At 65.4% G+C, this 221473-nt stretch carries 230 protein-coding genes, 4 tRNA genes and 1 riboswitch (1 of these 235 cut by a window edge); of the genes, 93 read left to right on the forward strand and 141 right to left on the reverse strand.

Features of this window, described 5'->3' with window-relative positions; genetic code table 11:
- Positions 1-231: 231 nt before the first annotated feature.
- The 6 genes from KM176_RS16375 to KM176_RS16400 all read right to left on the reverse strand — a co-directional run bounded on the left by KM176_RS16375 (position 232) and on the right by KM176_RS16400 (position 8505).
- Positions 232-1569, reverse strand: a complete 1338-nt coding sequence (locus tag KM176_RS16375; RefSeq protein ID WP_160895254.1) for a DNA-processing protein DprA — start codon at positions 1567-1569, stop codon at positions 232-234.
- A gap of 1 nt (position 1570) precedes the next feature.
- The gene (locus KM176_RS16380) at positions 1571-3670 is read right to left on the reverse strand and encodes a RecQ family ATP-dependent DNA helicase (RefSeq protein ID WP_160895253.1); all 2100 of its coding nucleotides are present in this window, start codon (positions 3668-3670) and stop codon (positions 1571-1573) included.
- A 1198-nt stretch (positions 3671-4868) separates the two neighbouring features.
- Complete coding sequence (locus KM176_RS16385; RefSeq protein ID WP_160895252.1) at positions 4869-5375, reverse strand: ribonuclease H family protein; 507 nt, start codon at positions 5373-5375, stop codon at positions 4869-4871.
- A 512-nt stretch (positions 5376-5887) separates the two neighbouring features.
- Complete coding sequence (locus tag KM176_RS16390) at positions 5888-6103, reverse strand: BRO-N domain-containing protein (protein ID WP_160895251.1); 216 nt, start codon at positions 6101-6103, stop codon at positions 5888-5890.
- A gap of 61 nt (positions 6104-6164) precedes the next feature.
- Entirely contained in the window at positions 6165-6830 is a 666-nt protein-coding gene (locus tag KM176_RS16395) for a recombinase family protein (protein WP_160895250.1), read from the reverse strand.
- A 265-nt stretch (positions 6831-7095) separates the two neighbouring features.
- Positions 7096-8505, reverse strand: a complete 1410-nt coding sequence (locus KM176_RS16400) for a tyrosine-type recombinase/integrase (RefSeq protein ID WP_160895249.1) — start codon at positions 8503-8505, stop codon at positions 7096-7098.
- Between the two features lie 275 nt (positions 8506-8780).
- Between KM176_RS16400 and KM176_RS16405 the strand changes: the two genes are divergently transcribed.
- Genes KM176_RS16405 through KM176_RS16425 form a run of 5 tightly spaced genes read left to right on the forward strand, consistent with a single transcriptional unit; the run spans position 8781 to position 11099 of the window.
- Entirely contained in the window at positions 8781-9254 is a 474-nt protein-coding gene (locus KM176_RS16405; protein ID WP_160895248.1) for a hypothetical protein, read from the forward strand.
- Entirely contained in the window at positions 9251-9460 is a 210-nt protein-coding gene (locus KM176_RS16410) for a hypothetical protein (RefSeq protein ID WP_160895247.1), read from the forward strand. Before KM176_RS16405 ends, KM176_RS16410 begins: the two co-directional genes overlap by 4 nt.
- Complete coding sequence (locus KM176_RS16415; protein WP_160895246.1) at positions 9457-10146, forward strand: hypothetical protein; 690 nt, start codon at positions 9457-9459, stop codon at positions 10144-10146. The genes KM176_RS16410 and KM176_RS16415 overlap by 4 nt, the downstream gene beginning before the upstream one ends.
- A complete protein-coding gene (locus KM176_RS16420; protein ID WP_160895245.1) occupies positions 10146-10877 on the forward strand; it encodes a hypothetical protein in 732 nt (243 codons plus the stop codon). Before KM176_RS16415 ends, KM176_RS16420 begins: the two co-directional genes overlap by 1 nt.
- Complete coding sequence (locus KM176_RS16425; protein WP_160895244.1) at positions 10878-11099, forward strand: hypothetical protein; 222 nt, start codon at positions 10878-10880, stop codon at positions 11097-11099.
- Between the two features lie 53 nt (positions 11100-11152).
- Here the strand turns inward: KM176_RS16425 and KM176_RS16430 are convergent, their stop codons facing one another.
- The 22 genes from KM176_RS16430 to KM176_RS16535 form a co-directional block, all read right to left on the reverse strand.
- Complete coding sequence (locus KM176_RS16430) at positions 11153-11662, reverse strand: type 4 pilus major pilin (protein ID WP_160895243.1); 510 nt, start codon at positions 11660-11662, stop codon at positions 11153-11155.
- 21 nt (positions 11663-11683) lie between these two features.
- Positions 11684-12049: a hypothetical protein gene (locus KM176_RS16435; RefSeq protein ID WP_160895242.1), complete on the reverse strand. Its 366-nt coding sequence runs from the start codon at positions 12047-12049 to the stop codon at positions 11684-11686.
- 35 nt (positions 12050-12084) lie between these two features.
- A complete protein-coding gene (locus tag KM176_RS16440) occupies positions 12085-12783 on the reverse strand; it encodes a peptidoglycan-binding protein (protein WP_160895241.1) in 699 nt (232 codons plus the stop codon).
- Positions 12780-13451: a hypothetical protein gene (locus KM176_RS16445; protein ID WP_160895240.1), complete on the reverse strand. Its 672-nt coding sequence runs from the start codon at positions 13449-13451 to the stop codon at positions 12780-12782. The genes KM176_RS16440 and KM176_RS16445 overlap by 4 nt, the downstream gene beginning before the upstream one ends.
- Before the next feature lie 7 nt (positions 13452-13458).
- A complete protein-coding gene (locus KM176_RS16450) occupies positions 13459-15870 on the reverse strand; it encodes a glycosyl hydrolase family 28-related protein (RefSeq protein WP_160895239.1) in 2412 nt (803 codons plus the stop codon).
- Between the two features lie 40 nt (positions 15871-15910).
- Entirely contained in the window at positions 15911-18373 is a 2463-nt protein-coding gene (locus KM176_RS16455; protein ID WP_160895238.1) for a hypothetical protein, read from the reverse strand.
- A gap of 2 nt (positions 18374-18375) precedes the next feature.
- Positions 18376-20577: a hypothetical protein gene (locus tag KM176_RS16460; protein WP_160895237.1), complete on the reverse strand. Its 2202-nt coding sequence runs from the start codon at positions 20575-20577 to the stop codon at positions 18376-18378.
- Positions 20577-23195: a hypothetical protein gene (locus KM176_RS16465; protein WP_160895236.1), complete on the reverse strand. Its 2619-nt coding sequence runs from the start codon at positions 23193-23195 to the stop codon at positions 20577-20579. The genes KM176_RS16460 and KM176_RS16465 overlap by 1 nt, the downstream gene beginning before the upstream one ends.
- A 2-nt stretch (positions 23196-23197) precedes the next feature.
- Positions 23198-23614: a hypothetical protein gene (locus KM176_RS16470; RefSeq protein ID WP_160895235.1), complete on the reverse strand. Its 417-nt coding sequence runs from the start codon at positions 23612-23614 to the stop codon at positions 23198-23200.
- Positions 23614-25794: a hypothetical protein gene (locus KM176_RS16475; RefSeq protein ID WP_160895234.1), complete on the reverse strand. Its 2181-nt coding sequence runs from the start codon at positions 25792-25794 to the stop codon at positions 23614-23616. The genes KM176_RS16470 and KM176_RS16475 overlap by 1 nt, the downstream gene beginning before the upstream one ends.
- Positions 25787-26374, reverse strand: coding sequence for a hypothetical protein (locus KM176_RS16480; RefSeq protein ID WP_160895233.1), 588 nt, complete (start codon positions 26372-26374; stop codon positions 25787-25789). The genes KM176_RS16475 and KM176_RS16480 overlap by 8 nt, the downstream gene beginning before the upstream one ends.
- Positions 26375-26480: 106 nt before the next feature.
- Positions 26481-26837, reverse strand: a complete 357-nt coding sequence (locus KM176_RS16485; protein WP_160895232.1) for a hypothetical protein — start codon at positions 26835-26837, stop codon at positions 26481-26483.
- The gene (locus KM176_RS16490) at positions 26837-27271 is read right to left on the reverse strand and encodes a hypothetical protein (protein ID WP_160895231.1); all 435 of its coding nucleotides are present in this window, start codon (positions 27269-27271) and stop codon (positions 26837-26839) included. The genes KM176_RS16485 and KM176_RS16490 overlap by 1 nt, the downstream gene beginning before the upstream one ends.
- A 10-nt stretch (positions 27272-27281) precedes the next feature.
- Positions 27282-28247: a major capsid protein gene (locus KM176_RS16495; RefSeq protein ID WP_160895230.1), complete on the reverse strand. Its 966-nt coding sequence runs from the start codon at positions 28245-28247 to the stop codon at positions 27282-27284.
- Positions 28248-28264: 17 nt separating this feature from the next.
- Complete coding sequence (locus KM176_RS16500) at positions 28265-29044, reverse strand: hypothetical protein (RefSeq protein ID WP_160895229.1); 780 nt, start codon at positions 29042-29044, stop codon at positions 28265-28267.
- Complete coding sequence (locus KM176_RS16505; protein WP_160895228.1) at positions 28959-29321, reverse strand: hypothetical protein; 363 nt, start codon at positions 29319-29321, stop codon at positions 28959-28961. Before KM176_RS16505 ends, KM176_RS16500 begins: the two co-directional genes overlap by 86 nt.
- Positions 29322-29331: 10 nt before the next feature.
- Positions 29332-30825: a portal protein gene (locus tag KM176_RS16510; protein WP_160895227.1), complete on the reverse strand. Its 1494-nt coding sequence runs from the start codon at positions 30823-30825 to the stop codon at positions 29332-29334.
- The gene (locus KM176_RS16515) at positions 30822-30983 is read right to left on the reverse strand and encodes a hypothetical protein (protein WP_160895226.1); all 162 of its coding nucleotides are present in this window, start codon (positions 30981-30983) and stop codon (positions 30822-30824) included. Before KM176_RS16515 ends, KM176_RS16510 begins: the two co-directional genes overlap by 4 nt.
- Entirely contained in the window at positions 30949-31368 is a 420-nt protein-coding gene (locus KM176_RS16520) for a hypothetical protein (protein ID WP_160895225.1), read from the reverse strand. The genes KM176_RS16515 and KM176_RS16520 overlap by 35 nt, the downstream gene beginning before the upstream one ends.
- Positions 31365-32912 (reverse strand): hypothetical protein, encoded by a 1548-nt coding sequence (locus tag KM176_RS16525; RefSeq protein ID WP_160895224.1) that lies wholly within the window; start codon positions 32910-32912, stop codon positions 31365-31367. Before KM176_RS16525 ends, KM176_RS16520 begins: the two co-directional genes overlap by 4 nt.
- A gap of 3 nt (positions 32913-32915) precedes the next feature.
- A complete protein-coding gene (locus tag KM176_RS16530; RefSeq protein WP_160895223.1) occupies positions 32916-33146 on the reverse strand; it encodes a hypothetical protein in 231 nt (76 codons plus the stop codon).
- 306 nt (positions 33147-33452) lie between these two features.
- Complete coding sequence (locus KM176_RS16535) at positions 33453-33860, reverse strand: hypothetical protein (protein ID WP_160895222.1); 408 nt, start codon at positions 33858-33860, stop codon at positions 33453-33455.
- Positions 33861-34167: 307 nt separating this feature from the next.
- Between KM176_RS16535 and KM176_RS16540 the strand changes: the two genes are divergently transcribed.
- From KM176_RS16540 to KM176_RS16575, 8 genes are all read left to right on the forward strand, one after another.
- Positions 34168-34344 (forward strand): hypothetical protein, encoded by a 177-nt coding sequence (locus KM176_RS16540; protein ID WP_160895221.1) that lies wholly within the window; start codon positions 34168-34170, stop codon positions 34342-34344.
- Between the two features lie 329 nt (positions 34345-34673).
- Entirely contained in the window at positions 34674-35555 is an 882-nt protein-coding gene (locus KM176_RS16545) for a DUF932 domain-containing protein (protein WP_160895220.1), read from the forward strand.
- A gap of 105 nt (positions 35556-35660) precedes the next feature.
- A complete protein-coding gene (locus KM176_RS16550; RefSeq protein WP_160895219.1) occupies positions 35661-35834 on the forward strand; it encodes a hypothetical protein in 174 nt (57 codons plus the stop codon).
- Positions 35835-35837: 3 nt separating this feature from the next.
- Entirely contained in the window at positions 35838-36521 is a 684-nt protein-coding gene (locus tag KM176_RS16555) for a hypothetical protein (RefSeq protein ID WP_236045346.1), read from the forward strand.
- 98 nt (positions 36522-36619) lie between these two features.
- Positions 36620-37030: a hypothetical protein gene (locus KM176_RS16560; protein WP_160895218.1), complete on the forward strand. Its 411-nt coding sequence runs from the start codon at positions 36620-36622 to the stop codon at positions 37028-37030.
- A gap of 97 nt (positions 37031-37127) precedes the next feature.
- Positions 37128-37367, forward strand: coding sequence for a hypothetical protein (locus KM176_RS16565; RefSeq protein WP_160895217.1), 240 nt, complete (start codon positions 37128-37130; stop codon positions 37365-37367).
- Positions 37368-37442: 75 nt separating this feature from the next.
- Positions 37443-37697, forward strand: a complete 255-nt coding sequence (locus KM176_RS16570; RefSeq protein ID WP_160895216.1) for a hypothetical protein — start codon at positions 37443-37445, stop codon at positions 37695-37697.
- 103 nt (positions 37698-37800) lie between these two features.
- Positions 37801-38097, forward strand: a complete 297-nt coding sequence (locus KM176_RS16575) for a hypothetical protein (RefSeq protein ID WP_160895215.1) — start codon at positions 37801-37803, stop codon at positions 38095-38097.
- Here KM176_RS16575 and KM176_RS16580 read toward each other — a convergent pair.
- Genes KM176_RS16580 through KM176_RS16610 form a run of 7 tightly spaced genes read right to left on the reverse strand, consistent with a single transcriptional unit; the run spans position 38021 to position 42170 of the window.
- Positions 38021-38524 carry a helix-turn-helix domain-containing protein gene (locus KM176_RS16580; RefSeq protein ID WP_160895214.1) on the reverse strand — a complete coding sequence of 168 codons (504 nt, stop codon included), beginning with the start codon at positions 38522-38524 and terminating at the stop codon, positions 38021-38023. The genes KM176_RS16575 and KM176_RS16580 overlap by 77 nt on opposite strands.
- Positions 38525-38542: 18 nt before the next feature.
- The gene (locus tag KM176_RS16585; RefSeq protein ID WP_160895213.1) at positions 38543-38704 is read right to left on the reverse strand and encodes a hypothetical protein; all 162 of its coding nucleotides are present in this window, start codon (positions 38702-38704) and stop codon (positions 38543-38545) included.
- The gene (locus KM176_RS16590) at positions 38701-40095 is read right to left on the reverse strand and encodes a DnaB-like helicase C-terminal domain-containing protein (protein ID WP_160895212.1); all 1395 of its coding nucleotides are present in this window, start codon (positions 40093-40095) and stop codon (positions 38701-38703) included. The genes KM176_RS16585 and KM176_RS16590 overlap by 4 nt, the downstream gene beginning before the upstream one ends.
- On the reverse strand, positions 40092-40250 hold the full coding sequence (locus KM176_RS16595) for a hypothetical protein (RefSeq protein ID WP_160895211.1): 159 nt from the start codon (positions 40248-40250) through the stop codon (positions 40092-40094). Before KM176_RS16595 ends, KM176_RS16590 begins: the two co-directional genes overlap by 4 nt.
- A complete protein-coding gene (locus tag KM176_RS16600) occupies positions 40247-41089 on the reverse strand; it encodes a helix-turn-helix domain-containing protein (protein WP_160895210.1) in 843 nt (280 codons plus the stop codon). Before KM176_RS16600 ends, KM176_RS16595 begins: the two co-directional genes overlap by 4 nt.
- On the reverse strand, positions 41086-41631 hold the full coding sequence (locus tag KM176_RS16605; RefSeq protein WP_160895209.1) for a hypothetical protein: 546 nt from the start codon (positions 41629-41631) through the stop codon (positions 41086-41088). Before KM176_RS16605 ends, KM176_RS16600 begins: the two co-directional genes overlap by 4 nt.
- Before the next feature lie 5 nt (positions 41632-41636).
- A complete protein-coding gene (locus tag KM176_RS16610) occupies positions 41637-42170 on the reverse strand; it encodes a hypothetical protein (protein ID WP_160895208.1) in 534 nt (177 codons plus the stop codon).
- A gap of 187 nt (positions 42171-42357) precedes the next feature.
- On the opposite strand from KM176_RS16610, the gene KM176_RS16615 reads away from it, so the two are divergent.
- The gene (locus KM176_RS16615; RefSeq protein ID WP_160895207.1) at positions 42358-42843 is read left to right on the forward strand and encodes a hypothetical protein; all 486 of its coding nucleotides are present in this window, start codon (positions 42358-42360) and stop codon (positions 42841-42843) included.
- Between the two features lie 29 nt (positions 42844-42872).
- Here KM176_RS16615 and KM176_RS16620 read toward each other — a convergent pair whose 3' ends face one another.
- Positions 42873-43064 carry a hypothetical protein gene (locus KM176_RS16620; protein WP_160895206.1) on the reverse strand — a complete coding sequence of 64 codons (192 nt, stop codon included), beginning with the start codon at positions 43062-43064 and terminating at the stop codon, positions 42873-42875.
- Between the two features lie 69 nt (positions 43065-43133).
- On the opposite strand from KM176_RS16620, the gene KM176_RS16625 reads away from it, so the two are divergent.
- The 16 genes from KM176_RS16625 to KM176_RS16700 all read left to right on the forward strand — a co-directional run bounded on the left by KM176_RS16625 (position 43134) and on the right by KM176_RS16700 (position 52839).
- A complete protein-coding gene (locus KM176_RS16625; RefSeq protein ID WP_160895205.1) occupies positions 43134-43478 on the forward strand; it encodes a helix-turn-helix domain-containing protein in 345 nt (114 codons plus the stop codon).
- 381 nt (positions 43479-43859) lie between these two features.
- Entirely contained in the window at positions 43860-44117 is a 258-nt protein-coding gene (locus tag KM176_RS16630; protein ID WP_160895204.1) for a hypothetical protein, read from the forward strand.
- Positions 44118-44599: 482 nt separating this feature from the next.
- Entirely contained in the window at positions 44600-45226 is a 627-nt protein-coding gene (locus KM176_RS16635) for a hypothetical protein (protein ID WP_160895203.1), read from the forward strand.
- Between the two features lie 12 nt (positions 45227-45238).
- Positions 45239-45505: a hypothetical protein gene (locus KM176_RS16640; RefSeq protein ID WP_160895202.1), complete on the forward strand. Its 267-nt coding sequence runs from the start codon at positions 45239-45241 to the stop codon at positions 45503-45505.
- The gene (locus KM176_RS16645; RefSeq protein WP_160895201.1) at positions 45502-46542 is read left to right on the forward strand and encodes a coiled-coil domain-containing protein; all 1041 of its coding nucleotides are present in this window, start codon (positions 45502-45504) and stop codon (positions 46540-46542) included. The genes KM176_RS16640 and KM176_RS16645 overlap by 4 nt, the downstream gene beginning before the upstream one ends.
- A complete protein-coding gene (locus KM176_RS16650) occupies positions 46539-47507 on the forward strand; it encodes a PD-(D/E)XK nuclease-like domain-containing protein (RefSeq protein WP_160895200.1) in 969 nt (322 codons plus the stop codon). The genes KM176_RS16645 and KM176_RS16650 overlap by 4 nt, the downstream gene beginning before the upstream one ends.
- Positions 47508-47973: 466 nt before the next feature.
- Entirely contained in the window at positions 47974-48987 is a 1014-nt protein-coding gene (locus tag KM176_RS16655) for a ribosome modulation factor (RefSeq protein ID WP_160895199.1), read from the forward strand.
- Entirely contained in the window at positions 48984-49307 is a 324-nt protein-coding gene (locus KM176_RS16660; protein ID WP_160895198.1) for a hypothetical protein, read from the forward strand. The genes KM176_RS16655 and KM176_RS16660 overlap by 4 nt, the downstream gene beginning before the upstream one ends.
- A complete protein-coding gene (locus tag KM176_RS16665) occupies positions 49304-49639 on the forward strand; it encodes a hypothetical protein (RefSeq protein WP_160895197.1) in 336 nt (111 codons plus the stop codon). The genes KM176_RS16660 and KM176_RS16665 overlap by 4 nt, the downstream gene beginning before the upstream one ends.
- A 5-nt stretch (positions 49640-49644) precedes the next feature.
- Positions 49645-49881 carry a hypothetical protein gene (locus tag KM176_RS16670; RefSeq protein ID WP_160895196.1) on the forward strand — a complete coding sequence of 79 codons (237 nt, stop codon included), beginning with the start codon at positions 49645-49647 and terminating at the stop codon, positions 49879-49881.
- On the forward strand, positions 49878-50276 hold the full coding sequence (locus KM176_RS16675; protein ID WP_160895195.1) for a nuclease domain-containing protein: 399 nt from the start codon (positions 49878-49880) through the stop codon (positions 50274-50276). Before KM176_RS16670 ends, KM176_RS16675 begins: the two co-directional genes overlap by 4 nt.
- Positions 50276-50464 carry a hypothetical protein gene (locus KM176_RS16680; protein WP_202397873.1) on the forward strand — a complete coding sequence of 63 codons (189 nt, stop codon included), beginning with the start codon at positions 50276-50278 and terminating at the stop codon, positions 50462-50464. Before KM176_RS16675 ends, KM176_RS16680 begins: the two co-directional genes overlap by 1 nt.
- Positions 50464-50604, forward strand: a complete 141-nt coding sequence (locus KM176_RS16685; protein ID WP_160895194.1) for a hypothetical protein — start codon at positions 50464-50466, stop codon at positions 50602-50604. The genes KM176_RS16680 and KM176_RS16685 overlap by 1 nt, the downstream gene beginning before the upstream one ends.
- Entirely contained in the window at positions 50597-51259 is a 663-nt protein-coding gene (locus KM176_RS16690) for a hypothetical protein (protein ID WP_160895193.1), read from the forward strand. The genes KM176_RS16685 and KM176_RS16690 overlap by 8 nt, the downstream gene beginning before the upstream one ends.
- A 47-nt stretch (positions 51260-51306) precedes the next feature.
- On the forward strand, positions 51307-51567 hold the full coding sequence (locus tag KM176_RS16695) for a hypothetical protein (RefSeq protein ID WP_160895192.1): 261 nt from the start codon (positions 51307-51309) through the stop codon (positions 51565-51567).
- A gap of 33 nt (positions 51568-51600) precedes the next feature.
- Positions 51601-52839 carry a site-specific integrase gene (locus KM176_RS16700; RefSeq protein ID WP_160895191.1) on the forward strand — a complete coding sequence of 413 codons (1239 nt, stop codon included), beginning with the start codon at positions 51601-51603 and terminating at the stop codon, positions 52837-52839.
- A gap of 70 nt (positions 52840-52909) precedes the next feature.
- On the opposite strand, the gene KM176_RS16705 is transcribed toward KM176_RS16700, so the two are convergent.
- Positions 52910-52985, reverse strand: a tRNA-Thr gene (locus tag KM176_RS16705).
- 56 nt (positions 52986-53041) lie between these two features.
- A complete protein-coding gene (locus KM176_RS16710) occupies positions 53042-54715 on the reverse strand; it encodes an ABC transporter permease (protein ID WP_160895190.1) in 1674 nt (557 codons plus the stop codon).
- A 79-nt stretch (positions 54716-54794) separates the two neighbouring features.
- Between KM176_RS16710 and KM176_RS16715 the strand changes: the two genes are divergently transcribed.
- On the forward strand, positions 54795-55682 hold the full coding sequence (locus KM176_RS16715; protein ID WP_160895189.1) for a hypothetical protein: 888 nt from the start codon (positions 54795-54797) through the stop codon (positions 55680-55682).
- 96 nt (positions 55683-55778) lie between these two features.
- On the opposite strand, the gene KM176_RS16720 is transcribed toward KM176_RS16715, so the two are convergent.
- Positions 55779-56045: a DUF2312 domain-containing protein gene (locus KM176_RS16720; RefSeq protein WP_160895188.1), complete on the reverse strand. Its 267-nt coding sequence runs from the start codon at positions 56043-56045 to the stop codon at positions 55779-55781.
- A gap of 151 nt (positions 56046-56196) precedes the next feature.
- Here KM176_RS16720 and KM176_RS16725 point away from each other — a divergent pair, with 151 nt between their 5' ends.
- Positions 56197-56412 (forward strand): hypothetical protein, encoded by a 216-nt coding sequence (locus KM176_RS16725; protein WP_160895187.1) that lies wholly within the window; start codon positions 56197-56199, stop codon positions 56410-56412.
- A gap of 255 nt (positions 56413-56667) precedes the next feature.
- Here the strand turns inward: KM176_RS16725 and KM176_RS16730 are convergent, their stop codons facing one another.
- Positions 56668-56892, reverse strand: coding sequence for a hypothetical protein (locus tag KM176_RS16730; protein WP_160895186.1), 225 nt, complete (start codon positions 56890-56892; stop codon positions 56668-56670).
- Between the two features lie 229 nt (positions 56893-57121).
- On the opposite strand from KM176_RS16730, the gene KM176_RS16735 reads away from it, so the two are divergent.
- The gene (locus KM176_RS16735; protein WP_160895185.1) at positions 57122-57550 is read left to right on the forward strand and encodes a TIGR01244 family sulfur transferase; all 429 of its coding nucleotides are present in this window, start codon (positions 57122-57124) and stop codon (positions 57548-57550) included.
- A 153-nt stretch (positions 57551-57703) separates the two neighbouring features.
- On the opposite strand, the gene KM176_RS16740 is transcribed toward KM176_RS16735, so the two are convergent.
- From KM176_RS16740 to KM176_RS16760, 5 genes are all read right to left on the reverse strand, one after another.
- Complete coding sequence (locus KM176_RS16740) at positions 57704-58813, reverse strand: FliM/FliN family flagellar motor switch protein (RefSeq protein ID WP_160895184.1); 1110 nt, start codon at positions 58811-58813, stop codon at positions 57704-57706.
- A gap of 151 nt (positions 58814-58964) precedes the next feature.
- Positions 58965-61652, reverse strand: coding sequence for an ATP-binding protein (locus KM176_RS16745; protein ID WP_160895183.1), 2688 nt, complete (start codon positions 61650-61652; stop codon positions 58965-58967).
- Positions 61652-61978, reverse strand: a complete 327-nt coding sequence (locus KM176_RS16750; protein ID WP_236045347.1) for a hypothetical protein — start codon at positions 61976-61978, stop codon at positions 61652-61654. Before KM176_RS16750 ends, KM176_RS16745 begins: the two co-directional genes overlap by 1 nt.
- Positions 61975-62343 (reverse strand): response regulator transcription factor, encoded by a 369-nt coding sequence (locus tag KM176_RS16755; RefSeq protein ID WP_160895182.1) that lies wholly within the window; start codon positions 62341-62343, stop codon positions 61975-61977. The genes KM176_RS16750 and KM176_RS16755 overlap by 4 nt, the downstream gene beginning before the upstream one ends.
- 114 nt (positions 62344-62457) lie before the next feature.
- Positions 62458-63783: a helix-turn-helix transcriptional regulator gene (locus tag KM176_RS16760; protein WP_160895181.1), complete on the reverse strand. Its 1326-nt coding sequence runs from the start codon at positions 63781-63783 to the stop codon at positions 62458-62460.
- A gap of 235 nt (positions 63784-64018) precedes the next feature.
- Between KM176_RS16760 and KM176_RS16765 the strand changes: the two genes are divergently transcribed.
- From KM176_RS16765 to aat, 10 genes are all read left to right on the forward strand, one after another.
- A complete protein-coding gene (locus KM176_RS16765) occupies positions 64019-65359 on the forward strand; it encodes a substrate-binding protein (RefSeq protein ID WP_160895180.1) in 1341 nt (446 codons plus the stop codon).
- A 139-nt stretch (positions 65360-65498) separates the two neighbouring features.
- A complete protein-coding gene (locus KM176_RS16770; protein ID WP_160895179.1) occupies positions 65499-66530 on the forward strand; it encodes a branched-chain amino acid ABC transporter permease in 1032 nt (343 codons plus the stop codon).
- A 3-nt stretch (positions 66531-66533) separates the two neighbouring features.
- Complete coding sequence (locus KM176_RS16775; RefSeq protein WP_160895178.1) at positions 66534-67730, forward strand: branched-chain amino acid ABC transporter permease; 1197 nt, start codon at positions 66534-66536, stop codon at positions 67728-67730.
- Positions 67731-67740: 10 nt separating this feature from the next.
- The gene (locus KM176_RS16780; RefSeq protein ID WP_160895177.1) at positions 67741-68505 is read left to right on the forward strand and encodes an ABC transporter ATP-binding protein; all 765 of its coding nucleotides are present in this window, start codon (positions 67741-67743) and stop codon (positions 68503-68505) included.
- A 9-nt stretch (positions 68506-68514) separates the two neighbouring features.
- Positions 68515-69270, forward strand: a complete 756-nt coding sequence (locus KM176_RS16785) for an ABC transporter ATP-binding protein (RefSeq protein ID WP_160895176.1) — start codon at positions 68515-68517, stop codon at positions 69268-69270.
- A gap of 94 nt (positions 69271-69364) precedes the next feature.
- Positions 69365-71314, forward strand: a complete 1950-nt coding sequence (acs, locus tag KM176_RS16790) for an acetate--CoA ligase (protein WP_160895175.1) — start codon at positions 69365-69367, stop codon at positions 71312-71314.
- Positions 71315-71464: 150 nt separating this feature from the next.
- Positions 71465-72187, forward strand: a complete 723-nt coding sequence (locus tag KM176_RS16795) for a PRC-barrel domain-containing protein (RefSeq protein WP_160895174.1) — start codon at positions 71465-71467, stop codon at positions 72185-72187.
- Positions 72188-72340: 153 nt separating this feature from the next.
- Positions 72341-72835 carry an acetyl-CoA carboxylase biotin carboxyl carrier protein gene (gene accB / locus KM176_RS16800; RefSeq protein ID WP_160895173.1) on the forward strand — a complete coding sequence of 165 codons (495 nt, stop codon included), beginning with the start codon at positions 72341-72343 and terminating at the stop codon, positions 72833-72835.
- A gap of 10 nt (positions 72836-72845) precedes the next feature.
- The gene (gene accC / locus KM176_RS16805) at positions 72846-74195 is read left to right on the forward strand and encodes an acetyl-CoA carboxylase biotin carboxylase subunit (protein WP_160895172.1); all 1350 of its coding nucleotides are present in this window, start codon (positions 72846-72848) and stop codon (positions 74193-74195) included.
- A gap of 106 nt (positions 74196-74301) precedes the next feature.
- On the forward strand, positions 74302-74949 hold the full coding sequence (gene aat / locus KM176_RS16810; RefSeq protein WP_160895171.1) for a leucyl/phenylalanyl-tRNA--protein transferase: 648 nt from the start codon (positions 74302-74304) through the stop codon (positions 74947-74949).
- A gap of 33 nt (positions 74950-74982) precedes the next feature.
- On the opposite strand, the gene KM176_RS16815 is transcribed toward aat, so the two are convergent.
- The 6 genes from KM176_RS16815 to KM176_RS16840 all read right to left on the reverse strand — a co-directional run bounded on the left by KM176_RS16815 (position 74983) and on the right by KM176_RS16840 (position 78962).
- A complete protein-coding gene (locus KM176_RS16815; RefSeq protein WP_160895170.1) occupies positions 74983-75480 on the reverse strand; it encodes a DUF2155 domain-containing protein in 498 nt (165 codons plus the stop codon).
- Entirely contained in the window at positions 75477-75956 is a 480-nt protein-coding gene (mlaD, locus tag KM176_RS16820; protein WP_160895169.1) for an outer membrane lipid asymmetry maintenance protein MlaD, read from the reverse strand. The genes KM176_RS16815 and mlaD overlap by 4 nt, the downstream gene beginning before the upstream one ends.
- 41 nt (positions 75957-75997) lie before the next feature.
- On the reverse strand, positions 75998-76381 hold the full coding sequence (locus KM176_RS16825; RefSeq protein WP_160895168.1) for an NADH:ubiquinone oxidoreductase subunit NDUFA12: 384 nt from the start codon (positions 76379-76381) through the stop codon (positions 75998-76000).
- Positions 76382-76489: 108 nt separating this feature from the next.
- Positions 76490-76846: a RidA family protein gene (locus tag KM176_RS16830; protein ID WP_160895167.1), complete on the reverse strand. Its 357-nt coding sequence runs from the start codon at positions 76844-76846 to the stop codon at positions 76490-76492.
- Between the two features lie 66 nt (positions 76847-76912).
- Positions 76913-78178 (reverse strand): ATP-dependent Clp protease ATP-binding subunit ClpX, encoded by a 1266-nt coding sequence (gene clpX, locus KM176_RS16835; RefSeq protein WP_160895166.1) that lies wholly within the window; start codon positions 78176-78178, stop codon positions 76913-76915.
- Positions 78179-78329: 151 nt separating this feature from the next.
- Positions 78330-78962 carry an ATP-dependent Clp protease proteolytic subunit gene (locus KM176_RS16840; RefSeq protein ID WP_160895165.1) on the reverse strand — a complete coding sequence of 211 codons (633 nt, stop codon included), beginning with the start codon at positions 78960-78962 and terminating at the stop codon, positions 78330-78332.
- 261 nt (positions 78963-79223) lie between these two features.
- On the opposite strand from KM176_RS16840, the gene KM176_RS16845 reads away from it, so the two are divergent.
- The gene (locus KM176_RS16845) at positions 79224-79916 is read left to right on the forward strand and encodes a DUF1045 domain-containing protein (protein ID WP_160895164.1); all 693 of its coding nucleotides are present in this window, start codon (positions 79224-79226) and stop codon (positions 79914-79916) included.
- Between the two features lie 158 nt (positions 79917-80074).
- Here the strand turns inward: KM176_RS16845 and KM176_RS16850 are convergent, their stop codons facing one another.
- The 3 genes from KM176_RS16850 to KM176_RS16860 form a co-directional block, all read right to left on the reverse strand.
- On the reverse strand, positions 80075-80932 hold the full coding sequence (locus KM176_RS16850; RefSeq protein WP_160895163.1) for an acyl-CoA thioesterase: 858 nt from the start codon (positions 80930-80932) through the stop codon (positions 80075-80077).
- A gap of 68 nt (positions 80933-81000) precedes the next feature.
- Positions 81001-82200: an MFS transporter gene (locus KM176_RS16855; protein WP_236045348.1), complete on the reverse strand. Its 1200-nt coding sequence runs from the start codon at positions 82198-82200 to the stop codon at positions 81001-81003.
- Between the two features lie 321 nt (positions 82201-82521).
- Positions 82522-82608: transfer RNA gene (locus KM176_RS16860), tRNA-Leu, on the reverse strand.
- Positions 82609-82847: 239 nt separating this feature from the next.
- Here KM176_RS16860 and lipB point away from each other — a divergent pair.
- Positions 82848-83525, forward strand: coding sequence for a lipoyl(octanoyl) transferase LipB (gene lipB, locus KM176_RS16865; RefSeq protein ID WP_160895162.1), 678 nt, complete (start codon positions 82848-82850; stop codon positions 83523-83525).
- Here lipB and KM176_RS16870 read toward each other — a convergent pair.
- Positions 83477-84118 carry a TetR/AcrR family transcriptional regulator gene (locus tag KM176_RS16870; protein ID WP_160895161.1) on the reverse strand — a complete coding sequence of 214 codons (642 nt, stop codon included), beginning with the start codon at positions 84116-84118 and terminating at the stop codon, positions 83477-83479. The two genes, lipB and KM176_RS16870, sit on opposite strands and share 49 nt — an antisense overlap.
- 273 nt (positions 84119-84391) lie before the next feature.
- Here KM176_RS16870 and KM176_RS16875 point away from each other — a divergent pair, with 273 nt between their 5' ends.
- The 4 genes from KM176_RS16875 to KM176_RS16890 all read left to right on the forward strand — a co-directional run bounded on the left by KM176_RS16875 (position 84392) and on the right by KM176_RS16890 (position 87818).
- Positions 84392-84832, forward strand: coding sequence for a c-type cytochrome (locus KM176_RS16875; protein WP_160895160.1), 441 nt, complete (start codon positions 84392-84394; stop codon positions 84830-84832).
- Positions 84833-85027: 195 nt separating this feature from the next.
- Entirely contained in the window at positions 85028-86698 is a 1671-nt protein-coding gene (ctaD, locus tag KM176_RS16880) for a cytochrome c oxidase subunit I (RefSeq protein ID WP_160895159.1), read from the forward strand.
- 161 nt (positions 86699-86859) lie between these two features.
- Complete coding sequence (locus KM176_RS16885) at positions 86860-87330, forward strand: DUF2244 domain-containing protein (protein WP_160895158.1); 471 nt, start codon at positions 86860-86862, stop codon at positions 87328-87330.
- A 50-nt stretch (positions 87331-87380) separates the two neighbouring features.
- Positions 87381-87818 (forward strand): DUF4174 domain-containing protein, encoded by a 438-nt coding sequence (locus KM176_RS16890; protein ID WP_160895157.1) that lies wholly within the window; start codon positions 87381-87383, stop codon positions 87816-87818.
- A 63-nt stretch (positions 87819-87881) separates the two neighbouring features.
- Here the strand turns inward: KM176_RS16890 and KM176_RS16895 are convergent, their stop codons facing one another.
- Positions 87882-88343 carry a GatB/YqeY domain-containing protein gene (locus tag KM176_RS16895; RefSeq protein ID WP_160895156.1) on the reverse strand — a complete coding sequence of 154 codons (462 nt, stop codon included), beginning with the start codon at positions 88341-88343 and terminating at the stop codon, positions 87882-87884.
- Between the two features lie 222 nt (positions 88344-88565).
- Between KM176_RS16895 and carA the strand changes: the two genes are divergently transcribed.
- On the forward strand, positions 88566-89723 hold the full coding sequence (gene carA / locus KM176_RS16900; protein WP_160895155.1) for a glutamine-hydrolyzing carbamoyl-phosphate synthase small subunit: 1158 nt from the start codon (positions 88566-88568) through the stop codon (positions 89721-89723).
- Positions 89724-89895: 172 nt separating this feature from the next.
- Entirely contained in the window at positions 89896-91770 is a 1875-nt protein-coding gene (locus KM176_RS16905; protein ID WP_311136170.1) for a glycosyltransferase family 2 protein, read from the forward strand.
- Here KM176_RS16905 and KM176_RS16910 read toward each other — a convergent pair.
- Positions 91767-92417 carry a GntR family transcriptional regulator gene (locus tag KM176_RS16910; protein WP_160895154.1) on the reverse strand — a complete coding sequence of 217 codons (651 nt, stop codon included), beginning with the start codon at positions 92415-92417 and terminating at the stop codon, positions 91767-91769. The two genes, KM176_RS16905 and KM176_RS16910, sit on opposite strands and share 4 nt — an antisense overlap.
- Positions 92418-92555: 138 nt before the next feature.
- Between KM176_RS16910 and KM176_RS16915 the strand changes: the two genes are divergently transcribed.
- From KM176_RS16915 to KM176_RS16925, 3 genes are all read left to right on the forward strand, one after another.
- Complete coding sequence (locus KM176_RS16915) at positions 92556-93200, forward strand: pyrimidine 5'-nucleotidase (RefSeq protein ID WP_160895153.1); 645 nt, start codon at positions 92556-92558, stop codon at positions 93198-93200.
- Between the two features lie 85 nt (positions 93201-93285).
- A complete protein-coding gene (locus KM176_RS16920; protein ID WP_160895152.1) occupies positions 93286-93522 on the forward strand; it encodes a hypothetical protein in 237 nt (78 codons plus the stop codon).
- Positions 93523-93612: 90 nt separating this feature from the next.
- Positions 93613-94812, forward strand: coding sequence for a UbiH/UbiF family hydroxylase (locus KM176_RS16925; protein WP_160895151.1), 1200 nt, complete (start codon positions 93613-93615; stop codon positions 94810-94812).
- A gap of 61 nt (positions 94813-94873) precedes the next feature.
- Here the strand turns inward: KM176_RS16925 and KM176_RS16930 are convergent, their stop codons facing one another.
- Positions 94874-95332 (reverse strand): Lrp/AsnC family transcriptional regulator, encoded by a 459-nt coding sequence (locus tag KM176_RS16930; protein ID WP_160895150.1) that lies wholly within the window; start codon positions 95330-95332, stop codon positions 94874-94876.
- The gene (locus KM176_RS16935; RefSeq protein WP_160895265.1) at positions 95329-95784 is read right to left on the reverse strand and encodes an Lrp/AsnC family transcriptional regulator; all 456 of its coding nucleotides are present in this window, start codon (positions 95782-95784) and stop codon (positions 95329-95331) included. Before KM176_RS16935 ends, KM176_RS16930 begins: the two co-directional genes overlap by 4 nt.
- 92 nt (positions 95785-95876) lie before the next feature.
- On the opposite strand from KM176_RS16935, the gene ilvC reads away from it, so the two are divergent.
- From ilvC to KM176_RS16950, 3 genes are all read left to right on the forward strand, one after another.
- Entirely contained in the window at positions 95877-96929 is a 1053-nt protein-coding gene (gene ilvC, locus KM176_RS16940; protein ID WP_215558800.1) for a ketol-acid reductoisomerase, read from the forward strand.
- A 296-nt stretch (positions 96930-97225) separates the two neighbouring features.
- Positions 97226-98077 (forward strand): bestrophin family protein, encoded by an 852-nt coding sequence (locus tag KM176_RS16945; RefSeq protein ID WP_160895148.1) that lies wholly within the window; start codon positions 97226-97228, stop codon positions 98075-98077.
- 64 nt (positions 98078-98141) lie between these two features.
- A complete protein-coding gene (locus tag KM176_RS16950) occupies positions 98142-99392 on the forward strand; it encodes an Hsp70 family protein (protein ID WP_160895147.1) in 1251 nt (416 codons plus the stop codon).
- A gap of 15 nt (positions 99393-99407) precedes the next feature.
- Here KM176_RS16950 and folP read toward each other — a convergent pair whose 3' ends face one another.
- From folP to KM176_RS16985, 7 genes are all read right to left on the reverse strand, one after another.
- A complete protein-coding gene (gene folP / locus KM176_RS16955) occupies positions 99408-100415 on the reverse strand; it encodes a dihydropteroate synthase (RefSeq protein WP_160895146.1) in 1008 nt (335 codons plus the stop codon).
- An 11-nt stretch (positions 100416-100426) separates the two neighbouring features.
- Entirely contained in the window at positions 100427-101365 is a 939-nt protein-coding gene (locus tag KM176_RS16960; protein WP_160895145.1) for a dihydroneopterin aldolase, read from the reverse strand.
- 188 nt (positions 101366-101553) lie between these two features.
- Entirely contained in the window at positions 101554-102108 is a 555-nt protein-coding gene (locus tag KM176_RS16965; RefSeq protein ID WP_236045350.1) for a cell wall hydrolase, read from the reverse strand.
- Between the two features lie 227 nt (positions 102109-102335).
- Positions 102336-104903, reverse strand: coding sequence for a putative PEP-binding protein (locus KM176_RS16970; protein WP_160895144.1), 2568 nt, complete (start codon positions 104901-104903; stop codon positions 102336-102338).
- Between the two features lie 249 nt (positions 104904-105152).
- Positions 105153-107222 (reverse strand): glycine--tRNA ligase subunit beta, encoded by a 2070-nt coding sequence (gene glyS / locus KM176_RS16975; protein ID WP_160895143.1) that lies wholly within the window; start codon positions 107220-107222, stop codon positions 105153-105155.
- Between the two features lie 121 nt (positions 107223-107343).
- Positions 107344-107877: a DUF6446 family protein gene (locus KM176_RS16980; protein WP_160895142.1), complete on the reverse strand. Its 534-nt coding sequence runs from the start codon at positions 107875-107877 to the stop codon at positions 107344-107346.
- Positions 107878-107883: 6 nt separating this feature from the next.
- The gene (locus KM176_RS16985) at positions 107884-108828 is read right to left on the reverse strand and encodes a glycine--tRNA ligase subunit alpha (protein WP_160895141.1); all 945 of its coding nucleotides are present in this window, start codon (positions 108826-108828) and stop codon (positions 107884-107886) included.
- A gap of 202 nt (positions 108829-109030) precedes the next feature.
- On the opposite strand from KM176_RS16985, the gene KM176_RS16990 reads away from it, so the two are divergent.
- The gene (locus KM176_RS16990) at positions 109031-110800 is read left to right on the forward strand and encodes a serine protease (RefSeq protein ID WP_160895140.1); all 1770 of its coding nucleotides are present in this window, start codon (positions 109031-109033) and stop codon (positions 110798-110800) included.
- A gap of 179 nt (positions 110801-110979) precedes the next feature.
- On the opposite strand, the gene cynS is transcribed toward KM176_RS16990, so the two are convergent.
- From cynS to metZ, 17 genes are all read right to left on the reverse strand, one after another.
- Positions 110980-111447, reverse strand: a complete 468-nt coding sequence (gene cynS, locus KM176_RS16995; protein ID WP_160895139.1) for a cyanase — start codon at positions 111445-111447, stop codon at positions 110980-110982.
- A gap of 21 nt (positions 111448-111468) precedes the next feature.
- Entirely contained in the window at positions 111469-113205 is a 1737-nt protein-coding gene (locus tag KM176_RS25190) for a bifunctional protein-serine/threonine kinase/phosphatase (RefSeq protein ID WP_160895138.1), read from the reverse strand.
- Positions 113206-113268: 63 nt separating this feature from the next.
- Complete coding sequence (locus KM176_RS17005; protein WP_160895137.1) at positions 113269-114111, reverse strand: formate/nitrite transporter family protein; 843 nt, start codon at positions 114109-114111, stop codon at positions 113269-113271.
- 499 nt (positions 114112-114610) lie between these two features.
- Positions 114611-115063 carry an RrF2 family transcriptional regulator gene (locus tag KM176_RS17010; RefSeq protein ID WP_160895136.1) on the reverse strand — a complete coding sequence of 151 codons (453 nt, stop codon included), beginning with the start codon at positions 115061-115063 and terminating at the stop codon, positions 114611-114613.
- A gap of 135 nt (positions 115064-115198) precedes the next feature.
- Positions 115199-116584, reverse strand: a complete 1386-nt coding sequence (gene cysG, locus KM176_RS17015; protein WP_160895135.1) for a siroheme synthase CysG — start codon at positions 116582-116584, stop codon at positions 115199-115201.
- Positions 116585-116782: 198 nt separating this feature from the next.
- Positions 116783-118231, reverse strand: a complete 1449-nt coding sequence (locus KM176_RS17020; protein ID WP_160895263.1) for a TrkH family potassium uptake protein — start codon at positions 118229-118231, stop codon at positions 116783-116785.
- Positions 118232-118271: 40 nt separating this feature from the next.
- Positions 118272-118898 carry an urease accessory protein UreG gene (gene ureG / locus KM176_RS17025; RefSeq protein ID WP_160895134.1) on the reverse strand — a complete coding sequence of 209 codons (627 nt, stop codon included), beginning with the start codon at positions 118896-118898 and terminating at the stop codon, positions 118272-118274.
- A 13-nt stretch (positions 118899-118911) separates the two neighbouring features.
- Entirely contained in the window at positions 118912-119550 is a 639-nt protein-coding gene (locus KM176_RS17030; protein ID WP_160895262.1) for an urease accessory protein UreF, read from the reverse strand.
- Positions 119543-120118, reverse strand: a complete 576-nt coding sequence (locus KM176_RS17035) for an urease accessory protein UreE (RefSeq protein ID WP_160895133.1) — start codon at positions 120116-120118, stop codon at positions 119543-119545. The genes KM176_RS17030 and KM176_RS17035 overlap by 8 nt, the downstream gene beginning before the upstream one ends.
- A 25-nt stretch (positions 120119-120143) precedes the next feature.
- Entirely contained in the window at positions 120144-120362 is a 219-nt protein-coding gene (locus KM176_RS17040; protein WP_160895132.1) for a hypothetical protein, read from the reverse strand.
- 364 nt (positions 120363-120726) lie between these two features.
- Entirely contained in the window at positions 120727-122436 is a 1710-nt protein-coding gene (ureC, locus tag KM176_RS17045) for an urease subunit alpha (protein ID WP_160895131.1), read from the reverse strand.
- Positions 122437-122564: 128 nt separating this feature from the next.
- The gene (locus KM176_RS17050) at positions 122565-123485 is read right to left on the reverse strand and encodes a hypothetical protein (RefSeq protein WP_202397869.1); all 921 of its coding nucleotides are present in this window, start codon (positions 123483-123485) and stop codon (positions 122565-122567) included.
- 109 nt (positions 123486-123594) lie between these two features.
- Positions 123595-123900: an urease subunit beta gene (locus KM176_RS17055; protein WP_160895130.1), complete on the reverse strand. Its 306-nt coding sequence runs from the start codon at positions 123898-123900 to the stop codon at positions 123595-123597.
- Between the two features lie 165 nt (positions 123901-124065).
- Positions 124066-124368 carry an urease subunit gamma gene (locus KM176_RS17060; RefSeq protein ID WP_160895129.1) on the reverse strand — a complete coding sequence of 101 codons (303 nt, stop codon included), beginning with the start codon at positions 124366-124368 and terminating at the stop codon, positions 124066-124068.
- Between the two features lie 3 nt (positions 124369-124371).
- Positions 124372-125289 (reverse strand): urease accessory protein UreD, encoded by a 918-nt coding sequence (locus KM176_RS17065; RefSeq protein ID WP_160895128.1) that lies wholly within the window; start codon positions 125287-125289, stop codon positions 124372-124374.
- Positions 125290-125346: 57 nt separating this feature from the next.
- Positions 125347-126438, reverse strand: coding sequence for a GTP cyclohydrolase FolE2 (gene folE2 / locus KM176_RS17070; RefSeq protein WP_160895127.1), 1092 nt, complete (start codon positions 126436-126438; stop codon positions 125347-125349).
- Positions 126439-126620: 182 nt separating this feature from the next.
- Complete coding sequence (gene metZ / locus KM176_RS17075; RefSeq protein ID WP_160895126.1) at positions 126621-127805, reverse strand: O-succinylhomoserine sulfhydrylase; 1185 nt, start codon at positions 127803-127805, stop codon at positions 126621-126623.
- Between the two features lie 67 nt (positions 127806-127872).
- Positions 127873-127950, reverse strand: a riboswitch (SAM riboswitch).
- Positions 127951-128060: 110 nt separating this feature from the next.
- On the opposite strand from metZ, the gene KM176_RS17080 reads away from it, so the two are divergent.
- Positions 128061-128765 carry a glutathione S-transferase N-terminal domain-containing protein gene (locus KM176_RS17080; protein ID WP_160895125.1) on the forward strand — a complete coding sequence of 235 codons (705 nt, stop codon included), beginning with the start codon at positions 128061-128063 and terminating at the stop codon, positions 128763-128765.
- 225 nt (positions 128766-128990) lie between these two features.
- On the forward strand, positions 128991-130010 hold the full coding sequence (locus KM176_RS17085; RefSeq protein WP_215558801.1) for an LLM class flavin-dependent oxidoreductase: 1020 nt from the start codon (positions 128991-128993) through the stop codon (positions 130008-130010).
- Positions 130011-130130: 120 nt separating this feature from the next.
- Here the strand turns inward: KM176_RS17085 and KM176_RS17090 are convergent, their stop codons facing one another.
- From KM176_RS17090 to ftsY, 4 genes are all read right to left on the reverse strand, one after another.
- The gene (locus KM176_RS17090) at positions 130131-131642 is read right to left on the reverse strand and encodes an acetyl-CoA hydrolase/transferase family protein (RefSeq protein ID WP_202397868.1); all 1512 of its coding nucleotides are present in this window, start codon (positions 131640-131642) and stop codon (positions 130131-130133) included.
- Between the two features lie 188 nt (positions 131643-131830).
- Positions 131831-132469 carry an inner membrane-spanning protein YciB gene (locus KM176_RS17095; RefSeq protein WP_160895124.1) on the reverse strand — a complete coding sequence of 213 codons (639 nt, stop codon included), beginning with the start codon at positions 132467-132469 and terminating at the stop codon, positions 131831-131833.
- Positions 132466-133371 carry a DMT family transporter gene (locus tag KM176_RS17100; RefSeq protein WP_160895123.1) on the reverse strand — a complete coding sequence of 302 codons (906 nt, stop codon included), beginning with the start codon at positions 133369-133371 and terminating at the stop codon, positions 132466-132468. The genes KM176_RS17095 and KM176_RS17100 overlap by 4 nt, the downstream gene beginning before the upstream one ends.
- Positions 133372-133602: 231 nt before the next feature.
- Positions 133603-134829 (reverse strand): signal recognition particle-docking protein FtsY, encoded by a 1227-nt coding sequence (gene ftsY, locus KM176_RS17105; RefSeq protein WP_160895122.1) that lies wholly within the window; start codon positions 134827-134829, stop codon positions 133603-133605.
- A gap of 129 nt (positions 134830-134958) precedes the next feature.
- Here ftsY and KM176_RS17110 point away from each other — a divergent pair, with 129 nt between their 5' ends.
- Positions 134959-135264: a hypothetical protein gene (locus tag KM176_RS17110; RefSeq protein ID WP_160895121.1), complete on the forward strand. Its 306-nt coding sequence runs from the start codon at positions 134959-134961 to the stop codon at positions 135262-135264.
- A 46-nt stretch (positions 135265-135310) separates the two neighbouring features.
- Positions 135311-135727: a hypothetical protein gene (locus KM176_RS17115; protein WP_236045351.1), complete on the forward strand. Its 417-nt coding sequence runs from the start codon at positions 135311-135313 to the stop codon at positions 135725-135727.
- A 10-nt stretch (positions 135728-135737) separates the two neighbouring features.
- Here KM176_RS17115 and xseA read toward each other — a convergent pair whose 3' ends face one another.
- On the reverse strand, positions 135738-137321 hold the full coding sequence (gene xseA / locus KM176_RS17120) for an exodeoxyribonuclease VII large subunit (RefSeq protein ID WP_160895120.1): 1584 nt from the start codon (positions 137319-137321) through the stop codon (positions 135738-135740).
- Positions 137322-137528: 207 nt separating this feature from the next.
- On the opposite strand from xseA, the gene purD reads away from it, so the two are divergent.
- Both purD and KM176_RS17130 read left to right on the forward strand, forming a co-directional pair.
- Positions 137529-138800, forward strand: coding sequence for a phosphoribosylamine--glycine ligase (gene purD, locus KM176_RS17125; RefSeq protein WP_160895119.1), 1272 nt, complete (start codon positions 137529-137531; stop codon positions 138798-138800).
- A 238-nt stretch (positions 138801-139038) separates the two neighbouring features.
- On the forward strand, positions 139039-139554 hold the full coding sequence (locus KM176_RS17130) for a hypothetical protein (RefSeq protein ID WP_160895118.1): 516 nt from the start codon (positions 139039-139041) through the stop codon (positions 139552-139554).
- Between the two features lie 34 nt (positions 139555-139588).
- Here KM176_RS17130 and KM176_RS17135 read toward each other — a convergent pair whose 3' ends face one another.
- Positions 139589-140248 (reverse strand): FG-GAP repeat domain-containing protein, encoded by a 660-nt coding sequence (locus KM176_RS17135; protein ID WP_311136169.1) that lies wholly within the window; start codon positions 140246-140248, stop codon positions 139589-139591.
- 164 nt (positions 140249-140412) lie between these two features.
- Positions 140413-140736, reverse strand: coding sequence for a 2Fe-2S iron-sulfur cluster-binding protein (locus tag KM176_RS17140; protein WP_160895116.1), 324 nt, complete (start codon positions 140734-140736; stop codon positions 140413-140415).
- A 176-nt stretch (positions 140737-140912) separates the two neighbouring features.
- On the opposite strand from KM176_RS17140, the gene KM176_RS17145 reads away from it, so the two are divergent.
- On the forward strand, positions 140913-141290 hold the full coding sequence (locus KM176_RS17145; protein ID WP_160895115.1) for an OB-fold nucleic acid binding domain-containing protein: 378 nt from the start codon (positions 140913-140915) through the stop codon (positions 141288-141290).
- Positions 141291-141415: 125 nt separating this feature from the next.
- Here the strand turns inward: KM176_RS17145 and KM176_RS17150 are convergent, their stop codons facing one another.
- The 5 genes from KM176_RS17150 to rpiA all read right to left on the reverse strand — a co-directional run bounded on the left by KM176_RS17150 (position 141416) and on the right by rpiA (position 148096).
- Positions 141416-142912, reverse strand: coding sequence for a DegQ family serine endoprotease (locus KM176_RS17150; RefSeq protein WP_160895114.1), 1497 nt, complete (start codon positions 142910-142912; stop codon positions 141416-141418).
- A 461-nt stretch (positions 142913-143373) separates the two neighbouring features.
- Positions 143374-144495, reverse strand: a complete 1122-nt coding sequence (hflC, locus tag KM176_RS17155) for a protease modulator HflC (RefSeq protein ID WP_160895113.1) — start codon at positions 144493-144495, stop codon at positions 143374-143376.
- Positions 144496-144508: 13 nt separating this feature from the next.
- Positions 144509-145708, reverse strand: coding sequence for an FtsH protease activity modulator HflK (hflK, locus tag KM176_RS17160; RefSeq protein ID WP_160895112.1), 1200 nt, complete (start codon positions 145706-145708; stop codon positions 144509-144511).
- Positions 145709-145837: 129 nt separating this feature from the next.
- Complete coding sequence (gor, locus tag KM176_RS17165) at positions 145838-147214, reverse strand: glutathione-disulfide reductase (RefSeq protein WP_160895111.1); 1377 nt, start codon at positions 147212-147214, stop codon at positions 145838-145840.
- Between the two features lie 102 nt (positions 147215-147316).
- Complete coding sequence (gene rpiA, locus KM176_RS17170) at positions 147317-148096, reverse strand: ribose-5-phosphate isomerase RpiA (protein WP_160895110.1); 780 nt, start codon at positions 148094-148096, stop codon at positions 147317-147319.
- A gap of 293 nt (positions 148097-148389) precedes the next feature.
- Between rpiA and KM176_RS17175 the strand changes: the two genes are divergently transcribed.
- A complete protein-coding gene (locus KM176_RS17175; RefSeq protein ID WP_160895109.1) occupies positions 148390-149760 on the forward strand; it encodes an L-serine ammonia-lyase in 1371 nt (456 codons plus the stop codon).
- A 4-nt stretch (positions 149761-149764) separates the two neighbouring features.
- Here KM176_RS17175 and KM176_RS17180 read toward each other — a convergent pair whose 3' ends face one another.
- Positions 149765-150433, reverse strand: a complete 669-nt coding sequence (locus KM176_RS17180) for a thiamine diphosphokinase (RefSeq protein WP_202397867.1) — start codon at positions 150431-150433, stop codon at positions 149765-149767.
- A gap of 165 nt (positions 150434-150598) precedes the next feature.
- Here KM176_RS17180 and KM176_RS17185 point away from each other — a divergent pair, with 165 nt between their 5' ends.
- The 3 genes from KM176_RS17185 to KM176_RS17195 all read left to right on the forward strand — a co-directional run bounded on the left by KM176_RS17185 (position 150599) and on the right by KM176_RS17195 (position 153677).
- A complete protein-coding gene (locus KM176_RS17185) occupies positions 150599-152110 on the forward strand; it encodes a hypothetical protein (RefSeq protein WP_160895107.1) in 1512 nt (503 codons plus the stop codon).
- 95 nt (positions 152111-152205) lie between these two features.
- Positions 152206-153318, forward strand: coding sequence for a pyridoxal phosphate-dependent aminotransferase (locus tag KM176_RS17190; protein WP_160895106.1), 1113 nt, complete (start codon positions 152206-152208; stop codon positions 153316-153318).
- A 167-nt stretch (positions 153319-153485) separates the two neighbouring features.
- Positions 153486-153677: a hypothetical protein gene (locus tag KM176_RS17195; protein ID WP_160895105.1), complete on the forward strand. Its 192-nt coding sequence runs from the start codon at positions 153486-153488 to the stop codon at positions 153675-153677.
- A gap of 25 nt (positions 153678-153702) precedes the next feature.
- Here the strand turns inward: KM176_RS17195 and KM176_RS17200 are convergent, their stop codons facing one another.
- Positions 153703-154899 carry a pyridoxal-phosphate-dependent aminotransferase family protein gene (locus KM176_RS17200; RefSeq protein WP_160895104.1) on the reverse strand — a complete coding sequence of 399 codons (1197 nt, stop codon included), beginning with the start codon at positions 154897-154899 and terminating at the stop codon, positions 153703-153705.
- A 272-nt stretch (positions 154900-155171) separates the two neighbouring features.
- On the opposite strand from KM176_RS17200, the gene KM176_RS17205 reads away from it, so the two are divergent.
- Positions 155172-155831 (forward strand): tyrosine-protein phosphatase, encoded by a 660-nt coding sequence (locus KM176_RS17205; RefSeq protein WP_236045352.1) that lies wholly within the window; start codon positions 155172-155174, stop codon positions 155829-155831.
- Positions 155828-157714, forward strand: coding sequence for an ABC transporter ATP-binding protein (locus KM176_RS17210; protein ID WP_160895102.1), 1887 nt, complete (start codon positions 155828-155830; stop codon positions 157712-157714). Before KM176_RS17205 ends, KM176_RS17210 begins: the two co-directional genes overlap by 4 nt.
- Here the strand turns inward: KM176_RS17210 and KM176_RS17215 are convergent.
- Positions 157680-158231, reverse strand: a complete 552-nt coding sequence (locus KM176_RS17215; protein ID WP_160895101.1) for a glycosyltransferase — start codon at positions 158229-158231, stop codon at positions 157680-157682. The two genes, KM176_RS17210 and KM176_RS17215, sit on opposite strands and share 35 nt — an antisense overlap.
- A gap of 87 nt (positions 158232-158318) precedes the next feature.
- Here KM176_RS17215 and ygfZ point away from each other — a divergent pair, with 87 nt between their 5' ends.
- Positions 158319-159071, forward strand: a complete 753-nt coding sequence (gene ygfZ / locus KM176_RS17220) for a CAF17-like 4Fe-4S cluster assembly/insertion protein YgfZ (RefSeq protein ID WP_160895100.1) — start codon at positions 158319-158321, stop codon at positions 159069-159071.
- On the forward strand, positions 159068-159871 hold the full coding sequence (locus KM176_RS17225) for a fructosamine kinase family protein (RefSeq protein ID WP_160895099.1): 804 nt from the start codon (positions 159068-159070) through the stop codon (positions 159869-159871). The genes ygfZ and KM176_RS17225 overlap by 4 nt, the downstream gene beginning before the upstream one ends.
- A 258-nt stretch (positions 159872-160129) precedes the next feature.
- Here the strand turns inward: KM176_RS17225 and efp are convergent, their stop codons facing one another.
- Positions 160130-160693 (reverse strand): elongation factor P, encoded by a 564-nt coding sequence (efp, locus tag KM176_RS17230; protein WP_160895098.1) that lies wholly within the window; start codon positions 160691-160693, stop codon positions 160130-160132.
- A gap of 213 nt (positions 160694-160906) precedes the next feature.
- Between efp and KM176_RS17235 the strand changes: the two genes are divergently transcribed.
- Together KM176_RS17235 and KM176_RS17240 are read left to right on the forward strand one after the other, a co-directional pair.
- The gene (locus KM176_RS17235; protein ID WP_160895097.1) at positions 160907-161227 is read left to right on the forward strand and encodes a DUF6280 family protein; all 321 of its coding nucleotides are present in this window, start codon (positions 160907-160909) and stop codon (positions 161225-161227) included.
- Between the two features lie 116 nt (positions 161228-161343).
- Positions 161344-162798, forward strand: coding sequence for a cobyric acid synthase (locus tag KM176_RS17240; RefSeq protein WP_160895096.1), 1455 nt, complete (start codon positions 161344-161346; stop codon positions 162796-162798).
- Between the two features lie 3 nt (positions 162799-162801).
- On the opposite strand, the gene KM176_RS17245 is transcribed toward KM176_RS17240, so the two are convergent.
- From KM176_RS17245 to KM176_RS17255, 3 genes are all read right to left on the reverse strand, one after another.
- A complete protein-coding gene (locus tag KM176_RS17245; protein ID WP_215558802.1) occupies positions 162802-163257 on the reverse strand; it encodes a hypothetical protein in 456 nt (151 codons plus the stop codon).
- A gap of 74 nt (positions 163258-163331) precedes the next feature.
- On the reverse strand, positions 163332-164786 hold the full coding sequence (locus tag KM176_RS17250; protein WP_160895094.1) for a TolC family outer membrane protein: 1455 nt from the start codon (positions 164784-164786) through the stop codon (positions 163332-163334).
- A gap of 68 nt (positions 164787-164854) precedes the next feature.
- The gene (locus KM176_RS17255; protein WP_160895093.1) at positions 164855-165508 is read right to left on the reverse strand and encodes a protein-L-isoaspartate O-methyltransferase family protein; all 654 of its coding nucleotides are present in this window, start codon (positions 165506-165508) and stop codon (positions 164855-164857) included.
- Positions 165509-165652: 144 nt separating this feature from the next.
- Between KM176_RS17255 and KM176_RS17260 the strand changes: the two genes are divergently transcribed.
- On the forward strand, positions 165653-166606 hold the full coding sequence (locus KM176_RS17260) for a GSCFA domain-containing protein (RefSeq protein ID WP_160895092.1): 954 nt from the start codon (positions 165653-165655) through the stop codon (positions 166604-166606).
- A 144-nt stretch (positions 166607-166750) separates the two neighbouring features.
- Positions 166751-166824: transfer RNA gene (locus KM176_RS17265), tRNA-Cys, on the forward strand.
- 68 nt (positions 166825-166892) lie between these two features.
- Here KM176_RS17265 and KM176_RS17270 read toward each other — a convergent pair.
- From KM176_RS17270 to KM176_RS17300, 7 genes are all read right to left on the reverse strand, one after another.
- Complete coding sequence (locus tag KM176_RS17270; RefSeq protein WP_160895091.1) at positions 166893-167921, reverse strand: site-specific integrase; 1029 nt, start codon at positions 167919-167921, stop codon at positions 166893-166895.
- A 237-nt stretch (positions 167922-168158) separates the two neighbouring features.
- Complete coding sequence (locus KM176_RS17275) at positions 168159-168485, reverse strand: DUF2190 family protein (protein WP_160895090.1); 327 nt, start codon at positions 168483-168485, stop codon at positions 168159-168161.
- Between the two features lie 2 nt (positions 168486-168487).
- Entirely contained in the window at positions 168488-168700 is a 213-nt protein-coding gene (locus tag KM176_RS17280) for a phage head-tail joining protein (protein WP_160895089.1), read from the reverse strand.
- Positions 168700-170445: a prohead protease/major capsid protein fusion protein gene (locus tag KM176_RS17285; protein WP_160895088.1), complete on the reverse strand. Its 1746-nt coding sequence runs from the start codon at positions 170443-170445 to the stop codon at positions 168700-168702. Before KM176_RS17285 ends, KM176_RS17280 begins: the two co-directional genes overlap by 1 nt.
- On the reverse strand, positions 170435-171847 hold the full coding sequence (locus tag KM176_RS17290; protein ID WP_160895087.1) for a phage portal protein: 1413 nt from the start codon (positions 171845-171847) through the stop codon (positions 170435-170437). Before KM176_RS17290 ends, KM176_RS17285 begins: the two co-directional genes overlap by 11 nt.
- 8 nt (positions 171848-171855) lie before the next feature.
- On the reverse strand, positions 171856-172347 hold the full coding sequence (locus tag KM176_RS17295; protein ID WP_160895086.1) for a MerR family transcriptional regulator: 492 nt from the start codon (positions 172345-172347) through the stop codon (positions 171856-171858).
- Positions 172348-172393: 46 nt separating this feature from the next.
- Positions 172394-172825 (reverse strand): hypothetical protein, encoded by a 432-nt coding sequence (locus KM176_RS17300; protein WP_160895085.1) that lies wholly within the window; start codon positions 172823-172825, stop codon positions 172394-172396.
- A gap of 336 nt (positions 172826-173161) precedes the next feature.
- Here KM176_RS17300 and KM176_RS17305 point away from each other — a divergent pair, with 336 nt between their 5' ends.
- A complete protein-coding gene (locus tag KM176_RS17305; RefSeq protein ID WP_160895084.1) occupies positions 173162-173521 on the forward strand; it encodes a hypothetical protein in 360 nt (119 codons plus the stop codon).
- A gap of 63 nt (positions 173522-173584) precedes the next feature.
- On the opposite strand, the gene KM176_RS17310 is transcribed toward KM176_RS17305, so the two are convergent.
- The 7 genes from KM176_RS17310 to KM176_RS25365 all read right to left on the reverse strand — a co-directional run bounded on the left by KM176_RS17310 (position 173585) and on the right by KM176_RS25365 (position 178748).
- Positions 173585-175372 (reverse strand): phage terminase large subunit family protein, encoded by a 1788-nt coding sequence (locus KM176_RS17310; RefSeq protein WP_160895083.1) that lies wholly within the window; start codon positions 175370-175372, stop codon positions 173585-173587.
- Positions 175362-175790: a DNA packaging protein gene (locus KM176_RS17315; RefSeq protein WP_236045353.1), complete on the reverse strand. Its 429-nt coding sequence runs from the start codon at positions 175788-175790 to the stop codon at positions 175362-175364. Before KM176_RS17315 ends, KM176_RS17310 begins: the two co-directional genes overlap by 11 nt.
- 573 nt (positions 175791-176363) lie before the next feature.
- Entirely contained in the window at positions 176364-176600 is a 237-nt protein-coding gene (locus tag KM176_RS17320; RefSeq protein WP_160895081.1) for a hypothetical protein, read from the reverse strand.
- Positions 176597-177349: a hypothetical protein gene (locus KM176_RS17325; RefSeq protein ID WP_160895080.1), complete on the reverse strand. Its 753-nt coding sequence runs from the start codon at positions 177347-177349 to the stop codon at positions 176597-176599. The genes KM176_RS17320 and KM176_RS17325 overlap by 4 nt, the downstream gene beginning before the upstream one ends.
- A complete protein-coding gene (locus KM176_RS17330; protein WP_311136171.1) occupies positions 177264-178334 on the reverse strand; it encodes a tyrosine-type recombinase/integrase in 1071 nt (356 codons plus the stop codon). The genes KM176_RS17325 and KM176_RS17330 overlap by 86 nt, the downstream gene beginning before the upstream one ends.
- Positions 178331-178540 carry a hypothetical protein gene (locus tag KM176_RS17335; protein ID WP_202397878.1) on the reverse strand — a complete coding sequence of 70 codons (210 nt, stop codon included), beginning with the start codon at positions 178538-178540 and terminating at the stop codon, positions 178331-178333. The genes KM176_RS17330 and KM176_RS17335 overlap by 4 nt, the downstream gene beginning before the upstream one ends.
- On the reverse strand, positions 178509-178748 hold the full coding sequence (locus KM176_RS25365; RefSeq protein WP_160895078.1) for a helix-turn-helix domain-containing protein: 240 nt from the start codon (positions 178746-178748) through the stop codon (positions 178509-178511). Before KM176_RS25365 ends, KM176_RS17335 begins: the two co-directional genes overlap by 32 nt.
- Positions 178749-178853: 105 nt before the next feature.
- On the opposite strand from KM176_RS25365, the gene KM176_RS17345 reads away from it, so the two are divergent.
- The gene (locus KM176_RS17345) at positions 178854-179255 is read left to right on the forward strand and encodes a helix-turn-helix domain-containing protein (protein WP_160895077.1); all 402 of its coding nucleotides are present in this window, start codon (positions 178854-178856) and stop codon (positions 179253-179255) included.
- A gap of 579 nt (positions 179256-179834) precedes the next feature.
- Here the strand turns inward: KM176_RS17345 and KM176_RS17350 are convergent.
- The 5 genes from KM176_RS17350 to KM176_RS17370 are packed head-to-tail and all read right to left on the reverse strand — an operon-like array spanning position 179835 to position 183357.
- Positions 179835-180125, reverse strand: coding sequence for a DCL family protein (locus tag KM176_RS17350; protein WP_160895076.1), 291 nt, complete (start codon positions 180123-180125; stop codon positions 179835-179837).
- Positions 180126-182081, reverse strand: coding sequence for an ATP-binding protein (locus tag KM176_RS17355; RefSeq protein ID WP_160895075.1), 1956 nt, complete (start codon positions 182079-182081; stop codon positions 180126-180128).
- Positions 182068-182589 carry an ABC-three component system middle component 5 gene (locus tag KM176_RS17360; RefSeq protein ID WP_160895074.1) on the reverse strand — a complete coding sequence of 174 codons (522 nt, stop codon included), beginning with the start codon at positions 182587-182589 and terminating at the stop codon, positions 182068-182070. Before KM176_RS17360 ends, KM176_RS17355 begins: the two co-directional genes overlap by 14 nt.
- Positions 182586-183167 (reverse strand): ABC-three component system protein, encoded by a 582-nt coding sequence (locus KM176_RS17365; RefSeq protein WP_160895073.1) that lies wholly within the window; start codon positions 183165-183167, stop codon positions 182586-182588. The genes KM176_RS17360 and KM176_RS17365 overlap by 4 nt, the downstream gene beginning before the upstream one ends.
- Positions 183168-183189: 22 nt before the next feature.
- The gene (locus KM176_RS17370; protein WP_202397865.1) at positions 183190-183357 is read right to left on the reverse strand and encodes a hypothetical protein; all 168 of its coding nucleotides are present in this window, start codon (positions 183355-183357) and stop codon (positions 183190-183192) included.
- Between the two features lie 830 nt (positions 183358-184187).
- Between KM176_RS17370 and KM176_RS17375 the strand changes: the two genes are divergently transcribed.
- From KM176_RS17375 to KM176_RS17385, 3 genes are read left to right on the forward strand one after another with little or no spacing between them, the layout of a single operon-like run.
- Entirely contained in the window at positions 184188-186884 is a 2697-nt protein-coding gene (locus KM176_RS17375; protein WP_160895072.1) for a class I SAM-dependent DNA methyltransferase, read from the forward strand.
- 3 nt (positions 186885-186887) lie between these two features.
- Positions 186888-188963, forward strand: a complete 2076-nt coding sequence (locus KM176_RS17380; protein ID WP_160895071.1) for a DEAD/DEAH box helicase — start codon at positions 186888-186890, stop codon at positions 188961-188963.
- On the forward strand, positions 188963-190165 hold the full coding sequence (locus tag KM176_RS17385; RefSeq protein WP_160895070.1) for a GIY-YIG nuclease family protein: 1203 nt from the start codon (positions 188963-188965) through the stop codon (positions 190163-190165). The genes KM176_RS17380 and KM176_RS17385 overlap by 1 nt, the downstream gene beginning before the upstream one ends.
- 30 nt (positions 190166-190195) lie before the next feature.
- Here the strand turns inward: KM176_RS17385 and KM176_RS17390 are convergent, their stop codons facing one another.
- The 6 genes from KM176_RS17390 to KM176_RS17415 all read right to left on the reverse strand — a co-directional run bounded on the left by KM176_RS17390 (position 190196) and on the right by KM176_RS17415 (position 194704).
- Entirely contained in the window at positions 190196-190492 is a 297-nt protein-coding gene (locus tag KM176_RS17390) for a type II toxin-antitoxin system RelB/DinJ family antitoxin (RefSeq protein ID WP_160895069.1), read from the reverse strand.
- 292 nt (positions 190493-190784) lie between these two features.
- Positions 190785-191030, reverse strand: coding sequence for a plasmid mobilization relaxosome protein MobC (gene mobC, locus KM176_RS24945; protein WP_236045354.1), 246 nt, complete (start codon positions 191028-191030; stop codon positions 190785-190787).
- Between the two features lie 578 nt (positions 191031-191608).
- Positions 191609-192511, reverse strand: a complete 903-nt coding sequence (locus tag KM176_RS17400; protein ID WP_160895068.1) for a type IV secretion system protein — start codon at positions 192509-192511, stop codon at positions 191609-191611.
- Positions 192512-192514: 3 nt separating this feature from the next.
- Entirely contained in the window at positions 192515-192742 is a 228-nt protein-coding gene (locus KM176_RS17405) for an EexN family lipoprotein (protein WP_160895067.1), read from the reverse strand.
- Positions 192743-192745: 3 nt separating this feature from the next.
- Entirely contained in the window at positions 192746-193456 is a 711-nt protein-coding gene (locus KM176_RS17410; RefSeq protein ID WP_160895066.1) for a type IV secretion system protein, read from the reverse strand.
- A 495-nt stretch (positions 193457-193951) separates the two neighbouring features.
- Positions 193952-194704 carry a helix-turn-helix domain-containing protein gene (locus KM176_RS17415; RefSeq protein WP_160895065.1) on the reverse strand — a complete coding sequence of 251 codons (753 nt, stop codon included), beginning with the start codon at positions 194702-194704 and terminating at the stop codon, positions 193952-193954.
- An 80-nt stretch (positions 194705-194784) separates the two neighbouring features.
- Here KM176_RS17415 and KM176_RS17420 point away from each other — a divergent pair.
- Positions 194785-194858, forward strand: a tRNA-Cys gene (locus tag KM176_RS17420).
- A gap of 105 nt (positions 194859-194963) precedes the next feature.
- Here the strand turns inward: KM176_RS17420 and KM176_RS17425 are convergent.
- Positions 194964-196076, reverse strand: a complete 1113-nt coding sequence (locus tag KM176_RS17425) for an NAD(P)-binding domain-containing protein (protein ID WP_202397863.1) — start codon at positions 196074-196076, stop codon at positions 194964-194966.
- A gap of 118 nt (positions 196077-196194) precedes the next feature.
- Here KM176_RS17425 and KM176_RS17430 point away from each other — a divergent pair, with 118 nt between their 5' ends.
- Positions 196195-196575, forward strand: coding sequence for a GFA family protein (locus KM176_RS17430; protein ID WP_160895064.1), 381 nt, complete (start codon positions 196195-196197; stop codon positions 196573-196575).
- A 3-nt stretch (positions 196576-196578) separates the two neighbouring features.
- On the opposite strand, the gene KM176_RS17435 is transcribed toward KM176_RS17430, so the two are convergent.
- The 5 genes from KM176_RS17435 to KM176_RS17455 form a co-directional block, all read right to left on the reverse strand.
- Positions 196579-198087, reverse strand: a complete 1509-nt coding sequence (locus KM176_RS17435) for a tripartite tricarboxylate transporter permease (protein ID WP_160895063.1) — start codon at positions 198085-198087, stop codon at positions 196579-196581.
- Positions 198087-198656, reverse strand: coding sequence for a tripartite tricarboxylate transporter TctB family protein (locus KM176_RS17440; RefSeq protein WP_160895062.1), 570 nt, complete (start codon positions 198654-198656; stop codon positions 198087-198089). Before KM176_RS17440 ends, KM176_RS17435 begins: the two co-directional genes overlap by 1 nt.
- A gap of 84 nt (positions 198657-198740) precedes the next feature.
- Positions 198741-199736, reverse strand: a complete 996-nt coding sequence (locus KM176_RS17445) for a tripartite tricarboxylate transporter substrate binding protein (protein ID WP_160895061.1) — start codon at positions 199734-199736, stop codon at positions 198741-198743.
- 25 nt (positions 199737-199761) lie between these two features.
- Positions 199762-200589 (reverse strand): shikimate dehydrogenase family protein, encoded by an 828-nt coding sequence (locus KM176_RS17450; RefSeq protein ID WP_215558803.1) that lies wholly within the window; start codon positions 200587-200589, stop codon positions 199762-199764.
- Positions 200579-202309, reverse strand: a complete 1731-nt coding sequence (locus KM176_RS17455) for an FAD-dependent oxidoreductase (RefSeq protein WP_160895059.1) — start codon at positions 202307-202309, stop codon at positions 200579-200581. The genes KM176_RS17450 and KM176_RS17455 overlap by 11 nt, the downstream gene beginning before the upstream one ends.
- A 141-nt stretch (positions 202310-202450) precedes the next feature.
- On the opposite strand from KM176_RS17455, the gene KM176_RS17460 reads away from it, so the two are divergent.
- The 4 genes from KM176_RS17460 to KM176_RS17475 are packed head-to-tail and all read left to right on the forward strand — an operon-like array spanning position 202451 to position 206501.
- A complete protein-coding gene (locus tag KM176_RS17460; RefSeq protein ID WP_160895058.1) occupies positions 202451-203275 on the forward strand; it encodes an IclR family transcriptional regulator in 825 nt (274 codons plus the stop codon).
- A complete protein-coding gene (locus KM176_RS17465) occupies positions 203272-205071 on the forward strand; it encodes an FAD-dependent oxidoreductase (protein ID WP_160895057.1) in 1800 nt (599 codons plus the stop codon). Before KM176_RS17460 ends, KM176_RS17465 begins: the two co-directional genes overlap by 4 nt.
- On the forward strand, positions 205058-205675 hold the full coding sequence (locus KM176_RS17470; RefSeq protein WP_202397862.1) for an NIPSNAP family protein: 618 nt from the start codon (positions 205058-205060) through the stop codon (positions 205673-205675). The genes KM176_RS17465 and KM176_RS17470 overlap by 14 nt, the downstream gene beginning before the upstream one ends.
- 7 nt (positions 205676-205682) lie before the next feature.
- Positions 205683-206501 carry a sugar phosphate isomerase/epimerase family protein gene (locus KM176_RS17475; RefSeq protein WP_160895056.1) on the forward strand — a complete coding sequence of 273 codons (819 nt, stop codon included), beginning with the start codon at positions 205683-205685 and terminating at the stop codon, positions 206499-206501.
- Between the two features lie 63 nt (positions 206502-206564).
- Here the strand turns inward: KM176_RS17475 and KM176_RS17480 are convergent, their stop codons facing one another.
- A complete protein-coding gene (locus KM176_RS17480) occupies positions 206565-207023 on the reverse strand; it encodes a MarR family winged helix-turn-helix transcriptional regulator (protein ID WP_160895055.1) in 459 nt (152 codons plus the stop codon).
- A gap of 172 nt (positions 207024-207195) precedes the next feature.
- Here KM176_RS17480 and KM176_RS17485 point away from each other — a divergent pair, with 172 nt between their 5' ends.
- Genes KM176_RS17485 through KM176_RS17495 form a run of 3 tightly spaced genes read left to right on the forward strand, consistent with a single transcriptional unit; the run spans position 207196 to position 211379 of the window.
- Entirely contained in the window at positions 207196-208293 is a 1098-nt protein-coding gene (locus KM176_RS17485) for an HlyD family secretion protein (RefSeq protein WP_202397861.1), read from the forward strand.
- The gene (locus tag KM176_RS17490) at positions 208290-209861 is read left to right on the forward strand and encodes a DHA2 family efflux MFS transporter permease subunit (RefSeq protein ID WP_160895054.1); all 1572 of its coding nucleotides are present in this window, start codon (positions 208290-208292) and stop codon (positions 209859-209861) included. The genes KM176_RS17485 and KM176_RS17490 overlap by 4 nt, the downstream gene beginning before the upstream one ends.
- A 15-nt stretch (positions 209862-209876) precedes the next feature.
- A complete protein-coding gene (locus KM176_RS17495; RefSeq protein ID WP_160895053.1) occupies positions 209877-211379 on the forward strand; it encodes an efflux transporter outer membrane subunit in 1503 nt (500 codons plus the stop codon).
- A 59-nt stretch (positions 211380-211438) separates the two neighbouring features.
- Here the strand turns inward: KM176_RS17495 and KM176_RS17500 are convergent, their stop codons facing one another.
- The 6 genes from KM176_RS17500 to KM176_RS17525 all read right to left on the reverse strand — a co-directional run bounded on the left by KM176_RS17500 (position 211439) and on the right by KM176_RS17525 (position 218427).
- Positions 211439-213325 carry a bifunctional sugar phosphate isomerase/epimerase/4-hydroxyphenylpyruvate dioxygenase family protein gene (locus KM176_RS17500; RefSeq protein WP_160895052.1) on the reverse strand — a complete coding sequence of 629 codons (1887 nt, stop codon included), beginning with the start codon at positions 213323-213325 and terminating at the stop codon, positions 211439-211441.
- A 16-nt stretch (positions 213326-213341) separates the two neighbouring features.
- Positions 213342-214178 (reverse strand): shikimate dehydrogenase family protein, encoded by an 837-nt coding sequence (locus KM176_RS17505; RefSeq protein WP_160895051.1) that lies wholly within the window; start codon positions 214176-214178, stop codon positions 213342-213344.
- Positions 214175-215677 carry a tripartite tricarboxylate transporter permease gene (locus KM176_RS17510; protein ID WP_160895050.1) on the reverse strand — a complete coding sequence of 501 codons (1503 nt, stop codon included), beginning with the start codon at positions 215675-215677 and terminating at the stop codon, positions 214175-214177. The genes KM176_RS17505 and KM176_RS17510 overlap by 4 nt, the downstream gene beginning before the upstream one ends.
- Positions 215677-216249 carry a tripartite tricarboxylate transporter TctB family protein gene (locus tag KM176_RS17515; RefSeq protein WP_160895049.1) on the reverse strand — a complete coding sequence of 191 codons (573 nt, stop codon included), beginning with the start codon at positions 216247-216249 and terminating at the stop codon, positions 215677-215679. The genes KM176_RS17510 and KM176_RS17515 overlap by 1 nt, the downstream gene beginning before the upstream one ends.
- 106 nt (positions 216250-216355) lie before the next feature.
- Positions 216356-217360 carry a tripartite tricarboxylate transporter substrate binding protein gene (locus tag KM176_RS17520; RefSeq protein WP_160895048.1) on the reverse strand — a complete coding sequence of 335 codons (1005 nt, stop codon included), beginning with the start codon at positions 217358-217360 and terminating at the stop codon, positions 216356-216358.
- Positions 217361-217512: 152 nt separating this feature from the next.
- Entirely contained in the window at positions 217513-218427 is a 915-nt protein-coding gene (locus KM176_RS17525; RefSeq protein ID WP_160895047.1) for a LysR family transcriptional regulator, read from the reverse strand.
- Between the two features lie 94 nt (positions 218428-218521).
- Here KM176_RS17525 and KM176_RS17530 point away from each other — a divergent pair, with 94 nt between their 5' ends.
- Complete coding sequence (locus KM176_RS17530) at positions 218522-220210, forward strand: FAD-dependent oxidoreductase (protein WP_160895046.1); 1689 nt, start codon at positions 218522-218524, stop codon at positions 220208-220210.
- Positions 220207-221016 carry a sugar phosphate isomerase/epimerase family protein gene (locus KM176_RS17535; RefSeq protein WP_160895045.1) on the forward strand — a complete coding sequence of 270 codons (810 nt, stop codon included), beginning with the start codon at positions 220207-220209 and terminating at the stop codon, positions 221014-221016. The genes KM176_RS17530 and KM176_RS17535 overlap by 4 nt, the downstream gene beginning before the upstream one ends.
- A gap of 75 nt (positions 221017-221091) precedes the next feature.
- On the opposite strand, the gene KM176_RS17540 is transcribed toward KM176_RS17535, so the two are convergent.
- A protein-coding gene (locus tag KM176_RS17540) for an NAD-dependent succinate-semialdehyde dehydrogenase (protein ID WP_160895044.1) crosses the window boundary here: on the reverse strand, positions 221092-221473 show its 3' portion. Its footprint extends 1052 nt past the window's final position; the window shows 382 of its 1434 coding nt (coding positions 1053-1434); its start codon lies beyond the right edge, outside the window; it ends in the stop codon at positions 221092-221094.

Genomic DNA, 221473 nt, shown 5'->3' on the forward strand with positions numbered 1-221473 from the left:
ACCTGATCTGCGGATCCCATCAGGGCCAGCGGTGTGAACCGCGCAAACAGGCCGGACACAAGACCGCTTCTGAAAAGGTACACGAGATCATTTACGACTTGCTATGCGGGGGCCATCCACACAGGACCTTCGCCAAGTTTGGTTTTCCGCAGCGCAGCAGGTCACTGGCGTTAGATATTGAAGCGAAAAGAATTCGGCGACGCACCCAATTTGGGAAAGTCGACCCGCCAGTCAGCTTTTACCTTCAAAGAGGGAAGTTTGCCGCTGCTCGACAGATACTGACTGATATTGAACAGGCTTGCTGAGTTTCTTTATATGACCATCCGACGTGCCCCGTTTCAGCCAAGCATTCACCTGCACTTTCTCCAACTCCAAATGCGCAGCGATATCCTCGATCTTCATTGGTGCATCAATGGTCAGCACTCGTACCCGCCGCAAAAACAGGTTGTAGAATTCGTTCACAGGTTCTGAAGTAAAGTTATCCGCTTCGTCTTGAGCCAAGGGATCACTTGAGGACAACAAATTGGCAGCTCCATCTTTACGCACTGCAGAAGTCGCCATCCCAAGTTCCATCGCGGTTTCAGTCGCTGTATTCTCGGTCTCGAATTGCAGTAGTGGAAGCCCCGCTTCTTCGGGCGCAGCATGCTCTCCCGGATCCCCTTCCCACAAGGTTGAAAACGTCGGCATATCCTGCGGAAACCAGCGCGCGCCCATTTTGACGAGGGCTGCGTTGCCGGATGCCGAGTCGCCCTTAGGTTGCACCCAAAGTGGCACCCATCCGTTCTTTAGGTTTTCGCTCGCGCCAGCCCATGTGCCCCCCTTGTCGGGCGTGCTGTTCACTACTGCAGCAGCATCAGACAGGCAGTAGATATACTTATTCCGCGCCATGGCATTACCCACGTTGAAGCCTGCCTCAGGGTTGAACGGCGAGACCAAGGCCAGATCACCAGAGAGCAGGTACTTGCGAAATTTGGCAGATGTCGCCGCACGGAGTAGACTATCAGCCATCACTCCGATTGATGTGCCCTCACTCTCTAGGGCGCCGATCATTGCGCTTTCGTCCACGCCGCGGGCACCGCCGGAAATTACGGAGAGCCCCTGGTTGGCTGCGGATCGGGCAAGGCTCGTTGAGAACTTGAGGTCAGCCTCGCTGGCATCACGGGAGCCCACTACCGCAACGCCGCCTTTATTGAGAAGCGCTCTGTTGCCACAACCGAAGAAAACCGGAGGAGAGTCGAGGCGCAGCTTGCGCTTCAGCCTTTCCGGATAGTCGGTTTCGGATCGGGTCACGATCCAGAGCCCGGCCCGCTGCCATTTTTCCAAGGCCAGGCCTAGGGCTCCGCCGCGATCCAGAAGGCCTTCGATCCTTTGCAGGGTGACGGTACGGTCCATCCAGCCGGAAAGAAGAGATCGCGGGTCTCCCTTGAGGAGTCGCGATGGCTCAAGCTCATGATCCTTCAGCCAGCGAGCAAAGCGTCCCCATTCCTTGACAGAAAGCGGTTTGGTGCCTGTCTTGCCAAAGGGTACAGTGAGGAGAAGCACCGCTTGGATGTGGGAGTTTATGTTCAATCTAGGCCCCAATGCTCGATGTCGTAAGAGCGAAAGGCCAAACTACTCCACTGCCGGCGTGCCGAAGAAGCGCAGCGGTAATCGTAAGCGTCCAAGCAGAGTCGACGACATCATCGACCAGCAACACGGGTCCGGTTGGCACCGGCCCGTCGATCCCGAATACGCCGTCAAGGTTGCTACACTGATGAAATCTGTTCTGCTGCATTTTCTGTGGTTCGTTTGCCTTGACCTTACCTACCACCGGTTCGAACGGAAGTCCCAGTGCATTAGCGAGACGGTGGGCAAAGTCGGGAACTAGATTGGGATGGTTCAATGAAGGCACGCAGGTCACCCAGGCCGGTCTTGGCGTGGGCTGCCAGCGATCATTCAGCATCTCGACGACTGCATAGACCAGCTCGTCTCGGAAGTGGCCGGTGTGCTTGTCATCTGCCACCAACTGCCCCCAGCCGGCATCGCCCCATCTCGACAGGATCCGACCGGTTTCGGCGCGAAGATGCTCGGGTATGTTTCCAGTTAGACCGTACTCCGGGAACGCACCTCGCGCGACCTGTTTCTTGCACTGCAGCTCAAGCTCGGCCTGACGCAGATACCGCGTGGCGGCGATCGCTGTCACTCGGGTGAAATCCTGCGCCACGATGGGTCGACCTAAGCATCCGGAACATTTGCCACATGGTTTGGGATCTGCGTCGTCCAGCGCTTCTGCGAGGAACTCCATAAGGCAGCCTTCATGGGCGACGTATCGGCGTACTTCGTCCCATTCCTCTTCACGCTGGCCTGTCAGCCTCTCTAACTTCTCATGATCCATCCGGTAGGGAACCGGTGTCCTTTGCCATTGTGAGCCCGACTTCAATATCGGCGCCGGGTTTTCCACAGAAAGGAATTTCAGAACCTGCTCAATCTGCTTGCTTCTGAGGTTGACGGCCTCTTCGAGCTGGCGAGTAGTCAGGCCGTCACTTTCCTCAAGCTCACTAAGTATCGCGCGAACCCACGTTTCTTTGGGAAAGGCGCTTCTTCTGAAAAATTCATGAATTTTGGCATCTTCTTCCCCTGACATCAGAATGCCAACTGCATGGTCTATCGCGCGTCCCGCTCGACCGACCTGTTGATAGTAGGCGACGATGGATCCAGGCGCCTGGTAGTGTACGACGAAGCCTAGGTCCGGCTTGTCATAGCCCATACCGAGCGCCGTCGTCGCGACCAGCACCTTAATTTCATTTCTCAGAAGCTGCTGCTCGAGGTGCTGCCGGAACGCGTCGGAGCCTTCAAAGCCGTCACCATCCACTCCTCCGAAATATGCACGAGATTCAATCCCATGAGACTGCAGCCAGTCGGCAACCTGTTTTGCATCTCGCTTCGTGAGCGTATAAACGATGCCGGTTCCGGGCAGTGCAGGTACGTGCTCTGCGAGCCAGGCCAATCGTTCAGCCTGAGTCGGTAGCTGTATGTTTTGCAGAGCGAGACTGCTCCTCATCAGGCTTCCGCGCTGAATGCCAATATCCCCGAGCTGGCTTTGAACATCTTCGACCACACGATTGTTGGCGGTCGCCGTGGTGCCGAGGATCGGCACGTTGGACGGCATGCGCTGCAAGATGTTGACGAGGCGGCGATAGTCCGGGCGGAAATCGTGGCCCCAATCGGAAATGCAATGCGCCTCGTCCACCACGAGCAGGCCAATCCGCTCTGCGATAGGCAGTAGAACGTTCCCAACGAACTCTTCGTTGGCGAGGCGCTCCGGTGACACGAGCAGTGCATCTACTTCGTTCCTGCGAACGGCACGCTCGATTTCAGGCCAAGCTTCTCGATTGGTCGAGTTGACTGTGAACGCGCGGATCCCGAGTCTCTCTGCGGCTTCGATTTGATTTCGCATCAAAGCGAGAAGTGGGGAAACGATAAGGGTCGGTCCGCGTCCCCGGTCGCGAAGGATCCGTGTCGAGAGGAAGTACACCGAGCTCTTGCCCCATCCGGTTCGCTGCACCACGAGCAGTCGTTCCCGCCGGTTCACCAAAGCATCAATAGCCTCCCACTGCCCATCACGAAACTCGACGTTGCTTTTGCCTAGTGCGATCTTGAGGAGTTTGAGAGCATTAATCTTGTCTGTCAAAGGTCAGTCCTATGTCAATTAAGTGAAGGCGCACCCCGAAAGGAAGGCTCCTCATTATGATTTAATATCTTACCTGTCAGATTGTGCCAGATATTTGATTTCGCCAAGAAAAATCTGAAATCCCTTTTCTCTGATATCGTGATAAGTTTGTATTGAAGGTGGTCAGGCTATCGAATGTCACCTCAGTGAGGTTCTCTGTTTTTTGTTATGAGACCCTTGGGTCGCAATTGGTGAGTGCCGTTCTAGCGCTTTGTGCCACGACCGTCCGCTTCGTGATCGTACGTGGACGGCGCAGCGAAGGTCGGCTCTCCGCCCTCCTGCTTTGCACTATGCCGCGCCGAGGGCAGCGATGCGGAGGGTCCCGACCCTCCTGGGGGATGAGCCGGATGTAGCAATGAGTCGGCAGACCCTTGATTATGGTACCCTAGAGGTGGCCCGTAGGGATGATAATCTATGAATTTCATTGATCAGATATCATCTTACCGGCCACCCCAGAGGGATCAGACAGGGTCTTATATCTGCCCTACGGGCTACCTTCCAAGTTACCCATATATGTGCGGAGGGACTTTCTGGTGCTAGACAGCGCATTGGGTCCGTTCCTGTGCTTGACCCGTTGGGAAGCGCCGACGAAGCTCGGCCAAGGTGATCCTCTCAAACACCTCGGGGGTCTCCTCATGTATGTGCGGAGGGACTTTCACAACGCAGGGAGGCTGTCCGGTTGTGAACTTGCGCCTAGCCGGTTTGCCATCATCTAGGATCGTGCTCCGAATGCTTGCACCATACTCTTCCCAGCAGAACGCATTCATGAACTTAGCTAGGTTTAGTTTTCCACGGTCTGATTTCTGCAAGCCCTTTTTAGACCCGCAATCTGGCTTGAGTAGAGAGGGGTCGGTGAGGATGTTTCTCAGGGCAGCGTCGGGGCCAGACGCGGCTTCGAGGATAGTCTGCGCCATATGACGCTGCTCATGGCTCGATAGTCGATACAGGTCACGGAAGAGCCATGCCGCCCGCCCGTAGTGCCGCTTCGCCCGCTCCTTGCCTTCGATCTTGCGAGACCCGCGATTGCTGTTCCTGCTGGCAACCCGAGCGCACGCCTTGGAGCAATACCGCTTGTCCTTTCGGGTCTTCTCAAAGTCTGCCCCACAAGTCGCGCAGAGGAACTCCCCTGCGCAAACTTGAAATAGCCCTTTGGCAGCGCTCACTCGCCTGCATCCCGCATGAGTTTTGCTCGCCTGCGACTGGCCCGCTCGGCGGCTTCCTTTGCCAGCTGGTCTACACGCTCATGTTCCGGGTCTCTCGAATGAGCGGCGACCTCCTGAAACGCAACGTCACGTGTCACCATTAGATTAGCGATGGTTTCCCATTTCTCTCGGTTCTTGACGCCTTTGCCCTTCGTCGTCTTCCATCCATTCTGGGCCCACCTTGCCATGTCTTTTTCACAGCCGTTCTTGACGTACTCGCTGTCCAAGAAGATCAATACTCTTACGCCTTCTGGGGTTGCCTTGAGCGCATTGATCACGGCCTGCATCTCGGCGATATTGTTGGTGGTGTCGAGGCTCTGATTGCTCGCCTCTACGGGTGCAGTTCCGTCTGGCTTGTGAAGGCGATAAGCGCAGCCTCCTGGTCCGGGATTCGGCTGGCAGCTACCGTCTGTGACAGCCACGTAGGTTCCAGCGGCCAGGGCCGATTTCATAAGATCGTCCATTCGACGACTCCTTGATCTTGAGATTGTTGGGGTGGTTTCAGGTGGAGAACTGCGTTCTCACCCCGCTGCCGTGCTGTTTGACGAGGGCGGGGGTAGGAATTCTCCGTCCATATAGGGCAACCCAACCCGTAGGCCGCCAGCGCCTGTTCTGTGGGACACTGGCCGCCCCAAGAAGCGGGGAAGCAAGACCCACCCGCGCCCTGCAAGGCCACCTGACAGCCCGAAAGGTAACCGGTGGGTCTTTTCTATGATCTCGGCTCCTGGCCCCCCAGCGGCTCCCCCTCGCGCTCCCAGAGCGACGTATGCCCCCCTGGTCCGGACTGAAGTCTGAGCGGCAGAAACGGGTTCGCCTGCGAGGCGTCGCCTGGGGGCACCTCACAGGAGCCTGAGGCGTTCGGTTAGCCTACCCAGTCAGAAGCCCTTACCGGCTTTCCGGGACTAGCTCTCGCGCTCCAAGAACCATCGGAAGGGCGCGAAGGTCCCTGAGAATATCTCATGTAGCCCCTTCCGCGTTACACGCTGACGTTCATCGCTGCCAAGCGGTTGAGCCATTGGGTGGTCCCGGCGGAAAGGTTCATCCCCAATGCATTCCAAACGTCCTTGGCGACGAACCACGGATCTCCCTCAAGGGTAACCACGCGGATGCTGCTGCCGTTGAATTCGAAGAGTTTCAGTTCGCTGGTCAGCCCTGCTTCTTGCCGTTGACGATTTCCCGTCCCTTCCGACACTCCCCTTCAGCAGGGCAGCAAGACAGATAGGAGGCATGAATGGCTCCGCATGGCAGCGCTCCTAGCTGGCACCCTCCAGTCGCTCGATCACGCGTTTCACCTGAGATGCCTGCCACTTCCCGCCCCTCGCGGTTGGCACTCCGGAACTGTTCAGGGTTGCCGCGATCTCTCTGAGGGTGGCCCCTTGGCTCCTCAGGGGCAGGACGATCCCGGCGACCCTTTCGGCCCCTTGCTGCGCCTGCGCCTTCAGCGCCTTGTTCCGGGCTTTCGTGGCATCCCGCTCTCCCCCGAGCCTCACGCCCCGCGCCTTCGCCTCGCCCAGCGCGGCCTTGGTCCTGAGGGAAATGAACTCCCGCTCCTGTTCGGCCAGGGCGGCGTAGATATGAAGCTGGAACTTGTCGGCATGGGGCATGGCAGCGACCCGAAGCTGCACCCGCTTGTCATCCATCAGGGTTGCAACGAAAGACACTTTGCGGCTCAGCCGGTCCAGCTTTGCCAGGAGCAGTTCGGCACCCGTCTTCCTGACGATGTCCAGCGCCTTGGAAAGCTCCGGGCGGTCATCTGCTTTGCCGGTCTCCACCTCGGTGAACTCTGCCAGGACCTCAAAGGGCTCCTCTGCGTAGGCGTCCAGAAAGATGTTGATGTCGCGTTCCTGCGCCGCAAGACCCAACCCGGACCGCCCCTGCTCTGCGGTGCTGACACGCTTGTAGATGACGAACTGGCGCATAGTGCAGGGTCTCCCTATCGGCTTACCTTCAGGCATATTCCCCACATGTTGCAAATGTCAACGTTGGTTGTGAATGTTACAAAGCAGATTAGCCCCCTTCGCTCCGAATCTGAGGGGGCAGTCGCTTGGCTTTAGAAAAGACCCTGCATCATTTTGGAACTGCTCCGCCTCGCCCGGCAATCCGCTGAAGCTAGGGCGGACGGGGGGTAAATCCCGCAGCGCCTTTCCAAGGAAGGGCTTTCGAATTTTTGCCCCAAATTCGCCCTCAGCTCCCCGACGGGGACCCGAACAGGTCGAACAGACCACCCCTTTTCAGCGCCTGCTCAATGTACTCGGCCTGACGCTCAAGCATCACGTCCTCACCGTAGTCATCGGCAGACCCGCCTTCCCCGTATCCATGCCCGAAGATCCGCACCTGGAAGCTCTTCGGCGCGACCCAGCGGAGCTGCTCCTTCAGGGTATGCCTGAGCGAGTACGGCACTTTCACCGTCTTCTCCCACGCTCCGGCAGCCTTCATCTGTTTCACGAGCGCCGCCGAAAGGCTGTTGCTGCTGCCGTGTTCGGCATAGCGAGGGAAGATCGGGGCATCCGGATCCTCGATGGAGTCCAAGCGCCTCTGCATCATGGCACGGGCAGCGCCCACGAGCGGGATGCTCCGGGGTCTCTCTCCGGTCTTCAGGCGGCGCTTCCGGTTCGCCTTCACCTCGAAATAGGCAACGTCTCCGCCTGTGGAGACCTCTCGCCGGAGAATGCCCCTGGCCTCATTCGGGCCAACACCACAGAACGTCATGAGCAGCCAGATGTCCCTCAGGTCGTCGTTGCTGGCCCGCAGCTTCCGGACCACGGCAGCAACCTCCTCCGCGCTAAGGGGCTTCCTCTTGGCCTCTCCTGCGGTTCCATCGTCCTGGGGCATCTCCACATCCTCGAACGGATTGGACCAGTGCTTCATGCCGAACCGCTTCTTGCCGTGGTTCAGCACGGCGTTCAGGATGTTGAACCGCTTCTCAAGCGTCGAGATTGCATTCCCCTTGTCGCGCATGACATTCCGGAAGGCATAGGCATCCTCCTCGGTCAGCGAGATGACCGTTGGGGCCTCTCTTCCGGTCACCTCCTCCACTGCTCGAACGACAAGGTTCACCTGCTTTTCGAGATCGTTGTATGTGGCTCTGCCCTCACGGTCTCGCAGATACTCCCGCGCGAAATCCTTAAGGGTCGCGGCGGGTTTCTCGATGCCGGACGCCTGGGCTTCAAGGAGAAGGTCGAAGGATGTCTTCGCGGGCCTGTTCGCAAGTTTCGCAGCCCGTTGTTGTGGCGTCAGCTGAGAGGCCTCGGTCTGGATAGCCTGCGTGAAAGCTTGGAAACGCGCTTGCTCGGCTTCCATGTCCACCGGACCGATCCGGACATCCGAAGGCTTTGCCAAGCCATGCTCGATAGCGGCCTTCTGCGCCATCTCCCATTTGATCTGATCGCCGGAAACTGCCGTCTTCCGGGCAGCCATGGCTTCGAACCTCTGGTGCTCGATATCGTAGTTCCTGAGATAGACCTCAGGGTCTTTCGACTTCAGGGACCACTCGACGGCTGACCGCCCAAAGACATTTCTCAGACCCTCGGGGACACGTCTACGGTACTTGGCATTTGCCGTCCCCGTCGGCGGTTTCAGGTGCTTTCTTTCCAAGACGACTCTCATCCCCGCCACACTCCAATGTGTAGCGTTTGTGTAGTGGTTTCCCCACCAACACCATGAAAATCAAGCGATTTCAATAAGAAATGGTGCCCCCACACGGACTCGAACCGCGGACCCACTGATTACAAATCAATATCCCGCGTGAAGATCAGAGTAAAATCAGGACGTTGCGTAACGCCGTTGTGTCGAAACTTCGAAACTCACCCGATCCAGCATGGTTCAAGGACCACGGGATCGGGTGAAACCACAACAGCGGGAGACCACCCATGGACCTGTCCGACCACCACCTTTGCGCGAACTGCGGGGAGGCTGCGTTCTACGATGCGACCATCACGGACCCGGCCTATCTGGCCATGTCCGACGAGACCGAGACGACGGCACCCCTCGCCGTTCTCGCCCTCTGCCCGGCCTGCGCGAAGACCCACGAACTGATCGTCGTGCGCCGCGAGACCGATGACGAGGAGATCGGCACCTGCGAAAGCTGCTCCCGGCGCGTGGCCGCGGGCGAGCCGCACACCTTCGGCTCTGATCACGAGGTCCTGCTCTGCGGCAAGTGCTCTCCCACCTGGCAGGATCTGCAGAGCGACCCGGAGACGTTCGCGATATTGGACGAGCTGCTGACGCGCGAGCAGGCCGACCGCGCCGTTGCCCACCACCTGGCCGGCGGCGGCAAGCTCACCGACAGCATGGCGACGCCCTCCGGCATGGCCGACCTGAAGATCGAGGTGGACCAGGCATGAACATCATCAACAAAACGATCCCGCTCACCGAAGCCATCATGGGGCTTCTCCCTCATCAACGGAAGCGCCTCACGGCCCAATGGGAACCGTTCCAGCAGGCCGGCATCGAGCGCGCTGTTATCCGTTATGACGGCTGGGAGATCGCGGTGGTCGAGCCGACGCCGGAGTTCGTCAGATTCTGTGCACAGCGGGGAGTGGTGGCATGAAGATCTTCGAGCACACCTCACGCGAACGCGGCATGTGGCGCGGCTGGTTCAAGAACGGCCAGAGCCTCGAAATCACCTGGTGGAAGACGTGTGTCGGCCTGCGCTTCGGGCAACATGGCAGAAGCAAGCACATCTGGATCGGGCTTGGCTTCGTCCAGGCGTTCATTCCTCGCGGTGTCGATGACCAGCACGAGTATTTCGGCGAGGAACCCGACTGGGGCCTCGATATCTCCCGCGAGTTCGGGATCGTCTGGACATGGAACCGCTATCGCAAGTCCTGGGACTGGCCGTTCCACGTCATCCTTCTCTCTGCCGATTACGAAACCGAGGGCGGCGGCTGGGCCGATATCTACGCCAAGAACGAGACCAAGACCGGCGAGGAATGGGTGCGCCGACCCGGCGCCAAGCGGGAAACCTACCCCTATCGCTATGTGCTTCGCAGCGGTCAGGTCCAGGAGCGCAACGCCACCATCACCAAGGAGCGCTGGTCACGCGGCCGCCACATCCTGAGCCGCCTCGGCTGGCCCGCGCGGGTGACTTACAGAATTGACGTGAAATTCGACGGCGAGGTCGGCGAGCGCACCGGCTCCTGGAAGGGCGGAACCATCGGCTGCAGCTACGAGATGCTGCCCGGGGAGACCCCGGAGCAAACCCTGCGGCGCATGGAGCGGGAAAGGAAATTCTGATGATGGAAGAAGCAATCGCAGCCCTGTCGGCCAAGCTGAAAGAGCTTTCCGCTGAGGATCTGGCGATGACCTTTGCCTTCATGATTAAGTCGACGGACGGCGCTCTGGTGCTGGCGGATAGCCTCGCGGCCGAGACCCTGCGCGCCGACCAGGCAGAGCGCAGAGAGCGTGCGCTCAAGGACAGCACGGCGGAACTGCGCGATGCGCTGCGGGAACTCAACGCCCTGCGCGCCGAGAACGAACGCCTGCGTGCGGCCCCGGCTGGCATGTGGGTGAAGCAGTGGGAATTTGATGCCCCGTATTCTCTCGTACGGACCGAAGGGTTAGGAGGAGTTTGGTTTGGGCTGTCCGCACACGGCGTACGCACTGCATCATTTTCTGTCGCATCATGGGGCAGTGAGCAAGCCTGCATCGAAGCCGCATGGCACCATGCTTATGGGTTTCCAGTAGACCGCTCCGCACCCGACCTGATCCCCCGCGCCGAGGCGCTGGCGATGGTGGCGGCGGACCGAACGGAGAACTGTGTGATCTGTATCGGGTCCGGTAAGGATGCGGCTGGGGACGACTGCGACCATGGGCTGACCACTGACGCCCGCGCCGCCCTTAACGCCATGATCGCGAAGGCAGTTGCCGAAGAGCGCGAGGCATGCGTGCGCAGGGTGGTGGACTACCTAATCCCGCTCGGCCGGCTCGACAGCAAGCTCTATGCCGTGATCCGTGACCAGAAGTAGATGGAGCGCTTCGGAATTTTGAGCCGCAATGCCTTGGCAGCAGCTATGATGGAGATTGCCAGCGACAATTGGGCCGGGGACATGCCGCTCATGTCCATTGAGGATCGAAAGAAGGTCAGCTCCGCCAATCTATCGCGGGAAGAGATCGAGGAGCGTAACCGCGCCAAGAGCCGGCAGGAAAGACGCCAGATCGAGCGCTTGAGGCGCAAGGGTAGAGCCTGAAACGAAAAGGCCCCGGTCGCAATGCCGGGGCCTTCTGCTGTCTGGAGGGGCGCTCAGGCGATCGAGAAGGCCGCCACCCGCGCGGTGTAGCTGGCGCCGGCGATCAGCGTGTCGGTCACGTTGTAGACCTTGAAGCTGATGGTGTCGGCCGCCGAGATCCAGGCGCCCTGCAGGATCAGCCCGTCCGGCAGCGCCTCGGTCAGCGCCGCCTGCAGGTGCATCGCCGTGGTGGCGCCGGTCAGGGTGGCCGTCACGGTCTGGGCCGTCAGGGTGTCGGTGTCCGCCAGGGTCACGGTCACGCTGCCGGCGTACAGGTTGGTGATCGTCTTGCCGGAGAGGAACTGCAGGCTGGTGATGATCGCGGTCTGCGCCGTCAGGTTGGTGATCGTGCTAGTGGTGAAGTTGGCGGCCGCGCCCTTGATCGCGATATCGAAGGCGGCCAGGAAATTCGCGACCGTCACCTTCCCCCCGGCATCGAGGCTCTGGCAAAACATCACCATCAGATCGCTGGTGCTGAGATCGCCCGACCCGATCACGGTTGCGATTTCGTCAATCTCCGGCATGGCCGCTCTCCTTCTTCTCGATCAGGCTGCTGTGGGCGTCGTCGAGCCCAGCACGTCGTTCAACTTGGACTGGATCAGCTTCTGCAAGATCCCTTCGCTGGGCTGCAGGGTGGCGATGGCATCGGGAACGCTCGCCTTCACGTAGTCCAGGACGGGGCCGTAGATGGCGGACGGATTGTCGATCTTGCCGTCCTTGGCATAGTCGACCAGCGCGGCCTTGACGCCAGACAGGATGGCAGAATGCAGGTCGGCCTGCGCCTTGGCCTGCAGGGTGATGCCAATGTAATCCTTGGCCAGCTTGGCGCCGTATCCCAGCAGGGCGGTGATGACGGTGCCCAGCAGGTATAGGATCAGCGGCATGGCAAAGTTCAGTGCGATGGCATTCATGATGGGTCCTCCGAATGCGTGTGGTGGGGTGGTAGTCAGGCGGCCAGCAGGACGCCCCAGGTGGCCGGGCCGACGATCCCGTCGGGCAGCAAGCGGCGTGCGGTCTGGAAGGCCTCGACAGCATCCTCGGTCTGGCGCCCGAAGAGGCCATCAGCCGCGCCCACATCGAAGCCAGCAGAGGCCAGAAGGGTCTGCAGCTCGGGCACCGGATCGCCGGAGGAGCCGCGGCGCAGGGTGCGGCGGGTGTCGGGCTGCAGCGCGGCCAGATATTCGGTGGCGAGGGCCGCAATGTCGGCCGCGCGGTCGGTGCCGTTGATGACATGCCGCGCGCCCTCGAAGTCGCAGCGGGTGGCCGAGACGTAATCCGTCAGCTTCTTGCCGGTGAACCAGCCTTCCATGCTGCCATGCACCAGGATCTTCACCGCGGCATCGGGCTCCATCACCGCATCCGGGTCAGTCAGGAAATCCATGTCGAGCTTCTGGCCGGCGCTGATGTAGTTGGCCTCCCAGGTCAGCTGCACGAGGCCGCGGCCATACCAGGGGTAATAGCGCAGCTTCTCCCGGTAGGCCTCGGCTTTGCTGCCGAGGTAATAGGCCTCGCGCACGGGTTCGAGGCTCGCGGCGGTCTCCCAGGCGGCGGTGGCCAGCAGGTATGCCGTCTGCGCCGTCGTGCAGCCATAGGCCTCGGCCACGGCACGGATCTCCGGGGTCAGGCCGATCTTCAGGTCGGTCATGGATTGCTCCTTGCGGCATCGGCCGCGGCTTGGGTGGGGAAGATCGTGAAGCGGTCCCGGGGGCTGTTGAACGAGATCGGATCTTCGTCCGGCTCGGTCCCGGGGCAGTTCGTGTAAAATGCTTCGAACGTGAAATCGGCCTCAGGCTCCAGGCCGGTCGGCGTCATGAGGGTGATCTCGACGTCCTCCCAGGTCGGCCCCATGTTGCGGCCGCTCGGCTGGTCCAGGCGCCGGGCCCCGACGAAGCTATCGGATCTCGGGTTGATGAAGCCCCATTGGATGGAGCCCCGGACGATCCTGCAGGACAGCGCGGCTTCCAGGCGGCGCAGGCGGACCCGGATCTGGCAGGGCTGCCCCTCAACGCAGTAGCCCCGCACCGGTGCGGTGTTGAAGGTCGACATCTCGAAGACGGCCTCGGGTTGCTTCAGCCGGCGCACGTCGGCGGCCAGGGCGGCTTGGCGCGCGCTGATCGTGTCGATCTTGGCGTCGATCTGGCCGAGGGCCTGAGGGCTGTCCCAGATCGCGACGGCGCGGTCCCGCACCGGCTCGAACACCACGGCGACGATCGCGCCGAAGACGGCCAGCAGCAGCCAGTCCATGGCCTTGGTCCAGAGGCGCTCCAGGAACCAGGTGCGGCGGGGGATCTGCTTTCCGTTCGCGTCGGTCATGTCACCCTCACCAGCTCGACAGCGCGACGCGCTTCCAGGTGTCTTCGTCGGTGCACGCATAGAAATAATTGTCGTCGGCGCTCATTTCCCCAATTCGACCATTCGATCCTGCATCAGTGGGGGGCGTGTCCCTCCACATGCCGGCCTGAATTGCAGTCCCATCACTCAGGGCCGCGCCGATACGGCGGAGGTCATTCACGACGTAAGAAGCGCCAGGGGTAAGCGTTGATGGATAGGCCGTGGAAGCGAACACAGCTGCCGACTGCAATGCCAGCCACCCGGTGGTTCCGGTCCCGCCCTTCTTCGTGAAGACCTGGTCGCTGTCGTTCTCGCCCGGCGATTGATCCTTCTTCAGGTAGATCGACCCCGCAGGAGCCGCGATGGACCCCTCGGGATGGCCAGTTCCGGAGATCAGCCACGGGCTGTCTGCATCGGTCCCAAGACGGATGACCGAAAAGACGCCGGGCAGTGCTGCCAATGCGGCCATCGCACCGGCCGCCTTGGCCGTAGCCGCGCTGTCAATCGAGGTCGTCACATTCGACGGCATTTCCGCGATGATCGGCCCCGTGACGTTCGGCCCGATCACAAGATCGGTGCCGCTGGTCGACATCTGCGCCCAGCTGGATTTCACACGACCAGCGTTGTTGACGACGAAGGTATCCCCGGCCCCGGAGGTCACGTCCCCTGACACGACAATTTCTGCAGGCGCCTTTACATCGGTCGAGGAGTAGACGGGATCGCCGTCTTCATCTGTCGTCCAGATGTCGGTGCTGGCGCCGTTCATCTCCAGACCGGGCTGCCCTGCGATGGTCGAATTGAACTTCGCCGCATGCCATTGGCAGGACGAAACCCAACCGGTCATCCGCGCCATGGGGCTGGTATGGCCTCCGCTGGCGGAGGAATTGATCGCGTGGAAAAGCGGGAGAAGCATATCCACCCGCCTGATCGCGTTTCCTGCGATGGGCACGGTGCCGGTTGCCAAGCCCATGTTGGCCCGGTTGAAGTTATGTCCGATGTGAAGACCGACGAAATACGGGTAGACGATCCTCGGACCAAAGAAATTGCACAGGTTCGTGCCGTCGCCGATGCCCCAGGTGTCGATAACCACGGCGGGATGCGGATCGGTGGTATCCGAACCGTCTCCACCGCCCCGGCTCTCGATGCTGTAGAAATCGCACTCGCGGATGTAGCAGGCGGCGTCATTGCCCTCAGAATTGACGCCGTTGTAGTGGCCGAAATGGAAGTGTGTGCCGCGCAGACCCTCGATGTAGATGTCGTACCAGGCCATCCGGTCATTGCGACCCGTGCAGCGGATACCGTGCTGAAGGCCCGCAAGATCTCGCTGCGAGCGGATGGAGAAGTCCCGCAGCATGACCCCCGCATTGTCCTTGGTCAGATCAGGGACAGAACCGCCATTGTCAGTACCAATGAAATTCGTCTCCAGCAGCTCGATCACAGGACTGCCCAGGAAATCGGAGGCCGGCTTCAGGACCGATTGCCGCTTGCCAGCACCGCGGATCGAAATCGCCTCGGTGATCAGCAGGGTGTCCTCAGTCACGAAGGTTCCCGGCGGCAGGAACACCTCGCCACCGCCAGCCTCCTGGGCACGGGACACGGCGCGCAGAAGGGCGGTCGTGTCATCGGTCAGGCCGCGCTTGAAGGCCGCCACGTTGAAGGACCAGCGATCACGGGGCCGGACATAGAGCGGCACGCCCAGTCCGGTCGCGTTGTCCGGATCATCCTCAGTCTCGGGAGCGACCTCGTAGCTGAACTGCTCCGACCGCGTGCGGACATAGTTTCCGGCGGCGACCTGCCCCTCACCAGCCTCAAAGGTGATCGAGGTGTCGGCCTCAACTGCCGCAACATCATCCAGCCAGACGCCCTCATAGAGCGCAGCCTGTCCTGCAGAAATCTTAGCCGCTTCGGCATTTCCTTGGGCTCCGGAGATCTCGTCAGCGGATGGGCCATCAATGTAGCCGCCCCGATCCTCGTCCCAGATCGGCGCCCGGCCGCTGCTGGGCGCATAGGGCGCTTGGTTCGAGAAGGTCTGCAGGCCGCGCTTCGCCCAGCTCCGCGCCTCCGAGACCATTGCCGTGACGCGCGCCAGCTCGACGTTCAGCTTGTCGGTCAGGGTCGGCTCGGTATAGCCGTAGTCGTTGCCGCGCGCCGTGGACATGTCCCCGAAGAGGTCGATCACGGTGCCGATCGGCAGATCCTCGTCAAACAGGATCGTCGCGTCGTCGGTGTAGTTGTCCGAGAAATTTGCCGTGATTGTGTAGCCGGTCGTCACCGAGTCCTTGTCGATAAAGACCGCGACGGCGTCGCTTTCAAAGAGGCGGAAACCAACCTCGAACGGCCCGGCAGAGGCGGCCGCCAAGGTGATGGTGTTGATGCGGGGCGTGGAGGGAACCGTGACCATGCCGGCACCATCGCGGGCACCGGCATTTCCACGAATGCACCTAGAACGGCGACAGGGAGCCCGAGGGCCACAGTTCGGCGTTACCGTAGTCCTTCAGGCGCTTCTTGGCCTCCTGCTGCATGACAGTTGCAGCGTCGGGATCCAGCAGCAACTGCATCTGATCCCAGACCAGGCGGTCCATGGCCGCGCGCGTCGGCCAGTACGTGGTGCCAGGAGCATTGCGGGCCAGGAATTTCGTCACGTCCCGGCCGAGGTTCATATCCTTGCCCTGCATCGCATCGGCCATGTTGCCGAAGGTCAGCATTCCGAGGTCACCCCCGAACGAGATGACCGGGCCCGCGAAGTAGCCAGACAGCCCGCCGCCAAGGCGCGTAGTCGAAGAGGACAGAAGATCCCCGACGATACCGGCCCCTCCGCCCTGCAGCGCCGCCGCGCCCCAGAAGTTCACATTGTCCATCGGCCGCGGCTCGTTCCCCTTTGCCAGCTCCTTCAGCTGGATGCCGACCGCGCCCATGAAGGTGAAGCCCGCCAGCCCGGCCGCGACATACTGGGCACGGCCCTGCCCGGTCGGAATGGACTGGATCTGGCGCCATTGGTTGATGCTGAACGTCAGCGGATAGCTCTTGTAGGTCGCGAGAGAGCGCAGAACCTCCCCCGGCAAGGACCCGGGCGCGCTGGTGCCAAGCACTCGCGCGCGCATCTCGTAGCTGTTCGAGGGCACGGCTACCTCTGTCAGCTCCTGGGCATAGCCGTCGATGGTCAGCGCGATGCGCTCTGCCACCTCTGGCTTGATCCCGGCATCTACCGCGGCCCGGCGCCAGTAGCTCGGCGATGCGAACCTCGCCCCGTCCTTGGTCCGGAAATGCAGGGCCGTGTCCGAGAACATCGCCCAGTCTGCATCGGAAATCCCCCGGGCGCGCAGGGCGTCCCCGATCGGGCCCAGGTCTGCGAGCGTCTTTGCCCCGGCCAGCTGCCCAGCGAATTCCATATTGAAGGCGGTGCGCGCCATGTCAGTCCAGAAGGACAGCCCCTGGGCCCGCATGACGAAGGAGGACAGGCGCTCAGCCCAGTCCGCCACCGGCGCCTCGCCCAGATAGCGCAGCATCGTGTTCCCGGCATCGGCCAGGGTGTCCGCGACATAGCCCATCCGGGCGGCCTCGGCCCGGGATACCCCGCTGGCCATGAGTGCGATGTGCCGCGACACGACGTTGGCCGGGTTCATGCCCACGCTCTGCGCGGCCAGGGACATAGCCACGCTGTCAGATCCAGAGACCAGCATGGCAGAGCCGAGATGGGCAGAAGACAGCACCTGACGCACCCCACCGAAGAACTTGGCTGCCAGCTCGTTCTGCGGGGTGTTCGCGGCGCCGGAGATGTGATCCAGCATCGCGCGCGACAGCTTGGCATTCGACTTCAGCTTGGCCTCGGCCTTCAGGTCACCGGCCACGCGCTTGGAGGCGTGATTGATCAGGTTCTCCAGGCCCAGATTGTGCGACGGCCCGAGCACCCGCATCATGGCAATGTCCCGCGCCATCCGGTGCAGGTGGCCGACGATCGAGCCGAACGGGTCAGAGACCCCGAAGCGCTCATTGTAGGCCATCCAATCGTCTGCCGACTTGAAATGCAGGACCCGGCTTTCCGAGTAGCGCCGATGCAGCGCCTGGCCGTTCTGCATCCCCCAGGACACGTCGCGCTTCACCCAGCCGTCCGACTCTATGTTGTCGAAGATCTCTTTCAGGAAGCCCCGTTGAACCTCCAGCGGCGGCGGCGTTCCGTCTGCAGAGAACGGTTTGCCGGTCCAGAAATTCTCGATCCGATCCCAGGCCAGGCGCGGCGCGGTCTCGTCGAACCATGCCTGAAATGCCTGCTCTGGTGTCTCGCCGGCTTGCATGATCCGCACCCGGTCATGGCGGTGCGCGAGGCCGAAATCATCCAGCTTGCCGATGTTGCCTCCGGCCGCGTTGAAGAGCTGTCTGGACCGCTCGAAGGTCTCGCCGACCGCCTTGGCCATGGCCGCCGCCGTCTCGTCCCCAGAGGCCTCGCCGTGCAGCTCCCGCAGGATGTTCTTCAGCTGCGCCACGTTGCGCACGTTGCCCGCGAGGTTGCGCGCGTGCTTTTGCAGGAACGCCCCCATCATGCCGTTGAACTGACGCATGAGGGCCGATTGGAGGCCTACCACCGTGTCGACCTGCGTCCCGGATGCGCGGGAACCTTCCAGCACCCGCAGCGGCACCTCCTCCGGCTTTCCTGCGCGCGCCACCACCAGCGAATTGCGCCGCTCGACCGTGATCTGCGCCATCAGCGTGTTGCGCTCGCTCTGCAGCTTCCGGCGCAGCAGGCGCCTCACGTCGTCGCCCGCCATCTGCTCGGCCTGGTGCCGGGGCCAGCCCTGACGCTCGAACCGATCTGCGAACTCCTGCCACATGTCGGCCGCCAGGCGCGCGCGCTCCTGGTGCTTGGTGTCGTCCTGCCCCTTGCCCGTGATGCACTGTGCGAAGGTCATGTTCAGCTCCTGTTGGGGGCGCAGAATTCTGCGAGGGCCACGAATTCCTGCTCGTCATCCATTTCGTCCAGCCAGCGCGAGGCCGGCATGGTGCGCGTCTGGCCGTCCGGCCCCGGCATGGTCACGTCGAAATCATCGGCTTCCCGATACAGGTTCACGGATCCGTATGCTGACGGGTCAAATTCCTTCTGCACGGTGAACCCCTGATCGACTGTCTGATCAGCATAATCAGCGTGAAACATCGGATCATCCCTGGGAATGTCGATGTACCATACTTCATCGGCTCGACCGCCCCCACCACGCTGAGCTGACCACCCCTTGGCATTCTCAAAACTTGATGTGAACCATCTTGCGCCACCGGAATCTCCGTCATGACCACCATGGTACATCCGCACCATACCGGGAGCAGGTTCTTCCGTACCTCTGATCTCTTCACGCAACGCCTCAGCAGCATGCGAGTTCAGCGCGTCCACCTCCGGGTTGGCGCTGCCTTCATCGAACATGTCGAGCTGAGATCTGGCGTTCATGTCGAAGGCGCCAAACTCGGCTGCCGCGTCGTCGGCCTCGATCGGATCCAGCATTCGTGGCGTGAGGTCGTTCAGCGGCACGACGCGGCCCCTGGGACCAGCCCCGAGATCATCCGGGCCCAGATCTGGCCCGCCCACGCCGGCCGGGTCCGCGAAGAACTGCTCCATCAGGCGATCCACCTCGCCCATGTCGCGGGGGCGCGGCGGGAGATCCTGGGCCTCCGGAAGACCATCGCCTGCACGGAAGGCTCGGCCAACAGCCGCGGCCATGTCGCGCATCTTCTCGTCCACCTGCACGATGGCCCGGCGCAGCTCCTTGGTGTCGGGGGTCTCCCGGCGCTTCGGTGTGGCGCGCACCTCCTCAAGGTCCGCCTGCATGTCGCGAATTTTCGACCGGATTTTCGCTTTGGGTCCCTTGCCTTGCGTGATCCGCAGATCCTCTTTCGCCTGCGCAATCCCGCGCTCGATCCTGCCGGCCATGCCCTCGATCTCGGCATCCTGCCGGTCCATGAGATCGGAGAGCCAGCGCCGGTACGAGGCGCGCCGCGTGGACAGCTGCTCGTACTGGGACATGGTGACGGGGTCGGCCATCCGGGCGGCCTGGTAGCGCGCGTTCGAAGTCACTGCCGCCTGCGTGTCGAACCGTACCGGGGAGGTTTCCCACGGCAAGGAGGCATCAGCCGTTCTGGAGATTCCCGACAGCTCCGGCATATCCCGCTCGGGCGGCAAAACCTGCCCATAGATCGGGGTCTGCCGTTCCCGAGGCATCCAGGCAGGCAGCTGGCGGCCCGCGTCATCTGCACCCTGCGGCATCTCAGCGCTGACCGGGTCCGGGCGCATGGGGGTGCCGGTGGTCATCGCATCCTCGGCAGCATCGACCACGGCCTTGTCCTCGATCGGCAGATTGCCGCGGCGCACCCGGATGTACTGCATCGCGCGATCATATCCGGTCGAGACCTGGGCCCGGCCCGCCCGGGTCAGAACCTTTGCGCCACCCGCGACCGCCCCGCCGAAGACTGCCCCGAGCGCGATCTGCGACACAGGGTTGGGATCGGGAATATCGAGGTACTCGGCCATGTCGTACTGGCGCGGCAGCATGAAGATCTCGCCCAAGGCGCCCATGCCCGCCTCCCGGGCGATGGTCCGGGCAATCGAGACCTCGCCACCGCCGACCAGCATCGTCGCAAGGCTGAACGGGTCCGAGATTGCGGCGGCGCCGCGGCCGAAGAAATTCGCCACCGTTTCACCATGGCGCATGTAGCGCATGGTCTGGAGGGCATCGGCATAGCGCGCCTGGTATCGGTCCTTCACCTGCGCTTCCAGCTGATCACGATCGGTCGGAAGATCTGGCAGACCAGAACTGCCGGCGAGGCCAAAAAGCGCATCCGTCCGCCAGTTTTTGCTGGCCTGGTCATTGCGGCGCCGCGCCGTGCCCCGCGCAGCATCCGCCTGGGCAATGGCATCTTCGACAGCAGCGTCACCGAGCTTCTTGCGAAGGCTGCTTTCCATGTCCTGCAGGACGCCATTGCGGATGCCGGCGCGCTGGTCCCAGGCATCCGTTTCCATCTGCTCGGCCGTGAACGCCGCGCTCAGCCCCTCCAGAAAGCCGGCAGGCCCGCGCTCGGGGCGACGGGCCTTCATGTCCGGGATCTTCGCTCCTTCGCTTGGAATGAACATCAGCGGCCCCTTTCTGCCAGCTTGCGCATGTCGAAGATGAAGACGTTGCCCGCCTCGTTCTCTACGTCCGTGCCGCCCATGACCTCGATCCGGTACAGGCCATCAAGGATTTGTCCGGTCGCATCCGTGATCGGGACAAATTTGGCGCTCTGCAGCTGCCGCATGCTGATGGGCTGACCATTGTAGGACGGCGTGCTGCCGTTCAGTCCACCCCACAGATCGGGATCGCCGGGAATAGACCGGGATGCCCCGACCTCGCGCCCAGCGATTGGCGGCGCTCCCCTTCCAGGGAGGATCTGATCGACCGCCTGCTTGATACCCGCCTCAACATCCTTCGGCGAGATGCCAGGCGGCAGGAGCGTCTGGTGACCGTTCACCTCCTGCACGCCGCCCGTGGCCGTCGTGCCATATCGACCGCTGCGGCGCTGCTCAAACCCGAGCGCCTGCTGGAGGCTGGAGGCCATGAGCTTTTTGGCATCATCGCTGGTCGGATCCACGCCCTTCGCGTCCACCGCGTAGAGCGCCTTGGCAGTCTTCAGCGTGGCGCCCATGGCATAGGCCGCCGGGCCCAGGGCATCGACGATTTCCGGGCTGATGGAGGCGACAGACGCGGCCTTCGGTGGCAGCATGACCTGACCCTGCTCGATCATCTGCTGGCCGACCAGAGCCTTTTGCGCGAGGTCATCACCGACCCCGGCTGCCATCAGGCCGCCGACATGCTGCGTCACGTCGTCCGCCTTCACCTCCTTGAGCGCGGCGCCCGCATCCTCCTTGAAGCCTGCCACGAACAGCTTGGCCAGGGCCGCCTTCGCCGCCGGATCAGCACCATCGGCGAAATGCGGCGTCAGCAGCTTCACCTCTGCATCAGACAGGAAGATCGGAACTGCCGTGTAGCCCTCGGCCTGCATCTTCTTGGCATAGTCACGGCGCGCGGTCATGGCCGCAATCGTGGCGCCCGGGTCGCTCATGTCGGACGGCAGCGTGGGGGGCTTCTGGTCGTCCGGCATGAAGTCGGAGAAGTACTGGATCGGGTCCTTGTCCAGCGCCGCCGTCATGCTTGTGTCGACCGACTTCATGGCCTTCAGGAGATCCGGCTCGTAGCCGTAATGCAGCGTGCGCTGCTGCTCTCCCTCGATGATCGCCTTCCGCTCTGCCGGCAGCATGGAACGGAAATCCGGCATTGCATCCCGGAGCTGGATCTTCGCCGCGGCCTCGCGCGCCTTGTCTGGCTGCAAGGACCAGACGCCCTTGTCATCGAGGAGCGCTTCATCGGCCGCGTGCTGGCCGTTCTCGGCTGCCGAGATCACGCCATCCAGCTTCTTCCCGATCTCTGTCTTGTAGGCCGTCGCGCGGGTGTTCTCGATCTTCTGGGCGCCCTTGATCGAACCCAGGATCACGTTTTCGGACTGGGCTCGGGTCCAGCCGATGCCCGGCAGAGCCTCGCGGTTCACCAGCAGATCCTCCAGACGGGAACGGGCGGCCTGCGCCGCCTCGTTGTTGCCGGAGGCCAGCGCCTCGGAATACTGCGTCGACCACCTGTCCACGAGCGCCGCGCTGGCATTGTCGGCCCGCTTGCGGGTGTCGGACTGCTTCTCCTCGACCATCCCGATGTAGCTCTGCTGCATCTCGCGTTCGAGGTTCAGCCGCAGATCGGCGCGCATCTGCTCCGGCGCGCCTTTGACCGCCTGATCCACATAGCCCTGGGCCGCTTGGCGGAAGCCTTCCGGATCCAGAGGAAACTGCGTGGCGAACGCGGCGAAGTCCTGCCCGGCGGCGTTGTTCATCTCGGCGAGGTAGGCCGAAGCCGCCGCGGCATTGTGGGCGCGCAGCATGGGGCCGGACAGCGGCGAGTACAGGCGCGGCTCGACCGCGCCGTCGCGCGTCTTCACCAGGACCGGCTCCTGCGCCGGCGGCTGCCCGCCGCCCCCGCTCATTTCCTGCACCGCGGCTGCGAGATCCTCGTCGCTGACGTTCTTCAGCCCCTCCCAGGTCTGCCGCAGGCGCGCCATCTTCCCTTCCAGCGTCAGCGGCCCGGCCGTGGCCTGGCGTGCCAGATGGTCGATGATCGCCCCCTGCGTGGCCGCGTTGAAGGGCGTGGTGTCCGGAAGGCCAAGCTGGGACGCCGCCGCGCCAAGCGTCGTGCCCACGACCTGACCGCGCCCCATGGGCGTGGCTACGCGACCGACCTGACCCTTGACCCATTGGCCATATTCACCGTCCGGCGCCGCGAATTTCTTCGCCTCGCCGATGGTCATCTTTGAAACGTCAACCCCGGCGAACTTTCCGCCGGGGGCCTGGGAATTGCCGAAGAGGGTGCTGTATCCGCCCCCGCCCTCGGTCCTGTCGATCAGGCCGAGCAGTTTCGAGCTGGTGCCGTCGCCACCGGGCACGCCGGGGTAGGAGAACGTCGCACGGTTGTTGCCCATCTGCTGGCGGGCGTACTGGCTCCATTCCTCGGTGGTCTTCTGCCGGTCCATCTCCGCGACGCCGGGGGCAAACTGCTCGTAGGCAGTCTTTGCAATGTCGGCCAGGGCAGCGAAGGTCATCCCGCCGGATTCGCCGACCTGCCGGAAATTGGACTTCGGATCGGCACGCACGATGCGTCGGATTTCAGCCATGGTCAGCTTCCCATCATCTGGTAGAGGTCAAACATAGACTGGCCGCCCTTGGCCATCTTGGTGATGAACCCGAGGCGCCCGGCCTGCATCGCATTTCGGCCCTTCCGCGCAGAATCCCAAGAGGACTGCATCTCGTTGCCGAACTGGATGCGTCGCTCCCGATCGCGCGTCGTGCGCAGCTCCTGCATCATTTCGAAGGTGCCGACCCCTGGCTGATCTCCGTTCGCGGCCATGGCCGTGCGCATAGACCCTAGCTCCGACGACAGGCTCTGCCGCGCCGTGGTGTCCGTCTGCAGCGCACGCGTCCGACCGATGTAGGAATTGATTTCCGAGTTCTGCTTTTCGGCCTTGGCTTGTCCCAGAAGACTAGCTGCCGATGCTCCAGCCCCGACGACCTGCGCTGCTGCTGCTGCTTCCATCAGACCTTTACCTCCTGCCCGAGTGCCAGAACCGTGAACGGCCCCGGGATGTTTTTGATGACTGCCATATCGGGATGGTCACGACGACCTGCCACCATGACGCGATAGACCTGGTCGCGCTGCGGCGGATCAACCGACAGGTCATCCCCAAAGCTGTAGCCGCCCAGGCTCCTGGTGTACCCGTTGGCGCGGATCTGGAGCGCGACCCGGCCCTGCATCGAAACCAGGAAGCGCGTTACCCGCGTCGGACGCATGCCGGAGCGCGGGCTATCCGTGGCCTCGGCCGGCCACGGCGAGACCTCGGCCGAGTAGTTCAGGCCGATCTGCCTCTGGCCCTCGAAGCCCGGGTTCGTGACCAACTCGCCGCTGTCGTTGACCTCGAATTCGCCGACATAGGCCACGCCGCGCAGAATGCTCACGGTGAGCCCGGGCAGGTGCGTCGGATTACCTTGAGAGATGATGACCGAATCTCCGCCGATCGTCAGCTCCTCGCCGTTGATCAGCACCACCGACGGGTCCAGCCCCTCGGACGTGTCCTTGGCCGAGTCCAGGTAGATGCCCGTGTCGAACCGTTCCAGCATGCGCACGGTGCCGGTTGCCACATCGCGATCCACCATGGCCCAGTAGGTGTCGAACATCGGGAAGACGTTGATGAAGGTCCCCTGGGTATCCCACGGCGCGAAGCTCACGGTCTCCTCGCCGAAGGTCGTCGACCAGCTGACTGCAGCCAGCGTGCCGTCCGCGTTGACCACGAACAGGTATTTCTCGGCCTGAGGCGAATTGATGGCCGGGCCGCAGAGCGCGACCGGACTGTTAACCAGCTGGTTGTGATAGAGGGTCAGCGGCGTGATCGACCATTTCAGGTAGGAGCTACCCGAGAGCGTGGCGGCCGAGATGCCCTCGCCGTTGCTTTCCACGAATACCACGCTGTCATCGACCAGGACAGGCGGGATCGAGCTGGCGCCGCGCTTGTCGAACTTGATCGCGTTGAAGGTCGAGGGGGTCAGAACGCCGTTGTCGCGCACGTTCACCCAGTAGCAGCCGCGGTCGGACAGGAGCAGGAGATCGTTGGCGCTGATCGCGTGCAGGAACCGCGGGGAGTCGTCGCCGACCTCGCGCACGATCGCATCATCGTCTTCGGTTCCAACATCGAAGTTCTGGATGCTGGCAGCGTTCGAGACCGCGACCACGCTGGGCGCATCTGGAAAGTCGATCAGGATCAGCCGGCCGGCAACGGCTGTCGCCGCCCGGGGCCAGCCATGCACCTGCGACATTAACTGCTCATCCCAGATGGTCGAGGCCAGAGGGTCGATCTCGGTCACGGCCGTGATCTCCGACGAATAGTCGTCAGAGGCCAGATATTCGTCCGTCTCCGGGCCCTCATAATAGGCTGTCGTCACCACATCGACGGTATTGGCCGACGTGTCCACAGCGATGATGATGCCCTGGTAATTCGTGTCCCGCGATGTGACTGCCTCGCCCACGCGGAAATCGGCTGCGTCGGAGACCTTGATCCTGTAGCTCGGGGGGAGCTTGCTGATCACAGTGCCCTGAATGATCTGGGAGGTCACATAGGCATCAACGCGGATCTCGCGCTGGCCATATCGGATGTAGGTGCCGACATGATCGGCCGTGAACACCGCGGCATCGGCTTCGACGGTGATCTCCCCCTCCCGCGCCGACGGCGTGATTGAGGTGGATTTATTGAAGACCCAGTACGGCTGATAGCGCTCGCCGCCTGGCGCCTCCTCGAACAGCCATTCGTCGATCGACCAGGACCCGCTGCTGTAGACGAGCTTGTAGATGCCGGTTTCGGGGTCACCGATCAGCGTTTCCTGGCGGAACGGCAAAACCCACAGGTTCTCGGCCGCGCTCCACGGCACATCGGTCAGCGTGACCAGCGTGCCGGCGGTCTCGTTCAGGATCAGCGCCTGGTCATCCAGCAGCGCCACGCCAAAGCGCAGCCCGTCCGCCGGTTGAACCTCGAAGATCTTCTGCGTCTGCAGGTGCCGCATGAAGAACAGGCCGGGCCGGGCTGTCAGAACGTTGGTCGCCAGTCGGCGCATGTTGCGGGCCGACTTCACGGACCGCGAACGGATCTCGCTGTCGGCCGCCTCCAGGAGATCGGACCGCGTCTCCATGAAAGAGAAATCCCGCTGCCAGATGGTCTTTTTAGCCACGGCGGAACCTCGCGGCCGCGATGCGGCTCTCGCGATGCAGGTCGTCCCGCTTCCGTGCTTTCGAGGAGACGGTGCGCGCGCGCTGGAAGCTGGCCTCGGCCATCTGCTCCATGGCCGTGCCGCTCTCGTCGTCCATCCGCAAGAGGACGGCCTCCAGCTTCGCACGGACGCCAGCGGCAAAGTTCGCTCCCCAGAGCGCCGGGTCCTGCGAAATAAGCACCTCGGCATAGCACCCGTCAGCGGCATCGAGGTAGACGTAGCTGTCGTCGCTCGACCAGTCGGGGAAGCATCTCCCGCCGGAGTCGTTCAGGGTCCAGACATGGCGCACATGCAGCCCCGCCGACGGGATGCGATAGCCATCCGAGAACCCGAACTTCCCGTCGATCCGGGTCAGCAGGCGCTCTTCGCTGCGGGTGAAATTGTAGTGCCCGTCCTCCAGCTCTGCCTCGATGATCAAGGGCCAGTTTTCGAGGAGCGCGAGGGCTTCCGGGCTGCCGTCATATGGCGACGACAGCTTTTCGACCCCTTGGGCGGTGAGGGCGGCATTCATGATGCCGAGCATGGAGAATGTGTTGGCCATGGCCGGACTATCCCGGCGGCCTGGGGCTTCTCACATGCACGGCACGAAAAAGGGGGCGCCCGAAGGCACCCCCTGGACCTGACCCTGAGATCCCAGGGAGGTTCGGTCAGGTCGTCTCGTCGTCGTCCACGATGTCGATTTCGGCCAGCTTGGTCTCGATGACCTTGATGACCTCCGACTTTTTCATCTGCTTCTCGGTCTTCACGCCGAGCGAAACCATCATCAGCTTCAGGTCCTGCAGATCCATTTCCGCCAGCTTCGGCGCGCTCACAGTCGCCGCGGTGGCGGTGGCCGAGGCCTCGGGCTGGATGCGGTACATGCCGCCCGAGTGCCGGATGTTGTGGATGGCGGTCTGGTAGGTCACGGTCTTCGCGCCGGCCTTCTCGATCGCCGAGTATTCGGCCTTCTGGGTTGCGTTCGGCTTGAAGTCCGGGTTCGCCTCGATCTTCACCATCTTGGGCATCAGCAGATCTCCTTGGTGATGAAGGCGCCGAACGTGATCGAGGGGCTGGTGCCCTCCACGTCCAGGTGCAGGTCGATGTACTGGAACGCCGTCTGCTGGCGCTCCGTCCGGGCCCGCATCACGTAGCGGTCACCGGCGACGGTATCGACGGTCTCGATGGGGACGGTGCCAGCGTCGCCCAGCTCCAGCGTGTCGAGGATCCGCGCATCCGACCGGTCGGAGACGTTCGAGCCCACCAGGCGGAAGGTGTAGGTTTCGTCACCGGCCGAGACCTTGCAGGCCTCGATATCGATGACGCATGCGATATCGGTGATCGCGGCGTCGCCCTGGTCGTGCTGGGTGCCGATGTAGGCGTCGGCGGTGACGGCGGCCAGGCCGATTTCGCGCTTGATCAGGCCAACGGCGGCGTCGATCGCGAAAGTCTTGCTGCTCATGATGCGCTCCTCACTTCACGATTGCGGCGTTGGTGACCGAGGACATGCGCAGGGCCGAGAACGGGTCCTCGACGCAGATGCCGCAGTCATGCTCGATATTGACGCGCATGTAGACGCCGTCCTGCAGCAGGCCGAAGTCGGTCACTTCCATCGGCGCGGTTTCGAGGCCGCAGACGCCGTCCTCGCCGAAGCGGACGACGTAGATGGACGAGGTCACGGCCGAGCCGCCGCCATAGGCGACTTCATCGAACGGGATGAATTCCCCGAAGGGCGAAATCCCGTAGCCCGTGAAGATCGGCAGGTCGCCGTAGCGGGTGATCGGCCGGCCCATCTCGTCCTTGTCGAGGGTGATGTAGCCACCGATGTTGGTGTCCCGCTGCGCGGCGGCGAAGCGATCCTTGATGGCCTTGGGCATGATCAGCGCGTTCGGATCGTTCACCAGGCCGATGGCCCGGTCCAGCTGCGCCAGCGACAGCGCACCGCCGCCCGAAGCCTCGCTGTTTGCCAGGATGCGGCTGCGGTAGTTGGTGCCGTCCACCGAGCCGCCCACGGCCGCCAGGCGCGCCTTCAGGCCGGTGTATTCGCGCGGCGACGATTGGTTGTCGCCGTCGATGAAGGTGTCAGCCCAGACCTTGGCCTTTTTCTTGATCGACATGCGTTCGTCGATCGTGCGGCGGCCGGATCCATGGCGGCGCACCAGCGCGCGGTCCACATCGACGTTGCCGGCGATCGGGAACACCTGCTCGACGCGGTCGTTCAGCAGGCCGTGGCCTTCTCCGGGCAGCTCGTTGATCGCGCGGAAGCCCATGTTGTCGGGCAGCGCGGCCTCTTCCTGGTAGCGGTAGACGCCGCCGGGCGCGGGCTTGAAGGGGAGAAGGGACATGAAGTCCAGCATCTCCGGGAAGAGTTCGATGATGGCCCGACGTTTGTCGTCCTCAGCGAAGGTCTTCGCGTATTCGATCAGGGTTTGAACCATTGGGGGTTATGCTCCTTTCAGCCGCGTTCGTTGATTGCCGCGAGACGCGACGACCCGAATTTCCCCGTCATGTCGGCCCCGGGCTGGGAGGGCTGAGCGGACTTCATACTGCGGGGGTTCAGGAGGGTTTCGAGGGCCCGCAGCGTCTTGGCGCCGTAGGTCATGCCCTTCAGAGCAGCGGCGAGATCGGCCGGCAGCTTGGCGTCGATGGCGCGCTGCACGGTCGCGACACGCGCGCTCCGGGCTGCCTCATTCCCGCCCAGGGTCTCGAATTCGGCGGTCTGCGCGGCATAGGTCTTGGCGAACTTGGCCGCCTCGTATTTCTGAAGCAGACCCATGACCTGTCCGCCGGCCGTCGCGGGCATGTTGTTGTCTTTCAGGAACTGGCCCAGTTCGCCGACGATCGGCTGCATGGCCTCGTCTTCCAGGTCGATGTTGATCTCGACGCCCTCGGGAAGCTCGATGCCCAGATCGAAGTCCTCCGGCAGGGTGAAGTCGTAGTTGCCATCCTCGGGCACGGTGGCCAGGGCTTCATCCCGGCGCGCGAGATCCGCGACGAGGGCCTGATAGTGCTCGCCGAAGCGGGCAATGTCGGGCTCGCCGTCCGTGCGGAAATCGTCGCCGATGAAGGAGAAATCGGGGGCGGCCGGCGGGTCTGCGGGCGGATCGCCGGCGCCCGGGGCCGCGGGCGGATCGCCGGCCGGCGGGGGATCACCCGCGCCCGGGGCGCCCTCGCCCTCCGGGGCCCATACCACCATGGGCCGAAGAAATTGCATCCAGAACGGTGTCCGTTTCATCGCTCATAATCCTCCTGAGATCGAGGGCGATGAAACGCTGGGCATTGATTGCATCCAATGCACGGGGATCTGCGAGCGGATCGAGGATGAAAAGTGTCGTCGATTTTTCCAGCAGATCCATAAGGATAGCACCGTCGTCCGTATTCAGCAGCCGCTGCACCGTGCGTAGGGCAGCGCGGGCGCGCGTCCGGATTTCAGGATCCTCATGCTGCAGGAAAGGGCGGAGGTATTGCAGGATCGGTCCGCTCTTGGCGAACATGGTGGGCAGCTTTTCCATGCCGGTCTCCTTATTGCTGGGCGCCATCGACCGGCTGCTGCTCCTTGCGAAGCACGGTCAGCTCGTCACCCGAGGCGCGGACGATGTTCTTGAAGGTGTTGACCGGGTCGATGAACGAGCCCACCTGGTCCTGGAAGACGCTGAACGCCATGTCGAGGTTCGACCGCGCCACCATCACCTGGTCCTGGTTCTGGGCCTTCTGCATGGGCGAGATCGGCTGCAGCGTCAGGATGTGGTCGTTCAGGGTCAGCGTATCCTCGAGCTCGCCGGCCTCGACCGCCAGGTATTCAAAGCGCTGCACCAGGGGAGCGATCATCTCGGTCCACAGCGGCGCAGAGGGCTTGCCGAGCCGCTTCTGCACATCGCGGCGCTGATCAGCCCATTGCGTGGCCGAGGGAGGCGTGTCGCCCTTCTGGCGCGGGCCGTCCTGGTAGAAGGCGCGGCGCAGGCGCTCGGTAAAGCCCTCCTCGGTGTAGAACCCCATGTCGAGGTTGGCGCCCTTCTGCAGCTCGTAGATCTGGTCGCGCGTGAACCCGCGGCTGGCCGGATATGCGGTCCCTGGCACCAGCCCTTCGGACATGTCGAGGAACCCGTCATCCGGGTAGATCAGCGTGTTCTGCAGGGAATCATCGAGGTTGGTCAGCACCACCTCGTCGATCTTGTCGAGTGTGCGCATGTCCGGCAGGGCCTTCCATCCCGCGCCGCGGCCCCAGGGGCGCCCGACCTGCGGATTGAACCGGCCGACCAGCAGCGGACAGGTCCCGTTCAGATCCCCGATGATCTCGGCCTCCATGACCCCGATTTCGTCGACCGTGATCTCGGCCTTCCACATCGGGCGGGCCGGGTCGGACCAGTCGACCCAGAAGCCCCAGCAGACCTTGGCAACTGTCCCGGGCTTGCCCATCTTCGCGGTCAGCCGCGGGTCGCTCAGGTCCACCTCCCAGCCGGCGAAGAGCGCCTTCAGCGTGTCGGCTGCGACCCACTGTTCCCGGAAGCGATCAAGCAGCCCCATGTAGCCCGGCGTGATCAGCAGCTCATGCGGCGGCACCGGCTCGACATAGACGGCCTGCTGCATGTGCCCCTGCTGAACCCACAGGGCCGGCGTGCCGTGAGAGGCCGCCTCGAATCCCCATTGAGGTGCGATATCGTAATAGTTCGACGCGCTGATCTTCTCGGCCAGGAACTGCTCCCGCCCCTCCACCATATCCTTCGCGCTGTCGACCATATCCTCGGGCACCGGCGCCGTGACGAGGAAGTTCGTCCACATTGCTTCCGACGGGGTGAAGAAGTTCACGAAGTCGCCGGCCAGGTCCGTGGCCAGCTCCTCGGGCAGCGAATGGAAGGTCTCGGCTTCCGTGATGGTCTTGGAGTTGCGTCTCGAGAAGTCGTTCTCCCGCTGCGGCGCGCAGAAATGGAAGATCTCCTCGATGTAGGGCCGCGCCGCGTCACGCCACCGCTTTGCGGCAGCGTATCGCGTGCTGAAGTCCTTGGAGGGCTTCTTCATTTGGACCTCGAAAACATCGACGGCAGCCCATAGACCGACGCGACATCCCCCTGCAGGTCCTTGGCCGTGCTCTTTGCCGCCTTCAGGCTTTCGGCATTGGCGATACGGCGCTGGCGCAGGCGGTCAGCCTTTGCCTCCGGGTCTTCTTTCGGTGTCATGGATGATCTCCGCTCCGTTTTTCAGCAACATGCGGCGCAGGCCGCCCGGGCCGAATGCACGTCTTCCGACCAGGTGCGCGCATTGGCTCGCGCAGTTCATGCCGAGATGCAGGGGAACGCGCAGCTGGCGGTCATCCGGCGCGATCTTGAGGATCAGCTGGCAGGTCTCGAGCCGGGCCACCATCTGGTCCTCGACCTCGTCGTGCAGGTGCGTGATCAGGATGCGCGTTCCGGCGCCGCGCGGGTCGAAGAAGATCCAGGTGTCGTCTGCCGTGTACCCCCAGGCCTCGACATGACCGAAGATCGTCCGCAGCGACGCACCTGCCCGCAGGTCCCGAAGGCTGGCCGGCGCGTGGAAGCCGAAATACCACTCCAGGACCTTCATCCCCGCTCCCTCCGCAGGTTCGGACGGGACCGCTTGTTCCGCACGGGCTTGGGCCGCTCAGCTGCCTTGTTCGCCACCAGCGCGCGGCCCTCGCCCCCGCCCAGCAGCCCGTTCTCCATCGCATCGACGACGTGCGAATAGCTGTTCTTGACCGGGCGCGGCGAATAGAGGCCCGGGCGCCCCTTGATCTTGGCGTAGTGGTAGCCCCCGGCCATGCCCCGCTTCAGGATGGGGCACCGCGTCGGGTTGAGCTTCAGACCCACCCGCTTTTCCAGGACGCCCTCCACGGTCGAGCGCCGCAGCTCTGGGTTGTTGTCCGTCGTCGCCGGCATGACCCGCATTCCGTGCGCCAGGAAAACGTCGAACGCGGTCGTCTCGGTCGCCTGCGTCCCGTCGGCGCCCCGGGGATCGCCCCAGAATTCCACCTCCTGCCCCGGATACCACCGCGCCAGGTGCGCCTTCACCCGCGGAGCGAACAGCTGCGCGCTCTCGTTGTCGCCGATCAGCTCCGAATGCGCGGTCCAGAGGCCATTGGCGTGCTGCAGGAAGACGGCGGCCGGGTCGCGGCCGAAGTCCAGCCCCACGACGATCGACAGCTCGCGGATCGGGTCCATGTCGGCCGGGTGGACGTGATCGACCTCCGAGAACGTCGGATAGACCGGCTTGCCCTCCATGTGCAGGCCGACCTTGTTCAGCACCCGCCGGTCGATCCAGCTCTTCGGCTTGCCCTGGATCTTCTCCAGATAGGTCTCGCGCAGATTGTTCTGGTTCTCGGCCTTCGGGTTGCGCCGGTAGACCGGCTTGCCGTCCTTGATCTCCTCGATCAGCCCGGGCGGCTGCACGAAGAACACCCAGTCGGCCGGCTTCTGGTAGGTCAGCTTCTCGTCGTCCGACATCTCGGCCGGCAGCGGAATGTCCCCGCGCATGTAGGGCACCCAATGCCCCTCGACCGGCGCGTTCATGTCCAGCATCCCGCCGAACCACGTCGCCCCGGGCCCGTTCTTCATCGACGGATACCGCGCGCACCGCGACAGCAGCTCGTCGATCACCGCCTTCTCGAAGAACTGCCCCTCGTTCACGAAGAACCCCGTGATCTCGTAAGAAGCCAGCACGCTCTCGGCCACATCCGGATCCGGCAGCGCCAGGAAGATCACCTCGCAATCCACGCGCGTCCCGTCACCCGACGGATGCGGCCGCGGCCCGCCCTCGCGAACGTCGATCAGCTTGTGGAACATCGGCTCCGACCGGATCAGCGGCCCCCAATACTCCTCCGGGAACCAGTCCAGCCAGGTCTTCACCGTCGTCTCGCGCAGGTTCTTGTAGGTGTCCCGCGACACGATCCACCGCGTCCGCCGCACCCCGTCCAGATCTGGCTCCTGCTCACAGGCCATCGCCCAGATCCGCATGAGCGATGCCGACGACGTGCCAGACCCGATCGGCCCCTGGATCAGCGCCATCTTCGCCCGAGACCAGAAATAGTCCTCCAGCACCGCCCCGTCCGGGATGTAGACCTGATTGCCCCGCGGAGTGACAGGAAGCGCCATGCCTCAGTCCTCCTCGGTCAGGATGCGGAACTTGGCATCTTCCATCGAGCCGACCAGTTCCATCATGCCCATCCCGCAATGCAGATGGTTTCGAACCTCGTCACGACCGATGGAAAAAATTGACACACACCGCTGCGGATGGGAACGGGCAAATTCCAGCGCGTCCTCCAGCAGCTGGATCACATCCTCTGCCATCGCGTCCTCAATCGTCGCCAGCGCTCTCAGCTCTGCCATCTCACATGCTCCCGGGATCAGAATTCTCCCCAGGACCATCAGGCACACCCGAAAACCCTCACATGCACCGGCAAAGGTCAGATAATATTTTTGAATTTTTTCAGATGATTAAGCTGCCGCGAGGGGGGAGGTCGACTAACCAAATCGCGCGACCGATTTTCAACCCCACCCCCCTTCGATCGAGGCCCCCACCCCCCTTTCCCGGGAGCGGAACATATGCGGAACATGACCCCGCAGAGGTCTCGCGGCCTGCCTGTTGTGACGCGCATTCATCACAACAGATCACGCAAGACATTGATACCTTTGCTATTCTCCTTCGTGATCACCTGATCCATCATCAGAGGACACCGAGATTTCGACCACGCGAGAGCCTGGGCGCACAAACTCGTAACCCCCTGCGCCACCGTTGTTTATCTGCACCGCGACAGCCGGTCCGGCGGGCTCGCGCCTGAGAAACTCGACCATTCTCGCTCTCACCTGCTTGTTGTCTGTCTGGTCGAGGAGTTCCCTTGCGACCTCCAGGGCGCGGGCTTCATGGACCTTTTTCATGGTCTCGATGCGCTGGACGTATTGGGCTTTGATGTCGTCGAAGAGGGCTTGGACGTGCGGTTGCTTGCGGGCCTTGTGGATGCCTGCCTCCGACATCCCTGCTTCGCGGGCACAGTCGGCCCACGGCTTCGCCGTCTCTACCTTGAGCTCTAGTGCTTTACGCACCTTGGGGCTTATGCGGCGCTTACGGGGGGCGGGGGCGCCCTCTTGTGCTGTCTGTAGCTGGGTCATGTGTGGACGGTACGAGAGGGGGGAGGGAGGGGGGAATGCACGGTGGGGGAGCGTGGGGCCCTCTGTGTCGGGTGCTGGGCTGGGGCTAGGGCCGGGCACAAGCCAGAGGGGAACATTTTTTTACATCCCCTCATTGACGGCGGAAAGCGAATCTCCTACCTTCTGTCTTGTCGGGACCGAAACCCTGACCCACCGCCCGGACCGAAACCCGGGCTTCCCACAAAGAACCGAGGATCCACAGATGACCATCGCCAAGACCATCGAGACCGCCCGCCAGCACCTGACCAACGGCAATGCGGGCGCCTATGCCCGGATCATGTCGGGCGCCGTGCGGGCCGCCGCCTCCGACCGGGCCGCCAACGCCTACCGCGCCGCGATGAAGGCCGACGGGTTCGACGCTCTCGCCGCCCAGGCCTGACCTACTGGTGACGGCCTCCCCCCGGGGGCCGCATCCAGTGCGCCAGGCACTCCCTTGGTCCGAAACCCAGGGGCTTCCCACAGAGAGAAGGGCTTTCCCCCATGTTTATCCTGCAAGCGCAGATTGATGGCGCTTGGGTCGATCAGCACGACGACCCGCGCCCCTATGCTCAGATCAACCTGTTCGCCGCCCCCCGGGGCGCGTGGACCCGGCTTCGCCGCGTTTGACCTACCGCAGCGCCGCCCCGGGCGGGCGGCGTCACCGTAGGCCAGAGCCTGCGCCCCGGTCCGAAACCCGGGGTTCACACCACAGAGACAAGGAACCACCCCATGAGCTTCCATCGTTACATGCGCGGAATGAGCAACGGCGGCGTCATCTCGGCCCGCACCGGCGAAGTCCTGAGCAATGAGGAACTGCAGAAGGTCGTGCCGTCGATCTTCGCGACCGAGGCCCACGAAAGCCGCTCTGCGCGCTTCGCGCCGATCCCCACCGCTTCCGTGCTGGACGGCCTGCGGGCGGAAGGCTTCGACCCGTTCTTCGCGCAGCAGGCCCGTACCCGCATCGAGGGCAAGCAGGAGTTCACGAAGCACATGCTGCGCCTGCGTCACCGCAGCCTGGCACGGGCCAATGGCGAGGCCTTCGAAGTCATCCTGGTGAATGCCAATGACGGCACCAGCTCCTACCAGATGCTGCCCGGGTTCTTCCGCTTCGTCTGCGCCAACGGCCTGATGGTCGGCGACACCTTCGAAGAGGTGAAGGTCCGCCATACCGGCGACGCGGTGCATGAGGTCATCGAGGGCGCTTATCGGGTGTTGGAAGAGGCGCCGCGCGTCACGGCGCAGGTAGACGCCTTCAAGGGCCTGACGCTGAACCAGGACGAACAGCGGGCCTTTGCGGAGGCCGCGCATATCCTGCGCTTCCCCACCGCGCACCCCGAGCAGATCGAAGAGGCCAAGCCCGCGCCGATCACCGCTGAAATGCTCCTCCGGCCCCGCCGGCGCGATGACCTGGCCGAAAATCTTTGGACCACCTTCAACGTGGTTCAGGAAAACGTCATCCGTGGCGGCCAACGCAGCCGGGTCCGCGACGCCAACAACCAGATCCGCAACGTGTCGTCCCGCGCGGTGAAGGGCATCGACCAGAACAAGGCGCTGAACCGGGCCCTCTGGACGCTGGCCGAACGCATGACCGAGTTGAAGGGCGCGGCCTGACCCACCGGTGACCGCCCCCACGCGGGGCGGCATCCCGTGGGCCATGCCTACGACGCCCGACCGAAACCGGACGAGATCTATCCCACAGAGACAGGAGGACGACCCATGCCCGTGACCCGCTACGATTATGCGACCGGCTACCGATCGCGCGAGGCGGCCCAGGAGAGCCTTGAGGACGGATTTGCCTCTGGCGACGTGATGGAAGGGGAGCGCCCCCGCATTGAGCCCTATCGCAACGCGCGCGGCCTGCGCCGCTACAAGATCACGCTGGAGAGCTGATCCATGCAGCTGGCTTTCTCCTTCATCGCAGAGCGGCCCATGCGCGTCCTGGTCGCGTGCGAATGCTCCGGCGTGGTGCGCCGCGCCTTCGACCGCCTGGGGCACGACGCCTGGTCCTGCGACCTGAAGCCCGCCGAGGACCGGAGCAACCGGCACCTGGTCTGCGACGTGCGCGACGTTCTGGCCGACGGCTGGGACCTCATGGCGGTGATGCACCCGCCCTGCACCAGGCTCTGCAACAGCGGCGTGCGCTGGCTGACCACGCCGCCCCCAGGGCGGACCCTGGCCGAAATGTGGCAGGAGCTGGACGACGGCGCGGCGCTGTTCTCCGACTGCTGGAACGCGCCAATTCCCCGGATCGCGGTCGAGAACCCCGTGATGCACCGCCATGCGAAAGAGCGCATCCGGGGTTATGAGCCCTTCGCGCAAACTGTGCAGCCCTGGCATTTCGGGACCGAGGAGGACGGGCCGGACAATGAGCGCAAGCGCACCTGCTTCTGGCTGAAGGGCCTGCCGCCCCTGAAGGCAACCGGCACCCTGGACGGCACCACGGCGCGCGACAGCGTCCACAAGGCCAGCCCGGGCGCCAAGCGCGCCACCGAGCGCAGCCGGTTCTTTCCCGGGATCGCCGACGCCATGGCGGCACAGTGGGGCGGCTACGCCCATAGCGCCGCGCTGGCGGCCTGACGCATCGCCTGCGGCCCTGCGGGGCCCCAGCACCATGCGCCAGCATGACCAGGCCTCCGAAACGGCCTGATAGACCCCACAGAGAGAGGGAATTTCCCATGTCAAACTTCTCGGAACACCAGGCAGAGCAGGACGCGCTGACGGCGCGCTATGATGATCTGTCGCCCATTGGAAACCTGGCCCATACCCTCGGCGCCGGTATCAGCACCTGCGAGGACGAGGCCGCCGCGCTGGCCTATTGCGCAGAGCGTCAAGACAAAATGGATGCCGCCGAACTGCGGATCTTCGACGAAGCCCGCGCCGATGCAAACGAGGATACGGCGCGGGCCATGCTCAGCGAACAGGAGCTGGCCACCGTTCTCGCTGCTCTTCGGTTCTACCAGGAGAAGGGCATGGGGGACCCGGAGAACCGGAGCGACGCCATCCACGAAATTGCCACCGACTGCGGCAGCTGCATCAGCCTCGACGCGAGCGGAATTGATGATCTTTGCGAGAAGCTGAACTCCTGACGCACCGGCAGAGGGGGCGCGCCGGTTATGCCGGCAAAGCTGCGCCCCCTTCCCCGTGCGACCGAAACCGCACGTCCACAACGAAAGGAACCCTCCCATGATCAAGCTCTATCTCTTCGCGCGTGGCCGCTGGTCGCCCTGCCACTATGTCGCCTCTATCACCGCGGCGCCGGCGCTGTCCGTCCTGCTGTGCCAGGAGCCCCGCCAGCCCGGGCCGGAGGTGACGCTGGATGCCCTGCGCAATCTGCTGCCCGAGGCCTGCGCCTCCATCCCCGAGGTGACCGGCTTCCGCATCGAGCAAGGTGATTTCGTCCACGAGGAGGACCTGGCGGCATGAGTGGCCGGGGTACTGGTGGCGGCAACCTTCTGGCGGCAATGTGCGAGCAACCTTAGTCCATAGGAGGCAGCACCCATGCTAGACACCCCCGCCGTTCGGAAAATGTCTGACGACGAACTTGCCCAGGCAGCGAGCAATTGTGCCGAGAACAGTATGAACCGCTGGAAAACCGATGCTGAGTTCAAGCGGCGCGAAATGCTGCTGCAACGCGACGTCGCGAAGGCACAGATCAGCGCGACCTGGTGGACCCGGGCATCGGCGATTGCTGTGGCGGTGTCGGTCGTTGTCACTGCACTGGGCATTCTCATTGAGAGGTTCGCCGGGCAGTGATAGTGCGCCCTTGCCATCCCCTTGCGGGGCCGAAACAGGCAAGGGCGCGTGTCCCACAAAGAAAGGACGAGGGGGAACCTAGATCCCAATGGAAACTTTTGCAATGAGAACCGCTCAGGAGATCAGGAGCTTGGACCCGGAGGCGCGCGGCGCGCTGCTGAAGGACCTGGCCGCCGAGGTGTTCTCCGGTCCCGCCCTCGTCAGCCGCCTCACCGAGGCCCTGGACATCACCCGGCAGAGCTGGGCGCGCTGGCTGCGAGAGCCCGACAAGATCCCGGCCTGGCCGATCCTGCTCTTGCAGGAATGGGCCTTCCGGAAGCGGCTTAGCGCGGATCTCGGCCGCCTGCCTTTCGACGCCGATCCCGCTCGTTCTGGAACCGACGCCCCCGACGTCCCGTAAGGCTGCGGGTGTCGCAGATCATGCGCATGGTGACCGGCGGAAGCTCTGCCGGTCTCAGCACCACGTCGAAGCCCAGCGTGTTCGCCCAGATCACGAAGGTCTCCAGGTTCGGCACCTTGTCGCTGTCGTCCCGCTCGATCTTCGCCAGGTGATCCTTCGTCAGGCCGGCGGCGTCTTCCACCTCGGCAATGTTCAGGCGCAGATCTTCCCGGCGCTCCCGCAGGAACCGGCGGGCCGCGTCGAAGGTGGTGGCACGGAAATCCATCTGCACCCGGTCATTGATGCGCGGCGGCACGCTGCCGGAACTGCGGATCCTCGCACGCATGCCGCAGCCCGCCTCGGGGCACCGCACGATGCAGGAGCCCTCTTCCACCGCCTCGATGACCCAGCCCTGTTCTTGCGCGAGCTTGAGGAATTTCTGATCCATGCGGTTTCCTTTCTCGGCTCAGTCCCAGACGTAATCGGCGTAGGACCGATAGACCATCACGCCCTCGCCGGTCTCGGGGTTCACGGCCCACCAGCGGCGCGGCGGATCCCCCTCACCCTGCCAGCACTGCCACGGCTCCAGCTTGTCAGGCTGGTACTTGCTCAGGTCTTCGTCGGTCACAGCGCCATCTCCTCTTGCGCGGCCAGGTCCCAGAACCGCGCCGTCGGCAGGTGGCACCCGACCATGGCCGTGGCCAGCCGCCCGTGCCGGTTCTTCCGCACGATCAGCTCGACCTTGTTCTTGCAGGCGGCCATGTCCGCTTCCCAGTCCAGCTGCGCATCGACGCTGACGCTGCCGTTCTTGTCCAGCTTGGGGCCCTCGCGCTCCAGCCAGTATTCCTCACGGTGGCAGAAGATCACCTGGTCGGCGTCGTTCTCCAGCTGGCCGGTCTCCTTGATATCCGAGAGCATCGGGCGCTTGTCGTCGCGATAGCCGATATCGCGCGAGAGCTGCACGAGGCCGATCACCGGCACGCCCAGCATGCCCGCCATGTGCTTCATCTGGATGGAGACCTCGGTCATCATCTCGTAGCGCTTGCCGCCCATGGCCCGGGCCAGCTGCACGTAGTCGATCACCACCAGCGACAGCGGCGCGCCGGGCCCGAATTCCCGGTTGATGCGCCGGCAGGCCGCATGGATCGCCGGCACGTCCCGCACATGCTTCGGCACGATGCGCAGCGCGCCCTGGGCCGCCTGCAGCGCTCCTTCGGACCAGGCGCGGAAATCCTTCTCGGACATGTTGCCGGCATCACGCAGCGCGCTGTAGGGCACCCGGGAGAACGACGATGCGATGCGGGTGGCCAGCTCGCGGTGCGTCATCTCCAGGGACACGAAGGCAACGCCCTGGCCGCCCCGGAAGGCGGCGTTCTTCGCGATCTCAAGCGCCACGCTGGTTTTCCCCATCGAGGTGGCCCCACCAAGCAGGCAGAAGTCTCCCGGCGCCAGCCCTTTCAGGATTTCGTCCAGCGCGCGGATCCCGGTCTTGAAGAACGTCCGCTTGCCCTCGTAGACCTCCCGCGCGTCGGCGACAGCCTCCGTCATCGCCTTCAGCAGCGACACCGAGCTTTCCTCGTCTGCGCTCTCGGGCAGCGTCTGGAGCGCATGCATTAGGCGCAGCGCGACCTCCTGGGGCTCTGCCCCACCGGACAGCCCCTCCTGGGCTTGGAACGCCATGTCCGACAGCAGGCGCCGGCTGGCATCCGTCACCACGGCCCGGGCGTAGTGGCGGACCGAATGCGGCCCCACCCCGGCGCCGGCCAGCCGGGCCAGATAGGACGGTCCGCCCAGTTCCTTCAGCCCCTCGTCATTGGCCAGGGCCATCTTCATGGTCACCGGGCTGGCCAGGTGCCCCTTGGCGACCCGCCCCGTGATCCCCTCGAAGATCCGACGGTGCACCGGGTCGCAGAAATGCTCGGCCGTCAGGAAATCGCCCACCTGGTCCAGGCTGTCGTTGTTGACCAGCAGCGAGCCCAGCAGGACCTGCTCTGCCTCTGGCGTGTAAAATTCCGTCATTTGCGGTTGCCCTTGTTCTTTGTGGCTTTGGCGATCAGGGCGCGCAGCAGGCGCGTCTCGATCTGGATTTTCTCGCCCGCGTCCCCGGGGACCTGTTTCGAAAGCCCCTCGATGACGTTCAGGTAGGTGTCGATCCGGGCGAGAAGGTCGGTCATCGCACCACCGGCTGCCAGCTCGGCGGGTCGAAGCGGCGCGCGCGATCGGCGCGGCTCACCTGCTGGGGATCTGCCATGCCCTTCAGCACGTCGTCCTCCCAGCGATCATCGTTCAGCCAGCCCTGCGGATGCTTGGCCGAGGGGCGGAACTCTCCCGCCCGGGGCGGCGAGGACAGCCAGCTGGCGTAGAGGCGGGCGCCGCGGATGATCACCTCGGCCGGGGCCCTCTTCACCGCCTTGGCGAATGCTTTCCGCGCTGCTGGCTTGCCGGCCTTCTTCGGATAGGCCTGCCAGAATTCTTCGAAATGCTGATCCTCGGTCGGCGCCGGTGGCGCCTTATCCCCCTGGTCATCCCCTGCGAACAGATCACGCTCCCCCTGAGGGGGTTGGGGGGTATTGGATGGTTCAATGGATGGTTCAATGGATGGTTTGGGTGAATCTGGTTCACCCCTACCCGTGAACGTGGTTCGCCCCTCCCCCTGAACCAGATTCACCCCGTGAACCTCGTTCACCCCTTTTTTGCGAGGCCGGCCACCGCCTTTTGTCGCGATCTCGGGCAGCTGTTTCAGCACGTCGATGTTGATCCGGTATTCGACCGTATAGCCGTGCTCGCAGGGCCTCTGACCCACCTGCGAAACCAGCGCGTCAGCTTCCAGCTCGCCGATCACCTTCTGGACAGAACGCTTGCTCAGCTCCAGGTGCGCGGCAGCCGTCGCTTTGCTCATCCAGATCCCGCTTCCGTCATCGCTGGCGCGATCCGCCAGGTACAAAAGGACGGCCTTCTTTGTCGCCGAGCCGACGACCCGCCATTGGGCAAGGGTGTGGACGAAGTTGCTCATTTACCTGCTCTTTCAGTGAAATGTTCGGCCCCGAAGAGGCCTCCTGTGGGCACGCTCTGCGCCGCCCGAAGCGTCGCGCAGCCGAAATCCCAGATCGCCAAGGCATCGGCCTCGTCATCCGAGCGCGGCCGCCAGCCCAGCTGGTTGCAGCGACCGATGACCCGCTGCTTGATCGCATCCCGTGCCGCGCGCGCGTCAAGGCCGGGGAAGTCCTTCGCCACGAGATGCTTCCCGAGGAAATGCTTCCGGACGGACTGGATGCGCGCCTCACGCACCGGGATGCCCATATCTGCCACCGTGCCCGTGACGCAGGCCGCCAGCCCGATCAGGAAGGCGCTGGCCTTGGGGCCACCGATGGCCGCCTCGTAGAAGACATGATCCGGCTCGTATTTCTCCAGGAGGTGACGGGTCACCTGCATGGCCTTGGCAAACCGGGCCGCTTCGGACTTGCCCCGTTTGCCAAGATCAATCGTTGTGGCCCGCGGGGTTTTCCCCGCGAGCCCGAAGGCGACCCCCGTAGAGGTCGCGATATCGAAGGCCATCACCCTCACTTCTTCGCGCCGCCGCGCTTGCCCTTGATCGGCGTGACCTTCGTATCCTCGGTCTCCAGCTCGGCCAGGTGCGCCTCGAATTCGGCGGCCTCTTCGGCCAGCTCGGCATCTCCGGCGGGCACTTCGTCGCCCATCGGGATCTCGATCTCGTCGTCATCCCCTTCGCCCCAATCGGGATCCGGATCGAGGTCTTCGCCGTCCTCCTCGAAGTCGGCCGGATCGCCCAGGCCCAGCTCGCCGGTGCCCTGGCCCTGCACATGCGCCTCGACCATCGGCAGGCCCATCTTCAGCGACCGGATCACGTCCATCGCCTTCTGCTGGCCGTTCTTCTTCGGCAGCTTTTTCACGATGCTCTTCAGCCAGGAGAAGGCCTGTCCGTTCATCCCGGTCTCGTTCAGGAACTCGGTCAGCTTCGCGGCGCTCTCGCCAGCATCGCTCTGGCGGGCGTATTCCTCCCCCGAGCGCGCTTGGATCTGGCCAAGCAGTTCGTCGTGACCGAACTCGGGTTCGGAGTTAATCGGATCTTCCATCTGGTGCTCCTTTCAGCTGATGGGTGTCGGATCTCGCTCCGACGGGCGCCTGGTGACGACATCCAGTTCTCTTCACCGACCACGGCTGAATGTCGTCGTCGCAGCCTCAGCGAGCGGCTGAGAAAGCCCAGCGGTCGGTATTGCATTTTTCCGGGGTTCTGATTTCCTCGACCCAGGAGGACCGGGGATGAAAAGAATCGTTCTGGCATTGGGAATTTCGGCGGCTGCCGCTGCACACGCCGAGGACTCCAGAAAGATCGGAGCTTGGAACTACTTGCCAGATCAGCAGGGCGAAATTTGGGAAACCATGGCTTCTGAAATACCCGCCTGCACAGGGGCTTTGGACCCCTCGGCTGTATTCGCCTTCACTTGCGAAAAGGGTGATCTCAATGTGGTAATCTCCACGAACTGCAAGATTCCAGCATCCATAGGAGATCGAATCCCAGTAACGATCGGATCTGATAACCTGAGCAAGAAGCGCCAATATAATATGACGATCACTGCCGAAAACACGTTCACTTCTGGAGGTGGATTTGGCCAACTGATCGCACAGCGGCTGGCAACCACCCATTATGCCCATGTTTCTGTTGGAGGTGCTGAGATGACCTTCAATTTCTACGGCCTGGACCGCGTCATTCTCGAGACAGACAACAGCTGCCTCCATTTCTACTGACGACGATCCATACCCCACCACCTGACACCTCAGGCATTCGACAAGTAGGACATGATCTTGCCTCTGGTGGACGAGCGAAGTTCGCGTCCGCGCTTGAGCGTCGTGACCAGCGCGGTATCGTTCAGCGCCAGGCGCCCGAAGTCCGTCAGGGTGATGCCCTTCGTCTCGCAGAACTTTTCGATCTTCTCGATGAGATCTTGCTCAGGGATGGTATCGAACATGACGCCCTCTCGCTGGAAGTTTCCAGTTTTGTACGCTGGGGACTTCCAATTGGTCAAGGCGCTTCTAAGTTGGTAAAAACCAACGTTATGGAACAACCTGATATGTCTGCAATTTTAGCAACCAACCTGCGGGCTCAGATGGAGCGCCGTAGCCTCAGCATGGCACAGCTGAGCAGGAAGGCAGGCACCAACGATACCGCCGTCTACGACATTCTGAAGCAGAGGACCCGCAGCCCGAAGCTCGACACGATTGCGAAGTTGGCGGACGCACTAGAGGTACGTGTCATTGACCTGCTGACCTCTGGAGATCGTAGTGCTGCCGAGCAAGAGATCCTGGCCATTTTTGAGCGGCTGAGCCCTCAGGACCAACAGCGACTTCTCCTCACTGCAAGGGCGTGGAAATCGACCTCCTAGGGATCTTTCACACCCCGAACACAGCTGATGCAGCAGACCAGCACACAGATCGAGAATGACGCCGCCCGCCCGCTGCCCACCCGATGCTCGGACTCAGCGGGCGAAGCAATTCTCCCGAGAACACTTGCTAACCCAACAATATGAGCGTCAGAGAGCCCCGACAGGAGCGCCCTCATCTCTCGTATCCGATCTTCTTCAGATGAATTTTCCAGCATCACCAGAGGCATAGCACTGCCGACTGGAAGTTTCCAATTTTTTTCTTGATCACTGGAAATTACCAACGCATATTCACCCCACAAACTGGAAATAACCAGCGAGTCGGGTATGAAAATGCAGAATGGCAGCACGCATCCAGCACCTTTTGCACAGGAGGTCTTCAGCGTGGACCCGTGGACCGTTTCCCGCGACGTGATGCAGGAACGCGGCCACCGGAAGCTGAATTTCTTCGCAACGCACCAGGAGCGGCCCGAGATCATCGACCTCGACGTGAGCCCCTATGAGGAGCTGTCCGTCGAGACCTTCAAACGCATGGTGGATCTGGGCTTCCCGTCGGGCGGCAACAGCCCCCTGCGGGCGGACCAGATCGAGCTGATGTGGTGGCGGAAGTTCGGCATCAAGCCGGATCAGCCCGCCGCCTGACCCGAATAGCGCGCTGTCCCACGAAGTCCCGAGCGCGCTATGCCCCGGCCGGTTCCATCCCCAAGCGCCGGCCGGGGCCCCAATACCCCCGCACCCTTTGTCTGCCTCGTAAGCGGGGGCCAGCTGGGGCGCAGGAGGCGCGTATCTGCCCGGCGCCGAATGTGCCCCAGCACCAGCACTCACCGAGCGGTCGACCGAAACCGACCGCACAGACCCGGGCGCCCGCGGCAGACGCGATGGCGGGCGCCCTCCCTTTCCGTCGGGCGCTTTCCCGAGACCGTCGAGCACCGATCCCGCCAGCGCCAGAGAAGGCCCGCAGGGGCACGGCGCCAACCAAGGAGGACACCATGAAGTAAGCGCGATGCCCTGGCCGGAGGCGAAAGACCCGGCGCGCCAGAGTGGCGTTCGACTTTGGTTGGCCGGCAGTCGCGGCATAGGGCTGCCGGCATTCCCAAGACGAACCTGACGAGGAGAACTGACCAATGCCCGACAACAAGACCATCATCGACAGCGCAGACCTCATGGAAGTCGACGACGTCAACATCGACGAAGAGAGCTTCGCTGACCTGACCGCCACCAAACAGGCTGACCCCAGCACCATGGATTTCTACGTCCAGATGCGCGGCTACACCATGTCCGACTTCGAGACGATGGTTGTCCACGCGGCGGCTGCGCAGCTGATCTCCGGGCGCAATTTCCAGAGAGAGATCAAGGAAGAGGCCGCCGTCATCGCCACCAATAAGGTGACCGCCGAGCTGGAGAAGGCCACCAAGGACGTCATGTCCATCGTCGTCTCGAAGCGCGGCAAGGAGGATGTCACCCTGTCCCAGATGATCGGGATGGAGGCCAAGGACTATCTGACCCAGCTTGTTGATCCCTACAGCGGCGAGCCGAAGACTGATAACTGGGGCGCTCGCAACATCCCGCGCGTCCAATACCTCGCTGGCAAGTACCTCCGCGACCATTTCAAGGGCCAAATCGACGGCGCCCTCAAAGATCTGATCTCCGAGGTGCGAGCCGAGATCTCCAAGCAGATCGCCGCCGCCATTGCCGCCGAGCGCGAGAAGTTCGCTCAGGCCATCGGCTACGAAATCAAGAAAACGCGCTGAGGAGAAACCACCATGTCCCTTACGCTCACGAGCCACATGCATGACTGCAAGAGCATCGGCGAGGCCATCGCCAATGCGAACGCGCTGCTGGTCAAGACGCAGACCGAGCTTCAGCACACCCGCGAGGTGCTGGAGATGCTGCGGGAATACCAGCACCCGAAGCTGGTCATCCAGACGACCTACAAGCACTGGCTGACCGAAGAGAAGGCCCTGCAGCCCGTCAAACTGATCGACGCCCAGATCGCCCGCATCAACACTCTGCTGGGGGATCGGGCATGACCGAGACCAAGGAGCTGATCACCCTTCCTGACGCGAAGGATCTGCCGGCCCTCTTCACCCAGGAGGGCAAGATCGCCGCGCTGGTCACCCGGATCGAGGAGGAGGTGAAATCCCACGCGATCGACGTGACCACCCCGCAGGGCCGCAAGCACGCTACCAGCCTGGCCGCCAAGGTCTCCAGCTCGAAGGTGCTGATCGAGAACGCGGCCAAGGCCAAGACCGACGAATGGCGCCAGCAGACCGCCGCGGTGAACGAGGTGAAGAAGGACGCTGTGTCCCGCCTCGAAAAGCTGCGCGACGACACCACGGCGCCGGTGAAGGCCTGGGAAGAGGCCGAGGCCAGCCGGGTCCGCGAGATCCAGCAGCTGATGCTGACCTTCGACACCGACAAGCTGACCGCGCTGGCGTCCGCTGACGAGATCAAGGCGCTGATCGTGCGGATCGAGGATCTGGCCGTGACCGAGGAGGTCTTCCAGGAATTCTCCGAAGAGGCCGAGGCCCTGAAGGGCGAGGCGCTGAAGAAGTACCGGGCCGACCTGCAGGTGGCAGAGCAGCGCGAGGCGCAGGCCCGCGAGCTGGAGGAGCTGCGGGCCGAGAAGGCACGCCGCGACGCCGAGGAGGCCGAGCGCTTGGCCAAGGAACAGGCCGAGCAGGAGAAGGCCGACCGCGAAGCCCTCGAAAAGGAACAGGCCGCCGCGCGCGAGAAAGAGCAGCGCGAGGCGCAGGAGCGCGCCCAGAAGGAGGCAGAGGAGCGGGTCCAGCAGCAGCAGAAGGAGGCCGAAGAGCGCCACCAGCGCGAGCTGGAAGTGGCCCGCGCCCGCGAGGAGCAGGCCGCGCAGCGGGAGCGCGACCGCATCGCCCGCGAGGCCAAGGCAAAGGAGGAGGCCGAGGCCGCCGCCCTGGCAGACGCGGAGAACCGGAAGCGCATCAAGGGGCAGATCAAGGACGCCTTGTCCAAGGTCGAGCCGCGCACCGTCGATGCCATGGTCGATGCGATGATCGACGGCCAGATCCCGAATGTGAAGGTGACCCTGTGACCATCGAGTTCCGCACCCTTGAGCCGGACGAGCTGATCACGGAACCCGGCTTCTACCGGATCAGCCTCGACCGGCACCACAACCTGCCCTGCGACGGCCCGAGCGTGACCAGCGGCGTGCTGCGGCGCATGGCAAAGTTCGCGCCGTCCAAGGTCTGGGCAAGGCACCCGCTGAACCCGGATCGGTTCGCCGACCCGGACAGCAGCGCCCTGCGCCTCGGCCGCGCCATGGCGGCCCTGGTCGAAGGCGGCGCGGAGGAGCTGCAGAAGCACTTCCAGGTGCTGCCCGACGACAAGCCCGCGCGCCCCACGAAAGCGCAGCTGCGCGCCCTGGCTCAGGGCCGGGAAACGCCGGCCGCGAAGAAGTCGATCGCCTTCTGGTCCAGCATCACCCGAGACGGCCGCGATATCCTCAGCGAGAGCGAATTCGAGCTGCTGGTGGGCATGGGCGCCGCGCTGGCGGCGGACCCGGCCGCAGCCTACGCCCTGGGCGGCGAGCCCGAGATCACCATGGCGTGGCAGGACGAGCGCACGGGCATCTGGTGCCTGTCCCGCCCGGACAACCTGCGCGAGGACGGGCTGCTGTCCGACTACAAGAAGGTCAACACGCAGGGCCGCCCCTTCACCGGCGCCCTGGTCGACGACCTGATCGAGAAGCACGGCTACCACATGCAGCTGGGCTTCGCGGACGAGGGCTGGGAGATCCTGACCGGCAACAAGCCGTCGCAGATCGGCCTGGTCGTCCAGGAGGATGACGCACCCTACGACGTGATCCTGCGCGAGATCGAGGCCGAGGCAATCTCCATCGGCCGGTTCGAAAACCGCCAGGCCCTCAACCGCTTTTCCGAATGCCTCAACGCAGGCCGCTGGCCCGGCGCCGGCGAGCATGTCGGGGCCTACCGAATGAGCGAGTCATACCGGGAACGGATCCTCGCAGAAATGCAGACCGCCGGGGTGGCACCGTGAAGAAGGATATTTTCAACGCGTCCGTATGGAAAAGGGCAGGACATAGAGACCGTAGGGATTACATGCTGCGGCACCTTCCGGTCGAGGAGAGCGGAGACTGCCTGAACTGGCGCGGCAGGTTTACTCATAACACCCCGTGCCTTTACGACGGCAGATCCGAGGCATCAGCCAGGAGACGGATCTGGGAAGCATCCTATGGGATCATTCCGCTCAATCTGTTCGTGGGCACTATCTGCGGCAATGACCTGTGTGTCGAACCGCCTCACCTATGCCTTCGTCCAGTCGCTCAAGATCAAGCGAAGACCGCCAAAAGGGACGGCAGCAACCGGTGCTTTGCGCACAAGCTTACCCTTCAGCAGCGCAGGACGGTTTTCGGTCTGATCAGATCTGGCGTGAACCAGAGCGACATCGCCGCGCAGTTCGGCATCTCCCAAGCCACCGTATCCCGCATCGGAAAGGAAAAACCATGAACGACCTCGTCACCTTCAAGCGCAACCTGGGCGACCTGATCGCGAAGAACGAGCTGGCCCTGCCCTCGAACGTGACCAGCGATGCCTTCCGCAACGCGGCCGTCATCGCGGCGCAGGACAACCCGAAGATCCTGACCTGCGACCAGGCGTCCGTCTTCAAGTCGATCCGCACGCTGGCCGCCGCCGGCCTGGTGCCTGATGGCCGCGAGGCCGCCCTGGTGCCCTTCCGCACCAAGGATGGCGAAAAGTGCCAGGCCATGCCCATGGTCTTCGGGCTGATCAAGATGGTCCGGCGCTCTGGCACCGTGAAGGACATCCGGGCCCATATCGTCTACCAGCGCGAGGTCGATGATGGCCGGTTCACCTATGTCGTGGGCGACGACGAGCGCCTTGAGCACAACCCCATCCTCTTCGGCGACAGGGGCCCGGCTGTCGGCACCTATGCGATCGCCACGCTGACCGACGGCAGCAAGGTGCGCGAGTTCATGGCGGCCGAAGACGTGGATAAGGTCCGCCGCGCCGGCTCTTCCCAGAAGGTCTACGAGAAGGGAAAGCGCCCGACCGTGTCCGAGCAACCGCTCGGCATCTGGAAGGACTGGTCCGAGGAGATGTGGAAGAAGACGGTGATCCGCCGCCTCTGCAAGCGCCTCGACATGTCCAGCGAGGACATGCGCCGCGTCATGGTCGACGAGGACAGCATCCGCCAGATCCGCGACATCACGCCTTCGGACGAGCCCAAGACCGGCTTTGCCGCCAAGGCCGCAGCCGCGCGCCAGCAGGCCGAAGAGCAGGATCAGCAGCAGGACGACGAGGGCGACACCATCGAGGGCCAGGTCGCGGGCGACGATAGCGCGCCTGAGCCCGACCCCAACGCGCTCGAATTCGCCGAGGGCCGGACTGCGGCCGAGGGCGGCGAGGGCATGGATGCCTGCCCCTACGAGGACGGCCAGCAGCGCATGGACTGGACGGCGGGCTGGTTCGAGGCCCAGAGCAAGGAGGAAGAGGCATGATCGAGTTTCGCGAAGGCGTGGAGATCGGGGGCGGCCCCTCGTCGCAGAAGATGGAGAGCATCTTCTATGCCGCTATCCAGGCGACGGTGCTGATGACGAACCAGCACCCCATGAGCGCCGCCGCCGGCCTGATCAAGATCGGCCTGACGATCATCGAGACCGCGGACAAGCAGGCAACCGACGACTTCGTCGCCTCTCTGCAGCGCCCCATGCCTATTCAGGGGGCGGAAGAGCTGGAGCAGTACATCGAGCACCAGAAGGCAATCATGCGGCGTCTGGTAAGCTCCTACGAGAAGCAGATCGCGGGGGGCCAGGCATGATGACCTCCCTTCACCCCGAGGATGCCGCCAAGCAATGGCGCTGCCCTCTCGCCAAGACCTTCGGCGCGGCCAAGGTCACGGGATTCTGCGCCGGCGATGCCTGCGCCGTCTGGCGCTGGATGCCCATGTCGGCGAATGACCCGCGCTTTGTCTCGGCAGTCCAGCGCGAGATCGCCTCGCTCCAGGAAGCCAACCCGAAGGCAACTAAGGTCGCCCTCCACAAGCAGGCCGTGGCGCGCGTCATGGCCGACCCCAACGCCTTCACCTTTCCGAACGAGACCGACCGCGGCTACTGCGGCCTCGGCGGGCCGATCGAGGCCATGAAGAAATGAGGAAGGTGCGCAGGAGAACCAGGAAGGAATGGGCCGACGAAGAGATCCTGCAGGTCCTGCACCTGCGCGATCACGACAAGCTGCCCATGCGCGACATCGCCACCAGCTTTGGCGTCTCCCGGGCGTCGATCATCGGCATGACCAATCGCATCTCGATCGAGCTGGAGCGCACGGATCCCGACGGAAACCAGAACGGCACCATGCCGCCCAAGTGGTGGCAGAACAGGATGGCGCACACATGATGACCGAGTTCCGCCCCCACATGCTGCCCAAGGTGCGCTCGAAGCGCATCATGGCGGCACCGAACCTGATCCTGCAGCGCACCGGCATCATGATGCCCTGCACGCTGCGGATCGCCAGCTTCCTGGGCGAGCGCTGCTCTGACCCGGACACGAACGTCATGGCGCACCTGCGCGGCCCCGGAAAGGGCGTGTCAACGAAGGTCTCGGATCTGTCGGCCGTGTGCGCCTGCCACCGATGCCATCAGCTGCTGGACCAGCCCAGCCCGCGCGAACGAAAGGCGCTGGAGCTGTACCCGGCGGCAGTGTCCGACCGGATGCTGCAGGCGATCTTCGAGACGCAGGCGATCCTCGCGGCACACGAGATCATCACCATCCCCGATGCGGAGCTGATCTGATGGCTGTGATTGACCTCGAAATGCAGATCCATGCGCAAACCCTGCGGTCTGTCCTCGTCAGCGATGACGGCGAGGAGGCCAACGCCGTCTGGCTGCCGCTGTCCCAGATCGAGCTGGTCCGCCGGCGCGGCGGCATCGCGATCGTCACCCTGCCGGAATGGCTGGCGATCGAGAAAGGCCTGGTCTGATGCGAGATGACCAAGACAACCCGATCACCGATGACGAAGAGACCGAGGACAGCGTGCTGGCTGGCATCGTCGTCATGATGACCTTCGTCGTAGCCGCGCTGCTGTGCGCGGTGGCAGAGCTGGGAGGCTGGCATGGCTGAGAAACCGATTCCTTTCATCGGCCCGATGGTTCGCGCAATCCTCGAAGGCAGGAAGACGCAGACGCGCCGGGTCCTTGATGCGTGGTGCGATGAAGCGCCGGCGTTCATCTTTCGTGATGGCATCTATGCCTACGACGAGAACGATGCGGCCTATCATCTGCCGAAGACCCACAGCGTCGGTGACCTCCTGTGGGTCCGCGAGGCATGGAAGGCCTGCTCACAGATGGATGCCATCCCGCCGCGTGACATGTCTCCATACGAGCCCATCCGCTATGAGGCTGACGGCTTCATCCGTGAGCTTTCTTGCATGATGATCAAGCCTGGGCGCTTCCGGCCACCGATGTTTATGCCCCGGTGGGCCAGCCGCCTGACCCTGCGCGTCACCGATGTGCGCGTGCAACGGCTGCATGATATCAGCCAGGCTGACGCGGTGGCCGAGGGTGTGGAGCGAGTTTCTGTTGGGATTGAAACCCATTGGCGTGACTACTCTGGTGATAGCCAGTTTGTCGGAGGTCCACGTTCGTCCTTCTGTACCCTCTGGGACAGCTTGAACGCCAAGCGCGGCTATGGTTGGGACGCGAACCCCTGGGTTGCCGCCTACAGCTTCGAGGTGATCCGCTGCAACATCGACAGATTGGAGCCGGTAAGCACCTGAAAAGGTGCCTCATTAAAGGTCCAGAAAATTAACATGAGGGGGTCCAAATGACTGACCACACGATGACCCGGGATGCTGCCTGTGGCAGCGCCCGATGGGCGGCGGGCTTCATGGGAATGAGCATCCGCACCTTCTACAGCAAGCGCCCGACCCTTGAAGCCAAGGGCTTCCCGCGCCCGGACCCCGTCCTGAACCTCTACATCAAGGCCGACGTGAAGGCCTGGCTGGAGAAACGCCGCCGCATCCAGGATTCGGATAAGGTGGTCGACGGCATCGAGAGACCGAGCATCAATCTCGACGCCCTCTGATCCGCATGGTGCTCTAAGACGAAAGTGAACCTCATGGCTTACAAGGAAGCCCTCTGGGATGGGTCCGACCCGTCCTATGCCCCAGGCGCGGTAAGGTCCCGCGACCTATGGTACTGGAAGCCCAGCACGAAATTCCGCCAGCTGGGCTACCCCAAGACCTCTGTGCGGCTGACCGGCGCGCATGGCGATGGTCAGGATCTGGTCCGGGCCCGGGAATGCCGCGAGCTGACCCGCGAGATGCTGGCCCATTTCGGAGCAGGCATCGAGCAGCACGAGGTCGGCACCTGGGGCTGGCTGATCCACCGCTTCACGACCGACCGGCACAGCCCGATCCACGGCGTCAAGGCGAACACGCGCAGCAACTATGTCTGGATCCTCGATCGCTGGACCAAGGCCATCGGCTCCGTGCAGATCGCGAGCACGGATTACACGACGATCTGCGACCTGCGCGACGGCATGAAGGCGAAGGGGCGCGATGCCGCCTACATCCACCGCATGTTCGAGCGCCTGCGCGCTGTCGCCAAATACGGCAAGCTGCTGAAGCACGCGCCGGCGCGCGAGGTTTCGGACATTCTGCGCGACATGCGCTTCCAGTCGCCGCCGCGCCGTTCGGTGACGCCCACGCGAGACCAGATCCGCGCCATCGTCGACGAGGCGGACGCCCGCGGCATGTTCGGGTTCTCGACCGGGCTGCTGATCCAATGGGTTTTCTGCCTGCGCGCCGTCGATGTGCGGGGCCAATGGCTGGACTGTGATCCGAACGAGGGCGGCATCGTCCGCGAGCTTTCGCGCAACCGGAGCCAGATCGGGCTGCCGCAGAAATTCGAGCGCTGGCAGGACGGCCTGACCTGGGACATGCTGGATGACGGCCTGACCTATTTCGAGAAGGTCATCTCCAAAACCTCGAAGTCGATGCCCGACCCGATCCGGTTCGAGCTGACTGATGCGCCCGAGATCCGCGCGCGCCTGTCGATCCTCGCGCAGCGCGGCCGCATCGGCCCGGTGATCACCAGCGAGCGCACGGGCCTGCCCTACAACACCCACAGCTGGAGCCAGGCCTACCGCCGGATCCGCAATGACCTGGGGCTGCCGGGTGACCTGACGATCATGGACACGCGCGCCGGCGCGCTGACCGAGGCGAAGAACCTGGGCGTTGACCCCTACATCCTGCGGGATGCGGGCCAGCACCTGAACGTGACGACGACCGACCGCTATGCGCGTGGCCGGAACGATTCCATCGCCAAGGTCGTCAAGCTCCGCAGCGGGGCCTGAGACCACCGACACAACGGCGACACAACGCGCCCTGATGGCACAACGAAATTCACGCTAAGTTATTGATTTTTGGTGCCCCCACACGGACTCGAACCGCGGACCCACTGATTACAAATCAGTTGCTCTACCAGCTGAGCTATAGGGGCACTCGATCTGCCGTTTACGCGGCTTGCGTGGGCCGATCAAGCCCAAAGCGGCGGGCTCAGCGGTGGGTCCGGGCCAGCCAGCCCACCGCGCACAGACCCACCGCGATCACCAGCAGCGCGGCCGGGGCCGCCTCGCCCAGCTGTTCAAGGCTGGCCTTCTCATGCACCCGCGTCGCCAGCGTGTCGTAATTGAAGGGCCGCAGCAGCAGCGTCGCCGGCAACTCCTTCACGCCATCGACGAAGACCAGCAGCAGCGCCGACACCAGAGAGCCCCTGATCAGCGGGAAATGCACCTCTCGCAGCACCTGCCCCCGATTGCGCCCGAGCGAGCGCGCCGCCATCGGCAGGGAGGGCCGGATCCGCCCCATGGCACTGTCGGTGGCCCCCTGGGCAATGGCGAAAAAGCGCACGGAGTAGGCCAGCACCAGGGCAAAGCCGGTCCCCGTCAGCAAGAGCCCCGGATCGATGCCGGTCAGCGCGAACAGCCCGTCGGCCAGCCGGTGATCCAGCGCCGCCAGCGGCACCAGAATGCCGACCGCCAGCACCGCCCCCGGGGCGGCATAGCCGATGGTCGTCACCGGCATCAGCAGCCGCGGCAGCCGCGCCCCCGACAGCCGCACGCCGTAGACCAGGAACAGCGCCGCCGCCACCGTCACCACCGCCGCCAATCCGCAGACCGTCAGGGTGTGCACCAGCGCGCGCAGCAGCCCGGGATCGGCCCAGCCCCCCTGCCGGCCCAGGGCATGGGACAGGATCACCGCACCGGGCAGCACGAAGCCCAGGGCGAAGGGCAGCGTGCAGGCCAGGCAGGCCAGCCCCCCGCGCCAGCCGCTCAGCCGCCGCTTCAGCACCGGGCGATGCCGGTTCGACAGCGCGTAGTAACGCAGCCGCCGGCGCGAGGTCTTCTCAAGCAGCACCAGCGCCACCACCAGCCCCAGGATCACGCAGGCGATCTGCGCCGCGCCACCGGCATTGTAGCTTTGCAGCCAGACCGAGAAGATGCCCGTGGTCAGCGTCTGCACCGCGAAATAGCTGACCGTGCCATAGTCATTCACCGTCTCCATCATCACGATCGCCACCCCTGCGGCAATGGCCGGGCGCGCCATCGGCAGGCCCACCCTCACGAAACGCCGCCAGGGCCCCAGCCCCAGCGACATCGCCACTTCCTCTCCGCCGCCGGACTGTTCGCGGAAGGCGGCGCGGGCCAGCAGGTAGACATAGGGATAAAGCGCCGCCGACAGCACCAGGATCGCCGCCCCGCGCGATCGGATCTCGGGGAAGGCATAGTCCCGCGCAGAGCTCCAACCGAAGAGATGGCGCAGCCCGGTCTGCACCGGGCCGGCATATTCCAGGAAGTCGACCAGCGCATAGGCCCCGATATAGGCCGGGATCGCCAGCGGCAGCAGCAGCAGGTATTCCAGCGCCCGCGCGCCCGGGAAGCGGTAGCGCGTCACCAGCCAGGCACAGCCGCTGCCCGCAACCCCGGTGATCGTCCCGACCGCCGCCATCAGCAGCAGCGAATTGCCCAGGTAGCGCGGCAGCGTGGTCGAGACCAGATGCGGCCAGATGTTGCGCTCGGGGTGCAGGGCGGTCCAGATCACCGCCGCGATCGGCGCCAGCACCACCAGCGCGATCAGCACCGCCCCCATCGACCAGGGCCCGCCGCCGCGCAGCCGCAGCCGTGCGCGCCAGCGGCCCGTTGTCGCAACCGTGCCGTCCTGTGCCTGCATGTCCCCTCCGTCTTCTGAAACCGCTTGGTCTGCCGGGTTCCCAATGTATACCGGAGGTTGAGAGGAAGGAGAACGGCCCATGCAGATCGCCATCCATGCCGGGGTCCATGCCACGGACGAGGACCGCCTGGTCCGGGGCCTGCTGAAGAACCGCGAAGCCCTGGCCGGCGCCGGGATCTGCGTGCCCGGCCCCTCCCGCTACCGCCGCGCCCTGCGCGACGTGCTGCATGAGCTGACCCGCGCCGCGCCGCCCGAGGGCGCCAGGGAGGCGCTGCTGGCGCAGATCGCCGAGGGCCCCGCCCCCGATCAGCGGCCCGAACGGCTGGTACTCTCGCACGAGAACCTCTTCTGCGTGCCGAAGCTGACGCTGCAGGACGCCCAGCTTTACCGCCAGGCCGAAAGCCGGCTGGCCGATCTGAGCGCGCTGTTTCCCGATGACCAGATCGAGCTGTTCCTGGGTCTGCGCAATCCCGCCTCCTGGATCCCGGAACTGTTCCGGCTGATCCCGGAAGAGGATTTCACCACCTTCCTCGGCGCCGTCGAGGTGCGGGAGCTGTTCTGGTCCGACCTGGTGCGCCGGCTGCGCGGAGCCGCCCCCGAGGTCCGCCTCACGGTCTGGTGCAACGAGGACACGCCGCTGATCTGGGGAGAGATCCTGCGCCGCATGACCGGTCTGCCCTCCGAGGCGCCGGTGGCCGGCGGCTGGGACATCCTGCGCGAGATCATGGCCCCCGAAGGGCTGACCCGGTTCCGCCAGTTCCTCGACACCCATCCCGGCATCGACGAGGCGCAGCGCCGCCGCGCCGCCGAGACGATCCTGGCCACCTATGCCATGCCCGAGGTGCTGACGCAGTCGATCGCCCTGCCCGGCTGGACACCGGAGCTGGTGGCAGAGCTGACGCAGCGCTACGAAGGGGATCTTGAGAATGTCGCCGCCATCGGCGGGGTGCACCTGATCCGGCCCTGAGGCCGCCCGGGGTGCGGGCCGGGATTCGGAAATGGATCGGTCTATGGATCGTTCTCCGGGCCGGACCGGGACACGGATGCCCCGGCCCGGAAGGCCTCAGCTCATGCCGAGCGCTTCCATGTACATTTCCAGCACCGCCTCTTCCTCGGCGATGTCGTTCTTGTCACGCTTGCGCAGCGCGATGATCTTGCGCATGACCTTGGTGTCGTAGCCACGGCCCTTGGCCTCGGCCATCACTTCCTTCTGCTGGTCGGCGATGTCCTTCTTTTCGGCCTCGAGCCGCTCGAAGCGTTCGACGAACTGGCGCAGTTCCCCCGCAGAGACGCGGTAGTTCGCCTCGGCCTGGCTTTCCTGTTCTTCCATCGGGATCCCTCTCGTGCTTTTTCCGCCCTGGGCGGCAGGCCCTTTTGCTAGCCGCGCGGGCCTTCTGCCGCAAGAGGGGCCGGGCCGCTTGCATCACCGCGCCGGCTGCTTTACGCGCGATGCCGGAACAACCGGCGGCGGAGGGCACGCGATGGAATGGCTGATCTGGATCGGGACCGCGATCTCGGCATGCGGGCTGGCGGGCCTTGTCTGGTCGATCGTCCGCGTCGCCCGCGCGAAACGCGCGCAGCTGGAGGATGCCGAGCTGCGCATCGCCATCCAGAAGGCGATGCCGCTGAACATGGGCGGCCTGTTCATGTCGGTGATCGGGCTGATGATGGTGATCCTCGGCATTTCGCTGAGCTGATCGCCCCGCCCCCGGGCGCGACATTCTGACACAACCGCACAGAGCATCCCTTGGCGCGAAAACGCGCCAAGGGTGAGTCTTCCAGCCGGTCCGGACAGCGGCCCCGACCCGAATCACGAAATGTTACAGCGCAGCATTTTCCTGCGGCACTGCGGCAAAAGTCATTGGTATAACTACAAAAAACCCGCCGAAGAAAATCTCCGGCGGGGTCGCGATGGGTCACGCTGGCGCCCCGTTGCGGGGCGGCTCGCACTGTCAGATCGGCATATTGTCGAACCGGGATTCGATCGCCTCGTTGGTCAGGTCCTCTTGCAGGCGCCGCAGATTGGGCGGCACGTTCAGGCCTTTCCTGGAAAAATCTCCAACAAGTTCATGGAGTTTCGTAAGGTGCTGATGCCGATTGCCCGGGCGGGTCCCCGCAATCAGGTCCGAGACATCGGCCAGTTTCCGGTGCAGTTCATTTGGGGTCGCTGTATTCATGACTCTCTCCTCCGGAAGCCGCGAAGAAACCCTGGGCAGCGGAATGGCTGTCTGGTGCCCCTTCGCAATTTCATGCTGAAACCGGGCGCGTCTCCCATCGCGTTCCGGCTCCGTTTGACTATAACCAAAGTCGTAGATTGCGCCAAAGGAAATGACACCGGCCCCGCCCCCGGGCAGAGAGGTGCCGCTTCCCCGGCCCGCTGTCGCACCGGCATTTAGGAGTTCCCGCATGAACCTTCGTCAGATCACCCCGACCTACACCGTCTCTCCGCAGATCGAGCCCTCGGACCTGCCCGCGATCCGCGCGGCGGGCTTCGTGCGCGTCATCTGCAACCGCCCCGATGCAGAGAACCCGCCCTCGCACCAGGCCGCCGCCATGGCCGAGGCCGCCGAGGCCGCAGGGATCGATTTCGTGGTGCTGCCGCTGACCCATGACACCATGACCCCCGAGAACGTCGCCCTCCAGATGGACCTGGCCGAAAACGCCGGCGGCCCGGTGCTGGCCTATTGCGCCTCCGGCACGCGCTGTTCGGTGATCTGGTCCCTGGGCCAGGCGAGCCAGGGCACGGCCACGGCGGACGAGATCCTCGAAGCCACCGCCCGGGCCGGCTACGACCTGTCGGGCCTGCGCCCGCGCCTGATGCAGATCCTCGGCTGACGCCAGGGTCCGGCGGCGTTTCGCGGTCGCGACGGTCGCAAAAGCACAAAGGCGCGGTCCTGCCGCGCCTTCTTGCCGCCTCCGCCCCCGGATGCACCGGCGCAGGGCGCAGCCTTCCCGGGGTAACGGGTCTTCGCCGCAGGGGCAGTCCCCTTACTCGAGATCGGGCAGATCGCCGAGCGGCGCCAGGGACATGGCCGGGAAATCGTCGCCCTCGCCGCCCAGCTCGGGCAGGTCCGACAGGTCCGGCAGGTCGTCGAAGGCCATCGGCGCCATCGCCGGGGGCTCTTCCATCTCCATCTCCGGTTCCGGGTCCGGCTCCGGGTCGAAGGCGGGCGACATCGGCAGGTCCGGCAGGCCGGACTCCGCCTCGGAACTGTCGGAGGCGGACCAGTCCGCCCCGGAGAATCCCTCCCCGGGCCCGTCATCCCCGCCCGAAAGCAGGCTGCGCGCCTCCGCCAGTCCCGCCATGGTCAGCCGCACGGCGCGGAAACCGTTCATCTGCCCCAGTTTGACATGACCGATGCAATGCGGACGCCCTTCCTCGCCCAGCGTTTCCAGCCGGGTTTCGCCCAGGGCGGCGCGCGGCACCGGGATCAGGTCGCCGACCTTCAGCCGGCTCATGTCGCGCAGCGGCATCCGGGTGCGGTGCAGCACCGCCGAGATCGCCGCCGGCGCTGTCATCACCGCTTCGCCCAGGGTGCGCCCCTGATCCTCGCCCTCGTCATGGCCCAGAATGTCGCGCGGGCGCGGACGCTCGGGGAAGGCCATGCGGATGAAGCCGCTGCGGACACCGCCGAATTCGACCTCCAGCCGGAAGACGGTGAATTCCGCCGCATCCAGCGCCAGCCCCATCAGGCGCAGGTTCTCGATTCGCGAGCCGTAGTGGAAACCGGTCAGCCACCAGCTTTCACGGTCCCCCTCCAGCATCATCGAGACGCGCAGGAAGATATCGTCCAGGAAGGGCGCCATCAGCGCGGCATCGGTGGAGGTGGGCTTGCGGGCGTCGGGTTCGGAATGGCTGACGTAGCCCATGGTGTTCTGCTCGACCAGCGCCGAGGTCGCGGCCAGGTCCATCGCCACCACGCCCACGCACCGCTCCGGACCATCGGTCAGGATCAGCAGCATGTCGTCCGAGAAATGCTCTTTCAGACGGTCCGCCGGGACCACGTCCACCGCGGAGTCACGCACCACCAGTGCCAGCTCCAGCAGCTCATCGGCGCTTTTCGCCAGCGACAGGCGCAGCGCCTTGGCAGGCGACATAGCCCGCGCGAGGTGGACCTCACGTGCAGCGGACGCCTTTCTGCGCAGGACTGCATTGGACTTGCTGCTGGACATTCTACTCCGCCACCGCCACTCGCGGACAATCCCCTTCATCTAGGGGGGCGAAGGTTACCATTCGATTGAAGATCGCCTAGCGCGCCGCTTTTGCGCTGCGCCGCGGCACCGAGACCCGGAACGCCGCCCCGCCCTGGCCCGGAAGATAGGCGATGCTGCCACCCAGCCGCGCCAGGATCTCTCGGCAGATGGCCAGGCCCAGCCCCGCGCCGCCGGCCTTCTGCTCGCCCACCCGGGCGAATTTCTCAAAGATCACGGCCTGCTGGTCGCGCGGCACACCGCTGCCGTTGTCGATGAAGTCGATCCGCCAGGCCGCCCCCTCGGCCGAGACGGCGATGCGCAGCTCGGGCCGGGGGGCGTCGCAATACTTGCGGGCATTGGCGATCAGGTTGATGAAGACCTGGGTCAGCCGGTCGGCATCGGTCTCGACCAGGGCGCCCTCGGCGATGCGGTCGCGGTGGATGACCATCTCGGCCCCGTCCGAGCGGGTGGCGTCGATGGCGCGCTCCAGCACCTCCGACAGGCGCACCGGCGCCAGCGCCAGCTGCACCTGACCGTTCTCCAGCACCGAGAGATCCAGCAGGTCGTCCAGCAGCCGGGTCAGCCGCAGCGCCTCGTCATGGATGATCCCGCCATAGCGCGCCTTCTGCGCCGCCGTCATCTCGGGCGTGTCGCGCAAGATCTCCGAGAAGGCCCGGATCGACGTCATCGGCGTGCGCAGCTCGTGGCTGATCTGGCTCAGGAAAGCGTCCTTCTGATGCGAGATCTGGGTCAGCGTCTCGTTCGCCTGGCGCAGCTGGCGGGCGGTGCGCACCAGCTCGGCCGACTTGGCCTCAAGCTGGCTGGAATATTCCATGATCTGCGCGGTTTCATCCGCCACCGCCAGCAGGTCTTCGACCGAGACGGCTGCGCGCCCGACGATCTGGCTGACCATGGCATGGGCCGTCGCGGCGCCCACCGATCCGGACAATTCACGCTCCAGCCGCAGCAGGAAATCGGCAGAGGGCTCGGGCAGCACGCCCTTGACGCCCTGCCGCCCGGCCTCGTCCTGAAACAGCGCCTGCGCCTCGCGCGCGCCCAGCAGGCGCTGCGCCATGATCAGCAGGTCCTCGCTTTGCGCGGTGCCGCCCGACCAGCTGCGCGGGGTGCCGGAGTGCTGGAAGACATTGACGAACTGGGCGCCCTGAAGCCGCTCCATCGGGCTGGGGAAGGACAGAAGGGAGCCCAGCGTGAAGACCAGCGCATTGAGCAGGATCGACCACAGCACACCGTGCACCAGCGGATCGAGGCCCGAGATCCCGAACAGCGCCTGGGGCCGCAGCCAGCCAAACCCCAGCGGCCCCTCGGCCAGCACTGCCTGCGACAGCACCACACCGTCGCCGAAAGAGGGCAGGAAGAGGCACCACAGCCAGACCGCAAAGCCCGTGGCCAGCCCCGCCAGCGCCCCCACCCGGGTGGCGCCGCGCCAGAAGATGCCGCCCAGCATCGGCACCAGGAACTGCGCCACGCCGGAAAAGCTGATCAGGCCGATGGCCGCCAGCGCCGTGCCCCCGCCCGACAGGCGGTAGTACAGGTAGCCCAGGAACAGCACACCGATGATCGACACCCGCCGGGCGCTGATCACCACATGGCGCACATCCCCCGACACCATGGCCCCCTGCCCCGGCTGCATCTTCAGCCAGATCGGCATGACGATGTGATTGGACACCATGGTCGACAGCGCGATCGCCGCCACGATCACCATCGAGGTGGCCGAGGAGAAGCCGCCGATGAAGCTGAACACCGCAAGGCCGCTCTGCCCTTCCGACAAAGGCAGCGTCAGCACGAACATGTCGGGGTTGGAGCCCTCGGGCAGCAGGGTCAGCCCGGCCACCGCAATCGGCATGACGAACAGGCTCATGGCGATCATGTAGGCCGGAAAGGCCCAGGAGGCGGTGCGCAGGTGGCGCTCGTCCTCGTTTTCCACCACCAGGACCTGGAACATCCGCGGCAGGCACAGCAGTGCTGCCGCCGACAGGAAGATCAGCCCCGACCAGCGGCCATTGTCCATCTGCCACTGGCCAAGCGCGGCATGGGCGTCGATCCGCGCCAGCGTCTCCTCCAGCCCGCCGCCGATGCCCCAGACGGTAAAGATCCCCACCGCCAGCAGCGCGCAAAGCTTGACCACCGCCTCCACCGCGATGGCGATGACGACGCCGTGGTGACGTTCGTTGGCATCAAGGTTGCGGGTGCCGAACAGCACCGTGAAGGCCGCCAGCCCCGCCGCCACCCAGAGCGCGAGGGATTGCGTATCGGCGACCGCGCCGGGCCCCTCGGGGGCGGCGAAGATCGCAAAGCTCTGGGTCACCGATTGCAGTTGCAGCGCGATATAGGGCGTGGTGCCCACCACCGCGATCAGCGTCACCGCCACCGCCAGCAGGTTCGATTTCCCGAACCGGGACGAAATCAGGTCGGCAACGGAGGTGACCCGCTGGCTGCGTCCGATCCGCAGGATCTTCCTGAGGCCGACGACCCAGCCGATCATCACCAGAGAGGGGCCGATGTAGATCGTCAGGTATTCCAGCCCCGAGCGCGCCGCATAGCCCACGGCGCCGTAGAACGTCCAGGCCGTGCAGTAGACCGAGAGCGACAGCGTGTAGACCATCGGCGCTTTCAGCCAGCCGCTGCGGCCCTGCCGCCCGGCGCGCTCTGCCGCGAAGGCGATCAGGAACAGGAAGGCCCCGTAGCAGATGCAGACCGCCGTCAGGACATTGAGAGAGACCATCAGCCCGCCTTTTCATCCGACCGCAGCGGCCGCCGGTTCGGCGCGTCTGCCGGCAGATCGCCGACGCCCGCGTCATAGGCCTCCAGCGCCTCGTCGGGCAGCCGCCGCACCAGCAGCGCCGAGGCCAGCGCCAGCCCCGCCCAGATCCCGAAGATGTAGAGGATCGCGCGCGAGGCCGGCACCCCTTGTTCGGGGCCCTGCGGCCAAAGCATCGGCACCCCCAGCAGCAGCACCCCCAGGAGCGGCAGCAGGCGGGCGGCATCGATCAGGCGCCGCCGCCGGTAGCTGCGGCGTTCCAGGAAGACCGGGCCGCGCGGCGGCCTCATGCGCCGATCAGCGCATTCACCGCCTCCAGCACCTCGGCATTGGAAAACGGCTTGGTCATGAAATGGCTTGCCCCGGCCTCGCTCGCCAGGCGGCGTTCGCGGGCCTGGCCGCGGGCCGTCAGGATCAGCACCGGCAGGGCGCCGGTGGCGGCATCCGCGCGCAGATCGCGCAGGATGTCATAGCCCGAACGCCCGGGCAGCATCACGTCCAGGATCACCAGATCGGGCTTGCGCGCCTGCACCGCCTCGACCGCATCGACACCGTTGGCATGGGTTGCCACGCGCCAGCCGTCGCGCGACAGGATGAAGCCGATGGCTTCGCTGATGTTCGGCTCGTCCTCGATGACAAGCACGGATTTGCCCATTCGGTCCTCCCCTCCCTCCTGGCCAAGTCACACCGTTGTTACCAGCCCCGAGGCCGGTCGGGGAAGTCCCATATGCGGATCACGCGACATTTGCCGCAGATCAGGGAATGCCGGTCAGGGGACCTCGGCCAGGATCGAGGGATCGCGGCGGCCCCGGCACGCGGGCTTGGGGCAGATCCGGCAGGTGATGCCGATGCGCGGCAAGGTGGCGGCGGCCTCGATCCCGGGGGCGGGCTGGAACAGCATGTGCGCCTCGAACATCGGTTCGCGGTTGGGCACCGGGGGACCGAAGGGCTGGGCGATGGCATGGATGCGGAACACCCGGTCGCTGCGCCCCGCCAGCCGCACCACCGAGGCCAGCGGCATCATCGGGCGGCTCAGCGCCTGGAACAGCGGCCAGAGCGGACAGGCGGCACCGAAACGCGGCAGGGCGAACCGCTCCAGCGGCTTGCGGAAGGTCAGCGTGCCAGAGGCGTCGCAGGCCACCAGCCCCGGCACCGGCTGGCCGACTTCTTCCCAGGCGGCTCGCGGCAGCGCCGCAAGGCGCCGCATCATCCGCGCCGGGTCCAGCCCGAAGCGCACCGCCAGCGCCCCGGGATCCAGCGGCCCCTTCGGCAGCGCCGCCGCCAGCCGGTCGGCGGGCAGCAGCGCGGCATCCCCGGCATAGCGTTCCAGCAGCCGCCGGGCCAGGCGCCGGGCAGTATCGGTGCCAAGGCGGGTTTCGCCTTCCAGCAGCGCATCGACGCTGCCGCCGGCTTCCAGCGCCGGGAAATGATGCTCATGGGCGGCCAGCCAGGCCTCCACCTCGTCCTCCGGCGTGGCAAGGTCGGCGGCCTGGGCCTCCTCGTCCTCAAGCTCGGCCACCAGGCGGCGGGCGCCCTCGGCCAGGCGGGCGCTGTCCTCGGCGATATTGCGGTGGAAGCGGTCGCGCCATTCGGGCTCCAGCGCGGTCTCGGCCACCAGGATCCCGGCGGCGGCATGGATGGCGGTCACGGTCGAAAGCACCTCGTGCAGCGAGGCCGCAAGATGGGGATCATGGCTCATCCGGTCGCTCAGCGCCTCGACGCTGCGCTCCAGCGCCGCCAGCCTGCGCCCCTGCGCCGAAACCACCCCAGCCCAGCCCGGGAAGCGCCCCGAGAATTCCTCGATCCGCTCCAGCTCGGCACCGGCCTGGGGCACCGAGGCGGCGGCCTGACGCAACCCGGCCAGCAGCGCGGCCTCTGCCCCCTCGCTCAGCGCCGAGGGTTCCACCCCCAGCGCCGCGGCGAGCGAGAGCAGAAGCTTGCCGCCGATTCTCCTGCGGTTGTGCTCGATCAGGTTGAGATAGGAGGCCGAGATCCCCGCCGCCCGCGCCAGATCTGCCTGCTTCATCCCCAGATGCAGCCGCCGTTCCCGGATCCGGCTGCCCGTCAGGTCGAACCCGCGTCCCTCCCGTGGCATGGCTTTTCCCTGTCCTTTCAATCCGTTTCTGCGACCGCGAATGAAGGAATTTACGACTTCCCCAAGGTCATGGTGATTTTGTTTACAAAAAAACCCTTCATTTCAAGTGTCTTGTTGCGTGATTTTCCATTTCCCTGCGATGATGTCTTTGCATCGCGGATCATGTGGGGACATGGACCGCCTGCACGCGGCCCGGGCGGAGGAGGTCCGGTCGCACAATCCAGGGAGGAAATCTATGTCGAAGCTTCTGACACGTCGGGGCCTTCTGAAGACCGGGGCCATCGGCTCGGCCGGTCTGGCGATGCCCACCATCTTTACCAGCGCGGCCCATGCCTTCACCAATGCCCCCACCGGCGGCTCGGTGACGCTGGGCTTCAACGTGCCGCAATCGGGCCCCTATGCCGACGAGGGCGCGGATGAGCTGCGCGCCTTCCAGCTGGCGGTCGAGCACCTGAATGGCGACGGCGACGGCGGAATGCTGCAGACCTTCAGCTCCAAGGTACTGGAGGGCAACGGCATCCTGGGCAAGAAGGTCGAATACGTGACCGGCGACACCCAGACGAAATCCGATGCCGCCCGCGCCTCGGCCAAGTCGATGATCGAGAAGGACGGGGCGATCATGATCTCGGGCGGCTCGTCCTCGGGCGTGGCCGTCGCGGTGCAGGGCCTCTGCCAGGAGGCCGGCGTGATCTTCATGTCGGGGCTGACCCATTCCAACGACACCACCGGCAAGGACAAGAAGGCCAACGGTTTCCGCCACTTCTTCAACGCCTACATGTCGGGCGCCGCGCTGGCGCCGGTGCTGGCCAAGAACTACGGCACCGACCGCAAGGCCTATCACCTGACTGCCGACTACACCTGGGGCTGGACCCAGGAAGAAAGCATCAAGGCCGCCACCGAGGCGCTTGGCTGGACCACCGTCAACACGGTGCGCACGCCACTGGCCGCGACGGATTTCAGCTCCTACATCACGCCGATCCTGCAAACCGATGCGGATGTGCTGATCCTGAACCACTACGGCGGGAACATGGTGAACTCGCTGACCCAGGCGGTGCAGTTCGGCCTGCGCGACAAGGTCGTCAACGGCAAGCAGTTCGAGATCGTCGTGCCGCTCTATTCCCGCCTGATGGCCCGCGGCGCGGGCGAGAACGTGAAGGGCATCTACGGTTCCACCAACTGGCACTGGTCGCTCCAGGACGAGGGCACCAAGGCCTTCGTGAAGAGCTTCGGCACTAAGTACGGCTTCCCGCCCAGCCAGGCGGCCCATACCTGCTACGTGCAGACGCTGCTTTATGCCGATGCGGTGGCGCGGGCCAAGTCCTTCAACCCCTGCGACGTCGGCGCGGCGCTGGAAGGCTACGAATTCGACGGGCTGGGCAACGGCAAGACCCTGTACCGGGCGGCGGACCACCAGTGCTTCAAGGACGTGCTGGTCGTGCGCGGCAAGGAGAACCCGCAGTCCGAATTCGACCTGCTGGAAGTGGTCGAGGTGACGCCGGTCGACCAGGTCACCTATGCGCCCGACCACCCGATGTTCGCGGGCGGCTCCCTCGGCGCCTGCAATCCCGGGGCGTAACTCCTGATCCGCGCGGGCCTTCGGGGCCGCGCGCCTTCGCCCTGCGGGCCGTGCCATGGCGCGGCCCTTCACCCGGGCCGTGGGTCCCTTCCTCCGGAGGGCCCCGCCCGGGTCCCTTCGCAAAAACCGAGGTAGGGACATGGACGCCATCATCCTGCAAATCCTGAACGGGCTCGACAAGGGCTCTGCCTATGCGCTGATCGCGCTCGGCCTGACACTGATCTTCGGCACGCTGGGCGTCGTGAACTTTGCCCACGGGGCGCTGTTCATGATCGGCGCCTTCTGTGCCGTCACCCTGAACAAGATCCTCAACCTCTCGTTCGAGACGCTCGATCCCACCCGCACCGACTTCCTGGGCAATCCCCTGAAGGTGAAGACCCCCTATGTCGAAAGCTGGTTCGGCCCCGATGTCGGCGCCGCGATCATCGACTGGTCGGTGCCGCTGGCGATCCTGTTCTCGATCCCGGTGATGATCGCCATCGGCTTCATCATGGAACGCGGGCTGATCAAGCATTTCTACCGCCGCCCCCATGCCGACCAGATCCTGGTGACCTTCGGCCTGGCCATCGTGCTGCAGGAGCTGATCAAGCATTACTTCGGCGCCAACCAGATCGCCACCCCGGCCCCCGACGCCTTCCGCGGCAGCTTCGATTTCGGCGCCATGCTGGGGCTGGATCCGAACGTCATCATCTATCCCTACTGGCGGCTGGTCTATTTCGCCTTCGCCGCCGTGATCATCGGCGGGGTCTTCGCCTTCCTGCAATTCACCACCTTCGGCATGGTGGTGCGCGCCGGCATGGCGGACCGGGAAACCGTGGGCCTGCTGGGCATCAACATCGACCGCCGCTTCACCATCATGTTCGGCATCGCCGCCGCCGTCGCCGGCATGGCGGGGGTCATGTATGCCCCGATCAATTCACCCAACTACCACATGGGCATGGACTTCCTGGTCCTCAGCTTCGTCGTGGTGGTGGTTGGCGGCATGGGCTCTCTTCCGGGCGCGGTGCTGGCGGGCTTCCTGCTGGGTGTGCTGGAAAGCTTCGCCTCGATGAACGCCATCAAGAGCCTCATCCCCGGCATCGACCAGATCATCATCTACGTCGCCGCCATCATCATTCTGCTTATGCGTCCGCGGGGCCTGATGGGCCGCAAGGGCGTGATGGAGGACTAATCCATGCTGGGTCTCGGAAAGAAAGACTTCATCCTGCTGGGGATCGTCGCGGCGCTGGTGCTCCTGGCCCCGTTCATCCTGAACCCCTTCCCGGCGGACAGCGCCCTGGCGCAGTTCAACGCGGGCTATCCCGACCTGATGCAGCGCTTCATGATCTTCGGGATCTTCGCGGTGGGCTTCAACATCCTGTTCGGGCTGACCGGCTACCTGTCCTTCGGCCATGCGGCCTTCCTGGGGGTCGGCAGCTATTCGGCAGTGTGGATGTTCAAGCTGCTGTCGATGAACGTGATCCCGGCGATCATCCTGTCGGTCGTCGTCGCGGGCCTCTTCGCGCTGCTGATCGGCTTCATCTCCCTGCGCCGCTCGGGCATCTACTTCTCGATCCTGACGCTGGCCTTCGCCCAGATGAGCTTCAACCTCGCCTATTCCGTCCTCACCCCGCTCACCAACGGGGAAACCGGGCTGCAACTGACGCTTGAGGATCCGCGCATCCTCGGCGTCTCGCAGACGGCGGCGGGCGGCATCCCGGTCACCAACCTCTTCGGGATGGAAATGCGCGAGACGACGACCCTGACGCTGGGCGGCTGGGCCTTCCAGTTCAACAACGGCTACTACCTGTGCGGCGCACTGCTGCTGCTGGCCTTCTACATCTCCATCCGCATCTTCCGCTCGCCCTTCGGGCTGATGCTGCGGGCGGTGAAGTCGAACCAGACGCGGCTGAACTACACCGGGCTGAACACCAAGCCCTACACCCTTGCGGCCTTCGTGATCTCAGGGATGTATGCGGGTCTTGCGGGGGGTCTGCTGGCCTCCATGGATCCGCTGGCAGGCGCCGAGCGGATGCAGTGGACGGCTTCGGGCGAGGTCGTGCTGATGACCATCCTGGGCGGTGCGGGCACGCTGATCGGCCCGGTGCTGGGCGCGGGCTTCATCAAGTACTTCGAGAACATCTTCTCGAAGATCAACGACAACGTCCTGCATTCCTGGTTCCACATCCTGCCCGACAGCATCGAAAACGCGGTGATCTGGGTGGTCGAGCATTTCGTCGGCTCCGGCTGGCACCTGACGCTGGGCCTGCTGTTCATGCTGGTCGTGACCTTCCTGCCCGGCGGTCTGGTGCAGGGCGGACAGAAGATCGGGCGGCTGTTCCGCCGCCGCGACGCGGCCGCCAAGGCCACCCAGTCCACCCCGGCCGAGTAAGGAGGCAACCATGGGCATTCTCGAAGTCAAGAACGTGGGCAAGCGCTTCGGCGGGTTGCAGGCGCTCTCCAACGTCAATCTTTCGATTGCGGAAAACACCGTACATGCGCTGATCGGACCGAACGGCGCGGGCAAGTCCACCCTGCTGAACTGCCTGGTGGGCAAGCTGATCCCCGATACCGGCTCCGTCATGTTCGACGGCCAGTCGGTGCTGGGCCGCACGCCCTATGAAATCAACCAGATGGGTATTTCCCGCGTTTTCCAGACGCCCGAGATCTTCGGCGACCTGACGGTGATGGAGAACATGATGATCCCCTGCCTTGCCAAGCGCGACGGGGTCTTCAAGCTGAACGCCCTGCGCACCCTGGGCCGCGATGCGGAGATCCGCGACAAGGCCGAGCAGATGCTGATCGACATGAACATGATCGAGAAGCGCGAGATGCATTCGGCCTCCATGTCGCGGGGCGACAAGCGGCGGCTGGAAATCGGCATGTGCCTGGCGCAGGAACCCCGCCTGCTGCTGCTTGATGAACCCACCGCCGGGATGGCGCGGGCGGATACCAACAACACCATCGACCTGCTGAAGCAGATCAAGGCCGAACGCGACATCACCATCGCCATCATCGAGCACGACATGCACGTCGTGTTCTCTCTTGCCGAAAGGATCACCGTTCTGGCCCAGGGCACCCCCCTGGTCGAGGACGTGCCGGAGAAGATCAAGGGCCATCCGAAGGTGCGCGAAGCCTATCTGGGCGAAAGCGCGGCAGCCGCATAGGGGACAGACATGAACACCAGAGCCGATTTCTCGAAGGGCCACAACCTGGCCGAAACCGCGCCCGCCTTCCTCTCCGTCTGGAACATGGAGAGCTACTACGGCGAAAGCTACATCGTGCAGAACGTCAGCTTCAACGTCCACGAGGGAGAGATCCTGGCACTGCTGGGGCGCAACGGCGCCGGCAAGACCAGCACCCTGCGCTCCATCGCGCGGATGAACGCGCCGCAGGTGATGAAGGGCGAAATCTGGCTGGACCACCAGCCCCTGCACCGGATGACCAGCTACCAGGCAGCGCAGGCGGGCATCGGCCTCGTGCCCGAGGACCGCTCGATCATTCCCGGCCTGACGGTCGAGGAAAACATCAAGCTGGCTCAGATCGCCCCGCCCATCGGCTGGTCCATCGACCGTCTCTACGACCTGTTCCCGCGCCTCGGCGAACGGCGGATGCAGGAGGGCGTCACCCTCTCGGGAGGCGAGCAGCAGATGCTGGCCATCGCCCGGGCGCTGGCGCGCGACATCAAGGTGCTGCTGCTGGACGAACCCTACGAGGGGCTGGCCCCGGTCATCGTCGACGAGATCGAGAAGACCCTGCGGGTGATCAAGGAACAGGGCATCACCACGATCCTGGTCGAACAGAATGCCGTGAGGGCGCTTGAACTGGCCGACCGGGCGGTCATCCTCGATACCGGGTCGGTGGTCTACGACGGCTCTGCCGCCGAGGTCCTCGCCAACGAGGAACTGCGCGCCGAATATCTGGCGATCTGACCCAGGCCTGCGGCGAACGTATCGGTTGCCGGTCGTCCGCCGCAGGCGTACCCATATTGTTGAGGAAAGACATTCGAAGGGAGGAGGCCCCGAGATGAACGATCAAGCGTTTACCCCCAGCGCAGATTTTACCCGCGACGCCCATATCGACATCGCCACGTACGACAGGATGTACAAGGCCAGCATTGCAGACCCCGAAGCCTTCTGGGGCGAACAGGGCAAGCGGCTGGACTGGATGCAGCCCTACACCACCGTCAAGGACACCAACTTCACCCTGGGCGAGGTGTCGATCAAGTGGTTCGCCGACGGTACGCTGAACGCATCCGTGAACTGCATCGACCGGCACCTGAAGACCCGCGGCAACCAGGCCGCGCTGATCTTCGAACCCGACGATCCCGGCGCCCAGGCCCAGTCGATCACCTATCGCGACCTGCACCGCCGGGTCTGCCGCATGGCCAACGTGCTGCGCGACATGGGCGTGGGCAAGGGCGACCGGGTGATCATCTACCTGCCGATGATCCCCGAGGCCGCCTATGCGATGCTGGCCTGCGCCCGCATCGGCGCGATCCATTCGGTGGTCTTCGCCGGGTTTTCCCCGGATGCGCTTGGCGCCCGGATCAACGGCTGCGACGCCAAGGTGGTGATCACCGCCGATTACGCGCCGCGCGGCGGTCGCAAGACACCGCTGAAATCCAACACCGACACCGCGCTGCTGCACTGCAAGGACACGGTGAAATGCCTGATGGTGCGCCGCACCGGCGATCAGGTCACCTGGATCCCCGAGCGCGACTACGACTACAACGAACTGACGCTGGAGGCCGACGACTACTGCAAGCCCGAGGAGATGAACGCCGAGGACCCGCTGTTCATCCTCTACACCTCCGGCTCCACCGGCCAGCCCAAGGGCGTGGTGCATACCACCGGCGGCTACCTCGTCTACACCGCGATGACGCATGAGCTGGTCTTCGACTACCATGACGGCGACACCTACTGGTGCTCGGCGGATGTGGGCTGGGTGACGGGGCACAGCTACATCGTCTACGGGCCGCTGGCGAACGGCGCGACCTCCCTGATGTTCGAGGGCGTGCCGACCTACCCCGATCCCGGCCGCTTCTGGGCGGTCTGCGAAAAGCACAAGGTGACGCAGTTCTACACTGCCCCCACCGCCATCCGCGCCCTGATGGGCCAGGGGCCGGAATGGGTGGACAAGTACGACCTGTCGACCCTGCGGGTGCTGGGCACCGTGGGCGAACCGATCAACCCCGAGGCCTGGAACTGGTACAACGATCATGTCGGCAAGGGCCGCTGCCCGATCGTCGACACCTGGTGGCAGACCGAAACCGGCGGACACCTGCTGACGCCGCTGCCCGGCGCCACGCCGCTCAAGCCCGGCTCGGCCACCCTGCCCTTCTTCGGCGTGGAGCCGGTGGTGCTGGACCCCCATTCCGGCCAGGAGATCGAGGAGACCAAATGCGAGGGCGTGCTGTGCATCAAGGACAGCTGGCCGGCCCAGATGCGCACCGTCTGGGGCGATCACGAGCGCTTCGAGAAGACCTATTTCAGCGACTACAAGGGTTACTACTTCTCCGGCGACGGCTGCCGGAGGGACGAGGACGGCTATTACTGGATCACGGGCCGCGTCGATGACGTGATCAACGTCTCGGGCCACCGCATGGGCACCGCCGAGGTCGAAAGCGCCCTGGTCGCGCACCAGAAGGTCGCCGAGGCCGCGGTGGTGGGCTATCCGCATCCGATCAAGGGCCAGGGCATCTATGCCTACGTGACCCTGATGCACGGAGAGGAGCCCTCCGACGATCTGCGCAAGGAGCTGGAACGCTGGGTGCGCTCGGAAATCGGGCCGATCGCCAAGCCCGACCTGATCCAGTGGGCGCCGGGCCTGCCCAAGACGCGCTCGGGCAAGATCATGCGCCGGATCCTTAGGAAGATCGCCGAGAACGATTTCGGCAGCCTCGGGGACACGTCCACCCTGGCCGATCCCGCCGTGGTGGACGAGCTGATCGAGAACCGGATGAACCGGGACTAACCCCCAGTTCATCGCTGCGAAAATTCCGCCCCCGGCCGCGCGAGTGGCCGGGGGCATTTTTCCGCCTATGGCGAAAGCTGCATGAAATCAATCGGAACCCAGGGCGGCCCGGCCTCGTTATCTCCCCGAACGACGGAAAGGAGATCCGCCATGAAACCGATCAAGACCCTGATGACCAGTGTTGCCGCCCTTGCCATCCTTGCAGGTCCGACCCTGGCCCAGACCACGACGAGCTCCGACTCCGAGCTGAACCTCTCTGCCGGGGTCAACAACGGCCAGGTGACGACCGACGCCCAGGCGCAGACCCAGACCGACAGCGACGGCACGCTGAAGAAGAAGGTCGAGAACGGCGCCGATGCCACCGCCGATGCCGCCGGCAAGGCCGGTGAGGCGATCAAGAACGGCGCCCAGAACACCATGGAGGCCGCCGGCAACGCCGCCGACACCGCCGGCGAGAAAATGAAGGAAGGTGCCTCTGCCACCGCCTCGGCTGTCGACAAGGGCATGACCAAGGCCGGTGAGAAGATGGAGGATACCGCCGACAAGATGGCCGGCAACGACCTGTCGCCCTCCACCCTGACCGTGGGTGCGCTGCTGGGCGCCGACGTGATGGTCGGCGAGAACGACAGCATCGGCGAGATCGACAATGTCGTCGTCGTCAACGGCAAGGAAATGGCCGTCATCGGTGTCGGCGGCTTCCTGGGCCTGGGCGAACATGACGTCGCCGTCCCGCTGAGCGACCTCTCCAGCGACGGCAGCAATGTCTGGGCCAAGGGCTATTCCAAGGACCAGCTGAAGCAGATGGCCGAGTTCGACGCGGATAGCGCTACCGCCGTCAGCAACGACGAACCGGTGCAGCTGGGCGCCTCGTGACGCCAGATCACCGGAATTTGCAATGAAATGCAGGGGGCCGTTCCGTCAGGAGCGGCCCCCGTCCTGTCATCCACGGCTTTTCCTTGCCCCATGCATTCACTATAAGCGGTGCATCACGGGGGCCGGAGGGCCCGCAATCCGACCGAGGGTGCAATGACCGAAAAGACGCATGACGCAGACGTGGCCTTCATCAAGGCTCTGGCAGAGCTGCTGCGCGACAACGACCTGACCGAACTTGAAGTGAAGCGGGAATACGCCAAGGACGACCAGCTGAACGTCCGAGTGAGCCGCAAGGCAGAGATCGCCGCGACCGTGGCGATGCCGGCTCCGGTGGCCGCGGCCCCGGTGGCCGCCGCCGCTCCGGCCCCGGCTGCCGCTCCGGCCGCCGCCGCTTCCGACGATCCCGCCGACCATCCCGGTGCGGTGACCTCGCCCATGGTGGGCACGGTCTACCTGCAGCCGGAACCCTCGGCCCCCGCCTTCGTCAAGGTGGGCGACCAGGTGTCCGAAGGCGACACGCTGCTGATCGTCGAAGCCATGAAGACCATGAACCACATTCCGGCGCCGAAATCCGGTACGGTCAAGCGCATCCTGGTCGAGGACAAGGCCGCGGTCGAATACGGCTCGCCCCTCATGATCATCGAGTGAGGATCGTCCCATGTTCGACAAGATCCTGATCGCGAACCGAGGCGAGATCGCGCTGCGCGTGATCCGCGCGGCGCAGGAAATGGGCATCAAGAGCGTCGCGGTGCATTCCACCGCCGATGCCGATGCCATGCACGTCCGGATGGCCGACGAAAGCGTCTGCATCGGGCCGAATTCCAGCGCCGAAAGCTACCTCTCGATCCCGGCGATCATCGCCGCGGCCGAGGTGACCGGCGCCCAGGCGATCCACCCGGGCTACGGCTTCCTGTCGGAAAACGCCGCCTTCGTGCAGATCGTCGAAGACCACGGCATCTCCTTCATCGGGCCGCGTGCGGAGCATATCCGCATCATGGGCGACAAGATCACCGCCAAGGACACCATGAAGAAGCTGGGCGTGCCCTGCGTGCCCGGCTCTGACGGTGGCGTGCCCGATCTCGACGCAGCCAAGAAGCTGGGCGAAGAGATGGGCTATCCGGTGATCATCAAGGCGACCGCCGGTGGCGGTGGTCGCGGCATGAAGGTCGCCCACAACGCGAAGGAAATGGAGCACGCCTTCATGACCGCGCGTTCGGAAGCCAAGGCGGCCTTCGGCAACGACGAAGTCTACATCGAGAAGTACCTCACCACCCCCCGCCACATCGAGATCCAGGTCTTCGGTGACGGCAAGGGCAAGGCGGTGCACCTGGGCGAACGCGACTGCTCTCTCCAGCGGCGCCACCAGAAGGTGCTGGAAGAGGCCCCCGGCCCCTGCATCACCGCGGAAGAACGCGCGCGCATCGGCAAGGTCTGCGCCGATGCCGTGGCCGAGATCGGCTATGCCGGTGCCGGCACGATCGAGTTCCTCTACGAGAACGGCGAGTTCTACTTCATCGAGATGAACACCCGTCTTCAGGTGGAACACCCGGTGACGGAATCGATCTTCGGTGTCGACCTGGTGCGCGAACAGATCCGCGTTGCCGAAGGTCTGCCGCTGTCGTTCTCGCAAGAGGACCTGGTGATCAACGGCCACTCGATCGAAGTGCGCATCAACGCCGAGACGGTCCCGGGCTTTGCCCCCCGCCCCGGCACCATCACCGCCTACCACGCCCCCGGCGGGCTGGGCGTGCGGATGGATTCGGCGCTCTACGACGGCTACAAGATCCCGCCCTACTACGACAGCCTGATCGGCAAGCTGATCGTGCACGGCCGCGACCGCCGCGAGGCGCTGGCGCGTCTGCAGCGCGCCCTGGGCGAGCTGATCGTGGACGGCGTGGAAAACACCGTGCCGCTGTTCGAGATGCTCCTGCAGGAGCCCGACATCCAGAACGGCAACTACAACATCCACTGGCTGGAACAATGGCTGGAGCGCACCTTCGCGAAGTGACATCGCTTCGGACCGCGCAAGCGGCAGGGCCTGGCGATCCGTCGCCCGGCCCTGCGCGCCTCGAAAGACACTCTTTCGCAATCCCTTTCGTCGGAGGATCGTCCTCATGAAGGACAATGACACCGGCATTTCCCCCGAGCTTCTGCTGCAGGCCTACATGTCCGGGATCTTCCCGATGGCAGAGGGCCGCGATGATCCGGAACTGTTCTGGGTCGATCCGCGCCGGCGCGGGATCTTCCCGCTGGACGGCTTCCACATCTCGCGCTCGCTCGCGCGGGAGATCCGCAGGATGGATTACACCGTCACCTTCGACCAGGACTTCGAAGGCGTGATGGAGGGCTGCGCCGAGCGCCCCGAAACCTGGATCAATGACGAGATCCGCGCGCTTTACGGCGCGCTGCACGCCCGCGGCAATGCCCATTCGGTCGAGGTCTGGAACCTTGAGGGCGACCTGATCGGCGGCGTCTACGGGGTCAGCCTGGGGGCGGCCTATTTCGGGGAAAGCATGTTCTCAAGGCGCACGGGGGGATCGAAGATCGCGCTGGCCTGGCTGATCGACCGGCTGCGCCTGACCGGCTTCACCCTGTTCGACACCCAGTTCCTGACCGATCACCTGGCCTCGCTCGGTGCAGAGGAAATCAGCCGCGCCGACTACCACGCCCGCCTGCACGAGGCGCTGCGCCTGCGCGCCGATTTCGATGCCGCCCCGGCACAGGACCGTGACGGCCTGCTGAAACGGCTGAGGGGCCGCTAGGGCCCCTCTCCTGCCGTCATCCTGGCAGATCGATCAGTCGTTCGGAATGTCCGACGGCGCGCTGTCGCTGTCGCCGCTGTCATCGGGCACGGGGTTCGCCCCTTCACTGAAATCGGGCGCGGTGGCGGGCTGTTCGGCCCCGGCCGGCACCGTGCAGCGCAGCGCCCAGACATCGTAGCGGAAATGATCCAGCGCGTTCAGCGCCGGGCTGGAGGCGATCATCCAGCCATCGAACAGGTCGCTCTTGGCCTTGCCGGGTTCCGTGATGGTCAGGTAGGCGAAGGCATCCCCCGCCGGGTTGCCGACCGGATAGCGGCAATCCTTCAGCGTGATGACCAGCGTGCCGTATTTCACGCTTTCGCCGTTCTTGAGGGTGAAGTCCGTGGTCCTGGCGTCGATCTTGTCGAGGCCCCGGATCATCGCTCCGGTGCCCTCGCTGACCTGGTCCTGGACTACGGTCTGCGCATCGGCGCTGCCCGCCATCGCCAGTGCGGCGGCAGAGGCCAGCACGAGGCCTTTCAGTCTTGTCATTGCGTCCCCGAGGAATCGTCGCTGCTCTTGTCGCCACCACCGGCGACGAACTTCAGCAGAAGGTTGATCAGGCTGACCGCACCCTGGGTATCCACCACCTCATCTCCGGGAGCGAGGTTCATCGGAGAGCCGCCGGGCAGGATCTCCACGTAATTGCCACCAAGCAGCCCCTCCGAGGAAATCACGATCTGGCTATCCTCGGGGATCTCGATGTTTTTCTGCACGGTAAAGTTGGCATCCGCGCGGAAGGTCTTGGGATCAAAGCTGATGCCGGTGACGGTGCCCACCTTCACGCCGGCCATGCGGACATCGGTGCCCAGCTTGACCCCCTCGATCGAACGGAAGGAGGCATGCAGGTTGTAGCCCGCCGGCCCGCCGCCGACACCGGCGACCTGGCCGATGTAGATCAGGAAGGCCGCGGCAACGGCCAGCACGCCCGCGCCGACGGCGACTTCGGTGGTCTTGTAGGTGGACATCAGAGTTTCCGGCTGTTGGGAGGACAGGGAGGAGGAGCGCCTTATTCCGGCTGCCAGGCTTCGTAATCCTGGCGCGGACGGGGTTCGGGCCGCCGGATCGAGCCCGCCGGCGCATAGGCCAGCGGCGTGCCCGTCAGGTTCTCCTGGTGGGGTTTTTCCCAGGGCTTGTGGGCCAGAGGCTTGTCGGTCGGCGGCGCATCATAGGTGTGATGCAGCCAGCCATGCCAGTCCGGGTCGATCCGGCTGGCCTCGACCTCACCGTTGTAGATGACCCAGCGGCGGGCACCGTCGCCAAGCTGGTAGAAGACGTTGCCCTGGCTGTCCTCGCCGACCTTCTGGCCCTTGCGCTTGGTGTAAAGCGCCGTGCCGATGGTCGAACCGTTCCACCAGGTGACGGCTTTCAGGAAATTGCTGAGAATGGCCATGAACAACTCCTCTGTTGATCGGGTCCGTTATGACGAATGGGGCGGCTGAGGTCCAGAGGCAGGATGCCCCGCCCCCGCCGGGGGCAACCGCCCCGGGCAGCACGCCGCTCAGGCAAGCGCGGTGACCTCGATTTCGATCCGGTATTTCGCGTCGATCAGCCCGCTTTCGATCATCGTCGCGGCGGGGGGATTCTTGCCGAAGGCCTCCCGCAGGATCGGCCAGCAGGGCTCGAATTCCGTCCGGTCGGGCAGGTAGTAGGTGACCCGCACCGCCCGCTCCAGCGAGGAGCCGGCCTTTTCCAGCGCCGTGCGGATGACCGCCAGGGCGGAGCGGCACTGCTCCTCGACGGTATCGCCCTGACCGACGGTGCCGGCGACATGGACGAAACCGCCGGCGACGACCGCGCGACAGTAGCCGATCTTCTCTTCGAAGGGGCTGCCGGAGGACAAACGGGTGATGGTCATGGGAACCTCATGAAAAAGGCGGGGCACTGCGCCCCGCCTTGCGATATTTCAGCCCTGCCGCCGGGATCAACCCGCGGTGACTTCGCCCTTCTTGGCATCGGCGTAGATCAGCAGCGGTGCCGCCGGAGAGGTCACGGCCTCTTCGTTCACCACCACCTCGTTGACGCCTTCCATGCCCGGAAGTTCGAACATCGTGTCGAGCAGGATGTCCTCCAGGATGGAGCGCAGGCCGCGCGCGCCGGTCTTGCGTTCGATGGCCTTCTTGGCGATCGCGTTCAGCGCGTCGTCGGTGAAGGTCAGGTCGACGTTCTCAAGCTCGAACAGGCGCTGGTACTGCTTGACCAGAGCGTTCTTGGGCTGGGTCAGGATGGTGACCAGAGCGTCCTCATCCAGGTCTTCCAGCGTTGCCAGAACCGGCAGACGACCGACGAATTCCGGGATCAGGCCGAACTTCAGCAGGTCTTCCGGCTCCAGGTCCTTGAAGATCTCGCCCACGCCGCGGTTGTCGTTGTCCCGCACATCGGCACCAAAGCCCATGGCGCTGCCCTTGCCGCGCTGCGCGATGATCTTGTCGAGGCCCGCGAAGGCGCCGCCGCAGATGAACAGGATGTTCGTGGTGTCCACCTGCAGGAATTCCTGCTGGGGATGCTTGCGCCCGCCCTGCGGCGGCACCGAGGCCACGGTGCCTTCCATCAGCTTCAGCAGCGCCTGCTGCACGCCCTCGCCCGAGACGTCGCGGGTGATCGAGGGGTTTTCCGACTTGCGGGTGATCTTGTCGACCTCGTCGATGTAGACGATGCCGCGCTGCGCCTTCTCGACGTTGTATTCCGAGGCCTGAAGCAGCTTCAGGATGATGTTTTCCACGTCCTCGCCGACGTAACCGGCTTCGGTCAGCGTGGTCGCATCGGCCATGGTGAAGGGCACATCCAGGATGCGTGCCAGCGTCTGCGCCAGCAGCGTCTTGCCGCAGCCGGTGGGGCCGATCAGCAGGATGTTGGATTTCGCAAGCTCGATATCCCCGCCCTTGGCAGAGTTGTTCAGACGCTTGTAGTGGTTGTGCACGGCAACCGAGAGAACCCGCTTGGCCCGCATCTGGCCGATCACGTAATCGTCCAGAACGCCGCAGATGTCCTTCGGGGTCGGCACGCCGTCGGTGGCCTTCAACCCGCTGGACTTGGTCTCCTCGCGGATGATGTCCATGCAAAGCTCGACGCATTCGTCACAGATGAATACGGTCGGTCCCGCAATCAGCTTGCGAACCTCGTGCTGGCTCTTGCCGCAGAAGCTGCAGTAGAGCGTGTTCTTGCTGTCACCGCCAGAATTCGTCGCCATTTCTATTTACCTTTCGCCCCGCAGGGCTCTGCTTGCGCACCTCGGACCCCACGCCATCCTCTGTAACAAGAGTAGGACAGCACCCGCGGGTGGACAACACCTGAGTTGTCCTTTTGCCCTCCCCCGCCGTCACGGAAGAGGGCTGGACGATTTACGCAGCGCCGCCCGTCAGGGCGTCACGGCTTTCGACGATCTCGTCGATCAGACCCCAGTCCTTGGCTTCCTGGGCCGACATGAAGTTGTCACGCTCCAGCGCATCGACAACCGTCTGGTAGTCCTGGCCGGTATGCTTGACGTAGATCTTGTTGAGGCGCTCTTTCAGCTTCTCGGTGTGGCGGGCATGGATCAGGATGTCCGTCGCCTGGCCCTGGTAGCCGCCCGAGGGCTGGTGCACCATGACTTCCGAGTTCGGCAGCGAGAAGCGCATGCCGGCGGCACCGCCCGCCAGCAGCAGCGAGCCCATGGAGGCCGCCTGGCCCACCACCAGCGTCGAGACCTTCGGCTTGATGTACTGCATGGTGTCGTAGATCGACAGGCCGGAGGTCACGACACCACCCGGGCTGTTGATGTACATGGAGATTTCCTTGGACGGGTTCTCCGCCTCCAGGTGCAGCAGCTGGGCCACGATCAGGCTGGACATGCCGTCATGCACCGGGCCGGAGAGGAAGATGATCCGTTCCTTCAGCAGCCGAGAGAAGATGTCGTAGGCGCGCTCCCCGCGGCTCGTCTGCTCGACGACCATGGGAACCAGATTGTTCATGTAAAAGTCTACCGGATCGTGCATTCCGCCCCTGCCTTCGATGTACTTTTCGACCCCTAGCGATCGAACCCTAACAGAGTCTTAGTTGTGGCCCTGCCCCGCTGCAAGGGCAGCCGGTCAATTTGCGTCGCCTGCGGTTAACGGGCGCCCCGCGCAGGGCGGCCCTTCGGGGCCGGGGCAATGACGCGAACGTGACGCCACCGGCGCCCTGCCCGGATCTGCGCGCCGGTCATTTCCCTGTCATCCTGCAGCCGCTAGAAGGGCCGAAATGCCGCGGAGGATCCGATGACCTTTTTCACGCGCTACGCGATCTACTACCTGCCGGAGCCCGGGCCGCTGGCCGATTTCGGCGCCCGGTGGCTGGGCTGGGATGTCCAGGCCGGCACCCCTGCCGCCCCGACCGAAACCGACCTGCCGCTGGAGCAGCTGACCGCGACGCCGCGCAAGTACGGCTTCCACGCCACCATCAAGCCGCCCTTCCGCCTGCCCCCCGGCACCACTCCCGAGGCGCTGGCTGAAACCGCCCGCGCGCTCTGCGCCGCGCTGGCGCCGGTGACACTGGAGGGGCTCTGCCCGACCCTGCTGGGGCGGTTCCTGGCGCTGACACCCGAAGGCGACACGGCGGCCCTCTCTGCCCTGGCCTCCGAAGTGGTGCGCGACCTCGACGCCTTCCGCGCCCCCGCCACCGAAGCCGAGCTGGAAAAGCGCCGCAAGGCCCGGCTCAGCCCGCGCCAGGACCAGCTGCTGACCCGCTGGGGCTATCCCTACGTGCTGGAAGAGTTTCGCTTCCACATGACCCTGACCGGGCGACTGACGCCCGGGCAGGCCGGGGCCACCGCCGCCGCACTGGCGGATCTGCTGAAAAATGTGCCGCTGCGCCCGCTGGAGATCCGCGACCTGTGCCTGTGCGGCGAGGATGCCGAGGGCCGTTTCCATCTGGTCGAACGCCTGCCGCTGGGACAGGGCAACAGGCCCTGAGCCGCGCCGCAGTCCGGCAATGGCGGATTTTCGCTTTTCCTGCGGCCCCCTGTCACTGGCACGACATTTTCGGCTGCGATAAAGATCGGGAAAAGTGATTTCATCAGGTTAGGCGGCGCTCTTCCTTCGGGAAGGCGCCGCCTTTTTTCCTGCGGCGGTCAGTCCCGGACCCGCAGCAGCGCCTCCTGACGAACGCTGGCGACCAGCTGGCCCTCGCGGGTGAAGACCCGCCCCTCGCACAGGCCGCGCGACCGGCCCGCCCAGGAACTGCGCAGCCCGTAAAGCAGCCAGTCATCCATCCGGAAATCATCGTGGAACCACAGCGCGTGATCCAGAGAGGCGGTGCGGTTGCCCTCGTCGAACAGATCGCGCCCATGCTTCCACAGCGCGCTCGGCAGCAGGCCAAGGTCCGAGGCATAGGCCAGCGCGGTGCGATGCAGGCCCGGATCCTCGCCCAGCGGCTGGCGGGCGCGCATCCAGCGAAAGATTTCGCCCTCGACGGGACCGTCCGCGAAGGGCGGCGTGGGGGTGGCGGGGCGGATCTCGATCGGGCGGTTGCGTTCGTAGAAGGCCCGGGCCCGCGGGCTGAGCCCCTCGCCCATCGCCATCACCAGATCGTAATCGCTGGGCAGGTCCTCGGGCGGGGCGATGCCTTCGGGCATCGGATCCTGGTGCACCATGCCCCCCGTACCCCGGTTGAACGAGGCCGAAAGCGTCAGGATCGGGCGGCCGGCCTGGATCGCCACCACCCGGCGGGTGGAAAAGCTGCGCCCCTCCATGTCGCGGTTGACCTGGTAGAGGACGGGCTGCGTGGCATCGCCCGGACGCATGAAATAGGCATGAAGGGAATGGCAGGGCCGCTCTGGCTCGACCGTGCGGGTGGCGGCGGCCAGCGCCTGGGAGATCACCTGCCCGCCAAAGCTGCGGCCCTGCCCGTTCGGGGTGGCAATGCCGCGGAAATAGTCCTGCTCGATGGTCTCGACATCGAGAATGGGAACGAGGATGTCGCTGCTCATGGGGCCTCCTGCCGTGTCGAGCCGGAGGATCGCTCTTCCGGCCCGGATTGCAAGAGGTTCGGCCCGCCTCAGGTCGGCATCATGCCGCGGCGGCTGGGCGCATCATCGACGACCGCGACGATCCAGACCAGGATGCCGGCGACAGACAGCCCGGCACCGACCAGGCCCATGGTCGGCCAGCCGGCCCCCATCGACAGCGCCATGCCGCCCAGGAACGGGCCAAGCGCGTTGGCGACGTTGAAGGCGCTGTGGTTCAGCGCCACCGCCAGCGTGGGGGCCTCGCCGCCCAGATCCATCAGGCGCATCTGCAGGATAGTGCTGAGGCCGCCGGTCAGACCGATGGCAAACAGCGCGGCAGCGGTCAGCCACATGCTGTAGATGTCGACGGCGAACCAGTAGCCCACCAGCAGCACGGCGCTGCAGGCCAGCGTGATGCCGGTCGCACCGGTCACCGACTTGTCGGCGCCCCAGCCGCAGACCATCTGCCCCAGGGTCATGCCGATGCCGAAGATCATCAGCATGATCGGCGCGGCGGTTTCCGGGGCGTGGAAATGCAGCATCATGGTCGAAGCCACGTAGGTATAGACCGCGAACATGCCGCCGGTCCCGATGGCGCCGATCAGCAGGGTCAGCCAGATCTGCCGCGATTTCAGCGCCGAAAGCTCGTTCAGGGGGCTGGCATTGGCCGGCGCGGGCAGCTGCGGCGCAAGCGCGCGCACGGTCAGGGCACAGCCTGCGGCCAGCGCCACCACCAGCACGAAGCTCCAGCGCCAGCCGATCTGGGCGCCGAAGATATTGGCCATCGGCACGCCGAGGATCGTCGCCACCGTCAGGCCCATCATCACGCGGCTGACCGCCTGGGACCTCTTGCCGCGCTCGTACATCGAGGCGGCCATCAGCGCGGCCACGCCGAAATAGGCGCCATGCGGCAGCCCGGCCAGGAACCGGGTCGCCACGAAGGTGCCCCAGGTCGGGGCCAGGATCGAGAGGCCGTTGGCCACGGCATAGAAGCTCATCAGCGCGACCAGCAGGGCCCGGCGGGACACCCTGGCGCCCAGCAGCGCCAGGATCGGCGCGCCGATGCACACGCCCAGGGCATAGGCGCTGATCGCATGGCCCGCCGGGGCCTCTCCGACCCCGTAATCGCGGGCGAAATACGGCAGAATCGACATGGTCGCGAATTCGGCCACCCCGATGGCGAAACCACCCAGGGCAAGCGCCAGCATAATCAGGCCGCGGCGCGCGGCAGTCGCATCATCGCTCATCATGAGGATAACTCCGGTACGGATTGCGGCTGCCGCAGGGCCGTCATCCGCAGCCCCGGCGACAGCCGGTCATTCAAATCATCAGTGAGTCGGGCCTGAGGGAGGAAAGCCCGCTTCCTGACATGATCATCGCCCTCCCGGGGCCTCAAGCCCCGCAGAGTGCCAAGACGGGTTTGCATCGCGTGCACCTGCTCATCAGCGCACAACCGAAGGGTTAAAACCCCCTCTTCTTCGCGCCTGCAGCATGATCCGGAGCCTGCCCCGGGCGATGCCAAAAACGAAAGCGGCCCCTCTTGCGAGGGGCCGCTTTCGCTAGCCTCTAACTGGTGCGGTCGAAAGGACTCGAACCTTCACGGGTGTTACCCCACAGCGACCTCAACGCTGCGCGTCTACCAATTCCGCCACGACCGCACGTGATCAGGTAGATGTGAGGGGCGTATACCCATGGCGTTCCGCGATGCCAAGAGGAAAATCGCACGTCCCCGAAGTTTTTCCGGACGCCCCCCGAAATTCCCTTTTTTCAAAGGCTTCACGGCCCAAACCCTATCCTTACGTCAGCTCCGGGGCAGCGGCCCATGGCCTTTTGCGCGGGATCGTCCTAAGCCCTAGCAGACGAATCCCGCAGCACGCCCTTTCAGCGGAGAGCCCTCATGAACACGCAAGACGTCGAATGGATCATCAGCCCCGGCCAGGTCGGCTACGAGGAGGCGCTGGCCTTCATGGAGGCGCGCGTCGCCGCCATTGCCGCCGGTGAGGCCCCCGAGGCGATCTGGCTGCTGGAGCATCCCCCGCTCTATACCGCAGGGACCTCGGCGAAGATCGAGGACCTGAAGGACCCCGAGCGTTTTCCGGTCTTCGAGGCGCGCCGCGGCGGGCAGTACACCTATCACGGCCCGGGCCAGCGGGTGATCTACGTGATGCTGGACCTCAACAAGCGGGGCCGCGACATTCGCGCCTTCGTCGAGCAGCTGGAGACCTGGGTGATCCGCACCCTGAACGGCTTTGGCATCTCGGGCCAGATCCGCGAGGGGCGCGTCGGCGTCTGGGTGCCCCGCCCCGAGAAGGAACGCCTGCCCGACGGCCAGACGCGCGAGGACAAGATTGCCGCCATCGGCATCCGACTGCGCAAATGGGTCAGCTTCCACGGCATCTCGATCAACGTGGAGCCCGAGCTGGAGCATTTCAGCGGCATCGTGCCCTGCGGCATCACCGGCCACGGCGTCACCAGCCTGGTCGACCTGGGCCTGCCGGTGACGATGACCGATCTGGACGTGGCGCTTCAGCAGACCTTCGAAGAGGTCTTCTCTTCCACTGCCGCCACCGCCTGAGGGTCCGAAAGGCCCATCAGCAGGGTGTGGATCATCGCGGACAGCAGGCGCCGGTATTCCCCCGGCCCCTGCCCCGCGACATGGGTGCAACCATGGGCGGCGGCGATCATCTGGGTCGCGGCGGCCGGCAGGCCGGCAATGTGCAGCACGGCTTCCACGTCCTCCCAGATCGCGGCCTCGTAGGCGGTGATCGTGCCCTCCGCGACGACGCGCTTCAGGTAGACCAGCTCCTGCGCATGGGGCGAGGAAAAGAGCACCCGCCAGGGTTCACCAACCGCATGGTCCAGATAGGCGGCCAGGGCATGGCCCAGCTCATCCTCGGCGGTCAGCGCCTCGCGGGCGCGCTCCAGGAAATCGCGGGTCATGCCGGCGGCCAGGGTCGCAAAGATCTCCTCCTTTGAGGAAAACTCAAGGTAAACCGATCCCTTGGCGATGCCGGCGGCGCGGCTGATATCCTCGACCGAGCTGCGCCGGATGCCGCGTTTCAGATACAGCCTGCGCGCCGCATCGAGGATGCGCTGGCGCCGGGCGGTTTCCTGGCTGGGCACCCCGGCGGTGCTGCGGGGCGGCTTCGGCGCGACCGCCGGGCTCATGCGCGGGATCCCCGCCGTGTCTGCCGCAGGCTCTGGCCGTCCGATTGCATCACTCGTCTCCCCGGGAACATCGTTAACGGTGTCGGTATAGCGTCGCCGCCGCGCCGCTCGCAAGCGCGCGGCGAAAGGTGGCGGGGGTTTGCCATCGCGCCGCGCGCTTCGGGTCACATTCGCGCGATGCGACAAATCGTCCATGGGCGGCGGCTTCGGTTCGGCGGCGGAATCCTCTATCCCCTCAGCACCTTGCCATCCTTCCGCCCGCGGAGATCTGCCATGTACCGTTCCCTTTACGCCGCCGCCCTGCTGAGCCTGCTGGCCGGTCACGCCCTGGCCCAGCCCGCCGGAGACCCGGAGGCCGGCAAGCGCCTGTTCAACCGCTGCAAGGCCTGCCACTCCATCGTTTCGCCGACCAAGACCTACGTGCTGGGCGGGCGTACCGGGCCCGACCTTTACGGGGTGATCGGCCACCAGGCCGGCGCGCGGGACGATTTCCGCTATGGCGACGACCTGAAGGAAGCCGGCGAGAAGGGCCTGGTCTGGAACACCGAAAACATCCAGGACTACCTGAAGGATCCGCGCGGCTTCATCAGCGATCAGCTGGGCCGCAAGGCCCGGGTCAAGATGACCTTCAAGCTGGCCAAGGATCAGGCCGATGTCGCCGCCTACCTGGCGCAGTTCTCGGATGCGGACGGGGCGGCCAAGACCGGCAATTGACAACCCTGAATTGAACCCTTTCGGATGCACCTGCCCCTGCGGGCGCACCCGGCCCGGGTCGGTCGCGGACAAAAAAATGTGATCCGGAGCGAAAGCATTTGTTGCCGGATGCGCCCTGCTCTTCTAAGAATCCTTTATTCACAGGCAGTCCGGGGCGTCTCGGGTCCCCCGGTGCCGTCCCGGCAGGAGGCGCAGATGGCGGATGCGATCGTTCACGATCATGGGGAGAAGGACAACCGTGGGTTTTTCACCCGCTGGTTCATGTCCACAAACCACAAGGACATCGGGATCCTCTACCTGATCTCCGCGGCGGTGGTCGGGCTGATCTCGGTGATGTTCACCGTTTACATGCGCATGGAGCTGATGACGCCCGGCGTCCAGTTCATGTGCCTTGAGGGCGCCCGCTTCTGGCCCTCTTCCGCGGAATGCACACCCAACGGCCACCTCTGGAACGTGATGATCACCTACCACGGCGTGCTGATGATGTTCTTCGTGGTGATCCCGGCGCTGTTCGGCGGTTTCGGGAATTACTTCATGCCGCTGCAGATCGGCGCGCCGGACATGGCGTTTCCGCGGCTGAACAACCTGTCCTACTGGCTTTACGTCACCGGCACCGCGCTTGGCGTGGCCTCCTTCCTTGCGCCGGGCGGCAACGGGCAGACCGGCGCGGGGGTGGGATGGGTGCTGTACCCGCCGCTCTCGACCTCGGAAGCCGGGCACGCGATGGATCTGGCGATCTTCGCGGTGCACGTCTCGGGGGCGTCGTCGATCCTGGGGGCGATCAACATCATCACCACCTTCCTGAACATGCGCGCGCCGGGCATGACGCTGTTCAAGGTGCCGCTGTTCGCCTGGTCGGTCTTCGTCACCGCCTGGCTGATCCTGCTGTCGCTGCCGGTGCTGGCAGGCGCCATCACCATGCTGCTGACGGATCGCAACTTTGGCACCACCTTCTTCCAGCCGGCGGGCGGAGGGGACCCGATCCTCTATCAGCACATCCTGTGGTTCTTCGGGCACCCGGAGGTCTACATCATCATCCTGCCGGGCTTCGGGATCATCAGCCACGTCATCGCGACCTTCTCGCGCAAGCCGATCTTCGGCTACCTGCCGATGGTGCTGGCGATCATCGCCATCGGCGTGCTGGGCTTCGTGGTCTGGGCGCATCACATGTACACCGTGGGCCTTTCGCTGACGCAGCAGAGCTATTTCATGCTGGCCACCATGGTGATCGCGGTGCCCACCGGCGTGAAGGTCTTCAGCTGGATCGCGACGATGTGGCAGGGCTCGATCGAGTTCAAGACGCCGATGCTCTGGGCCTTCGGCTTCCTGTTCCTCTTCACCGTCGGCGGCGTCACCGGCGTGGTTCTGAGCCAGGCGGCGGTGGATCGGGCCTATCACGATACCTACTACGTGGTGGCACATTTCCACTACGTGATGTCGCTGGGCGCGGTCTTCGCGATCTTCGCCGGGATCTACTTCTGGTTCGGCAAGATGACCGGGCGGCAGTACCCGGAATGGGCGGGCAAGCTGCATTTCTGGATGATGTTCATCGGGGCGAACCTGACCTTCTTCCCGCAGCACTTCCTGGGCCGCCAGGGGATGCCGCGCCGCTACATCGACTATCCGGAAGGCTTTGCACTGTGGAACTTCTGGTCCTCGATCGGGGCCTTCATCAGCTTCGCGAGCTTCCTGTTCTTCTTCGGCATCGTGTTCTGGTCGCTGTTGCGGGGCGCGAAGGTGACGCAGAACAACTACTGGAACGAATATGCCGACACGCTGGAATGGACCCTGCCCTGCCCGCCGCCCGAGCATACCTTCGAGGAGCTGCCGAAACCCGAGGACTGGGATCACGCCCATGCCCATTAAGGGCCGCGCATGAGCAAGGCGTGAAGGGCGTCCACCCGGGGGCGCCCTTTTGCTTGCGGCGCGGGCAGGACCGCCTCCGGCGGCCGTATTTGGGGAAAGATGAAAGGGCGGGGACGGGCCCGGAACGCCTCCGGCGGGCATATTTGGAGAAAGATGAAACCATGCCCTACCGCTGGAGCGCCCCCGACCGGCTGGAGCTGTGGCCGCATCAGGCGCTGTCGCGGCGGGGATTCGCGCGGGTGATCGCCGGATTTGCCGGGCTGGGGCTGCTGCCCCTGGCGGGGGTGCTGGGGACCGGGGCGCTCTGGGGGCTGCTGCCCTTTCTGGGACTGGCGCTGGCGGGGCTGTGGTGGGGATTGCGGCGCAATGCCCGGGACCGCGAGATCCGCGAGGTGCTGGAGACCAGGCCCGGGCTCTGGCGGTTGCAGCGGCTGGGACCGGGAGACAGACGGGCGCAGTGGCAGGGCGATCCGTTCTGGCTGGAGCTGCGCCTGCATGCCACCGGCGGGCCGGTACCCGACTACCTGACGCTGCGCGGTGGCGGACGCAGGGTGGAAATCGGCGCCTTCCTGAGCCCGGCGGAACGCCGCGCCCTGGCGCAGGAGCTGCGCCGGAAACTGCCGGCAAAGTGATCCGGTGCGCCAGGATCCGCGTAGCAGGAGGAGTGACAGAGGAGATCTTCATGACCATCCGACGGACCCGTCCCGCCCTGGCGCTGCTGAGCGCCGGCCTGCTGTTCCCGATGGCGCTTCCGGCCGCCGCCGAGGCCCTGTTCCGCCCGCTTCCGCCCGCAGCCCGGGACCTTGACCCGATGCGATGGCAGAAGCGCCCGGTGCTGATCTTTGCCCCCTCGGAAAGCGATCCCGCCTACCGGGAGCAGCGCGCGCTGCTGGAGGCCGCCCAGCCCGCCCTGCAGGAGCGCGACATCGTCGTGCTGAGCGACACCGATCCCGCCGCCGGGGGCGCACTGCGCAAACGCCTGGATCCGCAGGGCTTTACCGTCATGCTGGTGGGCAAGGACGGCGGCATCAAGATCACCGAGCGCACGCCGCTGAGCGTCGAGCGGCTGGTCGAGACCATCGACCGGATGCCGATGCGCCGGCGCGAAGTCCAGCCCTGAACGCCATGAAAAAGGCCCCCCGGATCTCTCCGGAGGGCCGCTTCAGGCAATGGGATGGCGGGATCAGGCGGCGAAGCGCTTTTTCACCCGGGCGCCGGCCGCGCCGAAATCCATCTGGCCGGTATATTTCGTCTTCAGATGCGCCATGATCTTGCCCATGTCGCGGATCGAGCTGGCGCCGGTGGAGGAGATCGCTTCCTCGATGGCGGCCTGCACCTCGTCCTCGGAAAGCTGGCGCGGCAGGAATTCCTCGATCACCTTGATCTCGCCAAGCTCCTGCTCGGCCAGATCCAGACGCCCACCCTCTTCGTAGGCGCGCGCGCTTTCCTGGCGCTGCTTGGTCATCTTGCCCAGGATCGCGAGCACTTCGTCCTCGCCGACCCCGTCCTCGTTGCCCTCTCCCCGCGCGGCAATGTCGCGATCCTTGATGGCGGCATTGATCAGCCGCAGGGTGCAGAGCCTGTTCGTGGCACGGTCCTTCATCGCCTGCTTGATCGCGGCGTTGACTTGGTCCCTGAGTTGCATCTCGCCTCTACCCTTGAGTTGATTGCAGGTGCCGACCTTATACGAACGTCTGTCTTGCAACAAGCGCCGCGCAGGCCGGACCTCCTGCCGGAAGGGGTGCAGATACTCCCGCCCTGCGCAAGGCGCAAGGCCGGCCTGCCTTTGCTCCTGCGGGCCTTGACCCTTTCCGCCGTGCCCAATAGGTATGCGCCAATTTGCCCAGATCAGAGAAGAGTCGCCCCCATGCCCCTTTCCCAAGGACAGAAACCGACCGCCTGCCTCGCGCTTGCCGATGGCACGATCTTCTATGGCAAGGGCTTCGGAGCCGTCGGCGTGACCGAGGCGGAGCTCTGCTTCAACACCGCGATGACCGGCTACCAGGAGATCATGACCGATCCCTCCTACGCGGGCCAGATCGTCACCTTCACCTTCCCCCACATCGGCAACACCGGCGTGAACGCGGAAGATGACGAGACGCTGGACCCGGTGGCGGCCGGCATGGTGGTGAAGTGGGACCCGACCACCCCGTCGAACTGGCGCTCGGCCGGAGAGCTGGGCGACTGGCTGGCGGCCCGGGGCCGGATCGCCATCGGCGGCATCGACACCCGCCGCCTGACCCGTGCCATCCGCGCCCGCGGCGCGCCGCACGCGGCCCTGGCCCATGATCCCGAAGGCAATTTCGACGTCGAGGCCCTGGTCGCGCGGGCACGCGGCTTCAAGGGCCTGGTCGGGCTGGACCTGGCCAAGGACGTCACCTGCGCCCAGTCCTACCGCTGGGACGAGATGCGTTGGGCCTGGCCGGGCGGCTTCCCCAAGCAGGAGGCGCCGCGCCACAAGGTCGTCGCCGTAGATTACGGCGCCAAGCGCAACATCCTGCGCTGCCTGGCCTCGGCCGGCTGCGACGTGACCGTGCTGCCCGCCACCGCGACGCTTGAGGACGTGCTGGCCCACAATCCCGACGGCGTCTTCCTGTCGAACGGCCCGGGCGACCCGGCGGCGACCGGCGAATATGCCGTGCCGATGATCCGCGGCGTGCTGGACAAGACCGACCTGCCGATCTTCGGCATCTGCCTCGGCCACCAGATGCTGGCGCTGGCGCTTGGCGCCAAGACCGTGAAAATGAACCACGGTCACCACGGCGCCAACCACCCGGTGAAGGAACTGGAAACCGGCAAGGTCGAGATCACCTCGATGAACCATGGTTTCGCGGTGGACAGCCAGACCCTGCCCGAGGGCGTCGTGGAAAGCCACGTCAGCCTGTTCGACGGCTCGAACTGCGGCATCCGCATGACCGACCGCCCGGTGTTCTCGGTGCAGCACCACCCCGAGGCCTCTCCGGGCCCGCAGGACAGCTTCTACCTGTTCGAGCGCTTCGCCGCCTCGATGGAAAAGGTCGCCTGACCCGGACACCTTCCGATGTGTCGCAACGGCCCGCCCTTTGGCGGGCCGTTTGCATTTGGCAGGTGGTTAACGGCGACCTTCCGCATTAAGACTTCTTTAACAATAAGTTAAGCCTCGATTAACCAAGCCCTGTCACTCCTGTCCCCGCCGGATCCAGAAGGGAGGGCACGGGGTGGCGGAACTGCATCGGCCGGGACGCTCGAAGGCGGCCGAATCCGGCCCCCTGGTCTATGCCCATGGCCTGCCGCGCAGCGGCGGCGCGCTGGAGGAGGCCGCCGCCCCCTTCCTCGGGCGGGCGCCCGTCTCGGCCGAGCTGGTCGAGGGGCTGCGCCGTGCCCATGCCGAAGGCCGCATCACCGAAGACCACCTGCTGGACCTTCTGGGCGGCTATTTCGGCATGCGCTGCATCGACCTTTCAGAGGATCCGCCCGATCCGGAACTGGCCGACCTGCTTGACCCGGGGTTCTGCCTGGGTCTGCAGATCGTGCCCTGGCAGCTGGATCAGGGGGTGCTGATCATCGCCACCGCCCGCCCCGAGGGCTTTGCCGAGATGGCCGCCCGGATCTCTTTCGCGCTGCGCGAGAAGCATCGCCTGGCGCTGCGTCCGGTACTGGCGCCGCGCGCCGCGATCCAGGCCCTGGTCGCCAGCCGCGCCCGGACCGAGCTGACGGCGGCGATGTCGGCCCGCGTGCCGCTTTCAGAAAGCTGCCGCGGCTGGGGCCAGACCGGCACCCGGCTGCTCTGGCTCAGCGGGCTGGGCGCGCTGGCGGCGCTGCTGACGCTGCTTTTTCCCCATGCCGCCTTCCTGCTGCTGTTCGCCTGGGCGACGCTGACGCTGATCTTCGCCATCCTGCTGAAGACCGGCGCCGCGCTGGCCCAGCTGTTCCACCCGCCGCCGCCCCTCCTGCCCCGGGCCGAGGGCCCGCTGCCGCATATCTCGGTGCTGGTGCCGATGTTCCGGGAACGCGACATCGCCGGCACCCTGATCGCCAACCTGCAACGGCTGGACTATCCGCGTGACCGGCTGGACGTGCTGCTGTGCCTGGAAGAGGCCGACCAGGTGACCCAGGACACCGTCGCCGCGATCGCCCTGCCCAGCTGGATGCGGGTCGTCGTGGTGCCCCGCGGTGCCCCCCAGACCAAGCCCCGGGCGATGAACTACGCGCTGGATTTCTGCCACGGAGAGATCGTCGGCATCTTCGACGCCGAGGACCGGCCCGAGCCCGACCAGCTTTACCGGGTGGCGCGGCGCTTTGCCGATGCCCCGCCCGAAATGGTCTGCCTGCAGGGCGCGCTCGATTATTTCAACAGCCGCCAGAACTGGATCGCCCGCTGCTTCGCCATCGAATACAACAGCTGGTTCCGTCTGGTCCTGCCCGGCATGGAAAAGCTGGGCCTGCCGATCCCGCTCGGGGGCACCACGCTTTACATGCGCCGCAACGTGCTGGAGCGGATCGGTCGCTGGGACGCCCACAACGTCACCGAGGATGCCGACCTGGGCATCCGCCTGGCCCGGCGCGGCTACCGGACCGAAATCCTGGATACCACCACCTGGGAAGAGGCCAACTGCCGCGCCTACCCTTGGGTGAAACAGCGCTCGCGCTGGCTGAAGGGCTATATCGTGACCTATCTGGTGCACATGCGCCGGCCCGTCGCGCTGCTGCGCGATCTGGGCCCCTGGCGTTTCCTGGGCTTCCAGATGCATTTCACCGCCGCGATCTCCCAGTTCCTGCTGGCACCGCTGCTGTGGTCGTCCTGGCTGATCGTGCTGGGCCTGCCGCATCCGCTGTCACAGCATGTCGCCCATTCCTGGCTGGTCGCGCTGGCCCTGCTGTTCTTCGCGGCGGGGGCGGTGAACATCCTGCTGGGCCTGGTGGCGACGCGCGGAGCGCTGCACCGCCACCTCTGGCCCTGGGTTCCGACGATCTCGTTCTATTTCCCGCTGGGCTGCCTGGCCTGCTACAAGGCTGCCTGGGAAATGGTGGTGAACCCGTTCTACTGGGACAAGACCAGCCACGGCCATGCCCAGCCCAAGCGCAAATCCTAGAGAGAACCCTCGACCCGCGCGGCATCCAGCTTGAGCCGGGTCATGAACGCCTTGGAGATATGGGTGCGCAGCGCCTCGGCGGCCTTGGCCTCGTCATGGGCGGCAATGGCACGCACGATGGCGTCATGTTCGGCCAGCGCATCGCCGCCACGCCCTTCCGCCGCCAGCGAGGTCGTCGCCAGCAGCGCCATGGAGCGGTGCACCAGGTCAAGCTGCTGCACCAGGAAGCGGTTGTGGGACGCCAGGTGGATCTGGTGGTGGAAGCGCCGGTTCGCCCGCGCCAGCGCCGAGGGGTCGTCCATCAGCTTGCGGTCGTCCTGCACCATGTCCTGAAGCACCCGCACCTCTTCGGCAGAGGCATGGCGCGCGGCCAGGCGCGCGGCCAGCGCCTCCAGCTCGGCGCGCACGACGTAAAGCTCCGAAAGCTGGTTGTGATCCAGCGATGCCACGATCAGCGAACGTCCGTCGCGGGTCAGCAGCGCCTGGGTTTCCAGCCGTTGCAGGGCTTCGCGGATCGGGGTGCGCGAGACGCCGAAACGCTCGGCCAGCTCGCTTTCCACCAGCCGGTCGCCGGGGCGGTAGACACCGACGTCAATGGCTTCGAGGATCAGCGAATAGGCGTCGCCCTGGGCGGGTTTGCTGGCCATGCAGGGCCTCCTTAACAAGTCCGCGCAGATTAGGCGGCGCGATTCCTCATGGCAAGCGCCCGGGAACCGCGTGGTTTCCGCAGGGCCGGTGCTGTCGCCCGCTTGCGCCGGACGAAGCCGCGCACTAGCGTCCGCGCCATGCTTCAGCAATCCTTCTCTCACGTCACCACCTGGGTCTTCGACCTCGATAACACCCTTTATCCGCCCGAGGCGCGGCTTTTCGATCAAATCGAGGTGCGCATGACCCGCTGGGTGATGGACACGCTCAAGGTCGATCACGCCGAGGCCGACCGGCTGCGCGCCGCCTACTGGCGCGATCACGGCACCACGCTGGCCGGTTTGATGCGCGAACACGACGTCGATCCCGGCCCCTATCTGGTCGAGGTGCATGACATCGACATGAGCCCGCTGCGCCCCGATCCGGAGCTGGCCGCCCATATCCGCGCCCTGCCCGGTCGCCGCATCGTCTATACCAACGGTTCCGCGCCCTATGCGGAACGGGTGCTGGAGGCGCGCGGCCTGAGCGGCCTGTTCGATGCGATCTACGGGGTCGAGCACGGCAACTACCTGCCCAAGCCCGATCATGCCGCCTTCGAGACGGTCTTCGGCCTGGACGGGTTCGACCGCTCCAGGGGCGCCATGTTCGAGGACGATGCCCGCAACCTGGCCGTGCCCCATGCCATGGGCCTGCGCTGCGTCCATGTCGCCCCCGAAGCCGCCCCGGCGGCGCATATCCACCACCACACCGATGACCTGAGCGGTTTTCTGGCGCAACTCGTCTGAAAGTGGCGGAACGGGACAGCTTGTCGCCTTGACCGTGCGCATGGCACACTCCATCTGCGCCGGAACGTGACAACAGGAGGCTCACATGTCCGCACCCCCCGCCGCCCCGAAGGGCTGGTTCTACAAGATCCCCGTCATCGGCTGGATGGCCCGGGACCTGGCGCGCGACTTTCACGGCAACATCTATTACGCCCTGATCGCCGTGCTGACGCTGCTGGTCGTGGCGGTGAAGATCTGGGGCCTGGTGGCCCTGGGCCTGACCGCCGTCCTGCTGACGCCGGTGATGTTCGTCATCCTGATCCTGCTGACCCTGGGCGACTGAACTGTCGCAGGTGGCGCGCGGGGCCTTTCCCCCGCCTGCCCGTCGGCCTAGAACCTGCCGGGAAGCAGCCCACCGCAGGAGAACCGGACCATGGATGAACGCTACGATATCGTGATCTCGGGCGGGGGCGTCGCCGGTCTGGCGGCGGCCTGCATCTTCGGCGCGGAAGGGTTCAAGGTGCTCTGCCTCGACCCCACCCCCCCGGTCACCCTGCGCGAGGCCGCGGGATCGGACCTGCGCACCACCGCCTTCCTGCAACCGGCCCGCGCCCTGATGGAAGAGGCCGGCCTGTGGGAGGTCCTGGCCCCCCATGCCGCGCCACTGCAGATCATGCGCATCGTCGATGCCGGCGGCCCCGAGCCAGAGGCCCGCATCATCAAGGATTTCAACGCCTCCGACATCTCGGATCTGCCCTTCGGGTGGAACCTGCCGAACTGGCTGCTGCGCCGCGAGATGCTGGCGCGGCTGGAGGCTCTGCCCTCGGTCACCTTCCGCGCCGGGATCGGGACGAAGACCCTCTTCACCCGCGAGGCCGAGGCCATGGTGGGGCTGAGCGATGGCAGCAAGCTGCGCTGCAGACTGGTGATCGCCGCCGACGGGCGCAATTCGCCGATGCGTCAGGCCGCCGGAATCGGCGTGAAGACGCGCCGCTACGGCCAGAAGGCCCTGGCCTTCGCGGTCACCCATCCGATCCCGCATCAGAACGTCTCGACCGAGGTGCACCGCAGCGGCGGGCCCTTCACCCTTGTGCCCCTGCCCGATTTCGAGGGCCGCCCCTCCTCGGCCATCGTCTGGATGGAAGACGGCGCGCGAGTGCAGGAGCTGGCCGCCATGGACGTGGAGGATTTCGAGGCCGAGATGCTGCGCCGGAGCACCGGGATCCTGGGCCCGCTGAAGCTGGAGACCCGCCGTTCGGTCTGGCCGATCATCAACCAGGTGGCCGAGCGCATGGCCGGGCAGCGGCTGGCGCTGATCGCCGAGGCCGCCCATGTGGTGCCCCCGATCGGTGCGCAGGGGCTGAACATGTCGCTGGGCGACATTCGGGTGCTGCGGGATCTGGCACTGAAGGATCGCGCCGGCCTCGGCAGTGTCGCCATGCTGGAGCGCTTCCACCAGGCCCGCCACCGCGAGGTCCAGATCCGCGCCGCCGGCATCGACATGCTGAACCGGGCCAGCCAGGTCTCGGCGCAGCCGCTGCGCGATCTGCGGGCAGCGGGGCTTTCCGCGCTTTATTCCGCAGCGCCGGTGCGCAAGGTGCTGATGCAGATGGGCCTGGGGGCGAAGGGGTAAGGGGGCTCTGCCCCCATCGGCCTGCGGCCGATTCCCCCGCCATATTTGAGGAAAGATGAAATCAGCCGAGGGGGCCCGGCAGGCGCTCCTCGGTCAGCATGACGTTGGCATCGACGCTGCCGACGCCCGGCAGCGTCATGATGCGGCGGCGCAGGACGCGTTCGAAATCGGCAATGTCGCGGGCTGTGACACGCAGGCGATAGTCGTAGGCGCCCAGGATGTGTTCGACCGTCTGGACCTCGGGGATGGCCATGATGGCGCGTTCGAAATCCTCCAGCGAGACCCGGCCCTTGGCGGCAAGCTTGATGCCCAGGAAGACCGTGACGCCGAAGCCGAGCGCGGCGAAGTCCAGATCCAGCTGGCGCCCGGCGATGGCGCCGGCCTCCTCCAAACGGCGGATGCGGCGCCAGGTGGCGGGCTGGGACAGCCCGAAGCGGCGTCCGAGCGCACCGGCGCTTTGCGTCGCGTCCTCGGCCAGGGCGCGCAGGATCTTGCGGTCGATGGTATCGAGCTCGATCATATCGGCAGGCTTTCGTCGTACTTGATGCGCGCGATATGCATCAGCGCATCCAGGTCCGTGACATGGGGCAGATGCAGGATGCGTTCACGATAGATCTGCTGGTAATGCGCCAGATCCCGCGCGATCAGCCCCAGCCGCACATCGACCTGACCGAGGAAGGTCTGGATCTCCAGCACTTCGGGGATCTGGCGCGCCCGGGCGGCGAATTCATCGAAGGCCCGCGGCACCGACTTGTCCAGCGTTACCCGCAGCGAGACCTCGACCGTGTAGCCAAGCGCGCGCCAGTCGATCCGGGCGCGCGTGCCGCGGATGATCCCCGCCTCCTGCAGTTTCTCGATCCGGCGCCAGCAGGTCGCGGGGGCAAGCCCCGCCCGTTCCGCGATCTGTGCCGAAGAGGCGTGCGGATCCGCCTGCAACTGCCGCAAAATGCGCCGGTCCGTGTCGTCCAGAATAGCCATTTCATCTTTCCAAAAATACGGAATAGAAATCTCACAAAAGGGCCAACAAATGCAAGTTCTGCAAAGAACACCGCCGCAGGACCCGTATGTTGAGGGCAACAGAGAAGGAGAAAGACATGCGTGTCTATTACGATCGCGACTGCGACATCAACCTGATCAAGGACATGAAGGTCGCCATCCTGGGCTACGGTTCCCAGGGTCATGCCCACGCGCTGAACCTGCGCGACTCGGGTGCCAAGAACGTCGTCGTCGCGCTGCGCGAGGGCTCTGCCTCGGCCAAGAAGGCCGAAGCCGAAGGCCTGGCCGTGATGGGCATCGCCGAAGCCGCCGCCTGGTGCGACCTGATCATGTTCACCATGCCCGATGAACTGCAGGCCGAGACCTACAAGAAATACGTCAAGGACAACCTCAAGCCCGGCGCGGCCATCGCCTTCGCCCACGGCCTGAACGTCCACTTCGGCCTGATCGAGGCGCCCGAAGGCGTCGACGTCATCATGATGGCGCCGAAGGGCCCGGGCCACACCGTGCGCGGCGAATACACCAAGGGCGGCGGCGTGCCCTGCCTGGTGGCCGTCGAGAAGGACGCGACCGGCAAGGCGCTGGAAATCGGCCTGTCCTACTGCTCTGCCATCGGTGGCGGCCGCTCGGGCATCATCGAGACCACCTTCCGCGAAGAATGCGAAACCGACCTGTTCGGCGAACAGGCCGTCCTGTGCGGTGGCCTGGTCGAGCTGATCCGTTGCGGTTTCGAGACCCTGGTCGAAGCCGGCTACGCCCCGGAAATGGCCTACTTCGAGTGCCTGCACGAGGTGAAGCTGATCGTCGACCTGATCTATGAAGGCGGCATCGCCAACATGGACTACTCGATCTCCAACACTGCCGAGTACGGCCAGTACGTCACCGGCCCGCGCATCCTGCCCTACGAGCAGACCAAGAAGGCGATGAAGGAAGTCCTGACCGACATCCAGCAGGGCAAGTTCGTTCGCGACTTCATGCTGGAAAACGCCGTTGGCCAGCCGACCCTGAAAGCCTCGCGCCGTGCCAACGACGAGCACCTGATCGAGGAAACCGGCAACAAGCTGCGCGGCATGATGCCCTGGATCACCGCCGGCAAGATGGTCGACAAGTCGAAGAACTGATCCCTTCGGGACCCGGTTTCACGGAAGGCCCTGCCGCTTGCGGCAGGGCCTTTTCCGTTTCCCGCGCCGACTGGACAGGCCGCGACCGGCAGCGCCCGGGGCGGTCCGCTCGCGCCAGGGATGTGCGCCCCGCGAAAGGCCTTTTTCTTAAGCTCCGGGATCGCTCCCGGGGTGTGCAATTCCTGCAAGCCTGCGGTCACGCAGTTGCTCCTTGCCGGGGCCCGGGCATGGGGCTAACCGTCGCACCTTGTCAGCCCGGCCAATGGGGTAGCGGGCAGAAACGAAAGGGCTTTTTCGTGATCCTCCGCAAGCGACCCAGCATGCTCGGGCTGTTTTTCGTCCTCAAGGGATCGGTCATCCAGCGAATCTGGATGCAGGTCACCGCGATCTTCCTGATCGGGATCGCCGTGGTCTGGGCGCACCGCAACCTCGACGGGGTCGTGCCGGGGCTGGATCCGACGCCCTTCAGCCTGATCGGGGTCGCACTGTCGATCTTCCTCAGCTTCCGCAACGGCGCCTGCTACGACCGCTGGTGGGAGGCGCGCAAGCTCTGGGGGCTGATGATCCAGACCGCCCGCGACATCCAGCGCCAGTCGGTCGTGCTGGAGGGCACGCCGGAGCGCCGCCAGCTGCTGCTTTCCCTGGTCGATTTCGCCCGCCGCTCGGGCAGCCAGCTGCGCGGCAAGCCCGAGGCGAAAAGCGCCGACGACGCTCTGGCCGAGGCCACCCGCGTCCTCTCCAAGCTGGAGACCCAGGGCCGGCTCAGCCATGTGCAGGCGCTGGTGCTGCATGAAAGCCTCAATCGCATGAACGCCGCCCTGCTGGGCTGCGAGCGGCTGGCCAACACGCCCGTCCCCTTCGCCTACACGCTGCTTCTGCACCGCACCGCCTATATCTACTGCACCATCCTGCCGGTCGGCTTCGTCGACACGCTGGGCTGGGTGGCGCCCTTCGTCTCTGCGCTGGTGGCCTATGCCTTCTTCGGCCTCGATGCCCTCGCCGAGGAGCTGGAAGAGCCCTTCTCGGGCCAGCTGAACGCGCTGCCGCTCTCGGCCTATGCCACCACGGTGGAAATTTCGATGCGCCGCGCCCTTGGCGATACCGAGCTGCCCGAACCGCCGAAGGCCGTGAATTTCGTTCTGAGCTGAGCGGTCTTGCAGCTTCCCGCCCGGCGCACTAGGAACTCCGACTTTCTGGACAGGGAGAGTCGGCATGGACGCAGTGACGCTGGGCGTGGATTTCGGGACCTCCAACTCGGCTGCGGCCGTGGTCGAGAACGGGCAGCTTCGCCGCCTGCCCATCGAGGACGGTGCAGAGACCCTGCCCACGGCCGTCTTCTTCCCCACCGGGGGCGGTCGGATGCTGATCGGCGAGGCCGCTGGCCATGCCCTGATCGAGGGCGAGGACGGGCGTTACATGCGGGCGCTGAAAAGCGTCCTCGGCACCCCCCTCTTCCATGAGAAACGCCTGATCGGCGGCAAGCGCCAGACCCTGTCCGACGTGGTCACCGCCTTCCTGTTCCGCCTGCGCGAACGCGCCGAGGCGGAGCTGGGGCGCAAGGTCTCGGGCGTGCTGTCGGGGCGGCCGGTGCATTTCCACTCGGCCGATCCGGCGCGCGATGCCCAGGCCGAGGCCGACCTGCGCGGCTGCTACGAGGCCGCCGGCTTCACCGATATCTCTTTCCTCAATGAACCCGAGGCCGCCGCGCGCGCCTCGCTCGGCACCGGGCATCCCGGAGAGGTCGGGCTGGTGGTCGATATCGGCGGCGGCACCTCGGACTTCACGCTGTTCCGCACCGGCGACTCGGGGATCGAGGTCCTGGCCAGCCACGGCATCCGGCTGGGCGGCACCGATTTCGACAGCGCGATCTCGCTGTCCCATGCCATGCCGCTGCTGGGCCATGGCGGCCAGCTGAAGCGAGAGATGGGCGCGGGCCTGCTGCCGATGCCGGTGGCGGTCTATGCCGACCTGTCGACCTGGGCCAAGATCCCCTTCCTCTACACCCCCGAGACCCGCCGCGCCGTGGCACATCTGCTGCGCGACGCGGTGGAGCCCGAGAAGGTCGCGCGCCTTGCGGAGGTGCTGGAGCACGAACTGGGCCACGAGCTGGCCTTCGCGGTGGAAAAGGGCAAGATCCGCGCCAATGGCCTTGAGGGCGGCGAGGCGATGATCCGCATGACGATGATCAAGCGCGGCCTGGGCGCCCCTGTCACCCCCGGCACGCTGGCCGCGGCGCTGGAAGATGCGCGCAATGCCCTGCTGAAGGCTGCCGCCGAGACGCTGGAGATGGCGGGGATGAGCCCCGCGCAGGTCGATGCGGTGATCCTGGTCGGCGGCTCCAGCCTGATGCGGATGGTGGGCGACGTGGCCCGCACCCTCTGCCCCGAAGCGCGGATCGAGACCTCCGAGGCCTTTACCGCCGTGGTCGACGGGCTGGCGCTGACGCTGGCGGACGGACGCTAGGCCCGAAGGCGGGCCTCAGGCCCGCCCCGCCTGCACCGCCTGCCACAGCCGGATCGCCTGCGCGGTGCCCGCGACATCGTGGACCCGCACCATCTGCACCCCCTGGGCAATCCCCGCCAGCGCCACGGCGATGGAGCCGGGATCACGCTCGCTCGGCGTGGTGGTCTGGCCCACGGTGCCGATGAAGCGCTTGCGCGACACCCCCAGCAGAATGGCGCAGCCCAGCCCGTGGAACAGCGACAGCCGGTTCAGGATCTGCAGGTTGTGGCCGACGTCCTTGGCAAAGCCGATGCCCGGATCGGCCAGGATGCGGGCGCGGGGAATGCCGGCGGCCTCGACCGCGTCGATGCGCTCGGCCAGCTCGTCATAGGTGTCCAGCAGCGCGTTGTCGAACTGCGGGTCGATATGCATGTCCTCGGGGGCGCGGCGCATATGCATGACGCAGACCGGTGCGGCCAGCGCGGCAGCCAGCGGCGCCAGCGCGGGATCGAAGGCAAAGCCCGAAACATCGTTGATCAGCTGGCCCCCGGCGGCCAGCGCGGCCTTCGCCACCCCGGCCTTTCGGGTGTCGATGGAGATCGGCACGCCCAGCGGCGCGATCCGTTCGATGGCCGGCGCGGTGCGGGCGATCTCTTCCGCCACCGGGACCTCGGCGGATCCGGGGCGGGTGCTTTCGCCGCCCACGTCGATCATGTCGGCCCCGGCGGCAATCATCGCCCGGGCATGGGCAAGGGCCGCGTCCGGCGCATCGTGGCTGCCCCCGTCCGAGAAACTGTCGGGCGTCACGTTCAGGATGCCCATCACCCGGGGCACATCCAGCGACAGGCCGGCAATCGCGGGGCGCGGGCGGCAGATGCGGCGCTGCCAGTCCTCGGGCAGCTGATCGGCGGGCAGGACCTGCGCCCCCTCCCGCGTCAGCCGTTCGACATGGGTGAACCACAGCGGGCCGCCACAGAGCGGCAGCGCCCCTTCGGGACGGGGAAGGCCCCCCTGCGGGATCGGGCGGTAATAGACCTTGGTCATGAGAGCATCCTTCAGGGCAGCGGCAGCACCGGCGTATCGGCCGACACCTTCAGCAGCGACACGCCCTCGGGTGCCTCGGCCTCGGCGCCGATCAGCAGCAGACCCGAGGCCTGCATCTGCCCCGCGAACCAGCGGGCCAGCCCGGTGCCGTCACCCACCGCATCGGGGCGATCCCCGGCGGCGTCCAGCACGATCTTCGAGGGCGCCCAGAGGCAAAGCTGGCGCTGCTTCATCGCCCAGTCGATCTCGGTCCGGGTGTTGACGACCACGCAGCGGCGATCCCGGGCCGCCAGAAGCCAGGCCGCCTGTTCGATGGCCAGCAGGTCGATCCGGCGCTGCACCGGTGCAGAGGGCGCCTGGGGCGGCACCACGGCGCCGCGCCCGCAGGTCAGGATCACCGGGCGCCCTGCCCGCTCCAGCTGGTCAAGCCAGGTCGGCAGATGCGCCGAGGCAGCGGCCCCGGCCCCCAGGAAGACGACCAGCGGATGGGGAATGCCCTTCAGCTGCTCTTCCTCAAGCTGGGGCAGCGCATCGCCACGCGCACGCACGATCTCGACCCCCAGGGCGCCGGGGCCGCGATCCAGCTTCTCGATCCGGATGAAGGCGCGCTGCGCCATGGGCTCGGCCAGGATGCGGGCGGCGATGCGCTCGGCCAGGGTTTCCAGCAGGTTCAGCCGCTCGGCGGCAAGCTCTGCGGCGATGGCCTCGGTCACCTTGTCGTAGGACAGGATCCGGTCGACGTCATCCTCCAGCGGGCCGGGATCGTGACGGACCTCGACCACGATGTTGAAGCGCAGCCGCTGGCGGTGGCCGCGTTCCTGCTGGAAGGCGCCGATCTCGACCTCGACGGGATAGTCGCGCAGGGAAATGCGGTCCGCCGGCGTGTCGCCGCTCAGGGCCTCGGATCGCTCGATCGGGTGGCCGAAGGCCTGGGTAATCTGGTCGCTCATGCTTCCCCCGGAATTCTTGCGGCCTACATGACGCAGCTTGGCCCGAAAGGCAAAGCACCCGCCCCGCGAAAAGAGACATTCCGGACCGAACTTCCGTCACGATCGGAAACATCCGCCCCCCGGAAATGGAAAAAGGGCCCGCCTGGGCCCTTTGCGAAACGTGCCGGATTGCACGTGGTTGGGTGGATCTAGTTCTGGGTAAGCTGGGTGGGTCTTCGGTAGAATTCGTGGACCCCGATTGTCGCCGTATGTGTGAACCTCTTGGACCATCCCGGCTTGACGTGGAGCGTGTGGTAGAAGGTCGCCCCATTTGTCAGAGGCCTCGGCGCGCCCTCCAGCATCAACGCGGCCACCTTGGCCACCCGGGCGTAGGCCGAGGGCTCCGAGATGGTCTCGGCCAGGCCGTCGCAGGTGTAGGTGAACTGGCAGGCGAACTTGCGGCCTGTGCCCTGGTGGACAACGCCGCAAACGCTGTCGGGGAAGTTCTGGCTGTCGACGCGGTTCATGATGACCTCGGCCACCGCGAACTGCCCCTCGACGCTTTCGCCGCGGGCCTCGAAGTAGAGCGCCTCGGCCAGGCACTTGAACTGGTCGCCGCCCGAGCCCTTGGGCTGCTTGGCAAGCCAGTCCCGGCTGTAGGTGATGCCAAGACCGGAGGTGCGCGGCGCCTGGAACATCGCGGCAAGCTTGCTGCTCGACACGGATTTCAGCCCCTGCGTTTCCACCTGCATCGCGTCCGTCATCGGGTTGTCCGCCCACGCGGGAACGGCAAGCATCATGAATGATGCCAACAACGCAGCAGCAAATTTCATCGTCTGTCCCTCGTGGATTTGGGCTTGCGCCAATCTCGACCGGCCCGGTTCCCTAGCGAAATGTTACGGGACCGTCCACCCCGAGGGGTCTTTTTTGGCGGCAGTTTGCTGCCAGCGGGTTAAACCGATCCCGGATCGGAACCGGCAAACACCTGTGTTCAGGAGGTTTTCAGAGCCCTCGGCGGCAGGGTCGGACGGATGCGCAATTGCGCCGCAGCCAGCCGTGCGACCGGAACCCGGAAGGGCGAACAGGACACATAATCGAATCCCACGTCGCGGCAGAAAGCGATTGATTCGGCATTTCCGCCATGCTCGCCGCAAATAGATAACGTCAGGTCAGGCCGTGCCGCACGCCCCCGCTCTGCCCCGATCATGAGCAGTTCTCCGACCCCCTCGGTGTCGAGCGTGTGGAACGGATCCTCGCGGTAGACACCCTGCTTCACGTATTCCGACATGAACTTGCCGGCGTCATCGCGCGACAGCCCGTAGGTCATCTGCGTGAGGTCGTTGGTGCCGAAGGACAGGAAGGCGGCATGGGGGGCGATCTCTCCGGCGCGCAGGGCGGCACGCGGGGTCTCGACCATGACGCCAAGGCGGTAGGTAAAGTCGCGCCCGGTCTCCATCTTGACGGCGGCGGCGACCGCATCAATGCGTTTCTTGACCATCTCGACCTCGCGCTTGGCCGAGACCAGCGGGATCATGATCTCGGGCACCACGGGGGCGCCATTTCGGCTGGCCTCCAGCGTCGCCTCGAAGATGGCGCGGGCCTGCATGTCGTAGATCTCGGGCATGGTGATGCCCAAACGCACGCCGCGCATCCCCAGCATGGGGTTGTATTCCGACAGCGCCTCGACCCGCCGGGTCACATCCGAAAGCGGCATGGAGAGCGCCTCGGCCAGCTCGCGCATCCCGGCCCGGTCGGCGGGCAGGAATTCGTGCAGCGGCGGATCGAACAGCCGAATGCAGACCGGGCGCCCCTGCATGATATTGAAAAGCTTGATGAAGTCGGCCCGCTGCATGGGCAGGAGGCGTTCCAGGGCCGCCGCGCGGTCGGCGCCTTCGCGGGCAAAGATCATCTCCCGCATCACGGTCAGGCGACCGGGATCGAAGAACATGTGCTCGGTCCGGCACAGGCCGATGCCCTGGGCGTTGAAGCGGCGGGCGACCTCGGCATCGGCGGGGGTGTCGGCATTGGCGCGGATGCCGATGTCGCAATATTCCTCGGCCCAGGTCATCATCGCCTGGAAGGCGTCATCCTGCGCGGCCTCGTGCAGCGGCGCCTCTCCGGCCAGGATATCGCCGTTGGTGCCATCGACGGTGACGATGTCGCCGGCGCGGAACACCCGGCCATCGCGGGTGCGCAGCAGCTGCTCCTTCATGTCGAAGATCAGCCCTGTGACCCCCACCGCGCAGGGCAGGCCCAAACCGCGCCCGATGACCGCCGCATGAGAGGTGATGCCGCCGCGTTCGGTGATCACGGCGACGGCGGCATGCATGCCGCGGATGTCCTCGGGGCCGGTTTCGCGCCGGGCCAGGATGCAGGGCTCGTCACGGGCATGACAGGCCTGCGCCGCCAGGGCCGAGAAGACCAGCTTGCCGCTGGCCGCCCCCGGGCTTGCGGCGATCCCCTTGCCGATCACGTCACGCGGCGCCATCGGATCGACCTGACGGTGCAGCATCTCGTTCAGGGCGCGCGGATCGACCCGGCAAAGCGCCTCGTCGCGGGGGATCACGCCATCCTCGGCCAGCGCCACGGCAATGCGCACCGCCGCGCGGGAACTGCGCTGAGCCCTGAGCGCGTCCAGCACATGGACCTGGCCGTTCTCGATGGTGAACTCGGCCTGCATTTCCTCGCGCAGGCGAAAGCGCATCAGCCCGCAATATTCCACCAGCTGCTCGAAAGCCTCGGGGGCCAGGTCCTGCAGGGAGGGCCCGCGCGCATCCCGCGCCAGATAGAGGGCCCCCTCACCGCTGTCCTGCAGCGCCTCGCGGCCCTGGCTCTGGTTCATGTAGCGCCCGGTGATGCGCAGCCGGCCCGTCCCCGAGGAGACCAGCTGGATCACCCCCGATCCGCAGACCCCGCCCTTGCCAAGCCCGAGCGCCATTTCCTGCACCACGAGGCCCAGCCCGGCATCCGCCGGCGCCCCCTTGGCCTGCCGCAGCAGCCGCGCGGTGGTGCCCCGCCAGGCCCGCGCCATGGATTTCAGCACCGCCGCCAGCTGAACTGCCGCATCCTGGGGGAAAGGCTCGTCAGTCTCGTCCTGATAAGCCGCCAGCGCCCCCTCAAGCGCCGCCGGACCGGACATCGGCAGATCGTCGAAGACATCCGGATCCAGCCGCTCGACATGGATCGCATAGGTCCGCACGAAACGACCGTAAAGACGGGTGGCCGCCTCGATCCCGATCCGCTCGGACAGTGCCGCATGCATGGCGTCATTCATGCCGATATTCAGAACGGCCGACGGCCCGCCCCAATCCGGATCCTCCGACGAGGGCCGCACGCAGAGCAGCGGATGCGCCCCGAAGGGTTTCAGCAGGGCACGGATGTCGGGCATCCTCCCTTCCGCAATGTCATGAACCGCCCGGAAGGACAGGGCCACAGTCAGCGGCACGGGCAGCGACAGGCGAACGAGCCTTTGCAGGCACTTCGCGCGCCCGCCATGGGTCTCCGTCTTGATCGGAGCCGTCTCGGTGACGAGAGTGATAATGGGATCGTCTTGCTGCACTGCGGCACCCGAAAATTCGTTCCAGCAGCATAGTCGTGCGGGGATTCGGGGCAAGGGGAAAGCAGTGCGGCGGATGCACAGGATATATCGAGAAGTGGGGGCTCTGCCCCCGCCCGCCTGCGGCGGCCTCCCCCGGGATATTTCTGGCCAGATGATGAAGAGCCGGTCTACCCGTCATCTGGCAGGAAATATCCCGGGGTGAATGCCGCCCGGAACGGGCGGCAGAGGGGCAGCGCCCCTCCCCGGACCTCAGCCCTCGATCTTCGTCAGGTCGGCGACCTTCAGAACCGTGGAACGGATCGTCGACAACAGGTTCAGGCGGTTGCGGCGGACAATCTCGTTCTCCGCGTTCACCTGGACCGCCTCGAAGAAGGCGTCGATCGGTGCGCGCAGGGCGGCCATGGCGGCCATGGCCGTCGCGAAGTCCTGCGTTTCCAGAGCCGCCGCAATCTTCGGGCCCGCTGCTTCCAACGCATCGAACAGCGCCGTTTCGGCAGCGTCTTCGGCGAACTTGCGATCCGCGCCGAACTCGTAGGCGACGCCGTCCTTCTCCTCAGCCTGGGTGAGGATGTTGTTGGCGCGCTTGAAGCCCTGCACCAGGTTGGTTCCATCGTCGGTCGCAAGCGTCTCGGAGAGCGCCCGGGCGCGTTTCACCAGCAGGGTGATGTCGTCGTTGGCCTCCATCGCAAGGCAGGCGTCAATCACGTCGTGGCGGATGCCCTCGTCGCGCAGGTGCACCTTCAGGCGGTCGTGGAAGAAGGACAGAAGATCGGCGGAAACCTCCGGAGCCAGGTCATGGCCTGCGCCTGCGAAGATCCCGGTGAGCGGCGCGGTCACGTCGTTCACCAGCAGCAGCCGGATCACCCCCAGGGCGGCACGGCGCAGCGCGAAGGGATCCTTGGAGCCGGTGGGCTTTTCGTCGATGGCCCAGAACCCGGTCAGCGTGTCCAGCTTGTCGGCCAGGGCCACGGTCGCAGAAACGGCCGCCGTCGGCACGTCATCGGTCGGCCCCAGGGGCGAGTAATGCTCCTGGCAGGCCAGCGCCACTTCCGCCGGAAGACCGGCGGCCTCGGCGTAGTAGCGGCCCATCAGGCCCTGAAGCTCGGGGAATTCGTAGACCATTTCCGACGAGAGGTCGGCCTTGGCGGTGCGTGCGGCCTGTTCGGCCAGGTCCGCATTGGCGCCAAGCGCCGGGGCGATCACCCGCGCCAGAGCCGCGATCCGGTCGATCCGCGCCGCCTGCGAGCCGAGCTTGGCATGGAAGGTCACATTGGAGAGCTGGTCGATCCAGGGCTGCATCTTCTGCGCCCTGGCGACCCGCAGGTCGTTTTCCCAGAAGAACTTCGCATCCGACAGGCGGGCCGAAAGCACCTTCTGGTTCCCGGCCAGGATCGTCGCGCCGTTGTCGCGCGTCTCGCGGTTGGCAACCGTGATGAAACGCTCGATCCGGCCCGTCTTCGGGTTCTTCACCGAGAAGAACTTCTGGTGTTCCTTCATCGAGGTCTGCAGCACCTCGGGCGGCAGGCCCAGGAAGTCGGCGCCGATCTCGCCCATCAGGACCACGGGCCATTCGACCAGGCCCGAGACCTCGGCCAGCAGGCCGCGGTCCTCGACCACTTCAAGGCCGCAGGCGAAGGCCTGGTTGGTGGCTTCCTGCCAGATCGCATCGGCACGCTCTGCGGCGTCCAGCACCACGAAGCGCCGTTTCAGCTGGGCGGCATAATCGTCGAACGAGGACACCACGAAGCGCCCCGGAGCCATGAAGCGATGCCCTTCGGTGGTGTTCGAGGAGACGATCCCCTCGACCTCCAGAGGCACCACGCGGGCGCCGGCCTCATCGCTCAGGATGCACAGGATCGAATGCAGCGGGCGCACCCAGCGCAGGCTGCCGGCGCCCCAGCGCATGGATTTCGGCCAGGGGAAGTTGCGGATCGTGCGGTCGAGGACCTCGGCGATGATCTCCTCCGCCGGACGGCCCGGCTTCTCGATCACCGCGTAGAAGACCTTGCCCTTCTTCTCGTCGCGCTCTTCCAGCTGGTCGCGCGTCAGCCCGGTCGAGCGCAGGAAGCCCTCCACCGCCTTTTCCGGCGCATCCACGCGCGGGCCCTTGCGCTCTTCGCGCAGGGTGGGGCTGTTCGCCAGCAGGTCGCTCAGCGTCAGGGTCAGGCGGCGCGGCGTGTGGAAGGCGGCGGCACCTGCATAGGTGAGGCCGGCATCCACCAGGCCATCGGTGACGAGCTTCTTCAGGTCCTCGGCGGCACGGGCCTGCATCCGTGCGGGGATTTCCTCGGAGAAGAGTTCGATCAGGAGATCGGGCATTGGTTCCATCCGGGTCCGGGCGCCGGGACGGCGCGGTTCCGGGGTGGAATATCGGAGGGGGGCCGGGGCGTCCAGAGGGGGCAGGCCCGGGAATGCGCCTCTTGCGGGCGCAGGCCCCGGATCAGGGCCGCACGGTGCCCTCGGGCGGGGGCGGACAGCCCTCGGGGGTGGGCTTGCCGTCGAAAACCTCGCGACCGCAGGCGTTGATCTGCTGCCAGGCATAGCCATGGCCATCCGCCGTCACCGCGATCACCCGGTCGACGCCGTAATGGATGTTCTTCACCGACAGGAAGGCCCGCGCCGAGCCATCCTCCAGCGCCGCCCCGATCCGCCCCGCATCGTAGCAGGAGAACCAGCGCGGCCCGTTCAGCGGATCGGCTTCGGGATAGGGGCGTGCGGTCTCCGCCAGTTCCTCGGGCGTCACGCGGGTGGTGAAGCAGGCCCGGTAGCGGATCGGAGAGCTGTCGGCGTCGATCGCCTGGAAGCCGGCATGGGCCAGCGGCATCGCCCCCTGCCCCGCCTGCGGCACCAGCACCACGTCGGAAGGCCCCGTGGCCGGGACCTTCTGGTAATAGGCATAGACCTGGAACCAGTAGACGGCCCCGCCGGTCAGCAGCGCTGCGGCAAGGATCACCAGGACCAGGACCTTGCCCATGTCCGCTTACTCGGCCGCTTCGGGCTGCCAGCCCCCGGCCTCGGTCTGCACGAAGGCATCGGCGCATTGCTTGGCCAGCGCCCGCACCCGGCCGATATAGGCCTGACGTTCGGTGACCGAGATCACGCCGCGCGCATCCAGCAGGTTGAAGATGTGGCTGGCCTTGATGCACTGGTCATAGGCCGGGTGCGCCATGATGATGCGCTTGCCGGTCTTGGGATCGTCATGCGGCTGGGACAGGATCGCCTCGCATTCCGCCTCGGCCTCCTCGAAATGCTTCAGCAGCACCTCGGTATTGGCGGTGTCGAAGTTGAAGCGGGAATATTCCTGCTCGGTCTGGCGGAAGACATCGCCGTATTTCAGCGCGATGGCCGCCGAGGGATCGTTGAAGGGCATGTCCATCACGTGATCGATGCCCAGCACGTACATCGCCAGGCGCTCCAGACCATAGGTCAGCTCGCCCGAGACCGGCTTGCAGTCATGGCCGCCGACCTGCTGGAAATAGGTGAACTGAGACACTTCCATGCCGTCGCACCAGACTTCCCAGCCCAGGCCCCAGGCCCCCAGCGTCGGGCTTTCCCAGTCATCCTCGACGAAGCGGATGTCATGCAGCTCCATGTCGATGCCGATCGCCTGAAGCGAACCCAGGTACAGCTCCTGGAGGTTCGCGGGCGAGGGTTTGATCAGCACCTGGTACTGGTAATAATGCTGCAGGCGGTTCGGGTTCTCGCCGTAGCGGCCATCGGTGGGACGGCGCGAGGGCTGCACATAGGCCGCCGCCCAGGCGTTCGAGCCGAGCGAGCGCAGCGTGGTGGCGGGGTGGAAGGTGCCTGCGCCCACTTCCATGTCGTAAGGCTGCATGATCGCGCAACCCTGGGAAGCCCAGTAGGATTGCAGCCGCAGGATGATTTCCTGGAAGCTTTTCGGCTTGTCGATGCTCTGCCCGGTCATGTGGCGTCCCTCTTGGCGAAACGGCGTTCAGCGCCCCTGATATGGGCGCCCCCCCGGCGGGTCAATGAGCGCGTTGCGCATTATTGGGATGAAAGGCGGCGGGGATTTGCTAGAACATCCCCTGACGGCCCCGGTGCCGGGCCCCGTGGGGCCCCGCCCGCAAGAGGGCCCGGACCCGAGGATCGACGCAGGAGAGCCATCCATGTACCGCATTCTGCTGGCGCTGGCCGTGATGCTGGCGCTTGCCCCCCGCATTGCCACCGCCCAGGGCACCGGGGTCTACGTGCAGATCGAGGCGAAACCCACCATGGCCGAGGCCCAGGCGGCGATTTCGCAATATGAAACCTACCTTCAGGACGTGAACGGCTTCACCCTGGCGAATGGCTTCTACGCCATCGCCCTGGGGCCCTACACCCGCGAGGATGCCGGCCAGGTGCTGCGCGTGCTGCGCGGCGAGGGGCGCATTCCCGGCGACAGCTACATCGCCTCGCCCTCCTGGTACGCCGGCCAGTTCTGGCCCCCCGCCGGGGACAGCCCGGCCCCGCAGGCCCCCGCGCCCGCGCCCGAGGCACAATCTCCGGCCCCGCAGGCCCAGGCCCCCGCGCCGCAATCCGACGGCTTCCAGAGCACCCTGCCCGAGGAAACCGTGGCCGAGGCCCGCGCCGGCGAGGCGCAGCTGGACCGCGGCCAGCGCGATCAGCTGCAACAGGCGCTGAAGGCGGCGGGCTTCTATTCCGGCGCCATCGACGGCGCCTTCGGACGCGGCACCCGCAACGCCATGGCCAGCTGGCAGGCGGCGCAGGGCTATGAGGCCACCGGCGTGCTGACCACCTCGCAGCGCGCGACCCTGGTGCGGGATTACAACGCCGTGCTCTCCGGGCTCGACCTGCGGCAGGTCGAGGACAGCCGGGCCGGGATCTCCGTGCAGATGCCGACCGCCCGGGTGGCCTTCGACCGCTACGACGCCCCCTTCGCCTTCTACAAGGCGACCTCGGGCGCGGACACGGCGGCGCCCAGGGTGATCCTGATCTCGCAACCCGGTGATCGCGGCGCGCTCTCGGCGCTCTACGAGATCCTGCAGACCCTGGCCATCGTGCCCGCCAACGGGCCGCGCAGCCGCACCGCCAACGGCTTCACCATCACCGGGCGCAACAGCCGGATCGTCTCCTACACCGAGGCATCCCTGGAGGACGGCCAGATCAAGGGCTTCACCCTGGTCTGGCCCGCCGGCGACGACAGCCGCTTCGATCGCCTGCGCGCCGAGATGAAGGCCAGCTTCCGCCGCCTGCCAGACGTGTTGCCGGCCGCCGCGGCCAGGGCCGATGACGGCCAGAGCATCGATCTGGTCTCGGGACTGCAACTGCGGCGCCCGGCGCAGTCGCGCAGCGGCCTCTTCGTCGACAGCTCCGGCGCGGTGCTGACCGTGGCCAGCGCGGTGGCGCAATGCGCCCGCATCACCCTGGATCAGGACATCCCCGCCCAGGTGGTCCAGAGCGATCCCGATACCGGCCTAGCCGTGCTGCGGCCGGACCATGCGATCGCGCCCCGTGGCGTCGCCGCCTTCGCCTCCGGAGAGGCGCCGCTCGGGGCCAGCATCGCGGTGGCCGGCTATTCCTACCAGGGCGTGCTGGGCGCCCCGACGCTGAGCTTCGGCAAGGTCGCAGGCCTGACCGGGCTCGACGGCGAAAGCGGTATCGACCGGCTCGCGGTGCGGGTGCAGAAAGGCGATGCCGGCGGCGCGGTGCTCGACATGTCGGGCCGGGTGCTGGGCATCCTGCGCGCGCCCGCGGCCAGCCCGGAGCGCAAGCTGCCGGCCAATGTCGCCTTCTCGCTCGAGGCCGACACGGTGACCGGGTTCCTGCGCGATGCCGGCGTGACGCCGAAGCTCAGCGCCCCGGCGCCCGAGATCGCCCCGGAACGCCTGTCCCGGCAGGCGCGCGACATGGCAGTGCTGGTCAGCTGCTGGAACTGAAACGCAAGGGGCCCCGCGCGGGCCCCTTCCGCTTTCATCTTTCCCCAAATATGGCGGGGGAGTCTCCGCAGGAGACGGGGGCAGAGCCCCCTGCCGACGGATCAGGGGGGCGCTGCCCCCGCCGGTGCTGCGCACCGCCTCCCCCGGGATATTTCCCGCCAGATGATGAAGAGCCGCCCCTACCAGGCGTTGAACGACAGGTACTTGCCCGACATCTTCACCTCGACACGGTCGCCCTTCGGGTGCGGGATGCGGTTCACCTCCATGTCGAAGTCGATGGCCGACATGATGCCGTCGCCGAATTTCTCGTGGATCAGCGCCTTCAGGGTCGGCCCGTAGACTCCCACCACCTCGTAGAAGCGGTAGATGCAGGGATCGGTGGGCACGGCCTGGGTCCAGATCTTGGTCGGGCTCTCGGTCAGGATCTCGACCGCCGCCTCTGGCAGGTCCAGCAGGGCCACCAGAGCCTGGGCCTTGCCGAGCGGCATGGCGTTCATCCCCATGGCGCAGGAATGGGTCCAGACCGGCGACATGCCGATCGCCTCGGCGATGCCCTCCCAGCTGCGCTTGCTGCGGCGCCGGGCCGACAGGATCAGTGCCGTCACATCCTCCCGGGTCAGATCCTCGGGGTTGGGAATGTCCTTCATCTTTCGTCCTCCTGTGAATGATCAGCCCTGCTGCAGCCGTGCCAGAAGCACGACCACCAGAAGGGCCAGCAGGGCCGAGACGGCCTGCCAGAAACGCACCGGATTGCGGGCCGCCAGCGGCACCGGATGCGCCGCCCGGAAGGCGCGCCCCGGCGCCCTGAGCGCGGAATCGAATTCCGACAGCGTCGCGAAGCGCCGCGCCGGATCGGGATGGGTGGCCCGGCGCAGCGCATCGTCGAGCCAGGGCGGCACCCCGGGGGCGCGTTCGCGCGCCGAGCGGTAGACCAGGCGCGCCGCATCGCGCCGGCTGCGCAGTCTTGCGACCCGCGCGCCATAGGGCAGACGGCCCGTCAGCATCTCGTAGGCGATCACCCCGAGCGAGAAGAGATCGGCCTGCGAGCCGGCCGGATCGCCGAGGAAATATTCCGGGGCGCTGTATTGCAGCGTGCCCAGCACCGGCGCCGGCGCCGGGGTCCGCATTTCTTCCAGTCCGGCGACCCGGGCAGCGCCGAGGTCGATGATCGTCACCGTGCCAGCGGCGTCGATCATGATGTTCTCGGGGCGCAGGTCCTGGTGCAGCACCTGGCGGCGGTGCAGCGCCCGCAGCCCCTTCAGCAGCTGCCCGATGATGTCGCGCAGCTGCGCCAGTGTCGGCGCCGGATGATCCGTCATCCACTGGCGCAGGGTCTGCCCCTCCAGGTATTCGCCAACGAGGTAGAGCGCGCTGCGCCGCTCGGGCGCGGGGGCGGCGGCCAGCACATGGGGCGAGGAGACCCGCCGGGCGATCCATTCCTCGGCCAGGAACTGGCGCAGCAGCAGCGGGTCCTCATGCAGCTCCGCCGAGGGCACTTTCAGCGTCACCCGCTGCCCGCTGGGCGCCTGCGCCAGCCAGATCCGCGAGCGGTGGCTTTCGTGCATAAGCCGCAGCAGCTGGAAGCCGTCAAGCACCGCCCCCGGCGCCAGGGCGGAGGGCAGCGGCAGCTGGCGGGCTTCCTCGAACAGGGTGGCATCGTCGGGATCGGGCAGCGCCTCGATCCGCAGGATCTGCAGCGTAAGGTTGTCGGTGGCGCCCCGCGCCTTCACCGCCTCCAGGATCAGGTCCACGGCAGCCTGCAGATCACCGGCCTCGCGCAGGGCGCGGGCCACCAGCGGCCCGTCCCAGTGCCCGTGCACCCCGTCGGTGCTGAGCAGGAAGACATCGCCCACCGCCAGCGGCAGCGTCTGAAAGCCGGTCTCGGCGCGCGGGTTCAGCCCCATGGCCCGGTCCAGCACCACCGCGCCCGAGGAAAGCCGGCGCTGGTGATCGACGGTCAGCGGCTCGATGCTTTCGCCCGAAAGGCGGCTGACGCGGCTGTCGCCCAGATGCAGGACATGCGCCTGCCGCCCCTTCAGCACCAGCGCCGCCAGGGTGCAGACCGCGCCCTGCTCCAGCTCTTCGCCCGCGGTCTGGGCATGCAGCCAGGCATTGCCCGCCTGCACCACCGCCTCTAGCGATCGGGCGACCGACCAGGCGTCGGGGGTGCAGGGGTAATCTTCCAGCAGGGCGCGCACCGTCGTCTCGGCGGCCATGCGCCCGCGGGCAGAGGTCGAAATCCCGTCGGCCACCGCCGCCACCACGCCCTTCAGCGTCAGCAGCGGGCCATCGGGAAGGCGCAGGCCCAGGAAATCCTGGTTCTCCGCCTTGCGGCCCGGATCGGTGCCCTGCCCGACCGAGACGGTCAGACGTGCAGGCGATGTCTGGGGGGTATCCCGTGGCATGGCGATCCGGATGGCGGAAGGAAAAGGTGGCCCCGCAGGATGCGGGGCCACGGAGCGGGGCGATTACTCGGCAGCCATCGGCGCGCGGGTCTCGTCCGCGGGCTTGCGCGAGGGGCCGGACTTGTAATGGGTGGCGTAGATCATGCCGCCCACGAAGGTCAGGCCGCCGACGAGGTTGCCCAGAACCACCGGGATCTCGTTGTAAAGGAAGTAGTCGGCCCAGGTGAACTGACCGCCCAGGATGATGCCCGAGGGGAACAGGAACATGTTCACGATGGAATGTTCGAAGCCCAGGTAGAAGAAGACCAGGATCGGCATCCACATCGCCATGATCTTGCCCGAGACCGAGGTCGACATCATCGCCGCGACCACCCCGGTCGAGACCATCCAGTTGCACATCACGGCGCGGATGAAGACGGTCAGCAGCCCGGCCCCGCCGGCGGCGGCATAGCCCAGGGTGCGCGCCTCGCCGATCTTGCCGATCTTCTGGCCGATGGCATTGGGTTCCTGGCTGAAGCCCATGGTGAAGATGATCGCCATGAAGATCGCCACCGTCATGGCGCCGGCGAAGTTGCCGCAGAACACCAGGCCCCAGTTGCGCAGCACGCCGCCCCAGGTGCAGCCCGGGCGTTTCGCGATCACCGCCAGCGGCGCCAGGGTGAAGACGCCGGTCAGCAGGTCGAAGCCCAGCAGGTAGAGCATGCAGAAGCCGACCGGGAACAGCAGCGCGCCGACCAGCGGCTGGCCGGTGTTGACGGTGATGGTGATCGCGAAGGCGGCGGCCAGCGCCAGGATCGCGCCCGCCATGTAGGCGCGGATCAGCGTATCGCGGGTGGACATGAAGATCTTGGATTCACCGGCCTCGATCATCTTGGCGGCGAACTCCTTCGGAGTGACATAGGCCATTTGGTTTCCCTTCTGGTGTTGGTCCAGCCTGATGTTTCAGGCGTTCGTCGATGTGGCAGCGCAGCCCGTGGCCGGGCGGCACCGAAGCCGGCCGGGGCCGGTCGTGGATGACGGAAAGAAAAGGCCGCAGCCCCGCCTTCCGGCAGGCGCCTCGGGGGGAGGCGCGGTTTCCAGTCGGGATCACGGAGAGAGAGGCACGCCGCTTTCCCACGCCGGACCCTTCGGGGGGCCGGGCGAAGTCGCAGCGCCATTGCTGCCGCCCCGGATCGGGGCACTTGACGGAAAGCCGCGCCATTGCGGCGGAACAGGGGCGACGCCTGTGGCCGGTCGCTCCTGTATTCTTCAATACCCGGGAATGTATTTATCGGGCAGAAAAATGTCCCGGCAGAGCGGGATTTCCGCCTTGCAGACCGAAAATGGTCACAGAATGGTCAGTTTCGGACCCGCAGCCACCGGAATGCCCGGGAATTCAGCCATGCCGAATGACGCTGGGGCAGGATCAGGGATTCGGCACCGGCGTGCGGGCGTTTTCTCCGGCGCCCAGAAGCACCGTCAGGGTGGCGGGATGGGCGCCCACCGCATCGGCGACGCTGAACCGGTCAAGGGTGGCATAGAAGCTGCGCTTGGCCTCGGCTAGCACCCGCACCACGCCGCAGGCGCCCAGCAGGATGCAGGTGGAACAATCCACCATCTGGCTATCGCCCTCCATGTGGCGCACCACCGCGCCCAGATGCACCTGGTCGGCCGGGCGCGCCAGGCTGACGCCGCCGCGCCGGCCCCGGGTGCTGGACAGGAACCCGCCGTCCACCAGCTGGTTGACCACCTTCATCAGGTTGCTTTGCGACAGGTCATGGGCGCGCACGATTTCGGAAATCGGAACCTGCCGGCCCTGATGCGCCCCCAGGTACAGGCACACCCGCACCGCGTAATCCGAAAATTTGGACAATTTCATGTCGGAGCCTGCACGAAAATTCTGCGTTTCCAATACAGGGTAGAAGACCCCATGGCTGCGACTCAAGCCATGAGGTCATGATAGAGGAGCGTTTTCGCCCTTTGCGGATGCAGACCCGGGTGTGGGATCCTGCATTCAGACGGCGGATACCCGATTGTGTACATTCCGGGCAACATGGTCTTTCGAATAACGCAACAGAAGGATCGCCGGGCTCTTCACCCCTGCCCCCGCGAGGCTCTGTGCCAGCCCGTCCAGCCGGGTCGAAAGGCAGCGCTGCGATTCGGTCGAGGCCGAGGCCACCACGTCCACCGGGCAATCCCCCGGCACCCCGGACGCCAGCAGCGTGGCCTCGATCTGGGGGGCCTTCTCGACGGCCATGTAGAAGGCCATGGCGGTGCCGGGACGCGCCAGCGGCTGCCAGTCGGGGACCGCATCGCCGGGACGGCACATGCCGGTGGTGATGACGAAACTGTCGGTCTCTCCGCGCTCGGTCAGCGGGCGGGTCAGGGCAGCGGCGGCGGCCGAGGCGGCGGTGATGCCCGGCACGATCTCGACCTCCACTCCGGCGGCGCGGGCAGCGGCGATCTCCTCGGCGGCGCGGCCGAAGATCGACGGATCGCCGGATTTCAGCCGCACCACGCGACGCCCCTTCGCGGCCTCGGCCACGATCAGCGCGTCGATGCGCTCCTGCGGCCAGGCGCAGGCGCCGACCTCCTTGCCGACATAGACGCGGTCGGCGTCGCGGCGGGCAAGCTCCAGCACCTCGGGATCGACGAGGCGGTCGTAGAAGATCACGTCGGCCTCCTGCAGGCGGCGCACGGCGCGCAGGGTCAGCAGGTCACGCGCCCCCGGCCCGGCCCCGACCAGAGAGATCCGGCCCACCGCCTGCGGCGCGCGCCCCTCGGCGATGGCCTGTTTCAGCAGGTCGGCGGCGGCATGTTCATCGCCCTGGCGGTGCTTCGCAAAGGCCTCTCCGGCAAAGACCCATTCCCAGAAGCCGCGCCGCGCCGCAGGGGCAATCCTTTCGGCCACCGCATCGCGCAGACGCCCCGCCAGCGCCGCGAAGGCCCCAAGGCGGGGATGCAGCAGGGTCTCCACCTCGGTCTTGATGGCGCGGCCCAGCACCGGGGCGGTGCCCTCGGTGCCGATCGCCACGACCACCGGATCGCGGTCCACGATGGACGGCGTGAAGGCATCGCAATGCTCGGGACGGTCGACGATGTTGACCACCGCGCCCTTCGCACGGGCCATGGCGGCCAGCGCCAGCTCCTCGGCCTCATCCCCGGTGGCGATGAAGCTCAGGATGCAGTTGTCGAACAGCTCGGGCGTGGCCTCTTGCACCTGGCGGGCGCGGCCCGCGTGCACCAGCCCCTCAAGCTCCGGATCGAGGGTCTGCGCGCACAGCACGATCTCGGCCTCGGTCTTCAGGATCAGGCGGGTCTTGCGCGCGGCCTCGGCCCCGCCGCCGCAGATCACGACACGGCGGCCAGCCATCGAAAGAAACATCGGGAAGGTCTTCATCGGGGGATCTCCGGCAGGAAGAAAACGAAAAAGGGCCGCTGACCTTCGCAGTGTCGCGAAGAGCCGAGCCGCCTTGCTCTGGTTTTCCCAGTCGTCGGGAGGGGGTCCGGGCGCCGTTGCCGGGGACTTGCCGTCAAGTATGACGGAATCAGCGGGCACCGCGCAAGGATTTTCCCCCGCGGCGCCCGGTTTCGCGCGTCAGGCGCGCCAGAAACGCACGGTCAGCATCGCGTAGACCACCATCAGCTCAAGCCGGCCGACCAGCATCCCGACCGACAGGATCCATTTCGCCGGATCGTTCAGCGTGCTGAAGTTGCCTGCCGGGCCGATGATGTCGCCCAGCCCCGGGCCGATGTTGGCCAGCGCCGTTGCCGCCCCCGAGATCGCGGTGACGAAATCCAGCCGCGTCAGCGCCAGCGCCACCGCGAAGACCCCGACCGAGACGACGAAGAACACGAAGAAGGAGATGACGGAGCCCAGCACCTCTTCGCTCAGCGGGCGGCCATCGTAGCGCGGCACCACGACGGCGTGGGGGGCATGGATCGCCCGGATCCGCGCCCGGATGCAGGCGAACAGGATCTGGTAGCGGAAGATCTTGACCGAGCACGCGGTGGAGCCCGCGCAGCCGCCGATCAGCCCGACGAAGAAGAAGATGGTGACCAGGAAGGGCCCCCATTTCATGTAATCGACGGAGGCATAGCCCGTCCCCGAGATCACCGAGACGATGTTGAACAGGCTTTCGCGCAGCGCCTGTTCCCAGTGATGCGGGAACAGCATCACCAGCGCCACGGAGGAGACCAGCGTCAGCGTGCCGATCACCCACAGGAAGCCGCGCACCTGGGTGTCCTGGAACACCGCCCGGCGGTTGCCGTTCAGCAGCTGCACGTAACGCACGAAGGGCAGCGCCGCGAGGATCATGTAGGCCGAGGCGGCATATTCCATCTTGCCGGAAAACGCGCCAAAACTGGCATCATGGGTGGAAAAGCCCCCGGTGCTGATCGTCGTCAGCGCATGGACGCAGGCGTCGAAGGCCCCCATGCCAAGCGCCAGGTAGGTCAGCATGCAGGCCACCGTCAGCCCGACGTAGATGACCGAGATCTGCCCTGCGATGGCGGTGGCGCGGGGCAGGATCTTGCCCATCGTCTCGAAGGCTTCGGACTTGAAAACCTGCATACCGCCGACCCGCAGCTCGGGCAGGAAGACCATGGCGACGACGATGATCCCGATGCCGCCCAGCCATTGCAGGATGCCGCGCCACAGCAGCAGGCCGCGCGGCAGCGCATCCAGCCCGGTGAAGACGGTCGAGCCGGTGGTGGTCATGCCCGACATCGCCTCGAAATAGGCGTCGGTGAAGCTGGCGTCGGTGGCGCCGATCATGAAGGGGATGGCCCCGAACAGCGGCAGGATGATCCAGACGCCCGAGGCCAGAAGGAAGGTCTGCTGAAGCGTCAGCCCCTCGCGGTTTCCGGTCTGGCAGGCCAGTGCCGTCAGAGCACCGACGAAGAAGGTCAGCAGGGCCGAGATCGCAAAGACATGCCCCTGCCCGCGACCGTCGATCAGATCGATGGCCATCGGCAGCAGCATGGTCAGCCCCAGCACCGCCACCAGCAGACCGATGACATAGCCGATGGGGCGGATGTCGATCAGTTGCCGGCGCCGGGCCGGCGCGCGCAATCCGACGTAGGTGTCAGGCTGCAAGGGCCAGGCCACCGATCTCCTCGATCAGGGAGAGGACCTGGTCCAGCCCCTCTCCGGTCTTGAGATTGGTGAAGACGAAGGGCCGCGCGCCGCGCTGGATCTTCGCATCGCGCTCCATGACCGAGAGGTCGGAGCCCACATAGGGCGCCAGGTCGATCTTGTTGATGACCAGGATGTCGGACTTGGTGATCGCCGGGCCACCCTTGCGGGGGATCTCTTCGCCGGCGGCGGTGTCGATGACGTAGATCGTCATGTCGACCAGTTCGGGAGAGAAGGTGGCCGACAGGTTGTCGCCGCCCGATTCCACCAGCACCACGTCCAGATCCGGGAAAGCCCTCACCAGATCGTCGATGGCTGCGAGGTTGATCGAGGCATCCTCGCGGATCGCGGTATGGGGGCAGCCGCCGGTTTCCACGCCGCGGATACGCTCGGAGGGCAGCACCTGCATGCGCACCAGCGCTTCGGCGTCCTCCTGGGTATAGATGTCGTTGGTCACCACCGCGACGGAAAGCCGGTCGCGCAGCGCGCGGCAGAGGTTCGCCGTCAGGGTCGTCTTGCCGGCGCCGACGGGGCCGCCGAGGCCGATGCGCAGCGGGCCATGGGGAGATTTGGTCATGGATGCCTCCTTCTCAGGACCGGAACAGCCGGGTCGTCAGGGTTTCCTGCCGCATGGCGGCAATGTCCGACAATAGCGCAGCCGATCCGAGGGCGTCGAGGTCTCCCGGTGCGGCATCCCGGGCGATCCGGTCACAGACGGGTTCAAGAGCATGCAGAAGGCGCTGCCCGTCGGTCTGGCCAAGCGGCACCAGACGGATCGCCGCCGAGGTCAGCGTGGCCGCAAAGGCCTGAAGGAACAGCGTCAGGGTCAGCGGCAGCGGCAGCCCGCAAAGCCGCGCGGCGCGGCCCAGGGCCACCGGATAGGCCATGGCGGGCAGGTCGATGCCGTGGACGGCGGCGGTGGTGCGGGCAAAGGCCTCGCCCTGGGCAAGGGTTTCCAGCCGACGATTGGCCGAGGGGGCCAGCGCGGCAGCCAGATCGGCGATGTCGGGCAGGTCGGCGGGATCGGCATGGAAGGCGGCGGCCAGCAGGATCGCGTCGTTGTGGCCCGCCCCCTGCTCCAGCACGTCGCGGATCCAGGCGGTGGCGGTGGCGGCGTCCTGCACCAGCCCCTCAGCCACGGCAGCCTCGATCCCGTGGGAATAGGCGAAGCTGCCCACCGGATAGGCCGGGGACAGCCAGCGGTGCAGCGTCAGCGCCGGATCAGTGATCATGGTCATGGGAATGGCTGTGCCCGTGATCATGGTCGCGATCATGGTCGTGGTCATGATGGTGCGAATGCGCATGGGTGTGATCATGGGAATGCAGCGCCGCCCCGTCATGCAGGGTCTTGCCATGTTCATGGGCATGGGTGCGGCCATGGCCATAGGCGCCGCCTTCGGGCAGGAAGGGCGCGCTCACGCGGTGCAGATGCGCCCCCAGATGCACCAGCATCTCTCCGATCACGCGGTCTTCGCGGATCAGCAGATGATCAGTGGCGATCTGGCAGGGGGTGTGCCGGTTGCCGACATGCCAGGCCAGGCGGGCCAGTTCCGGCCCCGTGACATGGTAAAGCGGCTCGGCGGCGGCGAGGATGCCGACCAGGCGGCCATCCTCGAGCTGCAGGGCATCCCCCTCATCGAGGGAGATCGTCTGGACCAGGTCGACGAGGATCTTCTCTCCTGCGTCGGTGGTCAGGCCCTTGCGGCGAACAAAGCGCTGCTCGTAGTCAAGCGTGACGTGATCGGCAGGGGTGCCGGTCAGGTCGGTGGCCCTCAGGGCGGTCAGGGCGCGGATCATGCCGCTTCCCCTGCCCCGGGGGCGATCAGACGTAGAACAGGTCGCGGAAGACGTAGGCCGGGATTTCTTCGCGCTTCAGGCCCATCTTGGACAGTTCGACGTCGGACTTGGCCTGCAGCTTTGCGATCTGCTCGGAGCGCGAACGGCGTTCCATGTAGGCGGCCAGACCGGCGCCGACGGCTGCGAAGAAGGAACCCAGTGCGGACTGGCGCGGTGCGGTAACGTTGCTGGAGAAGCTTGCCATTTTGGACCTCGGATTGAGAAGCTGTGGGGTCGCCCCCGTTGTCCTCAAAATAGGTCAGTGCCTCAGCCGTTACCATTTTCAATCCTTCAATACCGTCATGCGTGCGCTGCAACGCAGAAAGCGGGGGCTGGAACCTCTGCGCAAAGCTGACGTGACCTTGCTGCATGGCTTGATCCAAAGCCCCCCAAAAAGTCGCCAGAGTGCAGGAAAACAGGCCATTTTAACAGGCAGTCTGCAAAGCTCCGCCGTTCGGCGGCGAAACGATGCGCCTGCGACATGGCTGCCCTGCATCGCGCCCCGGGAGAGCGCGAGCCGGGGTGACTCGGGGGGTATGCACCGCGTGCAGGCCCCCCGAAGCGGGTCTTCAGAACAGGAAGTAGCGCTGCGCCATCGGCAGCACCTCGGCGGGTTCGCAGGTCAGCAGCTCTCCGTCGGCGCGCACCTCGTAGGTCTCCGGGTTGACCTCGATCTTGGGCAGGGCCGAATTGTGGATCAGGTCGCGCTTGCCGATGTTGCGGGTGTTGAGGACCGCCACCGTCTCCTTCGCGAGGCCGAGGTTGTCGCGGATCCCCTCGGCCTGGGCGGCGGCCGAGACGAAGGTGATGGCGGTTTTTTCGACCGAGCGGCCATAGGCACCGAACATCGGGCGCGAATAGACCGGCTGCGGCGTCGGGATTGAGGCGTTCGGATCGCCCATCTGCGCGCAGACGATGGTGCCGGCCATCAGCACCATTTCCGGCTTCACGCCGAAGAAGGCGGGGTTCCACAGCACCAGGTCGGCGCGCTTGCCGACCTCGATGCTGCCGATCTGGTGCGACAGGCCATGGGCGATGGCGGGGTTGATGGTGTATTTGGCGATGTAGCGCTTGACGCGGAAGTTGTCGTTGGCGCCGGTTTCCTCCGACAGCCGCCCGCGCTGCTTCTTCATCTTGTCGGCGGTCTGCCAGGTGCGGATCAGCACCTCGCCCACCCGGCCCATGGCCTGGCTGTCCGACGCGATGATCGAAAACGCGCCCATGTCGTGCAGGATATCCTCGGCGGCGATGGTCTCGCGGCGGATGCGGCTTTCGGCGAAGGCCACGTCCTCGGGGATCGCCTTGTCGAGGTGGTGGCACACCATCAGCATGTCGAGGTGTTCGTCGATCGTGTTCCTGGTGAAGGGACGCGTCGGGTTGGTCGAGGACGGCAGAACGAATTCCTCGCCGCAGATCTTGATGATGTCGGGGGCGTGGCCACCGCCCGCGCCTTCGGTGTGGAAGGCGTGGATGGTGCGGCCCTTCATGGCCTTCACGGTGTTCTCGACGAAGCCGGATTCATTCAGCGTGTCGGTGTGGATCATCACCTGAACGTCGTAGTCGTCGGCGACCGACAGGCAGTTGTCGATGGTGGCGGGCGTGGTGCCCCAGTCCTCGTGCAGCTTCATGCAGCAGGCGCCGGCGCGGATCTGTTCCTCCAGCGCGGCCGGAAGCGAGGCATTGCCCTTGCCCGCGAAGGCGAGGTTCATCGGGAAGGCATCGGCGGCCTGAAGCATCCGCGCCATGTGCCAGGGACCGGGGGTGACGGTGGTGGCCAGCGTGCCATGCGCCGGACCGGTGCCGCCGCCGATCATGCAGGTGACGCCGGAATGCAGCGCATCGTCGATCTGCTGCGGGCAGATGAAGTGGATATGGCTGTCGATGCCCCCGGCGGTCAGGATGCGCCCCTCGCCGGCAATGGCCTCGGTGCCGGGACCGACGATGATGTCGACGCCGGGCTGGGTGTCGGGGTTGCCGGCCTTGCCGATCCTGTAGATCCGGCCATCCCGCAGGCCCACGTCGGCCTTGTAGATGCCGGAATGGTCGACGATCAGCGCATTGGTGATGACGGTATCAACAGCGCCCTCGGCGCGGGTCGCCTGGGACTGGCCCATGCCGTCGCGGATCACCTTGCCGCCGCCGAATTTCACCTCTTCGCCATAGGTGGTCAGATCCCGTTCGACCTCAATGATCAGGTCGGTGTCGGCCAGGCGCAGGCGGTCTCCGGTGGTGGGACCGAACATCGCGGCATAGTCAGCGCGGGAAATCTGGGTGGGCATCGGGGGCTCCTGCTGTCGTCCGTTTCACGGTCTGTAGGGGCACCTGGCCGGTCGGGGTGGCTCAGGCGGCAAACGGCCCGCGCCGGGGCGCGGGCCGGAAAAGGGTCAGGCCCGAAGGGCGAAGGGGATCACTCCCCCTCCTTCTTGACGGGCGCGGGGGTGGCGGCGGGCTTGGGGGCCTCCGCCTTGGGGGCCGGCGCAGGCGCGGCGGCGGGTTTTGCAGCCTCTGCCTTGGCGGCGGGCGCCGGGGTTTCGGCCTTGGGGGCGGGGGCCGCAGCCTTGGCGGCGGGGGCCGCAGCCTTGGGCGCTTCGGTCTTCGGGGCTTCGGTCTTGGGTGCCGGGGTCGGAGCCGCCTTCGCGGCGGGCGCCGGGGTCGCGGCCTTCGGAGCTTCCTTGGGGGCCTCGGCGGGTTTCGGCGCCGGCATGGCGACCGGCTTGGCGGTCTCGGCCTTGGGCGCGGGCGCTGCGGCCTCGGCCTTCGCGGCAGGCTTCGCGGCCTTGCGCGCGGTCGGCGTTTTGCGCGCGGCGGGACGGCCCGTCTTGGGCGAAGTCGGCGAGGCCTTGCGCGCCGCCGGCTTGCGGGCGGCAGGCTTGGCCTCGGTCTTGGCCGGTTCCGCTACCGGCGTGCTGGCGGTGGCGGCGGGCTTGGCGGCAACGGGTTTGGCGGCGGGTTTCGCAGCCGCCTTCGGCGCTTCGGCCTTGGCCACCGGCTTGGCCGCCGCCTTGCGGGCTGCGGGCTTCGGCTTGGCCGCCGGAGCCGGAGCCGGAGCGGGCGCCGGAGCCGCTTTCGCGGCGGGGGCCGGAGCCGCCTTCACCGGAGCCTTCGCAGGCGCCGGGACCGGCACGGCGGTTTCGGACTTGTCCTCGGCCAGCCGCGCCATCGCGGTCATGCCGTAGCTCAGGGGGCCGAGCGGCGTCAGGGTCATTTCCAGCGGGGCCGTCATCAGGGCGCGGAAATAGCGCATCTGCCATTCCGCCATCCGGGCAGAACCCAGCATGAAGGTCTTCATCAAATCGGCCTGGCGCATCATCATCTGGGTGGCATCCACGACGGCGTCTCCCCTTTGTTTCCTGTTGCGGTTGACGTGATAGTCCCTGCCCTGCCCGACCCGGCCCTTCTGCGGGGCCCGTCCGGATGAGGCCTGCGGCCCGCTCCTGTCAGAGCGGACCCATGACGGCCTGATTGAAGCCGAAAATACGTCGATCCCCCAGGATGGGGATCAGGTTCACTTCGCGGCGCTGGCCCGGCTCGAAGCGCACGGCGGTGCCCGCCGCGATATCCAGCCGCAGGCCACGCGCGGCGGCGCGGTCAAAGTCCAGCGCCCCGTTCGCCTCGGCGAAGTGGTAGTGGCTGCCGACCTGCACCGGGCGGTCCCCGGTGTTGGCGACCATCAGCGTGATCGCCTCGGCGCCCTCGTTCAGCGTCAGCGTGCCCTCTGCGGGCAGCAGTTCCCCGGGGATCATCGGCGACGGTCCCAGGGCTGACGCTTCGGACGTTCCACGCGCACCGGAATCGGCGCGGGTTGCGGGGCCAGCCCCAGAAGGGAGAGGATCTTGTCGAGAATGGTCATTTCGATACCCCTTATCTACGTCTTTACCCAGCAGGCCCCTCGGGCCCCCTGAAGGATCCTAGCGGATCGGATTGTGCACGGTCACCAGTTTCGTCCCATCCGGGAAGGTGGCTTCGACCTGGACCTCGTGGATCATCTCCGGCACTCCGTCCATGCACTGTTCCACGGTGATGACCCGGGCGCCAGCCTCCATCATCTGCGCGACCGAATGGCCGTCGCGCGCGCCCTCGACCACCGCGTCGGTGATCAGGGCAATGGCCTCCGGGTAGTTCAGCTTCACGCCGCGCGCGAGCCGCTTGCGCGCCACCTCGGCGGCCATGGCCACCAGAAGCTTGTCTTTTTCTCTCGGGGTCAGCTGCATGGTTCAAAGCGTCCAGGTCTTGGGAATGTCTTCACCCGAGAGCGCGGTGATGGCCGGCACCAGGCGCTTGCGCAGCGCATAGCCATCCTCGGCAACGATACGGGCGAACAGGAGGTCCGTCGCGACCAGACTGGCACCACCTTGGGGTCCAAGCAAGCCGCGCAGATGCGAAAGTTGCGCCTCGGCGCCGGGTGCGGCGAAGAGAAGCGCCGCCATGGCCAGGTTTCCCGCCATGACACCGGGCCGCGAGAGCTGCGCGGCAATGTCGCCGGACAGGCGGAACTGGTCGGCAAACAGAAGCTGACCGTCGCGGCGCAGGCGCCAGCGGTCCGACAGCAGGCCCGAACGGACCGTCTCGCCCATCGCCAGGCGCCCGACCACCAGCGGCTCGACCGCGAGGAATCGGGCATCGGGGGCCAGGTCGACCTCGAAGCGGCGTTCGACCCGGGCGCCGTCGAACAGGATCGTCTCCTGCGGCAGCCAGTCGAGCCGCCCGCCCGCCCCCACCCGCAGCGCGATGTCCATCCGCCCGGTTTCGGTCGGCTGGGCACGGTAGAGGCGTTCGGCGGCCTGGCTGGTCAGCATCAGCGATGCCCCGGCCTCTGCCTCGGCGGTGATGACGAAACGGTCGCCGCCCGTGACGCCGCCGGAGGTATTGAGGAAGACGGAATTCAGGATGCCGCGGCGCGAGGCCGGGAACAGCGCCTTCAGCGATCCCGACTGGTGCAGCCGGCCGATCCGGGCACCGGGACGCGCGCTGACATGCAGATCCCCGACCGAGCGGGGCTGGGCGCGCAGGGCCCGCGTGTCCTGCGGGCGCGACTGTGTCAGGCTGGCGTTGATGGCTCCCTCCCGAAGCGGGCCCGCGACTGGGCCGTTCGGATCGAGATTAGCAATAGTTTCAGAGGATGTAAGGGGCATTTCCGGGCGCCGCGCCATTCCGCTTGGTCAAGCGGGGTGGCGCCCGGAAAAAAGGCCTCAGCCCGGGTGGTGCAGCGAGGCGAAGAAGCGCGGATCAAGGCTTGCGCCGCGGAACGTCTCGCCCTCGGTCAGCACCGAGATCGCATCATGGGAGTGCAGGCTTTCCTGGTGGCTGGCCGCGACGCGGAAGTCGCCGACGCGCGGATCGTCCTGAAGCTGCTCGCAGAACAGGCGCGCCGCGTCTTCCACGAAGATCGGATTGGCGGCGTTCAGCTCGGCGAAGGCCTGTTCGTCCTCGCGCTTGACCATGACCTGGGTCTCGGTCGGCACGGCGCGGCGAGCCATGTCGATCAGGTCCTCGAACCACAGGATGTCGTCCGAGACCGCTTCCTGCACCGACAGCCGCGCGACCGAACGCTGCGAATGCGGCGTGGCCAGCTGGCCACGGCTCATCCGGGCATGTTCCGACAGCTCAAGCGAGCACGGGCAGGTCGAGGAATAGACGTAATCCAGGTGGATGAAACGGTTGCGGGTGCCCTTGTGGTCCACCAGCTCCAGCGCGAAATCGTAGTATTGGTAGCCCGACAGGCCCGAACGCAGCGACTTGATCTTCGCCGGATAGGAGAAGCGCATCATGATGCGCGCATCATGGCTTTCCAGGTCCGCCTTGTAGTCGTCCAGCGCGGCCTCGATCACCTCGAAGCTGAAGGATTTCTCGGAATGGACATAGAAGCTGCGCATGATGCGCGACATGTTGATGCCCTTCTTGTCGGCCTCCAGGCTGACAGAGCCGATCACCGAAGTCTCGAGCGTCAGCTCGCCGCCGTCCCGTGTGTGGAAGCGGATCGGCAGGCGGAAGTTCGAGATGCCGACATGCTGGATCGGGGCATGGGCGCCACGGATCAGGCTGGACGGACCGTTCTGCAAATCCGGCAATGTGTCGCGGTAGGCTTCGTCCGCCTTGAAATCCTGCGGGTAGATCCGCGACAGTAGGGGGTAGGACCCCTGGCCCGGCAGCAGCGCCGCCAGGGCTGGATCCAGCGCATTGATCTCCGCGTCCGAGGCTTTCTCCGCCCAGCCGCGCAGAAGCTCAAGGGCCTTGCGGGCCTCTTCGGTTTCGGTTTTCAATTCGTTCGGGTGGATGTTCATGCCGCCCCCTTTCGCCAAAATCGCGCCCCGCGCGGGGTCGCGCAGGACAGATAGTCCCAATAGCCGAATTTTCCACCATGAACAGAGGCGATAGCACGCCCCTCTTTCGGGTGAACAACCTACCCAAAAGGATAGGTTGTCAGTTTTTTCACATATAAGTTCCGACTATCGGATTGGAGTCTTCAGGCCTGATCCAGAGCTGAAAGGAAGTCGGCAATAAGATCCCCGGAATCCTCCAGCCCGATGGAGATTCGAATCAGGCCCGGCGTGATTCCCAGCTCTTCGCGCTGCGCATCGCTGAGGCTCGAATGGGTGGTCGTCTCAGGATGGGTCAGGATGGTCTTCGCATCCCCGAGGTTGTTGGAGATGACGCCCACTTCGCAGGCATTGAGGAAGCGGAAGGCCGCTTCGCGCCCGCCCTCGACCTCGATCGCGATGACCGTGCCGCCCTTGCCGCCGGTCTGGCGCTGCACCAGGTCGTACTGGGCGTGGCTGGGGTGGCCGGGGAAGATCACGCGGCTCAGCTTGGGATGACCGGCCAGCGCCTCGGTGACCTTCAGCGCCGCATCCGACTGGGCGCGCACCCGCAGGTCCATGGTCTCCAGACCCTTCAGCATCAGCCAGGCGTTGAACGGCGACAGCGCCGCGCCGGTGTGCTTGAGGTAGGGCATGAGGGTCTCGCGGACGAACTCCCGCGTGCCCAGAACGACACCGCCAAGCGCCCGGCCCTGGCCGTCGATATGCTTGGTGGCCGAGTAGACGATGACATCCGCCCCCAGCTCCGTCGCGCGCGAGAAGACCGGCGTGGCGAAGACGTTGTCGACGATGACCAACGCGCCGACCGCATGGGCCAGATCGGCCACAGCCTTGATATCAATGACTTCCAGCGTCGGGTTCGAGGTGCTCTCGAAGAACACGGCCTTGGTGTCGGGACGGATCGCCGCCTTCCACTGTTCCAGGTCCAGACCATCGACCAGCGTGATCTCCACGCCCATCCGGCCCAGCACCTTCTCCAGGATGTAGAGGCAGGAACCGAACAGCGCCTTGGCGGCGACGATGTGATCGCCGGCCTGGGCGATGCACATCAGCGCGCCGTTCACCGCCGCCATGCCCGAAGCGGTGGCGAAGGCATCCTCGGTGCCTTCCAGCATCGCCAGGCGCTGCTCGAACATGTCCACCGTGGGGTTGCCGTAACGGGCATAGATGAACTCGTCCGGGCCGGTCTTCTTGAAGCGCTCCTGCGCCTGCTCGGCACTGTCGTAGACGAAGCCCTGGGTCATGAAGATCGCCTCGGCGACCTCGTTGTACTGCGAACGGCGAATGCCGCCGTGGACCAGCTTCGTGCGCGGTTTCCAGTCGTTGGTCATGCTCTCATCCTTCCGGCCGCCGGCATCGCGGCCAACAAAAAAGCCCCAGACGCGGTCAAGCGAAAGGGGCTTCCTATCCTCGACCTCTTTAGCGGAATCTTTAACGTGGCCCGCAATCCGGTAACAAAGCGCCACGCGGATCGCATACTCCCGCGCCTGCCCCGGGTCAAGGCACATGGCCGTGCGGCAGGCGCGCGCCCCCTTGCCAGCCCGCCCCGAACCGCCATCATGATGGGCAGACACAGGAGGATCCCCATGACCGCCCCGATCGAGCTTTACTACTGGCCCACCCCCAACGGATGGAAGATCTCCATCGCGCTGGAGGAAATGGGCCTGCCCTACAACGTCAACCTGGTGAACATCGGCAAGGGCGAACAATTCGACCCCGCCTTCCTGAAGATCTCGCCGAACAACCGGATGCCGGCGATCATCGACCCCGAGGGGCCCGACGGCGCACCGATCTCGATCTTCGAAAGCGGCGCGATCCTGCAATACCTTGCCCGCAAGACCGGTCAGTTCTGCGGTCCCACGCAGCGCGACCGCGTGGCGGTGGACCAGTGGCTGATGTGGCAGATGGGCGGGCTCGGCCCGATGGCGGGCCAGGCGCACCACTTCCTGAAATACGCCCCCGCCATGGAGCCGCCCCAGGACCTGCCCTACGCCAAGGACCGCTACCGCACCGAGGTCGGCCGCCTGCACCGCGTCCTCGACACCCAGCTGGCCACGCACGAATACGTAGCCGGCGATTTCTACTCGATCGCCGACATGGCAATCTGGCCCTGGGCCTGCCTCTGGGAAGGCCAGCAGCAGGACATCTCGGACAAACCGCACCTGCGCCGCTGGCTCGATCTGGTGGGCGCGCGCCCGGCGGTACAGAAGGGCAAGGCCCTGGCCGCCGAGAACCGCAATGCCACCCAAAGCCGGGAAGAGCAGAAGATCCTCTTCGGCCAGAAGGGCTGACCGGCTCCCTCATCTGGCCCGAAATATCCCGGGGGGAGTCTCCGCAGGAGACGGGGGCAGCGCCCCCCCCTCCCCCGGGGCCTCTGCATCAGGGCACATCGCCTGCGCCCTGCCAAACAGCGCCCCCCATTGCCGCACAGCCCCCGGAGTGACTAGGTGGGGGTCAAACCGGCACGGAGTCCGGGCGCGGCTCTTCCGCGCCCCCCGCCCGGAAGGAGACATGACATGAAAAGCATCGGCTTCCTGTCCTTCGGCCACTGGTCGGCCCAGCAGGGCTCCGCCACCCGCAGCGCCGGCGACGCGCTGCTCCAGGCCATCGAAATCGCGGTCGCCGCCGAAGATCTCGGGCTCGACGGCGCCTATTTCCGCGTCCACCACTTCGCCCGCCAGCATTCCTCGCCCTTCCCCCTGCTCGCCGCCATCGGCGCGCGCACGAAAAAGATCGAGATCGGCACCGGCGTCATCGACATGCGCTACGAGAACCCGCTCTACATGGCCGAGGACGCCGGCGCCGCCGACCTGATCAGCCAGGGCCGCCTGCAGCTGGGCCTCTCGCGCGGCAGCCCCGAACAGGTGATCGACGGCTGGAAATACTTCGGCTACCAGCCCGCCGAGGATGAAACCGACGCCGACATGGCCCGCCGCCACACCCAGGTCTTCCTGCAGATGCTGGAAGGCGACGGTTTCGCCCAGCCCAATCCCCGCCCGATGTTCCCCAACCCGCCCGGCAAGCTGCGCCTCGAACCCTTCTCGGAAGGGCTCAAGGATCGCATCTGGTGGGGCGCGGGCTCCAACAAGACCGCCGAATGGGCGGCCTATCTCGGCATGAACCTGCAAAGCTCGACCCTCAAGGACGACGAAACCGGCGAACCCTTCCACGTACAGCAGGCCGCCCAGATCCGCGCCTACCGCGAGGCCTGGAAATCCGCCGGCCACAGCCGCAAGCCGCGCGTCTCGGTCAGCCGCTCGATCTTCGCGATCACCAATGACCTCGACCGGATGTATTTCGGCAATGGCGGCAAGGAGCAGGACAGCGTCGGCTTCATCGAGGAACAGCGTTCGATCTTCGGCCGTTCCTATGCCGACGAACCCGATCGCCTGATCGAACAGCTGAAGAAGGACGAGGCCATCGCCGAGGCCGACACCCTGCTGCTGACGATCCCGAACTCGCTGGGCGTCGCTTACAACACCCATGCCCTCGAAAGCATCCTGACCCACGTCGCCCCGGCCCTCGGCTGGCGCTGACTCAAAACCCCGCGCACCCTCTCCGGTGCGCGGGGCTCTCCTCATCTGGCCGGAAATATCCCGGGGGAGTCTCCGTCAGGAGACGGGGGCAGAGCCCCCTTCCCCTCTCATCCGCCCCGATTACCCGTGCATCGTCCCGGTCTTCACGAAACGGTCGTGCCAGCTCAGCGCCTCGTCCAGCAGCACCGGCGCATGCTTCCCGTAAGAGGATTGCTGCGCCCGCTGGTAGTAGTCCCGCAGCGCCGGACGGTAATCCGGATGCGCGCATTTCTCGATGATCAGGTCGGCGCGCTGGCGCGGCGAGAGGCCGCGCAGATCCGCCAGCCCCTGTTCGGTCACGATCACCTGCACGTCCTGGGGAATGTGGTCCACATGGGCCACCTTCGGCACGATCGCCGAAATCGCCCCGCCCTTGGCCACAGAGGGCGTGACGAAGATCGACAGGTAGCCGTTGCGCGCGAAATCGCCCGAGCCACCGATGCCGTTCTGCACCTTCGACCCCATGATCTTGGTCGAGTTCACGGAACCGAAGATATCGGCCTCGATCAGCCCGTTCATGGCGATGCAGCCAAGGCGGCGCACCAGCTCCGGGTGGTTCGAGATCTCCTGCGGACGCAGGATCAGCTTGTCGCGGAAGAAGGCGGCATTGGCGTTGAAATACTCCGCCTTGTCCGAGGACAGCGAGAACGCCGTGGCCGAGGCCATGCGCAGCGTGCCGGCCTCGATCATGTCCAGCATCCCGTCCTGGATCACCTCGGTAAAGGCGGTCATCTGCTCGAACGGGGCCTTGATCAGCCCGGCCATCACGGCGTTCGGCACGTTGCCCACGCCGGACTGGATCGGCAGCAGGGATTTCGGCAGCCCGGCGCGCCGGGCCTCCCACTCCAGGAAGTCGAGGATATTGCCGGCAATCGCCTCGGCCACCGCATCGGGCGGGCTGAAGGGGGCGTTGCGGTCGGGGGCGTCGGTCTCGACCACGGCAATGACCTTGTCGGGGTCGATGTCGAAATGCAGCTGGCCGATGCGGTCATCGGGACGGATCAGCGGGATTGGCACCCGGTTCGGCGGCAGCGCGGTCCCGTAGTAGATGTCATGCATCCCGTTCAGGTATTCGCTCTGCCAGGAGTTCACCTCCAGGATGACCTTGTCGGCCATCTCCAGCCAGGTCTTGTTGTTGCCGACCGAGGCCGAGGGGATCAGCTTGCCCTCTGCCGTGATGCCGGAAATCTCGACGACCGCGACATCCATCTTGCCCAGGAAGCCCTGCCACGCCATCGGCGCGACCTGGCTCAGGTGCATGTCGAAATATTCCATCTCGCCGGCATTGATCTTGGCGCGCGCGATGGGGTCCGAGTTGTAGGGCAGACGGAACTCGATCCCGTCGGCACGGGCCAGCGCCCCGTCCAGCTCGGGCCCCGTCGAGGCGCCGGACCAGATCTTCACCCGGAAGGGATTGCCCTGGGCATGTTCCCCCTCGATGCGCTTGGCCAGCGCCTGCGGAACGGCCTTCGGATAGCCAGAGCCGGTGAACCCGCTCATCCCGATGGTCTGCCCGTTGGAAATCAGGGCAGCCGCCTCCTCCGCGGACATAACACGTTCACGTAGCTTTTGATTGGCTATACGTGTCGTCATGATTTTCGATCCTCCAATGCCCCGGAATGCGCCATCTGCCATGCCATCAGAGAAGGGCTCTCGTGCTGCGATGCAGCGACTCGGATTCCGGGATTTCACATAGAGGATTGGATAGGATCAGGGCGGAAGATGCCAGAGGGGAACGCCCGCAGGAGGAAAGCCATGCACCCAGTGCATGGCTGACCCGCTCATTTTTCGACCGGAGCGTCCTTATCCTCTTCGATGCCGTAGTCGCGGAACACCTTGTTCTGCGTGATGAAGAACAGGAAGATCGCCGCCGTCAGGCCGAAGGTCTTGAAATAGACCCAGGTTTCCGTGGACTGGGTGCGCCAGATCACCTCGTTCAGCACCGCCAGTCCCAGGAAGAAGAAGCACAGCCTCCGGGTCAGGATCATCCAGCCCTCGTGCTGGATCGGCAGGGCCTCTTCCATCACCAGCTTCAGCCAGCTCTGGCCGCGCAGCAGCCCGATGCCCAGCAGCCCGCCGAAGATCAGGTAGATCAGCGTCGGCTTCATCTTGAAGAAGCGCTCGTCGTTCAGCCAGACCGACAGGCCGCCGAAGACCACCACCAGCACGGCGGTCATGATCTGCATCTTCGAGAGCTTGCCCGTCAGCTTCCACAGGATGCCGGTGCAGATCAGCAGAAGCGGGATGAAGCAGGCGGTCACCAGGATGAAGCCGTCGTAATCGGTGCCCCCGATGGTGAAGGTCTTTCCCTTCAGCTTCAGGTAGGCCACGAAGAAGGCCACCACCGGCCCCAGTTCCAGGCCAAGCTTGACGGCCGGGCTGATCTTCCTTGCTTCTGCCACGTCGGGCTCCTTTGTCATCCGCCCAACTCTACTATCACGGCGCCAAGCGCGATCAACGTCATCAGGGCAATCCGACGCGGACCTGTGGCTTCGCGGAGCACGATCCAGCCGATGGCCGCCGCGAAAACGGTCGAGGTCTCGCGCAGGACGGCGGCCTCGCCCACCTTGTCGAGGCGGGTGGCCAGCATCACGAAGCCGAAGGAGCCGAAGGCGATCACCGCCCCCAGAAGCCCGTTCTGCAACAGGTCGCGCAGGGTGGGCCGTATCGTGACGCCCTTCCAGCGGAAGGCCAGCAGCAGGGGAAAGTCGAGGCCGGTCAGCACGAAGAACCACGCGAGGAAGGTGAAGGGATCCGGAAGCGCCCGGATCGCATAGGCATCATAGGTCGTGTAGATGGCTACCATGCAGCCGGTCATCACCGCGAATGACAAGGCCGAGACCAGCGTCTCGCGCGCCACGGTGATGTGGCGGTAGTTGTAAAGCGCGAGGCCGAAGATCCCCGACAGCAGCACCGCCACGCCCAGCCACTGCACCGGCGTGAAGGCCTCTGCGAAGATCACCCAGGCGCCCAGCACGGTGAAGGCGGGGCCGGTGCCGCGCACCACCGGGTAGACCACGGTATAGGCGCCGCGCGCATAGGCGCTGGCCATGAAGACCTTGTAGACGAAGTGGATCGGCACCGCGCCCAGGATCAGCAGCCAGTGGGTCCCGGTGTCGGGCCAGGGCACCGCGAACAGCGCCAGCGGCAGGGCCAGCAGGACAATGAAGATGTCGATCACCGCCCGCGAGGTCCAGGGATCCAGCCGCCCCTTCTGAAGCGAACCGAAGATCGCGTGAAGCAGCGCGGCCCCCAGGGCCAGCATCATGGCGGCGTGATGGCCCGCAGCCGTGCCCTCGATCGAGGTGATCCAGTCGCTCATGCCGCGCCCCCCCGGGTGCAAGGGTCGGGGCGGGAAAGCGGGGCGGGTCGGATCATGCGTCGGGGCCTTGTGCTGGGGCGCCGCAAGCCGCGCCGGAACGTCAGGCCATTCTTTGAAGCAGCCCCGGCCCTGCCGCAAGTCCGCGCCGCCGGGAGGCGCCGTTGCGGATCTGCGCAACGAAAACGGGCGGCCCCCGGAAGGACCGCCCGCTTCGGATGTTCCCGCGAAGGCCTACTGGTCCAGGCCGGTCAGCGCGCGGGCGAAATCCTCCGGATCGAAGGGGGCCAGATCGTCGATCTGCTCGCCCACGCCGATGGCGTGGATCGGCAGGCCGAACTTGTCGGCCAGCGCCACCAGCACGCCGCCGCGCGCCGTGCCGTCCAGCTTGGTCATCACCAGACCCGAGACATCGGCCAGATTGCGGAAGGTCTCGACCTGGTTCAGGGCGTTCTGGCCAGTGGTCGCATCCAGCACCAGCAGGGTGTTGTGCGGCGCAGAGGGATCCTTCTTGCGGATCACCCGGACGATCTTGGCCAGTTCCTCCATCAGGTCCTGGCGGTTCTGAAGCCGTCCGGCGGTGTCGATCAGCAGCAGATCGGCGCCCTCGGCCTCGGCGCGGGTCATGGCGTCGAAGGCCAGGCTGGCCGGGTCGCTGCCCTGCGCGGCCTTCATCACCGGCACACCGGCGCGGTTGCCCCAGATCTCGAGCTGCTCGACGGCAGCGGCGCGGAAGGTGTCCCCTGCGGCGATCACCACCTTCTTGCCGGCGGCGCGGAACTGCGAGGCCAGCTTGCCGATGGTGGTGGTCTTGCCCGCGCCGTTGACGCCCACCACCAGCACCACCTGAGGCTTTTTCGGATATATCGGCATGGGGCGCGCGACGGGCTCCATGATCCGGGCGATCTCCTGCGAGAGCAGGCGCTTGATCTCCTCGACCGAGAGGCGCTGGCCGTAGCGTCCCTCGGCCATGTTCGCGGTCACCCGCAGCGCCGTGTCCACCCCCATGTCCGAGGTGATCAGCAGCTCTTCGAGCTGTTCCAGCATCTCGTCATCCAGCGCCCGGCGCACGACGGGCTGGGCGCCCTCGCGTTTGAAAAGACGGCCCATCAGGCCACCCTGAGCCGGTTTCCCGGGCTCGGGCGTCGGCTCCGGGCGCGGTGCAGGCGCCGGTTCCGGGCGCGGTGCAGGGGCCGGTTCGGGCGCCGGCTGCGGGGCCGGGGCGGGTTCGGGACGCGGTTCCGGCGCGGGCTGCGGCAGCTCCTGCGGTTCCGGCGCGGGGGCAGGATCGACAGGCTGCGGCAGTTCCTGCGGCGTGGGGTCAGGCTGCTCGGGCGCCGGCGGGGGCAGCTCGGCGGGGGTATCGGCGCTGCCGCCCTCCTCCACGATGGCGTCCAGCCCCTGTTCCAGCTTGCTGGAGGACTTGAACAGACGTTCCTTCAGTTTCGAAAACAGGGCCATGCCTTCTCCCTTCGCGATTGCGGCAGAGGTAATCGCAAAGACCCGCCGATGGAAGGGCCTCTGCCCTTTCTGACCCTGCGGGAGAGCGCCGTCGGTGCCTCGTCAACCAATCGTGGCCAGAATGCCCGCATGACACGATTCGCCCTCGCCTCGCTTGTTCCGGTGCCGCTGCTGCTGATGGCCTGCCTGTCGGGCGGGTCCTGGGGCTGGGCGGCACTGGCCTGGCTGATCGTGCTGCCGGGACTGCTGGACCAGGTCCTGCCGGTGCCCCCCGTGGCCGCGCGACGCGCGCCTTGGCTGCTGCCAGGACTGGCGCTGTTTCCGGGGCCCTGGCGGCGGGCGATGGCCCCCCTGCTGGAGCACTGGCGCGATCCGCGCGGGCGTGGCGCAACTTTACGCAGTCCGCCGCCCCCGGCCCGAAGCCTTCCGGAATGAGCTTTGCGGAAGGCCCTGGCTCTGCCACTCTCGGGTCATGCGCAAGATGTCCCGCCTGCACCGTCCCCTGCCCTGGCTTTTGATGGCCGCCCTTCTGCCCATCGCGGCCAGCGCCCAGGACAGTCTGAGCGGCGCGGAATTCGACAGCTATTCCCGGGGCAAGACCTTCTATTACGGCGCCGGCGGACAGCCCTACGGCGCCGAGGAATATTTCTCCGACCGCCGGGTGATCTGGTCCTTTCTGGACGGCCATTGCCAGGAGGGACGCTGGTACGAGGACCAGGGCAACATCTGCTTCGTCTATGACGAACATCCCGATCCGCAGTGCTGGCGCTTCCGGCTGGGCGCCACCGGCCTGACCGCACAGTTCCAGGGCCCCAGCGAAGGCGGCACCAGCCCGCTCTACGAGATCCAGAGCAGCCCCGAGCCGATGACCTGCGAAGGCCCCGAAGTCGGGGTCTGAGGCGGGATGATCAGAACAGCGAGCCCTGCTCGGGGGCGGGCGGATCCTCCTTGCGGCGCGGCGCCTTGCGCGGCGGCGTCCCCGAGGGCGGCACGGGCGGGACATCGCCGCCCGTCAGGCTGAAGCGGCCATCGGCGAACTCGATCTCCAGCGCACCGGCACGGGCGGCCTCTTCGCGGCTGCGCAGCACATGGCCGGCCTCGTCGCGCACCACCGCATAGCCGCGCTCCAGCGTCGCCTCGTAGCCGACGGAATAGCGCAGCCGTTCCAGCGCCTCCAGCCGGTCGCGTTTCGCCTTCAGGTCCTGGGTGCCAAGGCGCAGCAGCGTCCGGGTCAGCCGGTCGAAATCGCCCTGGCCGCGCGCCAGCCGCTCCGAGATGCGCACCGGGCTGAGACGGTCTGCGCGGGTCTGAAGCCGCTCCTGCTTGACAGCGACGGCACGGGCCAGCGCCGGGGCAAGACGGTTCGAAAGCGCCTCGAGGTCGCGCCGCTCCCGGGTGATCCGGTTGCTCAGCACCGTGGGGCGCAACGCGCCGCCGGCTTCCGAGAGCGCCACCTTGCGCCGCTGCACCAGCCCGCTCAGCCCGCTGCCGAGCCGCTGACCAAGGTAGTCGAGCCGCTGGGACTGGGTTTCCGTCAGGGTTTCGGGACGCGGCAGGGCGCGGGAGAGGTCGCGCAGGATACGCTTGCGGGCATCGAGGGCCTGCATCTGCGCACGCGTCAGCCGGGCGCCCTGTTCGGCGGTCCAGGCCAGCAGGTCGGCACGCACCGGCACCGCCAGTTCGGCGGCAGCGGTGGGCGTCGGCGCGCGGCGATCCGCGGCATGGTCGATCAGCGTCGTGTCGGTCTCGTGGCCGACGGCGGAGATCAGCGGGATCTCCGAGGCGGCGGCGGCGCGCACCACGATTTCCTCGTTGAAGCCCCAGAGGTCTTCGAGGGAGCCGCCGCCGCGTGCCACGATGATCAGGTCCGGGCGCGGCAGCGCACCGCCCGGGGTCATGCGGTTGAAGCCGGCGATGCCGCGCGCGACCTCGGGGGCGCAGTTCTTGCCCTGCACGGCGGCGGGCCAGATCAGCACCTTGCGGGGGAAGCGATCACGCAGCCGGTGCAGGATGTCGCGGATCACCGCCCCGGAGGGCGAGGTGACGACGCCGATCACCTCGGGCAGGAAGGGCAGCGGCTTCTTGCGGGCGGGATCGAAGAGCCCCTCGGCCTGGAGCATGGCGCGGCGCTTTTCCAGCATCGCCATCAGCGCGCCCATGCCGGCGGGGGCCATGTCCTCGATCACCATCTGGTATTTCGACTGGCCGGGGAAGGTGGTGAGGCGGCCCGTCGCGACGACCTCGAGCCCCTCTTCGGGGGCGGTTTCCAGGCGGGAGGCGACGCCTTTCCAGATCACCGCCGAAATCACCGAGCGGTCGTCCTTCAGATCGAGGTAGACATGGCCCGAGCGCGGGAAGGAAACGCGCCCGATCTCTCCCCGGATGCGGACATGGGAAAACTCGCCCTCGATCATGCGTTTCAGGGCGCCCGAGATCTCGGACACCGTGAATTCGGGGGCATTGTCGGGGGTGGCGTCCTCGAAAAGATCCAAAGCGGGGCTCCTGGGTGGTTCGGGGGAACTGTAACGGGTCGGGCGGCGGGGCTCCAGAGGGTCGGACGGGGCGGGGGGCGCTGCCCCCATCTCCTGCGGAGATTCCCCCGGGATATTTTCGGCCAGATGAGGGAGCCGGAGCGGGATGGCACGCTTGCCCCGCAGGCGGCGCCCGGGTAAACCGCCGCAAACCTCAGGAGGCCCTGCATGAACATTCTCATCCTCGGCGGCGGTGGCCGCGAACACGCGCTGGCCTGGGCGGCAAAGCAGAACCCGAAATGCGACAAGCTGATCGTCGCGCCCGGGAATGCCGGGATCGCCGCCATCGCGGAATGCGCGGCGCTGGATGTCGAGGACGGCGCCGCCGTCGTGGCCTTCGTCGAGGAGAATGCCATCGACTTCGTGATCATCGGCCCCGAGGCGCCGCTGGCAGCAGGCGTGGCGGATGCGCTGCGCGAGGCGGGCGTGTCCTGCTTCGGCCCCTCGAAGGCGGCCGCGCGGCTGGAAGCCTCCAAGGGGTTCACCAAGGAGATCTGCGATGCCGCCGGGGCGCCGACCGCCGGGTATGCGCGCTTCGACGAGGCCGCCGCCGCAAAGGCCTATATCGAGGCCCAGGGCGCACCGATCGTGGTGAAGGCCGATGGCCTGGCCGCCGGCAAGGGCGTCATCGTGGCGATGGATGTCGAGACGGCGCTGGCCGCCATCGACGACATGTTCGGCGGCGAATTCGGCAGTGCCGGTGCCGAGGTGGTGATCGAGGAATTCATGGAGGGTGAGGAAGCCAGCTACTTCATCCTCTGCGACGGCGAGACCGCCCTGCCGATCGGCACCGCCCAGGACCACAAGCGCGTCTTCGAGGGCGACGAGGGTCCGAACACCGGCGGCATGGGCGCCTATTCCCCTGCCCCCGTCCTGTCGGACGCCATCGCCGAGCGCGCCATGCAGGAGATCATCCTGCCGACGCTTGCGGAGATGAAGACGCGCGGCACGCCCTACCAGGGGGTGCTGTACGCGGGCTTCATGATCAAGGACGGCCAGGCGCGGCTGGTGGAATACAACTGCCGCTTCGGCGATCCCGAATGCCAGGTGCTGATGATGCGGCTTGGCGCGCAGGCGCTGGACCTGCTGCTGGCCGCCGCCGAGGGCCGCCTGGCCGGGGTGCAGGTGAACTGGGCCGAGGATCACGCCATGACCGTGGTGATGGCCGCCGAGGGCTATCCGGGCGCCTATGCGAAGGGCACCGAGATCCGTGGCCTCGACAGCCTGCCCGAGACCGCCCAGCAGATCTGTTTCCACGCCGGGACGAAGGCCGATGGCGGACGCGTGCTGGCCAACGGGGGTCGCGTGCTGAACCTGACCGCGCGCGGCGCGACCCTGCAGGAGGCCCGCGACCGCGCCTATGCCCTGGCGGAGGGCATCGACTGGCCGGAAGGCTTCCTGCGCCGCGACATCGGCTGGCGGGTGCTGGGCAAGGACTGACCAGCGTTGGGCCGCACCCGGGGGCTGATCCCGGCGGGCCCGGCCACATGACCGCGGGCGCCGAAAACGATACGCATGGCCCTTGTCTGGCCGGCGCTTTTGCTTAAGCTCCCGCGGCATGAGCTTTGTCCAGCCGCCTGACGCGGTTCATTTCTCGTTCCGGCCGTCCCGGCTTCGTCCGGTCCAGGACTGGATCCTGTCCGGCGACCGGTTGACCGGGCCCGAGGGCGAGATCGCCTTGTCCGATGTGACCCGGGTGCAGCTGATCCAGATGCGCGGCGCCCGGATGCGGATGCTGCGCTTCGGGCTGCAAAGCGGCGCCGAACGGCGCAACGTGCAGATCCTGTGTCCGTCCCGTCGCGGCGTGCCGGACACCAACCTGCAGATCTTCCTGTCCCTGGTCTCCGAATCCGCCGCCCGCCTGGCCGAACTGTCGCCGGAGCTGACCTACCGGATGGAGGAGAGCGGCCCAAAGCGCTCGGCGCTGTTTGCCCTGGGACTGGTCGGGCTGACAGTGGGGCTGATCCTGACCGGCCTGGCCTTCCTGACCCTCTATGATGATCTCTGGCGCCTGCTGCTCAGCCTGCCGGGGCTGGCGGCGCTGAAATTCGGCTCGGCCCTGCTGATCCACCGGTTCTGGCCGTTCCGCCAGCCCGAGGCCTTTCCCATCGGCACCCTGCCCTTCATCCTGTGGACCATGGGCGGCCCCAAGCCGCGCGGACTGGCCCTGCCGCAGCCGGCCCCGATGTCCTGATCCCCCTCCTGATCCCCTGATCCGGCGCCCGGGGTCAGTCGCAGCGCTGCGCCGAAGCCAGGCTGTCGAGCCCCGCATAGGGCCCGAGCACGCGGCGCAGGATCGCACCCTGCGGCGTCAGCCGCAGGGCCAGCACCTGATGCCAGTCGCCGTCGGCCAGGATCATCTCGGGCGGGGTCCCGGGACAAAGCCGCAGCCCCCCGGCGATCTCGGTCCAGCCGATGCGGTGGTTGCTGACATCGGGCGCAGAGGCCAGCGGGGTCAGCGCCCCGTCCTCGTAGCGCAGCAGGCGCAGGGTCTTCACCAGGTGGGGCCGGTCGACATAGGCGATCTCGATCCGGCCGTCGCCATCCAGATCCGCCGCACCCAGGGGGGCCAGCCAGCGCCAGGGCTGGCCGATGAAGGCCGTGGCGCTGCGCCGGCCCTGCGCATCCCAGACCGCCAGCCGCGCGCCCCGGCTCAGAGAGCTTTCGACCACCAGCACCTCGGGCGCTCCGTCGCCGTCCAGGTCTGCCAGGCGCGGTGCCGTATCCTCGAAGACCAGGCTCTCGGGCAGGATCATCCGCAGCTGCCGCCCGTCCGACAGCTGCAGCGCCATGCCGCCATGTTCGATGCGATCGCCCAGCACCCCGTGGGGATAGCGCCCGGTTGGCAGGATCAGCCGGGCCGCCTCGATCCGCGGCTCGGCCGACACCGCCGATGGCAGCAGCAGGGCCAGGCAGACGCAAAGGCCCGCCCGCCACGGGCGCCAGGATGGCAGCGCGCGGCGGACGGGCCATTGCCACCGGCGCGCGGTCCGACGCCGCGCCCGGTCCGGCGGGCGGGCGGCACAGTCTCCTGTCCCTCCCGCCGCCATGATCAGATCTGCCGTTCGGGCATCTGCACGACCAGGCCGTCCAGCGCCTCGGTCACCTTCAGCTGGCAGGTCAGGCGCGAGCGCACCGGATCGGGCTGATAGGCGAAATCCAGCATGTCCTCTTCCATGTCATCCTTGGCGGGCAGCTTCTCGACCCACTCCTGCGCCACGTAGACATGGCAGGTCGAGCAGGCGCAGGCGCCGCCGCAATCCGCTTCGATGCCGGGGATGCCGTTGTCACGGGCCCCCTCCATCACGGTCAGACCGTTGGGCACATCCACGACATGTTCGGTGCCGCCATGCTCGATATAGGTGATCTTGGCCATTGGTGCCTCGTCGCTGTCTTGAGTTCCCGCCGTTCCTAGCCCCGCCCGCGCAGCGCTTCCAGCCCTTTTCCCCGCACGGGCCAGCACGGGCTTGCGATCCGGCACAAATGTTCTATATATGTTCACACCCCCTTCACCCGATGCCCGCCCCTTGATCAGACCGGGATCCGATCGCCATGCCGCAGCCCCCCCTTGTCCCCTCTTCCGATCCCTGGCAGCGGGACTGGCCGCGCCCGCCCTCGGCCCTGCCGGCCTGCCTGCTGGAAGTGCCGCCCCAGGGCGCCCGGGTCTGCGTCGCCGGGCTGGTGATCCTGCGCCAGCGCCCCGGCACCGCCAAGGGCGTCGTCTTTCTGACGCTGGAGGACGAGACCGGCGTGGTCAACGTCATCGTCTGGCGCAAGATCTTCGAGCGCTTCCGCCGCGCGGTGATCGCCGGGCGGATGCTGCGGGTCACCGGGCCGCTGCAGCGCGCCCACGAGGTCACCCATGTCATTGCCGAGCAGGTCGAGGATATCTCTGCCCTGCTCGACACCCTGCTGCAGCCGCCCCCCTGACCCGCGCGCCCCGACGACAGGCCGGGCCACAAGCGGGACCACAGGCCAGACCACAGACCCGAACGAAACGGGGCGCCCGAAGGCGCCCCGTTCCCGTTTCCGCAGATCCCGGATGATCGTCGCGATCACTTGCTATCGGACTTGCTGTCGCCCTCGGGGGCACCATCCAGCGGCAGCGCCACGAAGCGGGGGTCCGAGCCGCGACGGATCAGCAGCAGCACGGACTTGCGACCGGCCTTCTTGGCGTCGTCGATGCGCGCCTGAAGATCCGCCACCGTCTCGACCTTCTCCTGGCCGGCACTGGTGATCACGTCGCCGGTGCGGATGCCCTTGGTGTAGGCTTCCGACATCTCGTCAACGTCGGTGACCGCAAGGCCCGTGGCATCGTCGTCCAGACCCAGCTCGGACTTCATGTCCGAGGTCAGCGCGCTCAGCTTCATGCCCATCAGGTCCGAAGACTCGGGCGTCGACTGGTCATCCTGCTGCTGTGCAGCGGGGGTGGCGGCTTCCGAGGTCTCGCGACGGCCCAGGGTGACCTTCAGCGTCTCGGTGTTGCCATTGCGCCAGACGGTGACGCGCACGGCCTTGCCGACGGCGGTGTTGCCGACCTGACGGACCAGCTCGCGGGTGTCGGTGACATCCTTGCCGTCGAAGTTCGTGATCACGTCGCCCGCCTGCATGCCGGCATCCTTCGCCGGGCCGTCGGGAACATCGGTGACCATCGCGCCGTTGGTCGAGGCCAGACCCATGGCATCGGCCATGTCCTTGGTCACGTCCTGGATGCGCACGCCCAGCCAGCCACGGCGGGTCTCGCCGTATTTCTTCAGCTGGTCGACGACCTTGGAAACCACGTTCGACGCCATCGAGAAGCCGATGCCGATCGAGCCGCCGTTGGGCGACAGGATCGCGGTGTTCACGCCGATCACCTCGCCGTTGAGGTTGAACAGCGGGCCGCCCGAGTTGCCGCGGTTGATGGCGGCGTCGGTCTGGATGTAGTCGTCATAGGTGCCCGAAAGCGCCCGGTTGCGCGCCGAGACGATGCCCGAGGTGACCGAGAAGCCCTGGCCCAGCGGGTTGCCCATGGCGATGACCCAGTCGCCGACGCGGGCCTTGTCGCTGTCGCCGAAGGTGACGAAGGGCAGCGGCTGCTTGGCCTCGACCTTCAGCAGGGCGATGTCGGTGTTGGGGTCGGTGCCGACCAGCTTGGCGTCCTCGCTGTGACCGTCGTAGAATTCGATCGAGATCGAGTCAGCGTTTTCGATGACGTGGTTGTTGGTGACGATGTAGCCGTCTTCCGAGATCACGAAGCCCGAGCCGAGCGCCTGGCTGCGATGCGGCTTGGCCTTGTCGTTGTTGCGGTTCTGGAAGTCCTTGAAGAAGTCCTCGAAGGGGGACCCTTCCGGAACCATCGGCATCTGGTCGTCGCTGGTGGTGACGGTGGTCGAGGTGGTGATCATCACCACGGCGGGGCTGACCTTGTCGGCCAGATCGGCAAAGCTGTCGGGCAGCGCGCGGGCCGCCATCGTCTGACCGAGCAGCATGACGGTCGCGATCACGCCCATCCAGAACGCCCGCAGGACTTGCGGGGACTGGATTCGCAGGGCCGAGGCCTGTCTCATCATTCCCTTGTCTCCTTCATTTTGAAATGTCCGTTCCTGGCCCCCGAAACCCTGCACCGCAGGTCCCGGGCTGAACTGAACTTGGTTCTAATGTAGGCCCTACCGCCCGCAACACAAAGCCTATCGCGCAGCGTCAAGAGGACGTGACCGCCACGTGAGAGAACCCCGCATTCCGGCACAACCGCAGGGCGGTCCGGGCCTTTTCGACAGGCTGAGGACAAACTGCTGATTTTTGGTAAAATTTCAACGCTTGCAGCAGGTTTCCGCCCGCTCCGACCGGCGGGATCACGCCCGCGCACGGCAGGCGGAACGGTCGCCGGGGCCCCGTCCGGCGGGCCTGTGCTGAAACATGTCTGAAACACGGGCAAAGCACCGCCGCACGCCCGGCATACCCCCCGAATGCAACGGGGCCGACGCTGCCGCCGGCCCCGAAGGATCCCCCCGAGGGGGCAATTTCGAACGCCTTACTGGCTGGGCGCCGGGGTGGGTTGCGACGTGGCCGCCGGCGGGGTCGCCGGTGCCGCGTCATCTTCCAGGTCGGGATCGGCGCCGTCGCCGGTCATGGCGGCGGGCAGATCGTCCTCGGCCGGGGTGTCCTCAAGCGCATCGGTCGGATCGCCGATGGTGGCGCCGGTCTTCTCGTCCATCTTGGAAACCTCGTCCGCCCCCGGGATCGGCTGGTCGAGCACGGCCGGATCGAAGGGCGCGGGCACCGCATCGGTCGGGTTGTCGGACTTCAGATAGGTGAAGAACTCGCTGTCCGGAGACAGGACCATGGTCGATGTGCTGCCCGAGAAAGCCTTCCGATAGGCGTTCAGCGAGCGGTAGAAGTCGAAGAACTCCTCGTCCTGGCCGAAGGCATTGGCATAGACCGAGTTGCGGCGCGCATCGGCCTCACCGCGGATGATCTCGGCCTTGCGGTTGGCCTCCGAGACCAGCTCAACCTTCTTGCGGTCGGCCTCGGCGCGCAGCTCCTGCGCGCGTTCGTTGCCGCGGGCGATCTCGTCGGCAGCCTCGCGTTCACGCTCGGCGCGCATCCGGGCGAAAGTGGCATCCAGGTTCTCGGTCGGCAGGTCGGTGCGCTTGAGACGCACGTCGATCAGGTCCAGACCCAGGCCCTTGGCCTCGTCGACGGCGGCATCCTTGACGCGGGCCATCAGCTTGGCGCGGTCCGAGGACAGGATCTCGTTCGAGGTGACGGAGCCCAGGACCTCGCGCGTCTGGGCGCGCAGGATGGAGTCGAGCCGGGCCTCGGCCGCGGTCAGACCGGCGGTGCCGTTGGCCTGACGGAACTTGCGCACATCGCCGATGCGGTAGCGGGCGAAGGCATCGACCACCAGGCGGCGGTCGTCCAGCGGGGTAACTTCCAGCGGGTCGATGTCGCGCGACAGGATGCGGTCGTCGTAGCGCACGACCTCCTGGATCAGCGGCAGCTTGAAGTTCAGACCCGGCTCTTCCTTGACGGCGACCACGCGACCGAACTGCAGCACCAGCGCCTTCTGGCGTTCGTCCACGATGTAGACGGACGAGAACAGCAGCGCGAGCACCACGACGACAACGGGAATGAGGATGGTTGATTTCTTCATCTCGGGACCCTCCTCAGTTCTTCGCCGCGCCGGTGGCGGTCGTTGCGGTGGCGGGGGCGGCGGGCGCCGGGGCGGCCGCGTTCGGGGCGATCTGCGGCAACGGCAGGTAGGGCACCACGCCCGAGCCCGACTTGTTGTCGATGACCACCTTGTTGACCTCTCCCATGACGTCTTCCATCGCCTCGATATAGAGGCGCTTGCGGGTCACTTCGGGGGCCTTGCGGTATTCGTTCAGCACGGCGATGAAGCGGCTTGCCTCGCCCTCGGCCTCGTTGACGACCTGGGCACGGTAGCCCTCGGCCTCCTGGACGACCTGGGCGGCCTCGCCGCGGGCGGCGGCGGTGACGCGGTTGGCATAGGCATCGGCCTGGTTGATCAGGCGTTCGCGCTGCTGCTCGGCGGCCTGCACCTCGCGGAAGGCATCTATCACTTGGCTGGGCGGATCGGCCTTGTCGAAGTTGACGCGGATGACACTCATGCCGCTGTCGTAGCTGTCGAGCGTGGACTGGATCAGGTCGCGCAGACGGCTGGCGATCAGACCACGGTCGCGGTTCAGGATCGGCGCCAGATCGGACTGGGCGATGATCTCGCGCATGGCGGATTCGGAGACGGCGGTGATGGTCATCTGCGGATCGCGCAGGTTGAACAGGAACTTCGCCGGATCGGTGATGTTCCAGACCACCTGGAAGTCGATGTCCACGATGTTCTCGTCACCGGTCAGCATCAGACCCGCGTTAGAGCCCTGCCCGCCGACGCCGATGTCGACATTGCGTTCGCGGGTGGTGGCGATGACCTCATGGGTGACCAGCGGCCAGGGCGCAAAGTTCAGGCCCGGATCCTTGGTCGCATGGTACTTGCCCAGGAACAGCTCAACCGACTTTTCGTCGGGGCGCACGGTGTAGACCGACGCGAAAAGCCACAGCGCCACGACCAGCAGCGCACCGATGCCGATGGTGCCGCGGCTGAACAGCGGGCCGCCGCCCAGGCCGCCCCCGGAGGGACCGCCCGAGGGCTTGCGGGGGCCGCCACCGCGGCCGCCCATCAGGACACGCAACTGATCCTGCCCCTTGCGCACCAGGTCGTCGATATCCGGGATCCCGGACCCGTCTCCCCGACCGCCGTTGCCGGGCTTGCGCCCGCCACCGTCATTTCCGGGGGGCGTCGGACCGGATCCGCCGCCGCCGCCCCAGGGGCCGCCGTTATTGCCTGCCATGATCTCCCCTTCCCTAAGGTGTCGTTCGCCCCTAGCTGGGCAAAGCGCACGGTGATTTCAAGATCTTGTGTACGACATGACACAAGGTTTCGAAACCTCGGAAAGCGGGAACTACCCGTTGTGGTAGGCTCAGGACCCCGGCGTCAGGATCCGGGTCGGGGTTTTCATGGTCACCAGCTCTTCGGCGGCGGTCGGGTGCACGGCCACGGTGCGGTCGAAATCTTCCTTCGTGGCGCCCATCTTCACCGCGATGCCGGCCAGCTGGATCATCTCTCCGGCGGAGGGGCCGACGATGTGGCAGCCCAGCACCGTGCGGCTTTCGGCCGCGACCACCAGCTTCATCAGGATCTTCTGCGCGGCGGTGCCGGCAAAGCTCTGCTGCATCGGCTTGAAGGAGGTCGTGTAGATCTCAAGCGGCTCCTTCGAGCTGGCCAGAGCCTCCTCTTCCGACAGGCCCACAGTGCCAAGTTCGGGCTGGGTGAAGACGGCAGTCGGGATCAGCTCGTGGTCGGGCTTGGTGGCATTGCCCTTGAAGACGGTCTCGACGAAGGCCATGCCCTCGCGGATCGCGACGGGGGTCAGCTGCACGCGGTCGGTGACGTCGCCGATGGCGTAGATCGAGGGCACGGCGGTCTGGCTGTAGTCATCGACCAGGATCTGCCCCTTGGCCCCCATGCCGACATTGGCGCCCTCAAGGCCCAGACCATCGGTGTTGGGCTTGCGGCCCGTCGCGAAGATCACCGCGTCGAAGCTGTAGCTTTCGCCATCGGTGGCCGCGACCTTGATCGCCGCACCGTCCTGTTCCAGCGCCGTCACGTCGATGCCGGTGCGCAGGTCGATGCCGGCCGCGCGCATCTCGGTCGCGATCAGGTCGCGGGCCTCGTTGTCGAAGCCGCGCAGCACCTGCTCGCCGCGGTAGAACTGCGTCACCTCAGAGCCCAGACCGTTCAGGATGCCGGCAAATTCGCAGCCGATGTAGCCGCCGCCGACGATCAGCACGCGCTTGGGCAGGGTCGGCATGTCGAAGATGTCGTCCGAGACGAGGCCCAGCTCCGCCCCCGGGATCGCCGGGCGCACCGGACGGCCGCCGGTGGCGATCAGGATGTGCTTGGCGGTCTTCGTGGTGCCGTCGGCCAGCGCCACCGTATGGGCATCGACCAGCGTCGCGCGCTGGTGGAACTTCTCGACGCCCGAGCCGTCCAGCAGGCGCTGGTAGACCCCTTCCAGGCGGTCGAGCTCGGCGTTGAGCTTGACCTTGAAGGCGTCCCAGTCAAAGCCCTTCTCCTCGATGTCCCAGCCATAGGCGCGGCCCTCGGCGGCCATGCGGCCATAGCCCGAGGCGAAGACCATCAGCTTCTTGGGCACGCAGCCACGGATCACGCAGGTGCCGCCGTAGCGGCTTTCCTCGGCGATGGCGACCTTGGCGCCCTGGGCGGCGGCGACACGGCCGGCGCGCACGCCGCCCGATCCTGCGCCGATCACGAAGAGATCATAATCGAAAGTCATGCTGGGCTCCTTGTCCGGTCCGGGCCGCCTCTTGGGGAGGAAAAACGGGCGGCCTTGTATTCTGGGCGTCTTCTGGGCTGCGGTCGCCGTCCGGCGCCCGGATCAGTTGCCGAGGGTGGCGAAGGCGGCGTCCAGGTCGATCTGACGCTCGTCGATGCTGCCGGTGGCGATGTCGCGGGTTTCGGTGCGGCCATCCGCGTGACCGATCACCACGGCGTCACAGATATCAATGAAAAGCCCGTTTTCAACCACGCCCGGGATCTGGTTCATCACCATCGAGAGCTGGCGCGGATCGCCGATGCGGCGCAGGTGCAGATCGAGGATGCAGTTGCCCTCGTCGGTGCGGTAGGGCTGGTCGCCGTTCATCCGCAGCACCGCCTCGCGGCCGGCCACGTCGAGCGAGGTCAGCGCCTGCTCGACCAGGGTGCGCGAGGCGTTCAGCCCGAAGGCCAGCACTTCCAGCGGCAGCGGGAAGGCGCCCAGGGTCTCGACCTCCTTGGAGGGGTCGGCGATGACGACCATCCGGTCGGAGGCGGTGGCGACGATCTTTTCCTGAAGATGCGCGCCGCCGCCGCCCTTGATGAGGTTCAGGTCGGCGTCGAATTCATCCGCCCCGTCGATGGTCAGGTCGAGCCATTTCGCCTCGTCCAGGGTGACGACCTTGATGCCGAGGGAACGGGCCTGTTCGGCGGTGCGGGTCGAGGTGGCGACGGTGGTGATGTTGAGCCCCTCGTCGCGGATGCGGGCCGCCAGGCAACGCACCATCCAGGCGGCGGTGCTGCCGGTCCCGAGGCCCAGGCGCATGCCGTCCTCGACGAAGTCGACGGCGCGGCGGGCGGTTGCGAACTTGGCACGATCGGCCGGGGACAGGTCGAGGGTCATGGTGCTCTCCGGAAGGTTCGCGGGCGTTATAGAAAGATCGGCGCGGGGATGCGAGGGGGGAAAAGGTGCGGGGGTGCGCGCGCCCCCGGGGGTGGTTGCGCACCCCGCCTCCGGCGGCCGAATTTGCAGAAAGAGGGCGGCGGCGGGTTGGGCTTAGGGCGCCTCCGGCGGGCATATTTGGGGAAAGATGAAAGACGGGCGGCGGCGCGGGCGGATCGGAAGGGGTCGCTTTTGGTGGCACAGGGGGGCGTGGAACGGATAGGCTGGCGCGGCAAAAGCTGGAGCTGTCCCATATGTTTCTGTCCGTCTTCGAGATCTTCAAGATCGGTATCGGCCCGTCGTCCTCCCATACCATGGGGCCGATGGTGGCGGCGGGGCGGTTCCTGGACCGGCTGCGGGACGCGCCCTTCCAGGCCAAGCGGCTGCGCGCGGTGCTGCACGGCTCGCTCGCCTTCACCGGGCGCGGCCATGCCACCGACCGGGCGGTGATCCTGGGTCTGGACGGGTTCGTGCTGGAAAGCTTCGACGCGCAGAAGGCCGAGGTGGCGCAGGCGCGGATCGCCGCCGAGAAGGTGCTGCGGCCCGGCGGCCTGCCGGAGATCGCCTTTGATCCGGCACTGGACCTGGTCTTTGATTTCGACCGCGCCCTGCCCGGGCACCCGAACGGGATGCGGATCGAGGCGCTGGACGGCCAGGGCGACGTCATCCTCTCGGAGGTCTATTACTCCGTCGGCGGGGGCTTCGTGCTGACCGAGGCGGAGCTGGCCGCGGGCCAGGACAAGGCCGAGGGGCCCTCCATCCCCTACCCGTTCAAATCCGCCGCCGAGATGCTGGAGATGGCGCGCCATTCCGGGCTGAGCATCGCCCAGATGAAGGCCGCGAACGAGACCGCGCGGGGGCGGCCCGATGTCTCCGACGGGATCGGGCAGATCTGGAAGGTGATGTCGGACTGCATCGAGCGCGGTCTGAAGGGCGAGGGTCTGTTGCCCGGGGGGCTGGCGGTGCGCCGCCGCGCCGGCGCCCTGCATGACCAGCTGGTCGAGGAAGCCGGGCGCAACCTGGCGCCGCCTCATGTCGTCAACGACTGGATCAGCTGCTACGCCATGGCGGTGAACGAGGAGAACGCCGCCGGGGGCCAGGTCGTCACCGCCCCCACCAACGGCGCCGCCGGCGTCATGCCCGCCGTGGTGCGCTACTGGCTGACCCATGTGCCCACCGCCTCGCGCGAGCGGCTGACCGAATTCTTCCTGACCGCCGCCGCCATCGGCGGGCTGGTGAAATACAATGCCTCGATCTCGGGCGCCGAGGCGGGCTGTCAGGCCGAGGTCGGCAGTGCCGCCGCCATGGCCGCCGCCGGGCTGTGCGCCGTCATGGGCGGCACCCCCGAGCAGGTCGAGAACGCCGCCGAGATCGCGCTGGAACATCACCTGGGCATGACCTGCGACCCGGTGAAGGGCCTGGTGCAGGTGCCCTGCATCGAGAGGAACGGCCTGGGTGCCATCAAGGCGGTCAGTGCGGCAAGCCTCGCGCTGCGCGGCGACGGGCGCCATTTCGTGCCGCTCGATGCCTGCATCGAGACCATGCGCCAGACCGGGCGCGACATGCACGAACACTACAAGGAGACCTCTCTGGGGGGGCTCGCGGTGAACGTGCCGAACTGCTGATCCCTCAGCGCGCCGGCCAGCTGCCGGGGGCCGAGAGCAGCCGCGCGGCGACCTCTTCCAGGGCGGCGACCGGCATCAGCACCAGCATCGCCGGGGCCTCCATGTGCAGCCGCAGCGGCCCGCTGATCCGGTTCGAGGTGCCGACCCGGTCGTCGGGGGCGAAACCAAGGCCGTCGATGGGCCATTCCAGCCCCTCGGAGCGGCCCCGCACCGGCCCCAGCGGCCAGAGCGAGAAACGCTCGCCCCGGGGACGCTCCAGCGCCAGCTCGGGCGGGCAGAGGAAGACGATGTCCTCCGGGCCCGCCAGCAGGCAGCGCCGCTCCGGATAGCGTGCCAGCACCGTCAGCGCCGCCAACATGTGATCGGCGCGCTGGCCCAGGAAGCCGGTGCCCATGACAAGCGGCGCAGCGATCCGCGACAGGCATTTCTCAAAATCGGTGCTGTCTTGCTCGGCGATGCGGAAAAGCCGGTCCGGCGGCAGGTGGCGCTGGCGGGTCAGCGACAGGGAATCCATGTCGCCGATCACCGCGTCGGGCATGCGTCCGTGCCGCAGCAGCCAGTCCGCCCCGCCATCCGCCGCCACCACCGGACCGCAGAGGGACAGCAGCCGTTCGGCCACCGGATCGGGGACCTCTCCGCCGCCGATCAGGGCAACGGGGCCGGCGCTTTCCATGACGATTTCCAGGGGTCTTCCCTTTCGAGTAAATTGAACGGTAACCACATTCTCGCCACAAAGAGCAGGCCCACTTGGCAGAATCGGATCCTCCGGTCCATGCCGGGACGGCATCAGGGGGGCTGTCCCCAATGTTCGGTAGCGTCAGATTGAGCGGGAAGTAAAGTGGCTGACCAGCGGAAGATCCTGACCGTGTCCTACGGAACCTTCTCCTGCACGCTGGAGGGGTTCGAGGATGCCTTCGGGGCGATGACCCTGATCGCGGAGTATTTCCGCGACCTGTCGGCCCGCGACCGTCACTTCGGCGCCGAGCCCGCGCCGCCCGATCCCCAGGTGCTGGCCGCGCTGGCCGCCCGTGGCCTGTCGGTGCCGATCGAACGCCAGGATGTGCCCGGCGGCGTGGTGCTGCGCGAGGCCGGGCCCGAGACACCGGAAGACGAGGGCGAGGCCGAAGCAGAAACGCCCCCGCCGGTCACCGGCGATTTCGAGGAAATCCTGCTTTTCGCGCCCGAGGCCGGGTCCGTGACAGGGCCAGAGACGGAACCCGCCGCAGAGGAACCACCGCTGAAGACGCCGGTCTGGAGCCGGGCGCCCGCCGATCCGCCGCCCCGGCCCAGGGCCGAGGCGCCCCCTGCCCCGCAGCCCTCCGCCCCCCCTCAGCCCGCCGCCCCGGCGCCGCAAGAGGAAGAGGCCGGGACGGACCGCCCCCCGCAGGAGCAGATGCTGGCCCCGCCCCGGCTGAACCTGAGCCCCTGGCCCCAGGATCCGCCGCAGGACGAGGAGGACGAGGAAGACGATCCCGAGGCCGCCTCCGTCGCGGAGGACCCCGACGCCGGCCTTTCGCTGCTTGAACGGCTGGCCCGGGCCGAGGCCGCCGATGCCATCACCTGGTCCGAGGATTTCCTGCCCCGCGCCAGCCCGCCACCGCCCGCCCCCGGCGAAGCCAGCGAGCTGGAGCGCGAACTGGCGGCGCTTTCCGCCGAAATCCGGGCCGAGGGAATGCAGCTGCCCGGCCTGCTGCGCGCCATGCCTGGCCCGCCCCCGGCTCCGGACACCCGGACGGAGGAGGCAAGCGCGCCCCCCGTCGCCGCCACCGATCCCGAGCTGGAACGGCTGCTGCGCGAAACCGACGAGCATCACGAAGAGGATGCCGCCACCCAGCGGCGTGCCACCCTGGCCGCCCTGCGCCAGGCTGCCGATGCCGGTGCCCCGGACGCGCCGGCCGAGGATGTCTCGGGCCCCTATCGGGACGACCTGAAACAGGCGGTCCGCCAGGCCCCGCCGCCGCCGCAGGCCGCCCCGCTCAAGCTGGTGGCCGAGCAGCGGGTGCCCGAGGACCGGACCCAGGCGCCGGAAGACGATGATGTGCCGCTCGGCACCCTGAGCTTTCCCGACTATGCCGCCGAGGTCGGCGCCCATGACATGGCCGCGCTGATCCAGGCCGCCGCCTGCTACCTCAACCTCGTGCTGAAGCGCGACAGTTTCTCGCGTCCGCAGCTGATGGGCCGGGTCCGCCAGGTCCTGACGGAAGACTTCGACCGCGAGGAAGGGCTGCGCCTGTTCGGAACGCTGGTCCGCGACGGGCAGATCCGGCGGCACGGAACGGGGCTGTTCTCGATCTCTTCCAGCACGCTGTTCCGCCCCGAGGGGCCTGCCGCCTCCCGCGCCGGGAGCTGAGCCGTGCCGGCACTCGCCCGATGCGCCTGCACATCCGCCTGCGCCAGTGAAACAAGGGTCTTGCGCGGCACGTCCCCCGGCGCTACCTCAGCGCAATGACCCACGCCCGCCTGACCCCGCTTGCCGCCGCCCTGCCCTCGACCGTGCCCTTCGTCGGGCCCGAAGAGATGGAACGACAGCGCGGCGCCCCGTTCACCGCCCGTCTTGGCGCGAACGAGAACGGCTTCGGCTGTTCGCCCCGCGCCGTTGCCGCGATGCAGGCGGCTTCGGAAGAAATCTGGAAATACGGCGACAGTTCCAGCCATGACCTGCGCGAGGCCCTGGCCGCCTTCTGGAGCTGCCGGCCCGAGAACATCGTGGTTGGTCAGGGCATCGACGGCCTTCTGGGCGACCTGGTGCGGCTGACCGTGGCCCCGGGCGACAGCATCGTCACCTCTCTGGGCGGCTACCCGACCTTCAACTACCATGTCGCGGGCTACGGCGGCACGATTCACACCGTGCCCTACCGCGACGACCATGAGGACCTGCCGGCGCTGATCGCCCGCGCCGCCGAGGTCGATGCCAAGCTGGTCTACTTCGCCAACCCCGACAACCCGATGGGCAACTACCTGCCCGGCGCGAAAGTTGCCGAAGCGCTGGAAGCCCTGCCCGAGGGCACGCTGCTGATCCTCGACGAGGCCTATGCCGAGCTGGCCCCCGAGGACGCCGCCACGCCGGTCGCGATGGACGATCCCCGGGTGATCCGGATGCGCACCTTCTCCAAGGGCTACGGCATGGCCGGCGCCCGGGTCGGCTATGCCATTGCCGAGGCACCGCTGATCGCCGCCTTCGACAAGGTCCGCAACCATTTCGGCATGAACCGCACCGCCCAGATCGGCGCGCTGGCGGCGCTGCAGGATCAGGACTGGCTGGCCCATATCCGCGCCGAGGTGGCAAGCGCGCGCGAGCGCATCGGCGCCATCGCCGCCGCCAACGGGCTGAACGCCCTGCCCTCGGCCACCAATTTCGTCGCGATCGATTGCGGTCGGGACGGTGCCCATGCCCGCGCCCTGGTCGCCGCCTTCGCCGAAGAGGGGATCTTCATCCGGATGCCCGGCGTCGCCCCGCTGGACCGCTGCATCCGGATCTCCTGCGGGCCGGCGGCAGAGCTTGACCGGCTGGAAGCGGTCTTCCCGCAGGTGCTGGCCCGCGTCGCCACCCCGGCCTGAGGCCGGGCCGCCCCGGTGCCCCCGGGGGGCCGGCCAGATCCCGCCCACGCCATGCTGCAAGGGCGGGATCGCGCATCTTCTGGGTGTATTTCCGCTGGACGCCGCACGCGAACGGGTTAAGACGTGCCGCAGGGAGGCATGTCGCAAGGGAAACCTGAGAGAACCCGATGTCCTACGCCCGCCCGCCTTTTGCCCCGCCCGCTCCGAACTACACGACCCCCGTCCTGGTGATGGGCTTCGTCAACCTGCTGTGGATCTTCGGCTTCCTCTGGGCCGCCTTCGGCATCCAGTGGGTGCTGGTCGCGGGCTACCTGCTGAACCTCGCCATCCGCTGGCTGGCGCGCCGCCGGGCCGCGTAAGGCCCGACGCCGCAGCGCATCTACTTCAGCCCTGCGCGATCACCGCCGCCGCCGCTTCCAGACCGCCCTTGCCGTGCGGAATCTCCAGCGCGGTCAGCCCGGCCTCGATCACGCCCAGGGCGCCCAGCACCATATGGGCGTTCAGGTGGCCCATGTGGCCGATCCGGAAAAAGCCGGTGCCGTTGGGATCCTCGGGCGTCGACATGCCCAGACCCAGCCCCAGCGTCAGCCCGGCGGTGTCGGCAGTCCAGCGGCGCAGCTTCTCGCCCATGCCGACCCCGACGCCAAGCGCGGTCACCGCGTGGCTGCGCAGCGCCCGGTCCCGGATGTTGAGCCGCAGCGCCCCGCCCTCTTCCCAGACCTCGCAGGCGGCCCAGATCGCCGAGGCCAGCTTCGCCTGGCGCGCCAAGGCATTCTCCAGCCCCTCGGCCTTGATCATGTCCAGCGCGGCGCGCAGGCCCAGCAGGTGATGGGTCGGCGCGGTGCCGCCGAAGTAGTTGTAGAAGAACTCAGGCTTGGACCGCGGCACCCAGTCCCAGTAGCGCGACACCCGCGGCATCGCGGCGCGCACCTCTGCCGCCTTGTCGTTGAAGAAGACAAAGCCCAGACCCGGCGGCGTCATCAGACCCTTCTGCGAGGCCGAGACCATGACATCGACGCCCCAGGCGTCCATCTCGAAACGCTCCACCCCGAGGGAGGCCACGCAATCGGCCATCAGCAGCGCCGGGTGTCCCAGCTCGTCCAGCATGGCGCGCAGGGCCTGCGGGTCGTTGCGCACCGAACTGGCGGTGTCCACGTGGCTGAACATCACCGCCTTGAAGGCATGGTCGGTATCGGCGGCCAGAACCTCGGCCACGCGGGCCGGGTCGATGGTGGCGGCGGTGCCGAACTCGACGATCTCGGGGACCAGCCCGAGGCCCTCGGCCATGTCGGCCCAGCCATGGGCAAAGCGCCCGGTCGAGGGCACCAGGACCTTGTCGCCCGGAGCCAGCACGTTCGACAGCGCGGCCTCCCAGGCGCCATGGCCGTTGGCGATGTAGATCGCGGCATGGTGACGGGTGCCGGCGATGGCGCAAAGATCGGGGATCAGGGTCTCGGTCAGGGTGACCAGCCCCCCCTCGTAGATGTTGGGCGCGGGCGCGTGCATGGCCTGCAGAACGGCATCCGGCATCACGGAGGGACCGGGAATCGCGAGGTAGGGGCGGCCGTTGGCGAGGCTCATGGAATATCCTTTCATCGTACGGAAGGCCGGCGGACCCGGCGGCCAAAGCTTTAGCCAGCCCCGGCACAAGGTCAATCCGCCCCCGTCCGGTGCCCGACCGGGCGGCGCATGACGCCACGGAAGACACGCTCCCGGCGCTTCCCCGCGCCGCGACGACCGGCGCGCTTGCCACGAAGGGAGCGCTCGCCTACACGGAAACTCCCTGCCGGGGTGGAGCAAGGAGAGGCCGGACTATGACCATCGGAGCCAGGTTCAAGGCTTGGGAGTGCCGCATGCGCAGGCACTACAACTGCGATCTCTCCTGTCCAGAGAACCGGCGGCGGGCCCGCATCTACAACCTCTGGTTCGATCACGCGATCCTGCGGAAATACTGGAGCAATTTTGCCACCGTCGCGCCCGGCGTCTACCGCTGCAACCATCCCGACCGCCGTCAGCTGGCGCGGATGAAGGCGAAGGGAATCACCACCGTCCTCAGCCTGCGCGGCCTGGGCCATTCCGCCCATTTCCTGACCGAGCGCGAGAATTGCGCGGAACTGGGCCTGGCCTTCTCGGTCTGCCGGCTGAATGCCCGCCGCGCCGTCCCGAAAGAGGACATCCAGGAGGTGATCGCGGCCTTCCGCACCCTGCCCCGCCCCTTCGTGATGCATTGCAAGTCGGGCGCCGACCGCGCCGGCTTTGCCTCGGCCATCTACCTGATGACGATCGAGGGGCGCCCGGTGAAAGAGGCCCGCCGGATGCTGTGCATGCGCCATGTGCACTTCCGCTGGACCAAGACCGGGGTGCTTGATCACACGCTCGATCTCTATGCCGCCCACAATGCCGAAAATCCCATCGGTTTCGAGGACTGGCTGGAGCACCATTACGACCCGGTCGCGATTCAGGCTGATTTCAACGCCCGCCCCTGGTGGCGGCGCATGGGCTGGAACCTATGAGCGAAACACCCCCGAAGCCTGTCCCCGCGCCGCAGCATGAATCGGCGGGGCGGCTGACCCTGTGGCTGTGGAAGCGCTATCTGCGCGGCTATGCCTGGGCGCTGCTGCTGGCCTTCCTGCTGATGTCGCTGGAGGGCTCCATGCTGGGGGCGCTCTCGTGGATCATGAAGCCGATGTTCGACACCGTCTTCATCCAGGGCAACGGCGGTGCGCTTGGCTGGGTGGGCGGCGCCATCATGGGGATCTTCGCGGTGCGCGCGGTCTCTTCCATCGGGCAGCGGGCGCTGCTGGCGCGGATCTCTCAGCGCAGCGCGGCGCAGCTGCGCAAGGACCTGCTGGCGCAGATGATGCGCCAGGACGGCACCTTCCACCAGACCCACCCGCCGGGCTTCCTGCTGCAACGCATCCAGAGCGACGTGAACTCCATCAACCAGGTCTGGGCGGCGATCCTGACCGGCGCGGGGCGCGATGCGATCTCGGTCTTCATCCTGCTGGGGGTGGCGATCTCGGTGGACTGGCGCTGGACGCTGGTGGCGCTGGTCGGCGTGCCGCTGATGATCGCCCCCTCGCTGATGGTGCAGCGCTTCGTGCGCGCCCGCTCGCGCGAGGCGCGCGACACCGGCGCCAAGCTGGCAACCCGCCTGGACGAGATCTTTCACGGCATCGTCCCGGTCAAGCTGAACCGGCTGGAACGCTACCAGTCCGAGCGCTTCGGCGCCCTCTCGGACGAGCTGGTGCGCGCCGAGGTGCGTTCGACCACCGGCTCTGCCGCGATCCCCGGGCTGATCGACCTGATGGCGGGCGCGGGCTTTCTGGGCGTGCTGTTCTTCGGGGGCCGCGAGATCGTCGAGGGCACCAAGACGGTGGGCGAATTCATGTCCTTCTTCACCGCCATCGGGCTGGTCTTCGACCCGCTGCGCCGTCTGGGCGCGGTCAGCGGCACCTGGCAGGCCGCCGCCGCCGCGATCGAGCGCATCAAGGAGCTGATGGAGACCGAGCCCCGCATCCTGTCGCCCGCCGATCCGAAACCGCTGCCCCCCGGCACCCCCGGGGTCGCGCTGCGCGACGTGCGGCTGTCCTATGGCGATACCGAGGTGCTGAAGGGCCTGAGCTTCGTGGCCGAGGCCGGCAAGACCACGGCGCTGGTCGGCGCTTCGGGGGCGGGCAAGTCCACCGTCTTCAACCTGCTGACCCGGCTGGTCGATCCGAACGCCGGCGACGTGCTGGTTGCCGACACCCGCGTCGATGCGCTGGAGCTGGGGGCGCTGCGCGACCTCTTCTCGGTGGTCAGCCAGGACGCGCTGCTGTTCGACGAAACCCTGCGCGAGAACATCCTGCTGGGGCGCACCGATGTCCCCGAGGCCAAGCTTCAGGAGGCGCTGGAAGCCGCCCATGTGACGCAGTTCCTGCCGACGCTGCCGCAGGGCCTTGAGACGCCGGTGGGCCCGCGCGGCTCGGCGCTGTCGGGCGGGCAGCGGCAACGGGTGGCGATCGCGCGCGCGCTGCTGCGCAACACCCCGATCCTGCTGCTGGACGAGGCGACCTCGGCGCTGGATGCGCAGTCCGAGGCGCTGGTGCAGGAGGCGCTGGACCGGCTGGCGAAGGGGCGCACGACGCTGGTCATCGCCCACCGCCTCTCGACCGTGCGCGAGGCCGACAAGATCGTGGTGATGGAGGCCGGGCGCGCCGTCGATGAGGGCACCCACCAGGAATTGCTGGCGCGCGGCGGCCTCTATGCCCATCTGCACGGCCTTCAGTTCCGCCGCGACGGCGAGACCGCCGATGCCCGCGCACTGGACGGGCTGCGCCGCACCGGCCTCGACGCCGAGCGGCGGCGCGACGGTTTCTTCAGGTGGCTGCTACGCGTTCTGCGCGGCGGCTGAGGCGCGCCTCCAGCACCTTCGGCTTCGCCCCGAGGGCGCGCAGCAGGGCGCGCTCTGGGCGCTCCACATCGCTCAGGCCACCGGCGCGGGCATAGTCCCCCGCCCGGATCAGCAGGCCCCGTTCCGGCGCGACGCCGCCCAGCATCCGGCGCAGGCTGCCCGTCAGGCCGCCGGTCTCGGGGGCAAAGACCGCCGGGGCGCTTTCGCCCAGATGCGCGATCACCGCCTCGGCCCAGCCGGGCTCGGGGATGCTTTCGACGGGCAGGAACAGCAGCCAGTCGCCCTGCGCCGCCTCGGCACCCCGCGCCGCCCAGGCGCCCCGCCCCCCCGAGGCGCTGACGACTTCGGCGCCCAGTTCCTCGGCGATCAGGGGCGTGTCGTCGCTGGATCCGCCATCGGCCAGGATCAGTTCCCGCAGCAGACCCAGCTGCACCGCCTCGAACAGCGCCGCGGCGCAGGCGCCCAGATGGGCCTGCCCGTTCCGGCAGGTCACGATCACCGATAGTCTTGCCCGCATGGCACCCCTTGTCCTTCGCAGTTCCGGGGTGCACCTTCGGCCATAACCCGCTCCGAGAACAAGGGGGGCGAAGGCCCCGATGACCCGATGAACACCGATCCCGAAATCTCTCGCCGCGTGCTGCGCCTGACGGGCGCGGATGCGCACCATTTTCTGCAGAACCTCGTGACCAACAATATCGACCGGCTGCCCGAAGGGCCGGTCTATGCCGCCCTGCTGACGCCCCAGGGCAAGTACCTGGCCGATTTCATCCTGCTGGCCGAGGGCGACGCGATCCTGCTGGATTGTGCCGAAGCGCTGGCCGCGCCGCTGATGCAACGGCTGTCGATGTACAAGCTGCGCGCCGACGTGAAGATCGCGGAAACCGATCTGAAGGTGCGCCGCGGCACCGGCCCCGCCCCCGAGGGCGCCGTGAGCGATCCGCGCGATCCGGCCCTTGGCTGGCGGCTTTACGGCCCCGAGGGCGGCGATGACGGCACCGACTGGGCGGCGCTGCGCGTGGCCCATGCGATCCCCGCCTCGGGGCTGGAGCTGACGCCCGACACCTATATCCTCGAGGCCGGGTTCGAGCGGCTGCACGGCGTCGATTTCCGCAAGGGCTGCTACGTCGGTCAGGAGGTCACCGCCCGGATGAAGCACAAGACCGAGCTGAAGAAGGGCCTGGTGCGCGTCACGATCGAAGGCAGCGCAGAGCCCGGCACCCCGATCCTGTCGGGCGACAAGCCCGCCGGGCAGCTTTACACCCAGGCCGGGGGCGCCGCGCTGGCGCATCTGCGCTTTGACCGGATGCAGGATGAGCTGAGCGCGGGCACCGCCCGCATCCGCGCCCTGCCGCAATGACCCCGCAGGCCGTGGCCAAGGCGCTTGGCCACGGCCTGCGCAGCACCCGTGCGCTGCATGGCGGTGACCTCTCGGAGGTGCTGCTGCTGGAGCTTGAGGGCGCTGCGCCGGTGGTGCTGAAACGCGGCCCGCTGGTCGCGGTCGAGGGGCGGATGCTGCAGGCGCTGGCGCAGCGCGGCGCCGCAACGCCCGAGGTGCTGCTGATCGCCGAGGGCGCGCTGGCGATGCGCTATCTTGGCCCCGCCGGCCATGGTTCTGCCGCCGACTGGCAGCGCTTCGGCGCCAGGCTGCGCGCCCTGCACGACAGCCCCGGCCACGGCTACGGCTGGCCCGAGGATTACGCCTTCGGTCCCCTGCACATTCCGGGCTCCGGCCCCGCCGACTGGCCCGGTTTCTGGGCCGAGGCGCGGCTGCTGCAGGGCCTTGGCACGCTGCCCGCCCCGCTGGCCCGCCGGCTGGAACGGCTTGCTGCGCGGCTGCCCGATCTGCTGCCGGCCCGGCCCCACCCTGCCCTGCTGCATGGCGACCTCTGGCAGGGCAACCTGCATGTCGCCCCCGGCGGCCGTATCCATCTGATCGACCCGGCCTGCTGCCATGGCGATCCGGAGGTCGACCTGGCCATGCTGGGTCTGTTCGGACGCCCTCCGGCCGCGTTCCTGGAAGGTTACGGCCCCCTGTCGCCGGGCTGGCAGGCACGCCGCCCGCTCTATCAGCTCTGGCCCGCGCTGGTGCATCTGAGGCTGTTCGGCGGCGGCTATGCCGGCCTGGTCGCGGACCTGCTGACGCGGCTGGATGCCTGAGCGGGCAGCACATGCCCAAATTTACGGCATTTCGTCCGGCGCGCGCACCACACAGCCCGAAACCGGCCCTTCCAGCCCGCAAACCCCGCAGTTCCACGGCCCCGGATGCCTCCGAAACCCGAACTTGCGACCCCATGCCTCAGGACAGGGCCTGTGCAAAAGCCATGCGTTCAGGTCATTGGTATGAGGTCATTCCGGCAAACGGAAAGGGCCGCCGCGCAATCCGCGCGGCAGCCCCCGATCCGGATCCGGTCACGCTCAGGCGCGTTCGGAGTATTCCATGCTTTCGGTATTGACGATCACGTCCTCATCCTGGGCGATGAAGGGCGGCACCATGATCTTCAGGCCGTTGTCGAGAATCGCCTTCTTGAAGCTGTTGGCGGCCGTCTGGCCCTTCACGACCGGCTCGGTCTCGACGATCTTGCAGGTCACCTTGGCGGGAAGCGTCGCGTTCAGCGCCTCTTCCTCGTAGAATTCCACGGCGATGGTCATGCCGTCCTGCAGGAAGGGGCGACGCTCGCCCAGCAGGTCCGCGGGCAGCTCGACCTGTTCGAAGGTCTCGATATCCATGAAGGTCAGCATGCCGTCGGTCTCGAAGAGGAACTGCATGTCCTTGATTTCAAGGGACACGCGGTCGACCTTGTCGACACTGCGGAAGCGTTCGTTCAGCTTGGAACCGTTGCGCAGGTTCTTCATCTCGACCTGGGCGAAGGCCCCGCCCTTGCCGGGCTTCACGTGGTCGACCTTCACGGCGGCCCACAGACCCCCGTTGTGTTCCAGCACGAAGCCGGGACGAATCTCGTTACCGTTGATCTTGGGCATTCAGGGCCGCCTGGAATGGTTGAACCGTCTGAAACGCAGGCTATATAGAGCCTTCGGCTGCGAAGCAAGCTGAGCCGGGCACCGCCCTGCCCAAGATTTAAGCCATGCAAATGACGCATGACGGGACTGCGTGATTGCGCTACCCGAATCGAACCAAAATAGTCATAAGAGGCGGCACGCCCGAAACACAAGAGCAATAAGCAAGGACGGATCATGAAAGACTTCGTTGATGGCACCGCCTTCAATAACGAACAGGGCAATCGCGCACGTAAACTGTTTGCGGCCGTTGTGCTTGCCGCTCTCGACGACGCAATTGCCGACGACAAGAAATACGGCAACGGTCCGGAACAGATCGCCCGCTGGGCCCGTTCCCGCGATGGCCGTGAAGTGCTGAGCTGCGCCGGCATCGACCCCAACGAACGTGTGGTGTCCGGCCTGATGGAATTCGTCGCCAAAGGCGTGCGGACCTCTGTCGCGCTCTCCCGCGAGGAAAGCGAACGCCGTCATGCGGCAGAACAGGCCGAAGCAGCCTGATCTCTCTCGAACTCCCGAGACTCCCTTGAAAAGCGCGTCCCCACCCGGGGCGCGTTTTTCATTGTCCGCCCCCTGCCCCGGTGGCAGAACGTCCCGGATCAGAACGGGGGACGGCAATGGCACGCGCGATCATGGTTCAGGGGACGGGCTCCAACGTGGGCAAGTCGATGCTGGTCGCGGGTCTGGCGCGCGCCTTCGCCAATCGCGGACTGCGCGTCGCCCCCTTCAAGCCGCAGAACATGTCCAACAATGCCGCCGTTACCCCCGACGGAGGCGAGATCGGCCGCGCCCAGGCGATGCAGGCGCAGGCCTGCCGGATCGCTCCCTCGGTGCACATGAACCCGGTGCTGCTGAAGCCCGAAAGCGACACCGGATCGCAGGTCATCGTGCAGGGCCAGCGCATGACCACCGCCCCCGCCATGGGCTACGGCGCGCTGAAACCCGTGCTGCTGGAGAAGGTGCTGGAAAGCTTCCGCATCACCTGCGACGGCGCCGATCTGGTGATCATCGAGGGCGCCGGCTCCCCCGCCGAGGTCAACCTGCGCGCCCGCGACATCGCCAACATGGGCTTTGCCGAGGCCGCCGATGTGCCGGTCCTGCTGGTGGGCGACATCGACCGGGGCGGCGTGATCGCGCAGATCGTCGGGACGAAGGCGGTGATTTCCCCGCAGGATGCCGCGCGGGTGAAAGCCTTCGCGGTCAACAAGTTCCGCGGCGATCCGCGGCTTTTCGATGACGGGCTGACCGCGATTTCCGATCATACCGGCTGGCCCTCCATGGGGGTGCTGCCCTGGTTCCCCGAGGCCTGGCGCCTGCCGGCGGAGGACGTGATGGACCTCGACCGCGCGCCCGCCCATGCCGGCGCGCTGAAGATCGCCGTGCCGCGCCTGGGCCGGATCGCCAATTTCGACGACCTCGATCCGCTTTCGGCGGAACCGGGGGTGACGCTCATGATCATCCAGCCCGGCCAGCCGCTGCCGGGCGATGCCGCGCTGGTGCTGATCCCGGGATCGAAATCCACCATCGCCGATCTTCAGGCCTTCCGCGACAATGGCTGGGACATCGACCTGGCCGCCCATGTGCGGCGCGGCGGCCATGTGCTGGGGCTTTGCGGCGGGTATCAGATACTGGGCCGCGCGGTCTCGGACCCCGAGGGGATCGAGGGGCGCCCGGGCCGCTACGAGGGGCTGGGGCTGCTGGACGTGGAAACCGTGATGACGCCGGCCAAGCGGCTGGCGCTGAGCGATGCCCGCCACCCCGAGAGCGGCAGCGCCCTCACCGGCTACGAGATCCACCTGGGCGAGACCACCGGCCCCGACTGCACCCGCGCCTGGCTTGAGGTCGCGGGCCGCCCCGAGGGCGCGGCGTCGCAGGATGGCCGCATCCGGGGCAGCTACCTGCACGGGCTGCTGGCCGCCGACGGCTTCCGCGCCGCCTATCTTTCGGGCATCGGCGGGCAATCGCAGCCGGGCTACGGCGCCGCCGTGGACCGCACCCTGGATGCGCTGGCCGATCACATCGCCGCGCATCTGGACCTGGACGCCATCCTGGCCCTGGCCGCGCCGGTCTGAGCCCTAGCGGAAACGGTCCTGGAGCGCGCGCTGCACCTCGCGCTGGATCAGGGCGCGCATCTCGGGGCTGCCCTCTCCGGCCAGGGCCTTCTGGATCTCGGCGCGCACCGCCTCGGCGATACGGCTGTCCAGGTCTTCCCCGGGCGCGGCGTCGGGCAGATCCTCCGGCAGCGGCTCTGCCTCCAGCCCTTCGGCACAGCCGGCCTCGGCGCTGCGATCCTCGGGCGGGGCGCCGAGTACCGTGACCTGCGCGCTTTCCTCGGGCAGATCCTCGTCCAGGGCGATGAAGGGGGCTTCGGGGGTCTCCTCCACCCCGGGCGCGGGATCACGGACGCGCATGCCGGGCACCAGAAGGAAGGGATCCGCGGGGCGCGGCCCCTCCCCCTTCCCGTCCGAGACCAGTTTCCGGATCGAGGACAGCACGTCCTCCACCTCGCCGGGTTTTCCTGACTTCGGCATCATCCTCACACACCAAACAAAACTGCCGCCCAGTCTAGACCGGACGGCAGCAAGGCTCAACGAAATGGATCGGCTCAGTTCTGGCCGATGGCCCGCAGCATCTTGTCCAGCTGACGCCCGCGCGAAGAGATCTCGGCCGGGGCGTTCTTGACCATGTTGTAGTAGGCCGCCGGGTCGTAGATATCGACCGCCAGCTTGAGGTTTTGCGCCGTCAGCAGGCCCATCGCCGAAAGCAGCGTGTAGCGGGCCTCGACCTCGTCCACCTGGGACGAAAGGTAGGTCACGCGGGCATCCAGCAGGTCCTGTTCCTGGGTCAGCACGTCCAGCGTGGTGCGCGAGCCAAGGTTGGCTTCTTCGCGCACGCCGTTGAAGGCGACCTCGGCGGCGCGCACCGCTTCCTTGCCCGAAACCGTCGCCGCGCGGGCGATCTGGATGTCGGACCAGGCGGAGGCGGCGGACTGGCGGATGTCGTCGGTGACCACATGCAGGTTGGCCATGGTGGCCTTCTGGTTCAGCAGAGCCGAGCGCTTGGCCGAGGCCAGCGCACCACCGCTGTAGATCGGCCCCGACAGGCTGAGCCCCACGGTGCCCGAAAGCTGGTGGGTGTCGTCATCGACGGCGCTGTCGGAATAGCCGTAGCTGCCGGTCAGATCGAGCGACGGCTTGGTGCCGGCATCGGCGACGGCGACCTGAAGCTGGGCGACGGTGACCTGACGGCGCGCCACATCCATGCTGGGATGGGTCTTCAGCGCGATGTTCACCGCCTCGTTCGAGGTCGGGGGAATCGTGCCAAGGTGATCCGGCGAGGACAGGTTGCCGGGCGCATGGCCGACGGCGGCGGTATATTCCAGCTTGGCCTGTTCCAGCGTGCCCTGGGCCGAGGTCAGCGCCGAGCGCGCGGTGGCAAGCGCGGATTCGGCCTGCGCGACATCGGTCCGGGTCACCTCGCCCACGTCGAAACGGTCGCGCGCGGCCTGAAGCTCCTGCTCGAGAAGCTTCACGTTGGCCTGGCGCAGCGACAGCGTGTCGGCGGCGCGACGCACCTCCATGTAGGCGGTGGCGGCCCGCAGCAGCACCTGCTGTTCGACCTGCAGCAGCTGCTGACGGGTCAGCAGCACGGTTTCCTTGGCGATCGACAGGCTGGTGCGGGTGGCCCCGCCATCCCACAGCAGCAGCGACAGCGACAGACCCGCCGAGGTGCTGGTGGCCGCGCTGGTGGTCTTCACGCTGCCCACGTAGGTGTCACCGACGCTGCGATCCGCCGAAACCGACCAGCTGAGGATCGGCCGCAGCGAGGCCAGCGCCTGGGCGGCATCTTCGTCCGCCGCTTCCAGCACCGCGCGGTTCTGCTCCAGCAGGCCGGAATTGCGGTAGGCGTCGGCCAGGGTCTGGCCCATGGTCTCGGCCCCGGCCAGGCCCGGCAGCAGGCCCAGAACCGACCCGAACGCCAGGTTCCGAAGCGCCCTGCGCGCGCGGCCCGACGAAACGAAAGCCCTGCCCGTTGCCGGCAGGCCATCTTGCTTCAACATCTCATACCCCTCGTTCGGCCGGCGCTCCGACCCGTCCGTGTTGGCTCCCCGCGCCGGCCCCGAAGGGCTCAGAGCGTGAAGGCCGCGTGTCGTTCGAAGCCCGGAAGCACCGGCGCGCCCGCGTTGAAGGCGAAACGCCAGCTCATGTGGCCGTCGATCTTGTACCCGATACGCACGACACCCAGACGACCTTCGGAGAACAGCACCGCAATGCGGCCGCCTTCCTTCAGCTGGTCGGTGATGGCATCGGGCAGATGCTCGACCGCGCCCTCGACCAGAATGACGTCGTAGGGGCCGTGTTCCGGCGCGCCCTCGGTCAGGGCGGCATCATGCAGGATCACGTTGTCGGCGCCCAGATCGCTGAAGATCTGCTGGCTGTCGCCGGACATCTCGCGGTCTTCCTCGACGGCGATCACCGCCTCGGCCAGGCGCGACATGACGGTGGCGGCATAGCCCTGCCCCGCGCCCAGGTCCAGCACCAGCTCGTCGGACTGGATGTCCAGCGCGTCCAGCATCTTGGCCAGGGTGCGCGGCTCGAACATGACCCGGGATCCGCCAAGGCTGATGTTCTCGCCCAGATAGGCGGCCTCCTTGCGGTCCTGGGGCACGAAAAGCTCGCGCGGGACGGTCAGCATCGCTTCGATGATGTTGTACTTGGTGACGTCGGCGGGTCGGACCTGCGCATCGACCATCATCGTGCGACGGGCGGTATAATCGGTCATGCTATACTCACGCGTTCGGAATCTTCTCCCTGTTCTGACACATTGATCCTCCTGCGGCAACGCCGGGTTGCCGCAGGTCCGTCTTGGCAAAGGCTTAACCTTGCAGGGCTAGCCTGCGGGACAGGTCAGCGACAGGAGGGCACCATGCGCGAATTCGACGGGGCAGAGGCGTTTGCGGGCGCCCTGCGCAATCGCCACCGGCGGTTTCCGGGCCGGGACGATCCGCGCAGCCGGGATGCCATGCTGGTGCCGGGGCTGTCCCCCGGCTTTACCCTGGCGCCCGGCGAAGGGGTGTTCACCATCGGCTCCTGCTTTGCCCGCAACGTCGAGAAGGCGCTGCTGGCCCATGGGCTGAGCGTGCCGACCGCCGCCTTCACCGCCCCCGAGGAAGAGGCGCCGGGCCAACCCAACCGCCTGCTGAATCAGTACAATCCCGGCACCATGCTGCAATGCCTGGAAGATCTCGAGGTGCCGCTGGGCGCGCGGGCGCTTTACGAGGCCGGGCCCGGCATGGTGCTGGATGCGCTGCTGGCCACCGGCGGGCGCCCGGTAGCGCGCGCCCGCGCCCTGGCCCGCCGGCAGGAGATTCGCACGCTCTACGCCCGGGGGCTTTCGGTCTGTTCGACGGTGGTCGTGACCCTGGGCCTGGTGGAGGCCTGGTTCGACCGTGCCGATGGCCTCTATCTGAACGAAGCCCCCGGTCGCGCGGTGCTGAACGCCCATCCCGGACGGTTCGTGTTCCGCCAGCTGGGCCCGGCGGAGTGCCGCAGCCTGCTCGACGCGCTGCTGGCCCGGCTGCTGGAGCGCGACCGCCGGGTGCTTCTGACGGTCTCTCCGGTGCCGCTTCAGGCCACCTTCGCGGGCGGTGACGCGATCTGCCGCAACGCCTATTCCAAGGCGGTCCTGCGCGTGGTGGCGGAAGAAGCCGCGCGCGACCATCCCCGGGTCGATTACTTCCCCAGTTACGAGATGGTCACCAGCGCGGGCCTGACCGCCTACGGAGAGGACCAGGTCCATGTCCGCCCGCGGGTGGTCGATCAGGTCATCGCCACGATGACGGCGGCCTATGCGCCGGGCCAGCCGGCGGCGGCAGAATAGCCTCGGGGCCGGCGCACCGCCCGGCCCGCCGGAACGCCCCGCCGCACGGCAACGGGACTGGTCCTCAGGAATGCACGAGAGGACGAACAGAGCCTCTTGCACTCTCTGCGCGCATCGTCTAAACGCCTGAAACACACCACGGATGGCGAGTTGGCGGAGTGGTGACGCAGCGGATTGCAAATCCGTGCACACCGGTTCGATTCCGGTACTCGCCTCCATCATTTTCAAGCACTTATCGCACTCCTTTCTGGTATGTGATGGTGTTTTGAAACTTTAGTTGAAACATTCACGTTCTGGGCTTGTTCTGTTCCATGCGGTTGCGCGCCTCTTGCGCGCGCTTGGCCAGCTCTTTCTGACGCGTCATGCCGCCGTACTTCTTCAGCATCTCGACGCCAGAATGTCCGGTGACGGCCTGGACCATTTCGTCATCACATCCAGCCAGATACAGTTCGATGGTTGCGTTCTTCCGCAGGCCGTGGGTGACGTATTTCTGCGCATCCTGGTGTTGCATCGCCGCTTTGACCTTGCGCATTTCCTCGGCAATCGTCCGGTAGCTCACTGGCCTGCCCTGTGCATCAGTGATGACCGTCAGACCCTTCTTTTCAATCGACGCAAGGTGCGCTTTCAGGCGGTCAGTCAAAGGCACCTCAAGTGCCTTGTTCGTCTTCCCTTGAGTGAAGCCGTAGGCCCCACCCTTGATGTCGCTCCAGCGGATTTTTAGCACGTCACCGATGCGCTGCCCGGTACCGATGCAAAGCTCATAGACCAGCAAGGCACGCGGCGTAGCAACAGCCTCAAACTCGGCACGCACATCGTCCGGCCATGGCTCCCAGCCTTCGCTTTCCTGCTTGAAGAGTGGAATGCCCTTTGCAGGGTTCCCGTGCTCTTTCTTCAGAAAGCCGATAAGGCGCGCGTGGTTCATCAGGACCACAAGGACTTGCACCAGATAGTTTGCCTGGCGCCAACGATCCGCATTGGCCTGATGCAGCTTGTAAACATGATGCGGCTCAATTTTTGCCGGATCCATCGGCCCCCAAATCGTCCGAATATGTTCGATATACTTGCGATAATCCGATTTGGTGCGCGGCTTCAGCTTCTGGAAGGCATCGCTCTCAAAGTAGCTCAGAATGAGCGTCTCAAAGTTGCGCTTTGTCGGCAGAGGCTCACGGCCTTTCAAAAGGCGGTTGTAGTGATCCCAGAATTCCAGAGTACCTGGTTCTTCGTGCATCATGACGGACTGACCACGCGTCTTGCGAATAAAACGCACATAGCCGCGATCAGAATAGACGTACTTTGGCAGCGTTTTCTTAGTCATTTACCCATCCGCAGATCAGACGACAGGAAGTCGTCAGACGCAACCTCTTCGGCCATCCCCACATCTACGGTCACGCTACCATCAGGCTTCACCTCACCCTTGATACGCGCCCAACCTGCGGCTCGCGCCTCACGGATAAGCGCGGCCATTGTCTGACGTGCAACGGTCTGTGGGCTTGCCATTCTCGGGACCTTTCAAGCAAACAATACAAGCAGGGCCGTAAGGCCCTGCTAGACATCAAGCGACACCGTTGAGGCGAACGCGGACGTATGCGGCTGCGTCTGCGGCGGCTTCGGTGGCAGCACCGATCAGCGTGTTGCCTTCTGCTGTTGTGGTCACCACGTCGGCGTCTACGGCCCAGTACAGACGGTCCCCTGCTGCAATCGCGTCTGCGGCTTTCGGCAGGTCATAGACACCACTCAGCGCAGCTTCAAACGGTGCGCCTGCGGCAGCGCTGGTCGAGGCGATGCCGAACAATGCCCCCATGAGAACACCTTGACCGCTGGCCACAGCCTCGGCGCTGGTGAACGTGATCGTGTCGCCCTTCTGGATATAGTTTTGCATTGTTAAAGCCCTCGGCTGGTTTGTGGTCGGATGGTGCGCGGGCGTGACCCGCGCGTCAGTTTCAGAATTTCGGCCTCGATCGAGGCAAGCGCGGCTGCCATCTGCTGATCAGACTTGTAGGTCATAGCCTCGCCGTCGATCATGACGCTAAGAACACCCTTGAACCGGGCGTTCTGAAGCTTTTCACGCTGCGCCAGAAGCTCGGCTATCGTCATCAGGCAACCGGGATTTTCTGTGCGGGTCGCCAATCGAGCCAGCCGCAGCCAAAGTCGAGGAAAGCCCGGAATTTCAGGCCCAAGGTATCCCAAGCTTCAGTGCGCTGGATCTGGACGCCCTGGGCGGCAGACAGATAAGCGTACTGCATTGCGGCAATGCGCGAAGGGTCCGCAAAGATGTACCAGAATGTATCCGGCAGGCGCGGTTCTACTAGAAGGGACAGCTTGCCACCAAACGGGTTCACATCATCCGTCGTATTGGGCTGGATGGATGCCAGCACCTGTTCCGCTTCGGTTTCCAATGCGGCGGAGACAAGCAGGTAGCGCGGCACGGCAGAGATGATGGTTTTCCCGTCAAGGCCGGTGCGCGTGCGCATCGTTTTGCGGGTGGCGCTCAGCGCTGCAATGCTCGGCGCGCCAGCCACGCCGATGTTGCCGCGGGACGCATCAAAGACCGGTGTACCGTCCGACATCACGGGGTTCCCGGTCAGCAGCTTGACCAGCTCCGTGCATTCGGTCTGCGCGGCTGCCTGGCCAAGGGCGCGGGTCACGTCGCCAAACATGCCCAGGTCATCGTTGATCAGCATTTCGCGGGACACGCTGAACGCGCGCGCATAGGTGCCAAGGGCCATGCTCTCGCCGGACTCGGCGCGGCTGGTGGCTTTGATTTCGCCGTTCTCGTTCAGCGGTTCGAGCTGCCCCATGTTGCCAAGGCGGATGCCGGTGCTTTCCTTGAAATTCGGCAGGGTCCGTTGACGGCAAAGCGCCTTCAGCGGGCTTTCAGCCGCCTGGTATGCTTCGAGCGCGACCTTGCCGGCCGCATTGGACACGACAAGCGGAAAGTCGGAGGACGTATGCGCTGCGCGGGTGAACACTTCGTCGGTGGACATCCCGCGCGTGGAAACGCCCTGCCGTGCGAGGCTGTCGATAGCCATATCGCGCAGGGAAACATCCAGATATTGCCGTGCATCTTCGGGAACCGTGCCACCTGCCATGCGGAAGGCCACAGCATCCGCCTGACGACGGTTGATAACCGCCGGGTCATCATTTGCGGGGGCATGGCTGCGAATGATCGGGGTCGCGCTGCGGCGCGTCTGGAGCGCGTCGTAAACTTCGGCCTTGGCGCGGGTCATGTCTGCGCCTGCGTCGATCAGGTCATCGGCAACCTGCGGCTCGAGGCCAGCCGACCGCACCAAGGTGCGGATGTCGCTGCGGCGCGTCTTTTCTGCGTCATCCACGAGGATGGTGTCGGTAACGTCGTTCGGCACGATGGCCTCCTTTTGTCGAAGTGTTGCGGCGGGGTCCGCCGGGTTCGATGTCAGCGTGACTTCGGTCAACGCCCATTGTGCGGGGCGCCGTGTGCGCGTGCCGCCAGTCCGGCTCTCGATCCAACGGGCCACCGTGTAACCGATGGATACGCCGCGCAGGGTGCCGTCTGCGATGCGTTGCAGGACGGGGGCCACGTCATCAGCCGCAGACAGGCACAGCGTGGCGAAAAGCCGGTTGTCTTCGACTCGAACCGCCGTGACGGTCCCCAGCGTATCGCGCACGCTGTTGGTGCGGTGGCTGTCCAGCAGGCGCAGGCTGGCCGCGTTGGACAGGTCGAGCGTGGCCATGTCCAGCACCTCGGCAAAAACACCGCGTTCGTCGCGGCGCATGACCGGGGTCGTGGTGGCAATGACGGCCTCCACCGTCCGCATCTTAGGGTCGAACGTGGTCAGTGACATCCTGGCATCAAGCGGCATTCGGTTTCTCCGTCTTGGTAAAGCCCAAACCAAGGTCCGCCTCGCGGTCGCGGTCGGCCTTGATTTCTTCGTCGATGTCGTCGGCATTCCAGCCCAGTTCGTTGATGGCGGCGGTGCGGCTGGTCAGCCCCATCGACAGGGCCTTTTCGGTCGCTGCCAGATCCTTGGCCGGGTCCACCTGTTGGGGGCGCGGAAAGATCCAATCTGCGGCGGCACCAATCGGGGTGTCCGACTGACCCGACAACATTTCGGTCAGCAGCCAGCGCCGCCAGACCGGGCGCAGCAGCTGCGGAACCAAGGTGGCGTATTGCACCTGTTCCATGCGGGACCGGAACGGGATCAGACCAGCGCGCAGGCTGGAATAGTTGGCGCTGGTCAGATCGCCGGACAGCAGGAATTCAGGGAGGCCAAGCGCTGCTGCAATTTCCTGCAACGTCATCCGCAGCAGCGCGGGGGCGTCCTTGATCTGGTCAGGCGCAGTGAAGGTCACTGTCGCGCCCAACGGCAGGCGCGTTAGGCTGCCCGGTTCCCAGATCGGATCAGAAAAGACATCTTCATCGCCACCGGTGTCAGAGGCTTCTGTGATGAAACCGGCCTGCATCGCGCCCATTTTCGCGCCGACAAGCAAGGCGTCTTTCCATGCGTTCAGGTCGTTGGCGGGAAGGATCGCCGGGGCCAACCATGACAGCCCACGCACTTGGCCAGCGGAAAACGGATGGAAGACGTGCAGCACATCCCACGCATCCACCCGGACAGATGCGGCCTGGGCGGTGAAGATCGCAGACGGGTGCTCCGGGAAAATCCAGTAAGCTACCCGCCGCCCCTTGGCGTCGAATTCCACGCCCTGGACGATCTGACGACCGTCCGACAGGTTGACGGATTTCGACCCGTCCAGATGCTGCGGCGGGATGACCTGAATTTTCAGACCAGTGTCGATATCGTGCAGGATCGCCAGCCCTTCGCCGTGAACCACCATATCGCGGGTGATCTGAGCGATCAGGCCGCCCAGATCGGTGCGCCCGTGGAAATCGGCGTCTGCGGAAAAACTATCGAAGCGCCGGTGAATGCTGCGGGTCACTTCACGGCTTTCGCCACGCACGTTGGGGCGCGGGCCGGTTCCGGCAAGGTAGGTGACGATATTGGTCACGCCATTGCTGACGTAACCGTTGTTTGCAGCAAGGTAGCTGGCACGACTGCTGACCTGCGCATGTCCTGCGGCGATCTCGGCATTGGCCGAACCGAAGTGGCCAAGGCCAGAAGCCCGGCGGGCGGTAGCGCCGTCGAAGCTGCGGCGGCCTTGCGAGTTCGAATTCCCCTGCAGCGTTTTTAGTGGCGCGAGGGAGTTCAATGTACGAACTGCGACACCTAAGAGGTTCGCCAAGGGGGTCGAAGCATTGTTCATGGCTCTGATTAGGGCTGGTTACCAGAGCGGATGTTCTTGACGGCCTTCCAGAAGTTCTGGAGCGCACGCTCCCCCACCTCGTTGCCATGCGACAGAGAAATATCGTCTGCCAGCTTGCGAGCGATGCTTGCTCCGTCATTTTCGAGAAGGAAGGTCAGAAACACATCTTCATATTCGTTGGGGGCCGGATGGATCTTGCCACCAACAAACCCAATCCGAACCTCCTTTTGGTTCATGAAGTCATGGAAGACGCCGTAGTGAACGGCTTTGCATGCCTGACCTACCGGAACACCCACGGACATCAGCTTCTGCGCGGCTTTGGCCTGCAAAAGGTGGCGGAACTGAAAAGTCATCTCAGGTGCACGCCCAGTGCCGCCCCAGACAGGCTGGGGAAGAAAATCGTGCCGTTTCCGCCAAGTACGAAAAGTCTCGACAGGTACACCCAAGATTTCTGCGGCGGTACGAGCATTGATGCTCCAGTCGGTAAGTTTGATTTCCATGCACAAGATCTCCTAGTTCATGATGAACCTTATGGTTCATGTTGAACTATGTCAATTGGGTGGATGCTGCGGTAACGCGCCACGCGTCCTCACGCAGCTGCTCCGCCCAAAAGTCCGAAAGCTCCAACTCGGGATTGAAGAATGCTGTCAGCAGCTTGTAGGCAAGGCACTGCGGCGTTCTCAGCGGTGCCGCGGCGATCTGCTCTTCAAGCGCTTCCACCTCGACAAACAGCGGTTCGATCACGTCGGCTTCCACAGTTGGGGTCAGGGTGCCGCCCGAATGGTGAAGCGCGATAGTCTCGTCCAGGTCATCACGCGCGAAGCAGAACCTAAGGTAAAGGTCCAACAAAGGAGATTGCCGCGCCGGACCAGTCGGGCCGGTGGTGGACGCAGCCACAGCGGGAAACGTTGTTGCCGCTGCCAGCGCCGGAATTGCTTTCAACAGGTTGCGGCGTGAGGTATCTTTGGGGGCAGTCATGATCGATCTCCTTATCCAGATCGGTTTCATGTCAGGGCCGTTTGGTGTTCCCGCACCGGGCGGCCCGCATTCTCTCAGTCGCGCGGCGCGACTGCGGTCAGGTCCATCAGCTCTGTGTGACCCCTGCCGATGATGTACTCGGCATCGCCTTCCGCAGAACTGTCACAACTGTTGCTGACTGGGATCGATGAGTGTCACGGGCTTCTTGTTCGAGCCACTGCTTCACGTCCAAAGGCAAATTCATCTTGAATTGTACGGTTTCCATAACGCGCTCCGCTTGCGGACATTTTATGTCCGTATAGGTACACGAAATGTCCGTGGCGGCAAGGACAAAAAATGTCCATAGTCGTGACTATGAAGGAAGATGCACTCGTTCAATTCAAGCTGATGCTTCCTGCGTCCCTTAAGCGGGCGCTTGAAGAGCGTGCGCATACGAATCGCCGCGCTCTTTCTCAGGAAATGGTCGCCATCCTTGAACAATCTCTGCCCGCTGCAAGGGATCGTCTGCGCAAAACCCATGCACTGGCGGACCTGGCCGCCTTGGCCGAAGAATTCGAAGGTGAGGAAGGCGACCTGGTCCGTAGGCTGGTGCTCAGGAAAATGGATCAGGAGATCAGCGAGATTGAAAAACTAAGGAGCACGCTCGAAACTCTTCAGCTGGAAGCCCTTCGTGGCGAAAAGTCCAAGGATTCGTAGTTTTTCTCTGTGTAAAATGCACTGCCAGTGCATTTCTTGATCTGAACTCTTTTTGGGTTGCGACTAGCCGGTTATGAATTTTGACTGGATCACATTGCGGGGCTTCAGCTTGTTCTGAATGCCCCCAGCCTTCAGTTGCTCGGCACGCTCTGCAAAGTTCACATGTGCCGCTTGCCGCGCCGCAAGGCTGTAGACAAAGCAGTCCAGCGCCTCGGCCCGTCGCCCTGGGACGCGCTCGAACCGGCGTTGTGGCTGGCCTCTGACATAGCGCACGACGGCACGTTCGGACACCAGCTGTTCGAACCAAACCGGCGGCAGGCTATCGGAAAACCGGATGGAACCGGGCCGCGCCAGTCGGGCAAGGATCGCCGTCTTGATGCCGTCCACGCCGATCAGCCAAAGTCGCGTCTCTTTCGGCCTGCGGCTCCTGGAGGGTTCCAGATACTTGCGGGTGCCTGACACGCCCTTGCCTGCCATGATCCGGCGACGGGCGCGAGGGCCGCAGAACGCCATGACGGCTTCCATCGTCACGCCATCGCCCGCGTCGATCACAGCCGCCTCAAGGCCCAAGGAACCGCCCAGGGGATGCGGCCAGCGGGCTTTCAGAACGGTGTCGAGGTCCGCCCAGGTCCGTTCGTCATCCCAGTTCCCCCAGATCACTTCGTGACCCAGAACATAGGCGGTTTCGTCCTGGTCAAAGCCGGTGAAGGTGATTTCAAGCCGGTCGTGCTGCGTGTCGATCCCGGCCGTCACGACCAACACGCTTTCCGGCAGGGCGTCGAGGCCGAACGCCTCGGCCCGGCTGGCAAGCTCGCCGTCGTCCAGTTCGTCGCCCGATCCGGTCCATCCCTGCCCAAGAATGGTATTGACGAAGGTTTGCAGCGTGGTCGGGTCTTTCTTGGCAACAAGGAATTCCCGGACCAGCTGGGGCCAAGACGCGTTGGCATGCAACGACACTAGGGCGTTCAGCTGAAAGCCCGCGTGGCCCTTCACCTCGGGCCGCGTGGCCCTCCAAACGCCATGCTCTACCATGACACGCTTGTATCGTTCGGGGATCTCTGCGGCGCAATGAGGGCACTGCCAGCGGGCGGTTTCCGGCTGTCCTTCGTCCCAGAGGATCGCGTCCCAAAGGATTTCGGCGTGCGCGCCACACTCGGGGCAAGGCACTTCGAACACGCGGGCGTCGGATTCCGCAAAGGCGCGCAGAACGTTGCTGGTGTCCTCATGCACGGGGGTACTGCCCAGGACAATCTTGCGGTCGGGAAAAGACAGGGTGCGCTTTTCCGCCAGCAGGATCGGCGACCCTTCGGGCGTGGGTTCCATGCCGTCCACCTCGTCCATGAACAGGACGCGCACGTTGTGGCGGCGCAGGTTGCGGGGGGCCTTGGCTGCGACCACCTTCAGCGACCCACCGGGAAACCGGCGTGACGTGAGTGTGTTGCGGTCGTCGCCCTCGATGTCATAGGCCAGCGCCTTTGACACGGCAGGCGATGCGCCAAAGATCGGTTCCACGTCGCTCACGATGTAGTCGCGGCAATCGGCCTCGGCAGGCAGAACGCAGAGAATGGGTGCGGGTTCGTTGGCAACGAAGGACGCAACGGCAGAGGTCAATAGCGTGGTGAAGCCGACGCGCACCGGCTTGACCAGCGTCACACGTTCAAGGGTCGGGTCGCCGATGGCATCCGCGATTTCGCGTTGGAAGGGCCACAGCTCGACAAGGCCGGGTTGGGCACTCACGCCTTCTGGCAGGTACACGTTGGCTTCGATCCATTCGGACAGGCGCAGACGCGGCGGCGGTATGAGCGCACGAAGCGCCTTGGCGGTTACCTGGTCGAGAAGGTCAGTCTGCATTGCCAAGCTCCGTCAGGGCAGTTCTCAGGGTGCGGTCCAGTGCCGCGATGGTTTCGGGGGGCAGGTCGGGAACGTCGGACCGCAGGCGGGACGGCACGGCCATGATGCGGGCGCGGACCTGGCGCAGCACGTCGGACCACCTGCGTTCGATGTCGGCAGCGTCAAGAAGCTCGCCGCGCGCCTTCGCGTTCTTGATCGCCTGGGCGTCGGCCTGTTCCTTGGCCAACCGCGCCCGGTTTGCGGTCAATTGCGCCGCCTGGTCTGCCGTGCCCCAGCCTGCCGCAATACTGCGAAGATGGGTCACGTAGGCGGTCACGGTAGCGGTCAGATCATAGCTGTCATGGGCCAGATGGACTGCGATTCCGCGCTTCTTCAGATCGTGTAGCGCCGCTGGGGAGAGGTCGAGAAGATCGCACAAATCTTTGCCTCCTACGGTGTGGCGAGGACCTTCCCCAAGCGGAAGCTCTGACATTATCCTCACGTTTTTAACCCCTTACGCAATTTTTGCAGGGGCTGACACTTCGGGGCTTATCAGACCCGCTCGGCCAATCGTCGGGAAGGACCCGCTTCAGAATTTGGGCGGTCACTGTGCCAACGGGTTTCCACTCGCCGGGTTCAAAGCTGTCGCACGTCTCTCTCATGTCTAACGTTCCCCTTTACTCTCTCACCTGCTCAATGGTGAGGTTCGGAGCGAAAGGCATAGGACGACTGCCTACGCTCAAAAGCGTAGCAGTCCCTAGCCCTTCGCGTGAAGATCCTGCTCAACGGAGCCGGTCCATCGCTTTAGGCCCAACCGGTCATGCGCTCCTGCCGGTCGGTCGGTTGCTGCTTGCGACACCTGAGCGCGGTGCCGGGGATCGGGCCTCAACCTTTCGGACTGCCCTTCGCCTGTGATCCCGCCCGTGGTAGGCGACTGCTGCCTGGGGCCACCGTTGGTACCCCGTCCCCCAAGACAGCCCCTGCAAGATCGTGTGCAGGGGTCACGGGTGCATCACCGTTCGATGACTTCGAAAACGTCTGTGATTGCCGTAGGGGAGTGCTGCTCCGCGATGAGGCGGCGCATGATCTGTTCTTGCTTGGTGCTCGGATGCCAGCTTCGACGCTTGCCGTTGCGTGCAATCGAGAGAACGAAGCCTTTCAGCCAAGCATCGTTCTCGCTCGCCAGGACGCGGCGGACGATCACGGGCCAACGGAGGGTCATGATTTCATCCAGTTCGGCTTCGGTCATGCAGCTACCCTCCCCTGGATGTGAGAGAGGAACGCGGCGCGATCCTGTGGGCTCATGGCCTCAAAGGCCGCAAGCGCGTATGCCTTGAGTTCCGGGCGCGCGGCGATGGAAGCCCACCAACGTGCATCGCCCATGATCGCCCCCAAAGGCGACAGGGGCATCCCTGCCTCTTCATGATCGAAGAGTGCCGCCCTAGCGGCGGCTTCACGGGTGTCGGACGGAAGCGCCCGCAGCGCAGCAAAAGCGACCCCGGCAAGTTCCGTGAAGTCCAAGCGCGCAGCCCAGACCGTTATGACGCCTTGCCACGCGTCCGGGCTTCCCAAGGTCAGGGCATAGCCAAGCATCCGGGTAGCGCGCTTGTGGCGATCTGCAATGAGCTTTCCGAATGCGCTGCCCTTCGGGGCCTTGAGCGTTGCCTCTTCAGTGACCCTGCGGTAATCTTCACCTTGAAGCTCATCAGCTTTGATTTCAGCCCCGGTTGCAGTTGCCGCTGCACCGGGGTTTTCATTTGCCTGCACTGCAAAGGCGTTTGAAACATTCCTGTTCTGTTCGCTGCCTACCTGTGGGTGATTTGAAACGTAACCCACTTGTTTCGAATGGTTTTTAGGCCGGATTGCAAATCCGTGTACACCGGTTCGATTCCGGTACTCGCCTCCAATATTTTCAATGACATAGCTGATTCCTCTTCTTAGGGGTATCACTGCGGGTATCAGGTTCTTTTTCTGATCCCCGTTCGTTCCCCGTGTCATTTCGTTTCTCTGCCGCCTGTCGCGCCCGCATGATCTGGCGCGCCTCACCGGCATACTTCCGGACCATCGCGTCGGTCGCGTGGCCGCTGAAAGATTTGATCTCATCGTCAGAGCAGCCCGCCCAGGCCAACTCCTTGATTCCACGATAGCGCAGGGCGTGCAGATCGAACTGCTCCAGCTGCATGCGTCGCCGCGCCCTGAGCATGATTTGCGCCATGTAACGATAGCTCATCTTGCCGCCGGTCTGCGTTCGCAGGATTGGGCCGTCGGCATCACCTTCTAGTCGCGACTGAGCATTGAGCAGCGCGGCCTTTAACTCCGCCGTACAGGGCAGCTGAAGCGCGTAGCCGGTCTTGTTCTGCTGCACCGCCAGTGTTTCACCGTCAAAATCCGCCCAAGTGAAATCCACCCAATCCCCGGGCCGCTGTACCGTGCCGACGCCAATCTCGAAGATAAGCCGCTCGATGGCCGTCGCTTTCTCGCGAAAGGTCGCTACGGCCTGATCGGTCCACGGCAAATGGGCCTGCTTCTTGTCGTCGGGCGTCGGCAAATGACGGACGCCCTTCGCTGGGTTCTGCGACAGCCAGCCAAGATCAATTGCGTGCTCGCACAGGATGACCAGCATCTGCGGGATGTAATTGGCAAAGCGGACGCGGTGCGCATTGGCCCGTTGCGCTTTGATGACATCCTGACGCGACAACAGCTTCACGTCCCGCTCGCCGATCTTCTCTTCGAGGTAGGTTAGGACCTTCTCGTAATCTTGACGAGTGCGTGGCTTCAGCGATGTCCAGCGATCCGAGACCCGATAGTCCTTCATCAAGGCAGACCAGCTGGTCTTTGCCTGCATCCTCTTACCGGTCAGAATCTCCCAGTATTCAAGATCGAACTCAGGCGTACCCTCCTTCGCGGAAATCCGATGGTAGCGGCCCTGAACGCGCACATACCATCTACCGCTAGGGTGCCGCCAAAGAAACTTCTTCTTCACCAATCGACATCCTCCAACCCTTGCACGGCTTTGCCTGAGACAAAGGCCGAGAGTTCCTCGACGCTCCAGCGTGTCAGGCCCGGCGCCAGCTCTCGCCCACGCGGGACGCTGCCATGGGCGACGAGGCTGCGGAATTCGTCGATCCGGACGCTCAGTAGATGTGCTGCGCCGCTCTCAGAGACGACCAATGGGCGAAGGTTGCTCATCAGAGGCCTCCTCGTCGGTATGATCGTTGCGAAGGGCCTGGACCGTATGCGCATCCAGAAACTCGTTGAGGGCGCTCTCAGGAACGAGGAAGCGGCGCCCCACGCGGACGTGCCGTAGGCGGCGATCACCAAGCAGGGATCGGACATGCCGCACGGACAATGACAGTCGCTTGGCCACGTCCTTCGGCTCTAACATCATCTCGGACATGACTTTCCTTTCGTCTGATACATCGGTAGACCTCTTGGTGTCGAAACAAGCAATCCACGGACGATATGTCCATATATGGCCACTTATGGCCAATTAAGGTCGCACATGTCCAGTACCTTTTCGAAGATAGGGGGGCGTCTCAGGGAGCTGAGGGCACGAACGGGCCTGAATCAGCAGGATTTTGCTGAAACGATCGATACATCGTTCCGCTCCTACCGAGCCTATGAGAACGGACAGCGCGAGCTGCCAACCGCTGTCGTGCTGCGCATTCATGAGATCATGAACGTGTCGCCCCATTGGCTTCTGCTCGGGGAAAAGGAACCGACCGACGACCGTAGCATGCAGATCATCGAGCAGGTCGCGAAGGCAAGTCTGGACGCGATGGATCAATCAGCGACAGAGCGCGACAACGCCGAGAAAGCCAAGAAGCTGCGGCTCCTGATAAAACTCAGCCTGAGCCAAGGCGAGTGCCTGCCAGAGGCGGATATCATGGAGCTGTGGGGGTAAGCGCTGCTGTCCAACTGAAGGAAAAAGGAAGCTAACATTGACGCATTCAGTCAATCTCACTACTGCGCGGCTTGTGAAGCTAGTAAGAAATCTTAAGTTTCTAGCAGCTTGTCTGTGCCTGTCCGGCCTGGGTTTCGGCGGCCTCTATGTCGTGACGCACGGAAGCGCAGGGGCTGGTCTGTCAAATTTGGCGGCATGTTTCGTTTCCTTGGCGACGGCAATCCTGGCTCAGCGAGCAAAGGTGGGGGCTGCGCGTGCACTGGCAAGCTTGACTGGTCAGGCTTAACGTGAGTGCCATCGAAATCGACAAGAACAGTAGCCTTGCAAGGGAAACTTACTGTCGCGCCCGTGACGCTTGTGCCCCAATCGAAAAATCCGCTGAACTTTAAGCTATGCCTTCTACACACCTCAACAACCGAGGGCGCTAAAGCGCTATCTACCCCCCTTCCCCCGACCTTTCGTGCAATGCTCTATTTCGGCCTTTAAGTGCCTCAAAATCGAAGGGTTGTGGCCGCCCAGATACCTCACCGGAAATAATAGCGATTTTTGGAAACCTGACCTTATCTGCCTTTTAACTTGTCAGACACAGCTCTTATAGGAAAATCTCTCCTCAGTTTGATCCACCCTCAACACCCAAAAGCATTGAGTTCCATAATCTGCACTGCGAACTTCAAAACTACTAATTCCTGCACCAATCTTAGCGTCAGCTTCGGGGTGCCTTTTCAAGGCTTCGCGGAGGAACACGGCGTCCTCTTCATTAACTGGAGATCCTGGGGCGTATCGATTTAGCATGGCGCGCAGATACGCCAGCGCATCTCCCTTCGTTCTGAATTTTATCCCCATTATCTCAACCGGCACAGATCTTGGCATTCAAATCTCCCGCCCCTGATCTTCAAAGCCAAATGCCTTTGGAAGAAACTCAAGTGTACCTTCTTCACGCGTCGAATGCCGACCAACAAACAGGCCCTGATCCAACTCAGACCATGGCATCGCTGTCGCGAGAATTACTTGATGATCAACTTTCGTTTGATTTGAAAGTTTTATCAGCTGATCTTGAAAATTATGACTTCTAGATAGCTCAATTCCTTTATCTTCCGTGATATCAATCATAAGAAAGCGCGGGTGCCGAAACTTCGGATCCTCAAGCGCTGCCTCAAGAAATCCTACTAGAAACGCCAGTTTCAGGATCACCCTCGAACTTGCGGAAAAGTAAGTGTTATGGTCAACCGTGATAGAATTTTTTGCAAATGAAAATTGAATACTTTTGGGATTCTCGAAAGAGTCCTGCCGCTTCAAATCCCCCTTTAGGAATTCAATAGCCTTCTTCTCAATCAAAGACCTAGCGCTCCTCAAACGACTTGTTTGACTGAGCTGAAGTGAACTAATTTTTGAACTGAGCGATTGGATGTCTCGATCCAGATTCGCTTTTTTCTCCGACAAGTCACCGATCTTGTTCGCAAGTTTGACCTGCTTTTCAATGTCCTCAATGGACTTATCAACGTAACCCAACCGCCTTTGCAGTTCGTGAATCTTCTCGCGTGCCGCTGATGTAGGCCGAGCCGAGAGAGCCGAGAGCTTCTTTGCCTCGGCTCGCCATTCTGATTGAAGTGACGATAGCTTCTCCTGGTAACTATCAAGCCTACCCTGCCTAATTACTTGAAGCCTCTCGGATTGCTTAATTTGTATGGAGATTTCATTCACAATTCCAACAATTCTATCGCGTTCCCTCTCCACGTCCAGCGGCGTTTTACAAAGGTGGCAAGCTGAAATTGTATTCTCTGCAGCAGAAACCTCAGCGTAGCAGGCAGGGCAGGTTTCAAATTGAACTGCCCCCACGATTGAGGCTGCCAAATCTGCGTCTCGAAGCGCCTCTAGTCGAGAGTGCAGAGTGCGGATGAATGCAGCAGAATCGGAAATCTCAAACTCTACAGCGTCTATTTCAGACTGAACCTCTTGAATTTTGACCTGTAGTTTCTGAACTTTTTTGTAAAGCTGCTTTTGGGACTGCAAAGACAGCTTCTTTGCACCAGGGTCGGAGAAGAAAAGTTCTTCTTCTTCAGAGAGTTCTTTAGAAACCTCGTCGCGTTCTTTGTTCAACGCGCCTCGCCGCTGGTTAATCCACTCTAGCGTCATACTTTCATCGTCACCTCCCACAACGCGGAAGATGCTTCGCAATTCTGCTGTTGCCTCTGTAAATTGGCGTTCTTTGGTGCGCTTCAATTGTTGAAGTTCGTATATTTCGGTATCGAAGGCGCCGCACAGAAGGTTCCCAACTGCCTCGCGCAGATTTTCAGGGTCATACCCTTCAAATCTAAAAAGATTTTCAGTTGGAGAAAGTTGGTCCGCATACAGGAGGCGAAGGATTTGATGTACCGTAATGCTCGACGTTCCTTCAACTGCAACGTCGGGCATTTCAAGAAGTCGAAAGATGGCCTGTGAAAAACTCTCTTGGTTTGTCGAGCGTGAGTATGGATACCGTTTCCATGCTTCAATTGGAGCAGAAACCGCATCTTCGTAGCGCCCACCATATATTTCCATCGGGGACTGCGAAGAAACATCAATTTCTCTACGCAACACAGCTGGATTTCCATTAAATTCTGCTTCTAGCCAGACATGATCACATAGAAGCGCGTGTCTGCTCCAAGCGGAACGATCAAGGTTGCCGCCGAGGCCAAAGAAGAGGAAGTTCATTATGGTAGATTTTCCAGAGGAATTATCCCCTCGAATTACGTTAACGCCTTTATGAAAGGCCTCATCATAAAGAACTGCTTCCGCTCGTTTCACCACAAGCCGTTTAACTATGAGGCACGGGTCAAATCGAGTCATACCGGAACTCCAAGAGGTTAGTCCGATCCTTCAAGCCATCTCGCCCTCCCAGAGGGTAACGCGATTTAATTTGGCACAGGATATTTGTGAAATCTGCCATTTCTTCGTTCGCAGCTAAACACCGTGAAGAAAAATCGAGGGGCAGTTCTTCAGGTGTAAATTTTACCTCTTCGACATTCCAGGCCGCACCCTCCAGATAGCCGCTATGGACGAGGCTGGCTGCTGCTGCTCGCTGAAATGGCTCCATGCGCAAGAATACGACATTATCCTCAGGCATTGCTCCATAGGGAGTGCGCTTTTCGTAGTTTTTGCTTATTTTGCGCCAGCCGGTATCATGCTCCAAAAACCTCATGCCTTGCAGTCTGAATGGGAATAGAAGGTAAAAGTCGAGAATTCTCAACATTTCAAAGGGCATCCGCGCGCTGATGTCGCACGCTAAGTGAAGTCGCGCAAATCTGAATACGGCGTGATATGGATCGAATGCTTCATTGTAAGTGAATTGCGTCATGGCTTTACCACTCCGTGGTGCCACTTGATAAAACACTGCTCAGCCAGCCAATAGACCATTCCTTGAACAATGTTGTGATTCACATACATCAAATCACCACCGCACTCCTCTACGATGGGGTTGACAATGCGATCTATCACCATTGCATTTATCTCTTCGGCTGACCTTGAAGGTATTTGGCCGTAGATTACTTGCGTAAATTCGTTCTCAGCTTTCGCAAGGATGTGTACAAATATCTGCTGCGCCGAAGAATAAAGAGACCACTTCTCCAGAAGTTTGGCAAACATCTCTTTCTTTTCTATTGCGTCATCGTAGTAGCTAGAACGGCCGCTTGCTTCAAGCTTGGCTTCTAGCCCGTCTATGCCATCAGGGGCCCGGCGCAGATGATATCGCGCAAGCTCATCTATAGTCGTTTGCGTTTTCTCATTTGAGTCGTACTGCACCTGAAGCCGAACAAGCATCTTCTCTACTAGGCTCTTCTTAGGCTCTAAGTGATAGAAATCCCTGCCAGCAATATTCCCGCCCGCAACTGCACCTTGCTGGTTGGAGATACTTCCTTCGTGATTTGCAATTTTCATAAAAAACTTCGAATTATTTAAGTTAGTGCTTATCACGCCCGACGATATCGCCACCGGCCTTGGCGTTCGCCTGATCTACGGCATTGCCATTACGATCAGCGCGAACATTCTTCGTCACTTGAAAAGTAAGCCATGAGCCACCGATACCCGTCACCAAGCCGCCAATAAAATTCCAGAGATCAAATTCCATGCGGCATCCTATCCACTTTCATGTCACGTACTAACATCTGCCTGCTTTTGGGGGCTCCGGCAACCATTTTGCGTCCGTTTGGCGACAAGTACGTCCCTTTGCTCCGCCGCAGGTCTTTCCTCCAGCGGCGATCAGAGCTCGGTTGGTGCTTACGCCAATCCGAGCAGGCTGTTGTGACTAGCAGTGCGCATAGTCACCCGAGGCTTGGTAGGCCAACGCGAAATGGGGTGAGCTTGGTCGCATCGGCGGTAGCAGTGGCACCAATCACGAAGTATGCCGGAGACGAGTTGTGAAATATCGTCTTGCTGAGCAGCCCGTCCCGCTCCGGCTTACCGCACACGTGATGTCACATCATTCGCTTTGGAGCGGGCGAGTGAGCAGAGTAGCCTCTCGCGCGTGTCTTCGGGCAGCCTCACATTGACATGCACCTGCACCAAGCATCTAAGCCGCTTAACAACACCCCCCCAGGCGACCGGCATAAAGGCCGAGCTCAATACCGGGGGGGGGGTGCTTGTTCTCAAGGGGCTGTTCGTCACCTGGAGGTCCACGAATAGTCCCTTTCACTTCTATGCAGCTTCGTTACCCGCTGGCGTCTAAACGATCCTGATTTGCACCCGCCTCAGTGCCCAGTGTGGTCCCGGACCACATTTTCGATCCGACCACCCGTAGTGCTCCGGAGTTGCCCCCCGCCCCCTCAGGGACAATCGCGGTAACTGGATACCATCAACGCCCAACCGCTCCGACAGACAATTACGTCGGTTTACGTTTGTTTTCGGTAGTTTCGCACGGTTACCTGCACTACCAATAGGGTAACGACGCCGAGGCCCTTGATGAACCCTACTGAAATTTATGACGCACTGGCGGAGATTGCCGCCGAACCGTTTGATGCAACCGAATTCCCCTTTGCCTTTGCCGCCGCCACCGATGGCGCCAAGGCGGCGATCTCCAAGCTGCGGAGCGGGTCGACCAACAAGTCCGACCTTCCTGGCGGTGTGCTGTTCGGCAAGAAGTTCCACTTCGCCCCTGCGCTGGCGGGCATGACCGATGTCACGCTGGAACATCTGCGCAGCTCGAAGAAGACCAAGACTTCGAAGCCCGCGATCCTGATTGCCACCGATGGCGAGATGATCTCGGCAGAGCATCCGGCCTCGGGCGATACGCTCCACTGCCGCTTTGACGAGCTTGGCGACAATTTCGGCTTCTTCCTGCCCGCTGCTGGCAAGGAACGCTACCGCGCGGTCGAAGAAAACCCCGTCGACGTCAAGGCCACCGGCAAACTGGCCCGCCTCTATGACGCGCTGACCAAAGCCAACCCCGACTGGGGCAGCGACGAGCGGCGGCACGAGATGAACCAGCTGATGATGCGGCTGATCTTCTGCATGTTCGCCGAGGACGTCGGCATCTTCCCGGACAACCAGTTCTCGCGCCTGCTGTTCACCCATGCGGGCGACAAGGGCGAGGAAGCGCGCGAAACCATCATCGCGGCCTTCCAGGCGATGAACCTGCCCAAGGCCAAGCGTGAGGGGCTGCCCGCCTGGACGGGCGAACTGGAATACGTCAACGGCGGGCTGTTCGCGGGCACCATCGACGCGCCGCGCTTTGATGCCGTGGCCTTCCGCTATCTGCGCGAAGCCTGCGACCTGAACTGGCGCGAGATCAACCCCGACATCTTCGGCTCGATGATCCAGTCGGTGGCGGACCCCAAGCAGCGCTCGGAACTGGGGATGCACTACACCTCGGTGCCGAACATCATGAAGGTGATCGGGCCGCTGTTCCTTGATGACCTCGATGCCGAGATCCACAAGGCCTGGGACCGCGCCAAGGGCCTGCAACAGGTGCTGGACCGCATGTCGCGCATCCGGGTGTTCGACCCGGCCTGTGGATCGGGCAACTTCCTTGTCGTGTCTTATCGCGAGCTGAGGGCGCGTGAGACGCGCATCCTGCGGCGGTTGGAAGAGCTGAATGGCCCTGGATCGCTGTCCATGTTCTCGGCCATCCCGATCAGCCATTTCTATGGGATCGAGATCGCGGATTTCGCCGCCGAGACCGCCAAACTGGCGCTGTTCATCGCCGAGTATCAGGCGAATGCCAGCTTTGCCGAAGTCTTTGGCCGCCGCCCCGCCGCGCTGCCCCTAAAGGACGCGGCGCATATCCGCACCGGAAACTCCCTGCGTATCGACTGGGAGGAGGTCTGCCCGCCGCCCGGCGAGGGCGAGGAGGTGTTTATTGCGGGCAATCCGCCTTTCGTTGGCTCGAATTTCCAGACTGCTGAGCAGAAGGATGAACGGGACCGCCTCTTCAAAAAGGATTTCAAAGCCTACAAGAACTTGGACTATGTCGCAGGCTGGTTCTACTTGGCCGCGCGATACGCTGAAACCTTCGGGCGGACGCAGTTTGCTTTTGTGTCGACCAACTCGATTTCCCAAGGGCGCCAAGTGCCTTCGCTCTGGCCGCATATCCTCAGGAACCTGAGGATCAAATTCGCTCATACGTCCTTCCTATGGAGGAATAACGCATCCGCAAACGCGGCTGTGATTTGCGTAATCATAGGTGTCGCGCCCAATGATGGTGGCAAATCGAAGCTGTTTGAAAACGACTTATCGAGCGACGTCCCGGCCATCAGTCCCTACCTGATCCCGATTGCTCCGGTGTATGTGGAAGGCTCTGGCAAGTCGCTCTTTGACCTACCGCGCATGGACTACGGCTCTAAGCCTGCGGACGGTGGCAATCTTGTTCTCAGCCCTGAGGAAAGAGATACGATCATTACGTCCCACCCGGATGCGGCAATGTTCATTCGAAAGTACTTGGGCTCTCAAGAAGTTGTGCGCGGTCAAGTCCGGTACTGCGTGTGGATCAAGGACGAAGAAGCCGAGCTGGCGAACAAGATTCCAGTGCTCAAAGAGCGAATTGATGCTGTCAGGCGGTTCCGGGAAGAAAGCAAGAATCCTGCGACGACCCCCACTGCTGCAACTCCGCACAAGTTCTGGTTTACCGGCCCGGAACCACAGAACCATTCAATTCTCGTGCCAAGTGTTACCTCCGAGCGACGCCCATATCTTCCCGTCGAACGCGTCGGGGCGGATGTCATATCATCCAACCTGAACCAGGTACTCTACGACGCTCCTGAATGGTGCATCGCCCTGATCGCATCACGCCTGCACCTTGTCTGGATCGCCACCGTCTGCGGCAAGCTGAAATCCGACTTCCGCTACTCCAACACTCTCGGCTGGAACACCTTCCCGGTGCCGAAGTTCACCGAGGACCAGCTGGAGGCGCTTTCGGCCTCGGCCCGCAAGATCCTGCGTACCCGCTATTCCCATTACCCCGCCACGATTGCCGAGCTTTATGACCCCGACAAGATGCCCGACGACCTGCGCGCCGTGCATCGGGAGAACGACGAGCTTCTGGAAAGCATGTATATCGGCCGCCCCTTCCGCAATGACACCGAACGGCTGGAGAAGCTCTTCAAGCTCTATGCCGCCAAGGTGAAATCGCTGGAGGCCGCGCCAAAGAAAAAGAGGGCCTGACAGATGGTTCAGATGGTCAATGTCACCTATGGCACCTCCAAGGCGACGACGAATGCCCTTGGTCAGCGCCCGATGCAGGCCCGTACCTATGCCGCCCGCGCCGCGCAGTTCCTGCTGCTGAAGGCGCCGCCCGCGGCGGGCAAGAGCCGCGCGCTGATGTTCGTGGCGCTCGACAAGCTGCGCCATCAGGGGCTGGAGAAGGTGATCGTCTGCGTGCCCGAAACCTCGATCGGCGGGTCGTTCCGTTCGACCGATCTGACAAGTTATGGGTTCGAGGCCGATTGGGAGGTCAATGACCGCTGGAACCTCTGCCTGACCGGCGAGGATGCCGACAAGCAGAAGGTGCGCGCCTTCCAGACCTTTATGGACAGCGATGCGAAGGTGCTGGTCTGTACCCATGCCACCTTCCGCTTCGGCTTTGACGAGGTCATCAAGACCAAGGGGATCGAGGCGTTTGACAGCTGCTTCATCGCTATCGACGAATTCCACCATGTCTCGGCTTCGGACAACAACCGGCTGGGGGTGATCCTGCGCAGCCTAATCACTCGCGCTGAGTGTCATGTCATGGCGATGACCGGCAGCTATTTCCGGGGCGATGCCGATCCGGTGCTGCGCCCCGAGGACGAGGACCGCTTCACCAAGATCACCTACAGCTATTACGAGCAGCTGGAGGGCTATGCCTGGCTCAAGGCGCTCGGGATCAATTACGAGTTCTACAAGGGCAATTACGTCAACGGGCTGCCGGGCGTGCTGAACCCCGATCAGAAGACGATCATCCATATCCCGCATCGGGGATCGTCCGAGGCGTTCGACGACAAGTTCAACGAGGTGGGCAAGATCCTTGATCTGCTGGGCACCCATGAAGGGCGCGATCCCGAGACAGGGTTCGATCTGGTGCGCAAACCCGATGGCGGGCTGCTGAAGGTCGCGGACCTGGTCGATGATGGACCGGGGCGCGATATCGTCAAGGCAGCGCTGTCGCGCGAGATCAAGGGGCCGGATGGCAAGCGCGACGACGCGGCAGACCGGGCCAAGGTCGATATCATCATCGCGCTTGGGATGGCCAAGGAAGGGTTCGATTGGGTCTGGTGCGAACATGCGCTCACGATCGGCTACCGGTCGTCGCTGACCGAGATCGTGCAGATCATCGGGCGTGCAACCCGCGACGCGCCCGGTAAGCCACGCGCGCTGTTCACGAACCTTGTTGCCGAACCCGGCGTGGAAACCGGTGTCGTGACCGATGCCGTAAACGACATGCTCAAGGCCATCTCCGGTTCGCTGCTGATGGAGCAGGTGCTGGCCCCGAACTTCAAGTTCTACCGCCGCGAAGATGGCGACGTGCGAGCCCCGATGGGCACCGATCACGAGGGCAACATCACCATCGGCATCAAGGGACTGGTCGAGCCGCCCACAGACCGCTCGCGCGAGATCTGCGAGAAGGACATGAACGACCTGATGGCGACAGCCTACCAGGAGATGGACCGGCGTGTATTGTCTCCGGACACGGCTCCCGAGGTCGCAACCCAGATGGTGCTGACCGACATCATCGAGAAGCGGTATGAAACGCTGGATGCCGAAGAAGCGGAGTCCGTTCGTCAGCATCTCGCGGCGCATATGAATGTGCTAACGCTGGCGCGGAAGGAAGCAGAACGCGGTTTTGCCGAGGGGCAGTCGCCCCTGAGCGGCACGCCCCCGAAGCCGAGCGGTGACGACGATGACGGTGAGCCCGCCAGCGCACCGAACACCCTGCTGGAGATGGTTCGGAAGTTCATCAACGTCCGGGACATCGACATCGAGCTGATCGACAGCGTGAACACCTTCCAGGAGCGCTTCGAGGTCGCGTCGAAATCGCTGAACTCCGAGCTGCTGTCGCATGTGCAGTCGGCGATGGTGGCCCTGCGTGTGAATATGACCGGCGACGAGGCCAGAACGCTTTGGCCGCGCATCAAGGCATTCCGTGCCACTGAAGGGCGTGAGCCGAATGTCCATTCCGCCAATCCGCTTGAAAAGCGCATGGCTGAGGCGCTTGCTTGGCTGAAGGCCGAAAAGGCCAAGCGCCTGCGTGAAGGGGCCCTGTGATGTCGCGCCCGAGCCTGGAAGACATTTTCGCGGAAGACGACGAATTCGGCCTGTTGGATGTCAAACCTCGCGCCGGGCGCGGTGGTCCCTCGCAAGATCGTGGCGTCGCCGCCTTGCTTGAAGTCACGGCCTTCTATGAGCGGCATTCGCGCCTCCCTGATCCAGACGCAATGGATCACGACGAGATGCGCCTTGGCGCGATCTGGGACACCGTGAAGCTGACCCCTACCGATCAGATGCGGGCCGTGGACCGTTTGGGCCTGCTGAACGAAGACGCAGCTCCCACGCCGCGCTCATGGCAAGATGACCCCGTCGACGCGGATATCCCCGATAGCCTGGATGACATCTTCGCAGATGATGATCTTGATGTTGATCCGTCACTGGTCAGCCTTAAGCACACCACGCCCTCCGCAGAAAGGCATGTTCCGGATCATCGCGCTGACTTTGTGCCCTGTCAGGATTTCGAACAGTTCCGGGAGCGCTTTGAAACCGTCCAGCGCGGCCTGGAGGCCGGTGAACGCAAAGCAAGCCCGGTCCGGAAATGGTCGGTGATCGAACCGATTGAAGGGGACTTCTTCATCAGGAACGGCTTGCTGGCCATGATCGCTGAGAAGTCGGAAATGACTGCCCGTGGTGGTGCGCGCGACCATCGGCTCCGCGTCATCTTTTCCAACGGCACAGAGAGCGACCCGCTCATGTCATCATTCCGTAAATCCCTCAATGATGACAAGACGGCCCGCATGGTCCAAAAGGTTGGCCTCGGGCCGCTTGATCCTGAATGGGAGAGTGATCAGCTCGAACTCTCAGGAACGATTTATGTTGCCCGCTCTCGATCCGAAAACCCCGAGATCAAGGGGCAGCGCATGATCTTGCACAAGATCGGTGTCACTAGTCAGGACGTTGCCCGCCGCGTTGCTGACGCCAAAAACGATCCGACGTTCCTTCTTGCTCCGGTGGAGATTGTCGCCACATATAGCCTGAAAAATCTTTCGCGGAGCAAAGTAGAAAACTTGCTGCATCGCTTCTTCGCAGTCGCCCGCCCCGAGCTCACAGTGAACTATGGTGGGCGGCGGATCAGCCCACGGGAGTGGTTCCATGTCCTGCCCGACCATGTCGGTCAAGCAGCCAAGCTGATCGAGGACGGCACCTTACACCAGTATAGATACGACCCCGCGTCACAGAGGATAGTCCCCAAAAATTGAAGGCGTCGCCGCTCCCAGTATGGAGCGTAGCTACTTGCTCCGCTTCGCCTCGATGATCTGGAGACCCGCTTTCATAACGTCTTCATGCGCATCAGAGGCCCGTTTCCCTTTCACGGCAGCCTCAAGGCGCGCCCGAAACCAACGTTCATAGTCTTCGGGATCGGGCTCCAGCCAGCTGGGCAAACCGCCTTCGCCGATCACCACTTTCAGGAAAAGCTCTACTGCTGCGGCAAGAGGGATGCCTGCCTCGTTGAGAATGCCTCTAGCTGCCTCGGCGGTGCCTGTGTCAATCGAGACATTTAGGGTGGCGCCTGTCTTGGGGTGCATCGCTCGTCCTTCGCTTTGGATCATCCGCCGTCGATCAATGACATAAAAATGTGGCCTACCTGCTGGCGCTTAGCCTAGCTTATGTCAGTGTCCGAATTTCGGGGGGTAGCTCAGTCGCGACCGGGGACGTTCGGCCGCAAGTTTCCGCCCCCTAGTCAGCCGCTCTGAATAGCGGCCCTTTCTGGTTTGCACCCGCCGCTTCCCGATACGTTTTCGCCAAACTTGCCGCAGGTTCGAATACCTTCGGGGCTGATCCATCAATCCTCGAAGTCCGACCCGGTATTGAAGCCCGTCATGGCTGATCGTCGTCCCCCAGCCCTGCCTGGACCTTGAAGCGACCCTCGGCATAGGTGCTCAAAGCCTTCCGCAGATCGGAAATGTCGGCGCGTAGCCTCTCGACTTCGGCCTTGGTTAGCTCGGCCCCTGCACCCGTCAGGACGCCGCGATTGAGGGCATGGGCAATCTGGTTCGCGTTGACCGCGAGGCCTCGAAGTTGCCGGTACGCTGCACGCACGCCGCGCCGTTCACCTGCCACCATCTGAGGCGCTTTCCGTATGCGGGCCGAGAGAAGAGCCGCAGCCCAGGTTGAGGGCGGTACACCTTGCGCCTGTGCTTCGGCCGCGAGTCTTTCCCTGACATCTTCCACTAGGCGGACCGTAACCTTTCCTTCCCGGCGCGCCCGCGTTGGCAAGGGCCGATGCGTTTCGGGGTGGTCCTCCCCATCGAGAACCAGTCTTACGATGTTCCCGAGAAGCCCGGAAACTGTCTGCCCCTGAGCTTCAGCCATGGCTGCCAGAAGCGCGTGCTGCTCGGCGGTCAGGTATGTGATTGCGGACTTCTTTTTCGTAGGCATTGAGATCAAAAGTGAATTACTCGCTGGCGCGTCGCCTATCCTGCATTAGTGAAAGTCCGAGCCCAGAGTGTGGTCCGGGACCACATTTGCGGGCCTCGTCGCTTAGCAGGTTGGATCGGGTTTCAGATGCAGAATGTGGTCCTGGACCACATCCCCGCCACGAAGATGGCGGCTATGGGTTAGGGCGAAGACGGGCAAGCACATCCGGGACCTCCGAAAGCTGTGCCGGGATCGGCATCTCTGCATTCCAGCTTCGCTCTTCATCAGCCACTTCTCGTTGCGCTGCCTTCGTAGCTGCTGGAGCTCGAAGTGGGGATGCCTAGCCGCCGCTCGACCGCGCGCTGGACCATGCCTGTCGATGCGCCTGCGCCTGCACTCAGCGCCGATGCCATCGAGGGCAATAGGAAGAACAGGAAGAAGCTCGTGGCGACGATGCCCAGGAAGTAGAATAGCCCGATGACGACCCCAAGTTTGGAATTGGCCGTGAGCGCATTTTCCAACATCGCTAGGATGACGATAGCCATCACATAGAGCAGGACCTTGTAGATCGCGAAATTGACCAGCTGCCCCAGCCAGCTGAAGAACCAGCCTCGGGAAAAGTTGAACAGGGCGAAGGAGATGAAAAGCGGCCCGATTGCCGCCAGCAGGGTGAAGCCCAGGGTGACCAAAAGCGAGAAGCCGAACGCGATGGCACTAAGCAGGACGCCCGCGGCCATGGTGAAAAAGTAATAGATCGGCCCCGCGACCCGGCTGCTCATCCCGCCCTTCTGCGCATAGAACTCCAGCACATCCTGGGCGACGCTGTTGGTTTTCGCGAAAATGGAATCCGATGGCAGAGCGTTTCCTGACCCGCCGCCGGTCAGCTGGTCAACGAACTCGGGCAGCCCCTCGGTGATGGTGCTGCCGACCCACGCAGTGTAGGAGCCTGCCTGCACGACCAATGTCCAGATCACGAAGAGCTTCATGGCCCGGAAGAGGAAGTCCATGAGCGGCTCTTGGATGCTGCCCCGAATGATCGCCCAGCCGTAGACGATCAGGTAGGTCGTCATCGCGGCGGTCAGGGGCACGGTGAGCGTCCCGGACATCGAGCTGGAGATGCTGCTTGCCGCCTCCGTGGTGGTGGTCAGGAAGTCGCTGTAGAGGGACTGCCAGAGTTTCTCCGCCATTTGTCACCCCCCGAAATACCGTTCGACGACGCTGCGGTCATTTTGGCTATCGACAAAGTCTTGTGCCGCACGGGCATTCCGGCAGTTGGCCTCACTTGCCTGCCCGATCTCGCAGTTGGACAGGGTGTCTGCCCGAGCTTCTGGGGACGATTTATAGAAGTCGACCGTCTGCGCCTCTTCCTTGCATGCGCTCAGGGTGATCAGCAGAGCCGTCAGGAATATCATTTTCATCACTCAGTCCCCGAAATATTGGCCGACGATGTCGCGGTTCTGTTGGCTTTCCTGCAGCGTGATCTCGGTCGCGCGGCGCTCCTCGGCCTCAACCTGCGCATCTTGCAGCATGGCCATGCCCTGCACGCGGACGACGTCGTTTTGCAGCATGGCCTGCTCGATGCCGATCCGGGCATTCAGGGCATCGACTTCCTTTTGGGTACTGACGCTGCCGATCTGCTGGCGAAGCCGTTCGAGGCCCTCAAGGCGATCATCGGAGAGGTCGATCGTCCGCTCGGCGATCGCCCCCTTGCGACTGGTCGAACTCCGGATGCGGGCAAGCTCTTGGGCATAAAAATCGTCGGCGGCGATGTCGCCGCCATCAAGGGACGTAAACTGCTCGAACTGCTGCGCGGTGCCGGCCATGGAGCCAGACAGATCGTCAAGATCGAAGTCGAACGCAGCCGCGACCTTCTGGGCGTCCTGCCCGAGTATTTCCCGCACATCCGGGTCATTCAGAAGATCCACGACATCGCCCATGTCGGTCGCGCCGTTGATCGAGCTGTAGAGCTGCACCGCCTGCTCATACTCTTTCACCAGTTGAGCGATTTCCTGGGCGAACTGTTGCTTCTGGTTGGCGAGCGCCGACGCATCGATGACCGGGACGCCTTGGGCAAAGGTCCCGCTGGACGCCGCGACACCTGCCGACAGCACAATTGCGAATAGTGTTTTCATGACAGTCTCCGTGAGGCTGGTGTCAGTGGGAGGTGTGATTGGAGGCGCGTGAGCATGCCCGCCAATGTATGGCTTGCGCATCGGCGCCCGCACGAGCGTAGAGATCACCCACAATGCGCGCCGTATGGCGGTGCCTGCGCCCGTGCCGCAGCAACGCGGGGCTGAGCTTGAGTGATTGCGCACAGGGCGCAGCCAGCGTGCCGAGCAGGATGCAGAGCAGCGCACCGGCGCAGCCGATGCCGATCCAAATATCTGGCAGGGATGAGCTTGCGAGACACGCTTCGATCGCCTCTACGCATGTTGGGTGGAGGATCACCCAACTTAGGGACGCAACGGCTGCGACAGAGGCCGCCCCGATCATGATCCTCAGCGTCATTCGGGCCGTGAAATCGGTGGCAAGGCTGCCGAACGGTAGGCAGACGCGATAGCATACGATTTGCAAGCGAACGGGAGGAAACGGCAAATCCCGATTTCTCAGCATTTTTGAAATTTGCATCACTGACCGCCTCGGGCGCTTTGGGGCGAATGAGCGGAGAGTTGTTGTGCAAGCCGTTTCACAGCTGCGATCTGGGCCGCCAACTGGTCACTGCCACGCGGCGCGGGGTTGAGGTCTGGCAGCCAATAGCCGCGCTTGTCGTCGTGTCGTTCCTCGGGAAGCAGGCGCCCTAATGGCGGCAAGCCTGCTTCTTCGAGCCTGTCGCTCCAGTCCCTCGCGAAACAGATGCTCGTAGGCACGAAGCGCAGGCGTAGCTCCGACACCCGCGATCCGGACCTGCCAGCCCTTATTTCCTTGTTTTGTTTCTTGGCTTTAGTTGGGGGACAATCCTGTCCCTCTTCGGCGGACGGGTTTGTCTCCCTTTCAGGACAGGATTGTCCCCCTTTGGCGGGGCGAAGGGAGACAATATTGTCCCGCTTTCGCTCCTCTTGATCCTCGCGTAGCCTCTGAGCAGCAGCGTGTGATTGCTTGGACGGCACATACTCTGTCGAATGCCTCAGACCGTTCCCGTGCGTGATCTCGAACCACTTGCCCTTGAGTTCGGAGATCGCGCGCTGGACGGTCTTTTTCGTGATCCCCAAAGCCTTGGAAATCCGATCGAATGAGGGCCATGCCTTGGCCAGCCGATGGTTGTAATGTTCCAGCACAATATAGGCGGCGACCTGGATCGTGCGGGGGCTCAGCTCCTGATCTTGAACGAGCTGCGACAGCCACTGAAGCTGGATTTCGCGGAAGGGACGCAGCGCACTCATGCTGCGATTCCCGAGGAAATCTCAGGGGTATCATGTTCCCGAGCGGTTCGGGCTTTGTCCTGATACTCGGGAAGACCTAAGGCGTTGATTTCGCGTGAAAGAGAGACGGATTGCAAATCCGTGCACACCGGTTCGATTCCGGTACTCGCCTCCACTTCCCGCGCTGCAAGGCCCGGAAGCCCCAAGCAAAGCTCCTGACATTTCGTTTCGATCTTGCGGCCTTCACAGGTCCCCGGGGCCGTTTTCGGCGTCGGTCCGGTCAGCCGGTCTCCCTGACCTGCCTGGGCAGCCCGAGATAGGCCAGCAGTTCCGCAACCGCCGCCCGACCCGCGCGCCCGGCCCCGATGGTCGAGGCCGAGGGTCCGTAGCCCACCAGGTGCAGGCGCGGATCAGACGCCACCTGGGTCGCCAGCCGTCCGGCCATCCGGATCCCGCCCTGCGCATTCTCAAGGCCCAGAGGGGCCAGATGCGCCAGCGCATTGCCGAATCCGGTGGCCCAGAGGATCACCTCCGCCGCCAGCTCCCGCCCGTCATCCCAGGCCACGCCGGTCTCGGTGATCCGGGAAAACATCGGCTGACGCTCCAGCACCCCGCGCGCCCGGGCAACGCGGATCGCCTCCGAAGGCGGCAGGCCGGTGACCGAGACCAGCGAGCCCGGCGGCAGGCCGGCGCGCACCCGCGCCTCGACCCGGGCCACGGCGGCACGGCCATCCTCGGGGGTGAAGGCACCGCTGTGGAACTCCGGCGGGCGGCGGGTCACCCAGGTGGTGGGGGCGACACGGGAAATCTCTTCCAGGATCTGCACCGCAGAGATCCCGCCACCGACGATGATCACCCGCTGACCGGCAAAACCCGCGGCCGTGCGGTAGTCATGGGCATGCAGCTGGCGGCCCCGGAACAGCGCCGCACCGGGGATCTGCGGCACATGCGGCGCCTCCCAGGTGCCGGTCGCATTGATCACCCCCCGGGCCGAGATCAGGCCCCGGTCGGTCTCGATCCGCAGGCGCCCGGCGTGATCCGCGACCCGCAGGACATCGACGGGGCGGTGCACCGGCAGGGCAAGGGCCTGCTCCACGGTGCCGAAGTAGCGCGGCACGGCCTCGGCGGCGCGGACATCCCCATCGCTGCCGGCGCTGTCGGCCAGGCGCAGCCCGCCCGGCAGATCATGCACCCCGTTCACGGTGCTCAGCGTCAGCGAGGGCCAGCGGTACTGCCAGGCGCCCCCGGGCCCCGGCGCATGGTCCAGAACGGTGAAATCGCGGTCCGGTCGCAGCCCGGCCTCTTTCAGGTAATAGGCCGCCGACAGGCCCGCCTGCCCGGCACCGATCACCACCACCTCCATCCGGAGGGCCGTCCGAGGGTCGCTGGCCATCGCGTCGCCTTTCCTGTCCGCCTCTCCGAGGTAGGCGTGCCGCGCCGCCCCCGCAAGCCGTGCTCCGGGATTGCGCCGCCGCCCCTGCCCTGCCACGCTGCCGGCAGGAGGATCGCCCATGGACACCGTGACCGGAGGATGCCTTTGCGGAGCGCTGCGCTTTGTCGCGCAGGGGGCGCCGCGGCGGGTCGGGATCTGCCACTGCCTTGACTGTCGCAAGCATCACGGGGCGGTCTTCTACGCCGCCGCCGTCTACGCGGCAGCCGATGTCACCGTGACCGGCCCCTCGGCCCGCTACCGGGGCCGGGTCTTCTGCCCGACCTGCGGCGGCTCGGTCCTGGCACAAAGCGGCGCCGAGACGGAGCTGCACCTGGGCAGCCTGGACCAGCCGGACCTGTTCCGCCCGCAATACGAGCTTTGGACCTGTCGGCGGGAAAGCTGGCTGGCCCCGGTGCCCGGGGCGGCGCAGCATGACCGCGACCGCCCCCGAGAGGCCTGAAGATCAGGCGGCGCGATGGCGGTGCAGCCGTGCGGCCAGCAGGCGCGGCAGCGGCGTCTGGGAGACGAAGATCGCCACGATCACCAGCAGCAGCACGGTGGAAAGCGGGCTGGAGAAGAGGCCTCCGAAGAACGCCCCCAGATCGCCCCGTTCGGAGATGATGGCGCGGCGCCAGTTGTCATCAAGCAGCCGCGACAGGATCACCCCAAGGATCACCGGCCCCAGCGGATAGCCGTAGTGGCGCATGAAATAGCCCAGCAGACCAAAGCCCAGCATCCAGTAGACGTCGGTCACCGCATTGTTGACGGCATAGGCCCCGACGATGGACAGCAGCAGGATCAGCGGGATCAGGAAGGCGCGGGGGATCTCGACGATCTTGGTGAAGATGCGGATGCCGGTCAGCCCGAAGATCAGGATGAAGACATTGGCCATGACCAGGGCGCCGACGATGAACCAGAACATGCCGGGCTGATCGACCATCAGCATCGGCCCGGGGTTCAGCCCGTGGATATAAAGCGCACCGATCATTATCGCGGTCACCGCATCGCCGGGAATGCCCAGCGTCATCATCGGGATGAAGGCCCCGCCGACGGCGGCATTGTTGGCGCTTTCGGGGGCCACCAGCCCCTCGATCGCGCCGGTGCCGAAGCTGCGCGAGGGGTTCCTGGTGACGCGCTTGGCGTGGTCATAGGCCATCAGCGCCGCGATGTCTCCGCCGGTGCCCGGCAGGGCGCCGATCAGCACCCCGATGGTCGAGCTTTGCAGCGACAGCGGCAGGTGGCGGCGCAGGCTGGACCAGTGCGGCACGATCCGGTCGATCTTCTGGCGCACCACAGGGGCCTGCAGGTGATGCAGTTGCAGCAGCGCCTCGGAGACACCGAACATGCCGATCATCACCGCGATGAAGCTGATCCCCGATTGCAGCAGCGGCACGCCGAAGGTGAAGCGTTCGTCGAAGGTCAGAGGGTCCATGCCGACGCAGCCGATCACCAGCCCCAGGGCGCCCGCGAAGATCCCCTTGATCAGCGATCCCGAGGACAGGGAGCCCACCAGAAGGATGCCCAGCACCGCCAGCAGCATGTAGTCGCGCGGCTGGAAGGTCAGAGCGAAATCAGAAACATAGGGCGCCGCCAGCGCCAGTACCGCGATGCCGACGAAGCCGCCCAGGAAGGACATGACGGTGGTGATGCCGATGGCCTCTCCGGCCTCGCCGCGCTGCGCCATGGGATAGCCGTCCATGGCGGTGGCGATGGCCGAGGGGGCACCGGGAATGTTCAGCAGGATCGCCGTGCGCGAGCCGCCGTAGACCCCACCCATGTAGATGCCGATCATCAGCGCGATCGCCGGATAGACCGGCCAGGAGAAGGTGAAGGAGATCAGGATCGACACCGCCATGGTGACCGACAGCCCCGGGATGGCGCCGACATAGACGCCCGCGAAGGTCCCCAGCCCCACCAGCAGCAGAAGCTCGGGCTGGGTGAAGATGGTCAGGAAGGCCAGAAGCGTCTCCATCAGGCGCCTCCCATCAATGCGCGCAGGGCGCCGATCAGCTCGGCCTCGGGCAGAAGGCCGGGGGGCAGCAGCACGGTGAAGACCAGGCGGAACACCAGCCAGATCACCAGCAGGCTGCCCAGCCCCACCGACAGCGCCACCCGCCAGCGGCACCGTGCGAGGATCCGGATCGCCCCGACCAGGAACAGCGCCGCCGTCGGCACGAAGCCCAGCGGCTCCAGCAGCAGGCCGAAGGCCAGCAGGCCCAGCCCCAGCACGATCACCATGGGCGGCAGGATGTCCCGCACCAGGGTTTCCGTCGCGACGCGCCGCCGCCGCAGGGTCTGAAGCGCGATGACAAGCGCGCTCAGCGCCATGACGGCGGTCAGCGCCAGCGGCACCGCCCCCGCCGAGGACATCGAGCTGAAGCCCGAGATCCCGTAGGCATTCCACACCAGCACGGCCGAGCCCGCGACCATGGTCAGGGCAAAGGCCAGCTCTCCGGGGCGGCGGCGGTCGCCGTAGCCGCCGGGCGCGGCATCCGCCGTGCCGTCATGATGATCCGCGTCGCCGCGATCCTGTTGCTGCATCTTTTCCTCCTCCTCTGCGTCGGGCGCCCCCCGAATGCGAACGGCGCCCCGCTGCCGGGGCGCCGCCGTGATCTCCGGCCCGGATCAGGGCTTGGGGATGCCGAATTCCTCGGGCGATTTCTTCGCGAAGCCCGCGTCATGGACCAGCCAGGACGAGGTCGAGCGGTAGCTGTCGAGGAACTCCATCGCCTGATCGCCGGCCAGCGACATGACGATGAAGCCGCGATCCTTCATCAGCTTCTGGAAATCGGGGTTCTGCGCCCCCTCGGCGAAGGCCGCCTGAAGCTTTTCGACCACCGGCGCGGGCGTGCCCTTCTTGACGAAGACGCCGAAGAACGGCCCCCAGGGCAGGTAGTTGGCAAAGCCCGGGAAGGACTTGGTGATCGGTTCGACCCCCGGCAGCAGCGGGTTCTCGGCCACGTCCACCAGCCCGATGACCTTCATCCGGCCCGCCTTCACCGCCTCGATCCCGGCGCCCAGCACCACCGGCATGACATCAAGCGCGCCGCCCTGAAGCGCCGTCAGCGCCGGGCCGTCGCCGTCATAGGGCACGCGGGTAAACTCGATATCCACCTGGGAGGTCAGCATCGCCAGCACGATGGAGGTCAGCCCCCCGGGCCCGGTCGAGCCCACGCGGACCTCTCCGGGATGGGCCTTCGCGTAGTCCACGAATTCCGACATGGTGCTGTAGGGGGCATCGTTGTTGGCCACGAACATCGGCACGCCCCGGGCCAGCACGTTGATCGGGATCATGTCATTGTAATCCTCGCTGCCCAGCCCCAGCACCTTGTACATCTGCGGATTCTCGGCGCCCATCAGCAGGGTGTAACCGTCGGCCTTCTGGCTTTGCACGTAGCGCAGCGCGATGGCACCGACGCCGCCGGTCTTGTTCTGCATCACGATGCTGCCGCCCAGGGCCTCGGCGGCATGGGGCGTCACCGCCCGCATCACCGTGTCGGTCGAACCGCCGGCGCCCCACTGGATCACCCCCTGGATCTCTTTCTTGGGGAAATCGTCTGCGGCAAGGGCAGCCGTCGTGGTCACGGCCAGCAGCGCCAGCCCTGCAAGAAACGTCTTCATGGTCTTCCTCCCTATGAGCGCGGCGTCAGGCCGCCTCCTCCTCCTTGGCCGGGTACGGGGGCAGCCCCTGTCCCAGCAGAAAATCCACCAGCCTCTCGGCCTCGGCGTTGAACATCCCCGCCCCGGTCATGGTCTTGCAGCCAAGCGCGCGCGCCGCCGCCACCATGGGCGAGACCTCGGGCCGGGTGATCGCATCGGCCACGAACTGGCCGGCGTGCATCTTCGCGGGATCGGCGGGGAACGGATCGCCCGCACGCATCCCGCAGGGGGTGACATTGGCCACCAGATCCATGCCGGTCGGATCATCGCTGCCGGGGCCGACCCGGCCCGGGAAACGTGCGTCAAGCGCGGCGATGATGCGGTCGCGCCGGGTGGCATCCAGATCGGCGATGCTCAGATGCGCGGCGCCGCGATCAAGGATCTCGTAGGCGACGGCACTGCCTGCGCCCCCGGCCCCGACCAGCAGCGCGCACTTGTCCTTCACCTCGAAGCCCAGCGCGCGGATCCCGTCGAGATAGCCGTAGCCATCCACGTTGTCGCCGATCAGCCGGCCCTCGGCATCCTTGTGGATGACGTTGACAGACCCCACGAAGCGGGCGCGTTCGCTGACCACGTCGCAGCACTCGATCGAGGCGATCTTGTGCGGGATCGTCACCACCACGCCGCGCAGGTTCTGCAGGTGACGGAAGCTTTCGAGGGTGGCGGCGACGTGATCGCGGTGCACATGCACCGGCGGCACGATGGCGTTGACGCCCCGGGCCGCCAGGATTTCGGTCAGGTACCGCGGCGAGCGCACCTGGGCGATGGGGTCCCCGATGATCGGGAACAGGATGGTTTCTCCGTCAAGCTGCACGATGTTGTCCTTTCTCCTCCCTGGACCGGGCCGCCGCATGGCGCCCGGCAATCGCTCCGAACACGAGGCCCGGACCCAGCGTGATGCCCGGACCCGGATAGGTGCCCCCCATGATCGAATGCAGGTCGTTGCCGACCGCATAGAGTCCCCCGATGACCGAACCGTCGGCGCGCAGCAGCCGCGCCGCGGTGTCCGAGCGGAAGCCCCGCGCGGTGCCGATATCGGCCGGTTGCAGGCGCACCGCGTAGAAGGGCGCGGTGGCAATCGGCCCCAGCGTCGGGTTCGGGCTGACCGAGGGATCGCCGTTGTTGCACTGGTAGGGCGATCCTCCGCGCCCCCAGGCCTCGTCCCGGCCCAGCTGGGCGGCGGCGTTGATCTGGGCCACACTGGCGGCCAGCGCATCCGGATCGGTGCCGGTCTTCGCGGCCAGCTCGGCCAGGCTATGGGCTTCGATCAGATAGCCCTCTTCGACATGGGGTTTCGGGTTCTCGCCCCCCGGATGGACCATGCCCAGCCCGAACTTCGCCAGCGTCGGCGCGTCGGTGATGATCCAGGCTCCGGCGGTATCGGGCCCGCCCTCCAGCATGGCCTTGCCGAAGGCGTGGTAAGAAATCGTCTCGTTCACGAAGCGGCGGCCGCGCAGATCGACGCAGACCGTGCCGGGCTTCGAACGGTCCAGCACGAAATGCGGGAAGACCGCGGTGCTGCCATCGGCGCGCTTGCGGATCGAACAGGGCGCCCAGAAGGCGCTCTGGTCGTTGCCGCTGCCGTAGACCGCGCCCAGCCCCTCGGCCAGGTCATGCAGGGTGCCGGTATGGCCCGGGGCCGAGGGGCTTTCGCCTCGCAGCGCCGCCGGCAGATACGCCGCACGCCGGGCCTTGGAGCGCCCGAAGCCCCCGGTCGCCAGGATCACCCCGCCGGGGGTGGCAACCTGCCGGGTCTGGCCCTCGCATGTCAGCGTGATCCCGGTGACATCGCCACCGCTCTGGCTCAGCGCCGTCACCTCGGCGCCACGCAGGATGTCGACGCCCAGATCCAGCGCCGAGGCCAGCAGCCGCCCCACCAGCGCCGCCCCCATCACCAGCCGGGTATGGCGGCCATAGACGGCGCGGTCGCGCATGTAGCGGCTGACGATCTTCGCGACATGCAGGAAGGCGGGCAGAGACTTGTAGCGGTTCAGCAGGTGGCCGATGTCCACCCGGTCGATGTTCATGCCGCCCAGCACGGTGAATTCCGGGATCGGCGGGCGGATCATGTCGCGCGTCCGGCCCATGGCGCGGGTGTCGAAGGGCACCGGCTCGATCGCGCGGCCGTTCAGTGTGGGATGGGGATGGTCCCATTCGTAATCGGGGTGCTTCGGATAGGGGCGAAAGGCAACCTGGGTGCGATCCTCCAGCGTGGCAATGGCTTCGGGGGCGGCATCAAGGAAGGCTTCGCGCATCGCCTTGTCGCCGAAATTGCCCACCGCGCTGTCAAGGAAGGCCGAAACATCGGCCCGGCTGTCACCGGCATTGACCTGCGCGCCGGTGCGGGTGCCCGGCGCCCAGACCGTGCCGCCCGACAGCGCCGAGGTGCCGCCGATGAAATCGGTACGTTCGACCAGCAGCACGCGGGCCCCCTCAAGCGCGGCAAAGATCGCCGCGCTGAGGCCTGCGGCGCCGGATCCGATGACGGCCACGTCGTACTGCGCGGCCAGACTGTCGATCTGAATATCGCCCATCTGTTCCTCCCTGGCGCGGATGTCGAATCGCGCCCTCTCCTCTAGGGTGACTTAATTTGGAAAGTCATTCCAGTTTTTAATTTGCTTCACATTTTGAATGACAATCCGTACCCTCAGGGAAAGCACTACGAGAGGACCGTCATGAGCAGCGCATTGGAAAAGGGTTTGTCGGTGATCAGCTTCCTGGCCCACCGGCCAGAGGGGGCCTCGGTGACCGAGATCGCCAAGGAGCTGGACCTGCCGCCCTCGGGCGTGCATCGCCTGCTGAAAGAGCTTGAGGGGCTGGGCTATACCCGCCAGTTCCAGGACCATGGCAACTACTGCCTGACGCTGAAGCTGGCGACGGCGGGGCTGGCCTTCCTGAACCGCACCGGCATTCCCGACCTGTCGCAGCCGATCCTGGACCGGCTGGCGCAAAGCACCCACGAGCTGATCCGGATGGCCCTGTTCGACGGCGATTCGCTGGTCTGGGTGGGGGTGTCGCAGGGCGCAACAACCGGGCTGCGCTACGATCCGGGCTCGGATCACGGGCTGATCGCGCATCTCGCATCTTCTTCCTGCGGCCAGGTCTGGCTGGCGGATCTGAGCGACGATGCCGCCATCGCGGCGGTGATGAAGCAGGGGCTTGAGAAGCCGGGCGGCGCCGGGGTTTCCGCCCCCAGGACCGTGGCCGAGCTGATGGAGATCCTGAACACCACCCGCCGGCAGGGCTATGCCTGCAACACCAACAGCTTCATGCTGGGCATGTCGGCGATGGCGGTGCTGATCCGCCACCCCGACACCGGCCAGCCCATCGGCACGGTGTCGATCGCCGGCCCCTCGGCCCGCGTCACCCCCGATCTGCAACGCGACTTCCTGCCGGAGCTTCAGCGTGCCGCGGAGGAACTGGCCGAGGCCAGCCTGGCCGGGCGCAGCTTCACCCGCTGGTACGACGAGACCCTCGGCCGCAGGCAGGCCCTGAAATGAGCGCCGCGCCCGGGACCGACGCAGGGATCGACGCAAGGCCCGTGGACGGCGCCGTCTACGACCTGATCATCGTCGGCTCGGGCGCGGGCGGCCTGGCCACGGCGGTGACCGCCGCGCATCTGGGCCTGAATGTCGCGGTGCTGGAGAAGGCGCCGGTGCTGGGCGGCACGACCGCCTGGTCGGGCGGCTGGCTCTGGGTGCCGCGCAACCCGCTGGCCACCGAGGCCGGGATCGAAGAGCCCGCCGAGGCCCCGATGACCTATCTGCGCGCGCTGATGGGCAATCGGGCGGGCGATCCGCAGATCCGCCGCTATCTTGAGACCGGGCCCGAGATGATCCGCTTCTTTCGCGATCACACGGCCCTGGCCTTCGTCGATGGCAACCGGGTGCCCGATTTCAACGATCTGCCGGGGGCGGCGCCGGGTGGGCGTTCGGTCTGTGCCGCGCCTTTCGACGGGCGCCGGTTGGGCCCCTGGATCGACCGGCTGCGCCCGCCGCTCGACATCATCTCGCTTGCGGGGATGGGCATTGCCTCGGGCGCGGACATGAAGCATTTCTTCGCGGCATTGCGGCGCCCGGGATCGACGCTTTACGTCGCCCGGCGGCTTGCGCGCCATGGCTGGGACCTGCTGCGCCATCGCCGCTCCATGCAGCTGGTGAACGGCAATGCGCTGGTGGCGGCGCTGATGCGCTCGGCGCTGGACCGGGGCGTGGCGCTGTTCGCCGATGCGCCGGTCACCGCTCTGCGGCAGGAGGGCGGCGCCATCACCGGGGTCACGCTGGCCTCGGGTGCCACGCTTTCGGCGCGCCGGGGCGTCGTGCTGGCAACCGGGGGCTTTCCCCATGATCCCGGGCTGCAACGGCGCCTCTTCGCCCCCGAGGCCGGGCCGCTGCACCATTCCGCCGCCCCCCGCGACAACAGCGGCGACGGGCTGCGGCTGGCCGAGGCCCTGGGCGCCCAGATCCGCGACGATCTGAGCGATGCCGCTGCCTGGGCGCCGGTGTCGCGCGTGCCCGACGGGCGCGGCGGCTGGCAGAACTTTCCCCATCTGATCGACCGGGCAAAACCCGGGATCATCGCCGTGCGCGGGCGCGGCGAGCGCTTCACCAACGAGGCCGACAGCTATCACCGGTTCATGCGCGCGCTCTTTGCCGCCACGCCCGACGGGGTGGCGCCGGAAGCCTGGCTGATCGCCGACCACCGCGCGCAGCGTCGCTGGGGCCTGGGCTGGGCACGCCCCGCCCCCTTCCCGCTGGGCCGCTACCGGCGCAACGGCTACCTCAAGAGCGGGCGCACGCTGCGCGCGCTTGCCCATGCCTGCAACCTCGATCCCGCGACGCTTGAGGCCACCGTGGCGCGTTTCAACGCCGCCGCCCTCGCCGGAGAGGACCCCGATTTCGGGCGCGGCGCCTCGGCCTACAACCGGGTGCAGGGCGATGCCGATCACCGGCCCAACCCCGCCCTTGGCGCGCTGACGCAGGGGCCGTTCCATGCGGTGCGCATCCTGCCCGGCAGCCTTGGCACCTTCGCGGGCCTTGATGCCGACGAATATGCCCGGGTCCGCGATGGCGCGGGCCGGCCGATCCCCGGCCTGTTCGCCGCCGGCAATGACCTAAGTTCGATCTTCGCCGGCCAGTATCCCAGCGGGGGCATCACCCTCGGGCCGGCGATGACCTTCGGCTACATCGCCGCCCGGGTCGCCGCCGGGCAGCTGGCCCCCGCAACCGACACGCCGACAACCGACACCGCAAAGACCGAATCCCCCGTCTACGGAGACCCCCATGCCGCTTTTTGACATCGTCACCCTGAAAACCCAGATGATGGCCACGCCCAAGCTGGCGCCGGGCCTGCAGGACTGGCTGGCCGCCCCCGAGGCGCGCGGCACGCTGGTCGGCGCCTGGGCCCCCGACATCGGCACGCTGAACGACGTGCTGCTGCTGCGCCAGTACGACACCGCCGAGGACCTGATCGCCGAGCGCACCCGCACGCACCTGTCAGACACCCCCTTCGGCTGCATGGAGCACCTGCGCGGCTGGACCTCCGACAGCTACCTGCCGCTCGATTTCACCCTGCCGGTGGTGCCCGGCAGCTACGGCAAGGTCTACGAGATCCGCACCTACCATACCAAGATGAACGGCATGGCCCCCACCATCGAGAAATGGCGCGAGGCGGTGCCGAAACGGACCGGGTATTCGCCGCTTTCGATCGCGATGTATTCCCTCGACGGGCCGACGCGCTTCACCCAGATCTGGCCCTACGACAGCGCCAACCACCGCGCCGAGACCCGCGCCAGCACCGTGGCCGACGGGATCTGGCCGCCCAAGGGCGGTCCCGACTGGCTCTCTCCCGAGATGAGCTCGACCCTGGCGGTGCCGCTGCCCTTCTCTCCGCTGAAGTGAGGGCATCATGGGCTATCGCTATTCCCTGGCCTTCCTGACCACCGCCGAACTTTCGCCCCCCGAGGCCGTCCACGTGGCGGCCGAGGCGGGCTATGACATGGTGGGGCTGCGGCTGCTGCCGGCGGGCACCGACGGGCCCTATCCGCTGCTGAGCGACCCGACCGTGCTGAAGCAGACCCAGGCGGCGCTGGCCGAAACCGGCGTGGCCCTGGCCGATATCGAGATCATCCGGATCACCCCCGATTTCGATCCGCAGGCCACCCTGCCCTTCCTGGAACGCGGCGCGGCGCTTGGGGCGCGCAACATCCTGACGGCGGGCTACGATCCCGACATGGCCCGGATGAGTGACAGCTACGGCGCCTTCTGCGACCTGGCGCAGGCCCATGGCATGACCGCCGACCTGGAGTTCATGCCCTGGACCAGCATCCCCGACGTGCGCACCGCCGCCGCCCAGATGCGGGCGGTGAACCACCCGGCAGCCGGGGTTCTGGTGGATGCGCTGCATGTCCAGCGCTCCGACAGCCCGATCGATGAGATTGCGGCACTCAATCCCGCCTGGATCCATTATGCGCAGCTTTGCGACGGGCCGGGCAACTTCGATCCAGCCCCCGAGGCGCTGATCGCCACCGCACGCGGCAAGCGGCTGATGCCCGGGGATGGCGACGTGGATTTCACCGCCCTGCTCTCTGCCCTGCCCCGCGACATCGTGCTGAGCGTCGAGGTCGCCCAGACCGCGCGCATGGGCGTCGTCCCGGCGCTGGAGCGCGCCCACGAAGCCATCGCCAAGGCCCGCGCCGTGGTCGAGGCCGCCGGCCTGCCCGCCTGACCCTGCCTGCCCGAGCTGAACCAGGCTGATCCGCCCGCGTCCCCCCGGCGCGGGCGGATCGTTTCAGTGTTCCGTTGGCCCGCAACCCAGCTGGGCCGCGCGACCCTCGTCCAGATTGCCGATCAGCGCGTAGAGCACCCGGATCGTGACCTCCAGGTCCGCCTCCGCGATGCCCTTCAGCGCCGTCTCTCCGATTTTGTCCATGCGCTCGCGGGTCAGCGCGATCAGTGCCGCGCCGGCCTCGGTCAGGTGCACCTGCTTGGCGCGGCTGTCGCTGGGATCGGCGTGCCGGGTCACCAGCCCGCGGCTTTCCAGCCGTTCCGCCGCATCGCTGATCGTCATCGCCTTGGCCGTCATCATCGTTGCCAGCTCGCTCTGGGTGCGCGGGCCCTTGGCCGACACGATCCCCAGGATGCGCCACTGGGTGATGGTCAGATGGTGGTCACGGGATTCACACTCGAAGACTCGTTTCAGCAACAGCGCCGCCTCGTGCAGCGGCAGTGCCAGCCTCTTCATCTCCATTGCGTGACCTCATCTTGCCAAGTTATACGCCACCTTATATTAAGCCTCCGTAAGAAAGAGAAGAGACTCTCCCGGCCAGACCGGCAGAAAGTGCAATTCGGACCGAACGCCCTCCCTCCCCCTCCCTCACCGCCAGCACAGTGCCGCGGCACGACAAGGACGAAGTGACCAGATGAGCGACCAGACCCAGACTCCCTCCGAAGCGGCCCCTGCCGCCGCGCCCCGCAAGAGCAGCCGGGGCAAGGTCATCCTGCTTGTGATCCTGATCGCCGCACTCGCCGCAGGCGGCTGGTGGGGCTATTCCTGGTGGACCGAGGGGCGTTTCCTCGAAAGCACCGATGATGCCTATATCCAGGCCGACCAGGTCGAGGTCTCGCCCAAGGTGACGGGCTATGTCGATCAGGTGCTTGTGCAGGACAATGCCGATGTGAAGGCCGGCGACGTTCTGGTGAAGATCGACGCCTCGGACTACCAGGCGGCGCTGGAACAGGCCCAGGCGCAGAAGACCAGCGCCGAGGCCGATCTGGTGCGCTCCCAGGCTGAACATGACCGTTCCGAAACCATGGTCGATCAGGCCGAGGCGCAGGTCGAAAGCGCCCAGTCCAAGGCCGATTTCGCGCAAAGCCAGGTGGATCGCTACGCGCCGCTGGTCAAGACCGGCGCCGCCACTGCCGAACAGATGGCCCAGATGACCTCCACCCGGGACGAGAGCGCGGCCCAGGTGAAGGTGGCGCAGACCCAGCTTGCCTCGTCCAAGGCCGCCGTCGCCACCGCCGAGGCCGCCATCGGTCAGGCCAAGGCCGGCGTCGTGCAGGCCGAGGCGCAGCTGCGCCGCGCCCAGCTTGACATCGACCACACCACGGTGCGCGCGGCCATCGACGGCAAGATCGGCGACCGCAGCGTGCAGAAGGGCCAGCTGGTGCAGAACGGCACCCAGCTGATGACCATCGTGCCGATGACCGATCTCTACCTGGCCGCCAACTTCAAGGAGACCCAGCTGGCCGACATGAAGGTCGGCCAGGACGTGACGCTTGAGGTCGACGCCCTGCCCGGCCAGGAGCTGCACGGCAAGATCGAGAGCTTCTCTCCGGGCACCGGCGCGCGCTTCGCGCTGCTGGGCTCGCAGAACGCCACCGGCAACTTCACCAAGATCGTGCAGCGGGTGCCGGTGCGCATCAGCATCAAGACCTCGCCCGAGGTCATGGCCCGCCTGATCCCCGGCATGTCCGTGACCGCCACGGTCGACACCCGCACGGGCGACGCGCAATGAGCGATGTGGCACAGGCCCCCTCGGGGCGGCGCCAGTGGAAACCCGGAGAGAAGGCCGACGGCTCTGACTGGCTGACGGTCTTCGCGGGGACGCTGGGCGCGCTGATGGCGACGCTCGACATCTCGATCACCAACTCGGCGCTGCCGACGATCCAGGGGGCGATCGGCGCCTCCTCGACCGAAGCGACGTGGATTTCCACCGCCTATCTGGTGCCCGAGATCATCATGATCCCGCTCACCGGCTGGTTCACCCGGATGCTGGGGCTGCGCACCTTCCTGCTGATCATGACGGTGCTCTTCGTCGTCTTCTCGATGATGTGCGGGATCTCGGACACGCTGGGCAGCATGATCGTCGGGCGGATCGGCCAGGGCTTTACCGGCGGGGCGATGATCCCCACGGCGATGACCATCGTCTCGACCCGACTGCCGCCGGCGCAACGCCCGGTGGGCATGGCGCTGTTCGGCTTCACCGCCGTCATGGGCCCGGTGCTGGGCCCGCTGCTGGGCGGCTGGCTGACCGAGGCGGTCAGCTGGCACTACGCCTTCTTCATCAACCTGCCGGTCGGCATCTTCCTGACCGGGCTGCTGTTCGTCGGCATGAAGCACACCCCGGCGCGCCTTCAGGTCCTGAAAGAGGCCGACTGGCTGGGCATCATCGGCATGTCGGTGGGGCTGGGCTGCCTGACCGTGGTGCTGGAGGAAGGCCAGCGCGAAAACTGGTTCCAGAGCGAAACGATCGTGCTGCTGTCGGTGCTGACCGCCATCGGGATCTTCCTGCTGCTGGTGGGCCAGGTCTACGCCAGGCGCCCGGTGATCGACCTCTCGATCCTGCTGCAACGCGAATTCGGCTCGGTCTTCATCATGGCCCTGCTGCTGGGCGCGGCGCTGTACGGCATGGCCTACATGATCCCGCAGTTCCTCGCCTCGATCGCCGATTACAATTCGCTGCAATCGGGGATCATCGTGCTGATCTCGGGCCTGCCGACGCTGGCAATGATGCCCTTCATCCCGATCCTGGTGAAAACCATCGACCTGCGCGGCGCGGTGATCTTCGGCTTCTGCATGTATGCGCTCAGCTGCTGGGTGGACACCGAGCTGACGGCCAATGCCACGGGCGCCGATTTCTACCTGTCGCAGGTGCTGCGGGGCCTTGGCCAGGGCTTCTCCATGCTGTTCCTCAATCAGGCGGCCAGCTCCTCGGTTCCCGATGAGAAGGCCGAGGATGCCTCGGGCCTGTTCAACGCGGCGCGGAACCTGGGCGGCTCCATCGGGCTGGCGATGATCGCCACGCTTCAGGCCCGCCGCAGCGCCTTCCACGGCGAACGCCTGAGCGAGCAGATCACCACCAATTCGCCGCAGGTGCAGCATCTGCTGGACCAGTATTCCGGCACGCCCCAGGGCACCGAAAGCGTGCTGAGCTACCTGTCGCAGCTGATCCATGTGCAGGCGCTGGTGATGACCTACAACGACATCTTCTACCTCTATGCCCTCGCGCTGATCGTGGTCATGCCGCTGGCGCTGATCCTTCGCCCCCTGCCCAAGGGGCAGGCTCCTTCCGCAACGCACTGAAACGGGGCAGTTCCCATGCGCACCAGATCCCTTCTTCTTCTCTCTGCCCTTCCGCTGCTGGCCGCCTGCACCGTCGGCCCGGATTATGCCGGCCCGCCCGACGTGGCCCCCAAGGCCGAGGCCGCGAAGGCCTTCCACAACGCCGGCCAGGGCGTCACCGGCTACTACCCGGCAGCGCAGTGGTGGAGCGGCTTCCACGATGCCGAAATGACCCGCCTGATCGGACTGGCCCTGCAATCCAGCCCCGACGTAGAGGTCGCCCGCGCCAAGATCCGCGCCGCCGACAGCCAGTTCACCAACACCCGCAAGAAGCTGCTGCCGCAGGGCTCGGCCAGTGTCGGGGTAACCCATGCGCGGCTTGGGCTGGGGGATACCTCGGGGCTGACGCAGACCCTGCGCGATGCCTCGGGCGATGACAGCGCCAGCGTGCCCAGCGTCTACAACACCGACATCTACAACGACATGTTCACCGCCACCTGGGAATTCGACCCCGCCGGCGGCAACACCCGCAAGCTGCGCGGCGCCCGCGCCAAGGCCGAGGCCGCCGCCGCCCAGTATGCCGATGCCCAGGTCCAGCTTTCCGCCGAGGTGGCGCGCGCCTATGTCAGCCTGCGCGCCGCGCAGGAGCAGCTCTCGATCTCGCGCCGCTCGATCGACCTGCAAAAGCGCACCCTGTCGCTGACCCAGCAGCAGGTCGATCAGGGCACGGCCTCGGACCTGTCGCTGGCGCGTCTGCAAACCCAGCTGGCCAGCACCGAGGCCGACCTGCCGATGATGCAGGCCCAGGTGAAGGACCTCTCGGCGCAGATCGCCGCGCTTTGCGGGCTGGAGCCCGGCACGCTCGACAAGGAGCTGTCGCGCGCGGGGCGCATCCCCTCTCCGCCCCGGGTCGTCAATGTCGGCAAGCCCGCCGACATGCTGCGCCGCCGCCCCGACATCCGCATCGCCGAGCGCGACCTGGCCGCCAGCAACGAGCAGATCGGCCAGACCATCGCCAGCTTCTTCCCCAAGATCAGCTTCATGGGGATCGCCACCGCCGGCTCCACCGATGCCAATGCCCTGCTGCGCACGGATTCGATCTCGATCCTCGGGGGGCCGTCGCTCAGCTGGAATTTCCTGGCGCTGCCGCAGAAGCAATCCGCCGTGGCCGGTGCCACCGCCCAGTTCGATGCCTCCGAGGCGCAGTATCGCAAGGCCGTGCTGGGCGCGCTTCAGGATGCCGAAAGTAGCCTCGCCCAGTTCGAGGGGCGCCGCGCCAATGTCGCCAAGCTGGCCGAGGCAAGCGCCGCCGCCACCAAGGCCTCGGACCTGTCGCAGACGCTGAACCAGGCCGGCACGCTCTCGGTCATCGACATGCTCGATATCCAGCGCCAGGAGCTTCAGACCCAGCTGGCGCTGGCGCAGGGGCGTGCGCAGCTTTCGACCGCCTTCATCGCGCTGCAAAAAAGCCTTGGGCTGGGCTGGACGGCACCGCCCGCGCCGCAGACCGGGCCGCAGCAGGTCGCCGCCAAGAGCTGAGCAAACGAAAACGCCCCCGGATCGCTCCGGGGGCGTTTCGCTTTTCCAAGAAGCGCCGATCAGGCCGAGGGCATACCCTTCGGCGGCAGCTGGCGCTTCTGCGCGGCGATCCGGAACGGCGCGTTCGGCGCCCCGAAGCCCTTGTAGCTGTTGCGTTGCAGGATCTCGAAGAACATGCCGCCCGCGAAGTTGCCGGAGTAGATCTGGAAGAACTCTCCCTTCTCGTCGCGGTCATAGAGGACGTTGGCCTCCTTCATCTTCTCCAGCAGGCCGCCGGGGAAGTCGAAGCGCGCCTTCAGGTCGTCGTAGTAGTTGTCCGAGATCTTCAGCGGCACGAAGCCGCGCGCCTTCAGCGTCTCGGCGGTGGCGAAGATGTCGTCGCTGGACATGGCGATGTGCTGGACCGAGGCGCCGAAGGTCTCGGCCAGGAAGCGGCCGGCAAGGGTGCGGTAGCTGTCGGCCCCGTTCAGCGTGAACTTCAGCGCGCCGTCGCGGCTTTCGATGACCTGGCTGCGCACCAGACCGTCGGGGTCGATCACATCCACCATCGGGCTTTTCTGCACGTCGAAGATCGAGGTGTAGAACAGCGTCCAGGACAGCATGTCCTCATAGCTCATGGTCTGGGCGATGTGGTCGATGCACTTCAGCCCTGCGCCAACCAGATCCGCCCCGGCTTCCTTGACGAATTCCACGTCCCAGACCTGATCCAGACCGCTTTCGCCATCAAGGAAATGCATCACCGAGCCCGACAGGCCCCGGATCGCGGGGATCTCCAGCTCGCCCATGTCGAGGGGCTGGGTGAAGGCCTTGGCGCCGGTGGCGATGGCGCGGGTCATCACGTCCTTGGCCGAGGCGACCTCGATCCCCAGATCGCAGACCGTGGTGCCGCGGGCATTGTAGGTATGGGCGGCGTGGCCCTCGGTTTCCTCGTTCACCACGATGCGGATGTCGCCCTGCTGCCAGAGCGAGAGATCCTTGTTGCGGTGCTTGGCCGCCTTGGCGAAACCGAGCGAGGTCAGCAGCGTGCCGAGGGTGTCGGCCTCCTGACCGCGGGCGGCGAATTCCACGAAGGAGACGCCCTTGGGCTGCACGCGGGCGGGCAGGTCCGGCAGGTCGATCTTCAGGGTGGGTTCGGCCTTCTTCACGTCGTCCATGGTGGCAATCAGGCTGCGGTAGCCGTCCTCGGCCAGCTGGCGGGTGTTGGCGCTGCGGAACTGGTCGTTGAAGATCTCAAGCGACACCGGGCCGGTATAGCCCGCCGCCATCACCGCCTGCATGAAGCCGGTGACATCGAGGTCCCCTTCCCCGGGCATGTTGCGGAAGTGGCGCGACCAGTAGAGCAGATCCATCTCGATCAGGGGCGCATCGGCCAGCTGCACGAAGAAGATCTTGTCGCCGGGGATCGAGCGGATGCTTTCCGGCGACAGCTTGCGCCCCAGCGTGTGGAAGCTGTCGACGATCAGGCCGATGTTGGGGTGATCGGCGCGGCGCACGATCTCCCAGGCATCGCGGTGGTCGTTGACATGCTTGCCCCAGGCCAGCGCCTCGTAACCGACGCGCAGGCCCCGGGCGGCGGCCCGATCCCCGAGTTCACGGAAATCGGCGGCGGCACGGTCGATGCCGCCAAGCGCCTGGGGATGGCAGGAGGAGCAGAACAGCACCAGGTCGGTGCCCAGCTCCTGCATCAGGTCGAACTTGCGCTCGGCCCGGTCGAAGGCCTTGGCGCGCAGTGGCTCCGGCAGACCTTCGAAATCGCGGAAGGGCTGGAAAAGCGAGATTTCCAGCCCGTGGTCGCGGATCATGTTGCCCACGTCGCGCGGGCTTCCGTCATAGGCGATGAAGTCCTGTTCGAAGATCTCGATCCCGTCGAATCCCGCCGCTGCGATGGCCTCAAGTTTTTCCCGGAAGTCCCCGGAAATCGAAACGGTGGCGATGGAGGTCTTCATGCCCTGTCCTTTCAGCTCAGCTCAGCAGGTCCTGACGCAGCTTGTCTTCATCGAGGGGCAGCCCGGTGAAGAGTTTCCACGCATGGACGCCCTGATAGAAGAAAAGCTCCCATCCGGAAATGATGTCGAGCCCATTTGCCGACGCTTCCGTCAGGAACTGGGTATCGACGGGGGTGTAGACCGCGTCGAAGGCCCAGGTGCTGCCCGCCATGAAAGCAGCCGCCAGCGGCGTGCCGCCCTTGCCGACCATGCCCACGGGGGTGCAGTTGATCAGGCCCGAGGCGCCCTGGGCAGCCTCTTCGGCGCTGTCCCAGACGGTGATCTCGGTCGGCTTGCCGGCGCCGCGCAGATCGGCGGCCAGCGCCTCGGCCTTGGACTTGTCCAGATCGACCAGCCGGATTTCCGGGGCGCCAAGGGCCAGCAGGCCGAAGGCCACGGCACGACCGACGCCGCCGGTGCCGATCATCAGCGTGACGCCGGGGTTGGCCTCGCCGCGGACGCGGGAATAGGCGGCGATGAAGCCGGTGTGGTCGGTGTTGTGGCCCTTCGGACCGCCCGCTTCGAAGATCGCGGTATTGACCGCCCCGATGGCCCGCACGAGCGGGTCATCGATGGTCAGCTTCGCCACGACCTTCTCCTTGTAGGGATAGGTCACGTTGGTGCCGCGATAGCCCTTCGCGGCCAGGCCGTCGAAGATCTCGTCCCAGCTTTCGCCCAGCTCATGCGGGACGAGACGATTGTAATGGACCAGCTTGCCGTTCTGCTCGCCTGCCAGTTCGTGCAGGCGGGGGGAGCGGGAGGCGGCGATATTGTCGCCGATAAGACCCAGGAGGATGTCAGGCGTGGCGGTCATTTCGGTTGGGTGTCCTTCTTGCGGAACATGGTCCAGAGCGGAGTCTGGCTGACGAAGATCAGGATAACGGCGACCAGCAGCACCAGCGACAGCGGGCTGGTCACGATGCCGTAGAAGAAGCGGCCCAGGTCCTCGCGTTCGGAGATGATGGCACGGCGCCAGTTGTCATCCAGCAGGCGCGACAGGATCACGCCCAGGATCACGGGGCCCAGCGGGTAGCCGTAGTGCCGCATGAAGTAGCCGAAGATCCCGAAGCCCAGCATCCAGTAGACGTCGGTGATGGAGTTGTTCACCGCATAGGCGCCGACGATGGACAGCAGCAGGATCAGCGGGATCAGCACCGAGCGCGGCATCTCGACGATCTTGGTGAACAGCTTGATGCCCGTCAGGCCGAAGATCAGCATGAAGAAGTTGGCCATGATCAGCGCGCCGACGATGAACCAGAACATGTTGGGCTGCTCGACCATCAGCATCGGGCCGGGGTTCAGGCCGTGGATGAAGAGCGCGCCGATCATGATCGCGGTCACCGCGTCGCCGGGAATGCCCAGCGTCATCATCGGGATGAAGGCCCCGCCGACGGCGGCGTTGTTGGCGGTTTCGGGGGCAACCAGGCCCTCGATCGCACCGTCGCCGAACTTGCGCGAGGGGTTCTTGGTGACGCGCTTGGCGTGGTCATAGGCCATCAGCGCGGCGATGTCGCCGCCGGTGCCCGGCAGGGCGCCGATCAGCACGCCCAGGGACGAGGTCTGGATCGACAGCGGCAGGTGCTTCTTGATGGTCCCGAAGGAGGGCACGATGCGGCTGATCTTCTGGCGCACGGCAGCCTTTTCAACGTGGTGCAGCTGCATCAGCGCCTCGGAGACGCCGAACATGCCGATCATCACGGCGATGAAGCTGATACCCTGCTGAAGCAGCGGGATGTCGAAGGTGAAGCGTTCGGTGAAGGTCAGCGGGTCCATGCCCACGGCGCCGATACCGATGCCGAGCGCCCCCGAGAAGATGCCCTTGACCAGCGAGCCCGAGGACAGCGAGCCCACCAGAAGGATGCCCAGCACCGCCAGCAGCATGTAGTCGCGCGGCTGGAAGGTCAGCGCGAAATCGGCCACGAAGGGCGCCAGCAGCGCCAGCACCAGAATACCGATGAAACCGCCGAAGAAGGACATGACGGTGGTGACGCCGATGGCCTCGCCGGCTTCGCCGCGCTGTGCCATGGGATAGCCGTCCAGCGCCGTTGCGATGGCCGAGGGCGCACCGGGGATGTTCAGCAGGATCGCCGTCCGCGAGCCGCCGTAGACGCCCCCCATGTAGATGCCGATCATCAGCGAAATCGCCGGAAGCACGTCCCAGGAGAAGGTGAAGGAGATCAGGATCGACACCGCCATGGTGACCGACAGGCCGGGGATGGCGCCGACATAGACACCGGCGAAGGTGCCCAGACCCACCAGCAGCAGCAGCTGGGGATGGGCAAAGACGGTAAAGAGCGCGAGAACGTGTTCCATCATGCGCCTCCGGCAAAGAGGTTGCGGATTGCCTGCAGAATTTCGGCTTCGGGGATGATGCCGGTGGGCATCAGCACGGTGAAGACGATGCGGAAGACAAGGTAGATGCCCAGCAGGCTGCCCACCGAAACGGTGATGGTGAAGCCCCAGCTGCGCTTCGACAGGATCTTGATCGAGGCCAGCAGGAACAGCAGCGAGGTCGGCAGGAAGCCCAGCGGCTCAAGCAGCACGCCGTAGGCGACCAGGAAGAGGGCCAGCACGATGACCAGCGGCGGCACGATGTCCTGCAGCATGGTCTCGTCCTCGGCGCGGGGCTTGCGCAGGGTCTGGTTCAGCACCATGGCGGCGCTGATCAGCATGACGGCGGCGGTGCCCATCGGGATGGCGCCGGGCGAGGACAGCGCCTCAAAGCCCGCGATCCCGTAGGCGTTCCACAGCAGCACCGCACTGAAGATCACCAGGATGATGGTAAAGACCAGCTCTCCGGGGCGACGCTTGCCGGCCGCTCCGCCGGGCGTGGCATCGGAGCTGCCATCCCGCGAAGAGTCGTGGTGATGTTCGGATTCAGTCATGTCGTCTCTTCCTCCTCCCGGATAAGCCGGTGCTGGAATGAAAACGCCGCTCACAAGGAGCGGCGCCTGTCGCGGTCGGGGGCCGTTTCAGGCCCCCGGGGCAAGCTTACTCGCCCGGGCGCTTGATGCCGAACTCCTCGGGGGAGCTCTTGGTCAGGCCCGCATCCTGCAGCAGCCAGGAGGTGCCCTGCTGCCACTTGGTCAGGAAGTCCTCGGCTTCCTGGCCGGAGATGTTCATCAGCGTGAAGCCACGGTTGTGCATCAGCGTCTTGAAGTCGTCCTGGTTGGCGGCTTCCTTGTACGCTGCGGACAGCTTGGCGACCACGTCATCCGGGGTGCCCTTCTTCACGAAGACGCCGAAGAACGGGCCCCAGGGAAGATAGGTGTTGTAGCCCTCGTTGAAGCTGGTGATCGCGGGAACGTCCGGCAGGAACTCGTTCTTCTCGGTGTCCATGACCGCGAGCGGCTTCATGTTGCCGGCCTTGATCGCCTCGATCGAGGCGCCCAGAACGGCGGGCATGACGTCGATCGCGCCGCCCTGAAGCGCGGTCAGCGCCGGGCCGTCACCGTCATAGGGAACCGAGATCACGTCCAGATCGCCCTCGACCGCTTCCATCATCGCGGTGACGACGGAGGGCAGGCCGCCCGGGCCGGTGGAGCCGATGCGCAGCTCGCCGGGGTGGTCCTTGATGTATTGCAGCATGCCTGCGTAGTCATCGAAGGGGGCGTTGTTGTTGGCAACCAGGATCGCGGTGCCGCGGGCCAGGATGTCGACGGGCACGAAGTCGCTGTAGTCCTTCTTGCCGAGGCCCATGATCTTGTAGATCAGCGGGTTCTCTGCGCCCATCAGCAGGGTGTAGCCGTCGGCCTTCATGCCGGCCACCTTGTTCAGCGCGATGGCGCCGACGCCGCCGGTCATGTTCTGCATCACGACGGTGCCGCCCAGAACGTCCTCGGCATGGGGCGTCACCGCCCGCATCACCGTGTCGGTCGAGCCGCCGGCCCCCCACTGGATGATGCCCTGGATTTCCTTGGACGGATAGTCGGCGGCAAACGCGGCCGTGGCAGAGACGGCAAGCGCGGAGACGGCGCCGATAATGAATCGTTTCATGGTTTCCTCCCTATATTTCTGTCGAGGGGTTTCCTCGAGCCTCCCGATAGGCCTGACGTTCCCGCATTGCAAGCGTAACGTCAAATACCGAAAGTTAAGACGGATTAACATGGTGTTAATATGCCGATATTCCCATGTTTTGCAAATGTTTTTCAAGGTTTTATGGGTTCAACCACGGCGAGATTAAGCTCTTTCCGGAACTGCGCTATGGTGAATTCGGCGAAACTGGACAGCACCCTGCCCTGCTTCTTGACGACATAGCTGCTCAGCTCGCTGCGCTCTTTCAGGGGGCGGCGCACCAGGCCCGGCATGTAGACTTCGGCGACCGAGAACTTGTCGATCAGCGCCACCCCCAGCCCGTGCCGCACCAGGCTGACCACGGTCTGCGCGAAGCGGCCGCGCATGTTGTGGCGCACCTCCAGCCCGGCCTCGCGGAAGGGCTTGACCAGAAAGGCGCCGTAGGGATCGCTGGGATCGACGCCGATCAGGTCCTCGTTCATCAGGTCATGCACCGAGACCACCGGCTTTTCCGCCAGCCTGTGCCCCTCGGGCAGGACGCAGACCAGCGGCGCGGTGGCGATCTTCTCGTTCTCCACGCCCGGGTTGTCGATCTCAGAGCTCATGATCACGAACTCACCGCGCTCCAGCAGCAGGTAGTCCACCGTCTCCTCGATCTTCAGGATGTTGAGGTCGATGTAGAGATCGGGGAACCGCGCGCGCACGTTGCGAATGGCCCGGGCCGCGACGAATTGCGCCACCGAAGGCGCCGAGGCAAACGCCAGCTGCACGTCCTCGCCCTTCTTCAGGTTGTCGAGCGCGGTCTGCAGGTTCTCCACCCCGCGGTAAACGGCACGAATCTGGTCGAACACCGCCTGCGCCTCGACCGAGGGGATGAACAGCCCGCCGCGGCGTTCAAACAGGCGCAGATTAAGGGTTTCCTCGGTGTGCTTGATCAGCCGGCTGACCCCCGGCGCAGAGACGCCCAGATATTCCGCCGCTCCGGCAATCGTGCCGCGCAGCATGACCGCGCGGATGACCTCGACCTGGCGCAGGGTGATGTCGCGCATGGCTCCTCCGTAACATCAGGTTATCGACAGCCTAAACTTGATACTTGACGTTAATCCGTCCGGCAATGAATTTCGACAGGCAGGAGGAAACCGAATGCCGGAATCAATGGAAACGTTCGACCTGGTCGTCATCGGATCGGGCGCGGGCGGGCTGAGCGCTGCCGTCACCGCCGCCCATCGCGGGCTGCGGGTGGTCGTGCTGGAAAAGACCGAGGTCCTGGGCGGCACGACCGCCTGGTCGGGCGGCTGGATCTTCGCGCCGCGCAACGCCGTGGCCCGCCGCGCCGGGATCAACGAGGAGATCGACGCCCCCCGCCGCTACCTGACGGCTGTGACCGGGAACTACGCCCGCCCCGAAAAGATCGAGGCCTTCCTGGAGGCCGCCCCCGAGATGGTCTCCTTCTTCGAGGAGAACACCGCGCTGACCTTCGACGGCGGTCTGGTGATCCCCGACACCTACGGCCACCAGCCGGGCGCCGGCACCGGCGGGCGTTCGGTCATCGCGCAGCCCTATGACGCGCGCGGCCTGGGCGAGGCGGTGAAGCTGCTGCGCCTGCCGCTGCCCGAAACCACCTTCAAGGGCATGACGATCCAGTCGGGTGCGGACCTCAAGGCCTTCATGACCATGACCCGCGACGTGAAAAGCTTTGCCCATGTGACGAAGCGCGTGACGAAGCATTTCCGCGACCTCGCCCTGCATGGCCGGGGAATGGAGCTGCGCAACGGCGCGGCGCTGGTGGGGCGGCTGATGCGCTCCGCGCTCGACAAGGGGGTCGATCTGCGGGTCCGCCAACAGATCACCGGGCTGGAACGCGAGGGGGATCGCGTGACCGGCGTGCGCCTTGCGGACGGATCCGTGATCCTTGGCACCCATGGCGTCGTGCTGGCGACGGGGGGCTATGGCCATGACAGCCAGCGCCGCCACGACAGCTTCCGCCGCGATGACGAACACCTCAGCCTTGCCGTGCCCTCGGCCACCGGCGACGGGCTGCGCCTGGGCGAGGCCGTGGGCGGGCTGGTCGACCTCTCGGTGAAAAGTGCCGCCGCGCAATGCCCGGTCTCCCATGTGACCTGGGCAGATGGCAGCACCGGGGTCTTCCCGCATATCATCGACCGGGGCAAACCCGGGCTGATCGGCGTGATGGCGAACGGCAAGCGCTTCTGCAACGAGGGGCTGGGCTATCACGATTATGTCGATGCGCTGCTGGAGGCCCTGCCCGAGGGCCAGCCGGCGAAGTCCTGGATGATCTGCGACCACCGCTTCCTGCGCCGCTTCGGCCTGGGCATCGTGCGCCCGGCGCCGGTGCCCTACCACGGCTGGATCAAGCGCGGCTACCTGAAGACCGGCGCCACCCCGGCGGAACTGGCGCGCGCCTGCGGCATCGACCCGGCCGGGCTGGAACAGACGCTTGCCCACTGGAACGAACATGCCCGGCAGGGCGAGGATCCGGAATTCCACCGGGGCACCACCGCCTACATGCGCCTTCAGGGCGACCCGGAGCAGAAGCCCAACCCCAACGTCGCCCCGATCGAGGCCGCGCCCTATTACGCGGTCGAGGTCGTGCCGGGCAGCTTCGGCACCTTCGCGGGCCTTTCGACCGACGTCCATGCCCGGGTGCTGGACGCGGAAGGTCACGTGATCCCCGGCCTCTATGCCGCCGGAACGGATGCGGCCTCGGTCTTCGGGGGCTTCTACCCGGCGGGCGGCATCAACCTTGGCCCGGCGCTGACCTTCGGCTTCATCGCCGGTCGCCACGCCGCATCGGAGGCCGCCGCCGCATGACCCGCCCCCTTTCCGTTGCGCATCTGACCGCCGTCGATCTGGCCCCGCCGCAATTCATCGAGGCCGCCGCCCGCGCCGGTTTCGACGGCGTCGGCCTGCGGCTGCTGCGCGTCACCGACACCACCCCGGGCTATCCGATGACGGATGACCCGGCGATGCTGCGCGCCACCAAGGCCGCGATGCAGGCGACCGGCCTCAGCGTGGGGGACGTGGAATTCCTGAAGGTGACGCCCGAGACCCGCGTCGCCGACGTCGAATGGATGTTCGACATCGGCGCAGAGCTGGGCGCCGCCCACCTGATCACCGCGCCCTATGACGACGACCTTTCGCGGCTCTCCGACAGCCTTGCGGCGCTGGCCGAGGCCGGGGCAAAGCGCGGCCTGAAGGTGATCCACGAGTTCTTCCCCTGGACCTCGGTCCCCGATCTTGCAACCGCGCTGAAGGTGACGGGCGATGCGGGCGTGGCCGTGCTGGTGGACAGCCTGCATTTCGACCGCTCCGGATCCTCGCTGGAGATGCTGAAGGCCATCGACCCGGCCTGCCTGCCCTTCGCGCATCTGTGCGACGCGCCGGTGCATCCGCCCTACTCGACCGAGGATCTGCTTTACAACGCGCGCGAGGCCCGCTTCCCACCCGGCGAGGGGCAGATCGACCTGGCCGCCTTTGTCCGCGCCCTGCCCGAGGGGCTGCCGCTGGCGCTGGAAGTTCCGATGCTGAAGCTTCAGCAGGCCGAGGGCAGCGAGGCCGTCCTGCACCATGTCGGGCGCACCACCCGCGACTGGCTGGCCCGGAACGATCTGGCCTGAGACGCGCCAAAGCACATGAAAAGGGCGGGACAGCACCGGCTGCCCCGCCCTTTATTCTTTCCCGAACCCGGAAGGTCAGCCCAGCTGGGTGACGAAGCGGGTTTGCAGGTAGGCCTCGATCGCCTCGGAACCGCCTTCGGTGCCCATACCGCTGTCGAGGATGCCGCCGAAGGGCACTTCGGGCAGCGCCAGCCCGTTGTGGTTCACGGTGACCATGCCGGCCTGCACCTCGGCACGGATACGCTGGCTGCGCTCCGAGGAGGTGGTCCAGGCATAGGCGGCCAGACCGAAGGGCAGACGGTTCGCCTCTTCGAAGGCCTCGTCGTCCTGGCTGAACTTGTTCAGGATCGCGACCGGACCGAAGGGTTCCTCGTTCATGATGCGGGCATCGGTGGGCACGTCGGTCAGAACGGTGGGCTCGAAGAACCAGCCCTCGTTGCCGATGCGCTTGCCGCCG

Origin of the sequence: Pseudooceanicola endophyticus (genome assembly GCF_018760365.1) — a bacterium.
Taxonomy (GTDB): Bacteria; Pseudomonadota; Alphaproteobacteria; order Rhodobacterales; family Rhodobacteraceae; genus Pseudooceanicola; species Pseudooceanicola endophyticus.

What these genes read in the sequence shown, in the direction of transcription:
- KM176_RS17040 (WP_160895132.1), bottom strand. Translation starts at nt 120,362, where the DNA reads ATGGCAAGCTTCTCCAGCAACGTTACCGCACCGCGCCAGTCCGCACTG.
- KM176_RS17415 (WP_160895065.1), bottom strand. Translation starts at nt 194,704, where the DNA reads ATGAGTGCGCTGCGTCCCTTCCGCGAAATCCAGCTTCAGTGGCTGTCG.
- KM176_RS16555 (WP_236045346.1), top strand. Translation starts at nt 35,838, where the DNA reads ATGCAGCTGGCTTTCTCCTTCATCGCAGAGCGGCCCATGCGCGTCCTG.
- folE2 (WP_160895127.1), bottom strand. Translation starts at nt 126,438, where the DNA reads ATGAACATCCACCCGAACGAATTGAAAACCGAAACCGAAGAGGCCCGC.
- KM176_RS16990 (WP_160895140.1), top strand. Translation starts at nt 109,031, where the DNA reads ATGTACCGCATTCTGCTGGCGCTGGCCGTGATGCTGGCGCTTGCCCCC.
- KM176_RS16620 (WP_160895206.1), bottom strand. Translation starts at nt 43,064, where the DNA reads ATGTTCGATACCATCCCTGAGCAAGATCTCATCGAGAAGATCGAAAAG.
- KM176_RS16445 (WP_160895240.1), bottom strand. Translation starts at nt 13,451, where the DNA reads ATGACCGACGCGAACGGAAAGCAGATCCCCCGCCGCACCTGGTTCCTG.
- KM176_RS25365 (WP_160895078.1), bottom strand. Translation starts at nt 178,748, where the DNA reads ATGTCCGAGATGATGTTAGAGCCGAAGGACGTGGCCAAGCGACTGTCA.
- KM176_RS16715 (WP_160895189.1), top strand. Translation starts at nt 54,795, where the DNA reads ATGCAGATCGCCATCCATGCCGGGGTCCATGCCACGGACGAGGACCGC.
- KM176_RS17425 (WP_202397863.1), bottom strand. Translation starts at nt 196,076, where the DNA reads ATGGCCAGCGACCCTCGGACGGCCCTCCGGATGGAGGTGGTGGTGATC.
- KM176_RS17530 (WP_160895046.1), top strand. Translation starts at nt 218,522, where the DNA reads ATGCCGGAATCAATGGAAACGTTCGACCTGGTCGTCATCGGATCGGGC.
- KM176_RS17335 (WP_202397878.1), bottom strand. Translation starts at nt 178,540, where the DNA reads ATGAGCAACCTTCGCCCATTGGTCGTCTCTGAGAGCGGCGCAGCACAT.
- KM176_RS17085 (WP_215558801.1), top strand. Translation starts at nt 128,991, where the DNA reads ATGAAAAGCATCGGCTTCCTGTCCTTCGGCCACTGGTCGGCCCAGCAG.
- KM176_RS17180 (WP_202397867.1), bottom strand. Translation starts at nt 150,433, where the DNA reads ATGGAAAGCGCCGGCCCCGTTGCCCTGATCGGCGGCGGAGAGGTCCCC.
- KM176_RS16660 (WP_160895198.1), top strand. Translation starts at nt 48,984, where the DNA reads ATGATCGAGTTTCGCGAAGGCGTGGAGATCGGGGGCGGCCCCTCGTCG.
- KM176_RS17305 (WP_160895084.1), top strand. Translation starts at nt 173,162, where the DNA reads ATGTCCATAGTCGTGACTATGAAGGAAGATGCACTCGTTCAATTCAAG.
- KM176_RS16570 (WP_160895216.1), top strand. Translation starts at nt 37,443, where the DNA reads ATGCTAGACACCCCCGCCGTTCGGAAAATGTCTGACGACGAACTTGCC.
- KM176_RS16470 (WP_160895235.1), bottom strand. Translation starts at nt 23,614, where the DNA reads ATGGAAGCAGCAGCAGCAGCGCAGGTCGTCGGGGCTGGAGCATCGGCA.
- lipB (WP_160895162.1), top strand. Translation starts at nt 82,848, where the DNA reads ATGAACACGCAAGACGTCGAATGGATCATCAGCCCCGGCCAGGTCGGC.
- KM176_RS17310 (WP_160895083.1), bottom strand. Translation starts at nt 175,372, where the DNA reads ATGCAGACTGACCTTCTCGACCAGGTAACCGCCAAGGCGCTTCGTGCG.
- KM176_RS17090 (WP_202397868.1), bottom strand. Translation starts at nt 131,642, where the DNA reads ATGACGACACGTATAGCCAATCAAAAGCTACGTGAACGTGTTATGTCC.
- KM176_RS17300 (WP_160895085.1), bottom strand. Translation starts at nt 172,825, where the DNA reads ATGACTGCCCCCAAAGATACCTCACGCCGCAACCTGTTGAAAGCAATT.
- KM176_RS16430 (WP_160895243.1), bottom strand. Translation starts at nt 11,662, where the DNA reads ATGCCGGAGATTGACGAAATCGCAACCGTGATCGGGTCGGGCGATCTC.
- KM176_RS17280 (WP_160895089.1), bottom strand. Translation starts at nt 168,700, where the DNA reads ATGACGATAGCCGAGCTTCTGGCGCAGCGTGAAAAGCTTCAGAACGCC.
- hflC (WP_160895113.1), bottom strand. Translation starts at nt 144,495, where the DNA reads ATGAAGAAATCAACCATCCTCATTCCCGTTGTCGTCGTGGTGCTCGCG.
- KM176_RS16595 (WP_160895211.1), bottom strand. Translation starts at nt 40,250, where the DNA reads ATGACCGACCTTCTCGCCCGGATCGACACCTACCTGAACGTCATCGAG.
- KM176_RS16635 (WP_160895203.1), top strand. Translation starts at nt 44,600, where the DNA reads ATGCCCGACAACAAGACCATCATCGACAGCGCAGACCTCATGGAAGTC.
- KM176_RS16600 (WP_160895210.1), bottom strand. Translation starts at nt 41,089, where the DNA reads ATGAGCAACTTCGTCCACACCCTTGCCCAATGGCGGGTCGTCGGCTCG.
- KM176_RS17385 (WP_160895070.1), top strand. Translation starts at nt 188,963, where the DNA reads ATGTCGCGCCCGAGCCTGGAAGACATTTTCGCGGAAGACGACGAATTC.
- KM176_RS16440 (WP_160895241.1), bottom strand. Translation starts at nt 12,783, where the DNA reads ATGACCGACCTGAAGATCGGCCTGACCCCGGAGATCCGTGCCGTGGCC.
- KM176_RS16965 (WP_236045350.1), bottom strand. Translation starts at nt 102,108, where the DNA reads ATGACGGACGCGATGCAGGTGGAAACGCAGGGGCTGAAATCCGTGTCG.
- KM176_RS17440 (WP_160895062.1), bottom strand. Translation starts at nt 198,656, where the DNA reads ATGCAGCAACAGGATCGCGGCGACGCGGATCATCATGACGGCACGGCG.
- KM176_RS16920 (WP_160895152.1), top strand. Translation starts at nt 93,286, where the DNA reads ATGTCCGCACCCCCCGCCGCCCCGAAGGGCTGGTTCTACAAGATCCCC.
- mlaD (WP_160895169.1), bottom strand. Translation starts at nt 75,956, where the DNA reads ATGTCCACCTACAAGACCACCGAAGTCGCCGTCGGCGCGGGCGTGCTG.
- KM176_RS17245 (WP_215558802.1), bottom strand. Translation starts at nt 163,257, where the DNA reads ATGCCGAAGTCAGGAAAACCCGGCGAGGTGGAGGACGTGCTGTCCTCG.
- KM176_RS17345 (WP_160895077.1), top strand. Translation starts at nt 178,854, where the DNA reads ATGTCCAGTACCTTTTCGAAGATAGGGGGGCGTCTCAGGGAGCTGAGG.
- KM176_RS17060 (WP_160895129.1), bottom strand. Translation starts at nt 124,368, where the DNA reads ATGCAGCTGACCCCGAGAGAAAAAGACAAGCTTCTGGTGGCCATGGCC.
- KM176_RS17380 (WP_160895071.1), top strand. Translation starts at nt 186,888, where the DNA reads ATGGTTCAGATGGTCAATGTCACCTATGGCACCTCCAAGGCGACGACG.
- KM176_RS16500 (WP_160895229.1), bottom strand. Translation starts at nt 29,044, where the DNA reads ATGAAACGGACACCGTTCTGGATGCAATTTCTTCGGCCCATGGTGGTA.
- KM176_RS16960 (WP_160895145.1), bottom strand. Translation starts at nt 101,365, where the DNA reads ATGAGCGACCAGATTACCCAGGCCTTCGGCCACCCGATCGAGCGATCC.
- KM176_RS17470 (WP_202397862.1), top strand. Translation starts at nt 205,058, where the DNA reads ATGCCGCTTTTTGACATCGTCACCCTGAAAACCCAGATGATGGCCACG.
- KM176_RS16690 (WP_160895193.1), top strand. Translation starts at nt 50,597, where the DNA reads ATGGCTGAGAAACCGATTCCTTTCATCGGCCCGATGGTTCGCGCAATC.
- KM176_RS16410 (WP_160895247.1), top strand. Translation starts at nt 9,251, where the DNA reads ATGAACATCATCAACAAAACGATCCCGCTCACCGAAGCCATCATGGGG.
- KM176_RS17195 (WP_160895105.1), top strand. Translation starts at nt 153,486, where the DNA reads ATGTCCTACGCCCGCCCGCCTTTTGCCCCGCCCGCTCCGAACTACACG.
- hflK (WP_160895112.1), bottom strand. Translation starts at nt 145,708, where the DNA reads ATGGCAGGCAATAACGGCGGCCCCTGGGGCGGCGGCGGCGGATCCGGT.
- KM176_RS16415 (WP_160895246.1), top strand. Translation starts at nt 9,457, where the DNA reads ATGAAGATCTTCGAGCACACCTCACGCGAACGCGGCATGTGGCGCGGC.
- KM176_RS17295 (WP_160895086.1), bottom strand. Translation starts at nt 172,347, where the DNA reads ATGGAAATCAAACTTACCGACTGGAGCATCAATGCTCGTACCGCCGCA.
- KM176_RS17515 (WP_160895049.1), bottom strand. Translation starts at nt 216,249, where the DNA reads ATGACTGAATCCGAACATCACCACGACTCTTCGCGGGATGGCAGCTCC.
- KM176_RS17225 (WP_160895099.1), top strand. Translation starts at nt 159,068, where the DNA reads ATGACCCCGCAGGCCGTGGCCAAGGCGCTTGGCCACGGCCTGCGCAGC.
- KM176_RS17140 (WP_160895116.1), bottom strand. Translation starts at nt 140,736, where the DNA reads ATGGCCAAGATCACCTATATCGAGCATGGCGGCACCGAACATGTCGTG.
- KM176_RS17290 (WP_160895087.1), bottom strand. Translation starts at nt 171,847, where the DNA reads ATGAACAATGCTTCGACCCCCTTGGCGAACCTCTTAGGTGTCGCAGTT.
- KM176_RS16485 (WP_160895232.1), bottom strand. Translation starts at nt 26,837, where the DNA reads ATGCCCAAGATGGTGAAGATCGAGGCGAACCCGGACTTCAAGCCGAAC.
- KM176_RS17080 (WP_160895125.1), top strand. Translation starts at nt 128,061, where the DNA reads ATGACCGCCCCGATCGAGCTTTACTACTGGCCCACCCCCAACGGATGG.
- KM176_RS16830 (WP_160895167.1), bottom strand. Translation starts at nt 76,846, where the DNA reads ATGACCATCACCCGTTTGTCCTCCGGCAGCCCCTTCGAAGAGAAGATC.
- purD (WP_160895119.1), top strand. Translation starts at nt 137,529, where the DNA reads ATGAACATTCTCATCCTCGGCGGCGGTGGCCGCGAACACGCGCTGGCC.
- KM176_RS16385 (WP_160895252.1), bottom strand. Translation starts at nt 5,375, where the DNA reads ATGGACGATCTTATGAAATCGGCCCTGGCCGCTGGAACCTACGTGGCT.
- KM176_RS16495 (WP_160895230.1), bottom strand. Translation starts at nt 28,247, where the DNA reads ATGGTTCAAACCCTGATCGAATACGCGAAGACCTTCGCTGAGGACGAC.
- KM176_RS17455 (WP_160895059.1), bottom strand. Translation starts at nt 202,309, where the DNA reads ATGGGCGATATTCAGATCGACAGTCTGGCCGCGCAGTACGACGTGGCC.
- carA (WP_160895155.1), top strand. Translation starts at nt 88,566, where the DNA reads ATGCCCCTTTCCCAAGGACAGAAACCGACCGCCTGCCTCGCGCTTGCC.
- KM176_RS17235 (WP_160895097.1), top strand. Translation starts at nt 160,907, where the DNA reads ATGAAAGACTTCGTTGATGGCACCGCCTTCAATAACGAACAGGGCAAT.
- KM176_RS16745 (WP_160895183.1), bottom strand. Translation starts at nt 61,652, where the DNA reads ATGGTCTCTCTCAATGTCCTGACGGCGGTCTGCATCTGCTACGGGGCC.
- KM176_RS16580 (WP_160895214.1), bottom strand. Translation starts at nt 38,524, where the DNA reads ATGGATCAGAAATTCCTCAAGCTCGCGCAAGAACAGGGCTGGGTCATC.
- KM176_RS17255 (WP_160895093.1), bottom strand. Translation starts at nt 165,508, where the DNA reads ATGACCGATTATACCGCCCGTCGCACGATGATGGTCGATGCGCAGGTC.
- cysG (WP_160895135.1), bottom strand. Translation starts at nt 116,584, where the DNA reads ATGAAGACCTTCCCGATGTTTCTTTCGATGGCTGGCCGCCGTGTCGTG.
- KM176_RS16780 (WP_160895177.1), top strand. Translation starts at nt 67,741, where the DNA reads ATGGGCATTCTCGAAGTCAAGAACGTGGGCAAGCGCTTCGGCGGGTTG.
- KM176_RS16420 (WP_160895245.1), top strand. Translation starts at nt 10,146, where the DNA reads ATGATGGAAGAAGCAATCGCAGCCCTGTCGGCCAAGCTGAAAGAGCTT.
- KM176_RS16665 (WP_160895197.1), top strand. Translation starts at nt 49,304, where the DNA reads ATGATGACCTCCCTTCACCCCGAGGATGCCGCCAAGCAATGGCGCTGC.
- KM176_RS17270 (WP_160895091.1), bottom strand. Translation starts at nt 167,921, where the DNA reads ATGACTAAGAAAACGCTGCCAAAGTACGTCTATTCTGATCGCGGCTAT.
- KM176_RS17520 (WP_160895048.1), bottom strand. Translation starts at nt 217,360, where the DNA reads ATGAAACGATTCATTATCGGCGCCGTCTCCGCGCTTGCCGTCTCTGCC.
- KM176_RS17190 (WP_160895106.1), top strand. Translation starts at nt 152,206, where the DNA reads ATGACCCACGCCCGCCTGACCCCGCTTGCCGCCGCCCTGCCCTCGACC.
- KM176_RS17390 (WP_160895069.1), bottom strand. Translation starts at nt 190,492, where the DNA reads ATGCACCCCAAGACAGGCGCCACCCTAAATGTCTCGATTGACACAGGC.
- KM176_RS17320 (WP_160895081.1), bottom strand. Translation starts at nt 176,600, where the DNA reads ATGACCGAAGCCGAACTGGATGAAATCATGACCCTCCGTTGGCCCGTG.
- KM176_RS17360 (WP_160895074.1), bottom strand. Translation starts at nt 182,589, where the DNA reads ATGACGCAATTCACTTACAATGAAGCATTCGATCCATATCACGCCGTA.
- KM176_RS17325 (WP_160895080.1), bottom strand. Translation starts at nt 177,349, where the DNA reads ATGACACGGGGAACGAACGGGGATCAGAAAAAGAACCTGATACCCGCA.
- KM176_RS16560 (WP_160895218.1), top strand. Translation starts at nt 36,620, where the DNA reads ATGTCAAACTTCTCGGAACACCAGGCAGAGCAGGACGCGCTGACGGCG.
- acs (WP_160895175.1), top strand. Translation starts at nt 69,365, where the DNA reads ATGAACGATCAAGCGTTTACCCCCAGCGCAGATTTTACCCGCGACGCC.
- KM176_RS17525 (WP_160895047.1), bottom strand. Translation starts at nt 218,427, where the DNA reads ATGCGCGACATCACCCTGCGCCAGGTCGAGGTCATCCGCGCGGTCATG.
- KM176_RS16480 (WP_160895233.1), bottom strand. Translation starts at nt 26,374, where the DNA reads ATGGCCAACACATTCTCCATGCTCGGCATCATGAATGCCGCCCTCACC.
- accC (WP_160895172.1), top strand. Translation starts at nt 72,846, where the DNA reads ATGTTCGACAAGATCCTGATCGCGAACCGAGGCGAGATCGCGCTGCGC.
- KM176_RS16575 (WP_160895215.1), top strand. Translation starts at nt 37,801, where the DNA reads ATGAGAACCGCTCAGGAGATCAGGAGCTTGGACCCGGAGGCGCGCGGC.
- aat (WP_160895171.1), top strand. Translation starts at nt 74,302, where the DNA reads ATGAAGGACAATGACACCGGCATTTCCCCCGAGCTTCTGCTGCAGGCC.
- KM176_RS16740 (WP_160895184.1), bottom strand. Translation starts at nt 58,813, where the DNA reads ATGTCGCCTGCCAAGGCGCTGCGCCTGTCGCTGGCGAAAAGCGCCGAT.
- KM176_RS16680 (WP_202397873.1), top strand. Translation starts at nt 50,276, where the DNA reads ATGGCTGTGATTGACCTCGAAATGCAGATCCATGCGCAAACCCTGCGG.
- KM176_RS16615 (WP_160895207.1), top strand. Translation starts at nt 42,358, where the DNA reads ATGAAAAGAATCGTTCTGGCATTGGGAATTTCGGCGGCTGCCGCTGCA.
- gor (WP_160895111.1), bottom strand. Translation starts at nt 147,214, where the DNA reads ATGACTTTCGATTATGATCTCTTCGTGATCGGCGCAGGATCGGGCGGC.
- KM176_RS17370 (WP_202397865.1), bottom strand. Translation starts at nt 183,357, where the DNA reads ATGGAATTTGATCTCTGGAATTTTATTGGCGGCTTGGTGACGGGTATC.
- KM176_RS16655 (WP_160895199.1), top strand. Translation starts at nt 47,974, where the DNA reads ATGAACGACCTCGTCACCTTCAAGCGCAACCTGGGCGACCTGATCGCG.
- KM176_RS16785 (WP_160895176.1), top strand. Translation starts at nt 68,515, where the DNA reads ATGAACACCAGAGCCGATTTCTCGAAGGGCCACAACCTGGCCGAAACC.
- KM176_RS16515 (WP_160895226.1), bottom strand. Translation starts at nt 30,983, where the DNA reads ATGACACCGAAAGAAGACCCGGAGGCAAAGGCTGACCGCCTGCGCCAG.
- KM176_RS17435 (WP_160895063.1), bottom strand. Translation starts at nt 198,087, where the DNA reads ATGGAGACGCTTCTGGCCTTCCTGACCATCTTCACCCAGCCCGAGCTT.
- KM176_RS17275 (WP_160895090.1), bottom strand. Translation starts at nt 168,485, where the DNA reads ATGCAAAACTATATCCAGAAGGGCGACACGATCACGTTCACCAGCGCC.
- KM176_RS16505 (WP_160895228.1), bottom strand. Translation starts at nt 29,321, where the DNA reads ATGGAAAAGCTGCCCACCATGTTCGCCAAGAGCGGACCGATCCTGCAA.
- KM176_RS17465 (WP_160895057.1), top strand. Translation starts at nt 203,272, where the DNA reads ATGAGCGCCGCGCCCGGGACCGACGCAGGGATCGACGCAAGGCCCGTG.
- KM176_RS17375 (WP_160895072.1), top strand. Translation starts at nt 184,188, where the DNA reads ATGAACCCTACTGAAATTTATGACGCACTGGCGGAGATTGCCGCCGAA.
- KM176_RS16455 (WP_160895238.1), bottom strand. Translation starts at nt 18,373, where the DNA reads ATGACCTTCGCACAGTGCATCACGGGCAAGGGGCAGGACGACACCAAG.
- KM176_RS16550 (WP_160895219.1), top strand. Translation starts at nt 35,661, where the DNA reads ATGCCCGTGACCCGCTACGATTATGCGACCGGCTACCGATCGCGCGAG.
- KM176_RS16725 (WP_160895187.1), top strand. Translation starts at nt 56,197, where the DNA reads ATGGAATGGCTGATCTGGATCGGGACCGCGATCTCGGCATGCGGGCTG.
- KM176_RS16685 (WP_160895194.1), top strand. Translation starts at nt 50,464, where the DNA reads ATGCGAGATGACCAAGACAACCCGATCACCGATGACGAAGAGACCGAG.
- KM176_RS17505 (WP_160895051.1), bottom strand. Translation starts at nt 214,178, where the DNA reads ATGACCGCCACGCCTGACATCCTCCTGGGTCTTATCGGCGACAATATC.
- KM176_RS17500 (WP_160895052.1), bottom strand. Translation starts at nt 213,325, where the DNA reads ATGAAGACCTCCATCGCCACCGTTTCGATTTCCGGGGACTTCCGGGAA.
- KM176_RS16925 (WP_160895151.1), top strand. Translation starts at nt 93,613, where the DNA reads ATGGATGAACGCTACGATATCGTGATCTCGGGCGGGGGCGTCGCCGGT.
- KM176_RS16425 (WP_160895244.1), top strand. Translation starts at nt 10,878, where the DNA reads ATGGAGCGCTTCGGAATTTTGAGCCGCAATGCCTTGGCAGCAGCTATG.
- KM176_RS16710 (WP_160895190.1), bottom strand. Translation starts at nt 54,715, where the DNA reads ATGCAGGCACAGGACGGCACGGTTGCGACAACGGGCCGCTGGCGCGCA.
- mobC (WP_236045354.1), bottom strand. Translation starts at nt 191,030, where the DNA reads ATGGTGGCAGGTGAACGGCGCGGCGTGCGTGCAGCGTACCGGCAACTT.
- KM176_RS16755 (WP_160895182.1), bottom strand. Translation starts at nt 62,343, where the DNA reads ATGGGCAAATCCGTGCTTGTCATCGAGGACGAGCCGAACATCAGCGAA.
- KM176_RS16875 (WP_160895160.1), top strand. Translation starts at nt 84,392, where the DNA reads ATGTACCGTTCCCTTTACGCCGCCGCCCTGCTGAGCCTGCTGGCCGGT.
- KM176_RS17405 (WP_160895067.1), bottom strand. Translation starts at nt 192,742, where the DNA reads ATGAAAATGATATTCCTGACGGCTCTGCTGATCACCCTGAGCGCATGC.
- ygfZ (WP_160895100.1), top strand. Translation starts at nt 158,319, where the DNA reads ATGAACACCGATCCCGAAATCTCTCGCCGCGTGCTGCGCCTGACGGGC.
- KM176_RS16770 (WP_160895179.1), top strand. Translation starts at nt 65,499, where the DNA reads ATGGACGCCATCATCCTGCAAATCCTGAACGGGCTCGACAAGGGCTCT.
- KM176_RS17145 (WP_160895115.1), top strand. Translation starts at nt 140,913, where the DNA reads ATGCCGCAGCCCCCCCTTGTCCCCTCTTCCGATCCCTGGCAGCGGGAC.
- KM176_RS16750 (WP_236045347.1), bottom strand. Translation starts at nt 61,978, where the DNA reads ATGAGGCCGCCGCGCGGCCCGGTCTTCCTGGAACGCCGCAGCTACCGG.
- KM176_RS17495 (WP_160895053.1), top strand. Translation starts at nt 209,877, where the DNA reads ATGCGCACCAGATCCCTTCTTCTTCTCTCTGCCCTTCCGCTGCTGGCC.
- KM176_RS17400 (WP_160895068.1), bottom strand. Translation starts at nt 192,511, where the DNA reads ATGGCGGAGAAACTCTGGCAGTCCCTCTACAGCGACTTCCTGACCACC.
- KM176_RS16730 (WP_160895186.1), bottom strand. Translation starts at nt 56,892, where the DNA reads ATGAATACAGCGACCCCAAATGAACTGCACCGGAAACTGGCCGATGTC.
- KM176_RS16520 (WP_160895225.1), bottom strand. Translation starts at nt 31,368, where the DNA reads ATGAAGGTCCTGGAGTGGTATTTCGGCTTCCACGCGCCGGCCAGCCTT.
- KM176_RS16565 (WP_160895217.1), top strand. Translation starts at nt 37,128, where the DNA reads ATGATCAAGCTCTATCTCTTCGCGCGTGGCCGCTGGTCGCCCTGCCAC.
- KM176_RS16395 (WP_160895250.1), bottom strand. Translation starts at nt 6,830, where the DNA reads ATGCGCCAGTTCGTCATCTACAAGCGTGTCAGCACCGCAGAGCAGGGG.
- KM176_RS16605 (WP_160895209.1), bottom strand. Translation starts at nt 41,631, where the DNA reads ATGGCCTTCGATATCGCGACCTCTACGGGGGTCGCCTTCGGGCTCGCG.
- KM176_RS17005 (WP_160895137.1), bottom strand. Translation starts at nt 114,111, where the DNA reads ATGGCCTATGTCACTCCGAAGGAGTTCGCCGCCAAGATGATCGAGGCC.
- KM176_RS16930 (WP_160895150.1), bottom strand. Translation starts at nt 95,332, where the DNA reads ATGATCGAGCTCGATACCATCGACCGCAAGATCCTGCGCGCCCTGGCC.
- KM176_RS16870 (WP_160895161.1), bottom strand. Translation starts at nt 84,118, where the DNA reads ATGAGCCCGGCGGTCGCGCCGAAGCCGCCCCGCAGCACCGCCGGGGTG.
- KM176_RS16760 (WP_160895181.1), bottom strand. Translation starts at nt 63,783, where the DNA reads ATGCCACGGGAGGGACGCGGGTTCGACCTGACGGGCAGCCGGATCCGG.
- rpiA (WP_160895110.1), bottom strand. Translation starts at nt 148,096, where the DNA reads ATGACCCTCGACCTGTCCCCGGCCGATCGTGCCAAGTTCGCAACCGCC.
- KM176_RS17100 (WP_160895123.1), bottom strand. Translation starts at nt 133,371, where the DNA reads ATGAGCGACTGGATCACCTCGATCGAGGGCACGGCTGCGGGCCATCAC.
- KM176_RS17260 (WP_160895092.1), top strand. Translation starts at nt 165,653, where the DNA reads ATGCGCGAATTCGACGGGGCAGAGGCGTTTGCGGGCGCCCTGCGCAAT.
- KM176_RS16525 (WP_160895224.1), bottom strand. Translation starts at nt 32,912, where the DNA reads ATGGCGCTTCCTGTCACTCCGCGGGGCAATCAGGTCTACATCCCGGAC.
- metZ (WP_160895126.1), bottom strand. Translation starts at nt 127,805, where the DNA reads ATGACCAACGACTGGAAACCGCGCACGAAGCTGGTCCACGGCGGCATT.
- KM176_RS17430 (WP_160895064.1), top strand. Translation starts at nt 196,195, where the DNA reads ATGGACACCGTGACCGGAGGATGCCTTTGCGGAGCGCTGCGCTTTGTC.
- KM176_RS17010 (WP_160895136.1), bottom strand. Translation starts at nt 115,063, where the DNA reads ATGAAATTGTCCAAATTTTCGGATTACGCGGTGCGGGTGTGCCTGTAC.
- KM176_RS16460 (WP_160895237.1), bottom strand. Translation starts at nt 20,577, where the DNA reads ATGTTCATTCCAAGCGAAGGAGCGAAGATCCCGGACATGAAGGCCCGT.
- KM176_RS17510 (WP_160895050.1), bottom strand. Translation starts at nt 215,677, where the DNA reads ATGGAACACGTTCTCGCGCTCTTTACCGTCTTTGCCCATCCCCAGCTG.
- efp (WP_160895098.1), bottom strand. Translation starts at nt 160,693, where the DNA reads ATGCCCAAGATCAACGGTAACGAGATTCGTCCCGGCTTCGTGCTGGAA.
- KM176_RS16640 (WP_160895202.1), top strand. Translation starts at nt 45,239, where the DNA reads ATGTCCCTTACGCTCACGAGCCACATGCATGACTGCAAGAGCATCGGC.
- KM176_RS16435 (WP_160895242.1), bottom strand. Translation starts at nt 12,049, where the DNA reads ATGAATGCCATCGCACTGAACTTTGCCATGCCGCTGATCCTATACCTG.
- KM176_RS17250 (WP_160895094.1), bottom strand. Translation starts at nt 164,786, where the DNA reads ATGTTGAAGCAAGATGGCCTGCCGGCAACGGGCAGGGCTTTCGTTTCG.
- KM176_RS16700 (WP_160895191.1), top strand. Translation starts at nt 51,601, where the DNA reads ATGGCTTACAAGGAAGCCCTCTGGGATGGGTCCGACCCGTCCTATGCC.
- KM176_RS17485 (WP_202397861.1), top strand. Translation starts at nt 207,196, where the DNA reads ATGAGCGACCAGACCCAGACTCCCTCCGAAGCGGCCCCTGCCGCCGCG.
- glyS (WP_160895143.1), bottom strand. Translation starts at nt 107,222, where the DNA reads ATGCCCGATCTCCTGATCGAACTCTTCTCCGAGGAAATCCCCGCACGG.
- KM176_RS17475 (WP_160895056.1), top strand. Translation starts at nt 205,683, where the DNA reads ATGGGCTATCGCTATTCCCTGGCCTTCCTGACCACCGCCGAACTTTCG.
- KM176_RS17490 (WP_160895054.1), top strand. Translation starts at nt 208,290, where the DNA reads ATGAGCGATGTGGCACAGGCCCCCTCGGGGCGGCGCCAGTGGAAACCC.
- KM176_RS16540 (WP_160895221.1), top strand. Translation starts at nt 34,168, where the DNA reads ATGACCATCGCCAAGACCATCGAGACCGCCCGCCAGCACCTGACCAAC.
- KM176_RS17210 (WP_160895102.1), top strand. Translation starts at nt 155,828, where the DNA reads ATGAGCGAAACACCCCCGAAGCCTGTCCCCGCGCCGCAGCATGAATCG.
- KM176_RS16915 (WP_160895153.1), top strand. Translation starts at nt 92,556, where the DNA reads ATGCTTCAGCAATCCTTCTCTCACGTCACCACCTGGGTCTTCGACCTC.
- KM176_RS16530 (WP_160895223.1), bottom strand. Translation starts at nt 33,146, where the DNA reads ATGGCAGAGCTGAGAGCGCTGGCGACGATTGAGGACGCGATGGCAGAG.
- KM176_RS16590 (WP_160895212.1), bottom strand. Translation starts at nt 40,095, where the DNA reads ATGACGGAATTTTACACGCCAGAGGCAGAGCAGGTCCTGCTGGGCTCG.
- KM176_RS16885 (WP_160895158.1), top strand. Translation starts at nt 86,860, where the DNA reads ATGCCCTACCGCTGGAGCGCCCCCGACCGGCTGGAGCTGTGGCCGCAT.
- KM176_RS16675 (WP_160895195.1), top strand. Translation starts at nt 49,878, where the DNA reads ATGATGACCGAGTTCCGCCCCCACATGCTGCCCAAGGTGCGCTCGAAG.
- KM176_RS17410 (WP_160895066.1), bottom strand. Translation starts at nt 193,456, where the DNA reads ATGAAAACACTATTCGCAATTGTGCTGTCGGCAGGTGTCGCGGCGTCC.
- cynS (WP_160895139.1), bottom strand. Translation starts at nt 111,447, where the DNA reads ATGAAGGACATTCCCAACCCCGAGGATCTGACCCGGGAGGATGTGACG.
- KM176_RS17200 (WP_160895104.1), bottom strand. Translation starts at nt 154,899, where the DNA reads ATGAGCCTCGCCAACGGCCGCCCCTACCTCGCGATTCCCGGTCCCTCC.
- KM176_RS16840 (WP_160895165.1), bottom strand. Translation starts at nt 78,962, where the DNA reads ATGCACGATCCGGTAGACTTTTACATGAACAATCTGGTTCCCATGGTC.
- KM176_RS17115 (WP_236045351.1), top strand. Translation starts at nt 135,311, where the DNA reads ATGTCCCGCCTGCACCGTCCCCTGCCCTGGCTTTTGATGGCCGCCCTT.
- KM176_RS17350 (WP_160895076.1), bottom strand. Translation starts at nt 180,125, where the DNA reads ATGCCAAGATCTGTGCCGGTTGAGATAATGGGGATAAAATTCAGAACG.
- KM176_RS25190 (WP_160895138.1), bottom strand. Translation starts at nt 113,205, where the DNA reads ATGCCACGGGATACCCCCCAGACATCGCCTGCACGTCTGACCGTCTCG.
- KM176_RS17110 (WP_160895121.1), top strand. Translation starts at nt 134,959, where the DNA reads ATGACACGATTCGCCCTCGCCTCGCTTGTTCCGGTGCCGCTGCTGCTG.
- KM176_RS16795 (WP_160895174.1), top strand. Translation starts at nt 71,465, where the DNA reads ATGAAACCGATCAAGACCCTGATGACCAGTGTTGCCGCCCTTGCCATC.
- ftsY (WP_160895122.1), bottom strand. Translation starts at nt 134,829, where the DNA reads ATGGCCCTGTTTTCGAAACTGAAGGAACGTCTGTTCAAGTCCTCCAGC.
- KM176_RS16490 (WP_160895231.1), bottom strand. Translation starts at nt 27,271, where the DNA reads ATGAGCAGCAAGACTTTCGCGATCGACGCCGCCGTTGGCCTGATCAAG.
- KM176_RS17035 (WP_160895133.1), bottom strand. Translation starts at nt 120,118, where the DNA reads ATGATCCGCGCCCTGACCGCCCTGAGGGCCACCGACCTGACCGGCACC.
- KM176_RS16845 (WP_160895164.1), top strand. Translation starts at nt 79,224, where the DNA reads ATGACCTTTTTCACGCGCTACGCGATCTACTACCTGCCGGAGCCCGGG.
- ctaD (WP_160895159.1), top strand. Translation starts at nt 85,028, where the DNA reads ATGGCGGATGCGATCGTTCACGATCATGGGGAGAAGGACAACCGTGGG.
- KM176_RS16815 (WP_160895170.1), bottom strand. Translation starts at nt 75,480, where the DNA reads ATGACAAGACTGAAAGGCCTCGTGCTGGCCTCTGCCGCCGCACTGGCG.
- KM176_RS16695 (WP_160895192.1), top strand. Translation starts at nt 51,307, where the DNA reads ATGACTGACCACACGATGACCCGGGATGCTGCCTGTGGCAGCGCCCGA.
- folP (WP_160895146.1), bottom strand. Translation starts at nt 100,415, where the DNA reads ATGACCAAGGTCTATTACCGCCCGATCCCGCAGGGGGGCCTTCCCCGT.
- KM176_RS16765 (WP_160895180.1), top strand. Translation starts at nt 64,019, where the DNA reads ATGTCGAAGCTTCTGACACGTCGGGGCCTTCTGAAGACCGGGGCCATC.
- KM176_RS17215 (WP_160895101.1), bottom strand. Translation starts at nt 158,231, where the DNA reads ATGCGGGCAAGACTATCGGTGATCGTGACCTGCCGGAACGGGCAGGCC.
- KM176_RS16510 (WP_160895227.1), bottom strand. Translation starts at nt 30,825, where the DNA reads ATGAAGAAGCCCTCCAAGGACTTCAGCACGCGATACGCTGCCGCAAAG.
- ilvC (WP_215558800.1), top strand. Translation starts at nt 95,877, where the DNA reads ATGTTGAGGGCAACAGAGAAGGAGAAAGACATGCGTGTCTATTACGAT.
- KM176_RS17065 (WP_160895128.1), bottom strand. Translation starts at nt 125,289, where the DNA reads ATGCCCCTTACATCCTCTGAAACTATTGCTAATCTCGATCCGAACGGC.
- KM176_RS16895 (WP_160895156.1), bottom strand. Translation starts at nt 88,343, where the DNA reads ATGCAACTCAGGGACCAAGTCAACGCCGCGATCAAGCAGGCGATGAAG.
- KM176_RS16645 (WP_160895201.1), top strand. Translation starts at nt 45,502, where the DNA reads ATGACCGAGACCAAGGAGCTGATCACCCTTCCTGACGCGAAGGATCTG.
- KM176_RS17535 (WP_160895045.1), top strand. Translation starts at nt 220,207, where the DNA reads ATGACCCGCCCCCTTTCCGTTGCGCATCTGACCGCCGTCGATCTGGCC.
- KM176_RS17480 (WP_160895055.1), bottom strand. Translation starts at nt 207,023, where the DNA reads ATGGAGATGAAGAGGCTGGCACTGCCGCTGCACGAGGCGGCGCTGTTG.
- KM176_RS16735 (WP_160895185.1), top strand. Translation starts at nt 57,122, where the DNA reads ATGAACCTTCGTCAGATCACCCCGACCTACACCGTCTCTCCGCAGATC.
- KM176_RS16720 (WP_160895188.1), bottom strand. Translation starts at nt 56,045, where the DNA reads ATGGAAGAACAGGAAAGCCAGGCCGAGGCGAACTACCGCGTCTCTGCG.
- KM176_RS16850 (WP_160895163.1), bottom strand. Translation starts at nt 80,932, where the DNA reads ATGAGCAGCGACATCCTCGTTCCCATTCTCGATGTCGAGACCATCGAG.
- clpX (WP_160895166.1), bottom strand. Translation starts at nt 78,178, where the DNA reads ATGGCGACGAATTCTGGCGGTGACAGCAAGAACACGCTCTACTGCAGC.
- KM176_RS16825 (WP_160895168.1), bottom strand. Translation starts at nt 76,381, where the DNA reads ATGGCCATTCTCAGCAATTTCCTGAAAGCCGTCACCTGGTGGAACGGT.
- KM176_RS17095 (WP_160895124.1), bottom strand. Translation starts at nt 132,469, where the DNA reads ATGACAAAGGAGCCCGACGTGGCAGAAGCAAGGAAGATCAGCCCGGCC.
- KM176_RS16405 (WP_160895248.1), top strand. Translation starts at nt 8,781, where the DNA reads ATGGACCTGTCCGACCACCACCTTTGCGCGAACTGCGGGGAGGCTGCG.
- KM176_RS16610 (WP_160895208.1), bottom strand. Translation starts at nt 42,170, where the DNA reads ATGGAAGATCCGATTAACTCCGAACCCGAGTTCGGTCACGACGAACTG.
- KM176_RS17055 (WP_160895130.1), bottom strand. Translation starts at nt 123,900, where the DNA reads ATGATCCCCGGGGAACTGCTGCCCGCAGAGGGCACGCTGACGCTGAAC.
- KM176_RS16545 (WP_160895220.1), top strand. Translation starts at nt 34,674, where the DNA reads ATGAGCTTCCATCGTTACATGCGCGGAATGAGCAACGGCGGCGTCATC.
- KM176_RS17175 (WP_160895109.1), top strand. Translation starts at nt 148,390, where the DNA reads ATGTTTCTGTCCGTCTTCGAGATCTTCAAGATCGGTATCGGCCCGTCG.
- KM176_RS16980 (WP_160895142.1), bottom strand. Translation starts at nt 107,877, where the DNA reads ATGGGCAAGGTCCTGGTCCTGGTGATCCTTGCCGCAGCGCTGCTGACC.
- KM176_RS17150 (WP_160895114.1), bottom strand. Translation starts at nt 142,912, where the DNA reads ATGATGAGACAGGCCTCGGCCCTGCGAATCCAGTCCCCGCAAGTCCTG.
- KM176_RS17365 (WP_160895073.1), bottom strand. Translation starts at nt 183,167, where the DNA reads ATGAAAATTGCAAATCACGAAGGAAGTATCTCCAACCAGCAAGGTGCA.
- KM176_RS16950 (WP_160895147.1), top strand. Translation starts at nt 98,142, where the DNA reads ATGGACGCAGTGACGCTGGGCGTGGATTTCGGGACCTCCAACTCGGCT.
- KM176_RS17240 (WP_160895096.1), top strand. Translation starts at nt 161,344, where the DNA reads ATGGCACGCGCGATCATGGTTCAGGGGACGGGCTCCAACGTGGGCAAG.
- KM176_RS17285 (WP_160895088.1), bottom strand. Translation starts at nt 170,445, where the DNA reads ATGCCGCTTGATGCCAGGATGTCACTGACCACGTTCGACCCTAAGATG.
- KM176_RS17205 (WP_236045352.1), top strand. Translation starts at nt 155,172, where the DNA reads ATGCGCAGGCACTACAACTGCGATCTCTCCTGTCCAGAGAACCGGCGG.
- KM176_RS16775 (WP_160895178.1), top strand. Translation starts at nt 66,534, where the DNA reads ATGCTGGGTCTCGGAAAGAAAGACTTCATCCTGCTGGGGATCGTCGCG.
- KM176_RS16465 (WP_160895236.1), bottom strand. Translation starts at nt 23,195, where the DNA reads ATGGCTGAAATCCGACGCATCGTGCGTGCCGATCCGAAGTCCAATTTC.
- ureG (WP_160895134.1), bottom strand. Translation starts at nt 118,898, where the DNA reads ATGACCAAATCTCCCCATGGCCCGCTGCGCATCGGCCTCGGCGGCCCC.
- KM176_RS16985 (WP_160895141.1), bottom strand. Translation starts at nt 108,828, where the DNA reads ATGACCGGGCAGAGCATCGACAAGCCGAAAAGCTTCCAGGAAATCATC.
- KM176_RS16890 (WP_160895157.1), top strand. Translation starts at nt 87,381, where the DNA reads ATGACCATCCGACGGACCCGTCCCGCCCTGGCGCTGCTGAGCGCCGGC.
- KM176_RS16910 (WP_160895154.1), bottom strand. Translation starts at nt 92,417, where the DNA reads ATGGCCAGCAAACCCGCCCAGGGCGACGCCTATTCGCTGATCCTCGAA.
- accB (WP_160895173.1), top strand. Translation starts at nt 72,341, where the DNA reads ATGACCGAAAAGACGCATGACGCAGACGTGGCCTTCATCAAGGCTCTG.
- KM176_RS16855 (WP_236045348.1), bottom strand. Translation starts at nt 82,200, where the DNA reads ATGATGAGCGATGATGCGACTGCCGCGCGCCGCGGCCTGATTATGCTG.
- KM176_RS17355 (WP_160895075.1), bottom strand. Translation starts at nt 182,081, where the DNA reads ATGACTCGATTTGACCCGTGCCTCATAGTTAAACGGCTTGTGGTGAAA.
- KM176_RS17445 (WP_160895061.1), bottom strand. Translation starts at nt 199,736, where the DNA reads ATGAAGACGTTTCTTGCAGGGCTGGCGCTGCTGGCCGTGACCACGACG.
- ureC (WP_160895131.1), bottom strand. Translation starts at nt 122,436, where the DNA reads ATGCCCACCCAGATTTCCCGCGCTGACTATGCCGCGATGTTCGGTCCC.
- KM176_RS16450 (WP_160895239.1), bottom strand. Translation starts at nt 15,870, where the DNA reads ATGGTCACGGTTCCCTCCACGCCCCGCATCAACACCATCACCTTGGCG.
- KM176_RS17460 (WP_160895058.1), top strand. Translation starts at nt 202,451, where the DNA reads ATGAGCAGCGCATTGGAAAAGGGTTTGTCGGTGATCAGCTTCCTGGCC.